Below are 230686 nucleotides of genomic sequence, written 5' to 3'. Positions count from 1 at the left end.
CGCGCGCGTCCCGTGCCCATCTCGCAGTGCAGATACGCCGTGTGCCCCAAGCGCTCCACCACGCCGACCGTGGCGTAGATCCCGTTTCCGGGTGCCGCGATCTTCGCGTGCTCCGGCCGGAATCCGACCAGCACCGATGGGGACGTCAGGGGCTGCGCCACCTCCACCGGCACCTCGAACACGTCCAGTTCGCCGATCAGGGCCCAGCCGTGCTTGTACGTGCCCGGCACCAGGTTCATCGCCGGGGAGCCGACGAAGCCGGCCACGAACTCGTTCACCGGGTGGTCGTACAGGCGGCGCGGGGTGTCGACCTGCTGGAGCATGCCGCGGTTCATGATGGCGATGCGGTCGCCCATCGCCATGGCCTCGACCTGGTCGTGGGTCACGTACAGGGTCGTGATGCCGCTGCGGCGCTGCATGTCCGCGATCTTCGCCCGCGCCGAGGCGCGCAGCTTCGCGTCCAGGGCGCCGAGCGGCTCGTCCATCAGGAACACGCGCGGTTCGCGCACCATCGCTCGGCCGATGGCCACGCGTTGCTGCTCGCCGCCGGACAGGGTTTTCGGGAGCCGGTCCAGGCGCTCGGTCAGGTTCAGTTCCGCGGCTATGCGGCGGACTCGGCGGGATACGGCCGAGGCCGGGGCGCCCGCCAGTTCCATGCGGAAGCCCAGGTTGCGGGCCACCGTCATGTGCGGGAAGAGCGCGTAGCTCTGGAAGACCATGGCCAGGTCGCGGTCGCCGGGGGGCATGCCCTCCAGGTCCCGGCCGTCGACCAGGACCTGGCCGCCCTGGACCTCCTCCAGGCCGGCGAGCATGCGCAGCGCCGTGGTCTTGCCGCAGCCCGAGGGGCCCAGCAGGACCAGGAACTCGCCGTCCCCCACGGACAGTGTCAGATTGTCAACGGCCTTGCGTTTCCCTTCCGGGTACGTGCAACTTGCGCGAATGAAATCGACTGTCGCCACACCGCCACCGCACTTCACAGCCCAGGTGACCGGCCTCGGTCCGCCCCGCCGCGCCGGTTTTGAACGCGGACGTTACGCCTGGCTGAACGGTGTCGCAATACCCTTCCTCTTTTGTCCTTCTCCGGGCGCCGGACATGACGCCAAGTGCGGCATATGACCGCAGGGTAAATGTGTAATTCTCATCTTGGGCTGTGGAACTTGCCGGGGAACTTGCCGGGGAACTTGCGGGGGAACACGCCTGCCGAAGGCGCGCCCCGGACGCCGGCGATGAAGGCGGCCCGAACCGCGCCCGGCGGCTACGGCTTGTTCGCCCCGACGGCCCACATGGCGAAGAATTGAGATCCGCCGCCATACGCGTGTCCCAAAGCCAGCCGCGAACCGTCCACGGCGGCCTCCACCTGATGCTCCCCGGCCTGGCCGCGCACCTGCTGGGCGGCCTCGGCGAAGCGGATCATGCCCGAGGCCCCGATCGGGTTCGACGACAGCACTCCCCCGGACGGGTTCCACGGGATGTCGCCCTCGAACGCGGTCGCGCCGGCCTCGGTGAGCTTCCAACCCGCGCCCTTCTCCGCGAACCCGAGGTTCTCCAGCCACATCGGCTCGTACCACGAGAACGGCACATACACCTCGGCCGCGGCGAACTGCCGCCGGGGCTCGGTGACGCCGGCCTGCCGGTACACGTCGGCCGCGCAGTCGCGCCCGGCCCGCGGGTCCACGCTGTCCCGGCCGGCCATGCCCATCGGCTCCGAGCGCATCGCCGCACCGTGCACCCAGGCCGGACGCCGCCCGGTCGCGGCGCTCGCGGCCTCGGCCGCCCGCTCCGAGGCCAAGACCATCGCCGCTGCACCGTCCGAAGAAGGACAAGTCTCCAGATAGCGAATCGGATCCCACAACATCATCGATTCCTCGACCATCGCGAGGTCGATGTTCGGGATCTTCAAATGCGCGTAGGGATTACGCAACGCATTGATCCGGTCCTTGACCGCAACCATCATCCCGATATTGGCCGGTGCACCGGAACGCCGTATATAAGCCCGAATATACGGCGCGAAATACCCGCCGGCGCCGACCACCAGGGAGGCGGAGAACGGCGAGTGCATGGACAGCGCCCACGTCGCGTTCGACTCCGACTGCTTCTCGAACGCCACCACCAGCACCCGCTCGTGCACCCCGGCCTGCACCTGCGAGGCCCCGACCAGCGTGGTCGAACCGCCGACCGAGCCGGCGGTGTGCACCCGCATCATCGGCTTGCCGGCGGCGCCGAGCGCGTCGGCCAGGTACAGCTCGGGCGTGGCGACGCCCTCGAACATGTCCGGGGCCTTGCCCAGCACCACCGAGTCGATGTCCGCGAACGTCAGCCCGGCGTCCTCCAGCGCGCGCAGGGCCGCCTCGCGGACCAGCCCGGCCAGGGACACGTCGGCGCGCTTGGTGCGGTACTCGGTCTGCCCGACGCCGATCACGGCGCAACGGTTACCCATGCTCACCGCTCCCCTTCGAGGACGCATACAAGGTTGTGCTGCAAGCACGGCCCGGCGGTGGCGTGCGCCACCACACGCTCCGCGCTCCCGTCGTGGATCCGCGCGGCCGCCTCGCCGATCCGGATCAGCCCGGTCGCCATGATCGGATCGGCCTTGCGCGGGCCGCCGGAGGCGTTCACCACGGTCTTCTCGCCGAGCCCCAACTCCTGGCGCAGCAACGCCTCCTCGTGCTCGAAGCGCGTGTGGAGTTCCGCGAACTCCACAGGCCCCGCGCCCACACCGGCCTTCTCCGCCGCCAGACGCGCCGACACACTGCGCGTCAGGTCCCGCGCCCCGATCCCGTGCGGTTCGATCCGGTGGTCCAGCCCCCGGATCCACGCCGGACGCGCGCACACCCGCCGCGCCGCGTCTCCGGCGGCCAGCAGCACCGCGGCGGCGCCGTCCGTGGCCGGCGGCGGCGTGGGATCCGGGTCGACGTCGAACCCGGCGTCCTTCAGCGCCCGCGCCTGGAGCCCGGCCATCGCGACGTGCCCCGGGACCAGCGGCGCCAGGTAGTAGGGGTCGTATCCCAATGAGCTGATGCCGACCTGGTCGCCGACCGTGCCCTTGCCGAATCCGTAGACCAGCGCGACATCGACGTCGCCGTGCTGGATCCGCACCCACGCCTCGTACAGTGCCCAGGCCGCGTCCTGCTCGACATGGCTCTCGGCGATCGGCGGCCACGCGCCGATGGTGTCCAGCGCCGCGACGAACGAGAACGGCGTGCCGACCAGGTAGTCGTTGGACCCCGAACAGGTGAAGCCGATCTCGGAGCGTTCCAGCCCGGTCGCCCCGAGCACCTCGTTCACCAGCGGCATGACCAGGTCCGCCTCGGTCCACCCGAGGTCGGAGAAGCTGTGTTCGCTCTGCGCGAAGCCGACGACCGCGACATCCCTCATCACACGTACTCCTCAAACCGCTCGAACGGGATGTCGGGCTCGCCGGTCGGCGCGAACCACTTCAGGTTCTTCACCGACCGCGTCCGCTCGGCGTCCGGCACCCACACCGCCCGCACCCGCATCCCGATCCGAACGTCCTGCCACGGCACGTCGGAGATGAGGACGAGCATCGCGATGTCGGCGCCGTCCAGCAGCACATAGCCGCTGATGAACGGCACCTCCGGGGCGCCGGCCGCCGGCACGTTGTTGACCGCGAACGTGGTCAGCACCCCGGTGTCCGGCAGGTCCACCCACTCGGTCGCCGGCAACCCGTCCGCAGGGCACGCGCCGCGCGGCGGGACGTAGACCTTGCCGCACGCCGCACACCGCGTCGCGCGGATCTGCCCCTCAGCCATGCCGTCGATGAAGTGGTTCCACACCGTCCCGGGCCGCAGCCGGTACTCCAGCCGGTGCGGCAGCGTGACCACCGTGACCGGTTCAAGTTCCGCCTCCCCGGCGAGCGCCTCCGCTTCCCCGGCAAGTGCCTGCCCCTGCGCCGGCGCCGGCACCTCGGCCGGACCTTCTCCGGGCACGAAGCAGGTGATGTCCTTGACCGAACCGGTCCGCTCCGCGCGCCAGGTCGCGTGCACCCGCATCCCGGTCGCCATCGCCTCCGCCGAACCGCTGTCCACGGCGTGCAGCATCGCGGTGTCCGCACCGTCGGGCTTCACCAGCGCCCAGGCGAAGGGCCGGTCCAGCGGATGGTCCGGGCGCGGTGCGTCGACCCAGGTCCAGCTGGTCACGGTCCCGGCCGGGCCGACCTCGACCCAGTCCTCGTCGGCGGCGCCGAGGGCGGCCGCGGTGACCGGGTCGTACTCGGTCGGCGGGAACAGGACCTTGCCGTCGGGGGTCTTCACACCGTAGATCCGCCCGGAGCGCAGGCCGGTCAGGAAGCGGCCGATCACCGGGCCGGTGGAGCGGGTGTAGCCGCCGGGGAACTCCAGGACGTGCACCGCGTGCCCGTCGGAGGAGGAGGCCGGTGTGGGCGCGGTCTGAGTCGGCTGAGTAGTCATCTGGCGATCCCGGGCCTCAGATCGCGCTCTGGTGGCCGGCCCAGTACGGGTCGCGCAGCCGTCGCTTGAACAGCTTGCCGTTGGGCTCGCGCGGCAGCTGGTCGGTGAAGTCCAGGGTCTTGGGCCACTTCAGCCGCGCCAGCCGGCCGTCCAGGGAGCCGATGATCTCCTGGGCCAGTTCCTCGGAGCGCTCGTAGCCCTCGTTGAGCTCGACCACGGCCTTGATCTGCTCGCCCCAGTCCTCGTCCGGGATGCCGAACACCGCGACGTCGCCGACGGCCGGATGGCGCAGCAGCTCGCCCTCGATCTCGGCCGGGTAGATGTTGACGCCGCCGGAGATGATCATGTCGATCTTCCGGTCGCACAGGTAGAGGAACCCGTCCTCGTCGAAGTACCCGATGTCGCCGACCGTGAAGAAGCCGTCGCGGCGGTTGGCCTCGGTCTTGGCCTTGTCGCCCTTGTACTCGAACTCGCCGATCATCATCTTCATGTAGACGGTGCCGGGGATGCCCGTGGCGACCTCGGCGCCCTCGTCGTCCAGCGCCTTGACCTCGCTGATCGGCCAGGCCTTGCCGACCGTGCCGGGATGGGCGATCCACTCCTCGGGGGTGGCGATGGTGCCGCCGCCCTCGGTCGCGGCGTAGTACTCGTAGATGACCGGGCCCCACCAGTCGAGCATCGCGCGCTTGACGTGCTGCGGGCACGGCGCTGCCGCGTGGATCGCGACCTTCATGGATGACACGTCATAGCGCTGCTTCACCTCCTCCGGCAGGTGCAGCATGCGGTGGAACTGGGTCGGGACCATGTGCGTGTGCGTGGCCTTGGTCCGCTGGATCATCTCCAGCGTGCCCTCGGGCGTCCACTTGTCCATCAGCGCCAGCGTGTGCCCCATCTGCAGCGCGTTGCCGCCGAACTGGGTGACCGCGGTGTGGTAGTTCGGCGAGGTGACCAGGTGCACACCGCCGCCGCCGGGGGTGATGCCGAAGAAGCCGGGCAGGACGGTCCCCAGCTCGGCCATGTCGTCCGGGTCCTGGCCGGACAGCGTGCGCCGCACGCCCTTGGGCTTGCCGGTGGTCCCGGAGGTGTAGTGCATGGCGGTGCCGTAGCTGCGGTTCTCGGGGTTGTCAGTGCTCTGGCCGGCGCGGAACTGCTCCAGCGGCGTGAAGCCGGGGATGTCGCCGCCGACGCTGATCAGCGCATCCTTCGGCAGCCCCTGCCCCTCCTTCTCCAGCTCGGCGACGGCGGCCAGGCCGATCTCGGCGAAGCGCACGTGGCAGAAGAAGGCCTTGGCCTCGGCGTCGTGGATGATGTAGGCGATCTCGGGACCGGCGAGGTGGAAATTGATCGGGGTGTAGTAGAACGCGGCCTGGAGCGCGGCGGCGTAGATCTCGACCATCTCCACCACGTTGGGCATCAGCAGCGTGAGCCCGTCGCCGTCGGCCAGGCCGAGGGCGCGCAGCGCGTGCACGGTCTGGTTGGCGCGCGCCAGGACGTCGCCGGCCTTGTGCTCGCCGCCGGCTTCCTCGATGACGGCGGTCCAGTCGGGGTTGGCTTGCGCGATTCTCCAGAAACCCAGCCCTGCCATGCGCGACTCCCGCCTTGGAGACATCTGATGGATCGTCAGTAGTGGAGTACAACACGGCCCCTGAGAGGCTGCAAGGGTTTCGCGGGGCAGAACTAGAACGAGTTCTCGTTCGCCCGGGAACGCTTGCCGACGGCTCGCCGGCGAGCGATGCGCGGCGCCGACGAGCCGTGGCGGGAACCGTCAGTGACCTGTCATACCCGCGTGGTAGCGCGAGACCATGGCGCGGGCGAAATTCACGAGCCACTGCTGATCGGCCGCCGAACTCAGGTCGAGCGGCTTGTCCTCGGTCCAGATCGCGTCCTGGGCATAGGCGGCGTTGGTCACATCGGCGCGCAGGATCGTGTCGCCGATCCGGACCACGACGCTGACCATCCCCAGGCCCGGGACGTCCGCTTCGAAGGCTTCGTCGCCGATGCCCGCCGGCAACGGGACGACCTTGTCACCGCTGTAGTCGACCGGCCCGTTCTTGCCCTTGCACCCGTTCTGCGCCGCCGACCGGACCTGCGCCATCGTCTGCGCACCGGTGCCGGCACGAAAAGGGAATTCGCCTTCATACACCGTGCCCGAGATGCCGTCGGGCAACTGGCCCCAATAGCGTGCCTCCGATCCGGCCTTGGCCACGGGGACAGTCCGAGTCGGAACACAGCCGTTGGCGATCTGGTACTGCAGGGGGCTTCCGCCTACGCCCCCTGAGGTGTCGAAAGCCCACCCTTTTCCCAAGTCGGCAGGCTGCAGGAGCCTCCCGTCGGAGTCCGGCGGCGGGATCGGGTGCCAGCCGGGCGCGACCGCCGGATCGGCCAGCGCCGCGGCGAGGGACTGCTCGCTCCAGGGTGTCGGGTGGACCACGGTCGTCGGGTCCGGCACCGAACCCTGCCGCCCCGAGGTCCAGAAGTCCGTCGCGATGACGGAGAAGACTTCGCCGTCGAAGAACTGGCGCACCGCGACCATCGCGGTCCCCTCACCGATCCGCACCGAGGCGGTGCCGATCGTCGAGCCGTCCGCGAGGTGCGTCTGGGCGCACGCCGACCACTTGACCGACACCGACGGCGTGATCCCGGCCCCGGCCAGCCCCTGATCGTGACCGACGGCGAGCGCGCACAGTCCGGTGAGCTGATCGGTGCCGAGCACACCGGTCGCCACGCTGGGGACGGATCCGCCGGGGGAGGCGAACTGGAAGCTCAGCTGGCCTGCCGGCCGTGGGGCGTCGGTGATCCAGACCGAGCTCATGCCGATCGCGGTGGCCTGCTTGACCTCGGCATCACCGACGGAGACGACGCGCACGTCGTCCGACTTCCCGACGATGTGCGACAACGACGGGTCCAGGCGCCCCATCACCACCGCCAAGTCGGCCACCGCCGGCTCCGGCGCATAGGCCTGCAAGGACTTGTCGACAGGACCGAGATAATCGGTGTGCTTGAAGACTTCCGCCAGCGGCCTGTTCCCCCACCCACCGCCCGGCCCGGGCTGCGACCCGAGATCGGCGGTCCCCGCGCCGAGACCGACCGCCACGGCCGCCGTCACCGCCACCACCCCCGCCAGCCCGCCGCCGGCTCCGGCCGTGCGCAGTCGCCGCCGCCGGTCCCCGGAGCGCGCGAGCACCATCGCATCGGCGGTCCACACCGGCTCCCCGGCCCCCCGGGTGCGGTCGAACAGGTCGCGAGCCCATTCCAGTTCCAGGTCCTCGGTCATGCTCATCCTTCCTTCCACGTGAGCAGATCGGGGTCGGTGGCGTACTCGGGCCTCGCGAGTTCCGCGCGCAACGCCGCCAGTCCCCGGGACGTCTGGCTCTTGACGGTGCCGAGCGAGCAGCCCAGCAGCCTGGCTGTCTCCTCGACGCTCTGGTCCTCCCAGAAGCGCAGCACCAGGACCGCGCGCTGCCCGGCGGGCAGCGCGCGCAGCGCCGCGACGAGCAGGTCGCGGTCGGCGGCGGCCTCGTCGACCGGGCCCTCGGCGGCCGGCGGATCGGGCAGCCAGTCCGAGGCCGAGTGCTCCCAGCGCCAGCGCGCACGGCGCTTCTCGTCGATGCAGGCGCGCAGCAGGGTCTTGCGAAGGTAGGCGTCCAGATCCTCACGGCGGCGGACGCGGCCCCAGGCGGCGTGCAGCTTGATGAGCGCGATCTGCGTCAGGTCCTCGGCCTGGTGCCAGTCCCCGCACATCAGGTACGCCGTGCGCCGCAGCGTGGGCGAACGGGCGGCGACCAGTTCGCTGAACTCGCCGTCGTCGGGTCTTCTCATGGGGCCACCCCTCGTGATCGCACTGCGTGCAGGAGCTACACGAGGGTGGGGGTGCTTCAGGTTGTCACGCCGCACGGGGCGACCGACACCGGGGCCTCTAGAGCGCGGAAAGAGACCCCGGTGTCCCGGTCACGTCTGCCCTCGGCGCAACCGGTTGGGGCGCCGGGACCCGTACAGGTCACCGGTGCCAGTTCGCAGAGTACGGTGTGACAGGCGGTGACCGCACGGTTATCGGCGGATGTGGATGATTTTCCGCTCGTGCCCCTTACGACCGTTCGCGGTCGCGAACGCCGGGGCGTCTCGGTCCTCGGTGAATCTCGGTCCTCGGTGAATCTCAGGCCTCGGTGAATCTCGGGCCTCAGTGAATCTCAGGCCTCGGTGATGGCGCCGAGGCGCTCGACGGCGGCCGCGTACTCCTCGACAAGCTGGTAGATGACCTCCCGAACGGGCCGCACCTGGGTCATCGACCCGACGATCTGGCCCACCGGCATGCCCATGAGCTCGGTGCGCCCGGCCCGCGCGATGCGCCGGTGCGCCTCGGAGACCAGCATGTACTGCAACGGCATCGGCAGCGCGCCGGGGGAATCAGTGCCCTCCCAGGCGTCGGTCCAGTCGGTGCGCAGCTGCCGCGCCGGTTTGCCGGTCAGGGCGCGGGAGCGGACGGTGTCGCGGGAGGACGCGGCCAGCAGCTTGGGGACCACGCGCGGGTCGGTGTCGGCCTCGGCGACCGTCAGCCAGATCGAGCCGGTCCACGCGCCCTGCGCGCCCAGCGCCATCGCCGCGGCCACCTGGCGGCCGTCGCCGATGCCGCCGGCGGCCAGGACCGGGGTGTCGCCGACCGCGTCGACGACCTCGGGGATCAGCACCATGGTGGAGATCTCGCCGGTGTGGCCGCCGGCCTCGGTGCCCTGCGCGACGATGATGTCGACGCCGGACTCCACCTGCTTGCGCGCGTGGTGCGCGCTGGAGGCCAGGCCGGCGGTGCGGACGTTGTTGCGGTGCGCCAGTTCCACGATGTCGGCCGGCAGCGGGCCCAGGGCGCTGGCCAGCAGCGCGATCGGGTGGTCCAGGGCGACCTCGACCTGGGGGCGCGCGGTGGCGTCGGTCCAGCCCAGGAGCTGGTGGCTGTGGTCGCCGTCGGCGGGCAGGTCGGGCACCTCGTACTTGTCGAGGATGCCCTCGACGAAGTCGCGGTGCTTGGCGGGGATGTAGGCCTTGAGCGTCTCCTCCATGCTCGTGCGCGCCGAGTCCTTGGCCGAGACCTCGTGCACTGATGTGGAGACCGAGGCCGGCATGACGACGTCGACACCGTACGGCTTGCCGTCGGTGTGCGCGTCCAGCCAGCGCAGCTCGGTCTCCAGCTCGTCGGGGGTGAAGTAGACGGCGCCCAGGACGCCCAGGCCCCCGGCCCGGGTGACCGCCGCGACGACGTCGCGGCAGTGACTGAACGCGAACAAGGGGAATTCCAGACCCAGGGATGCCGAGAGCGGGGTTCGCATGGTGGGGACGGTAGGGGCGGCGGCGTGAAACTGCAACAGGTTCTAGTATTTTGATGCATCCTGAGCATGCCCGCACTTGACCAACGCTTGACCGAGCCACCGGCTAGGCTCGCGGGGTGATTTCCTTCGTGCAGGTCGGAAAGACGTACCCGGACGGGACCGTGGCCGTCGCCGCGACGGACCTGACCGCTGACAGCGGCCGCGTCACGGTGCTGGTGGGTCCGTCGGGGTCGGGCAAGACGACCCTGCTGCGGATGGTCAACCGGATGATCGACCCCACCAGCGGCGAGATCCTCATCGACGGGGTGGACGTGCGGTCGAAGTCCGCGCCGGAGCTGCGGCGCGGGATCGGCTACGTGATCCAGAACGCGGGCCTGTTCCCGCACCGCACGGTCCTGGCCAACGTGATGACCGTGCCGCGGCTGCTGGGCTGGTCCAAGGAGAAGGCGCGCGACCGCGCCATGGAGCTGCTGACCACCGTCGGGCTCGAGGAGTCCCACGCCAAGCGCTACCCCTTCCAGCTCTCCGGCGGCCAGCAGCAGCGCGTCGGCGTCGCCCGGGCGCTGGCCGCCGATCCGCCGGTGCTGCTCATGGACGAGCCCTTCAGCGCCGTGGACCCCGTGGTGCGCAAGGACCTGCAGACCGAACTGCTGCGCCTGCAGTCCGAGCTGAGCAAGACGATCCTGTTCGTCACCCACGACATCGACGAGGCGATCCAGCTCGGCGACAAGGTCGCGGTGCTGAACACCGGCGGCGTGCTCGAGCAGTTCGACACCCCGGCCGAACTGCTGGCCCACCCGAAGAACGCGTTCGTCGAGAGCTTCCTGGGCCTGGACCGCGGCGTGCGCCGGCTGTCCTTCTTCTCCTCCACCGGCGTCCCGCTGCGCCCCGAGCCCGTGGTAGCGGTGGACGCGCCGCCGGCCGAGGTGCTGGCACGCCGCGGGGCACAGCCGTGGCTGCTGGTCGTGGACGACGCACAGCAGCCGCTGGGCTGGCTGCCGGCGGACCAGGTGCCGGCCGACGGCGACCTGAGCCGGGTGCCGGTCGGCGACCTGACCTCCTACGGGCACACCTTCCACGCCGAGACCGACTCGCTGCGCGCGGCGCTGGACTCGGCCATCCTGTCCCCCTCCAGCCGGGCGGTCGGCGTGGGCGCCGACGGCCGGGTGATCGGCGTGGCCTCCGTGGAGGAACTGATACCCGCGATCAGGGCGGCGCAGAGCGAGAGCGCGCCGGAGATACCCCACGGCGACAATCCGGAGACCGTCTGATGAGGACAGGCCACCTGGTGGGGTCCACGGGCCTGTTCCCCCACATCCCCAGTTATCTGGGCACATACGGTTCACTGATCCAGCAGCAGCTCACCATGGCGCTGCTGTCGGTGCTGTTCGGGTTCATCGCCGCGCTGCCGATCTCGCTGCTGTGCGTACGGTTCCCGAAGATCTACCCGGCGATGGTCGCGCTCGTGACCGTCATCTACTCGCTGCCCTCGATCGCGTTGTTCGTGCTGCTGGTGCCCTCGACCGGGCTGACGCAGACCACGGTCATCATCCCGCTGTCGTTCTACAGCCTGGCCGCCCTGGTCCCGAACATCGTCGAGGGCATACGCGGGATCCCCGAAGACGTCCGGCTCGCGGCCGTGGCCATGGGGTACACCGGCACGCGCCGGGTGTTCGGCGTGGACCTGCCGCTGGCGGTGCCGCCGATCATGGCCGGGCTGCGGGTGGCGACGGTCGGGAACATCAGCATGGTCAGCGTCGGCACGGTCATCGGCGTGGGGGCCTTCGGCGCCCTGTTCACGGCCGCGGCCCAGCTGAGCCGCTCGGACCTGGCGGTGACCGGCATCGTCGTGATCGTGGCGCTGGCCCTGGCCTGCGACCTGCTCCTGGTGATCATCCAGCGGCTGCTCACGCCGTGGAACAAGCGGAGGTCGGCGTGAACGTCCTGAGCCAGGCCTGGGGCTGGCTGACCACGAGCGCGAACTGGAGCGGGTCCGACGGCATCCCGACCCGTCTGCTGCAGCACTTCGAGTACTCGGCGGAGGCGGTGCTCATCGCGGCCCTCATCGCCTTCCCGCTGGGCCTGCTGACCGGGCATTCCAAGCGCGGCGGCCCGTTGGTGAGCTCCCTGGCCAACCTGGCGCGGGCGCTGCCGACGCTGGGCCTGGTGGTGCTGTTGGTGGTGGTCATGGGCGTGAAGTTCCGCGCCGTGATGATCCCCCTGGTGGCGCTGACGGTCCCGCCGATCCTGCTGAACACGTACGAGGGCATCCGGAACGTGGACCCGCAGCTCACCGACGCGGCCAAGGGCATGGGCCTGAGACCGTGGCAGGTGTTGTGGCGCGCCGAGGTCCCGGCGGCGCTGCCGCTGATCCTGACCGGCTTCCAGTTCGCGGCGGTGAACGCCATCGCGAACACGGCTATCGCGGCGTACTCCTCGTTCGGGGGGCTGGGCCGCTTCGTCATCGACGGCCTGGCGACCACCGACTACGGGATGGTGGCCGGGGGCGCGATCCTGATCGTGATCGCGGCGATCCTGAACCTGCTGTTCTTCGCGCTGCTGCGCAGACTGCTGGTCTCGCCGGGATTGAGGCAGAAGAAACAGACCGCTTAGCGCGATTGCAGGGGGCAGCAGGGGGGCCGGCTTTCACGGACCGTACGAAGGACGCCCCATGAGCAACACCCCCCTGAGCAAGACCCCCCGCATTCTGCTGTCTGTCACCACCGTGGCGGCCGCCGCCCTGGCCGCCACGGCCTGTACCAACGGCAATCCTCTGGTCCCAGGACCGAAGAAGGGCCAGGTGACGGTCGGCTCTGCCGACTTCCCGGAGAACGTCCTGCTGGCCGACATCTACTGTTCGGCGCTGAAGGCGAAGGGCGTGAAGGTCGGCACACGCTTCAACGTCGGCAGCCGCGAGGTGCTCTACCAGCAGGTCCGCCAGGGCTCGCTGACCGTGCTGCCGGAGTACAACGGAGCATTGCTGGCGTATCTGGACTCGAAGACCCGGGCCGCGACCACCCAGGACATCAACGCCGGCCTGGCCGCGAAGCTGCCCGCGCAACTGGAGATCCTGGACTCCTCCCCCGCCGAGGACAAGAACGCCCTGGTGGTCGCGGCGGCGACGGCCGCACAGGACCACCTGTCCTCGATCGCGGACCTGGCCCCGTACGCACCCTCGATGACCATCGGCGGCCCGCCGGAGTTCAAGGAGCGCTACCAGGGCCTGCCGGGCCTGAAGGACAAGTACGGCCTGACCTTCAAGGACTTCGCCTCCCTCGACACCTCCGGCCCGATCACGGTCAAGGCCCTGGCCGGCGACACGGTTCAGGTGGCGACCCTGTTCACCACCGACCCGAGCATCACCTCGCACAACTTCAAGGTCCTGGCCGACCCCCAGCAGGTCTTCACCGCGCAGAACGTGACGCCGCTGGCCTACCGCGCGAGCATGACGCCGGTCGCGACGGCGACGCTGAACGCGGTGTCGGCGAAGCTGGGCACCGAGGCGCTGGCGGCGATGATGGAGCAGGTCATGAATCAGAAGAAGGACATCGATGTGGTGGCGGACGCCTGGCTGAAGGGGGTCGGGCTGCTGTAGGCGGGCGGCGGCTCGGCCGCATCGGGCCTGATATCTCGGCCTGACCGGCGGCTGCTCGGGGAGTGCTCGGGGAGTGCTCGGCGGCTCATCCCACATCCCGGACTCCGCCCATCCATTCCCCGACACCCGCTGAGACATCCGCGTCCACATCCCGAACGCCTCCGCCGCTCCCCCACCCCCGCGTGCCACCATCACCGCATGTCCGCTCCGCTGCTCGCCTGGTCCGACCGCCCGGTCGACCTGCTGCGCGTGGCGTCCTGCATGTGTACCGAGGCCGTCCCCGACCTCGACCCACATCCCGGACCACGGAGTTGCCATGTCCTCGGCCTTGCAGACGCCTGAGCTCGACGTCGCCGACCCTTTCCTGCACGAGCTCGTCATCCCCGACCGCCCGCTGTGGACGCCCACGCAGCTTCGGGACCTGACCGCGACGCTGGCCGGCACTTACGCCGACCGGCTGCGCCCCCTGCTCCAGTACACCGAACCGCAGCGCTGGTGGCTGCGGCTCGCGCTGACCCGCGGGGTCGAGGTCTGGCTGCTGAGCTGGCTGCCGGGCCAGGGCACCAAGCCCCACGACCACGGCGGCGCCGCCGGCTCCTTCGCCGTCCTGACCGGCGAGGTGCAGGAGGAGCACCGCTATCCCGGCGGGCCCATCGGGGTGCGCAGGCTACAGGTCGGTGACGGTCTCGGATTCGGCGGCGATCGCGCGCATATCGTCCGGCAAACGGGTATCGGGCCCGCCGCGACCGTGCACGCGTATTCGCCCCCGCTGCTCCCCACCCGGGAGTACCAGAGCCTGGAGGACCTGGTTTGAGTTCCGTGGACACGTTCCTGGAGAAGGCCCGTTCAGGACTGCGGCGGGTGAGTCCCCAGGAGGCCGACGCGCTGCGCGGCCGGGGTGCCCTGCTGATCGACATCCGGCCGCACGCCAACCGGGAGGCCGAGGGCGAGATACCCGGGGCGCTGCCGGTCGAGCGCATCCACCTGGAGTGGCGGCTCTCGCCGGACAGCGAGTGGCGGCTGCCGGGAGTCACCGCCGAGTCGCAGGTCGTCGTGTTCTGCAACGAGGGCTACGCCTCCAGCCTGGCCGCCCGCGACCTGCAACTGCTCGGCCTGGCGAATGCCACCGACCTGGTCGGCGGGTTCCGGGCCTGGGCCGCCGCGGGGCTGCCGACCGAGGCGGGCGGGCGGCCGGCGCTGCCGTGATGGAGGCCACCGGCCGGCGCGCTTCAGGAGGCGCCGCCACAGCATCTTGATCCGGACCGGGCCGGTCGCAGCCACAAACGGTCTCGAATAGGTCTCGAAACGGCTTTGTGGGAAGCCTGCCGTTGTCGGCATGGGTTGCTAGGTTCGACATGTCTATTGGTTCGGAGGGGATTTAACATGCAAATGCGCACTACAGGTTCCAGGACACGACTCCTCGGCACGGCTCTGGCGGTGGCGTTAGCCGCCACCGGCGCGCTGAGCGCCTGCTCGTCGAGCTCCAAGGGCGGCTCCAAGGTCGTCGTGGCCTCGGCGGCGTTCCCGGAGAACGCGCTGCTCATGGAGATCTACGCGCAGGCACTGGAGGCCAAGGGCATCTCCGTGGAGCGCAAACCCAACGTCGGGCAGCGCGATGTGCTGTTCCAGCAGTTGAAGTCGGACTCGATAACCGTGGTCCCGGAGTACAACGGCGCGCTGCTGGCCTACCTGGACAAGACCGCGACCGAGACCTCGCAGAGCGCCGTGGACCAGGCGGTGACCGCGAAGCTGCCGAGCAACCTGGAGATCCTGCAGCCCGCCGCCGCCCAGGACAACGACTCGCTGGTGGTCACCCAGGCGCTGGCCACGAAGGACAGCCTGAAGAACGTCTCCGACCTCGCCCCCTACGCCAAGGACCTGGTCCTGGGCTCGGCGCCGGAGTTCAAGACGCGGCAGCAGGGCGTGGTGGGCCTGCAGAGCCTCTACGGGCTGACCTTCAAGGACTTCAAGCCGCTGGACAACTCCGGGCCGCAGACGGTCTCCGCGCTGCAGCACGGCGACGCGGACGTCGTCGACCTCTACAGCACCACCCCGGCCATCAAGACCAACGGCTTCGTCGTCCTCAACGACGACAAGGGCCTGTTCGGCGTGCAGAACGTGATCCCGCTGGTCGACAAGACCAAGCTGTCCCAGGCCGGCGTGGACGCGCTGAACGGCGTGTCGGCCAAGCTGGACACCACGACGCTGACCTCGCTGCTGGAGCAGGTCGTCACCGAGAAGAAGGACCCCGCGGACGTGGCCAAGACGTGGCTGGCGTCGGTGGGCCTGAACAAGTGACCCGTCGCTGAACGATGATTCCGGGCCGCGGGCGGGCATCTCGCCCGCGGCCCGGAATCACCTGCCCGCAGCCCTTACGGCAGCTTGTCCTTGTGGCCCGACTTCGAGATGAGCGCCATCAGCTCGCCGACCGCCGCGGTCGGCAAATTCTTGGCCAAATCCGCGATGCCGATCACCCCGACGAGCTTGCCGGCCGCGACCACCGGCAGCCGCCGGACCCGGTTGCGGCCCATCGTCTCCACCACGGTGGTCACCGGCGCGTCGGCGTCGACGCTGTGGATCCCGCCGCGCATCAGCTCCCCGGCCTGCCGGATCGTCGGGTCGTCGTTCGAGGCCATGGCCTCGACCACCAGGTCGCGGTCGGTGAGCATGCCCACCAGGCGGCCGGTGTCGTCGACCACCGGCACGCAGCCGACGTCCTCGTCGCGCAGCACCCGGGCCACGTGCACCAGGTTGTCCGATTCCAGCACCGACTTGGGTGCCTCGGTCATCACATCGCGGACCGTGACCATGCTTCCTCCTGCTGCGGCTGCCGCACCGAATAGCCGGGACTGTCCCGTTCAGCTTGGCCGGGGCCGGGCTGAACCGCTTTGTCGTGATCTGCCAGACGGGTTACCGTCGGCAGACCGCCCGCCACCCGCCGTAGCCGGCCGAAACGGGTTATCCTCCCTTGGCGAGCCATGAACCAGCCTTCACGGGGCGCGACAGGGGGGAGCCACACCATGACCGAGGCCGTCACGACGGCCCTGTCCGGATCCGCACCGCTGCCGGCCCCCAAGGTGACCCTCCCCCGGGAGCTCATACGGGTGCTGCGGGTGTGGCCGGACTGGCTGTTCGGGATGCTCGCCTCGATGGGCCTGGGACTGGCAACCGGCGCCTTCCTGTACTGGGCCCCCTTCAGCGGCCGGGTCCGGGACCCGCTGACCCTGATCGTCACCATCGTGCTCACCGCGGCCGCCGACGCCTCGCTGACCAACCAGCTGGCCGCCGAGCCGGAATGGGCCATCAAGGTCCTGTCCGCCGGCGGCGACCCCGCGCGGATGCTGCGGGTGCGCAACCAGGTCCTGTACATCTTCGAGGCTGGATTCGCCTTCGGCGTCGCCGGCCTGGTGATCCTGCTGACCAAGGACCACCACTGGGTCAAGCACAACTGGCCGATCATCGCCGAGCTGCCGCTGGCCCCGATCGCCGCCGGCAACCTGGCCTCGGTCCTGTTCCCCTGCCCGTTCATGCGGCTGCGCCACCGGCTCCAGGCCACCACCACGTGGCCGCGCTGGGGCGCGTACATAGGCATCCCGTTCGCGCTGACCTCGCTGGGCACCGCGACCGTGATGGGCTTCCCGGCCTGGATGGAGCAGCAGGTCAAGCACTCCGCGGCGCGGATGCACCACCGGCCGGGCTGGCTGACCGCGGACAACATCCACTACGCGACCTGGCTGATCGCGGTCCCGGTGCTCAACCTGCTGATCTGGGCGCTCGCCCTGAAGACCGCCGACAGCCTGGCCCACCTGCGCCGCCGCCACCTCGTCGTCCTGATGCAGAAGCACACCGAGCTGGCCCAGGACATGGACGACATCTCGCTGTGGCAGGCCGTCAAGGCCCTGCCCGCGAACCTGCGGACCATCCCCTCGGAGGTCTACGAGGTCGCGACCGTCGAGATCGAGGAGGTCCGCAAGGTCGGCGGGCACATCGACCGCGGCCTGGAGCACGCGCTGGCCCGACAGGCCGCGAAGATCCGCGCCAAGCGCGCCGCCGAGCAGAGCACCGGAACGGCATGACCGGCAATCCCAAGCGCTGGCTGCCCGCCGCGGTGGTCGTCCTGGCCATCGCCGCGATGGCCGTGGCCGGCCGGCGCAAAGACGGGCTGAACGCCGGCCTGGCCACCGGGGTGTGGGACGGCGGCCGGGTGATCGCGGCGCTGGCCGCGGTGATCGTGCTGGCGGTGATCGCCACGAACTTCGCCAAGCACCGCGACGACGGCTACGGCCTGCTGCACCGCGCCGGCACGGCGACCGCCGTGCTGCTCACCGTCGCCGCCGTGCTGACACCGATCGGGCTGCTGTTCTTCGGCCGCAAGCCCGAGCCGCCCCCGGTGCAGAAACCGGCCCCGCCCGGAACGGCCTCACCCCGCTTCCCGTCGATGCCGAGCCAGAACATGCACGTCCAGTCCGGCAAGGACGGCTTCGCCCGCGCGATCGGGCTGAGCCTGTTGTTCCTGGTCCTGGCCGCGGTGTTCGCGCTCCTGGTGTACCTCCTCATCCGGCTGCTGTCCCGCCGCTGGTTCACCCGGCAGGCGCTGGAGCTCCTCGACTTCGACCCGCTGGCCCCGGAGCTCGAGCAGCTCGCCGAGGCCGTCGCGGCCGGAGCTGAAGCGCTGGAGTACGAGGGCGACGCCCGCGAGGCCGTCATCGCCTGCTACTCGGCGATGGAGCTGGCGGTGAGCGCGGGCGGCGGCGGACGGCGGGCCACGGACACCCCCGAGGAGTTCCTGCGCCGGGTCACCGTGGCGAACCTCATCCCGGAGGAGCCGGCGCGCAAGCTCACCGAACTGTTCCGCGAGGCGCGCTTCTCCCGGCACCGCATCGCCGAGGAGAAGCGGGACGCGGCGCGCGAGGCGTTGCGCGTCATCTCCGTGCACATCGAAGGGCGTGCGGCGGCATTGGCCGCCGAGTCCGCGCAGCGGGCGGCCGGCGCCGCCGCCTCCCCGGCACCGGCCGGCGGGAGGCCTTGATGGGCGGCCTGAACAACATGGAGAACCATCAGGCGGCCATGGAGCGCTCCCAGGAACGCCACCGCCGCGCGCTGGCGAACCGGCGCCGGGACGAGCAGGACGGCGACCAGCCGGGCCCGTCCGCCGCCGAGCGCCGCAAGTGGCTCGCTATCGTCGGGGCGCTGGCGGCGATGACCGCCGTCGTGGGGCTGTCGTCCTGGCTGGTCCTGGGCACCCGGTGGCTGGGCCTGGCGCTGGGCGCCTGCGTGGCGGCCGTCGCGCTCGCGGCCTGGTACAGCGTGTCCGGCCGGACCCTCGGGATGGACGGCGACGTGCGCGAGCGCGTACTGGAACGCCACTACATCGGCGTGGCCTGGTACGCCTCCATGCTGCGCACCACGCGCGAGCGCGGCGGCTACGAACGCGGGCTGCGGCGGGAGCTGACCCGGCTGGCCGCGGCGCGGGTGGCCGAGCGGCACGGCGTGAACCTGTACCGGGATCCGCAGGCCGCGGCGCGGTTGATCGGGACCGACCTGTGGCCGCTGGTGGACCCGGCGGCGGCCCGGGCCGCCGGCACCGGCCCGGGTACCAGCGCAGGCACCAGCGCGGGCACCAGCACAGCCGCCGGCACCGACCGGCCCGGCACGCCGCCGCCCGAGATCCCGATCCGGGCGGTCGCCGAGCTGATCGAACGGCTGGAGCGGATGTGAGCGGATGTGAACAGACCAGAGGAGAACCGATGTCGGACCAGCTGACCCCCGAGCAGACCTGCCGCAAGGCGCTCGCCGTGCTGGACGAGGTGGAGAAGGCCGTCGTCGGCAAGCGCGCGGCCCTGGAACTGGTCCTGCTCGGCGTGCTGGCCGGCGGCCACGTGCTGATCGAGGACCTGCCCGGGCTCGGCAAGACCCTGATGGCCCGGTCCTTCGCCACCGCGCTGGGCCTGGACTTCACCCGCATCCAGTTCACCCCGGACCTGCTGCCCTCCGACGTCACCGGCGCGCCGTTCTACGACCAGCGCGGCGGCGACATGGTGTTCCGGCCGGGCCCGGTGTTCACCCAGCTGCTGCTGGCCGACGAGATCAACCGCACGCCGCCCAAGACCCAGGCCGCGCTGCTGGAGGCGATGGGCGAGGGCCAGGTGTCGGTGGACGGCAAGTCCCACCAGCTGGACCCGGCCTTCGTGGTCCTGGCCACCGACAACCCGATCGAGTACGAGGGCACCTACGCGCTGCCCGAGGCCCAGCTCGACCGCTTCCTGCTGCGGGTCCGGATGGGCTACCTGCCGCCGGCCGACGAGGCCGCGATGCTGCTGCGCCGGCTGGACCGCAAGGCCGAGCGCGTGGACCTGCAACGAATCGTCGACGCCCCCGAACTGCTGGCGATGCGCGCCGCCCTGGAGACGGTCGAGGTCGCCGCCGACGTCGTGGACTACGTGGTGGCCCTGGTGAACGCCACCCGCGCGGCCACGCAGGTCCAGGTCGGCGCCAGCCCGCGCGGCGGCCTGGCGCTGGTCCAGCTGGCCCGGGCCCGCGCGGTCCTGTCAGGACGCGACTACGTGATCCCCGAGGACGTGAAGGCCGTCGCCGTCCCGGCCCTGGCGCACCGGATCACCCTGCGCCCGGAACTGTGGGTGCGCCGGGTCTCGGCGGACGAGGTGGTGGCCTCGCTGCTGGCCGCGACGCCGACGCCGCGGACGCTCCCGCGCCAGCAGAACGCCACCGGAGCGGGCCCGGTTCAGGCTCCGGCGCAGCAGCCGGGGCAGAATCCGGCGCAAAAGCCGGCCGGCGCCACCCGATGAGCGGCGAGCCGACGCCGGGTTCGGCGACCCGCCCAAAAACCACCCCGGCCCCCGCCCCGACCGTCTGGCGTCCCTCCCAGCGCGCCGTCAGGCTCCTGACCGCCGCGATCTGCGCGCTGGTCCCGGCGGTCGCGTTCGGCGCGTGGTGGTGCGTGCCGGTGGCGGCGGTGCCGCTGCTGATGCTCACCGCGCACCCCGCCTCGCATCCCAAGCGGGTGCGCGCCGAGGTCGAGGTCCCCGAACGCCGCTTGTTCGAGGGCGACGTCCTGACCGCGACCATCCGGCTGGGCGCCGACGGCGCCGCGGGCTGGACCCGGCAGGAGTATCTGCCGCCGCGCTCCCGCGACGACCACGACTTCGGCGGCGCCCCGACGCCCTCGGGGGTGCGGCTGGAGTCGCTGGACCTGGCCCGCGGCGTGATCACCGTGAAGCTGCTGATCCCGCGCTGGGGCCGCTGGTCGCTCGGCGCGGTCGCGATCGACGTGTACGACACCGCCGGCCTGCGCCTCACCTCGCTGCACGCCGACCTCGGCGAGGTCGAGGCGTTCCCGGTGCCGGCCCCGGACGACACCACGCTGGCCCCGGTGCGCTTCCCGGACCGCTTCGGCGAGCACTCGGCGCGCACGCCGGGCGAGGGCGTGGAGTTCATCCAGGTGCGGCCGTACGTGTTCGGCGACCGCCAGCGCCGGATCAACTGGCCGGCCACCACCCGGCGCCGCGAGCTGCAGGTCAACACCTTCGAGGCCGAACGCGCCGCGGAGGCGGTGGTGGTCGTGGACGCGCTGTCCGACCTGCCGCAGCCGCCGGCCCTGGACAACCCGCGCCCGCGCTCCACCCTGGACACCGCGGTGCGCGGCGCCGCCGGCCTGGCCCAGGCCTACCTGACCGCGCACGACCGGATCGGCCTGGTCACCCTGTCCGGCCGGGTGCAGTGGCTGACGCCGGGCTCCGGCACCGCGCACCTGTACCGCATCGCGCAGACGGTCATGGACCTGCGCAAGGACTTCACCTACGAGACCGGCGGCCTGAGCCGCCTGCCCACCCGCGTGCTGCCGCGCGGCGCCCTGGTCTACATCTTCAGCCCCCTGCTGGACCCCGGCGTGGTCGAGGCGATCAGCGAGCTCGCCGATCGCGGCCACCCGCTGGTGGTCATCGACGTGCTGGCCCACGAGCCGGCCCCGACAAGCAGCGCCGGCGCCAGGCCGGACCACCTGGACGCGCTGGCGCTCCGGCTGTGGCGGCTGGACCGGCAGGCGGTGCGGTTCGTGCTGGGCGAGCTGGGGGTGCCGGTGGTGTCCTGGGACGGTCTGGAGCCGCTGGATCTGGCGCTGGCTCCGCTGCAACAGGCGCCGCTGGCCGGGAGGGTCCGATGAGCGGACAGAACGCGGGCCCGAGGTCTGCCACGGCTTCGGCTTCGGCTTCGGGCACCACCTCGGCCCTCCCCGCCGCGGAAAACGGCGGCGGCGGTCTCCTGGCCACCCGCGGATTCTGGGCCGGCTACGGCGTGGCGATGGCCGTGATGGGCGTCCGCCTGCCGATGTGGTCCTGGCCGCCGCAGACCGACCAGGTCGTCGTGCTGCTCTTCGCCACTGTGATCTTCGCCGCCCTCGCCCAGCCCTACACCGGCCGCCCGGTGCTGGCCTCGATGCGGATGCACCACATGGCGCTGGCCCATCGCAACACCCTGCTGGTCGGCGCCTTCGTGATCCTGGTCGCCGTCGGGAAGCCGCAGGCCTGGGCCGCCGGCGTCGACGCGCTGCTGCTGGCCGGCTACCTGGTCCTGACCGACGCGCTCACCGTCCCGCCGCGGGTGCTCAAACGGATCGCCTCCCCGGCGTTCCTGATCGCCCTGGTCGCGGTCATCGCCGGCGCGACGGCGCTGGTCGCGCTGCCGGCGGCGGACGACGCCTACCGCCCGATCCTGGTGGCCGTCGCGGGCGCCGCCGCACTGGGGGCCGCGATGGCGACCGCCTTCGGGAGCGCCGAGGAACGGCGAGTAGGCTCGCGGAGAACCGAACACCAAAACCAGGACAGGTCCTCCGAATGACTACGCTGACCTCCGGTGCCATCAAGCGCTACCGCGTGATGGCTCTGTTCACCGGCACCATGCTGCTGCTGCTCACCTTCGTGGTCATCCCGCTGCAGCTGTGGGCCCACAACAAGACGCTGGAGAAGCCGGTCGCGATGATCCACGGCTACGGCTACATGCTGTACCTGATCGTGGCGCTCGACCTGTGCCTGCGGGCCCGGTACAAGCCGATCCGCACCATCCTGATCCTGCTGGTCGGCGTGGTGCCGTTCCTGGCGTTCTACTACGAGCGCATCGTGGTGCGCGACACGCAGCGGCTGCTGGCCGAGGCGCAGGAGCGGGCGGCGAAGAAGAAGGCCAAGGCCGCCTCGAAGGCGACGCGGACCAAGACCGCCGTCACCGTCGGTGCGCAGGGCGGGAACGCTACGGAGTCGCCGGAGCCCGCTCAAGCGGACTGAGCGCTTCGGCCTCTTCCAGTTCCGCTTCTGACTCTTCTGACTCTGCTTCGTCTTCTTCGTCGTCCTCGAGTTCGTCGTCCTCGGGCTCGACCGGGTTGGCCAGCCGCCGGACGTAGGTGACGAACCACCACAGCCCCACGACGCCGAACATCCACCACTGCAATGTGTAGCCGACGTTGAGGATGTACCACGACGAGCTGTTCGGCGGGGCCGGCGCCGGGATCGCGGTCAGCGTCCCCGCCCCCGGGTCGGCGACCGGGGCCACGCTCGTCTGGTTGACGTAGGCCTGGTCCAGGTTGCTGTACGGCCAGGTGTTCACCAGCGTCGCGACGTCCACCGAGGCGATCAGGTGCGCCGGGTCCTTCGCCGCGGCGTCGGAGGCGTCCGGCGGGGCGCCGTCGGCCGGCTCCTCGGCGGACAGCCAGCCGGTGACGGTGACCCGGCCGGCCGGGACCGGCGGCGGCGTGACCTTCTGCGCGCTCCAGCCGCGGCTGACCACGACCACGGTGCCGTCGGCCAGCTTCAGCGGGGCGATGGTGATGTAGCCGATGCGGCCGTCCGGGAAGCGGCGGTCGGGCACCAGCAGCTGGTGGCCGCCGTCGAAGACCCCCGAGACGCTGACCGCGTGGCCGATGGCGTCGTCCGTGGCCGGGGACCCGTCCTTGAGCAGCTGCGCCAGCGGCGCGGGCGTCACGTACGCGGCCGCGGCCTGCGGGCTCAGCTTGTGCGTGCGGTGGGCGCGCGACCACTGCCACATCCCCAGGCCGACGAAGGCCACGGTGAGCACGATCAGGGCCGTGATCGCCGCGAGCCAGGCGGGGCGGAACAGGAAGCGGTACTTCATCGCCCCCAGCTTCCCACGCCTGTGAACGCGGTAAGAATCGGGTCGCTTTTCGGCGTGAAAACCGTGGCTCCTCCTTCGTTGTGCGTCACTAAGGGAATACTCTGAGTGCGGCGGGAGGCGCTGCCCGTAAAAATCTGCGCACTATGAAGGTCTGCGCACACAATGAACAGGCCCTTCGCACCCGCCAGGGCTCCCATCCCGGCTCCCATCCCCGCGTTGGAGGTGACGTGCAGCAACCGAGGCCGCAGGTCCCCGGCCCCGGGCGTCCCCGCGCCCCGAAGGACGACGACGCGCGGATCGTCGAACGGCTCCAGCGCTCCCTGCTCCCGTCGGTCCTGGAGGTCAAGGGCCTGGTCACCGCCGCGGAGTACGTCCCGGCGGCCCGCCACCACAACGTCGGCGGCGACTGGTACGACGTCTTCGAGCCGGTCCCGGGCACCGTCGCCTGGGTGATCGGCGACGTGGCCGGGCACGGCTTCGGCGAGGCGGTCGTGATGGCCCAGCTCCGCAACGCCCTGCGCGCCTACGCCCTGGACACCGACGACCCGGCGGAGATCCTGCGCCGCCTGGACCGCTTCGTCACGGCCTACCTCCCGCACGACACCACCGCGACCGCCTGCGTGCTGGTCCTGGACCGCGCCACCGGCCGCGTCCGCTACAGCGGCGCCGGCCACCCGCCCCCGCTGCTGGTGGGCGAGCGCGAGGGCACCGCCAGCACGCAGTGGCTGGACCAGGCCAAGGGCCTGCCGCTGGGCGTCCGCGAGACCGAGTACCGGCCGGTCGCGCAGTTCATGCTGGCCCCGGCGGACATGCTGGTGCTGTACACCGACGGCCTGGTCGAGAAGCCCGGCGACGACATCGAGGACGGCATGGAGCGGCTGCGGATGGCGGCCCAGCTGGTGTGCACCGAGACGCCGGAGACGGTCTGCCGGCAGCTCATGCGCCTGCCCGGCGAGGCATACGCCGGGGACGACAGGGCCCTGCTGGTCAGCCGCATAAGCTGAACGCATGTACGCGACCCGACCGGTAGACCTCGATTTCCTGGCGACGGCCCCGCTGCGCCTGTCCTTCGCCAACACCCTGCACGCCACGCCCGAGGCGGTCTTCGACGCCATAGCGCACGACGTCGCGGCGCTCCCCCGCTGGTACGGCGCGGTCGCGGCGGCGGAGTACGGCGGCGCGGCGCCCTTCGGCGTCGGCACGAAACGCCGGGTGAAGCTGGTCGGCGGCGTCGCGTTCCACGAGGAGGTCCTCGCCTGGGACACCCCGCACCGCTACGCGTACCGCATCGAGCGCACCACCGTCCCCGGCATCCGCGCCATGGCCGAGCAGTGGACCGTCCTGACGACCCCGGCCGGCACCCGGGTCGCGTGGACGATGGCGATCGACGCGACGCGGCCGGCGGCGATGGCCGTGCGCGCCTCGGCGCCGGGCATCGCGCTGGCCACCCGGCGGGCGATGGGGCAGCTGGACCGGTTGCTGGCGGCCGCTTAGCGACCCCGCTTCCGTCCCGACCGATCACGCCTGGCACCATGTCTGGTGCCATGCCGACCATCGCGCCAAAGCCAAAGCCAGCGCCAGGGCCCGAGAAGCCCCAGCCGCCGACGCTGCGCACAGCGCGCGCCGCGGTCTTCGCCGCGCTCTGTGTCCTGGTCGGCGCGGTCGGGCACGATGCTTTCTCGGTCGGCGCGATTCCCGTGTGGGCACTGTTCGTCGGCGGCGGCGCCGTCTTCCTGGTCGCGGCGCCGCTCACCCATCGCGAGCGCGGGCTGCCGACCATCCTGGTCCTGATGGCGGGCGTGCAGCTCGGGCTGCACCAGCTCTTCGCGGCCGCTCAGGACAGTGCCGACCACATGAGCATGCCGATGGCGATGCCGCCGCGCGGCGAATTCTGGTGCGGCCACACCGAGCCGGCCGGGGTCACCCAGGCGATGCACAACGTCGCCATGCCGCCCATGGCCGCCGCGCCGCACCACTCGATGACCGGCGGCATGCTGGCCGCGCACGTCGTCGCCGCGCTGGTCGCCGCCTGGTGGCTGCGCCGCGGCGAGGCGGCGGTGTGGTCGCTGGCCCGCACGCTCGGGCTGGCCCTCATCGAGCCGCTGGTGCTGCTGGTCTGCGCGCTCGTGGCGGCGGCATGGACGCCGCCGCGGCGTGCCGCAGCGCTCGTCACGCGCACCCCGGCGCGGGTCGGGCCCGGGCGGCTCCTGCGCTTCGACGTCGCGCGGCGCGGACCGCCGATGACGGCCGCCGCATTCGTCTGACACCGCTGCCGGGGGTCCTCGCGACTCCCCGACGCGTGCCGGTCCGGTGCGGCCCTCGACCGTCATCGATCCGCCACGCCCCATCCCGCGTGGCCCCATCCCATGGATAGGCATGTCCACGAAGCTCACCTCCGGCACGCGCCGGACCGCTGTCCTGCTCGCCACCGCCGCCGCGTCGCTGCTCGCCGCGGCCTCGGCCGCCGAGGCGCACGTCACGGTGAACCCCAACTCCGTGTCGCAGGGCGGGTACACCAAGGTCTCCTTCCGGGTGCCGAACGAGGAGGCGAACGCCTCGACGACCGCCCTGGAGGTCGACATCCCGGTGGACCACCCGATCGCCTCGGTGTCGGTGCGGCCGGTCCCCGGCTGGACCGCGACGACGACCACCAGCCAACTGGCCACGCCGATCAAGACCGGCGACGGCGAGGTCACCGCGGCGGTCAGCAAGATCGTCTGGACCGGCGGCAAGATCGACCCGGGGCAGTTCCAGGAGTTCGACGTCTCGCTCGGGCCGCTGCCGAAGGACACCGACCAGATCGTGTTCAAGGCGCTGCAGACCTACTCCGACGGCAACGTCGTCCGCTGGATCGACCTGCAGCAGCCCGGCCAGCCCGCGCCGGACCACCCGGCACCCGTGCTGCACCTGACGCCGGCCGCCGCCGCCAACGGCAGCACGACCGGCGCGACCGGCGCGACCGGCTCGGGCAGCACGACCACCCCGGCCGGCAGCACCGCCACCACCCCGACCGGCGCCCCGACCACCGCACCCTCGGTGAGCCTGGCGGCCGACGGCGACGCCAAGGCCGGGTCCGGCAGCTCCAGCAGCAGCGACACCAGCGCCCGCACCCTGGGCGTCGCCGGCCTCATCGTCGGCGCCTTGGGCTTCGGCACCGCGATCGTCGCACTGCGCCGCAAAGACACCTCGTCCTCCTGAGCCGGTCCTGAGCCGGCTCTGAAACACACCTGATCCCGACCCGGAAGAGAAGAAGAATCATGAACCCGCGGTCCACCCGGATCGCACGCCTCGTCCCGATGGCTGCGGCCATCGGGGCGCTGGCCGTGCTCAGCACCACCGCCTGCGCCAGCCCCTCCCAGGAGGTCGCGCAGGCCTCCGGGGTCTCCACGCAGCAGTCCGAGTACAAGGGCACCGAGCTGGCGATCCCCACCCCGATCCCGGCGGTCACCCTCACCGACTTCAACGGCAAGCCCTACGACCTGAAGGCCAACGCCGCCGGCAAGCTGACGCTGGTCTACTTCGGCTACACCCACTGCCCGGACGAGTGCCCGACCACCATGGCCGACCTGGCCTCGGCGCTGCGTCTGCTGCCGGCCGACAAGGCCGCCAAGGTGCAGGTCGTGTTCGTCACCACCGACCCGGACCGGGACACCGCGCCGGTGCTGAAGGCCTGGCTGGGCAAGTTCAACCCGGACTTCGTCGGCCTGACCGGCACGGTCGCGCAGGTCGACGACACCGCGAAGCTGGCCGCGACCCCGGTCGCGCCGCCGGTGAAGAACCCCGACGGCACGATCGAGGTGGACCACGGCACCCAGGTCAACGCCTTCGGCACCGACGGCCTGGCACATGTGGTGTGGCTGGCCGGCGTCGCCCCGAAGGACATCGCCCACGACATCAGCCTGCTGACGTGAACCTCCCGCTGAGGGCCGGCGCGCTGGCCGCCCCGGTGGTGGTCCTGGCCGCCGGCGCGAGCCTGCTGCTGTGGTCCGGCGGCGGCACCGGGCCGCACGGGGCGAAGCTGGCGGTGAGCGACGCCTACGTCCGCGAGCCGGCGAACCCCGCCGAGGCCGCGGCGTACTTCACCATCGCCAACTCCGGCGGCACCGACGACACGCTCACCGCGGTCGCGGCCTCGACCGGGCACGCCACGATGCACACCACCAACGGCGCCAAGATGGTCGCGCTGACCACGGCGCCGGTGCCCGCGCACGGGAGCCTGGACTTCTCCCCCGGAGGCAACCACGTGATGATCGAGGATCCGGGACCGCTGAAGCCCGGGACCTCCGTGCGGCTGACATTGTCGTTCGCCGCCTCCGCGCCGATCACGGTGACCGCGCCGGTGATCGGGATCGCCGATCAGGCACCGGGCCAATGAGGACGGGGCGATGAGGACCGCTCGGCCCGCGGCGGCGGCGAGGGCCGCCGCTCGGGCCGGCGGCACCGGCAGCGGCATACGCCGGTATGTCGTCGCGGTCCTGACCGCGGTCCTGTGTATATGGGGCCTGGCCAGCGCACCGATGGCGTCCGCACACGCCACCGTGGTGACCACCGACCCGGCCGACGGCGCGCTGCTGGCGACCGCCCCGGCCCGGGTCACCGTCACCTACGACGAGGCGGTGTCCCTCCAGCTCGGCGCACTGCGGGTGTTCGCCCCGGACGGCTCGCAGGTCGAGGTCGGCACGGCCGACCACCTGGACGGCAAGCCGGAGACGGCATCCGTGCCGTTGAAGCCCGGCTTGAAGAACGGCACCTATGTCGTCTCCTGGCGGGTCATCTCAGCGGACTCCCATCCGGTGCGCGGCGCCTGGACGTTCTCCATCGGCACCACCTCCGCGCCGAACGCCGGAGGCGCCGCGGCCGCGCCGAGCGGTTCGCGCACGGTCGGCGTGCTGTTCGGCATCGCGCGCTGGCTGGCCTACCTCGGCTTCGCGGCGCTGGCCGGCGGCGCGCTGCTGCTGGTCGCCTTCGCCCCGAAGCTGGCCGGCGACCGGCGGCTGCGGCTGCTGATCGGCGGCGGCTGGTTCGCACTGCTGCTCGGCACCGTCGCCGCCCTGCTGTTGCAGGGTCCTTACGGCGGCGGGTTCGGCATCGGGCGCGTCACCGACGTGGACGTGCTGCGCGCGACCCTGAACACCCGCCTGGGCAAGGCCCTGGCCTGGCGGCTGATGCTGCTCGGCGCGGCCGGGGTGCTGGTGTCGTGGATCGCGACCCGGCTCGCCGAGTCCTCGGTGCGCACCCGGCGGGCGGTCGGCGGCGTCGGCGCGGCGCTGGCCGTGGGACTGGCGCTGACCTGGTCGGTCGCCGACCACTCCGGCACCGGCTCGCAGGTCGCGCTGGCGCTGCCGGCCGACGTGCTGCACCTGCTGGCGATGGCGGCGTGGGTCGGCGGTCTGGCCGCGCTGGCCTCGTCCGTATTGGGACCCCAAGTCGTCGGCATCACCGACGACGAGCGCCTGATACTGGTCCGCCGCTTCTCGACCACGGCCTTCGCTGCGGTCTGCGTCCTGGCCGCCACCGGCGTCTACCAGGGCTGGCGCCAGGTCCGGCACTGGGACGCGCTGTTCGGCACCGACTACGGCCGGATGCTGGTCATCAAGTCCAGCCTCTTCGTGGTTCTGCTCGCGCTGGGCTTCCTCGCGCGCCGGATCCTTGCGTTCCAGAAGCCTGCGCTCCAGACCCTCGCGGCCACCTCCCCGGACCTGGCCCGGCTGCGGCGCTCGGTCGCGGCCGAGTTCGGCCTGGCGATCGTGGTGCTGGCGGTGACGGCGCTGCTCGTGGAGTCGCAGCCGGCCGCCGACACGGCGGCGAAGGCCGGCCCGGTGACGGTCGCCTCCCCGTTCGACACCGGATCCGCCGACGGCACCGGCACGGTGCGGGTCACGCTGGACCCGGCGCGGGTCGGCACGGCCCAGGTGGTCATCGACGTCCTGGACAAGACCGGCAAGCCGGAAGCGGTCCCCGAGGTCGACGCCTCGCTGGCGCTGCCGGCGCAGCAGCTGGGCCCGATCAAGATCAAGCTCCAGCCCGCCGGGCCGGGCCACTACACGGCGAGCGGCGTGGTCGTGCCGATGTCCGGCGCCTGGCAGGTGCTGGTCACGGTGCGGACCACCGACATCGACCAGGCCACGGTCATCCTGAACACCACAGTGAGCAAGTAAGCGAGAGTCCTGTGAAGCTCCCCACCCGCCGCGCCTTCCTGGCCACCGGCGCCACCGGCCTCGGCGGCGTCGCGATCGGTGCCACCGCCTCGGCCCTGCTGGTCGACGACGGCAGCAAAGCCACGCCGGCCGCCGACCGCGTCACCGGCCTCGGCACCGCGACCGTCGCGGCCCCCTTCCCGCACCAGGCGGGCATCTCCGTCCCCGCGATCCAGCAGGGCCACGGCACCGTCGCCGCCTTCGACCTGCTCCCCGGCACGTCTCCGGCCCAGCTCAAGGCCCTGATGCGGGCCTGGAGCGCGGCCATCGCCGCCCTGTCCGCCGGCCGCTCCCCCGCCGCCGACGCCGACACCACCGCCCTGGGCAGCGGCCCCTGCTCCCTCACCATCACGGTCGGCTTCGGCCCCTCGCTGTTCGGCAAGGCCGGCCTCGATGCCGCCCGACGGCCGCCGCAGCTGGCCCCCCTTCCCGCCTTCGGCACCGAGAAGCTCGACGCCGCCCGCAGCGACGGCGACCTCGGCGTGGTGCTGGCCGCCGACGACGCGCTCGTGGTCTTCCACGCGCTGCGCACCCTGACGCGCGCCGCCGCCGGAACCGCCAAGCCGCGCTGGGTCATGTCCGGGTTCAGCCGCGCGCCGGGCTCCTCGCCCGACCCGACCGCCACCGGCCGCAACCTCATGGGCCAGCTCGACGGGACCAACAACCCGGCGCCGGCGCAGCCGGACTTCGCGAGCAAGGTGTACGTCGCCCCCGACGACGCCACGGCCTGGATGCGCGGCGGCTCCTACCTCGTCTTCCGCCGCATCAGGATGCTGCTGACCTCCTGGGACGCCCAGACCGTCGCCCAGCAGGAGCGGGTCATCGGCCGCCGCAAGGACACCGGCGCGCCGCTGTCCGGCGGCACCGAGCACACACCGGTCAACCTCGCGGGCCAGAACCCCGACGGCTCCCTGGCCATCCGCGGCGACGCCCACATCCGCCTGGCCGCCGCGGCCGGCAACGGCGGCGCCGCGATGCTGCGTCGCGGCCTGAGCTACGACGACGGCCTCACCGCCGACGGCGAACCCGACGCCGGACTGCTGTTCCTGGCCTGGCAGGCCGATCCGGCCCGCGGCTTCATCCCGGTCCAGCAGCGGCTGACGCGCAATATGGACGCCTTGAACCGGTTCACCACGCACGAGACCAGCGCGCTGTTCGCGATGGTCCCGGCCCCGGCGCCGGGTGGCTACTTGGGGCAGGCGCTGCTGGAGGGGTGATGCCTTCGGCCCGTCACGGGCACTGATACTTCAGATCGCCGGCGCTCTGCGTCTCAGCTCCTGGCGCCAGCACCTGGGGATTGGTGATCCGGAACGTCGCGGTGACCGTCCCGCTCCCGGTCAGCTTCAGCTGCCAGGCCAGATGCACCTCCGGCGACTTGCCGCTCACCGTCTCGGCTCCCGTGACGGCCTGGGTCGTGTGGTTCTTCGCCGGGATGTCCCACTCGTAGTCCACGACCCCGGTCCCGCCGTTGGTCGTCAGCTCCGCGACCATGTCCACCGAGGTGTCGCAGATCCCGGAGGGCTTCACCGGAGCGTAGTTGTGCACGGAGATGCTCGAGATCTGCACCGGCCGCACGGCCTTCTTGTCCCGCAGCTGCACCGCCGCGAACGCCGCCGCCCCGAGCACCGCGCCGACCAGCACGAGGCCGACGAAGCCGCGGATGACCCGGCTGGGCAGCCCGTCCTTCAGGTCCTTCTTCGCGGGCTCCTTGATCCCGTGGCCGGTCGCGGCGAGCCCGCTCACCGGCGCCGAGCCGAGCAGCAGCGCGACCGTGCGGGCGGCCGGCCCGGCCTCCGGCACGACCGGCGTGATCAGCCAGATGCGCCCGGCGTCCTGCACCAGGTCCAGCACCGGCAGCGTGCCGGGCAGCAGCCCGCCGCGCGCCGCGACGGTCCGCTCGACCAGCCGTTCCACGCCCCCGGCCGCCTGCACCCGCGCCGGCTCGAACCGCAGCACGCCCAACGTGCCGCCGTCGGCTCCGGTGGCGGAGTACCAGACGCCGTCGGTGCTCCGCAGCACCTCCGGGCCGAGTTTCAGGCCCATCCCGGGCACACCGGCCTCGCTCAACGCACTCCCCCCAAGAAGTTCCAGTCGCACAGCGTCCCGCTGCGCACCTGATCCGCGCTTGCGGCAGTGTAGAGCGTCCGGGGACGATGGAGGGGCACCCCTTCCCGAAGAAAGAGCCCGAACGATGCCCGTGACCCGTCTCAACCACGCCGTGCTGTTCGTCCGGGAGGTGGACCGCAGTGTGGCCTTCTACCGCGACCTGCTCGGATTCGAAGTGCTGACGCAGGCCCCTAACGCCGCGTTCCTCCGCGCGCCCGGCTCCACCAACGACCACGACCTGGGCCTGTTCGCGGTCGGCGCGCAGGCCGGCTCCTCCGAGGCCGGCCGCTCCCGGGTGGGTCTGTACCACCTGGCGTGGGAAGTGGACACGCTCCAGGAACTGGCGCGCTTCGAGGACGTGCTGAAGCAGCACGGCGCCCTGGTCGGCGCCAGCGACCACGGCACCACCAAGGCCCTGTACGCGCACGACCCGGACGGCCTCGAGTTCGAGATGTCCTGGCTGGTGCCGGCCGACCTGGTCGCCGGCGCGCAGCTGCCGGAGGGCTCGTTCACGCTGCCGCTGGACCTGGCCAAGGAGATCGAGCGGTACGGCGCGACCCGGCGCGGCGGCGTCGGGATCTCGCACATCGTCGCGCCCTGACGCCTCTGCTGCCCTGAACTGCTCACTTCCCTGCCTCAGTGCAGCGTTTTGAGTGGCTCAGTGCAGCGCTTTGAGACCAATCACACACCCGACGATCCCGGCCAGCAGCAGCACCTTCGCCGCCGACACCGTCTCCCCGTCGAACACCATCCCGTACGCCACGGTCAGCACCGCCCCGATGCCCACCCAGACGGCATAGCCGGTGCCGACCGGGAGCGTGCGCAGCGCGTAGGCGAGCCCGGCCATGCTCAGCAGCAGCCCCACCCCGAACAGCGCCGTCGGCCCGAGCCGGTGCAGCCCCTCGGACTTGCCCAACGCGGTCGCCCAGACCGCTTCCATGCACCCCGAGACGGCCAGGACGATCCAGTCCACCGCACCCACCTCCTGATGATCGGCCCATCCAACCAATCCGGGGGACCACCGGGCCAATGCGAATCCCGTGAGCCCCGCCACCAGATAGTCTTGATGGGCCGCAGGTCCCACCTCTTCGACCACTTCTCATCACCTCTCATCACCTCTCTGGAGTCACCGGTATGTCGCTGCCCAGCCAGCAGGCCCTGTCCGGGATGGTCGTCGCCATCGACGGCCCCTCCGGGTCGGGCAAGTCGAGCGTGTCGCGCGGGGTCGCGGCGCGGCTGGGGCTGCGCTACCTGGACACCGGCGCGCAGTACCGGGCGATGACGTACTGGATGCTGCAGAACAAGATCGACATCGCCGACGCCGCCGCGGTCGCGGCCGACGCGGGGTCGCCGCGGATCGTCTCCGGGACCGACCCGGCCGCGCCGCGGATCAGCGTGGACGGCCACGACGTGGCCGCCGCGATCCGCGAGGCCGACGTCACCGGCACGGTGAGCGCGGTGGCCGCGGTGCCGGAGGTGCGGGCCCGGCTGATCGAGCTGCAACGGGAGATCATCGGGGCCGGCGGCATCGTGGTCGAGGGCCGGGACATCGCCTCGGTGGTGGCCCCGGACGCCGCGGCGAAGGTCTTCCTGACCGCCTCCGAGGACGCCCGCGCGGCCCGCCGCAGCGCGGAGAACACCGCGAACGGGACCAACGGCGGGGGCGCGGCCGACTCCGTGGCGGCCACCCGCGAGGCGCTGACCCGCCGCGACAGCGTCGACAGCCGGACCAACGCGCTGGCCGCGGCGCCGGGGGCGGTGGTGGTCGACGCCACCGAGCTGACACTGGAGCAGGTGATCGAGAAGGTCGCCGGCATCGTCATCCACACGGCCGAGGGCACCGCGCCGGACGCCTCCCAAGGGGTGGGACTCACCAGATGAAGGTTCTCCGAGATGCACACCGACCGTCGGTCCCGTGGCGGGGCCGGCCGGGCACCGCAAACGGGACGTCCGACCAGGGCCAGGCCCGGAACCGCTCCGGCGGGCACGACCGCACGACGCCCAGCGCCCGCGGCGCCAAGCGCGCGCACCGCATCGGTATACCGCTCATGCACTCGCTGTGGCACGTCACCCAGCACAACATCGCCAACGTCCCGGCCGAGGGCTCGCTGCTGATGGCCGGCAACCACACCGGCTTCCTGGACGGCCCGCTGATCGCCGGCGTGGCCCCCCGCCCGGTGCACTTCCTGGTCAAGAAGGAGATGTTCGTCGGCCCCCTGGGCCCGATACTGCTCGGGCTCGGCCAGATCCCGGTCGACCGGGACCACCCGGACCGCGCGGCGGTCCAGGCGGGCCTGGCCGCCCTGCGCTCCGGCGGCGTCCTGGGCGTCTTCCCCGAGGGCACCCGCACCACCAGCGAGTTCGAGTCGGTGCACAACGGCCTGGCCTACTTCGCGGTGGCCACCGGTGCCCCGGTCCTGCCGGTGGCCGTCCTCGGGACGGCCACGAACGGCCGCACAATCGGCTCCCTGCCGACCCCCCGCACCCACCTGGACCTGGTGTACGGAACACCGCTGACCCTGGAGGAGTTGTCCCAGGGGTCCGAGGGCCTGGGCCGGCGGCAGAAGATCGCCGCCATCAGCGAAGAACTCCGGATCCGCCTGGCGGCGCACCTGCAGTACGCCAAGCAGCTCACCGGGCGCGACAATTAGACACGGACACGGACGCCAAGACTGACGCGCTCCGGTCGGCGACTCCCCGCGAACGCAAGGGGGAACCGCCGGCCGAACGCTTTTACGAGACGCGCTTCTAGGTAAGCGCGCATTACGAACATGAGGAATGCCTGATGCAGCCCGACACCGAGGACTACACTCCCGGCGACCTGAGCACCGCCACCGCCGGCGCCTCAGACGTGGGTTACTTCGACGAGGACTTCGACTACGAGGCCTACGCCGAGGGACTCGAGGCCGAGGAATGGGACCGGGGCGAGGGCGACAACGTCCGCCTGCCGGTACTGGCCGTCGTCGGCCGCCCCAACGTGGGCAAGTCCACCCTGGTGAACCGCATCCTGGGCCGCCGCGAGGCCGTGGTCCAGGACGTCCCCGGCGTCACCCGCGACCGGGTCTCCTACGACGCCCACTGGAACGGCCGCCGCTTCACCCTGGTCGACACCGGCGGCTGGGAGCGCGACGTGGAGGGCATGGCCAAGGCCGTGGCCTTCCAGGCCGAGGCCGCCATCAACGCCGCGGACGCGGTGATGTTCGTGGTGGACGCCACCGTCGGCATCACGGACACCGACGAAGCCGTCGTCCGCGTCCTGCGCAAAGCCGGCAAGCCGGTGGTCCTGGCCGCGAACAAGGTGGACGACCAGCGCACCGAGGCCGCCGCGGCAGAGCTGTGGAACCTGGGCCTGGGCGAGCCCTTCGCCGTCTCGGCCCTGCACGGACGAGGCTCAGGCGACCTCCTGGACGCCGTCCTGGACGTCCTCCCGGCCACCCCGGCCGTCAGCTTCGGCATCCCCATGGGCGGCCCCCGCCGCGTAGCCCTGGTCGGCAAGCCCAACACCGGCAAAAGCTCCCTGCTGAACAAGCTGGCAGGCGAGGAGCGCGTCGTCGTCGACCCCACCGCCGGCACCACCCGCGACCCCGTCGACGAACTGATCGACCTCGGCGGCAAAACCTGGCGCTTCGTCGACACAGCCGGCATCCGCCGCCGCGTCCACCAAACCTACGGAGCCGACTTCTACGCCTCCCTGCGCACCCAGGCAGCCATCGAGAAGGCGGAGGTAGCCGTAGTCCTCGTCGACGCCTCCGACAGCCTCACCGAGCAGGACCTCCGCATCATCACCATGGTCGCCGAAGCCGGCCGAGCCCTCGTCATCGCCTACAACAAGTGGGACCTGATGGACGAGGAACGCCGCTACTACCTCGAACGAGAAATCGAACGCGACCTGGTCCAAGTCCGCTGGGCCCCCCGCGTGAACCTGGCAGCCAGAACAGGAAGGCACGTGGACAAGCTCGTCCCGGCCCTGGAAGCAGCACTGGAGGGCTGGGAAACCCGCGTCCCCACAGCAAAGCTGAACGCCTTCCTAGGCACCCTGGTAGCAGAGCACCCCCACCCCCTCCGAGGCGGCAAGCAGCCAAGAATCCTCTTCGGCACCCAAGCCTCAACCAGGCCCCCCAGGTTCGTCCTGTTCGCCAGCGGCTTCATCGAGGCAGGCTACCGCCGCTTCATCGAACGCCGCCTCCGCGAGGAATTCGGCTTCGTCGGATCACCGATCCAAATCTCGGTAAAGGTCCGCCAGAAGAACAAGGACCGCAAGAAGTAAGGGCTCCCCGCCCCCTCCCTGCCCCCCATCGCACAACCCACGGCGCGCCACCGCCAACCGATGTGATTCGGAGGCCCCAGGTGCGGTATGGTCTTCCTGCCCGCTGATGCGGGCGGCGGGCTGTAGCGCAGCTTGGTAGCGCACTTGACTGGGGGTCAAGGGGTCGCAGGTTCAAATCCTGTCAGCCCGACCGCGACGAAGGCCGGTTTCCTTGGGGATATCCCCAGGTCAACCGGCCTTTATGCTTTCCAGTCGCAGCTATGCTTCCAGCCCCTCCGAGGGCTTTTGGGGGCCACTTGGGGGCCACAGGGCCTTGACCAGGTCTTTTAGCGGTTTCGCGCGTCACAGCTCGGGTCGCAGCGGTTGAGTAGCCAGTCGTGGGCGCGAAGCCACCACAAACCAGCCCTGATAAGGCCTGCAGGCCTGTGGGGTCCAATAACCCTGCCGGGGTGCTGAGCTGGGGCTATGCTGCCGCATCGTATTCATTGATCAGGCCGCCGAGGATCTTTGTTCGGGCGATCCGTTGAGCCGGGAACGGGATGACGTTCGGGTCGTCCAGGGGTGCGCGCAGGCTCAGCGCGTGGCCTTGATGCGCCCGTCCGGCGTTGTAGTGCTCCGTGTACTGGTCGAGGACGACCCGCAGGTGGTGGTCGCTGACGATGAGCATGCGGCCGGTGCACTCGGCACGGACCGTTTTCACCCAGCGTTCGGCGAAAGCGTTCATCTTCGGGGTCTGCTGGAACAAGTCGGTGGCCAGAATCGTCGTGGCCTGAGCTTGCAGAAACGACCGCCAGGTCGGGCCGTCGTCCCGTTGCGGTGCCGGCGGGATCCGGTGGCTTCGCAGAATCTTGCGGATGGTGGCCGCGGCGACCCGGTCGCCCAGACGCCGCAGCTCCCCTTGAATACGGGTGTAGCCCCACGACGGATTGTCCCGTGCCAGCCGGAGGAACAGTTCGACGAGCTCTGCCGGGATCGGCGGGCGCCCCGGCGGCCGGGGCTGGCGCCACTTCACCGCCACCAGCCGCCGATGCCAGCGCAGTACGGTGCCCGGCGTGACCAGCCTGTGAGCACGAAGGTGCTTGGGCAGCAGCCGGATCAGCGCCGCGAACAACGCCCGGTCGGCCCAGTCCAGGCGCGGCTTCGGGTTGGCCCGGCGCAGGACCGCCACCTCATTGCGTAGTACCAGCAGCTCTACATCCTTGGCCGCGCTGCTGCGCCCCAACAGCACCAGCCAGGAGGCTATCCGGCAGAACAGAAGGTAGACCAAACGCGCAGACACGAGCATCATCATCCCGTACCCGGCGCCGCCATCCAGCAGCATTCACGCAGGTGAGACCCTATAGCAGGGTTTTTCAACCACGCAGGATCCAACGAGAACATCTACGGCTTGCTCCGCCAATACTTCCCCAAGCGGACCGACCCGTCTGTGCACCGACGTCTGCGGGTCAACCATGTTGCCGCCGAACTCAACGCCAGGCCCCGCAAGACGCTGGGCTGGCGTCCACCGCAGCACACCCTCAACCAGCTGCTCGATGCCAGCTGATCACGGGCCGGGGCCCCGCAGAAGCCCACCCCAATAGCCTAGCGCGGATGCGCCCGAGTGGCGTCGCGATAGCCTGTGGGAGCGGGCGTCCCTACCTGAGATTCAGGCGGAGGACCCATCTACGACGGCCTGACCGTCGGGCCAAGAGAGCGATTCGCATGCAAGCTCTACTACTGATCGACCTCCAGGAAAGCTTCTGCCGCGAGGAGGGATCGACCGCCCCCGAGCTCGCCCGCGAAGTTCAAGCGCGCGGCACTCTCGACAACGCCCGCCAATGCCTCGACGCCGCTCGCGGCCGCGACGACCTGGTCGTGTTCGTGCATCTGGCATTCGACGCCGAACACCGCAACCGCACCAACCGTACGTACCGGTTCGACGAGCACGAGCGCGCTCAGCGATACATGGCGGGCTCGGCAGAATCCACGATCGTCTCGGAGGTCGCGCCTGCGGCGGACGAACTGGTGCTGGACAAGGGATCGGTCGGCCCGTTCGCCTCGACGATCCTGGACGCGGTTCTGCACGCGGCAGACGTCGAACAGCTCGCCATCTGCGGCGTCGCCACACACCTTGCCGTCGAGTCGGCTGCACGGGATGCGAGCGACCTTGGCTACCAGGTCTCGGTGATCAGAGACGCCTGCGCCGCCCCGGCCGAGCTCCACGACCACTCCCTGAACAAGGTACTCCCCGCCTTCGCTGAGATCATCACGTCCAGCGACTTCACCGCAACCAGCTAGCGCAACGCGCCCGGCCCCGCACGAGAGGCCGTGTTCTGACAGGGATCGAGGCGAGCGTCCGGTGGCCCCGCAGCCCAATCGCTCGAGCGCTGGAGAGTCACGTCAGCACACGTACGAGAAGACGACTTCAGGTGGAAAAGGAGTAGATCATCATGACGGTCTCCAACATCAAGAAGGTCGCCGCCTCCGTCAACACCGGACGCTCGGCCACCGATCCGGACGGGCCGACCGGGAAACTGGCTACCTGGGTGGCTAACACGAGCCTCGACGACGTCCCCTACGAAGTACGCGACCGCGCGCGCCACCTGATCCTCGACGGCGTCGCCTGCGCCCTGGTCGGCGCCCAGCTACCGGTCTCGCGCAAGGGCGTGGACGGTATCACCGCGCTCGACGACGCCGGCAGCGCCGAACTGATCGGGTGGGGCGGGCTGACCACAAGCCCCCCGTCGGCCGCGCTGCTCAACTCCAGCTTCATCCAAGGCTTCGAACTCGACGACTACCACCCCACGGCACCGCTGCACAGCAACGCGATCGTGCTACCCGCCATGCTCGGCGCAGCCTCCCGGCTCGGAAAGGTAACCGGCGCCGACTTCCTGCTCGGCGCGATCCTCGGCTACGAGACGGGACCGCGAGTCGGTATGGCATTGGGCGGATTGGACATGCTTTCGCGAGGCTGGCATTCCGGCACCGTATTCGGCCCCCTGGCCAGCGCCGCGGCGGCGGGCAAGCTCTACGGGCTGGACGCGGCCGGCTTCGAGGACGCCTTCGGCATCGGCGCCACCCAGGCGTGCGGCCTGATGGCGGCGCAGTTCGAGTCGATGGTCAAGCGCATGCAGCACGGGTTCGCCTCCCGCAACGGGCTGACGGGGGCCGCGCTGGCCGCAGTAGGTTACGTGGGCATCAAGCGGGTCTTCGAGCGTAAGTACGGCGGGTATCTCGCCGCGTTCGGTGAAGGCCACAACCCGGACGCCACACAGATCTACGCAAGGCTCGGAGACTTCTGGGAGACCAACCGGATCGCCGTCAAGCCGTACTCCGCCATGGGTCTGCTGCACGCGGCCATCGACTCGGCAATCGCGCTGCGCGAGCAGGGAGTCAAGCCCGACGAGGTCAAGAGCATTGAGATCGACATGCCCGAGGCTGCCTACGGACACGGCGGCTGGAAAGCCGAGCGGCCGCTGGAGGCGATCGGCGCGCAAATGAACGTCGCCTACACGGTCGCCGTAGCGCTACTGGACGGCAACGTGCTGATCGACGAGTTCGCAGCGGACAAAATCAACAGCGACGAGGTGTGGAACCTGATCGACCGCACCACCACCCGCCACGAAGCGAAATACGACGCGCTGCCCGTCGAGGAGCGACTGACCACACGCGTGGTGGTCACACTCAAGGACGGCTCAGTGCATGAGAAGACCACCGTGCACCCGCGCGGAACCGGAGACCGACAGCTCAGCAACGACGACATCGTCGAGAAATACCGCAACCTCACCCACTCCATCATCTCCAGCGACCGCCGAGCCGCCATCGAATCGGCCGTGCTCGCCCTGGACAAGATGGACGACATCTCCGAACTGGTCGAACTACTCACCCCCACAACACGAGCCGCGATTGACTGACCAGCCCCGCCATCTGCGTGCGCCGCCGCGATCCCGGCCTCACCCGCAGCGCGCCGTATACACGACGTACGTCGTGTATACGGCAGGCGCGGGCAACCAGACAAACACTAAAATCAGGGCTCTTAGATTCGTGTTACGACGAGCCCTGGAATCCCCTGGAGGATCTGGCCGCACCGTCGAGGAGGCGATCTGATGGCCGAGTTCGACCGACTCGAGCCTGGGTTCCGGCGGGCGCTGTAGTCCCACCTTGTGGGCGACGAGCCGATGGTGCCAGGACAACAGGGTCGCCGGGCTGACCGGGGACACCTCGGCCCAGCGCCGGCGCGGGATCAGCAAGGAGAGTGCCGCCAACCAGAACCGGTCGGCCCGCTCGTAGCGAACCCGGACGATCTGGCGCCGCAGGACCGCGTTCTCGTGCCGCGCTACCCGGTAAGCAATCGACAAGAACATCGCGACGCCAGGATCTCAGCTCGACGATCAGAGGCTGCATGCGCCCAGGTCACAGGCTCATTCTATTTCCGAGGCCTACAGGTTGTCGGGGTAGCTACCGGGGCAGCTTCGATATTTTCAGACATCGTCTTCGTTCCTTCCGTGCTTCTCGGATACCACGAGAGCCCCTGCCGGGAAGCCGTGGCTTCGGGCATGGCAGGGGCCTTGGGCAGTGCGGCCACGGGGGACCACGCCCCGGCCGCGCACTACGGCTACTTCAGGAACCTGAGCAACTCGGCGTTGACCTCATCGGCGTGCGTCCAGCACAGACCGTGCCCGGCGCCCTCGATCGCCATGTACTCGCTGCCGGAGATCAGCTCGTGGGTCCGCGGGCCGCACGCCTCGATCGGCAGGATCCGGTCTTCGGTGCCGTGCAGCACCAGCACCGGGATGTCGATCTTCGCGCAGTCGCCGCGGAAGTCCTCGTGCCAGGTCGGGACGCACGCGATTGTCCCCTGCGGGGAGGCGCCGACCGCGGTGTTCCACGCGTCCTGCACGACCTCGGGGCTGATGCGCTTGCCGAGCGTCTGGTCGAGGTTGAAGAAGTTCTTGTTCCACTCGGTGAAGTACGCCGCACGGTCGGCGGTCAGCGCATCGGCGATCTCGTCGAAGACGCTTTGCGGCACGCCGTGCGGCGTTTCGGGCGTCTTGAGCAGGTACGGCGGCACGCCGGAGACGATCACGGCCTTGCGGATCCGCGCAGAGCCGAACTTCCCGAGGTAGCGGACGATCTCGCCACCGCCCATGGAGTGCCCCGCGAGATCGACCTCGTTCAGGTCCAGGGCATGGAGCACCTTGTCGAGGTCTGCGGCAAAGGTGTCGTAGTTGTACCCGGTGACAGGCTGGCTGGAGCGGCCGAACCCGCGCCGGTCGTAGGTGATGACACGGTGTCCGGCGCCCAGCAGGGCCCGCTCCTGGCGCTCCCAGGCCCGCCCGTTGAGGGGGAAGCCGTGGATGAGTACCACGGGACGGCCGGAACCGTGGTCCTCGTAGTACAGATCGATGGATGCGCTGTTCTCCTGGCCGACGGTCACGAACGGCATGGCGGAAACTCCTTCGCTCATCGTGGAAGGGGCGTGAGGGCCGCTCCGTGGGCTCGGCCGGATTGCAGGACAAAACCCTCACCGACACGAACGCCGTTAACGTTCGACGTCGCCTTGGGACCTATGCCCCCCACGCCGTCACCCTCCATCCTTCACACGAACTCGCGCAGGGTGCGCGAGGGGTTGCGTCATTCGAGTAGTGCGGTCGCCACGCCGGGCGGCACCGGCGGGTGGACGGCTGTCCCTGCTCCGGACACGCATAGCATGTTGAGGGTTCGTGGCTGCCCGGATCCCGAGGAGGGCCTTATGGCGAACGTTCCCGACGTCCAGCCCGGTGACGAACCGGGTCGCGGCGCGCTGGCGATCATGAAGATGTACCACGAGAACGGCGGCTTCGACTGTTTCCAGGCTGCGCCTGGCCCGACGACCGCAAGGGCCTGCACTTGGAAATCTGCGGCAACGGGATCAATTACGTCATCTGGGAGATGACGCGCAAGCGCACCGACCGGGACTTCTTCGCCGCGCGCACCGTCACCGAGCTGTCAGGAACGGAATGATGTTCGGCTCGTCGGCCGGAGCCCGAAAGTGCAGCGCCCGATGAGGTCTGGCAGCGTCGTAGTGCCGGGCGTAGCGGTCGAGGACGGTCCGCAGCTGACGGTACCCGAAGATCAGCAAGCGATCTGTGCATCCCGTTCGGGCGGTGAGCACGAACCTCTCCGCGTAGTGCAGGCGGCACCCGCAGGGGTGCCGCCTGCGTACCACCTGGTGCAAATCGCTGGTCCTGGTCGGCGGGGCGGCCGTCGCCGGGGTTCTCCTGCTGGCCGATCGTGACCGGGTGTGGTGGCGGTGGAAGGTGCCGTTGGCTGTCGGTCTCGGGGTGGTGGCGGGGATCCTCACGGGTGTGGTGGTCGACGACTGGTGGCATCCGCTTCCCGATCGTCTGCCGGCTCGCGTGTTGGTGTGGATCGGCCTGGCGGTGTCCGCGGTCGCGTTGATGGTGCTGCGTTTCGGAAGCCTGGGGTGGAATGGCCGGGTCGGCACGTGCTGCGGCGCTGTGGTCGTCGTCCTGGCGGCGTCGCAGGGGCGCCGCTGGCCCGGGTGGACCGGGGATCGCAGCCCGAACCCGGATCCTGCGACGCTGCCGGCGAACGGGAACGCGATCGGCCAGGCTTACCTGCCGCTCACCGCGCCCGCCCGGTTGGTGCGGCTGACTCGCAAGCTGGTTGCCTGACGCTGCTGCTACTGCGGTCGCGGCCGTACGGGTGTTCGCATCGTTCAGTGCCGCCGCCGCGGCATCCCGCTCATCGCGCTGACCGCTCTGTCCCAGCCCCACAGCCCGCGTCTGGCGGCGCGCCTGCGCGCCTTGGCGCTCTTGGCCGCGCCGTCCGGATAGAACCAGCGGAACCAGGGCGAGCCGGGCCGGGCCAACCGCAACGCGGCGACCAGCGCCAGGAACGGGATCATGACGCCGCCGACCCCGAGGAAGAACCGGCCCTTGAGCACGGCGACGACTGCCAAGCCCAGGTTCACCGCCAGGAACCCCGCGAAGAAGAGCCGGCTCTCCCCCTGTTGCCGCGCGAACGGATTGGACGCCACGAGCAGCACGAAGCCGATCCCGGCCGCGAAGACGACGGCGTCCACCGACTTGCGCCCCTCCTCGGCCCAGTAGACGTCGTCGAGGAGCAGCCAGAGGGCGTATTCGTCGAGCGTCAGCGCCGCCCCGACCGCGAAGGCGGCGGCCAGTACGGACCGCCAGGCCCCGTGCGGGACGAGGAAGAACTCGAGGGTGCCGGCGATCAACATCAGGAAGATGCCGGGCACGAGGTGGTGCACGTGCACGCCGCCGGCCGCGATGTTCCCGAACGGTCCACGTCCGGAACGGATCAACCGGGTCACCGCGCGGACGATGGCGAACGTGGCGACGAACGCGGCGAGCATCACCAGCAGGGCGGTGTGTCCGCTGTCGTACGTCTGGGACACGGTACTCGGGCTCTCTCCTGCTGACGGGGCAGACGGCGAACCAGGTGACGATTCGGCAGAAAGCAGAGTATAACGACCCATGAGGGCTCAGATTCCGTAGCGCCACGTGGTCACCATGCGGCGGGCACCCCCGTGGACGCCCGCGCCGCTGTCAGGCGAACCAGATCTGAACCATGTCCTTGCTCAACTTGTGTCAGTCTGCTGATGACCACACCATCGGATCCCACTATGGTCGGAGGCCGGCGCCGCACGAGGGTCGTACGGCGCGGCATTGACCACCGATTGGGCCGGTGCGAAATGAACATCGAGAATCGCCGTCTGCAACGTCGTTCGTCCGTGACGACGGCCCGCAGCCGACTCGCCGCACTTGCGAGAGTTGTCATGCTGCTCGTCGCCGTCTTCACTGGAGCGGCCACGGACGCGGCCAGTGCAGCGACCCCGGCGGCGCCGGTCGCCGCCACCACGAGTGCATCCGCCGCATCCGCCAACGCCTCCTCGGGGTGGATCTGTACCGGCGCTCCGATACCGCCGGGTTACGTGCTCGTCCTCCGCGCGCCGAACGGGTGCAACGGCGTGGGCGCCTGGTACATGCGACCCGTTCAGGACAGGATCTGGACCTGCGCCACCTCACCGATTCCCCCCGGCTATGTGATCACCCTCCACAACGCGGTCGGTTGTAGCGGTGTCGACGCGTGGTTCCTGGAACTGGCCCGTAGTGGCGAGTGGACTTGTGCGGGCTCACCGATCCCGCCTGGCTACGTGAACACCGGCCACTTGGATCCCGGCTGCGGCGGCATCGGCTCCTGGTACATGCAGACGGCCCGAGTCGGGGTGTTCATGTGCCCCTACCAGCCTGTGCCGGCCGGTTATCGCACCGGCGGCTTCAACGCCAGCATGTGCAGCGGCCTCGGCGGTTGGTACCTGCTCAAGGCCTGACCACTCGATCAGATCCGCCGGAAGGCACCGTGTGGTTCACGGTGCCTTCCGGCATCTCACGCGTGCGGGCTGCGGCAGCGCAGATAAGGGTCGACAGGGGCTTGCGACCGTCATACGTTTATCGATCCATCTCGCAGAACGCTGCTGGCCCTTCGGGGCGGCGGGACGCAAGTCATCGCTCCCTCATTCGAGGTCATATGCCCCTACCAGCCAGGTGGTTCATCACCAGGCGCCGGCCTCGCGATGCAGAGTCGAGGGCTGACTTAGCCGCCGAGCTATTGACGGGCCCGGAAACCCATGGCTACGATCCCGCCTACAACGACGGGCGTGGAACGATCCACGCTGTGGGGCCGTATCGCACAAGCGCTGTCCGTGATCCGTAGCCGACCTTGCCGTTGCTGCCGTCGTGTCCTTCGGCGGCGCATCACCACCGATTCGTCACGTCCGCCACCACGGGCGTGTCGTGCTTCCCCCATTCCTTCGGAAGGAGAAGTTCGTGACACTCAAACAGCCTGTCCGCTCCCGATGGCACAGAGGCCTGATCAGGCTCGCGGCGGCCGCGATGATCCCAGGCGGGTTCGTGTCAGTGGCTGCTGCCGCTCCGGCGCATGCTGCTGGTTCGGCTTACTACCTGGACTGCTCGCAAACCAGTAGCGGTGACGGCTCCCAGTCCAGCCCCTGGAACTCCCTGGCCGCAGTCAACGCTGTCACGTTCAACCCCGGCGACCAGATACTCATCGCCCGCGGAACCACGTGCAAGGGCACCCTCGCGCCACAAGGCTCCGGCGCCTCCGACGCGCCCATCGTCATCGACGCCTACGGCACCGGCACCAAACCCGTCATCGCCGGCGGCGGCGCGGCGGACGCTGTCACTCTCACCAACCAGCAGTACTGGGAGATCCGGAACCTGGAGATCACCAACCACGGTGCCACCGCCGCCAACCGCCGCGGCGTGCACATAGTGCTCAACGACTACGGCACCGGCAACCACTACCGCCTGACCGACCTCACCGTCCACGACGTCAACGGCGACGCGGCCAAGGACCTCCAAGGCAGCGCCGGTATCCAGTTCGACGTCCTGGGCAACTCGGTCAAGACCAAGTTCAACGACGTGGTCCTGGACGGCAACGACATCTACTCCGTCGACCGCTCCGGCATCAACATGTCCACCAGCTGGATGTGCCGCGCCTCCACCGGTTACGAAGGCTGCACCGCTGACAAAGCCAACAGCTACTACCCGTGGACCGGCTGGGTCGTGCAGAACAACACCGTCCACGACATCGGCGGCGACGGCATCGTCATGCAGTACACGCAGAACGGCCTGGCCCAGAACAACGTCGCCTACGACACCTCAGCACGGCCGTACGAGTCCAACGCCGCCATCTGGGTCTGGAACGCCGACAACGTCACGTTCCAGTACAACGAGGCCTACAACACCCACAAGCTCCCTGACAACGGCGACGGCCAAGCCTGGGACGCCGACTACGGCACCGACGGCACCCTCTATCAGTACAACTACAGCCACGACAACGCAGGCGGCATGGCCATGTTCTGCGGCTGCGGCCCCTTGAGCGGCGCGGTCACCACCAACGCCACCTTCCGCTACAACATCAGCCAAAACGACGGTGCGCAGGTCCTGCGCAACTACGGAGTGAACAACGGCTGGTTCTACAACAACACCGTCTACGAACCCGCGGGCTCCACCGCCGACATCCTCCAGCTGGGCGACTCGCAGATCACCATCGCCAACAACATCATCGTCAACAACGGCAGCGGCGGCTACGACTACAACGGCACCACCTTCACCAACAACATCATGGCCGGCAGCAACACCGCCAACATCCCACCCGGTCAGATCACCGCCGACCCCCAACTCGCCAACCCCGGCAGCGGCGGCACCGGCCTCGGCACAGTGTCCGGATACCAACTCACAGCTGGCTCGCCGGCCATCGGCGCCGGCATCGTCATCCCCAACAACGGAGGACACGACTACTGGGGCAACACCGTCCCCTCGGTGTGTCCCCCGGACATCGGCGCCGACCAGTACTCCACCCCCAACGACGCCTCGTGCTCTGGCACGAACGGTTCCCGCACGGGCTGAATCACGCAGCGCGCCTGCTGTGGCCCAGTCGGTCGGCGACGGACCTCACCGAATCCTCAGGTTTCCGCAGCACCGTCCAGTGATCGCCGCCTTGCCAGAGAATCCCGGTGGCCGGTTCTCGCCCTGGGTTGAAGTCAGAACGCCGAACAAACCGGCGGATCAGCGCTGATCGCCTGGCGGGCCGGCGAGGTCCATCGCCAACCCGAACAGAAGCGGCCCAGCCTCCTCACCTCCACCCTCAAGGGAACTGGGAGGACAGCCCTCGACGACGCCGGCCGGTTCGCGACCGATGGTGACTCAGACGGCCGCCGGCAGTACCGGCGGACCGCTCCGGACCTGTGGAACCCGGCGCCGGTGATGCTGGGCGGCCACGGCGGCTTCGGCCCGGTCGCCGCGGTGGCCCAGCGGGACCGGATCTTCCTGGCCCAACGCAACGACGCCGGGACGGTCAGCGTCGCGTGGGCGAACGTCGACCCGGACGCGGTGCCGGAAATCCCGAAGTGGGTCGCGTAGGGACCGCTGATGATGCATATGCCCGCGACGGCGATAGACGCCGAGGGCCGTGTAATCGTCGCATGCCTGGCGGCTACCGGACGGCTCTACGCCGCGCGGCAGAAGAGCGGGGCGGACAGCTTGGGAGAGTGGACGGCAGTGGGTTGACGCCTCATCAAAACCTCAGGTTCCCGCTGACAGGATCCTGCCCATCGGAAACGGTCACACCCCGACCACCCCCACGGATGGGACGGCCGTCCTCCGACACCGCAGGTTCGCGTCCACCAGTGGCTGCCGCGAGCCAGCACGCGGCCGTGCACTTCGGATGCCCATCCCCGGAAAACCGATCCGGTGCACGGCCGCACCTTCCAAGCACCACGAACCGCGGGAGCGCCGTGAAGCTGCGCGAACGTACCCAGCCCGCACGCCAGCGCGCGCCGGTCTGGACGGCTCGCCTGGATGGAGCCCCTTCTCGGCAGTCGTCCTACGCTGCACCTGCCGTACGCGCATCGACGCCGGAAGCTCCGCTCCCGCGCACGGCTATCCTGGCTGACGTGCGCATATTGGTGGTCGAGGACGACGAAGACCTGCGGTTCGCCGTCGTGGCCGCCCTGCGCGGCAACGGCCTGGCCGTGGACGAGGCGGCCGACCTCCCCGCGGCGGACGAGGCGCTGTTCGTCAACAGTTACGACTGCGTCGTGTTCGACCGGATGCTCCCGGCCGGCGACTCCGTGGACTACGTACGCCGGATGCGCGCGGACGGACAGACCGTGCCAGTGCTGTTCCTCACCGCGCGGGACACCGTCGCCGACCGGGTCGAGGGCCTGGCCACCGGCGGTGACGACTACCTGGTGAAGCCGTTCGCGGTTCCCGAGCTGGTCGCGCGGGTGCGCAACCTGTGCCGGCGGATCACCCCCGTCCGGCCCCCGGTGGTGCGCTGCGGCACCCTGGAGATCGACACCGCCACTCGGACGGTGCGCCGTGACGACGTCCTGCTCACCTTGACCGTCAAGGAGTTCGCCGTCCTGGAGATCCTGGCCAACCGGCCGGGCGAGGCCGTCCGCCGCGCCGAACTCATCGAGCGCTGCTGGGACGAGATGACCGAGCCCAACTCGAACGTCCTGGAAGTCCTGGTGTCGCAGCTGCGCCGCAAGCTGGGAGACCCGCCCCTGATCCACACAGTTCGCGGGATCGGATACCGGCTGGACTCCCAGCCGTGAGCTCTCCGGCCCCGGCCGCCCGGACACCCCGCCGGCACGGCCGGACCCCGCCGACGCCCGCCGGCCGGATTCACCGACTGCGGCGGCGGGTCGCCATCCTGTTCACCTTGACCAGCGCGCTGGCCGTCATCGGCATGGCGGTCGTCGCGGTACACGCCAACGACAGTTCCTGGCGCTCTCAGGTCGACTCCGAACTCAAACTCCAGACCAGCGGATTCGCCGCCACCGTGAGCTACGACGACGACGGCAAGCTGCAGTACCCAGACCCCGGCGACGGCGACTACGACTGTCCGCCCATCACCCTGTTCCGCAGCGTCGCAGGCCAGGTGTCACCGGTCGCCACCGCACGTCGACCCTGCCTTCAGGTTCCCGCCGCGGCCACGCAGGCGCTCGCGGCGCAAGCCGTCCAGGAGGGGGACCTGGAATCGGCCACCATCACCGACCACGGCCGCCATCTGCGCATGTCCGCACAGCCGGCTGGCGGGCCTGGATCCGACGACAGCGGCACCGTCGTGGTCGCCACCGTCGACATCACCGGGGATCTGAACTCCCACGAACAGTTCACGGTACTGCTCGCCGCGGCCAGCGGGATCCTGGTGGCAGCTGCCGCGCTGGCCGGCTACTGGCTCTCCGGACGCGCCGTCCGGCCCGCGCTGGCGGCACTGGACCAGCAGGAGGCCTTCTTCGCCGACGCCGCCCACGACCTGCGCACCCCGGTCACCTCACTGCGCGTGCTCGCCGAGACCGGGCTGCGGGGCGAGGTCGACAGCGCCGAGGTCATGCGCCGCACGCTGCGCCAGTCCACACGGATGAGTGAGCTGGTCGAAAGCCTGCTCACCCGCGCTCGCCTGCGCGCGGGCGCACTGCGGCTGAACTCCGAACCGCTGCGGCTCGACCAACTGGTCGAGGCCGTCGTCGCCGACACCCCGGCCGGCGGGCACACGGTGACCGTCCAGGCCGAACCGACGATCGTCGTCGCTGACGCCGCCCTGGTCCGCCGGGCCGTGGCCAACCTGCTGGGAAACGCGCTCGCCCACGGCCACGCACCCGACGAGCCGGCCGACATCCAGATCACGGTGGACGCCGACGGGACCGTCGCGGTGGACGACGCCGGGCCGGGTGTCCCGCCCGAGGCCGCGGAGTCTTTGTTCGAGCGGTTCCGCAGCGGTGCCGGCTCCAGCGGTCTCGGGCTGTCCATCGCCGCTTGGGTGGCGCACGCGCACGGCGGTTCGCTGAAGGTCGCCACCAGTAGCCGTGGCGGAGCCCGGTTCATCCTGCGTATCCCTGCACACAAATAGCCGTGACGGCCGTTGCCGGCCTCTCACCTCAGCGAAACCTCATGTCGCCTGAGTGAGACTCCCGTCCGTAGTGAAGTCAGACGGGAGACAGGAACCAATGGCAACGACTCGGGACCGCTATATCGACACGATTCGCGCGCTCGCCATCGTGCGCGTGATCGTCTACCACGCGCTGGGCGTCGCCTGGCTGACGATCCTCTTCCCGTCGATGGGCATCATGTTCGCCCTCGCCGGATCCCTGATGGCCGCGTCGATGACGAAGTCCGGCTCCGCGGTGCGGGTCGTCGGCCACCGGCTGCGCCGGTTGTTGCTGCCGCTGTGGACATTGGGCGCGGTGGGCTTCGCGGTCATGCTGCTCCACGGCTGGCCCTCGGATGACCCGACGCAGCCGACCGACCCGAAGATGCTGTTCTGGATCCTGCCGCTGAACACCCCGCCCACCAGCGAATGGGGCCAGTTCTTCAACGGGGTCCTGTGGTACATCTGCACCTATCTGTGGTTCGTATTGCTGACACCGGTACTGCTGCCGCTGTTCCGCCGGTTGCCGGTGCTCATGCTCGGTCTGCCGTTCGTCCTGCTGTATGTGCTGGAGCAGCATTCCTTCGGCCTGAGCGACATGGTCCTCGACCCGGCCCGGGACTTCTGCACCTACCTGGCCTGCTGGCTGCTGGGATTCGCCCATCACGACGGGATGCTTCAGCGGCTGAAGTGGAAGGTGGTAGTACCGATCGTCCTGGCCGCCGCCGTCATCGGCGGCTGGCTGACCTGGATCGGGCGGGAGGAGTCCCACTTCGACCTGACCACGGACGCGATGCCCAACGCATTCTGGTCCTTCGCCTTCGTCCTGCTCCTGCTGCGGTTCCGGCCGACCATGGCCTGGCTGGCCCGCATGCCGCGGCTGGAGCGGCTGATCGACCTGCTCAACGCCCGGGCGGTGACCATCTATCTCTGGCACAACCCCGGCATCTTCGCCGTCGGCCTGCTGCTCGGCAGCTTCGGGCTGCAGGCCGAGGAGCCCACTACCGTCGGAACAGCGGTTCTGCTGATACTCGGGACGTTCCTGTGGACCGCCGTGGCCACGCTCGTCTTCGGCTGGGTCGAGGACATCGCAGCCCGCCGACGGCCGAGCCTGCTGCCACCGAACCGCCGACGACGCGGACCCGGGGACTCGACGGCGGTGCGGTCTCCAGCCACGGCGACGTCCTGAGCCGCTCCCGGCACGCCGCCTCATCAAAACCTCAGCGTCCCTCATCCACGCTGGCGGCATGACCACCTCTACAGTCACGACAACGTCGTGGGCAAAGGACGACGAGCCCTCGGGCCCGACGTTGGCCGACCTCTACGCACTGCACCGCCTGTCCTTGACCCGCCTGGCGACCGCTCTCCTCGGCGACCAGGGCAACGCCGAGGACGCGGTGCAGGACGCGTTCGTGAGGCTGTGGCACAGCCACCGAGGCCGGACCGACATGTTGGACAACCCGCTGTCCTACCTGCGGACGGCGGTGGTCAACAACGCCCGGTCGATCATGCGGCGCCACAAGACCGCCCGCGAACACCCTCCCTTCTTCCTTCCACCTGCCGAATCAGCCGAGGAAGAGGCGTTGCCCCGCGTGCACCGGGAGGTGTTGGAAGCGGTGAAGCAGCTGCCGGAGCGTCAGCGCGAAGTGCTGGTGCTGCGCTACTGGGCTGACATGTCCGAGGCGGACATCGCCGCGACGACGGGGATCAGCCGCGGCACGGTGAAGTCGACGTCCAGCCGTGGGCTGCGCTCCGTCGCGCGGACACTACGAGAGCGAGGCCAGCTGTGAAGCGGATGTGGGCCAGGCAGGCGGCCCGCGCCATGTCCGGACCCGCCGACACCCGTTCACGCGGCGAGGACTTCGACCCGGTCGGGGACGGTGTCACGGAGATGAGCAAGAGCACACCGACGCCACGGTGGTCCAGTACAGCCCTGGGCCAGGCGCCATCTAGCCCTTCTCTTCGGCAGGACGAGGGTCACCCGCTCCCCGTTCAGCCAGATAGTCCCGAAGCACCATTCCAAAATCTGTCATTCGCCAGCCAGTAGGACCTCCGGAGGCAGTCCTTCGGGGAACGGCCGCCACCACCGGTCGACGAAAACGCCGAGCAGCGCGGTGAGCACCACGGCGACACCGAGCGCAGTCGGGGCCTTCCACCTCCAGCTCCGGCTCCGATCGGCCGACAGGACTCCGAACGCCACGACCGCAGAGGTCAAAACGGCAGGCGGATCGGTCGGAAAACAAGACGTCGGGACTGGTTCGGCGCGGACGGGCTGTAGGACTCGCCCGGCGTACCGCTGTTCGAGCGATGTGGCGCCGCGTTGGTTCGACGCTGCTCACCGACCTGCTTCGGGCCGATGAGCGCGACGTCTGCGGCCGAGCGACGAGGCCGAACGTCTGCCCAGCGCTGGTCCGATCAGGTGTGTCCGGCGCGATGTGGTTCCAAGCTGCGGTCGCGAGCAGCGCGGCAGCGCCGTCGCCGATCGCGGTCGCCGCCGGTGTCGGCTTTCACCGCGAATATCCTCGCTCTCGGCAGTACGAGCCCTGACGATCGCCAACAACATCGTCGTCAACAACGCTCATGGGCACTACAACTGGCAGAACAGATCACGTGCCCGGAAGTGTCGCGCCGACCGGGCGGCTACGCCGCCGGCCCCCAGATTGCGGTGCGGGCATGTTCGGTTGCGAGCAGCAGTCCGGCGCGCAGAATCGCCTCTTCCCCGGGCGCGAACGTGGCAGGAAGTACGTTCACCCGGTGCCAGGAGCGCCGGGAGAGCGCTGCTTCGACGCGTGCGGCCAGGTCTGCGCCGCCGGCGTCGGCGGTCGCGCCGGTCAGGACGACGTTGCCCGGGTCGATGACGGTCGCGATGGCGTGCAGTCCGAGTGCGAGGCGGTCGGCCAGCTCGTCGAGGAAGGCGTCGTGGCCTTGATCGACGGCGGTCAGGACGGCTGCCTCGGCGGTTGCGTCTTCGAGTCCGTGTGCGCGGGCGAGATCGTGAACCGCCACGGATCCGACGAGGTCTTGGAAGGTGCGCGGCGGTGCGGGTTTGCGGGTCAGGGACGGCAGCGGCATATATCCGATCTCGCCCTCGGCGCCCCAGGAGCCGTGAAATGGCATGCCGCTGTTGTCCATGAAAGACATGCCAAGGCCCCGGCCGACCCACAAGATCGCGAATCGCTGGAGATCCCGCTGGTCGCCGAGCCGGTCCTCGGCGATGGCGGCCAGGTTGATCTCCCGCTCGAGATGAACGTCGCAGCCGAGGCGTTCGCGCACCGGGCCGACGAAGTGTGCCTGCCATTTCCCAAGGTCAGGGGCGTGTCCGATGTCGCCCGTGGTGGGATCGACGGTGCCGCCGGTGCCGATGACGACCGCCGTGAGCGGCTGCCTCGGCGTTCCCGCCGCCTTGAAGGCCGCGTTGATGACCGCCTCGATTTGCGGGGCCGGGTCAGCCTTCAGCTGCGGTGCGGGAGCCGTCGCGGTGGGCGAGCTCCATCCGGAGACATCGCCGACTGCGGCCTGAATCCCCTCGTTATTGATGTGCACGCCCGCGACGTAGCCGCGGTCACCGGCGATCGAGTAGAGCTGCGCGCGAGGGCCCCGAGTGCGCTCCTCCGATTCCCCCGCGACCCTGATCAGATCAGCGTCCAGCAGGCGGCTGACGAGGTCGATCACCGACGGCTGAGAGAGACCGACGCGTTCGCGCAGTTGCGTCCGGGACAACCGCCCGGCTGCCGCGATCAGGTCGAGCGCCGCCCGGTCGTTCATCCGTCTGGCCGTACGGGAGTCGGCCGCCATCCATTCCTCCTGGTCGTCTTCGAACTGCTCCGGGCCGGGCCGACCCACGTCAGCCTGCCTTGCTCGAGCACCGGCTCGATCCCACGGCGGCCACGGTGAACAGATCGATCTCTCCAGGTTACGGCCCGCAGCCAGACATGGTAGCGCGACCCCGGGGAGGCGACGCTCTGCGCGACTGTCAGTTGTCGTATACCTGGCTGAGGGGTTAGGCGTCGAGCCCCCCGCTGCTCGGCGGCGGGGCCGGGCAGCGGGGAGTAGCGGGTGATCAGTTGGTGGTGGCTATCAGCTGCCATTGCTGGTTGGTCGCGCCGCTGCTGATGGTCTCCTGTTCCAGGTTCGCCAGGTCGGCGGTGGAGGATCCGACGACGCCGACGGCTTTGCCGGTGCGGACGTTGACCAGGTTGACGTAGCCGCCGCCGGCGTCGGCGAGCTGCCACTGCTGGTTGTTTCCACCGTTGGAAGTCCACTGGATGATGGGGGTGCCGTCGGCGCTGTTGCCGCCGGTCACGTCCATCACCAGGCCCGAGGAGACGTTGAGGAGGTTGTAGATCCCCGCGCCGGCCGGCTGGAGCCGCCAGGACTGATTGGACCCGCCGTTACGCGTGTACTGAATCAGCTGCGTACCCGCGGTGGTCGAGCGCGCGGGATCGTCGATGGCCTTGCCACTGTTGCGGTTGACCAGCACGTAGGGGTCGTTGAAGACCTGGAATTCGTACAGCGAGTAGCCCCACTGGGTGGCGCGCGCGGTGCCGTACATGCGGATGTACTGTCCGGTGCCGGTGAACCCGGTGAGGGTTTCCGTGCCGCCGGCTCCGGTGGTCGTGGAGTAGATCGTCGTCCAGTTAGTGCCGTCGGTGGACATCTGGATCTGATAGCCCTTGCCGTAAGAAGGCTCCCAGACCAGGACCACGCGGTTGACCGTCTGAACCGAGCCCAGGTCCACCTGGATCCACGAGTTGTCGATAGCCGGGCTGGACCAGCGCGTCCCGATGGCGCCGTCGGTCGCGTTCGCCGGGGCGTAGCAGGGGATTTCGACGCCGGACGCCGTGGTCGGCCGGCCCAGGGCCAGGTTGCCGGAGGCGGACGCGGGTGTGATCGTCCCGGGTCCGGTCGTGACGAAGACCAGGTCACCCTGTCCGCCGGGCAGTGCGACGGTGAACTGGTCCTGGTTTCCATTGACGGCGGTCGTGTTGATCGTGACGAGGGCGCCGCTGGACCGGTCCACCTTGTAGACCTGGTTCACGACACCGCTGGCGCGGTTGAGTGTCACGGTCACGTTCTGGGCGTACTGGGCGGACAAGCCGGTCGCGTTGTCCGCGGTGCTGTTCGTGTTCGGGCCGTACAGACCGTTCAGGATCATGAACGTCTTCGTGTTCGGGTCGCCGAGGACGGTCTGCGCGTTCCCCGGGATCGAGGTCCCGGCCGATGCGCTGAGCACGCCCGGGATGACGTCGAAGAACCCGATCATGACGTCGCCGGGGAGTCCGTTGTTGCCGCCGCCGGTGTTGGTCGCGGTGATCGAGGCGATGTAGGGCGAAACGCCGGTGGCCCAGTCTCCGACCAGCTGTGGGTGATCGTTGGCCGTCGGGGTTCCGTTGCTCAGGTGCTGGCCGCCGATGTACCAGGTGCTCTTCGTGTAGAGCCGCACCAGGTAGGGGCTCAGTGCGCGGGACTGGGCGGCGGCTTCCGCGACCACCACCGACAGGTGCGTCAGCGATCCGTCCGGGTTCCACCACCGGACGTCGTTGGCGGTGGTTGCGTTGTAGTCCTCCCAGCGGAAGAGGTCGTTCCACTTGCCGCCCATCGCCCAGAGCACGTAGTAGTGGAAGCAGAGCTCGGATTCGGACGGTGTGTAGTTGTACTGCATGTAGCCCTGCGGGTAGTGGCCGAACTCCAGCCGGCCCCTTCCCTGATCGTCGGATGCGGTGATGGCGTAGTTCCGGTACAGGGCGACCCGGTCGTAGACCTGCGAGATGTTCCCGCCGGGATACGGATTCGGCCCCACGAACGGGTAGTTGTCGTAGGTCAGCAGGTCGGGATACGCCGTCGTGATGTAGTTCGCCACCTGCGAGTCGGTCCACTCGTACGGCCACTGGTTGGAGTGGACCACGACGTTGGGGTAGTTGTTGCGGAAGGCGGCGAACCACTGCTGCTTCCAGGACAGGTCGGTGGAGCTGAACTGTTCCTCGTCACCGATGCACAGGGTGAAGAGGTTCGCGGCGTATGGCCGCAAGTCGATCCCCTGGGCGGGGAGGTAGAGCGGATCTGCGCCGGGTAGCACCGTGTGCTTGTCCGGGCCGGTCCAGCCGTTGCCTGTGGGCCATTGAGCCACGCCGAACGAGCTGTTGCCCAGCTGGCCCATGAAGTTCGGGCTGTAGAAGGGCGGGTCGTAGTACACCGGGACGTCGAGGTCCACGGTGTTCCATTCGGCGATCGTCGGCACCCGGCGGCCGCTGGCCTCGGTGGCGATCCACGCGCCGACCAACAGGCCCCTGTTCAGGAAGGCCGAGGTCGCGCGGGACATCGCCGGAACGGCGGCGGCAGCCGCGCCGGCCGTCGACTGAGCACCGGCTGGCGCGGCGGCCGATGCCGACGCAGCTGCCGATGCGGGAGCGGCGGTGGCTGCGTCCGCTGACCGCATGCCCACGGCGGTGGCCAGTACGCCGGCCCCGGCCGTGGTGAGAATGGTTCTCCTGTTCGGTCCGGTCATCACACGGTTTCCTTTCGTGGCGGGAAGGGACGTGCTGTGAGGTGCAGCAGATGGTTCGGACGGGCGCGGGACGGCGCGCTCATCACGACCCTGTTACCGAAGGTGCGTTTCGTGCCGGCGTCCCCGGCTGTGGAGCTGACCCAAGCTCCTCGCCTGACGTTCTGGGGACCACCGCCCAGACTCCGTGCAACTGGCCAGCAAACTAACAGGTACCGTACCGATTGACTAGAGGTCGAGGTGATCCGATGTTTCGACACCTCTCCAACGCCACCTTCGGGAAATAGATCCTGATGAAGACTGATCTAGTCAACTTCCTCCTCCCGGAGGGGGAAATAGATCGGAGCTTTCTTCGCTCAGGTTCTTGACAGCTTCGTTACCGAGGGGTTTCATCTGCGTTCAGACGGATCCGCTGCCGGAGCCCCAGCCCTGCAGATCGGTCCAGACAAGGCGCGCGCCGTTCTTTCATCACCGGTGGCCGCACACCTCGTAGTGGCCGGGTTCTGCCATGCCGGGCTGCATCGCGACTTCAGACACGCTCCGCTCGCAGCTCAAGCTGTTGATCCGCCGGGGTATCCGGCGCGGCGTTTTCCACGGGGCGTGAACCAGACGTGGTCCGTGCACCGATCCGGGTTCGGCCTTCTCGTACGACCCGCTCACCTGGTGGGTTTCCCGATGCAAAGGAGCCGGCTTTGCGAAGAGCACGAAGAGCACCATCGTCTCGTATCGGCACGTTGATCGTGGCGGCGTTGGTCGCCGCCGCCGGCATGGTGCCGTTGACGGTACCGGCGGCGCATGCGGCGGTCGGCACCACGGCCTGGCAGTCCGGCCGTTTTCAGACCGACCCGGCCGGGTTGGTGCGGCGCTCGGACATCGTGTTGGGCGCGGCGAACACCTCGCCGTCGCAGGCGATGCCGTTGGGCAACGGCACGCTGGGCGCGGCGGTCTGGGCGGCGGGCGGTTTCACGGCCCAGCTGAACCGCTCCGATACGCTGCCGGACCGTAAGTCGCCTGGCTGGCTGACCATCCCGGGCCTGTCCAAGCTGACCTCGGCGCCGGACTTCACCGGCTATGTCGACCTCTACGACGCGACCATCCACGAGTCCGGCGGCGGCATGACCGCGACCGTCTACACGCGTGCCGACAAGGACGAGTTGGTCGTGGATGTGACCGGTGCGGACCCGAACACGCCGCAGACCGCGTCGTTGAATCTGTGGTCGCCGCGTGCGCCGGAGGTTCTGGCCTCCGGCGCGATCGGCACACTGGCCGAGACCTGGGTGGACAACACGCAGCCGGGTGCCACCGGGCAGACGTTCGGGTCGCTCGCCGCGATCACGGCCGGTGGATCGCAGGTGAGTGTTGCGGCGGTCGATTCCGAGACGGTCAGGGCCACGGTCACCCCGAACGCCGACGGCACCTTCCGGGTGATCGCCGCCGCCCCGCACTGGACCGGCGGTGATGCCCAAGCCACCGCGGCCGCCCTGCTGGGCGGCGATGCCTCGGCCAGTGCGTCCTCGCTGTCGGCCAGTCACTTGGCGTGGTGGCACGCGTTCTGGGGGCGGGTCGGGCTGATCAAGTTCTCCTCAGCCGACGGCAGCGCCGACTACCTGGAGAATCTGCGCACCCTGGACCTGTACGACGCCGCAGCCGAAAGCCGCGATACTTTTCCGGGCTCACAAGCCGGTGTCGCGGATCTGTTCTCGACAGGTCAGGACTGGCATACCTGGGATGCCGCCGCGTACTGGCAGTGGAACCTGCGAATGCAGGTACAGGCGAACATCTCCTCAGGCGCCTTCGATCTGAACGCCCCGTACTTCCGTCTCTACCAGCAGAACCTTGCGAGCATCCAGGCCGCCACGCAGGCGAACATGGGCGGCCGGGCGGGACTGTGCGTCCCGGAGACCATGCGCTTCAACGGTACCGGCCTGGAGTACACCACCGCCGGCGTCACGCACCCGGACTGCAACGCCGCCTCAGCCTCCGACTGGAACGCCCGCACCATCTCCACGGGTGCGGAGGTCGGGCTTTGGGTTTGGCAGCAGTACCTCACCACTGGCGATAGGTCGTTCCTGGCCGCGAACTACCCGCTGATGTCCGGCGCCGCGCAGTTCCTGCTCGCCTATGCCACCACCGGATCCGACGGCTACCTGCATACCTATCCCTCCAACGCCCACGAGACCCAGTGGGACGTCCACGACCCGACCACCGACATCGCCGCCGAACAGGCGCTGTTCCCTGCGACCGTTGCGGCCGCACAGGTTCTCGGCACCGATACCGCGCTCGTCAGCACGCTGACGGCGGCCGAGGCGAAGATCGAGCCGTTCGCGCGTACCGACGCTGCGACGCAGAGCCAGCTACTCACACCGGCGTCCGACGCGGCCGGCCAAGACGTCATCGCCCCCTCCTACGACCCGTCGGCCACCAAGCACAACAGCGAGAACATCGGCCTGGAACCGGTCTGGCCCTACGGCCTGATCGGCGACAACTCCGCGCTCACCGACCTCGCCAAACGGACCTTCGCGAACCGGCCCAACAAGCAGGCCAACGACTGGAGCGACGACCCGCTGGATGCCGCACGCCTGGGCCTGAGTTCGGATATGGCCTCGACGCTGATCGGGCTGACCGAGTCCTTTCAGAAGCTGCCGTCCGGCCTGGCCACTTTCGTCAACAACGACACCTACGCCGAACAGCAAGGCGTCGTCGCGGCCGCGCTGAACGAGTCGCTGGTACAGGACTACGACGGCCTGCTGCGTATCGCCCCGGCGCTGCCGGCCGGCTGGGATGCCGACGGCACCGTGTTCATCCAGGGCGGCAGTACCGTCTCGGTCCAGGTGCACGGCGGCGTCATCGGCACGGTCGGCATCAACGCCGGCAGCACCGGCACGATCGCGATCCGTAATCCCTGGCCGGGCCAGAGTGTCCAGGTCGTCAACGGCGGTGACGAGTCCACCGTCATCGTCGCCCCGACCTCCGCGAGCCAGTTCTCGATCCCGGTGAGTCAGGGCTCGTCCTATCTGGTCGAGCCGGTTTCGGCCCTGACCAGCTCTCTGCCGTTCGCCCAGGTGACCGGCACCCAGGCCACCGCCGCCAAGCACCTGGGAAGTGTGCAGATCGGCCTGGATGCGGCACCGTCCTACACGAGCCTGGCCGCGTCCTTCAACAACGTCGGGATCACCGGGGACACCAACACCGCGCCCGGCAACTTCGACGGCGGCGGAGCGAGCATGTCCGCCACCGCCCTGGCGAACGCCGGCGCCGGAGCGGGCAGCACGATCAGCTCCTCCGGCCTGAGCTTCACCATGCCAAACGTCGCAGCCGGAACCCCGGACAACACGGTCGCGGCCGGCCAGAAGATCGCGGTGGGCGGCGGTGGAGCATTGGGGTTCCTGGTCTCCGCCAGCTACGGACCGAGCTCGGGAACCGGAACCGTCACCTACACCGACGGCACAACCAGCAGTTACACCCTCAACGCACCGGACTGGTCCGCCACCACCCCGCCGACTGGCGGAGCCGTCGCGGTCAGCTCCGCGTACCAAAACAGGCAGGGCAACACCACCTACAGCCACACGGCTGACCTCTTCTCCGAGACCGTACCGGTGACGGCCGGCAAGACCATCGCCAGCGTCACCTTGCCGCCCGGCGGACCGCTCACGGCCGGCACCCCGGCCCTGCACATCTTCGCCATCGCCACAGCGAACCCGCCCGTGATCAGCTTGCGCGCGCACGCGAACAAGATGATCGTGACGGCCGACAACGCAGGGGCATCGGCGCTGATCGCCAACCGCACCGCGGTCAACGCCTGGGAGGAGTTCGACCTCGTCAACAACACCGACGGCAGCGTGAGCTTGCGTGCTCACGCCAACAACATGTACGTGACAGCCGACAACGCAGGAGCCTCACCGCTGATCGCCAACCGCACCGCAATCAGCACCTGGGAGGAATTCGACCTCATCAACAACACCGACGGCAGCGTGAGCCTACGCGCGCACGCCAACAACATGATCGTGACGGCCGAGAACGCAGGATCCTCGCCACTGATCGCCAACCGGACTGCGATCAACGCCTGGGAGGAATTCGACCTCATCCACGACTGACGAGACACCGTAAGCGACATGCGGCACGGCTGTCGGGCAGCCGCGCCGCATGCACGGCGGCGCCATACCGGCCCGGCCTCAGGCCACAGGCAATTAACAGGTACGCTACCGGTTATCTATCGACCTGTACCGCTTGACACCCAGAGGTGAGTCTATGCCGCCCACAACCAGCGCGAGCCCCGCACTGGCCCGGGTCATCAACGACCGCTTGACGCTCGACGCGATCGCCGGCCACGGCCCGATCAGCCGCGCGGAGCTCAGGGCGGCCACCGGTCTGTCTCAGCCGTCAATGCTGGACGTCGTCAGCAGGCTCCTGGAGGCCGGACTCATCGAGGCGGCGGGAGAGTCCGGGATCAAACGGCGCGGTCCGAACGCCCAGCTGTACGACATCAGCCGACGGCAGGCGGCGGTCGCCGTCCGCGTCGACGGCGACCACTTGCACGCGGTGGTCACCGACCTGCGGGGCATCCGGCTGGGAGAGGCCCAAAGGCCGGTCGACGAGTCGGAACCCGCCGACCAGGTCGCGTCGGCGGTACACGCTGCGACGCGGGCTGCCGAGGCGGGCGGCGCGAACGGAGACGGCGAGCCCAGGGGGGTCGAACTCGGAGCGGCCGTCGTGGGGATCCACGGCCCGGTCGACCCGCACGACGGCGATCTGGGCTTCGCCTGGGACCTCCCGCACTGGCAGCACCGCGTGGTCGAGCGCCTGCGCCTGCTGCTGCCGTGCCGGGTCCGGCTCGAGCACGACATCATGCTGGCGGCCATCTCGGAACAGGCGCACGGTGCGGCCCGCGGCCGCGAGGACTTCGCTGTGCTGTGGATGGGCACCGGCCTGGGCTGCGCCATATTCCTGGACGGCCGACCGCTGCGGGGCGCCTCCGGGGGCGCGGGCGAGATCGGCTACATGCCCACACCCGGCGCGCGGGTCACACCGCTTCCGTCGGAACCCGGTCCCAGGGCGGGATTCCAGGGCGGGCTCCAGTCGCTCATCGGCGCCGCCGCACTTCAAGACCTGGCCGAGGCGCACGGCGCCGACCGGGATCTGACGTCGTTGTCGCACCCGGACACCGCACTACTCGGCGCCGCCGCTGAGCGCATCGCGGTCGGGTTGGCCTCCTTGTGCACCCTCACTGACCCCGGGCACATCGTCCTGGCCGGTCCCATCGGTCAAGTCGGCGGACCCGCACTCGCCGCCGCTGTCGAAGACGCCCTCCGGCCGCTGAGCCCCACCCCCACGACCGTGGCGCCGAGCGCGCTGCCCGACGACGGGATCATCGCGGGCGCCGTTTCCAGCGCCGTCGACGATGCCCGCGACGCACTGTGGGGATCGTTGTCACCGTGATCCGCGCAGGTCGGGGGCGATAGGCTGCCGCGATCGGCCCGGCGGCGGCGAACCCGGCGCGGTGCTCGATACCGGGCGCTTCCGTTACCGATTTGCATCCTTGACACAGGTAGAGGCGACGGTTACGGTCGTGCAAACAAGTAGGGAGTCTACCTATAAACAAATGGCAGGCGCTCCGCCCGCCACCGATCCCACCCACTCCAGGAAAGCGGAAGCCCCATGAAGCACACCAGCTCCACCCGCCGCGCGGCGGTCGCCGGGTCCGCGGCTCTCATCCTGTTCACCGCCGCGTGCGGCGCCTCCAGCAGCGGCAGCGGTGGCAAGTCCGGTCCGGGGGCCACCGGCGCCTGCGGCTCTCCGGCATCCAACTCCGACGACTCCCCGATCACCGGCGCGGTCACCGGCAAGATCACGTTCGTCACCAGCGGGCTCAAGTCCGACTTCGCCGACTTCTTCAACGCCGAGATCAAGAAGTTCACCGACGCGCACCCGGGCACCAGCGTGGACTGGCAGGACCTGCCGGCGGACTCCACCGACGCCCGCCTGGTCACCGACGCCTCCAGCTGCACCCTCGCCGACGTGATCAACATCGCGACCTCGGACATCAAGGCGCTCAGCGACGCCGGCACGCTCATGACGCTGGACAAGAAGGTGCCCGGCGTCGCGGACCAGTTCGTCCCGTCGGTGTGGACCACCACCGGGTTCGGCAAGGGTGGGACGCACACCGCGTTCCCCTGGTACTGGGGGCCGTCTGTCCTGACCTACAACAAGAAGATCTTCACCGCGGCGGGTCTGGACCCGGCGAAGCCGCCGGCGACGATGGCCGACTATTTCGCGGACGCCGCGCAGATCAAGGCCAAGACCGGCGACGCGTCGATCTGGGGCAACCCGACGTGGATCCTTCCCGACCAGTGGTACGGCATGGGCGTCCAGGCCATGAACGCGGACAACACCCAGTTCACGTTCGCCGACGACCCCAACGCCAAGGCCTGGATGCAGGGCTACGTCGATGCCTACAAGTCCGGCGCGATCCCGAAGGACTCCATCACTGGAGCACCGGACCCCAGCCAGGGGTTCAGTAACGGTGATCTCGCTTTCGGTTCGACCAACGCCAGCTTCCTGCGGAGCGTTCAGAAGAACGCGCCGCAGCTGTACCCCGACACCGCCGTCGCGCCCTTCCCGAAGAGCGACCCCAGCAAGACGCTGCTGAACGCACAGTTCGTCGCCGTCAACAAGAATACGAAGAACCCCGCGGCGGCGGTGGCCTTCGCCCAGTTCATCACCAGCCCGGACGAGCAGCTGGCCTGGTGCAAGGACCCGAAGGTGGTCATCTTCCCGACCACGACCAAGAGCCTGCAGGACCCGTACTTCTCCGCGCCTGCCGACGGCGACCCCTTCAGCACCGCGCGGGCGGTGGCTGCCAAGGAAGCACAGAGCGCGCAGGCCTGGGTGCCGGCCCTCTACCTGGGCAACACCGATATCGGCAAGGCGATCGTGCAGCAGCTGCAGCTGGCCATGCAAGGCCAGGTCTCCGTCGATGCCGCGCTGAAGGCCGCGCAGGACAAGGCCAACACGATCATGGCGTCTCTGAACCACTGAACCCTTCTGCGGCCTGTGGGGGGCTGCGGAAGCCGGGGCGGACCGCGCGGCGCGTGGTCCCGCCCCACTTGGGCCGCGCGGGCCTGAGACCCGCGCGGCCCGAGCCGGCCGCGAAGCCGGCACCGGCCCGAGGCCGACTCCACGCACTGACGGCAAACTCTCAGGAAAGGCGGCACCATGACCGCACGCAGCGGCGCCGAACTGCATCGACGCTGGTGGATCCCGTGGCTGTGGGTGACTCCCGCCCTGGCCGGTGTCACAGCGTTCGGACTGCTGCCGTTCGCCAACACCGTGTCGCTGTCGTTCACCGACGCCAAGCCGCTCGGCGGCCCGGTCCACGCGGTCGGCTTCGCCAACTACTCGACCTTGTGGCACGACCCGGACTTCTGGACGGCCTTGGGCAACAGCCTCCTCTACCTGGCGATCGCCGTACCGCTGCTGGTCTCGCTGCCGCTGCTGCTGGCCTGCCTCGTGCGTCCCAAGATCCCGATGATCGGGTTCTTCCGCTCGGCCTACTACGTGCCCGTGGTCGCTTCCACAGTCGTGGTCGGACTGGCCTGGCAAACGCTGCTCAAAGACGACGGCCTGGTCAACAGCACACTGAAGAAGGCGCACCTCATCCACCAGGCGGTGCCCTTCCTTTCGGACAGCACCATGGTCCTGCTGTCCGCGATCGCACTGACCGTCTGGAAGGGCCTCGGCTACTACATGGTGTTATACCTGGCCGCGCTCGGAAACGTGGATCGAAGTCTCTACGAGGCCGCCGAACTGGACGGCGCCAGCGCAACGGCCCGGTTCCGCCACGTGACGCTGCCGGGGGTCAGGACCATGACCTATCTGGTGGGCGTCCTGTCGGCCATCGGTGCGCTACGCGTTTTCGCCGAGGTGTACCTACTCGGCGGTGAGGACGGTGGCCCCGGCGGGCAATCGGCCACGCTCGTGTTCTACATCCGCTCGATCGGCCTGGACCCGCTGACCGGCAACGTCGGCCTGGCCAGCGCCGCCAGCGTCGTGCTGTTCCTGCTGACCTTCGGTCTGATCCTGGCCAGCCAGCGCTTCAACCGACGGAGTGAGGAAGCCCGATGACGACGACATCGCCACATCCACGGCGCACCTCCGCCGGACAGCGCCCGGCCCAGCCGGGCGAGCGCAGAAGCCCCCGACGCCGGAATCCCCGATTCATCCGGGCCGGGCACTACATCCTGCTGGTGGCTGTGCTGATTCTCCTGGTCGGTCCTCTGGTGGTTCCGCTACTGGCGAGCTTCAAGAGCTCCGGAGAGAACCTGTTCGGCACCGACGCCACCGTGCTGCCCAGGCACTGGAGCCTGCATGCCTACAGCCAGCTCAACCAGCAGATCCCGCTGGTGCACTACATGCTCAACAGCACAGCGGTCGCCACGATGTCCATCGTCTCCAACCTGGTGGCCGCATGCACCGCCGGGTACATGCTGTCCAGGCCCAACTGGCGCGGCCGCAACGCGGTCTTCTACGTACTGACCGCCGCGATGATGTTCCCCTTCGAATCGATCATGGTCTCGTTGTTCGTGGAGACCCGGAACCTCGGCCTCGTCGACACTCTGCGTGGCGCCTGGCTCCCCGGATCGGTCGGTGTCATCAACATCCTCATCATGCGCGCGGCGTTCATGGCGGTTCCGAAAGAGATCGAGGACGCGGCCCTGCTGGACGGCGCGCGAGAGTGGACCAGATTCTGGCGGATCTTCCTCCCCAGCAGCAGGGGAGCCCTCACCGTCGTCGTCCTCACCACCTTCATCGCAGCCTGGGACGACTTCCTGTGGCCGCTGCTGGTCCTGCGCTCCGACCACAACTTCACGCTGATGCTCGGCCTCGTGGGTCTGGAAGGGCAGTTCGGGTTCGACTACCGGGTCGTGCTCGCCGGGGCTCTCGCCGCTCTGCTGCCGGTCGCGATCATCTTCTTCGCCACCCAACGCTACTTCTTCCGCGGAGTGGAAGAGGGCGGGGTCAAGTTCTGACCCGCGCTCTGAACGACGGTGCTGGGGCGGCCGCACAGCGGCCCCGGCACCGTCGACGGAGTTCGGCTGGAGGCGCGCAGGTCCGCAACGAACGACTGGCAGGTCCGGCCCCACTGCTACTACCCGATAGCCCGCTGAAGCTCGTCAAGAACCTCGCGGTGAACACGGCCGTTGCTGTAAACAGCCGCCTTCGCTGAGATGCTGCGCCCACCGCCCAAATCGCTGACCATCCCTCCGGCCTCCTCGACGATCGGAACGGCGGCGGCGATGTCCCAGGGGCCGGCGCTCATGTGGAAGAAGACGTCCGCCACGCCGGCGGCCACCAGCATGGCCCCGTGGCAGACCCCGGCCCAATCCGACAACGGCCCACCGTCAGCGCCGAGTTCGACCAGGCGCCTGCCGGCAGCGGCGTATTGTGGCGGCACCCAGGCGCTGAGAGGCCAGATGGCGACCGTCGCCTTGTCGAGCTCGGCGATCGAGCTGACCACCAGCGGTTCGCGGCGTTGAGGGTCCCCATCGTCAGATGAACGACTGGTCCAGGCACCGGCGGAACGCGTTGCCCACCAGCGTTGCCGAAGTGCTGGCGCGCTGACCATGCCCGTGACGATCTCACCATGCACTTGAACCGCGAGCAGAGTGCTCCACTCGGGCCGACCGGCCGAGAAGTTGGCTGTTCCATCGATCGGATCGACGATCCACTGCCGCGACGCCGTCCCGTGGCTGCCCAACTCCTCGCCGATGACGAGGTCGTCGGGGCGGCTGGTCGCGAGCCGGTCGCGGATCGCCTGCTCAACCTCGCGATCTGCTGGGGTGACCGGACTGCCGTCGGCTTTGGTCTGCGTCGGCACCGCCCCCGCGGCGAAGTATCGCAGGGAGATACCGTCGGCGATGTCCGCCAGCTGCTGCGCAAGTTCAAGATCCTCGGTTGCCGTCATGGGCACCAGAGTGTAGGGCGGGGCTCCGTCGACGAGCCTGTGGTGTGCGGTCGGCGCGGCTGTGAGCCTGCACCGCCCCCCTCGGTGCGGTGCAGGCTCGGCTCCGAAGACGCCCTGCAATACGGCTCGCCGCGTCAGACGGCTGCGTCAGACGGCGTTGGCCCCGATGACGTCGCTGTACCAGCGACCGCTGCTCTTCACCACGCGCTGCTGGCTGGCGAAGTCGACGTGGATGATTCCGAAGCGCCGGGAGTACCCGAAGCTCCACTCGAAGTTGTCCATCAGCGACCACAGGAAGTATCCGCGCACATCAACGCCCGCCGACAGTGCTTCGTGCAGAGCCACCAAATGGCCGCGCATGTAGGAGATGCGTCGCGGATCGTGCGCGTTCCCATCCGCGTCGAGCTCGTCGTCGAACGCGGCACCGTTCTCGGTCACGGCCAGCGGTACCGGCCCGTAGTCGCGGTGCAGTCGCAGAAGGACGTCCCGAAGCCCGGTCGCGTCCACGACCCAGTCCATAGCCGTGCGCTCGCCGGCCTGGCGGACGAATCGGACCTGGTCCGAGCTGCCCACCCACGGCGAGTGGTCGGAGTTGCCATGGCCGTCGCCACCATCCCCTGCCTCGGCCCGGTCCTGCTCCGACAGCGGCGCCGCAACCAGCATGGGGCTGTAGAAGTTGACTCCGAGCAGGTCGATCGGCCTGGAGATGATCTCCAGATCACCGGGTTCGACGAAATCCCAGCTCGTGACCTCGGCGGTGTCCGCCTTCAAGTCGGCCGGGTAGGAGCCGTGGAACAGCGGATCGAGGAAGATCCGGTTCTGCAGCGCGTCAAGGCGGCGGTAGGCGTCCTGGTCTTCTGCGGAGTCCGACTCCGTGCGGAACTGGGCGACGTTGAGCGCGATCGACACCTGAGCCGACGACGGGAGAACGCTGCGTAGCTCGCCGACGGCCAACCCGTGGCCGAGCAACATGTGATGCGCGGCCCGCAGCGCGGTCTCGGGCTCGTGGCGTCCTGGCGCGTGGATGCCCGATGCGTAGCCCAGGAAGGCCGCGCACCAGGGCTCGTTGAGCGTCGTCCAAGTCTTCACCCGGTCACCTAGCCGGTCGGCGACGATCGCCGCGTATTCAGCGAACCGAAAGGCGGTGTCGCGGCTTCCCCACCCGCCTGCGTCCTCCAGTTCCTGCGGCAGGTCCCAGTGGTAGAGCGTCAGCACCGGTTCTATGCCGCCGGCCAGCAGCTCGTCCACCAGTCGCGCGTAGAAGTCCAGCCCTTCGATGTTGGCCGGTCCCCGGCCGCCGGGCTGAATGCGGGGCCAGGATGTCGAGAACCGGTACGCGCCCAGCCCCAGCTGCTTCATCAGGGCGACGTCGTCGCGGAACCGGTGATAGTGCCCCACCGCCATGTCCCCGGTGTCGCCGTTGGAGGTTTTGCCCGGCGTGTGGCTGAAGGTGTCCCAGATCGAAGGTGTCCGGCCGCCCTCAGCGGCCGCGCCTTCGATCTGATAGGCGGCGGTGCCCGCCCCCCAGACGAAGGCAGGGGGAAAGACCCAGGTGTTCCCGGAAACCTTGCCCTCAGTGGCGAGTGTCGCCTCGGTCATCTCAGAGCGTTCCTTTCACAGCTCGCCGCTGAATCGCCTACGCCCGCGGCATCGGGGCCCGGCGACCAACCAGCGGTGTCCACGAGTCCGGCCAGGCTGACCGGACTAAAGTTAATAGGTAACCTACTTAAAAAGTATGACGAGATCCAGCCCTGGCCTACGGGTCGAACCGCTTCTCAGTGGCAGGGCGCGCGGGCCCGGGGGCGGAAGATCGGGGTGCAGCAGCTCTGGCGCCTGCCGCTTGATTATAGGTAGACTCCCTACTTGTTTAGCTCGATCGCCATCGCGGTCTCAACCTCAGGGATGCAAAAGTTGATAACTCCCACTGACTACCTGGAGCACACCGGTCCGCCGCTGGGCACGCTGCCTCCGCGCACCGCGCCGGACGGCCTCCCGGCTCTCGATCTGGGTGGATGCTGGGGGTTCAGCTGGTCCGCGGACTCAACCGACCTCCCAGAAGGCTTCGAAGCAGGCCGGGGAGAAGCTGCGGCGACTATCGATGTCCCGTCGCATTGGCAGCTGCAGGGCTGGGGCCGCCCGCAGTACACGAACTCCCAGTACCCGTTCCCCCTCGACGTGCCGCACGTTCCCTTCGAGAACGAAGTCGGCTCCTACCGCCGGCTCTTCGAGGTGCCGCAGGCGTGGCGGTCCTCGGGCCGGGTGCTGCTGCGGTTCGAGGGGGTGGACTCCACCGCGGTGGTCTGGGTCAACGGTGTGCAGCTGGGGCTGCTGGTCGGCTCACGGCTCACGCACGAGTTCGATGTCACCGAGCATCTGAAAGCCGGAGAGAATCTGATCGCGGTGCGGGTACACCAGTGGTCGGCCTCCAGCTACATCGAAGACCAAGACCAGTGGTGGCTGTCGGGGATCTTCCGCGAGGTGTCGCTGCGGCATCTGCCCACGGGTGTGCCATCGGACGTGCGAGTCGACACCGACTGGGCGGACGGAGCGGGGTCGATCACCGTGACGGCGGATGTGCCCGGCCGGTTCGAGATCTCCGAGCTCGGCTTCACCGGCGAGCTCGGCGAGCCGGTGACCATCCAGGGGGTCCTGCCCTGGTCGGCCGAATCGCCCCAGCTGTACGACGTGACCGTCTACGGGCCCAGCGGCGCCGTGCACGTGCGCACCGGTTTCCGGTCTGTCTCGGTATCCGACGGCGTGTTCCGGGTCAACGGCGCCCGCACGGTGCTGCGGGGCGTCAACCGCCACGACTTCCATCCGCTGCGGGGGCGGGCTCTCACCCGGCAGGACATGCTCGATGACGTTCTGGCCATCAAGCGGGCCAACCTGAACGCGCTGCGCACCTCCCACTATCCGCCGCCCCCCTATCTGCTGCAGCTGTGCGACCAGTACGGGCTCTACGTCATCGACGAGTGCGATCTGGAGACCCACGGATTCATCGACGTCGACCCGGAGGGAAACCCGGTCGACGACCCGCGCTGGACACAGGCGTTGGTGTCTCGGATGGGCTCGATGGTCACCCGCGACCGCAACCACCCCTGCATCGTGATGTGGTCGCTGGGCAACGAGGCCGACACCGGCTTCAACTTGGCGGCGATGGCGGCGTGGACCAAGTCCGCCGATCCGTCCCGGCCGATCCAGTACGAATGCGATCGGGAGACCGCCTACACCGATGTGTGGTCCCAGATGTACACGCCTCATCAAGAACTCGCCGCGATCGCGCAGCGGGCGGAGCCGGCCTTGCCGGATCTTGCCCAGGACGCGCGGCGGCGGGCCAAACCGTACCTGTTGTGCGAATACGGCCACGCGATGGGGAACGGGCCGGGCGGGCTGTTGGAGTACCGCGATTTGATCGAATCGTCCCAGCGGTGTGCCGGCGCATTCGTCTGGGAGCTGATCGACCAGGGCCTCACCACCACCGACGCCGCCGGGAACACGATCGTCGGCTACGGCGGAGATCTCGGCGAGGTGCTGCACTCGGGCAACTTCTGCTGCGACGGCCTTCTGTTCGCCGACCGCTCCCCATCGCCGGGCATGGCGCAGGTGGCGGCGGTCAACGCCCCGATCCGGCTGGCGTTCGGCACGGACTCGATAGTGATCAGTAGCGCCTACGACCACACGGGCACCGCGAACCTGAGCTACCGATGGACGCTGACCGACAACGGTATCGAGGTCGACGCCGGGGAGTTGCCTGTCCCCGTACTCGGCCCCGGAGACCAGGCAGATGTCCGCTTCCCTGAAATCCCGCGTGGCGCCGACTCAGGAGAGCTCGTCTTCACGGTCAGCGTTCAGCTCGCGGCCGAGGCGGCGTGGGCACCGGCCGGGCACGAGATCGCGTTCGCACAGCACGTGGTGTCGGCAGGGCCGGCGCGTGTCCAGCTTCGCAGTCCCGCGGTGGCTGCCACCGTGTTCCAGCAGGACGGGCCCGACCGCGACAGCAGCCTTGAGCGGATCGTCAGCGTCGGTCCGGCCCGCATCGATCGCTACACCGGGATGCTCGTGGAGCTCGGCGGCGTCACGCTGGCCGGCCCCCGGCTCGAGCTGTGGCGCGCCCCCACCGACAACGACCGGGGCCCCGACGAGGCCACGGCCGTCGCGAGCGCCTGGTCACGGCTGGGTCTGCACCGCCTCACACACCGCCTGACGCACCTGGACGTGACCGGCCCGGCAGTGACGGCTGTCATCCGCACCGCCGCCGCGCACCGGCGAGACGCTGTTGTGACGACCTACCGCTGGAGCTCCGATGGTCAACAGGCGCTGTGCGAAATCACGGTCGAGCCCGTGGGCGACTGGACCGTCCCGGTGGGCCGGATCGGCTGGGTCCTGGAACAACCGCCCGAGCACGACACCGTCGCCTGGTACGGCGGCGGCCCCGGTGAGGCCTACAGCGACAGCCGTGCCGCCTCCCGCCTTGGCCGCTACGAATCCGCTGTCCCGAGCCTGCACACCCCCTACGCCCGCCCCCAGGAAAACGGCCAGCGCCTCGACGTCCGCTGGGCCCAGGTGGGACCGCTGCGCATCACCGGCGATCGTCCGTTCGGCCTCACCGTCAGCCCCTACAGCCGCCGACAACTCGCCGAAACCGCCCACAACGCGGCGCTACGCCCTGAGGACCGCCTGTTCTGCCACATCGACCTGGCCCAGCACGGTCTGGGGTCCGCCTCCTGCGGACCTGGCCCACTGCCGGAAGACGTTCTGCTGCTCACGCCTCAGACATTCACCCTCGCGATGGAAGTTGCTCCGTGAACATCGACGAATGGCAGGACCTGAAGTTCGGCGTCATCATCCACTGGGGGCCGTACAGCCAGTGGGGCGTGTTCGAGAGCTGGACGCTGTGCCAGGAACCCGATCCGTGGTGTGCCCGGCCGGCGCAGTGGGCCGACGACCCGGCCGGCTACCAGAAGGCATATGAGATGCTGCCGGAGACCTTCGACGCACCCGCCTTCGACCCGGGGTCCTGGGCAGCGTCCTGCGCTGCTGCGGGAATGAAGTACGCGGTGTTCACCACCAAACACCACGACGGGTTCGCCATGTATGACACGGCACTGTCGGAATACAAGGTGACCAACACCCCGCTGGGTCGCGATGTGACCAGAGAGGTCTTCGACGCGTTCCGCGCGCGGGGAGTGAGCGCGGGGGTCTACTTTTCCAAGCCCGACTGGCACAGCGACGACTACTGGATCCGCGACCGTCCCCACCCCGACCGCTTCGCCAACTACTCCCCCGCCGAGGAACCGGCCCGATGGCAGCGGTTCAAGGACTTCACCCACGGCCAGATCAGGGAACTGCTGTCCGGCTACGGCCCGGTCGACATCCTCTGGCTCGACGGCGGCTGGGTCCGCGAACCCCGTGAGGACCTGGACATGCCCGCCCTGGCCACCGAGGCGCGCAGCCTGCAACCGCAGATCCTGGTCGTCGACCGCGAGGTCCACGGCCCGCAGGAGGCGTACCGCACCCCCGAGCAGACGCTGCCCGACGAAGTCCAGCCGTTCCCCTGGGAGAGCTGCATAACGCTCGGCCCGATGTGGTACACCGCAGGCCCAGACGAAACATACAAGTCGGTGACCGAAATCGTGCACCTGCTGTGCCGAGTCACAGTACGCGGCGGGAACCTCCTGCTGGGACTGGGACCGGACCACACCGGCGCCATCCCGGATGCGGTCCACCAACGACTGGCCGGGATCGGCGCGTGGCTCGACGTCCACGGAGGCGCGATCTACGGCACCAGGCCGATCGCTCCATTCGAACGCGACGGCCTGCTGTTCACGGCTAAAGATCGCGATGTGTACGCCATCGGGCTGTTGGCGGCTGAACAAGATCTGCCCACCGAGATCAGCTTCCACTGGCCCGGCGAAAAGCCAGAACGCGTGGACCTTCTCGGAGTCGACGATGCCGTCGCCTGGCGCTGGCAGGCTTCCCTCGACACGCACGGCAGCCAGATGATCTCGGTAACGATGCCGAAAGCCTTGATCGAGCACGCGTATGTACTCGCCCTTCGTTACTGACATCCGTGCCCTCACACCGCTCGGATCGTCCAGTCGGCCGCAGGGCGGGCCACCGCTGCTGTTCGAGCACGCCGGGCACGAATGCGTGCCGATGGTCGTGTGCTCCACGTGCGCGGAACCGGTGACAGTCGAGACGCTGATACCGGTTCCGGGGCCCGGAGCGCGGGCCGTTCGGGGAACAACGGTCGTGGCGTCACGGCCTTTGCCCTTTTGAAGGACCGTCATCGTACTTGTGCGTGTACATGCGCACGTCCGCCGCGTTGATGACGTCCGTGGCCGAGTGGTGGTCGCGGATGTCGGCCCAGCCGACGCTGGCTCCGATCGGCGTGTCCGGCGCGATGTCGTTCCAGTCGGCTGCGGCGAGCAGCGCGGTGGCACGGGCGCCGATGATGTGGGCGTCACTCAGCGAGGTGTCGGGAAGGATGATGACGAACTCGTCTCCGCCGTAGCGCGCGATCAGGTCCCCGTCCCGCAAGGCTGACGCCAGGATGTCGCCGACCCGGCGCAGGACGTTGTCGCCGCCGATGTGACCGTGAACCGTGTTGACCTGCTTAAACCGGTCCAGGTCCAGCACCCCGACGGCGGCCGGGCGGCCGGAGTCGATCAACTCGGCCAGGCGCTGGTCGAGGTGGCGCCGGTTCGGCAACCCCGTGAGCGGATCGGTCAGCGCCTGCGCCGCGTAGCCTGCCAGAGTCGTCTCCAGCATCGCCGGGTCCGGGCCGTGCACGACGCGGTTGGCCAGGGAACGCTGGATGAGGAACATCCGCTGACTCATGAGGCGGAAGGACTGCCGCTCGGCGGCGAGTGCCCCGGCGTGGTCACCGATGGCCGAGTGGGCGATGGATCGCAGCCGGTAGTGCTCGGCGGCGTATGCTTCGCTGTCCACGTCGAGGGAGTCGAAGAAGGCCAGCGCCGCTGTCGGCCGTCCTGCGGCGATCGCCATGCACGCCAGTACCTTGCGTTTCCTGAGCTCGGGGAACATCGGCCCGACCGGCGGTGCCAGCCTTCGCGGATCCACCCCCGGTTCGCCACCGAGCACCAGCAGCCGGGCCAGCGCGTAGGAGGCGTTCATCTTGTCCCAGTACGACAAGGTAGTGAACTCCACGGACTCCTCGGCGCGCACGACCCGTGCGATCTCCTCCAGTTGGCGAACGCAGGCGTCCGTGTCGCCGATATCGTCCAACAGCAGCGCGGCGGTCAGCCTGGGGGTCAGATTGCTGGCCAGCACGGGCCACCGGCCGACCGCCTGTTCCTCGCAGCGGACCAGGGAGGACGTGGCCGCCTCGGGCAGTCCGATCCAGGCTTGGCAGTACGACAGTGCGCGCCAGGCGAATGCGGACAGATACGTCGGCGTCGCCGCTGAGTCCAGCGCCTGCTCCCCGTCCAGCAGGTGCTGGAGGGCCGCGTCCCAGTCTCCGTTGAACCGGGAGCCGGCAGCGGCCTCGGCGTGGAACAGCCCCAATGCCACAGGCTCGGCGACGAGTTCGACGGCTTGGAGGGCGTCCTGCTCCGCTTCGAGGTACTCCTGTCCGGCGTCGTCGAGGTCGAGCAGCGCCGACATGCGCATTACCGAAGCCACAGCGCGCTCATCGGCATCGCTGGACTCCTGGAGTATGCGCTCGGACTGCGTCAGCAAAGCTCGGATGCCACCGGTGTTCTTCAGCTCGACCAGCGTGTCGCTCGAACCGGGAAGCCGGTCTCGGTCGTCGTGTCCGTTCACAGCTCACACCTCCTCGCTGCAAACCCCGGGCTCGAAGGCTAACCGTCGATCGCCGGGTGCGCAGCTTGGAGGGGTGCGTGTGGGGGATGTCGAACAGGTCGTCAGTGACGCCTGATGTTCGCGCCGGTGTGGGCCAGCGGAGCCTTGCCCGCGACTGCGGCCGAAGTCGGGGACTCGGACGCGGACGCGGTGTGTGACGGACTGGGCTTCCCGAACTGGGCCGACTCCAGCCCGACCGAGTTCGGCTCCACCCTGGCGATCTAGACGCAAGGCCGGGACCTCCAGTCAGGGTACGGAGACACCACCCGCATCTTCCGACTGTTCACCAACCAGATCACGATCGACCCGACGAAGACCATCGCGACCGTCACCCTGCCGGCCAACTCGAAGATCCATACCTTCGCGTTGACCGCTGGACCTTGAACGGCGCGAACCTGTCCCAGGGCAAACCGGCGACCGTGTCCAGCATCGAGAACTCGTCCTACCCGGCGTCCAACGCCGTGGACGGCAACTCCTCCACCCGGTGGTCCAGCCAATTCAGCGATCCGCAGTGGCTCCAGGTCGACCTCGGCACCGGAGGAACGAAAACACTGACCGGCTTCACCGGCGCCGGCCGCTACGTCCGGATGTACGGCACCGGTTCCGTCAGCATTCCGCACGGAACCGGTGCTTGCCAGATCAGGGCATCGGACTGATACGCAGCACGCGCGCCGCGGCGTTGCCTGGTGCCGGGAGGGTGAACACGGTCCCCTTCCGACCGGGCGCGCTGGAAATCGGTGCACCCGAAGCAACGTCGGTTACCTTGGTGCCCTCGGGGAGATGCAGGCCGGTGATGATCGTTTCCCCGGCGGCCGGGCCCAGGATGTGTACGTACAGGGCTTCGCCCTTGGTCGTGAACCGAACCGGCAGCCCGTCCTGCGTGGTGGATTCGGGCATCGTCCAGGGTCGGGTGCCGTAGACGGCTTCGCCGTGGACGTCGAGCCACGCGCCGAGTTCACGAAGCGCGCGCTGTTGGAGCTGGGGAATGCGGCCGCGGTCGTCCGGGGCGACGCCGAGCAGGAGGTTGCCGTTCTTGCTGACGACGTCCAGCAGCAGATGGACGAGTTCGACGCCGGTGAGGGTGTGTTCGGGTCCCTCTTGGCGGTTCCATCCGAACGATATGCCGATGGGGCGGGCTACTTCCCAGGCTCGGGCGTCGACTTCGTGGCGGCGGGCGAAGTTGGGAGTGGCCACGTCGTACGGGCCGGACCAGAACCGGTCGTTGATGATTCCCTCGGGCACGGCCGCGTAGTAGTCGTGGACGAGCCCGGCCGGGTCGCCGGGGTATCCCATGTCATTCCACAGCAGGTCGGGCTGGTAGTTCTCGATCAGCTCGCGCCACTGGGCGTCGACGTAGGCCGCGTATTCACGGCCGGGCGGGCAGCTGGTGCGGGTGTCGACCATGCGGCGGACCGGGAGGTTGGCGAAGGACCAGTCCAGGCCCGAGGAGTAGTAGAGGCCCAAGTGCATCGAGCGTTCTCGGACGGCGTTCGCGAGTTCGCCGATGACGTCGCGCGGTGCGGTCCAGCCCTGGTCGGGATGTGGGACCTTCGAGGGCCAGAGCCTGTAGCCGTCGTGGTGCTTGGCCACGGGCACGGCGTACCGGACACCGGCGGCCGCGAACAGGTCGGCCCATTCTTTCGGGTCCCATTCGTCGAGTGCCGTAGCGAAGGGCCCGCGGAAGTTCTGGTACGGCATGCCGCCGTAGGTGGCACGGTGGTAGTGCCAGGTCGGGCTGTCCTCGATGGCCATCCCGTTCTCGTACCACTCGGAGAACGGGTGGATGACCAGCGGGTCGGGGTCGTCCGCACCGCGCGGCATGCTCTCACCGTCGACAAGCAGCTCGACCAGCGACTCGTCCAGCGGGGCCCAGCCGGGGACGGAGTACAGCCCCCAGTGGATGATCACGCCGAGTTTGGCGTCGCGGAACCAGTCGGGGGTTTCGCGGACTGCGGGCTCGGTGGCGGTCTTGGACCGTCGTCGAGGCTTCGCGGCTTTCGGCAGGTGCCGGGGAGACCGCTGTTCGGCGGTGGCGCGCGAGGCGTGGGTGAGGACCCACGCGCGTGCGCCGTCGGCGTCACGGCGTTCCAGGGCCGACACCATCATGTCGTGGTCGAGCAGCAGATGTTCGCGTCCCTGCTCCCACGCTGCCTGCCACATCTGCGCGCGGGCCGAGGCGCTGAACAGTGCGTCGGCCAAGGCGGACAACGTGCTGTTGCCGCTGAGCTGGGTCAGGCCCCGGTGGAACTCGCGATCGGCTTCGGCGGCGTCGCCGGGGGCGTCGGCGGCGGCGACCGCGTCCGCGAGCTTGGCCAGCCCGCTGACTTCCGCGGGGCCGGCGTTCGCGGCCGACTTCGCGACGGCGGCCGCCTCCAGGACCGCCTGCACTTCGAGGAGTTCGGCGCGCCGGTCCTCGTCGGCGATCGGTAGCACCAGGCGCAGCCCGGACAGCAGCTGTTCGGGCTCCAGCGCGGTGACGAACACTCCGGCACCCTGCCGGGGATCGACGAGTCCGAGCGCGACGAGCGCGCTGAGCGCCTCCCGGATCGAGCCGCGCGACACGCCGAGCTGCAGGGCGAGATCCCGTTCGACGGGGATCTGCTGGCCGGGCGCGTAGGCACCCCGGGCGATCAGGCTGAGAAGCTGCTCCAACGCCCAGGAAACAGCGGGCCTGGCTGCCGGGGACGGCTGGCCTGGCGAGGTCATCGGCTCTCCTGTCGTAAAGGTCACTGGAAACCCTAGGTCATCGGACCAATCCCGTCCAGCGAGCCACGCGGGTCGGCACCTAGCCGGATCCCGACGCGAAGTCATCAGTCCAATTTGGCCCGCAACTCTTTACACGCTGGACACATGAAGAGTAGAAAGGCGTCCACTCGAATGAGTCGTCGGACCAATCCTGGCGACTGATGGGCTACTCGACCTCCTCACCCCTCAAGGAACAAGGATCCCCATGAGCGTCCCCCGGAGAACTTTCGCCGCCCTCGCGGCCGTCTGTGTGCTGTCGTTCGCCACCGCCTGCGGCACCGGCGCCGGCAGTTCGAGCTCGGCTCCTGAAGCAGCCCCGACCGGTCCGATCACGCTGAACCTGTGGACCTGGACCGGCGCGCCCGGCAGTGACGCCATGAAGCGGGCGATCGACGCCTACACCAAGCTCCACCCGAACGTGACGATCAAGAACACGGAGATCGCCGCCTCCGACTTCAAGGCCAAGGTCCCGCTGGCACTGAACGGCGGCCAGGAGATCGACGTGCTGGCTGTGCAGCCGAACCTGTTCGCCGACCAGATCAAGAACCAGCTGCGGCCGCTGAGTTCCTGGGAGAACGACATGCCGGCCGGGACCATGGCCAAGTTCTCGCCTCTGACCATGGCCCAGGACAAGAAGCTGTACAGCGACGGCCAGCTGTACTCGGTGCCGTTCGCGCTGAGCGGCTCAGCCGTCGGGTACTACAACGCCGCGCTACTCAAGGAACTCGGGGTTCAGCCCCCGAAGACCTTCGCCGACATGGCTGCCCTGGCGAAGGTCCTCAAGGAGAAGAAGCCGGGCGTGGCGGTGGCGGTGATGCCCTCGGGCAGCACCGACTCCTGGTTCCAGGACGAGTTCGCGCTCACCCTGGCCGGCCAGAACGACCCGAACTTCTTCAACAACGTCCGCTACAACAACGGCAAGTGGAACACCCCGGCCTACGTTCAGGCCCTCACCAGCCTGCAGAAGATCTACGCCGACGGCGGGCTGGACAAGAACGTCGTCGACGTCGGCTACTCCGACGCCGAGACCATGTTCGACTCCGGCAAGGCCGCGATCCTGTTCAACGGCACCTGGGACTCGGACCTGCTGTCCCCCGCCTACCGCACGGCGAACAAGATCGGCCTGAGCGACGTCGGCGCGATGCCGGTACCCGCGGTCTCCGACCCCTCGACGCGCTCGCTGCGCTCCTTCCTCGACGTGACCATGGGCATCCCGAAGTCGGCCAAGTACCCCAAGGAAGCGGCCGACTTCATCGCCTTCGTCAGCGCCGGCGACGGAGTCAACCAGTGGGCTTCCAATCTTGGCGAGATCCCGGCCGTCCAGGGCTGGACGGCGCCGGACGGCACAGTGAGCTCCGATGCGGAGAAGTCCGGGCTCAAGACCATTCAAGACCTGATCGCCAACCCGCACAGCGACCGCAACAACCTCAGCGCGTTCTCGACACAGGTCGGCAAGCACGTGCTGGACGTGATCAACGGCGCCGACCCGGCGAAGGCTGCCCAGGCAATGCAGGACGACCTGGACAGCGGCAAGTACAACTGACGCGGATCAGAGCTCCCGAGCCTGGCGCGGCATGACCGCGCTCGGCACCGGAGCCCGATGAAAGGCGCTCTTGATGCGACGCAAGTTGAAGGGCGAAGGCCGGACCGCCCTGCTCTTCCTCACTCCGCTGTTCCTGCTCTACGCGGTCTACTACGCCTACAGCTTCTGGTTCCTGATCGGTACCAGCTTCACCAAGGTGTCGATCAGCTTCGACAACGCCGTCAACGTCGGCTGGAAGAACTATCGGCTGCTGCTGGAGGACCACACCTTCCTGACCGCCATCCGCAACAACCTGCTGTTCGCCGCCGGTAGCATCGTGGTCGCGCTGACCCTGGCGTTCGGCATCGCGGTCATGCTGGCCACCGGCATCGGCGGGCGCAGGCTGTACTACACGATCTTCCTGGTTCCGGCTCTGACTCCGGTGGCGCTCGTGGCGACCGTGTTCGGTCAGATGCTGGAGTATCAGAACGGCGCTTTGAACGAAGGGCTGCGCGCCATCGGTCTGGGCGGCCTGACGCAGCACTGGCTGACCCAGCCGGGCTGGGCGTTCACCGCGGTCATCGGTCTGTTCGCCTACCTCATCGGCCTGCCGATCATGTACTACACGGCCGACCTGGCGGCGATGGACACCGCCGTGCTGGAAGCGGCGCTGATGGACGGCGCAGGACCGCTGTTCATCATGCGCCGCGTCGTCCACCCGATGATGCGCAGCACCCACATCACCGTGACCCTCGCCCTGCTGCTCGGATCGTTCCGGGCGTTCGAGGTGGTGCTGTTGTCCACCGGCGGCGGCCCCGACGACACCACCGAGATCGTCGGCACCTACACCTACCGCTTCGTCACCTCTGGCGGTTCCACGATCGGCTACGCCTCGGCGGCATCAGTGCTCGTCCTCATCGTGGCGATGCTCGTGTCGGGCGTGCAGGCGCTGGTCACCAGGACCGCGAAGAAGGGAGTCACCCGATGAGCGCGAACGGCGGTTTCGGGCTGCTGATCCGACGCCGACGAGACCGGCGTATCGCCCAGGCGATGCTCACGGTGACCGCGCTGCTGTGGCTGTTCCCCGCCTGGTCAGCCGTTCACGAGGCGTTGAAGGTCGGCGGTCTGCACAACTTCACCTCGCTGTTCACCGATCCGCTCGGCGGTATCCCGATCTGGCGCACCTACCTCAACAGCCTCCTGAACGGGGTAGTGCACGCCGCGGTGGTGCTCGCCGTGTCGCTGCCGGCCGGATACGCCTTTGGCAAGCTCCGCTTCCCCGGCCGGGAGGCGCTCTACTACGGGACCATCCTGTTCCTGGCGATCCCCGGAACCGCGATCCTCGTGCCGCTGTACCACATCACCAACGACCTGCACCTGTTCAACAGCAACGTGGGCGTCGGTCTGCCCGAGGCTGCACTGACGGTCCCGTTCGGCGTCCTGCTGATGCGCAACTACGCCGACAACGTCCCCGACGCGCTCTTGGAGGCGGCGATCGTCGACCGCGCCGGCCACTTCCGCATCTTCACGCAGATCTTCGTTCCGATCGCCAAACCAGCTGCCGTGAACCTGACCGTGTTGTGCTTCATGTGGTCCCTCCAGGACTACCTGTGGCCGACGGTCTTCAACACCGACCCGAACATGACCACCGCCGCCCAAGCCGTCTCCACCTTCCACAACGCCCTGTCGGCCTCCCCGGTCGATTCGGCCCGCTACAGCGCCAGCCTGGTCCTGCTCGCCATCCCCGCCATCCTGCTCGTGGTCTTCGGCCTGCGCTTCATCACCAACGGGCTCACGAGCGGCGCGGTCAAGGACTGACCTGACGCCCCTCCCTCGGACGCCCGCACTCGACGCGGGCGCCTGCACCAAAACACCGCAGTTGGAGCCTTCACGAAACGAGGCAACTTCAATGAACCGAAGAAGACAGCTGACGACGGTCGCCTGCACCGCCGCGCTGATCGCCGGCACGCTCAGCGCGGCGACCTCCGCCTCCGCGGCAGGGCCCTCGATCAGCTCGGCGCAGGTCCAGGTTCAGTTCGACACCGCCAACGGACTCCCGGCCCAGTACACCTTCCCCGCATGGAACAACGCGTCGCTGGACGGCAACGACCTCAACAACGGCGGCGGCGCTCTCTCCGCGGACTCGCGCAATAGTTCCGACACTGACTTCTCGGGAACGAACTCACTGCGGTTCGACCACATATCCATCGTGTCGGCGACCGAGGCGCAGGTCTTCTACAACGCGTACTGGAGCGACGGGGTCACCAAGACGGCGTCGCTGGCGATCCAGTACGACGTGAGCGGGGTGAACGTCAACGTCACGCTGCAGAACGTCACCGAGACCGCCGGATACAACCTGATCTCGGTGAACCTGCCCAGCTTGTTGACGGTGCGCCAAGAGGAGGGCGGCTCGCCCTGGATCCTGGACGCCAACGGTGGAGGTCGGCTCACCCCTCTGGCGAACACCACCGTCGGAACCGAGCCGAAGGTCGATTTCAGCAGCCCCGCCACACCGTGGTACCCGGTCAACGCGGTCGGCACCACCGGAGCCACCGGCGCGCTGGAGCTCACCGGCTACCTCGACCAGCCCGACGACGCCGTGTACAACTCCGGATCGAACCTGCACTCCACCTCGGGTCTGGAGGCCGAATACCGGGTCCGCGGCACCACCGCGACTGAGAACATCCTGGTCGACCAAACCCAGATCGCGAAGCTGACCTTCGCCGGGGACTACGACGGCAACGGCACGGTCGACTGGCTGGACCTGGCCAAGACCATGGAGACTCAGGCCCCGCCCATCCCGTCGCACTACTTCGACAACAAGTTCGCCTACATGATCACCGGCCAGAACGGCAACGGCGGCCAGGTCTACACGACCTTCGCCCAGGCCCAGCAGACGGCCGCGCGGATCTCCAACCTGATCGACGGCAACCCCCAGGTCGAACAGATCTCCGGCGCCTTCCAAGGCGGTCACGACACCGTCGAACCGAACTACACCCAGGTCAACACCGCCCTGGGCGGCCTGTCCGGATTCAAGACGGCCCAGGCCAACGCCGCGAACCTCTCCAACACCAACCTCACCATCGACGACAACTACGACGACCAGTACAACGACTCGTACAGCTGCAACACGCAGGTCCCGAGCGCCTGCTACAACACCGCCAACATCGCCCACGACCAGAACAACAACCTGCAGACGACACAAGCCTGGAACGGCGCCGACACCGCCAACATCTCCGGAATGAAGAAGTACGTCGCCGGCGGCCAGGCCCTGACCCGCGCGGATAGCACCATCGCCACCTTCGGCCTGCACGACGGCACGCTCATCGATGCGATGTCGACCTGGGATCTGCGCAACGACTGGGACCCGGCTGCCCCCGCCAGCGGCGTCGACAACCTCGTCGCCGGCAAGGACAAGATCGTGGCGGAGTACGCCAAGCACGGCATCGCCGTCGACAGTGAGGTCGAGCGGTATCCGATGCTCGGCGCACTCGCCATGACCGTCAACGGGCCCGAAGGCGGCGGCTGGAACGGCGGCTTCAACACCGAGGTGCCCTTCATGGCCACGGCGCTGCGCCACACCATCATCTACGGCGGGCAGGACGGCAGCGTCAACAACGGCGAGATGGGCATGGGCGAGACCGACCCGAAGACGATGCTCGTCAACAACGTCCGATCCGCCAACTGGGTGGTCAACGGCTACACCGGCTTCCAGGCCACCGACCAGCAGATCTCAGACGACTACTACCTGGACTACCTGCCCTGGTTCCTGTTGTCGAAGCTGGACGTCCAGAGCTTCACCCGCAGCGCCGACGGCAACTCGATCAGCGAGACCCTGTCCGACACGTCCGGCAACACCGCGTCCATCGCGGTCAACTACGCCACCAACCACTTCTCCGCCGTCTACGACGGAGCACAGATCATGAACGACTACACCGTCACGGTGCCGATGGACAGCAGCCGGATCGCCTTCTTCAACGGCGGGCCGGCCGGGACGATGACGTACCCGCTGCCGGCCGGCGTGAATCCGGCCACGGTCAGGGCGTCCGCCCTCTACAGCGACCACCGCAGCGACGTTCCGGTCACCGCCTCCAACGGCACGATCAGCCTCACCGTGCCGAACAGCACCCCGGTCATCGTCTATCTCAACCAGCCGACGCCGACCACGGTCAACGACAACTCCACGGCCATCACCTACTCCGGCACCGGATGGGGCTACTACCCCAATCGCGGACTGGGTGACGTCGGCAACGACGTCCACGCCACCTCGACCAACGGAGACTCGGCGACGGCGACCTTCACCGGCACCGGTGTCGACCTGCTGACCGAGAAGAACAGCGACGAGGGCACCGCGGACGTCTACGTGGACGGCCAACTCGTCAAAAGCATCAACAACAACGCCGCCAGCCGATCGGTCCAGACGCCCGTGTACAGCGTCGCAGGCCTGCCCTACGGCACGCACACCGTGAAAGTCGTGAACACGAGCGGCTCCTACCTGCTGATCGACGCGTTCAAGACCTACGACAACATCCCGCCGACCACGACCGTCAACGACACCTACTCCGGCCTCACCTACACCGGAAGCGGCTGGTCCTACCACCCGAGCCGGACCCTGGGCGATCTGTCCGACGACGTCCACGCCACGCAGAACAACGGCGACTCCGTGTCGTACACCTTCTACGGCACCGGCATCGACGTCATCTCGGAGAAGAACTCCGACGAGGGCGCCGCCACCGTCTCGATCGACGGCGGGACCCCGGCCGCGATCAACGGCTACGCCGCCACGCGCGCGGTCCAGCAGGTCATCTCCTCCACACGCGGACTGAGCTCCGGACCGCACACCGTCACCATCACCAACCAAAGCAGCGCCTACCTGCTGCTCGACGGCATCACCACTTACAACTGACCACCAGCCAAACCGATCCATCCGTACCGGGCCCGCGGCTACGGCCGCGGGCCCGGCCTGTTCTCCCACGGCCGTCGACACCCGAACCGCCGTGTCCTGGAAGGAATCAGCACTTTGAGTGTTCTGAGGTATCACCGGCCGGCCCGGCAGTGGACCGAAGCCCTGCCGATCGGGAACGGATACCAAGGGGCGATGCTGTTCGGCGGCGTCGAGGCCGAGCGGCTGCAAATCAACGAGGGAACCGCGTGGTCGGGCAGCATCGCCAGTGAGAACTTGCCTCCCGTGGTCACCGCCGGACAGGCCCGGACAGCCATAGCGGCCGCACGGGCCGCGCTGCGCGACGGCGACCCGCTTGCCGCGGACGCGGCGGTCCAGCGGCTACAACACCGCCACTGCCAGGCCTACCTGCCGTTCGTGGACGTAACGGTCCAGCTCCTGCCGGCCGGTGCGACCGGCTGGCACGGTGAGCCCGACTCCTACGAACGTCTCCTCGACCTCGCCACCGCGACCCACCGCACACGATGGCGGCGTGACGGAATCGAAGTCAGGCAGTCCTCGTTCGCCAGCCACCCGGACCGAGTTCTGGTTCATCGGTTGTGGACCTCAAGCCCGGTCGACGTGGTGGTCACCCTGTCGTCACCGCTGAAAGTGCTGGGCACCCGGACACCGGCCGGAGACTTCGCCAACGACACTCCGACGGCGATGATCGCGACCCTGCTACAGCTGCCCAGCGATGTCGTCCCCGCCCACGAAGACGCCGACGAGCCGGTCTTCTGGGACGGTTCGCCGGGCGCCGCCCTGCGCGGCGCCTGCTCCGTGGCCGCCAGGCACGACGGGATCGCGACACCGGTGGTGGCGGACGGCCAGGACGCGATCAGCATGACCCTGAGAAACGTCACCACGGTGGACATCGTCATCGCCACAGCCACGACGTTCGACGGCATCGCCCGCGCTTCACGCGGCGACGAACACGACGCCCTGACGCGGACGACGAAGCAAGTGAGCAGCGCACTGAACCGCGGCGTCATGGCAGTCCGGAACCGGCAACTCGCCGACCACCGGGAGCTGTTCGGTCGCGTGTCGTGGGACCTGTCGGCCGGAGACCACGTCGGCGGCCCGACCGACGAACGCCTCATCGCCGCCAACACCCACACCGAAGGACCGCTGCGCGCCGACCCGCACCTCGCGGTCCTGCTGTTCGACTACGGCCGCTACCTGCTCATCTCCTCCTCCCGCCAAGGCGGGACCCCGGCCAACCTGCAGGGCATCTGGAACGAGTCGATGAGAGCCCCCTGGAGCTCCAACTACACCACCAACATCAACCTGCAGATGAACTACTGGCCGGCCGACGTCACCAACCTGCCGGAGACCGTGCCGCCGCTGTTCGATCTGATCGAGGCGCTCAGCCGCAACGGCCGCGAGACCGCCGAACGCCTGTACGGCGCATCCGGTTGGGTCGCCCATCACAACAGCGACATCTGGGCCTACACCCAGCCGGTCGGCTACGGCAGGCACGATCCCAAGTGGGCGTTCTGGCCGTTCGCCGGCCCATGGCTCGTCCAGCATCTTCACCAGCACCTGGACTTCGGTGCCCGATCCCAACCCGACCCGAAGGAGTTCGCGCGCCAGATCGTCTGGCCGATCACGGCTTCCGCGGCGGAGTTCCTGCTCGACTGGTTGATCGAAGAGCCCGACGGAACGCTCGGCACCGCACCGTCCACATCTCCCGAGAACACCTTTCTGCTACCGGACGGGCACACCGCGGCGATCACACGATCATCGGCTTCAGACCTGAGCCTCACAGCAGAACTCTTCCAGCGCCTGCTAGGGCTCGCCGACACACTCGGAAACCCTGACGAACACCTCGTGAATCGAGTTCGGTCAGCACAGGCCAAGGTGCCGGCGCTCCGGGTCGGCCGCAACGGTGATGTCGCCGAATGGCTCGACGACCTGACAGCAGCCGACCCGCACCATCGTCACCAATCGCACCTGTATCAGCTCTTCCCCGGAAACGACCTGACCGATGAGCTGTCCGAAGCCGCCAGCCGCACACTGGATCTGCGGGGAGACGATTCGACCGGGTGGTCGCTGGCTTGGCGGCTCGCGCTGCGGGCGCGGCTGCGACAGCCGGAGGCAGTCAGCCGGCTGCTGGCTATGCTGTTCCGCGATATGGAAACCGACCGGGGCCCCTGGTCCGGCGGCCTGTATCCGAACCTGTTCGCCGCGCACCCGCCCTTCCAGATCGACGCCAACCTCGGCTACGTCGCGGCCATCGCCGAATGCTTCGTCCAAAGCCACGACGGCCGGATCTCGGTGCTGCCCGCAGTGCCCGCCGAGTTCGGCGCCGGAACGATGCGGGGCCTTGTGGCACGGCCCGGTGTTCAGGTCGATGTGGAATGGAAGCAGGGTGAAGGAGGTCCCGCGCTGGTCTCAGCCCGGCTGCGGGCCCTGCATCAGGCGGCCTGCGGCGAGTACGTCATCGCCTACCGGAACAGGCTGCTGACGGTCAATGTCGACGAGGCAGGCACAGAAGTGGAAGGGGACCTGTTCGACCAATAGGCAGTCGTGAGCCTCGTCCCCGGCACGTCGGCTCCGACTCAGCTGTGAGCAGCGTGAGTCGGAGCCGACGTGTCTTCGACTGTCAGTAGCCTCCGGTCAAAGGCACCGGCACGTGCTGGGGCAGAAGTCCCGCGTCGCGCAGACCCCGCCACACGGCGAACGGCACCGGCCGGCGAGCCTCGGTGATCGCGTCACGCACTTCCTCGGCGCTGCGTGCACCGATCAGCACGGACGCCACCGCCGGATGCGCGAGGGGAAAACACAGTGCCGCCGCGCGCAACGGGACGCCATACCTTTGGCAGACCACCTGCATGCGCACCGCCTGATTGAGCACATCAGACGAGACGGCGTTGTAGTCGTAGGTCGCGTCCGGCCTGGGATCGGCGAGCAGTCCGGAGTTGAACACGCCGCCGATGACCACCGACACGCCACGGTCGGCGGCGGCCGGCAGGAGTTCGACCAGGCCGCTCTGGTCCAGCAGGGTGTAGCGACCGGCCAGCAGGACCACGTCCACGTCCGTGTCCCGCACGAACCGGGTGAGCATGTCGGCCTGGTTCATACCGGCGCCGATGGCGCCGACGACGCCCTGCGATCGCAGATCCTCCAGCGCCGGATACGCCTCGGAGAACGCCTGCTCGCCGTGGTCGTCCGGGTCGTGCAGATAGACGATGTCGACACGGTCCAGTCCCAGACGCTCCAGGCTCTGCTCCAGCGAGCGCCGGACGCCGTCGGCGCTGAAGTCCCAGCGGCGACGGTGTGTGGCGGGCACTGCGAAACCGTTGTCGAGGTCGTCGCCGGCGGGCTCGGGCAGCGGTTCCAAAATCCGTCCGACTTTGGTGGAGATCGTGTATTCGGCCCGCGGCCGGACGCGCAGTGCTTCGCCGAGTCGCTTTTCAGACAGGCCCAGGCCGTAGTGCGGCGCGGTGTCGAAGCTGCGAATGCCCATCTCCCAGGCCACGTCCACGGCACGCCGCGCGGCGGCGTCGATGACGGGCGAGCCCAGGTCGCCGATGGCGGCGGCCCCGAAAGCCAGTTCCGTGATGTGCACGGCGCTGTGGCCGAGGCGTCTCTTGGGTAGTGCGCCGGAGGCGAGATTGGTGTCCGTTTCCATAGCCGGCCCTCTACTCGCCCACGGGCCGTAGCCGGAGCCCGGCCATGCCCCCGTCGACCGCCAAGGCAGTCCCGGTCACCGAGGCCGCTGATGGGGATGCCAGATAAGCGATCGCCGCAGCGACCTCCTCAGCGCTCACCAGTCGGCCCATCGGCTGGCGCGCCTCAAGAGCGGCCCGCTCCGCCGCCGGGTCCGGCGCGTCTTCCAGCAGCCGTTCCACCCACGGCGTGTCGGCGGTCCCGGGGTTCACGCAGTTCACCCGGATCCCGTCCCGGACGTGGTCCGCGGCCATCGCCAGGGTCAGCGACAGCAAAGCGCCCTTGGTCGCCGAGTACAACGCGCGCTGCGGCAGTCCGGCCGTGGCGGCTATGGAGCAGGTGGTGACGATCGCGGCGTTCGACGAGGCCCGCAGATGGGGCAGCGCGGCGCGGCTGACGCGCACCGTGCCGACGACGTTGACGTCGAAGACCCGGTGCCACTGCTCGTCGGTGTTGTCCTCGACGGTGCCGGCCGCACCGATGCCGGCGTTGTTCACCAGCACGTCCAGGCCGCCGAGTTCGCCGCAGGCCGCGGTCACCGCAGCGCGCACCGAGGCGTCGTCGGTGACGTCCGCCTTGTGGCCGTGCAGGCCCGCGGCGATCGCGGCCGCGGGGTCCAGGTCGAGGACCGCGACCGCCGCGCCGCGGTCGGCCAGTAGGCGCGCGGTCGCGGCTCCGATGCCGAAGCCGCCGCCGGTGACGATGGCTTTGAGGCCTTCGAAGTCCCGCATCTCAGGCTTCTCCTCGGTCCGCGCGCCAGAAGACGCCGTCGGGATAGGAATAGGTGGCGATCGAGTCTGGGAGCATCTCGGCCGAGAAGCCAGGCGCGGTCGGGGTCACGTAGCAGCCGTTCCGGACGCGCGCCGGATCGGCGAAGTGCTCGTGCAGGTGGTCGACGTACTCGATGACGCGGTCGGTGGTGGTGCCGGACAGCGCCACGTAGTCGAACATCGACAGGTGTCGCACCAGCTCGCACAGTCCCACTCCCCCGGCGTGCGGGCACACCGGGACCCCGAACTTGGCGGCCAGCAACAGGATCGCCAGGTTCTCGTTGACCCCGCCGACCCGCGCCGCGTCCAGTTGGAGCACGTCGATGGCCTCGGCCTGCAGCAGCTGCTTGAAGACGATCCGGTTCTGCACGTGCTCCCCGGTGGCCACCTTGACCGGCGCCACCGCGGCCCGGATCGCCGCGTGCCCGAGCACGTCATCGGGTGAGGTCGGTTCCTCGATCCAGTAGGGATCGAACTCGGCCAGCGCCTTGACCCACTCGATCGCCTCGCCGACGTTCCACCGCTGGTTGGCGTCGATCGCCATCCGGATGGCCGGCCCCACCGCGGCCCGCGCGGCACGGCAGCGGCGCACGTCGTCGGCCAGGTCCGCGCCGACCTTGAGCTTGATCTGGGAGAAGCCGTCGGCGACCGCCTTCTTGGCCAACCGGGTCAGCTTCTCGTCGGAGTAGCCGAGCCAGCCCGGCGAGGTGGTGTAGGCCGGGTAGCCCCGCTCGATCAGCAGAGCTTCGCGGATCTCCATGTCCTGACGTCCCCGGCGCAGCAGTGCGACGGCTTCGCTGCGGGTCAGCGCGTCGGTCAGGTACCGGTAGTCGATCTGGTCGGCCACCCATTCGGGATCGGCGTCGGCGAGCAGCTTCCACAACGGCACCCCGGCGCGCTTGGCCGCCAGGTCCCACACCGCGTTGACTACGGCCCCGACCGCCATGTGCATGACGCCCTTCTCCGGGCCGAGCCAGCGCAACTGACTGTCGCCGACCAAGTCCCGGCTCACGGAGCCGGGGTCCGCGCACACCTCGGCGACGTCGCGGCCCACCACGTGGTCGCGCAGTATGCCGATCGCCGCGACCTGCACATCGTTGCCGCGGCCGATGGTGAAGGTGAAGCCGTGTCCGGAAAGCCGCGGATCATCGGTGCGCAGGATCACGTACGCCGCCGAGTAATCCGGGTCCGGGTTCATCGCATCGGACCCGTCGAGCTCCCGGGACGTCGGGAAGCGGATGTCGAAGGTGTCCAGCGAGGTGATGCGCATCGGTCAGGGGTGCCTTTCTCGCCGCGGCCAAGCCATGGGTGCGACCCGCAGCCGGACAGTTCCGACGCCGCACCGGCTGGAGTATGGCCACGACTCTAGAGATACATCCGATCTATCGTCAACGGCTCGGGCCATGCGGAAGTCTTGCCATCGACTCACGAGAAGGCGCTTCATGCGTTACACGATGGCATTTCGCGGAAGACGCGGAGCTCACGCCGCCAAGGTATCGCGTCGAAAATTGAGCGATACATCAGATGACTCGCGACGCTACAGTCGCTGCCCTACGCCTTCGCGCTGAGCGTCTCGCGCAGCCACCGTCGACGATCGCGCGGTGTGCGGGTGTGGTCGGCCCCGGCGGGCCGTGTGCAGCGCGACCGCGCCGCCCCGATAGCGGCCCGCCGGGGCCTTTGCGAAACCACTCGTGTAAGTCGGCCCTGGGATCAGTTCACGATGCCGAAGCCGTCGAGTGTCGTGTACGTTCCGGACAGTTTGGTGATCACGATGGTGTGCGTTCCCGCGCTCAATGCCGCGCTGCTGAACACCGCCGCGTTCGTGTGCCGCTGACCGTCGGCGGGCACGGTGTTGACCGTCTGCTGCACCCCGCCTCACTCACCGAGCAGATCGGCGGCCAGTTCGCGGCTGGCTTCGCCCTGACTCACCTGGACGAAGCCCCGCACCACGTGGATGCCACCGCCCGGTACCTGCCTGGCTACTTCGCCACACGCGCCATCAGACCGTAACCGCTGCGCGATGGGAGAAAGCGCGGGTTGATCCGGGCGCCGAGGGTGGCTCGCTCAGCCGCCCTCCGCGCCCGGTCCCCTCCTGGTCCGGTCAACTCGGCTTACGAACTCCAACTGCTGATTACACTCTCCCCAGCAGTTCCAAAGAGTTCCGGCGGCGTACCGTCGCCGCTGCGCCGTCGCAGGTGTCGAGCAGCACCGGAGTGCCGCTCGCGCTGTAACCGCCGCGCACGTCCAGGCACCTGTCGAGTGCCTGCACGGTTCCACTACTGAGCATGGTCGAGGTCGGCGTGTTCGAACGGCTGCTGGCGGCGCCGGTGATATGACGGCTCGGGCCTGTGCCGGAGCTGTACGAGACAGTGGTCCCGGCCGAGGTCGGCAGCGAGGCCGTGGTGACGGTGAGCACCTGGTGATCAGCGTCGTAGGACGTGCCGGCCGGGGCGCCCCCGTTGACGCTGACCTGGTCCGGTGCGGCGGCCACGTTGTGGAACTTCACGGTCCAGGTCCGGTTCGCCACCGCACCGTTGTACGTGCCGGCCATCGGGTCGATGGTCACGGTGTGCCCGGCGTCGTTGTAGCTGATCCGGGTGGTGGCCGACGGCGCCGGGTTGGCCGGGGTGGTCTGGCTGGTGCCGTCGTCCTCATAGACGCTGAACTGGCCGTCGCCGCCGGTCGCCACGTCCACGGTCACCTGGTCCAGCGGATTCTGGGCGTCGTTGTCGACGTAGTTGGTGCGGGTAGGCATGATGCCGCCGGCCTTGATGAACACCGGCATGGTGTCCAGGGTGGTGCTCACGGAGGCGGTGGCGGGACCGGTGTACGTCTTGCCGGTGAAGTAGTCCGTCCACGTGCCCGGCGGGAACCACACGTCGGTGCTCACCGTCCCGGTCCCCGGCGTGGTGACCGGGGCCACCAGCACGTTGTCGCCGTAGGTGTACTCGGTCGGGTTGCTGTACGACTCGTCGTACTTCGGCCAGTTCAGGTACAGCGCCCGCACCATCGGCAGCCCGTCGATCGTGGCCTCGTGCGCAAGCGTGTAGGTGTACGGCACCAGCTGCTCCCGCAACCGCAGGAACTTCGTCGCCGAGTCCGCCGCCGCGGGCGAGTTGTACTTCGGATCCGTGGTGTCACGGTATTCCCACGGAAGCCGGTGTCCGTGGTCGGAGTGCAGCCGGTCAATCGGTTGGAAGGCGCCCAGCTGCACCGAGCGTGCGTACAGATCGGGGTCGTCCCATCCGTTGGAGGCGTTCGCAGAGTCCTGGCCGTATCCGCCGATGTCGTGGCTGACATACGGCAGGCCGATCCCGGCGCTCTCGACCGCGGTGTACTTGGCTTCGAAGGCGAGCATCGCCCAGGTCGGGTCGATGTCCATGGTCTGGTTCATCGTGTACCGGTGCTCGGCCCAGGCCAGCGAAGCGCCGGGGGCGAAGTCCCCGTAGTTGGAACCGTTGCTGCCGATCCGGGCGAAGGTGTAGGCACGCTGGCCGAGCGCGTTGCCGTGCACCTGGTAGCGGGAGGAGTTGTAGGTGTCCGCGGAGACGTCGACATCGGGCGTGGCGGTCTCGCCGTCGGAACTGTCCAGCCACCACAGCGGCTTGCCGTAGTTCTGCTCGATGGTCGAGTGCAGGTCGAAGTAGGCCTTCTCCTGCTTGGGATCGCGCAGGTTGAACAGCCCGCAGGCCGTGTCCGTCCCGGACCCGTCGCAGTTGTGCGGTTGCAGAGAGCCGCCGGCGGTGTCCAGCGTGGCCTGCAGCTGCGGATCGGCCGGGTACGTGTCGTCGCCCGTGCCGATCGCGGAGTGGACGTTCAGCACCGGTTGCAGCCCCTGCGACTTCTCCCAGTCGAACAGTGCCTTGGGGTCGGGGAAGTAGCTGGGATTGAACTCCCACCCCGCCCAGGGGCTCGGAGACTTCCAGTCGGTGTCGGTGACCAACTGGTCGAGCGGGACCTTGTTCTTCCGGAAGGCCGGGAGCAGGTCGTTCTGATAGTCCGCCAGACTGTAGTTGTACCAGCGGCTGTACCAGACCCCGAACGCCGAGCGGGGCAACAGCGGCGCCGGCCCCGTCAGGTCGTGGAAGTCCTTCAGCGCCTGCTTGTAGTCGTTGCCGTAGCCGAACAGGTAGCCGTCCTGATACGGCTGTCCGCCGTGGTCCGGGCGCGAATCGACCGTACCGTCGGAGTTGATCAATCCGGTGTCGGTGTCATCCATCAGGTACCAGCCGTTGCGCGACAGGATCCCGTCGGCCACCGGTGCGGGACCGGCCAGCAGGTCCAGCGAGTTGCGGTAGCCGCCGAGGTTGGCGGACGCGGCGGGAGTCGGATAGGACGCGTCGAGTGGGGTGACGGCGATCGAGTCGATGTTGCTCTGACACGAGGGCGAACCACAGGACAGGGACAGCGACGAGGTCCCGGCCGGCAGGGACACCGTGGTGCTGGAGACCGCCCAGGTGTTCCAGTCCGCCGTGGGCGGCAGGCTCACCGGGGTCTGGGCTCCGTTGGCCGTCAGGGTGACGGCCCGGTCCGTGGTCTGCCCGTCCTTACCTGCGGCGTTGGCGTACCGGAACTGCACCGCGTACTGGCCTGCTGCCGGGACGTTCGACACCTGCCAGTTGATCGAGGCGCCGGTCGTCTGGAAACCGCCGACGTATCCGTTGCCGGTGAAGCCGCTGGAGTAGTAAGGAGCCAGATCGGACTTCGAGTCTGGGTTGCCGGCAATGGTGGCGCCGCCGTGCAGGGTCAGCCCTTCTGCCTCGCAACCGTTGCCGTAGTCGCAGGTGCTGGGAAAGCTGGGATGCACGGCCGGAGCGCCGTTGCCGAGGTCCAAACTCAGGTTGGCCGCGTTGAACGGGCCGGAGTTCTCTCGGTACCGGAGCGTCAGCGCCGAGGTCTTGATGATCCGGTAGCCGTCGTCGGAGACGGAGGTGGTGAACGCGGTGGCGGGCATGGACCGGTTGACCGCGTTGAAGGTCGGGCGGTCCTGGAACCCGCCGTCGCCCGCGTACTCCAGCCGGATCAGCGTGGGCGACTCAACGGTGAACCGGGCATTGCCGTCGACCACGGGCCCGCCGGGATCTGCCGCGTGCGCGGTGTCGGGCGAGCTGACGGGCAGGTACAGCCCGATCATGGTCAGGACGGCGGCGCCTGCCACCATCGGTTTGGTTGATCGATTCATGTCTTCCTTCCTGTACGAGCTTCCTGGTTTGTCGTTGTGGTGCTGACCGACCCGGCGGTCACGCGTTTTCCGTGACCGCTTCCTCGGGCTCGGAATTGCTCGGGCCGAGGAATCCCTCGCGGATGTCCTTGGGTCCGAAGGGCCAGGTCTTCTCTTTCCGGGCCCAGATCAGGAACGCCACGGCGCCGAGCGCCACCCAGGCCAGCGACCATTCGATGGGGTGCAGGCCGGGGCCGTTGTACTTGTCGGAGTACTTGTCGGCGTAGACGTAGATGACAGCCCAACCGGCCAGGGCGATGATCGCCGGGATCGGGTAGAGCCACATCTTGTACGGACGGTTCAGCGTCGGTTGGCGACGGCGCAGGACGACGAGTGCGGCGACCTGGGAGAACGACTGCACGATCACCATCACGGTGGTCAGGAAGGTGATCAGCACCGCAAGCGGCGGGGTCTTCCAGCTGGTGCCGGCGTGCCGGCTCAGATAGAAGGCGGCGGCCATGATGACGCCCATGGTCAGCAGGCTGACGGTGGGAAAGCGGTGCTTGGGGTGCAGCTTGCCGAACGCGGCGAAGAACACCTTGTCGTGGGCGGCGTCGTGGGGGACGCGGGAGCCGCCGAGCAGACCGGTCATCACCGAGGTGAAGGCGGTGACGAGGATCAGGACCGTGATGGCCTGCGCGGCGCCCTTGCCCCAGGCCGTCTCCAGCACCAACGAACCCAATGAGCTGGAGGCCGGGTCGTTGGAGTCGAGCATGCGGTGCCAGTCCACGACGCCGAGCGTGCCGACCTGCATGAGCAGGTAGATGCCCATGACGGCGAGGATGGAGTAGATCACCGAGCGGGGAATGACCCAGCCGGGGTTCTTGATCTCGGCGGCCATGTAGGAGGTGGTGTTGTAGCCGAGGTAGTCGTAGACGCCGACGGACAGTCCCAGGGCGAAGCTGATCCAGAATTTGCTCGCGCCGAGATCGACAGCGTGGGCGGGCCACGTGAAGGCCTGGTGCGCGTGGAAGTCGGTGAAGGAGGCGATGATCAGTGAGCCGACGCTGACCAGCATGACCCCCCACAGCACGAGCGTGAGCCGGCCGATGTCGTCGATCTTGCGCCACAGGACGGCGATGGTGAGGACGCACAGCGCCAGCCCGACCAGGTCGCCCTGGGCGTGGGTCATCGACGGCCACAGGTAGGTCAGGTAACTGATGAAGCCGACGATGCCGGTGGACATGATCAGCGGGATGAACAGGATCGCGGTCCAGACGAACAGGAACGGCATCAGCCGGCCGGTCCGGTACTGGAAGGCCTCCCGCAGGTAGACGTAGGAGCCGCCGGCCCGGGGCATGGACGCGCCGAGCTCGGCCCAGATCAGGCCGTCGGCCAGGGCCAGGATTCCGCCGCAGATCCAGCCGATGATCGCCTGGGGCCCGCCGAACGCGACGACCATCAGCGGGATCGTGATGAACGGGCCGACACCCACCATCTGGCTCATGTTGATGGCGGTCGCCTGGACCCGGCCGATCCTGCGGGCGAAGCCCTGGCTTGCCGGGGGCGGTTCGTCTTCGGTGACGGACATGTCAAGCTCCTAACGATGGGCGTCTGGGGTCGGGGCGATGATCAGTGGGATCGGTGTGCCGTCGGCCGCCGCCGCGTCGGGCGTGTCCGCGAGGCGCGGCGGCGACTCTTGGGGACGCGAGCGGTCTGCCCGCGGTTGTCAGCGGGCCTTGGAACCGTCGCCGCTCGCGGGCGTCACGGCGAAGTTGCCGAACTGGGAGGTCTGGTAGCCGACGACGCCGAGTCCGGCCAGACCGGTCGAGAAGGTGCCGTCTGTGGCCTGGCCGACGGCGGTGCCGTCGATGCTGGCGGTCAGCGTGGAGCCTTGGAGAGTGAAGGCGACGGTGTGCCAGGTGCCGGTGCCCAGGGCGTCAGCGGTCCCGGATGCGAGCGTGGTGAAGTTCCAGTCGCCGTCGCTCTTCAGGATCGACCACGCACCGGTGTCGGAGACGCGCAGGTGGTAGGCGTCCAATCCGGCGTTTTCGGTCTCCTGTTGGCCGACGCGGCCGAGGAGTTCGATGCTGCCGGGTTGTTCGAGCATGACGTCGGAGGTGACGGTGTAGTCGCTCCAGGAGCTGTCGCCGATGATCGTGTAGGGGGCGTCGTAGTTCTCGTCGGTCCAGCGGATCGGCTCGGTGGGTGCCATCTGTCGCAGGCAGGTTCCGGCACGCCCGCCGCCGCAGGAGACGGTGTTGAAAGAGCCGTTCATGTCGGAGAAGTACTTCGGGGAGGTGCTGGCGGCCGGGGTCTGGAAGTCATCGGAGTAAGGCAGACTCAGCGGTGCGGCCGGCGGTGAGGTGGCATCGCCCTTGCCCTGTCCGGTGGTGGTGGTCAGGGTGTAGACGTAGCCGGGCTGAAGGGTGAGCGAGTAGTTGCCGTCACTGTCCGGTGTGATGTCGGTGGTGTGGACGAAGTAGTCGTCGGAGTTCGAGGAGTTCACGTTCGTGGCCCACACGTGCACGGTCCCGGTGGACAGGCCGCCGGCGACGGCGAGACTCAGCGTCTGTGCGCTGTTGGCGTCGAGGGTTTCGATGACGGTGCTGTAGTCAGAGCCGTTCGGCGACTTCAAGCTCACGTAGCTGCCGGTCGGATTGGGCTGTGAGCCCAGATATCCGCTGGCTGAGTCAAGGTACTGCCAGCCGGGCTGTACGAACTGGGTGGTCTGTGCGGTGACCCAGGTGGTCTTGCCGATGGAGTAGTGGCCGGACCAGGGCTGGTTGGCGATCGACATGCCGGCGGTGCCGTAGTGCAGGTTCGGGTACAGCGCGGCGACGGCGGGCCAGTTCCAGAACGACGTCATGCGGCCGTCGATGTATCCGCGATTGATCGACCGGGCCACCGCCGCCGCCCCGTCGTCGGCGTCCAGCGATCCGCCCTCGCTGTCCCACAGGGTCTTGCCGGAGTCGATGGCCGCCTGCTGGCCCGCGTCGCTGGAGTCGTAACAGCTCGTGGCTTGCGAGAGGTAGCCACAGGGGTAGTGCGCACCGATGATGTCGACGGCGTCGTTGAACGCCGGGTCCTCGGCCATGCTCGTTGCTACATCCCAGTTGTCATCGTCGGATGCGATGACTTTCGTGGAGTAACCGTGGGAGACCAGGGCCGATTTCAGATTCTCGTACCAGCCCTTGTCGTACCCGCGTTCGTCCCAGCCGCCGAGGTAGTCGATGGTCAGGCCGTTCTGTTTGGCGCAGCCGAGCCAGTCCATCAGGTAGTTGATCTCGTCGGTGGACCAGAAGTAGCCGTGGCCGGGATTGGGGTTGTTCGGGTCGTCGACGCCGATCCAGCCGGGCGCGCCCTCGGACAGCGCGGCGAGTTTGAGGTCGGGGTTGCGGGTCTTGGCCTGCTGCGCCAGCCACCACTCGTTGCCCTGGTGGCAGTCGATGACACCGCGGGTGTGTTCATGGCTGGGCTGGGAGCCGTCGGTGGAGTCGGTGTCCCCACCGACCTCGAGCTTCAGACCCTGTAGCGCGGCGCCGTAGCCGGGCTTGAACAGGTAGTCGAGCAGTTGGCTGCGCTGTGGCTCCGGGTAGTCGATCAGCAGGCGGGAGTTGCCGCCGCCGGCGCTGATCGCCCCGACGCCGTCGAAGACCCGTCCGGAAGCGGTGCCGTCGATGGTGATCGACACCGCGTCGGCGTGTGCGGGCCGCGCGGCGGCCAAACTGATCACGCCGACGAACAGTAGAAGTAGGGCACTGATAAGTGCGATGGGACGTCGAGACCACGGCATGGTGGCTCCTTGGCGAGGTGGCGGTCCGGTTTGGAGGCAACGCGAAGGCGCGATCCAGGTGAGGTGATGCGCACCGAGTGCAGAGCGCGCACGCCGAAAAGAACTGGGCGTGGCAGGCTCTTGAGGTTCCCGCTGAGACGGCACAACGCCGACCGCGGTTTCAGCCGCTCGCAGAGCCGCATTCGAACTAGCGAATCCGTTCAGCTCATGCGCGCTTACTTTCGAAGTGAGCGTACTTCAAGCAAACTCGGTCGTCAATGAACTTGTTCAAGAGCTTTCCGAATGGATTTCACCCATGTGACAACAGCTATGTGGCAACTGGCCGCACGGAGATGGCGCCGTCGGTCCGGCCCGTGGGGCCGACGGCGCCTTCACCGAATGCCGTGCAGGTGCTACGGAAGTCGCCAGACCTGTGCGAGCGTGCCCTTGCAGGCGTACCACGCGCCCCACCGCAGTAGCCCACGGACGCGTGGCGGCAGTTCACATGACGCGACCTCCGAAGCGCGTCGATGGCAGGCCCCGGATATCCGTGCGCATCCGGTACGTCGTGCCCGATTCGGGATACCGGCGCAACGTCTCCTGGTCGAGGGCCACCGACGCGGTGGTGACGATCAGATCGGTCAGGTCGGGGCCTGCGAAGCAGCAGCTGGCCAGGCGGGGCACCGGTAGCTCGACGACGCCGACCACGGCTCCGTCCGCCGCGATGCGCAGCACGGCCCCGCCGTCCCACAGCGCGGTCCAGACATGCCCGTCCGCATCGACGGTGAGTCCGTCCGGGCCGCCGAAGCGGGGGTCGATGGTGATGAGGGTTCGGGGTTCGGTCAGGGTTCCGGTGTCGGGTTCGAAGTCGTAGGCGGTGATGGTGCCGGGTGCGGTGTCGGTGACATACATGACCGCGCCGTCGGGCGACCAGCCGAGGCCGTTGGGGATGGTAAGACCGTCCAGTACCGTGGCGACCTGACCGTCGGGGTTCACCGCGCACAGCGATGCCGCCCCGGGCGCGGCGTCGCGGTCCATCACGCCGACCCAGAAGCGGCCGGCCGGATCACACTTGCCGTCGTTCGCGCGGCGTGCGGGATCGCCTGGCAGGGTGGCGAACACGGTCCGGCGACCGTCCGGGGTCAGCCCGACCACCTTGTTGCCGATGGCTGCCAGCCAGAGGTTGTCATCCCACGGGACCGCGCAGCCGATCTCATCGCTCGTGGAAGCGCGGGTGGTGACCTGGTCGGTGACGGTGAGGAAGGCCCGGCCGTCGATGTCCACCAGCCCGAGCGTCCCGGTCTCGACGTCGTAGGCCGGGCCTTCGCCGAGTAGCAGCCGTTCATGACCCAGCGGTTCGGGGTCACTGTGTCGGATCTTCACAAGGCTCCTTCGCCTCGGTCAGCGGATGATGTCGTCGGCCGCCGAGGCGGCGAGTTCCTCGAAGGTGGGCAGTCCTTCCCAGTCGCCGTCGGCTGAGACCGAGAATGCTGCCGTTCGGCTCGCGACGCGCAGCCGTTGCGACTCGGGGGCACCGTCCAACAGGGCGCTGAGATAGCCCGCCACGAAGGAGTCCCCGGCACCGACCGGGTCCACCTCGACGACGAACTCCGCTGCGACACGGTGGACGCCTGACGGCCCGACGGACACCGCACCGTCCCGGCCCATGGTGACCACGACCGTGGCCGGCCCCTTCGTCCGTAAGGCCGCGGCCAGGTCCTCAGCCTCGCCGTCAGGATCCTCCAGCAGGATTCGGGCTTCGTGCAGGCTGGCGAACAGCAGATCAACCTGCGGCAGCAGACCGAGGACGCAGCGCTGGAACTCCTCCGCAGACCACAGCTTGGAGCGGAAGTTGGCATCGAAGGACACGTAGCGAGCCCGCCGAACCACCTCGCTCGTGGTGTCCGCAGCTCCCGGCGACAGGGCCGGGGTGATCGCGCTCATGTGGACGACCAGCGCTGATTCGATCACTCCGGCCGGCAGGTCGGCGGGCTCCAGCCGCGATCCGGCCGAGCCTGATCGGTAGTAGTGGACCCGTCGGGCGCTGCCGGTGCGGCGTTCCTTGAGAAGCAAGCCCGTAGGCGCGTCGGGATCCGTACGCGCACAGACCTCGACGCCCTCGCTCCGCAGCGTTCCTGCCACGAGCCGCCCGAGTTCGTCGTCGCCGAGCCGTCCGATCCACGCGGCGGTGTAGCCGAGGCGCCGCACACCGATCGCGACCGTGGACTCCGATCCGGCGATGCCCAGGCTCAGGTGACGAGTGTGGCGCAGCGGGCCGATCCGATCTGGTGCGAGCGCGGCCATCGTTTCGCCGAGAGTGACAAGGTCAGGCATTAGTGCAGCTCCCCACAACGGCCAGAAAGGACTCGGCTCGCCGTCGCAAGGCGACCATGTCGCCGCTCTGGAGTGCGTCGCCCATCAGGGGCGAGCCCACCGCGACGGCGAGCGCACCGGCATCGAGCCACGGCACGACATCGTTCAGTCCGACACCGCCGGTCGGTACCACGGGCAGGCCCGGGAGCGGCTGACGTATCGCGGCGAGGAACCCGGGTCCCAAACTGGAGGCCGGGAAGAGCTTCACCGCGCTGGCTCCAGCGTGCCAAGCGCGCAGGGCTTCAGTCGGAGTGAACACCCCGGGCAGCGCACCCAGGCTACGCAGTTTCGCCACGGCCACGATCGCCGGGTCGAAGTGCGGAGACACCACGAACTGCGCTCCGCTGTCGGCGGCCCGCCGGACATCGTCAGTGCTCGTCACGGTTCCGACACCGATGGCGACGTTGATGCCGCTGGCGCCGGCCTGGGCAAGCAAAGCTGAGACCGCCTGGAGACTTCCCGGCGTCGGCAGCGTCACCTCCACGGCGCGCACCCCGGCCTCGATCAACGTGTGGAGAGCGGGGATGAGGTGTTCGCCCGATGACGCACGCACGATCGCGAGCAGCCGATGGGCGGCGAGTTCCTGCGTCAGGTTCATACCGGTTCACTCTCCGGACCAGATGGTGCGTCCGCCGTCGATGACGAAGGCCTGGCCCGTGACGTAGCCGGCCTGGCGGGAAGCCAGGAAGGCAACGACCGGTGCCACGTCCTCGGGACGTCCGATGCGGGCCAGGGGTATTCGCCCTCTGATCGATTCGAGCTCGGCGTCCGAGACGTCGCTCCACGTCCCGGTGAAGATGCTCCCCAGGGCGACGCAGTTGACGCGCACCTCGGGAGCGAGGTCCACCGCGAGCTGCCTGGTCAGCGCCTCCAGACCGCCCTTGGCGGCGGCGTAAGCGCTGTGGTGTCCGAACCCGATGTGAGCATGGATCGAGGAGGTCAACACCACAGACCCTCGGCGGTTGCGCAAGAGATCGGCGAAGGCCTGGACCCCGGACCACGCGCCGGTGATGTGCAGGTCCAGCATGTGCTGCCAGGTGTTGGCTCCGGACTTGCCCAACGGCGTCGGGTCGCTGCTTCCGGAGTTGAAGTAGAGCAGGTCCAGCCCGCCGTGCGCGGCGGCCACCTCATGCTCCAGACGTCGCCAGTCAGTGTCTTCAGTAACGTCGAGGCGCCGATAGACGACATCGGCGCCGCCCTCACGCGCGGCCGCGGCGGCGGCCTCGCCGCCTTCGTCGTCGACGTCGGTCATGATCACCTGCCACCCGAGCGAGCCGAGCCGGCTGGCGACGGCGGCGCCGATGTCGCCGACCGCGCCGGTGATCAACGCCGTTGGACGCGGTTCGATGCGGCTCACCATTCGGCGAACGAACCGTCCGCGTGCTGCCACATCGGCGGCCGCCAGGCGTGACCGGTCGCGGCGGACGCCCGCACGGCCTCCTCGTCGATCTCGATCCCGAGACCCGGACCGGTCAGCCGCTCGATGTGGCCCGAGTGCAGGTCGAAGACCGACGGGTCCTGGAGGTAGCCGCGCAGATCGTTGTCGTCGGCGTAGCCGCTGCTGCTCTGCTCCTGGATCAGGAAGTTGGGACTGGCGAAGTCGACCTGAAGACAGGCGGCGAGCGCGATGGGCCCGAGCGGACAGTGCGGCGCCAGCACGACATCGAAGGTCTCAGCCGCGGCGGCGATCCTGCGGACCTCGGAGATGCCGCCGGCATGAGACAGGTCCGGCTGCGCCACCGCGACCCCGGTCGCGAACAGATCCGCGAACTCCCGGCGCGAGTAGAGCCGCTCCCCCGCCGCGATCGGTATCGGCGTCGAGGCGACAACCCGCCCGAGATTCGCGGTGTGCTCCGGCAGGACCGGCTCCTCGACGAACAACGGCCGCATCGGTTCCAGCAACGGCAGAAAGGCCACCGACGACGCGGTACTCATCCGGCCGTGGAAGTCGATCGCGATATCGATCTCGTCGCCGATGGCGTCCCGCACCGCTTGCATCCGGCGTGCCCAACGCTCATAGTCCGCCTTCGTCGGCAGCGCCACGGTCGGCCCGGCCAGATCCATCTTCATCGCCGAAAACCCCAGCGCCACCTTCTGAAGTGCATCGGCGGCCGTGGCTTCGGGCGTCTCACCTTGGATCCACGAGTACATCCGCACCCTGTCACGCACCGCGCCGCCCAGCAGCTCGTGGACGGGCGCCCCCAAGGCACGGCCGGTGATGTCCCACAGCGCCTGGTCGATGCCGGCCACCGCGCTCGACATGACCGGCCCGCCCCGGTAGAACCCGGATTTGGTCAAGACCTGCCAGTGCTGCTCGATCCGGCGCGGGTCCTTCCCGACGAGGTATTCGAAACAGGTGTCGACCATGGCGCGGACCGCCTCGGCCCGCCCTTCCACGATCGGCTCGCCCCATCCGCTGATCCCGGCATCGGTGTCGATGCGCAGGAACAGCCAGCGCGGGGAGACCAGGAACGTCTCCCAGCCTGTGATCTTCATTCATTGCTCCAAATGTTCGGGCTCACTTGCCGATGCCGACGGTCATGCCCTGGATGATGCGGGTCCCCAGCCAGGCGAACAGGGCGATCATCGGGGCGACGATGACGCAGATGGCGGCGAACATCGCGCCGTAGTCCAGCTGGTTCTGCTGCTGCGTCATGAGGAAGTCGTTGAGGGCCACAGGAAGGGTGATCTTGTCCTGGCTGTGGGTGATGACGATGGCGAACAGGGTCTCGTTCCACGCACCGATGAACTGGAGTAGGAACGCTGTGATCAGACCGCCGCGCGCGACCGGCACGATCACCTGCAGGAACGTGCGCAGCGGCTTGGCGCCGTCCATGACGGCGGCTTCCTCCAGAATCGCCGGGACGCCGGCGAAGAATCCGGTGAGCAGGAAGACGGTGAACGGCAGGGCCAGCCCGGTGTAGACGAGGATGAGCCCGGTGTAGCTGTCGACCAGGTTCAGCTTCGCCAGTCCCACGAAGATCGGGACGACGATGACCTGACCGGGCACGCCGAGCCCCATCGCGAACGCCATCGACAAAGCCGAGGAGGTGCGGGACTTGCGCCGGGCGAGCACATAGGCGCAGGGCGCCGCCAGCACGATCGCCAGCATCGAGGAGATCCCGGCGTCGATCACACTGTTCAGCGCCGCCCGCGCGAACCCACCCTCGCCGAGCGCCTTGCCGTAGTTGCCAGGCACGGGATGGGTGGGAGCGCCAAAGGGGTGCTGCAGGATGTCGTTGCTGCCGCGCAGCGAGGTCACGGCCACCCAGATGAGCAGGCCGAGGTCGGCCGCGACCAGGATCCAGACGACTGCTGTGACGATCCGCATCGCCGGGCCGGTGGCCTTGCGTCCGGTACGCATGATGCCTCCGTGGGGTCAGTATTCGATGGCGGCGCGGCGCATGACACGGCGCAGGACCAGCGTGATGAAGCCGATCAGGACCAGGGCGACCATGGCGGCGGCGGTGGCCATTCCCAGCTGCGGGGTGCTCCGTGGCGGGAATGCCGTCTCGTACACGTACATGGCGGTGTTCCAGGAGTTGACCGGCGGTGCGGCGCTGTTCTGGGTGCCTCCGAACGCCAGGATCAGTTCGAAGATCTGTAGCGACGACACGGTCCACAGGACCGCGCACACGCTGATGACTTCCCAAGCGAGCGGCAGCGTGACATGCCGGAAGCGTTGGAAGGCGTTGCAGCCGTCGAGTTCGGCGGCCTCGTACAGGTAGGTGGGGATCTGGTCGACGCCGGCCATGATGATCGCGGTGTAGTAACCGGTCGCGGTCCAGATGATGGTGCCCAGGATCATCGGGAACTGGTTGTCGGTGGACAGCCATTTGGGCGGAGTGGACACCCCGACGTCGTGCAGGACCTGGTTGACCGGCCCGTCCGGGGAGAACAGGAATCCGGCGAGGATGCCGAACACCATGGCGTTGACCAGGCACGGGAAGAAGATCACGGAGCGGGCGAACAGCCTGGCCCGCATCTCGCGCAGCGCCATCGTCAGCCCGAAGGCGATCACGAAGGTGCACGCGCCGCCCACGAACAGGATCTTCAGCGTGTTGGTGAGCGAGGACCGGAAGGCCGGGTCGTCGAACAGGACCTGGTAGTTCTTCCACCCACGCCACTTCTTGTCGCTCACCCCGTCCCACTTGTAGAACGAGGTCCAGGCCGCGTACCCGATCGGGACCAGGAAGATGACGGTGTAGAAGATCACCGCGGGGGCCGCGAACGGCCAGAACATGCGGCGGTGCTGGCGCTCCAGGGGCGAGCGCGAATTCGTCTTGGCCCGGGAGGCCTCACCCCGGGCGCGACGGGCCCGGGGGAACGCGGTGCTCAGTGCGGCCATCGCGTCAGCTCTGCGACTTCCAGTAGGAGACCTGGGTCGCCTTGACCTTGGCCACGAACTGCTCCGGGGCCAGCTTCCCGTGCCAGAAGTCCAGGAAGTTCTGCGCGAAGACCTTGGTGTACACGTCGTCGCCGGACTGTCCGTCGAAGGTGAGCCGGACCGCCGAGCTGTCGAGCGCCTTCTGCACGTCGGTCAGGTCCGCCGGGGCCGGGACGTCCGTGCGCGTGGTCAGCGTGTCCGCGGTCGAGGCCAGCGCCGCCATGTTCTTCTGCTGCACGAACCAGGCGATGAACTTCTCCGCGGCGTCGGCGTGCTTGGCCTTCTTCGGGATCGTGAAGCCGAAGGTCATCGAGTCCGGCGCGGTCACCCCGGGCGGCAGCATGGCGCCGTACTTCCAGGTGGAAGCGACCTCCTTGCCGGTCTCCGACGTGACCCAGGATCCGTTCATGAAGAACGCGTCCTTGCCGGACGCCCATGCGGTCTCCTGGGCCGGGGTCTTGGTCGCGTCGTACCCGGGAACGACGTAGTGGCCGGCGATCAGCTGGTCCGTCTCCTGCGCGGCCTTGAGCACCGCCGGGTTGTCCCAAGCGGCCCCGGTCTTGTCGTTCGTCAGATCGGCGAAGTTGACGCCGGCGGCGTTGAGCCGGTAGTCGAAGATCAGGCCGTTGGTCCAGTCGTCCTCACCCTCGGAGGCCAGGCACGGCTTGCTCTTCGCCTTCAGCGCGTCGCAGACCTTGATGAAGTCGGCCCACGTCGCCGGCGGCGTCGGCATCGCAGCCTTGATGTCCGGGTCCGCGGCGTTGTAGAAGAACTCCGCCGAGCTGACGATGTAGGGGATCACCCAGTTCTGAACCCCGTTCGAATCCTTCGGCAGCGCCTGGTTGTACTTGGCCGGTATGATCTCGCCGACGGTCTTGCCCTCGCCGGGCACCTGCATCGACAGCACCGGTGTCAGATCGAGCGCCTGCCCGGTGGAGGCGGCAGAGCCGTAGATGACGTCCGAGCCCTGGTCCCACAGGTCCGGAGCCTTGTTGGCCGTGATCGCCGGCACGATCCGCGTGTTCACGTCGCGGCCGAGGAACTGCACGTCCACCTTGACGCCGGTCTCGGCGGTGTACTGGTCGAAGAGCTTCTTGATCGCTTGACCCTGGGGTTCCTGGGCCGTCCACATCGACCAGTAGGTAAAGCCGTCCTTGGAACCGGAGCCGGAGCTGGAGGAACAGGCGGACAGCCCTGCGGCCGCGATCACCGCCGCTGTGCCTACGGCGGCGAGCCGCCGGGGGGTGGTTGTCATCGTTGAGCCCTTCTGTACGAAGCCTGATTCAGGGATGGGTGAACCGATCTCCCTGCCTGATGTCGGTGAAGGTGGAGCTCAGCTGGTGCCGCGGGTCACGCGGCGGTGCGTACCGGGGCGCTGCTTCCTCTGACGAGCAGGGTGGGGCGCAGCAGCGACAGCGCGTTGGTCGGCGGTTTGCCGGAGTCGACGGCGTTCAGCAGCAGTTCGACGGCCTGTTGGGCCATCTCCCGCTTGGGGATCGCGACTGTGGTCAGCGCCGGATCCAGGCTGCCGACCTGCGCGATGTCATCGAGTCCGACGACGCTGACGTCCTCGGGCACGCGGCGGCCGGACCGGGTCAGGGCCTGCATGGCGCCAATCGCGAGGGCGTCGGAGGTCGCGAAGATCGCGGTCAGACCCGGGTTCGCGGCCAGGGCCTGGTTCGCCGCCGAGAATCCGTCGACCGCGTTGTCGGCGGGTCGGGCGAACACCATGCCGTCGTCGATGGTCAGCCCGTCGGCGGCGAAGGCGCGGCGCAGCCCGGCCACGCGGGGTGCGTGGGAGGGAAGCTTGGCGATCGCGGCGATCTTCTCGTGCCCCAGATCGCGCAGATGCCGCCCGGCCAGGTACCCGGCGTTCTCGAAGTCGATGGACACCACCGGCAGGGTGTGCGGCGGATCGAGCTCCCAGGCGAACAGCGCGACCGGGAAGCTCGCCTGGGCCAGCATCTCCAGCTGCTGAGCGACCCCGAGGTCGCCGGCGACCAGGAGCGCGTCCACGGAGCGGGCCGTGAGGTTCTCCAAATGCTGCCGGGTGTAGTCGGGGTCGTCGCGAGTGGTGGCCAGCAGCAGGTTGTAGCCGTGGCCGACCAGGACATTCTCGACCTCCTCGACCACTTCGGCGTAGAAGGCGTCAGCCACCGAGGGCACGAACAACCCGACGGTCCGCGTCGCACCGGTGCGCAGCGACCGGGCGAGCAGGTTCGGCTTGTAGCCGAGTTCCTGTATCGCCGCGTTCACCTTCGCCGCCGTCTCCGGTCGGACCTTCTTGCCCGACACCACATTGGAAACGGTCTGCTTGGTGACCCCCGCCCGCGCCGCCACCTCCGCCATCGTCACCACAAGTGCTCCCCAACGTTTATCGATCCACGAAAGTGGCGCCAGCGTAGGCACTGTCGCCGACCCGACGCAAGGAGTAGCCCGTCTGTCGTGACCTAGCCGTTACCGCGACACGGGTGCGGGATGGCCGCCCTGGGGCGTCGAACCATTGACGCCTGCGGAAACCTAGCGTTACGGTGCCCCCTACATCAGCTACGTGGATCGATCCACACACCAGGCCAGGAGTGAAACGTGCTGCGTCAAAGCTCTGTCAACAGGCAAGCAGGCCGATGAAAAGGCTCGCCGTGCTGGCCACGGCGGCGGTGATCGCGGCGGGCGCGACCGCGGCCGCCATCTGGCCCGAACACCACGACGCACCGGCGAAGGCCGCCGGCACCGCCGACATCCTGGGCCGCACGGCGGGAACGGGAAGCCTGCGCCTGCTGGCGTTCCTGGCCACGCAACCGGACACCGCCGTGACGACCTCACGGAGCCAGGCGGTCGATCTGGTCAGCCTGCAGACGCAGTACGGCGCCAAGGGCCTGTCAACGCAGATCATCGACGAGAGCGGCGCCGGTCGCGACGCCCTCACCAACACCTACTACGACTGGCAACTGGGCGGCGTCCTGCTGGCCGCCGATCCGGCCCGAGCGCTCGCCCGGCAGTACAACGTGACGGTCACCCCGACGGTGGTCCTGCTGGACGCCGCTGGCGCCGTCATCAAGCGCTGGGACTCCCCCGTGCACACCGTGCAGGCCGCGCAGGTCATCGCCGGCAAACTCACCAGCTGACCAAAACCCTTCCCGTTTCAGCACGCCCGGCCCGGGCGTGGCACCGCTGTTCCCGCATGCCCTTTGACATGCCCTTTGAAAGGAGAAACACGTGTCACACCAGCACTCTGGCGGGTCCTCATGGCGCAGACGCCTCATCGGACTCACCGCCGCCCTCGCGATACCCACCGGAATCACCACTCTGGCCGTCACAGCTCAGGCGCACGCAGCAGCAGGCTCGGCCTACTACGTGGACTGTTCGCAGTCCGACAACGGCGACGGCTCCCAGTCGAGCCCTTGGAACTCGCTGGACTCCGTCAACGCCGCGACGTTCGGCCCCGGCGACCAGATCCTCTTCGCCCGCGGCACCACCTGTCACGGGGCGCTCACGCCTCAGGGATCGGGCGCATCAGGCGCACCCATCGTCATCGACACCTACGGCACCGGTCCCAAGCCGGTCATCGCCGGCGACGGTGCGACGGACGCGGTCCTGCTGAACAACCAGCAGTACTGGGAGATCCGGAACCTGGAGATCACCAACCACGGCGCCACGGCCGCGAACCGCCGCGGCGTGCACATCGTGCTGCAGGACTTCGGCACCGGCAACCACTACCGGCTCACCAACCTCACCGTCCACGACGTCAACGGTGCGGACACCAAGGACCTCGGGGGCAGCGGCGGCGTCCAGTTCGACGTCCAGGGCAACTCGGTCAAGACCAAGTTCAACGACGTGGTCCTGGACGGCAACGACATCTACACCGTCGACCGCTCCGGCATCAACATGTCCAGCGACTGGATGTGCCGAGCCTCCACCGGCTACGAAGGCTGCAACCCCGGCCGCACCAACACCTACTACCCGTGGACCGGCTTCGTCGTGCAGAACAACACGGTGCACGACATCGGCGGCGACGGCATCGTCATGCAGTACACGCAGAACGGCCTGGCGCAGAACAACGTCGCGTACGACACCTCCGCCCGGCCCAACGGCGACAACGCCGCCATCTGGGTGTGGAACGCCGACAACGTGATGTTCCAGTACAACGAGGCTTACGCGACCCAGAAGCTCCCCGACAACGGCGACGGCATGGCCTGGGACGCCGATTACGGCACCGACGGCACCGTCTACCAGTACAACTACAGCCACGACAACGTCGGCGGCATGGCTATGTTCTGCGGCTGCGGTGACCAAGCCGGAGCGGCCACCACCAATGCCACGTTCCGCTACAACGTCAGCCAGAACGACGGCAGCCAAGTCCTGCGCGACTACGGCGAGAACAACGGCATGTTCTACAACAACACCATCTACGAGCCCGCAGGCTCCACCGCCGAAATCCTCACCACGGGCGGTCCCACGCTGACGCTCGCCAACAACATCATCGTCAACAACGGCAGCGGCGGCTACGACTACAACGGCACCACCTTCACCAACAACATCCTGTCCGGGAGCAGCACGTCCAACATCCCACCCGGTCAGATCACCGCCGATCCCCAGCTTGCGTCGCCCGGCAGCGGCGGAACCGGCCTCGGCACGGTGTCCGGATACCAACTCACAGCCGGCTCACCGGCCATCGGCGCCGGCACCGTCATCCCCAACAACGGAGGACACGACTACTGGGGCAACACCGTCCCCGCGGTATGCGCACCCGACATCGGCGCCAACCAGTACTCCACCCCTGACGACAGCTCGTGCTCGGGGAGCAACGCACATCTGCGCACGGTCGCCTCTGGTCTGACCAACGGCACCAGCCGGAAGCGGCACCTGCCGTAATGACCCGCATAACCCTCGCACACGCCCGCGCTGACAGCGTACGGGGACTGTGATGGCGACCTTCGATCTGGTGGTGGTCGGGGATGCCAATCCCGACGTCCTCATCGCCGGCGCGCCTGCCGTCCCGGCATACGGCCAAGCCGAAACGCTGGTCGAGGCCGGCTCCCTCGCCCTGGGCGGATCGGCGGCGATCGTCGCGCACGGCGCGGCCCGGCTCGGGCTGTCCACGGCGTTGGTGTCGTTGGTCGGCCGGGACGCCGCCGGTGACTTCGTCCTCGACGCGCTGTCGTCGGCGGGAGTCGACATCAGCCTGGTCGCGCGGCACGAGCGGGAGCCCACGGCGCTGACCGTGTGCCTGGGCGGCGCGGACGGGGACCGCGCGATCCTGACCTCGCTCGGGTGCCTGGCCTCGTTCGAGCCTCCGAAGCAGCTTCCCTCGTCACGCCATGTCCATGCCGCGGCCTACTTCCTGCAACCGCGCCTGGCCGCCGGCCTGGCGGAACTGTTCGGCGACGCCCGCAGCCGCGGTAGGACCACGTCCCTGGACACCAACGACGACCCCGCCGGCAGCTGGAAGCTGGCCCCCGGCGTACTCGACGTCTGCGACTACCTGCTCCCCAACGAGGCCGAAGCGCTGGCACTGACCGGTACATCCGACGTGCGGGCGGCGATGGCCGCCTTCGCCGACGCCACAGTCACCCCGGTGGTCAAACGCGGCCGACACGGCGCGACGGCACTCAACTCCGGGAAGACCCACACCGTCCGCAGCACTCCGGTCGATCCGGTGGACACCGTCGGCGCCGGAGACAGCTTCGACGCCGGATTCCTGGCCGGACTTCTCAGCACCGGCGATCTGGACCTCGCACTCGCCCTCGGCTGCGCCTGCGGCGCACTTTCGACCCAGGCGGCGGGCGGCACCGCCGCACAGCCGTCGTGGAACCAGGCCGTCACCTACGCGTCGGCGACGACCTCCACCGCCCCGGTAGCAACCATCGCGCACAACGAGGAGGAATCGTGAAACGCACTGCCACCGCACCACCACACCGTCAGGGAACCGCCACAGCGCGGACCACCCGACCGCTCGCGCTCATCAGTACCCTGATCCTGGTCCTCGCCGGCCTGACCAGCTTGGTCGGCGCCCGGCCCGCGCACGCCGACGCGGTGTCGATCACCGTCGACGGCACCAGTTCCGGGCGGGTCTTCGACGGCGTCGGCGCGATCAGCGCCGGCGGCGGCAACTCCCGCCTGCTGATCGACTACCCCGAGCCGCAACGGACCCAACTGCTCGACTACCTGTTCAAGCCCGGCTACGGCGCCGCGCTACAGGGCCTGAAGATCGAGGTCGGCGGCGACACCAACTCCTCCGACGGCTCCCAGCCCAGCCATGAACACACGCGCGGTGTCGTCGACTGTCACCAGGGCAACGAGTGGTGGCTGGCCCAGCAGGCCAAGACCCGCAACCCCGACCTCAAACTCGCCGCGCTGTCCGAGGGCGCGCCCGGCTGGATCGGCGTCGACGACCCCAACAACCCCAATCCCGGCCACGGCTACTTCTGGTCCACCGACGAGATCAACTACCTGATGGACTGGCTCGGCTGCGCCAAACAGAACGGCCTGACCATCGACTACCTCGGCGGCTGGGACGAACGCGGCTACGACAAGGGCTGGTACGAGAACCTGAAGGCAGCCCTGGTCTCCCACGGCTACCCCACGAAAGTCATCGCAGACGATGACAACACATGGCGTGTCGGAGAAGGCCTGGCCGCGGACCCGGCGTTCAGCGCCGCCGTCGACATCGTCGCCGTGCACTACCCCTGCGGCTGGAACTCGGATTCCAAAACCTGCTACGACCCCAGTCAGCCAGGCCAGCAGTTGGCCATCGACTCCGGCAAAACCATGTGGGACAGCGAGGGCGGAACACAGCCCACCGACGAAGGGGCGACGGCCGTGGCCCGGTCGATCAACCGCGAATACATCGACGGGCGCATAACGTCCTACTGGAACTGGCCGGCCATCGCCGCGCTGTACCCGAACCTGCCGTGGAACACCGCCGGCATGTCGATCGCCAACCAGCCCTGGTCCGGCAACTACCACATCGGCAAGACCACCTGGGTCACCGCGCACACCACCCAGTTCGCACAACCCGGCTGGCAGTACCTCGATTCGGCCAGTGGCTACCTCGGCGGCGACCGCTCCAATGGCAGTTATGTGAGCAGGAAGTCGCCGAACAACTCCGACTACAGCACCGTGATCGAAACAATCGACGCCAGCGCGGCGCAGACGTTGTCGGTCAACGTCGCCGGCGGTCTGTCGACCGGCACCGTCCACGTGTGGGCCACCAACTTGAACTCCTCGAACTCCGCCGACTACTTCGTCAATCTCCCCGACATCACGCCCAGTGGCGGCAGCTACTCGCTGACCCTGCAGCCCGGCTATGTCTACACCCTGACCACCACTACAGGGCAGAGCAAGGGCGATGCCACATCGCCGCCGGCGGCGCCGCTGGCGCTGCCGTACAGCGACAACTTCCAGACTCCGGCAGCCAGTACCTCCCCGAAGTACTTCTCCGACATGAACGGCTCTTTCAACACCGTCTCCTGCGGCGGCGGCCGCACCGGAACCTGCCTGCGGCAGATGGCACCCACCGAGCCGATCCGCTGGACCGGCGAGAACTACGACGCCCCATACACGATCATCGGCGACAACTCCTGGAGCGACTACACCGTCACCTCCGACGTCATGCTCGAACAATCCGGCAGCGTCGAACTCCTCGGCCGCGTCGGCGAACAGAAAGTCGAAAACCACGCCCTGGACGCCTACCACCTGTACGTGTCCGACACCGGGGCCTGGTCCATCAAGAAGAGCTACGCCACCGCGGGAACCGCTCCGGGTCCGGATGACCTGTGGGCCTTCACTGAGCTGGCGTCCGGGACCGCGACGGCGCTGGGCACCGGCAGCTGGCACACCATCGCCTTCGGATTGCAGGGCTCCACGCTGACCGCCAGCATCGACGGCACCGTCGTGGGGCAAGCCACCGACTCCAGTTACAGCACCGGTCTGACCGGCCTCGGGGTCGCCGGATACCAGACCGACCAGTTCTCGAACTTCTCCGTGACCGCCGGCAGCTGAGGGCCCGCAACTCAGCCAGCCGATCAATTGGGTGCCGGACTCGCGTCCACGAGTCCGGCACCCAGCACCCCTTCTGTCCTGTGGCACTGAGCCTTCTGGAATCTCTCGCCCCGCGGACCATCGAAAACTCGTAATCCAGACGGTGGCCGCGGATCTCCTTCTTTTGGGGCGCCCCTGACCTATGGGTGGGTGGGTGTGGCTGGTTGCGGTTTGTTTGTGGGCTGATAGTCACAGGCGTTTCTTGACGGCTTCGCGCGGGGTCTGCGGGATCCGTTGGTGGCGCGGGTCGGGGGGGTGGTGCTGGTTTCGCGGGGCGGTGGTGGTGTGGGTAGGTGGGCGGCTCTACTGCGGCAGTCAAGGTCAAGAGCCACAGTCAAGAGCTGAAGAGCGCCTCCGGCGGCGCCTGCGCGGCGAGCGGCCTCGCTCCGGGGAGTGGGGGCCGCGCTGCTAGGCGGCGGACGCTGCTTGTGGTCGCCTTCGTCCCGGATTCCCCGCCGCTTCGTCGCCCGGAGGGAACCATCCCGGCCTGGGCGGTGTCAAGCCGGATCGCACGCTGCTGTGGTCGGGTATCGGCGGCTTGACACCGCCCAGTCCGGGATGGTTGTGCAAGCACCGCCGAAGCGACGGGGAATCCGGGACAACCCCGGTCTGTGGTGTGGACTCGGTCCACTTCGCGAGGCACAGCGGCGGCCGGGCGGTGTGTGCGTGTGGTGCGGGAACTCTTCCCACAGGCTGGGTTTGTCCCGGATTCCCCGTCGCGTCGGCGGGCGTAGCCAAGCAGGCCGGGCCGGTGGTGTCAAGTCGCTGATACCCGGCCACCAGCTGGGCGATCCGACTTGATACCACCGGACCGGCCTGCTTCCGTAAGGCGACGATGCGACGGGGAATCCGGGACAGAGGCGACCACAAGCAACGTCCGCCGGCAGCCAGCGCGGCCCCCACTCCCCGGAGCGAGGCCGCTCGCCGCGCAGGCGCCGCCGGAGGCGCTCTTCAAGCTCTTGACTGTGGCTCTTGACCTTGACTGCCGCAGTAGAGCCGCCCACCTACCCACACCACCACCGCCCCGCGAAACCAGCACCACCCCCCCGACCCGCGCCACCAACGGATCCCGCAAAACCATGCGCGAAGCCGTCAAGAAACGCCTGCAAGCCACCCACCCCAGCCGCACCCACACGAGGAACTCACCCGCACATAGCTCAGGGGCGCCTCTTTTGGAGGAGTCATGTTCCGGAATCCTGGAGAGACCGAACGGATGACCACAGAGGTCGACACGGCTCTGGTGGCCGCGGCCCGCGACGGCGACGGCGCCGCACTCGACGCTCTGGTCACCGGCTGTCTGCCCGTGGTCTCGATGGTCATAGGACGAGCTCTGGCATACCAATTCGACGCCGAGGACGCCGTGCAGGAGACGATGCTGCACCTCCTGCGGGGGCTGCCGAAGCTGCGCGAGCCCGCGGCGTTCCACAGCTGGCTGATGGCCATCGCCACGAACCAGATCCGCAAACACCACCGCCCCCCCGTCCCCCAACCACCGGAAGCATTCGAGGGCCTGGCCGATCCCGGCTCGGATGTCGCCGACCTGGTGATCTGGGAGCTCGGGCTGGCCCGACAGCGCCGCCAGATCGCCGAGGCGACCCGCTGGCTGGACGACGGCGACCAAGAACTGCTCTCCCTGTGGTGGCTCACGGAAGCCGGGCAGCTGAGCCGGACCAGGGTGGTCACCGCGTTAGGACTGACGACGCACGCCATGAGCATGCGCGTCTCCCGGATGAAAGCGAAGCTGGACAACGCACGACACGTTGTCAGAGCCCTGTCCGCCGCTCCTCCCTGCCACACACTCGCCGGGGTAACCGCGAACTGGCCGGGCCGACCGTCACCACTGTGGCGCAAGCGGATCTGGCGACACGTGCGCGACTGCGACCACTGCCTGCGCTGGGTAGAGGAGCTGGTCCCCACCGAACGGCTACTGGCCATCGCCTCGACGGCCCTGCCACCGAGCCGGCCTGAGCCTCCGCCCGGCTCATACCCGCGGACCCGGCGTACCCGAAGGGATGTGAGTACCGGGTGCGGGACATTGAGTATCAGCACTCAGGCGATGTGATCACTCCGGTTTCTACGATGGCTGATATCCGAACAAGCCGAGTAGGCGGGGCGTCATGGTCTCTGGTGCGTATGGAGTGAGTGCGGTGGGTTCGCAGCGGTTGCCGACGGCCTACCTGGTGGTGGTCGGCGTGCTCGCCGGGTTGGGGGCATTGCTGAACTGCCTGGCCTCGTTTCTGTTGATCTTCGCGACGGATGACTGCTCGAAGGACAACCCGGCGTTCCGCTGCACAGGGGCGGGGATGCTGACGATGTGGGGTGCACCGTGGGTGGGGCTGGTCGCGGCGGCGGGTGTGTCGGTCGCGTTGGGTATGTGGTGGCGCGGCGGTTGGATGTGGTGCGGCTTGCCGGCTGGTGTCGCGGTGTATGCGGGCGGGCTGCTCGTCACATGGCGGGTGATGACCTCATGAGCGCTTGAAGCGTTGGCGCCGACAGCAGGCCGCCGCATCGGTGTGGATCCCGAGTCAGGAGTCGCTGAACTCCTGGGTCATCCACACCGTTCCGTGGTCGTAGATGATCGAGATCCCGATCGAGACGTGGACCGGGCTGAGCAGGTTGTAGCGGTGGCCTTTGTCGGGGTTCTCCGCGAGCAGGCTCTGGGTCATCTTCTTGCCGAGCGCGACAAGGGTGTTCTCGCTGCTGTCACCGACTGGCCCGAGGGATGCTATGTTCTCGCCGCACCACATCCCGGGGCCGTCCGGGCCGGCGTCCCGGCTGCAGGGGTCGGGTTCGCCGGCGCAGTAGTGGCTGAAACCGCAGCCGTCGATCATGAGGCGGTTGTGCGTGTCGGCGACAGTGGTCATGTGTGCGTCCATGCGGTAGGGGTGCAGGCCTTGTGCTGCACGGGCTGCGTTGATCAAGGCCAGGACTTGATCGGCGGGCGTGTTCGCCTGTGATGTGCTGCTCGGTGCGGTGGTGGTGGGCGTCGTGGTGTGCGTCGATGGCGGTGGCGTCGTGGCGGATGACGACGACGAAGGTGTCGGCGTGTGGCTGCTCGGGTGCGTGGAGGGCTTCGTCTGTGTCGGGGTGGATGAAGGCTTATGCGTCGGCGTCCGGGTAGGGGACGTAGTGGCGGCCGGTGTCGGGGACAAGGTGGCAGTCTGTGTCGACGACGAAGTATCGGCCGTTGTCGCCCCGGACGTGGAGCTCCGCGTGCCGCCGGCGTCTCCTGCCATCGCGAGGCCGGAGTCGTTGCCGCCACCCGGGCGAGCCAGCGCCGCGACGCCCCACGCGCTGGCTATCGTGGTCACCACAGCGACTGCCACCAGGAGCGGTTTGCCCGCAAGCGTCAGTGAGTTCCCTGCGCGATGCCTGCGGACATGGGAAGCACGATGAGCGGCCGCGTGCGCGCGGGGGGATGTGCCGGGAACCGTCGAAGCAGCCGATGCGGTCGTGGTGCGTGCAGCGTGCCCGAACGGCACCGGAACCAGGGCCAGCCCGGCCAACAGCCGCTCCGGGGCGATCAGATCCGCCCCCAGACCACCGCAGCGCTCGCATTGACGCAGATGCCGGGCGATCCGCTTACGCCACAGCGGACTTGGCCGGCCCTCCCACGGGTCCAGGATCTGACTCAGGTCGGCGCACCGGGGGACGGCGCCCAGCGCACGCACCACCAAGCGCCCGGTTTCCAGCTGCGCCTTCATCCGGTTCACCCGAACCGTGACCACCGAGGCGTTAAGGCCGATCGCGTCTACCATCTCCGACCGGGTCAAGTGGCCGGCGACCACCAGCCACCACAGCGACAGCAGCTCCCGGTCGTCCTCGTCCAGCCAGCGTGTCGCCTCCACCGTCTCCCGCCGCTGCCCGGACAGGCCCAGCTGCGTCAGTGTGAGGTCGACGAAGTCCGCACCCGGATCGGCCACCACCGAGTACTCCTCCAGACCGATCGACGCCGTCGGACGAGACCGATAGTGCCGCCGGATCTGGTTCATGGTCACCGCGACCAGCCAGGACCGGAACGCGTTGCCGTCCCGGAGCCCGGACAGCCCGCGCACGACGCACAGCATCGCGTCCTGCACCACGTCGTCGACGTCCGCGCGCCCCGGCAGCGCCCGCCCGACGATGTTGTAGACCAGCGGCAAGGACCTGCCGACCAGCTCGTCCATCGCTTCCAGGGAACCGTCCCGAGCTGCCGCGACCAGCTCCGCGTCCACTGCCAGGTTGTCCATCCTCGCGCTCCATCCATCAGGTTCGGCGTCGTCGTTCATGAAGGGAGATCCCGCAGGAGCGACCACGTTGCAGAAATCTGCCGGCCGCCTGGAAGATCCGCATGAGCTGGATGACGCTGCTTCGCGGAGTTGAAGACAATGAACCTGATCGTCACACGCTGCGGGAGTTCGCCGCGTCCGCGGGGATGACCGGTGGTGGCAGTGGCGCCGGGCCAAGGGTCGTCGTGCCCGGGCGCGCCAGCCCGGTCAGCCCTCGTCGATAGGCCGCGAGGGCTTCGCGGGTACGGCCTTGCCGGTCGAGCAGGTCGCCGAGCAGGCGCGAGGTGTCGGCCAGGTCGCCGGTGAGGTCGGCTTCCTGCTGGATCTCGATCGCCGTGCGGTAGTGCCGTTCGGCGTCGTCCGGATCCTGGGCGCGGTCACGGATCATGCCGAGCAGGCGGTGCGCGGCGGCGGCGTGGATCGCCCCGTGGCCGGGCCCGAGGCCGGTCAGCAGCGCGTTGAGGAGTTCCTCGGCTTCGATGATATGTCCCAGTTTCCAGCGGACGTCGGCGAGTTCGACCTCGACCTGCACCGCGTAGAACGTCGCGCCGGTGACACGCAGCATTTCGGCGGCGGTGCGCAGTTCGGACTCGGCGTCAGCGAGCCGGTCGTGCTGGGCGTGCAAGTAGCCGCGCATCCAGTGGCACTGCGCTAGCTCCGCGCGGATCTCCCACTGTTGATACACCTCCTGCGCCTTGGCCAGCGAGGCCTCGGCGTCGGCGAACCGGCCGCCGACTGCCATGGTGCGCGCGACCGAGCGGTGCAAGGTGGCGACGGCCACCGGGTCGGACACCCTCGGCCCGTTTGTCGTAGATCTCGGCGCGCAACCCGTCCGGCACGCCGATCGCCAGTTCCTCGTAGCTGACGGCGAGCCGATCGGCGAAGTAGCGCAGCACGGCCTCGGAGGGGTTCGCTTTGCCGGCCTCCACCGTGGACACGTACGCCGCGGTGTATCCAGGCTCTGCCAGAGCACGCTGGGTCATGCCCCGCGCGCTCCGCAGACGCTGAAGGCGCGCGCCGACCTGATCCGGGCTCTCCGGACCGGTGCCGGCAACGGGCATCGCGTTCTCCTCATCGCCTTGTTTCAGATCGTTCACCGAACTCGTATCACAAATCCTCCCAAGACCTTGCGCCTCGGGATATCCGTGCTCTACGTTAACCCACACAGTAAGTGGAGTTAGCTCCTCATTTAAGTCGAGAGCGCGGTGCCGCGCCTTCCGGAATCCGGCACCGCGATCTGCCCTCGGCAGTTCCTCGCCCGCGCCACCCCCCTCGGCGCGCACGGCGCGCCCACTCCCCACCGGAGGCACCCCCATGCCATCGAGAATGTCCCGCACGATCCGCAGAAGCCGTATAGCCGCGGCCGTCCTGTCCGCGGCGGCGGCCGGCGCCGTCGTCCTGCCCGCGAGCAGCGCGCACGCCGACGTCTGCTGGTTCGGGTCCTGCTACAGCTACGTCACCGGGCGGCAGGACGCGGCGGCCACGGGCGCCAGCGTCGACATGTACCAGGCCGACCCCTACGGTGTGGCCTCCAATGGCCACTCGCTGCAGGAACTGGCCCTGCAGAACACTTACGACACCACGACCGCCGACACCATAGAGATCGGTTGGTCGGTGGACCCCGGAGTCAACGGCGACTACCAGACCCACCTGTTCGTCTACCACTGGGTCAACGGCCAGGGCACGTGTTACAACGCATGCGGCTTCGTCCAGACCTCCTCGACCGTGCAGGCCGGAATGACACTGACCCCCGGCGCCACCGGCAGGTTCAGCCTGGTGAACTACAACGGCGACTGGTGGGCGTACTACAACAATGTCCCGTTCGGATACTTCCCCGGATCGCTGTGGGGCGGTGCGTTCACCACCGCATACTCCATCTCCTCCTTCGGCGAGGTCGCCTCAAGCAACCAGATGGCCTGCACGCAGATGGGCGACGGCGCCTACGGCAGCAGTCCCGGCTCCTCCTCGATATCCGGATTCGAGCTCTACGGCTCGGACGCCGCACCCGATTTGACCGTCACAGCCACCGACCCCGGCTACTACGACTACGGCGCGGCCACCGCCACCTCCTTCAACCTCGGCGGTCCCGGTGCTTGCTAGGTTCTGAGGCGCCATCACCACCGCGATGCTGTTCGTCGGCCTGATCGCGGCACCATCCACCTCCGCCGCCACCTCCACCTCCGCGTCCGCCGTCGCCCCGGCGCCGCCGCCCAGCCGACTCCCGCTCGCAGCCTCGGCCCCAGCGGCCCGATCTGCCGGTACGGAGCCTGCTACGACTTCGTCAGCGGGCAGCGGCGGACCGGCATCACGTGTGCCAGTGTTCTGATGGCCTCCACGGTCGAGATCGGCTGGACCGTGGACGCCGAGCTCAACGGCGACACTCGGCGGCGGTGTACCGGGTGTCGGCGGAGCTGCATCGCACGGCCGGTGCGGGCGTGCGGCGCCAGTTGCCGGCGTTGGACGCGGCCCGCGCTGCCACCCTTTTGGTCAGCTACGCCGCCCGCAGCACCGAAAACTGCCTTCCACCGCCTCTGGCATCAAGGCTCGTAGCTGAGCTTGTGCGTGTACATGCGCACGTCCGCCGCGTTGATAACGTCCGTGGCCGAGCGGTGGTCGCGGATGTCGGCCCAGCCGACGCTGGCTCCGATCGGCGTGTCCGGCGCGATGTCGTTCCAGTCGGCTGCGGCGAGCAGCGCGGTGGCACGGGCGCCGATGATGTGGGCGTCGCTCAGCGAGGTGTCGGGAAGGATGATGACGAACTCGTCTCCGCCGTAGCGCGCGATGAGGTCCCCGACCCGCAGGGCTGAGGCCAGGATGTCGCCGACGCGGCGCAGGACGTTGTCGCCGCCGATGTGGCCGTGAACCGTGTTGACCTGCTTAAACCGGTCCAGGTCCAGTACCCCGACGGCAGCCGGGCGGCCGGAGTCGATCAACTCGGCCAGCCGCTCGTCGAGGTGGCGCCGGTTCGGCAGTCCCGTGAGCGGATCGGTCAGCGCCTGCGCCGCGTAGCCGGCCAGAGTCGTCTCCAGCATCGCCGGGTCCGGGCCGCGCACGACCCGGTTGGCCAGGGAACGCTGGATGAGGAACAGCCGCTGACTCATGAGGCGGAAGGACTGCCGCTCGGCGGCGAGCGCCCCGGCGTGGTCACCGATGGCCGAGTGGGCGATGGATCGCAGCCGGTAGTGCTCGGCGGCGTATGCTTCGCTGTCCACGTCGAGGGAGTCGAAGAAGGCCAGCGCCGCTGTCGGCCGCCCTGCGGCGATCGCCATGCACGCCAGTACCTTGCGCTTCCTGAGCTCGGGGAACATCGGGCTGACCGGCGGTGCCAACCTTCGCGGATCCACCCCCGGTTCGCCACCGAGCACCAGCAGCCGGGCCAGCGCGTAGGAGGCGTTCATCTTGTCCCAGAACGACAAGGTAGTGAACTCCACGGACTCCTCGGCGCGGACGACCCGTGCGATCTCCTCCAGCTGGCGAACGCAGGCGTCCGTGTCTCCGATATCGTCCAACAGCAGCGCGGCGGTCAGCCTGGGGGTCAGATTGCTGGCCAGCACGGGCCACCGGCCGACCGCCTGCTCCTCGCAGCGAGCCAGGGAGGACGTGGCCGCCTCGGGCAGCCCGATCCAGGCTTGGCAGTACGACAGTGCGCGCCAGGCGAATGCGGACAGATACGTCGGCGTCGCCGCTGAGTCCAGCGCCTGCTCCCCGTCCAGCAGGTGCTGCAAGGCCGCGTCCCAGTCCCCGTTGAACCGGGAACCGGCAGCAGCCTCTGTATGGAACAGCCCCAATGCCACAGGCTCGGCGACAAGTTCGACGGCTTGGAGGGCGTCCTGCTCCGCTTCGAGGTACTCCTGTCCGGCGTCGTCGAGGTCGAGCAGCGCCGACATGCGCATTACCGAAGCCACAGCGCGCTCATCGGCATCGCTGGACTCCTGGAGTATGCGCTCGGACTGCGTCAGCAAAGCTCGGATGCCACCGGTGTTCTTCAGCTCGACCAGCGTGTCGGTCGAACCGGGAAGCCGGTCTCGGTCGTCGCTTCCGTGCACAGCTCACACCTCCTCGCTGCAGACCCCGGGCTGGAAGGCTAGCCGTCGATCGCGGGGTCCGCAGCTTGAAGGGTGCGTGTGGGGGACGGGCTGCGCCGTCGAACAGGTCGTCAGTGACGCCGGTTCTTCAGTCGCCGTGCGCGCAGGAGGAATACCGCCCCAAGCCCGACGACGCCGGTGGCGGCCAGGGCGGGGAACAAGATGTTCGCGCCGGTGTGGGCCAAAGGCTTGCCCGCGGCGGCCGCCGAAACCGGGGGCTCCGATGCGGTGTGTGACGGGCTGGAGGTCACGCCAAGGTCGTCCGTGCCGTCACCGCTGCTGCTCGAGCGGGGGCTCGAATGCGGGGTAGCGGAAGGCTTGGACGTGGTGTGGGTGCTGTGGCTGGGCGAGGGAGTGTGAGTCGCGCTGTGGCTCGGGCTGGGGCTGGTGGGCGCGGTGCTCGTCGCGGTCGAGGGGTAGTTGAGCTCGAGGTGGACGTCGACGCCGTCGCCGGTCATGGCACTGTAGGTGATCGCGATGTGGTCGGCCAGGTCGGTGATCGGCGTTGTGCCGGTGAAGGATCCGACCATCTTGTTCTTGTCCTCGGTGGTGTTGCGAATCTCGGTGGCGCTGGTGTAGTGGCCGCCGTCGATGCGGAAGACGAAGACGCCGGGGTTCTCGACGTCGGTGTCCACGCTGTTCGCGATCGGGGCGCGGTATTCGATGACGAGCCGGTCGCCGGCGGTGCCCAGCGGCATGTCGATCGCGCGGGTGCCGGCGGCGGACGTGGCGGCGTGCAGCGGAGTGAGGTGGACCGTCGCAGTGGCCTTGGGCGTGGCGATCTCGGTGGGCGGCAGCCATTTCATGGCTATGAGTTCAGGGGCCGACAGTCCCTTGTGGTCGCCGCCGCCGCCCATCGGGGTGACGTGGCTGTTGCCGTCGTTCGCGCATCCGGTGAACTTCCCCAGCGGGCACAGTTGGCGCATCTCGTGGTCGTAGCCCAGATTGTGGCCGAACTCGTGGACGGCGGCGGTGGTCTCGCCACCGCTGACTGCTCCCTCCTGGAACCAGGTGACGGAGCCGCCGACCTGACCGAGTCCCCACCAGCTGCACGCGCCGGTGCCGGGAATGACGATCGACAGGTGGTCATAGCTCAGGCCGGCCGGCAGGTTCTGGCGCGCCAGGTCGGCGATCTTGCCGGTGTCGCAGCTGGAACTGGGCACGTCGATGGTGAAGGGCCCGAACACACCATCGCCCTGCGCCGGTACGACGCTCACCCGACCGCCGGAGTTGGCGGCGTAGTACGCGGCCACGGAGTCGGGAGCCTTGAACAACTGCTGCACCGCGTCGGCGTGCGAGGTCGCGGCGGTCGACAAGGTTTTGTCGCTGAAGTTCACCAGGACCACCACGTGGTGGTCGACAATGCTCACCGGCCCCGAGTCGGCCGAGGCGGGGACGGCGAGCGGGACCGCCGTCGATACCACCGCGGCGATGGCCGCACCCAGGGCGACGAGTCGGCGACGGCGCGGCCGGCGTGTCGTCGCTACTGCTTGAAGATCGTTGCTTGTCATGTGCTTTCCTAGCTTTTCAGGGCACCGCGCGGCGGGCCCGCTTCCTTGCCTCTGCGCTAGGAGATGCTCAGCCGCCCCAGGTATTACAGAAGACACGCGACCAATCCGACCGACTTTCGCGGAGTGATGACGTCCCTTCCATGCGGGATCAGGCGTCTGACTACTGGCCCACCCCGGACTCGGCGACGGCGGGTCAGGATCATCGCTGTCAGGCGGGTGCTAAGGCCAGGTGGCCTGCGACGCTGTTATGCGTCGCAGGCCACCCGGTGGTAAGCCAATCCGTGGAGCCTGTCGGCTTAGCTGATGACTTGGAACTCGTACAGCGAGTATCCCCACTGGGTTCCGCGGGCCGTGCCGTACATCCGGACGTAGCGGCCGGTGCCGGTGAAGCCGGTCAGCGTTTCGGTTCCTCCGGTGCCGCCGGTGCGGGTGTAGACGGTCGTCCAGTTGGTGGCGTCGTTGGAGGTCTGGATCTGGTAGTCCTTGCCGTAGGCGGCCTCCCAGGAGAGCACCACCTTGGTGAACGTCTGCGGCGTGCCGAGGTCGACCTGCAGCCACTGCGGGTCGCTGAACTGGCTGGACCACCGGGTCGAGGAGTTGCCGTCCACCGCGTTGGACGCCGGGTAGGACGAGCTCTCAGTGCTCGACGCGGTCGCCGGTTTGCCCTGGGACAGGTTCGTGCCGTTCAGGGTTCCGGCGGTCAGCGCGAAGGTATGGATCTTCGAGTTGGCCGGCAGGGTGACGGTCGCGATGGTCTTCGTCGGGTCGATGGTGATCTGGTTGGTGAACAGTCGGAAGGTGCGGGTGGTGTCTCCGTATCCGGACTGGAGATCCCGGCCCTGTGTGGAGATAGCGAGCGTGGAGCCGAACTCGGTCGGGCTGGAGTCGGCCCAGTTCGGGAAGCCGATGGTGCCGGTCGTGGTGGTGCCGTCGGTGTAGGTGACGGTGACGTTGTCGGTGACGTCGCCGGCCTCGGATCCGAGGAAGAACAGGGTGCTGCCGCCGTGTCCGCCGCCCTGGATCACGGCCGAGCTGCCTGCCACGTTGTCAGGGCTGCCCGCGGCCACGTTGGGCCACAGGAAGGCGCTTCCCGCCCTGGGAATCATGCTGCCGGGGGTGATGCCGGCGGCGCTGAGCTGTTCGGCGGAGAAGCTGTTGCCTTGGCCGTCGAAGTTCCCTGGCGTGACGTTGGACTGCGAGGTGATGCCGACGTTGTTGAACGCTGACGTCAGATCCAGCGTTCCGGCAGTCGGCGTACTACCGGCTCCGATGGTGAAGGTCTGCTGGGCGTTGGCGGTTCCGGGCGCTCCGGTTCCGGTGATGGTGAACGTGGATGGCGTGCCGGTGGTCGGGATGCCGGTGATGCCGCCGGTGTCGGCGTTGAGCGTCAGACCTGCTGGCAGGGCGCCGGCGGTGACGGCGTAGTGGATGATCGACGGGACGTTGGCGACGGCTCGTGCCTCGTAGAGGCTGCCGGCGGTCATGCCCGGCAGTGCGGTGTTCGGGAAGGCGGGAGTAGGCGCGGTGACCGTCTGGGGCGAGCCGATGTTGGCACCTGAAGCGTCGAGTTGCTGCAGGGACCAGCTCTGGCCGGCCGTGATGACGGACAGGTGCCAGTGCGTGGACTGGTCGCGGAACGCCGCCTGCTGCGCCGGGGTGAACGCGCCGAGGTTGCGCGCGGTGTCCCACTGCTTGATGGCGTTCAGCAGTGTGGCGGTGTTGGAGCCGTTGGCCAGGCTGGATATCGAGGTCCGGAAGCCGGATCCGGCGTTGAAGCTCGCGGCGCGGGCCAGGGTGTCCTCCAGGGACGACAGGCTGCCGTTGCCGTCCAGGCCGATCCAGCCCAGCATTCCGGGCAGGTAGTTGGCCTGGTAGTAGGCGTTGTGGATGTAGAGCTGGTTCATGCTGGTGGAGCCGACCTCGCCCCAGCTGGCACGAGAGATGCCGTCCCAGATGTTCGAGCCCTCACGGCTGGTCTCGGAGATGAAACCGTCCGGGCTGTTCTGCTGCCGGAACGTGCCGTTGACGAGGCTGGCGAGTCCGTATGCGCCCCAGCCGGACTGCGAGGCCGACTCCAGTCCGTCGAACGACATGCCGTCGACGCCGGTGGTGTTCCAGATGGTGGCGAACCTGGTGGCGACGGCGTTGATGATGTTCAGCCCGCCGATCCCGCCGCCGTAGGCGTTCTGCGGGATCCGGGTGACGGTGGCGCCGGCCGGGTGGGAGGTCGCCGGGGTGCTCCAGCTTCCCCGGCCCAGGCCGCTGACCTGGCATCCCCCGCTGATCGGAGTGACCGTTCCGTAGCTGACGACCTCGCTGTCGAGCTTCATCAGGTGTCCCTGGATGCTGGAGGCCAACGGTGCGCAGCTTGCCAGGTAGACGGTGGTGTCGCCGGCGGCGATGCTCTGGGTCGCGGTGGTCGCCGTTCCGACGGTCAGGTCGGGGCTCATCGAGGGCGCGGCGTAGGGGTCGCTGTAACTGACGAAGTCCGACAAGGTGTGGGTGCCCACCTGGATGCCGTCGGCCTTGGCTTGGTTCACCAGCGCTGTCGCGGCAGTGTCGGTGCCGCCGAAACTGCCGTCGAACTGATAGTGACCGTCGGTCTGCCAGGGGCCGTCGGTGCTGCCGAGGGCGTAGACCATGTTCATCCCGCCGGCCTTCGCCAGACTGGCGGCCTGATCCACATCGCCGGTGTTCAGGTCGTTGACCACCAGGATCGACTGGGACGTCGCCTGGGCTGCCTTCTGCCATTGTCCGTTGATCGTGGGGTAGGGCAGGCCCTGGTCTTTGGCGATGTTCGACAGTTCAGTCAGCGCCATGTCCGGTGTGGTGCCGTACAGAGCGATCTTCGAGCCGACGACGCTGCCCTGACCGTTCGGCAGCGGCCCGACCGGGATCGGGTAGGCGGCGTTACCGTCGGCGTCGGTCATGCGGTTGCGCTGCTTGGTGTAGTCGAAGGTGAAGGCACGCAGCAGCGTGCCCCACGACGTGCTCGCGCCGACGCTCCACTCCTCCAGTGGAGCCACCTGAACGTTGGAGGGGTTGGCAGCGACCTGGTTCTCCCAGCCGATGCCGGTGTTCACCTCCTCGCGGGGCCAGCCGCCCTCGGTGCGGTCGGTCAGCGGCTTCATCCCGATGGCGAAGTTGTTGTCGCGGACGATGCCGACGCTCTCGCCGAGGGTCTGGGTGATGTCCGTGGGCAGTGGCCCCCACAGCAGGGTCTGCAGGTCGCCGCCGTTGGGGGCGGTGGCCTTGGTGACGGTGAGCGTCGAGTAGGTGGTCATGTCCTGGACCGCGACATCGACCTCGAACCCGCCGGAGCCGGTGAACACCAGCGTGTTGCCGCTGAGCGTCAGCGTCGAGGGCATCACCTGCTGCCCGCCGACCATCAGACTGACCAGCGGAGCGGTGCCGTGCCCGGTCGCCAGATAGTTCACGCCGGTTCGCGCGTCGGCCAGACTGGTGACCTGTCCGGTGCCGTCCATCCCGATACGCAGATATCCGGCACCGACGACGACCCCGCCGGAGCCGTCCGATCCGACCGAGCCTGAGGCGCTCGCGACGTTCATTCCCGCCAGGCCGGCTGTTGCCAGGCTGATGGCCGCGACTGCGACCACCAACCGTCTTCTGATTCTTGGTACTGGACTCACGAGGCTACTTCCTTTCTTCTATGGGGCTGTGACCTTTCAGACGGTGTAGTTCAGTGGTGCGCCTGATGAGCTGGTCGTCACTGGGGCGACGTAGTCAGCTCGGGGTGCTCGGGTGGATTCGGTTGAGCATGATGATCGTGTCGAGGGGGTGCCGGTCAGGTTCGGGGACGTCGATGATCAGGTGGCCGTCGCCTCGGGTGACGGTGGCAGTGCCTCCGGTCAGGACCGCGGCCTTGCCGTCCCAGGCCGGATCGGCCGGGACGCGCAGCGGACTGTCGGGCCAGTTCAGGACGTGTACGTACAGGGCGCCGGCGTTCTGGGTCACTCCGCCCCAGTCGGCTCCGCGGACTTGGTAGCCGCGAGTGCCGCGCACGGTGAAGCCGTAGCGGCCCAGCCAGGAGCCGATCTCGGCCAACCGAGTACGCTGGCGCTCCTCGATCACGCCGTCGGCGTCCGGTCCCACGTTGAGCAGCAGGTTCCCGTCGCCGACCGCGGTGGTCACCAGCGCGTGCACGCATTCGCGCAGCGACATCATCGCCGCGCCGGGTCGGTGGCCCCACTGGTCGCCGACCAGGGTGACACAGCTTTCCCAGGGCCGGCCGTCCTGGAATCCGTAGTTGTACTCCGCATGTGTCCAGCATGTAAATAGGTAGCAACCCAATAGATCGGATGACTCAGCCCTACCGGCGGTCACTGATAGGCGAGCTGGTCGGTGCCGAAGGCCGTCAGCAGGGCGCCGTCGGTCCGACTCCGGAGGCCGACGGCGCCTTCACCGAACGCCGCGCAGGTGCTACGAAAGCCGCCAGACCTGCGCGAGCGTGCCGTTGCAGGCGTAGACCTGCAGTTGGGTTCCGTTGGTCGTCGTAGCGGATGGGTCATCGAGGCAGAGTCCGGATTGCGGGTTGGTGAGCGACCCGGCGTAGGTGCCGTTGCTCGACCACCGCCACTGTTGGGCGCCGGTGCCGTTGCAGGTGTACAGCTGGACTTTGGTGCCGTTGGTGCGGCCGCCGCCGTTGACGTCCAGGCACTTGCCCAGGGCTTGGATCGTGCCGTCCGACTCCAGCGACCACACCTGCGCCTGGGAGCCGTTGCAGTCGAAGAGGTCCGCCGGCTGGAAGTTCGCTGATTGGCCGTTCATCACGTCCAGGCACTTCCCGGTGACTCCGGAGGCCGCTGGCCCGGTCGGGCCCGCTCCGAAGCCGCCTGAGGGCAGGCTGAACCACTGCTGTCGACTGTCCGCGCACGCCGCGATGTCCAACACGGAGCCCGGGGCAGCAGCACCCGAGGACACGTCAAGACAGAGCCCTGAGACGGGGTTGAGCAGTGTGCCGTTGGTGTTTTTCCACTGCTGGTTGGCGCCGCCATTGCAGTCCCACAGTTCCACCGGGGTACCGGCTGTGGTCGCGGCGCCGGTGATGTCCAGGCACTTGCCCTGCGCCCGCAGCGTTCCGTCGGAGGCGGCGGTCCACTGCTGGCCGGCGCTGCCGGCACAGGTGTTGATCTCAGCGGCCGCGCCGTCTCCCGCCGAACCGCCGGCGGCGTCCAGGCAGGTGCCGTTCTCCTGGGAGACGACCGGGCCGGTCGGGCCGGTGGGACCGGTCGGCCAGGGGATCTGGGTGGAGTGGTAGTAGGTGATGCCTAACTCGTCCCAGCGCGGACCCTGCGCCGCGACCCGCGTAGCGAAATCGGTGAAGCCGCCGCTGGTGACCGTCTGCGGGGACCAGCCGAGTTCGGCATAGGCGGTGATGCGCGGGAAGGCCAGGTAGTCGACGTCTGCGAGAGTGTCCGCGGTCTCGGTCCACACCGGCGCCTCCAAGCCCAGGACCGCCGAGGCTGGAACGCCGGACAGGTAGCTCGCGGGGTCCCAGCCGTACGCCGACTGCATGTCGGTCTCCGCGGCCCAGTTGAGCCCGATGACGGTCGAGTCGTTGTACTTCTCGTCCATGTAGGCGCGCGAGGCGGGTGCCATGATCAGCTTCGTACCGTTGTTCGCAGCCGCCGCCAGCTGGGAGGCGCCGGTGGCGCCCCAGTACTCTGCGACGGTCGAAGGGGCGAGTGTGGAGTTGATGATCGAGTCCCAGCCGATCGCGGTTTTGCCGTACTTGTCGACGTCCTGCTGGGCCCAGGTCATGAAGTTCGCGTAGTCGCTCCCACTCACGCCGGACGCTTCGTCGCCGCCTACGGAGATGTACGGTCCGGGAGTGATCGCCGCGATCTGGCCGATGACGTCGTCGATGAAGGACTTGTCGATGGACGCGGTGGTGCACAGCGAGTTGCCCAGGACCCCGATGGTGGTGGACACCGGCGGGGCGGTGCCGTTGCAGTTGAGCTCGCCGTAGGAGGCCAGCGCGGCGGTGACGTGCCCCGGCATGTCGATCTCGGGAACGATGGTGACGTAGCGGGCTGCGGCGTAGGCGACGATCTGCTGGTACTGCTCCTGCGTGTAGTACCCGCCCGCGCCGCCGCCCACCGCGGTCGCGGAGCCGACGCCGGTCAGGTTCGGCCAGCCGTTGATCGCGATGCGCCAGCCCTGGTCGTCGCTCAGGTGCAGGTGCAGATAGTCGATCTTGTACAGAGCCAGCTGGTCGATGTACTTCTCGACCTGGTCGACGGTGAAGAAGTGCCGGGAGACGTCGAGCATCGCCCCGCGATAGGACATGCGCGGGTAGTCCAGGATGTGCCCACCGGGAACAGTCCACGGCCCGGGCTGCGCGCTGGACGCCTCGACCTGCGGCGGCAGCAATTGACGCAGGGTCTGCACCCCGGCGAACAACCCGGCCGGCTGCTGCGCACGGACGACGACACCAGAGCCGGTGACATCCAGCGTGTACCCCTGTGAGCCCACGGACGGATCAGCGCCGGAGAGCAGCAACGCGATCCCACTGCTTGGCGTGCTCGTCGTCGGCTGGACCGGCAACGAGAACCCGATGGCCGGATCGAGAACCCCGGCCAGAAACTGACCGACCTGTCCCGCGGCGGTCGAGTTCGCCGCGGTGTAGATCGTGGTCGTCGTAGAGATCTGATACGACGATGATGCATTCGGCTGAACCTGGACCGGCTGCGGAACCAGGGAACTCATGGACGGTGCCGAGGTACTGCTCACCTTGGTCGCCGTCGCCTGCGCTGCCGACGTGACAGTAGCGCCCAAGAGCGTGGCGGCGACGGCGACGAGGGTTGTCAGGCGTCTTGCCCGATGGCGGACGTGCATGGGGGGGTCCTTTCGGTGGGATTTCGAATGGCTAGGGCTGGGTCCACTTCTGGTTGGTGCCGCCGTTGCAGTCCCAGATCTCCAACTGGGTGCCGGCTCCACCGAAGGCCGTGTCATCCAGGCAGCGCCCCGATTGCGGGTTGAGCATCGTGCCGTCGGGCCGTGGCTGCCACTGCTGGGCTCCGGTGCCGTTGCAGGAGTACAGCTGAACCAGCGTGCCGTTGGCTGTTCCACCGGCGGTAACGTCCAGGCACTTGCCCAAAGCCGTCACGGTGCCGTCACCCGGCTCGGTCCACTGCTGGGCGCCGGTGCCGTTGCAGCCGTACAACTGAACCGGAGTGCGGTCAGCGGAACTGGCGCCGCGCACGTCCATGCACAATCCCTGATACCCGGTGATCGGCCCGGCGGCCGAGCGGTACAGACCGAACTCGGCGACGGCCGGGTTGGCGCGCGCCCCGGTGACGCGCAGCCGCACTTTGGTGGTGGTGACCGGGGTGGTCAGCCGGGTCAGCTTCTTCTGGCCGATGGTGGTGTCGGTGGCGATCTGCGTCCAGGCGCCGTTCTGCCAGGCGTCAACGGCGTAGGACTCGACGCGCTGGCCGACGTTCAGGTCTTCCTGGGCGGAGATGACGTTGAACGTGGTGGCTTGCGGCAGCGTGTAAACCAGGGCGCCGGTGGTGGCGGTGGGCTGCCAGGAGGTGTCCGGGTTCCCGTCGAGCGCCAGGTCCGGGGTGTGCCCGGCGGTGTTGGTGGTGCCGGCGTCGTTCGCCGCGGCGGCTCCGGCCGCGAGGTTGGTGCCGAACGTGGCGGAGATGGCGTTGTGGAAGTTCGTCAGCGCCGTCACCGCTGAGGAGTCGAAGACGCCTTGCTGGTTGGGTGGCACATCCAGCAGAAGGTTGCAGTTCTGGCCGACCGAACTGTAGTAGAGGTCGGTTAGGGCGCTCTGGGATTGCAGGGTGTCGCCGGGGTGCCAGTACCAGTTGTGGTTGGCCGACAAGGTGGTGTCGCATTCCGCGGGTGTCCAGCGCAGGCCGTTCCAGGCGCTGGTGCCGTCGGCGTTGCGTTGGGACAGGATGTCGTCGCCGCCGATGTCGGTGGCCCCGTTGCCGCCGGGGACCGGCAGGCGCGTGTCCGCGGCGGTGGCGGGATCGCCGTCGAAGGGCATCACGTCCCACTCGGACTGCCGCGCGGCGCCGGCTTCGTTGCCGACCCAGCGTGCGTCAGGGCCCTGGTCGTTGAAGATGACCGCGTTCGGCTGGAGTTTGCGGACCATCGAGATCCAGTTGGGGAAGTCGTAGTTCTGGGTGCGGTTGGTCGGGTTGGCACCGTCCCACCAGACCTCGTCGATTTCGCCGTACCTGGTGAGGGTCTCGTAGAGGGTGTTCTCGTAGTAGGTGTTGTAGTCGTCGGAGTTGAAGGAGAACGTCGTCCCGTTGGCGACCTCGGAGAGATCCGACGGGATGGTCACCGGCTTGGCCGCGCTGCCGTTGGCGAAGGTTCCGCCGGGCTGGGCCTCGTGCAGGTCGGCCGGGCCGAGGTAGATGCCGACCTTCAGGCCGTACTTGTGCATCGAATCGGTGAAGCTCTTCAAGATGTCGCCTTGACCGTTGTCCCAGGAGGAGGAGGCGACGCCGTAGGTGGAGTATTTGGAGGGGAACAGCAGGAAGCCGTCGGCATGCTTGGCGGTGAGGATGACTTCCTTGAACCCGGCGTTCTTCAGGGTGCTGACCCACTGGTCGGTGTTGAGGCCGGTGGGCTGGAACAGGTTCGGAGATGTGGTGCCGGTGCCCTGCTCGGTTCCGTCGTAGGTGTTGAGGCCGAAGTGGATGAACGCGGTCTGCTCCAGCCGCTGCCAGGCGAGCTGGTTCGGTGAGGGGGTGACGCCGGCCGCCTTCGCGATGATCTGCGCCGGGGTGTCGTTCGGGTTGATCGCGGTCACCTCCGCGGCCGATGCGGCGGTGGCGCTCAGGAGCGCGGCGGCGATGGCGACGAGGGCTGTCAGGCGTCTTGCCCGATGACGGACACGCATGGTCCTTCCTTTCGGTGCGATATCGATGCGTGCGGGTCTTGGGCGGTGCGCGCCGCGGGTCGAGCCGGCGGCGCGCACCGGTCTTCAGGTGCTGGTTACCGCTGGGGGCTAGGGCAGGGTCCACTTCTGGTTGGCGCCGCCGTTGCAGTCCCAGATCTCCAGCTGGGTGCCGTTGGTCGTGGCGAATCCGGGATCATCGAGACACCGCCCGGATTGCGCGCTCTTGAGGGAGCCGTCGGGTTGGGGTGTCCATTGCTGATTGGCGCCGCCGTTGCAGTCCCACAGCTCAACGAGCGTGCCGTTGGCTGTGCCTTGGCCGGTGACGTCCATGCACTTGCCGCCGAAGGTCAGCGTGCCGTTGCCCCAGGTCCACGACTGCGCCGCGGTTCCGTTGCAGTCCCACAACTGGACGTGCGTGCCGTTGGTCGTCGAGGCGGTGCTGTCGTCGACGCACTTGCCGGCCAGACCCGATGTGATGGGCCCGGTTTGTGGTGGCGTCACCGTGCCCGGCGTGAGCGCGAAGTTGTCGAACTGGGCCCTCTGGTAGCCGACGACGCCCAGGCCTGCCTGGCCGCTGGTGAACGCGGTGTCGGTGACGCTGCCGGCGACTGCGCCGTCGATCACCGCCGACAGGGTCGAGCCCTGCATCTTCAGTGCGATGGTGTGCCAGGTGCCGGTGCCGAGCGCCGCAACCGTCCCGGAGGCAAGGGTGGTGAAGTTCCAGCTGGTGTCGCTGCGCAGGATCGACCAGGCGCCGGTGGTGGAGACGCGCAGGTGGTAGGCGTTCAGGCCGTTGTCGTTGCGTCCCTGCTGGCCGACGCGGCCGAGCAGTTCCACTGTGCCGGCTTGCGGGAGCATGACGTCGGAGGTGACGGTGTAGTTGGACCAGGACGTGTCACCCATGTACGTGTACGGGTCGTAGTAGGCCTCGTTGGTCCAGCGGATCGGCGTGGTCGTGGCCATCTGCTGCAGGCAGGTGCCGGAGCGGCCAGCGCCGCAGGCCGTGGTGGCGAACGCGCCGTTCATGTCCGAGAAGTACTTCGGCGACGTGCTGGCGGCCGGGGTTTCGAAGTTGTCCGTGTACGGCAGCGCCAGTGCGGAGGCCGACGGGGACGTCGCAGTGCCCTTGCCCTGGCCGGTGGTCGTGGTGACGGTGTAGACGTAGCCCGGCTGGAGCGTCAGCGAGTACGAGCCGCCGGACGGGGTGATGTCCTGCGCGTGGACGAAGTAGTCGGCGGGGTTCGACGAGGCCACATTCGTCTGCCACACGTGGACGGTGCCAGTCGACAGACCACCGGAGACAGTGAACGACGCGGTCTGCGCGGCGGTGGCGTCCATCGTCTCGATGACGGTGCTGTAGTCGGCGTTGTTCGTCGACTTCAGCGTCACGTAGCTGCCGTTGGACCGGTTGCCGCCGAGGTAGCCGCTCGCCGAGTCGATGTAGTGCCAGCCGGGTGAGGTGAACTGGGTCGTCTGTGCGGTGACCCAGGTGGTCTTGCCGATGTTGTAGTTGCCGGACCAGGGCTGGTTCGCGATCGACATGCCGTCGGTACTGAACGACATGTTCGGGTAGAGCGCGGCGATCACTGGCCAGTTGATGTACGCGGTCATCTTGCCGTCGAGGTAGCCGCGGTTGATGCCGCGCGCGGTGGCGGCCGCGCCGGTATCAGCGTCCTGTGAGCCGTTCTCACTGGCCCACAGCGGTTTGCCCAGGCTCTGCGCGTTCGCGGTGCTGTTGCAGGTACTCTCCGAGCTCAGGTATCCGCACGGATAGTGGACGCCCACGATGTCGACGGCGCTCTTCAGCGCGGGATCGGTGGTCATCGCATCGGCGATGCTCCAGTCGTCGTCGGCGCCGACGACCTTGGTCGAGGCGTGCCCGTTGGCGACCAGCGCGGTCTTCAGGTTCTCGTACCAGGTGGCGTTGTAGCCGCGTTCGTTCCAGCCGCCGAGGTAGTCGATGCTCAGGTTGTGCTGCGCGGCGCAGCCGAACCAGGACATCAGATAGTTGATCATGTCGGTGGACCAGAAGTTCCCGCCGCCGATCCACCCCGGCGCACCCCAGGCCAGACCGTAGAGCTTGATGTTGGGGTTGCGTGCCTTGGCCTGCTCGGCGAGCCACCACTCGTAGCCCTGGTTGCAGTCGACGCCGCCCTGGGTGTGCTCGATGCTCGGCTCGGCGCCGTTGGTAGAGTTGGTGTCCCCACCGATCTCGATCTTCAAGATCTGCAGGTCGGCTCCGTAGCCGGGCTTGAACAGGTAGTCCAGCAGTTGGCTGCGCTCCGGCTCGGGGTAGTCGATCAGCAGGCGGGAGTTGCCCCCGCCGCCGGATATCGCGCCGACACCGTCGAACACCGAGCCGGGCTGAGAGCCGTCAATGGTGATCGCGGTGTTGGTCGCGGCGTGCGCTGGGGGCCCGAAGGCCCAGACGGTCAGGGTACTGATGATCAGCGCCAGTACCGTCGTGAGAGCGGTGCGGCGCCTGATGGCGTGGGACATGGCGGCTCCTGGGGTTGTGGAGCTTCAACGGATATCGGGGTTCGGCGCCTTGCCTCGGAGGTCTGCTTGCGGATGGATGTGGCGAGTCGTGCTGTCAGCGGTCAGGACAGAGTCCATTTCTGGTTGGGACCGCCATTGCAGTCCCAGATCTCCAGCTGGGTGCCGGAGCCGCCGAAGCCGGTGTCGTCCAGACACCGGCCGGATTGGGGATTGAGCAGGGAGCCGTCGGACCGCGACTGCCACTGCTGGGCTCCGGTGGCGTTGCACGAGTACAGCTGCACCAGGGTGCCGTTGCCGGTACCGCCGCCGGCGACGTCCAGGCACTTGCCGAGAGCCGTCAGGGTCCCGTCGCCGGGTACCGTCCACTGCTGGGCCGGGCTGTTGTTGCAGCCGTACACCTGAACCGGAGTACCGTCGGCGCTGCTGCCACCTCTCACATCCACACACAAACCCTGATAGCCGGTGATCGGTCCGGATCCGCGGGCGGCGGTGACAGTCAGGTCTTTGATCTGCGCGGTCGCTGAAGGATCTGCCTGGTAGCGCAGGTAGCGGAAGGAAGCGGCGGGGAAGGTGACGGTCGTGGCTGCGGCAGAGGTGGCGCTCTGGCTGCCGAGCGTGGTCCAGGTGCTGTCGTCGTTGGAGCCTTGGATGCTGTAGGCGGTGGTGGAGCCGTCGGCGACGACCTGGACTTGGCTGAACGAGGTTGTGGTGCCGAGATCGGCGGTCAGGTTCGCGCCGGCCGAGGTGGCGTGCCAGGCGGTGGCCGGGCTGCCGTCGACCGCCGCGGCGGCCGGGTAGCTGGGATCGGCGCTGGAGGCGGTGACGCTCTTGCACTGCGCCAGGTTCGTCGAGGCCGAAGGCGTCCGGGTGGGCACGGTCAGCGTCGAGCCGCTGGTCACGGTCTGTACCGGTGCACCGGCGATGGTCACCGGCAGGTTCGGGCCGGCGGTGACGGTGATGGTGGTGCCGCCGGGGCGGATCGACAGGTTGTAGGTGCTGCCGTGCCACTGCAGGCCGGTCAGGTCCAGCCCCGGCAGCTGCGGGGGCAGGTTCGGGTCGAGCTGCACAGAACTGGAGTCCCAGCGCAGACCGGTGAATCCGTACTCGAACTCCTGCAGGAACCCTCCCGTGCCGGTGGTGAACGTGAACGCGCCACCGCCGCGGGTCTCGCTGAACTGGTCGAACGGGGCGCGGATGAACGGGGTGGAGCTGCGCTGGAGGTAGGTGTAGGAGTCGCAGCGGGAACTCGCCAGCGCGGCACTGTCGATCGTGTTGATCGAGTCGGTCATCGACGGGGCGTTGATGTCGGTGATCGGGGCATAGTAGTCGAGGTCGTTCTGGGCGACGGTAGCCGTCATCGGCACGTTCCACGGGTACTGCATCATCGTGACGTCGGCCTGCTTGACGGTGGTCGTGGTGAAGCCGTCGTACTGCAGGTATCGCTGGTCGGCGGTGTCGAAGGGGATGTCCTGCCCGAGCCCGCCGGCGACAGTCGTCCAGTTCGCGTCGGCCGTGTTGCCGGTGATCTGCGCGGCCCGGGTCGCGATCTGAAGGGTTTCCTGTGCCGCCGCGTTGGTGTAAGCGTCGTCGTTGACGTTGTCGTGGTACTCGTCGGGCCCCATCGCGTTACGGATCTGGTAGGCACCAGGCTTGTTCGGGTCGGGTACGGCGCGTGAGGCGAAGTACCGTGCGGCGTCGCGGAGCACCGGCCACGCGGTGGCGCCGAGCCACGAGGTGTCGCCGGTGGCCTCGTAGTACTGCCACTGGGCCAGAGCTATGTCGGCGGTGATGTGGATCTCGTCGGTGCCTTCAGGGTTCCCCGGCGGGATCGACTCATTGCCGGTCAGCGCGCTCTCCCACGGGAACTTCGCGCCGTTGAGCGACAGAGCCGCGGCGGCAGCCTGGGCCGCGGGCAGCAGTCTCTGCCGGTACGCATCGGCGCCGATTGCGATGTCAGGGTGCTGCGCGAGCAGTGCCGGGTACATCCAGGTCTCCATGTCCCAGAACACGTGCCCGTTGTAGCCGTCCGACGACAGCCCGCCCGGCGTGCTGCTCCAGTCGACGCCGGCCCTGGTGCTCTCCAGCAGGTAGAACATGCTCGCCCGGATCTGCCCGGTGAGGGTGTCGTCGCCTGGGACGGAGACGTCTGCGGACCACAGCTTCGACCACGCCTGGTGGTTGCGGGCCGTGAGGCCGGCGGTGCCGAGGTTCGCCGCGTCCGTCGCCTGGCTGAGCGCATAGGCCTGCGGGGTGGACGCGGTCAGCGTACGGTCGGTGTCGTTGCTGGCGGCGATTCCGACGAACTTCGTCGCGGTGTACGTGGTCCCGGACTGCACGGTCAACGACGCGCTCTGCGCAGCCGGGGCACCGGCGGTCGGAGTGGTGGCCGTGGCCACGCTCGAACCGTTGACGCGCAGCACCGAGGCGATCGCGGCGCTCACGCCGGTGCCCTGCGCCACAGCGTTCTCAGTCAGCGTGCCGCTGGATCCGTTCACGGCAGGCGAGGTGGCGCTGTCGTGCACCTGACCCCGCCCGTCGAGCGCGTCAACGATCGTCGCCGAGCCGGACCAGTGCGGAGTGAAGGCCATGGTGACCATACCGACGTGGCCGTTGCTCTGGTCGGCGTTGACGGTATAGCCGAAATCGGTGGCGCGGCCCGAGGGCGCGGTCCAGGTGAAGGACGTGGTCAGGGTCCCCGTGCTCATGTCCAGCGTCTGTCGATAGTTGGACTTCGTGCCCTGCTGCGTCTGGGCGACCACGGTCGGCACGGCGCCGGATGCCGGATAGGCCGCGACGGTGTCGATGTTGACCTGTCCGCTGTCGTTCGGCCGGACCGTGACGGCTACCGTGGCAGTCCCGACGCTCAGGACCGCCGGCACATTGATGGTGCTCCACGAGTTCCAGCTCCCGGTAGGAGGCAGCGTGATCTGCTGCGGCGCACCGCCGTTGACGATCACCGACACCGTCTCGGAGCCGGAGTTGCCGTTGGCATACCGGATGCCCACGACCGATGCGCCGGCGCTGGAGCCGGCGATCGGAACCGTGACGGACGCGCCGTGCACCGGACCGCCGTTGAGACCCAGTCCCGCGACGAACGATCCACCTGTCGAGCCGCCGTGGTCACTGGCGAGCTCGGCCCCGCCGGACAACTGACCGTCGACAGCCTCACACTGCTCGTTGAACACGCACACCGGCAGATTGCCGAAGCTGTCGCCACCGCCGGTGAGTCCCAGCGTGGTCCAGGTCGGCAGGCTGGCGCGTGACTCAAACCCCTGATCTGGCGGGTTGGCGTAGAAGCCAGCCAGCTCAGACTGCGTGGCGATCGGCGTCGTGCTGAACCCCGTGCCTTCGGCAGGGACGCGCGCGGCCAGGTAGCCGTTGCCGATGAACGTCGGTGCGTAGTTCGACGAGGGGTCCGTGGTCGAGAGCGTCCACGGTCCGCTCGACACAGCCGCCGCGGGCGCAGCAACCGCGCCAGCCTGCACCAGCGGCATCGCCGAGGTCGCCGCCAGCACCAGCGCAGCTCCCGTTGAGATCCTGCCCAGGCCGGGTCGGCGCGCCAGTCCCCATCTTCGTTCTCTCAGCACTTAGATCAATCCTTTCTTATCAAGGCGCAGATCTTGCGAGAACCGGCGCCCGCCTCAGACGGGGCGAGCGCCGGTGAGCTGTTAGGGCAGGGTCCACTTCTGGTTGGCGCCGCCGTTGCAGTCCCAGACCTCCAGCTGGGTTCCGGAGCCGCCGAACGAGGTGTCGTCCAGGCACTTGCCGGAGTTGGGGTTGAGTAGTGCGCCGTTGGGCTGGGGCTGCCAGTTCTGGGCGCCGGTACCGTTGCAGCTGTAGAGCTGGACCAGGGTGCCGTCCGCGGTCCCCGCGGCGTTCACGTCCAGGCACTTGCCCAGCGTCTGCACAGTGCCGTCGGACTGGACGGTCCACTGCTGGGCGCCGGAGCCGTTGCAGTTGTAGACCTGCACCGGCGTGCGATCGGCGCTACTGGCGCCGCGCACGTCCAAACACAGACCCTGATAGCCGGTGACCGGGCCTGTGCGGGGGCTCGTAGTCGAGCCCGCAGGTGATGCCCACACCTGGCCGGCTGTGCCGGTGCAGCTCGCGACCTGGACCTTGGTGCTGGCGCCGCCGGAGTCGGGGTCGGTCGCGCACAGTCCGGCCGAGCTGACCAGCGTGCCGTTCGAGGCGGACTGCCAGTGCTGGGTGCTGCTGCCGCTGCAGGTGGTGATGTCGACGGCGCTTCCGGCGACATCAAGGCACTTACCTTCGGACTGGACAGTACCGTCGGGTTCCACGGTCCACTGCTGGGCGTTGGTGCCGTTGCAGGTGTAGACCTGTACCGCGGTCCCGTCGGTGTTGTTGGCGCCGGACAGGTCCAGGCACAGGCCCGTGTCGTTGACCAGTGAGGTCGTCGGGATGCCGGCGGTGGTGGGCGCGACGGTCCAGACGAACGTCGTCGAGGCCTGCGCGCCCGCGGCGTCCTGGGCGGTCACGGTGACGGTGTTCGTACCGGCGGTGGTCGGGGTGCCCGTCATCAGGCCGGTCTGCGAGATGGAAACGCCTGCGGGCAGGCCGGTGGCGGTGAACGTCGGGGTCTGGCCGGTGGTCGAGTCACCAGCCAGAACCTGTACGGAGGCCGCCTTTCCGGCTAGACCCTCCTGCGGGCCGGGGCTGGTGACGGTCACCGGCTGCCCGAGCTGGTTCGCAGAGACGTTCAGCGTGCCGGTCAAGGTCAGCGCCGATGAGGTGTCCGCGTCGCCGACGGCAATGCCGTAGCCGCCGGTTTCGGTAGTCCAGCCGTTGGTGCTGCTGTTCCAGTAGTGCAGGTTCTGCTCGGACAACGGGAAGGTGACGGTCTGGGACTGGCCGGGGGCCAGGTTCACCCGGGCGAAGCCTTGCAGCTGGCGCGGCGGCTGCCCGGCGGCGGCCGGGTCGGTCACATACAGCTGAGCGACGTCGGCTCCGGCCCGGGTGCCGGTGTTGGTCACGGTCGCGGTCACCGTCGTGACGCCACCCTGGATCAGAGGATTGATGTGCAGGTTGGAGTAGGCGAAGGTGGTGTAGGAAAGGCCGAATCCGAACGGGAACAGCGGGGTCAGGCCTTTGCTGTCGTACCAGCGGTAGCCGACGTCGACGCCCTCGGAGTACTGCACGGCCCCGTTGGTGCCGGGCCACTGCGCGGCGGTGGCGGCCGGGACCTGGGACAGGTCGGTGGGGAAGGTCACCGGCAGGTGGCCGGAGGGGTTGGTGGTGCCGAACAGGATGTTCGCGATCGCGGTGCCGTCCTCCTGGCCGGGATACCAGGCTTCCAGCACGCCCTTCACCGAGGACAGCCACGGCATGGTGACCGGGGCGCCGGTGTTCAGGACCACGACCGTGTTCGGGTTCGCGGCCGCGACTGCCGAGATCAGCGCGTCGTTGCCGCTGCCCAGGCCGAGGCTGGTCACGTCCCCGGTGTCCTCGCCCTCGACCTTTCCGACGAAGACCACCGCGACGCTCGCCTTCGCGGCGGCGGCCGCGGCCGAGGCCGTGGAGGAGCCGTCGTCGTAGGTGACGGCGGTCCCGGCCGGCGCGGCGGCGGTGATCCCGGCCAACGGCGTGACGGGGGTGTGGCTGGGGGTTGTGTAGGCGCTGCCGTTGCCGGCGGTCGCCGGGCTGGTCGAGGCGTCGGTGCCGATGACCGCGATCGAGGTGTTCACAGGTCCCAGCGGCAGCACGTTGCCGGCGTTCTTCAGCAGTACCGTGCCCTCCTCGGCCAGGTGCTCCGCGCTCCCCTGGTGTGCCGCGGTGCTCGCGGGCGCGGCCAGGGAACCGGTGGGCGCGTTGTCGAACAGGCCGAAGGCGAACATCTGGGTCAGGATCCGCGTCGCCGAGGCGTCGATCAGCGATGGGCTGACCTGGCCGGAGGTAACGGCCTGCTGCAGGGCGGTGCCGTAGAAGTGGGCCGTGTTGTTGAAAATGGTGCTGGTGCCCGGCATCTCCTGGTCCATGCCCGCGGTCACCGTCGGCACGGTGGAGTGTGTCCCACCCCAGTCGGAGGTGATGAAGCCGCTGAAGCCGAACTGGTCGCGCAACACCGAGGTCAGGATCTTCTGGTTCTCACAGGCGAAGGCGCCGTTGATCATGCTGTAGGAGCACATCACCGACGACGGAGCGCCCTGCTGGATCGCGGTCCGGAAGGCCGGAAGGTAGATCTCCTGCTCCGTCTGATCGCTGACGATCGCGTTGTCGGCGCTGGTGTCGCGGTTGGTCTCCTGGTTGTACACCGCGGCATGCTTGACCTGCGCCATCACCCCCGCCGACTGCACGCCGCGGATGTTCGCCGCGCCCATCTGGCCGCTGAGGTAGGGGTCCTCGCCGAAAGTCTCGAACGCGCGGCCCCAGCGGGGATCGCGCACGATGTTGATCGTCGGCCCCAGATCCACCGTCGTGCCCTTGGCTGCCTGCTCGGCACCCACGGCCTGACCGTAGGTCTGCTCGGCGGCGGTGTCGAAGGTGGCCGCCATGTTCATCGGCGCGGGCAACTGGGTGGTGTCGCTGATGTTCTGCCGGACCCCGGCCGGTCCGTCCTCCAGGTTCATCGCCGGGATGCACAGCCGGCCGATCGCAGGGGTGAAGCCGACGTAGCTGGAGCCGTCGGAGCCGGTCATCAACTGGACCTTCTCCCCCAGCGTCATGTGCGACAACAGGTCGCTGACCCGTTGCGGGATCGGCGCGTTGGAGCCGACCCACGGACAAGCGGTCGACACCGTCGCGACGGCGGTAGCCGGCGCATCCGCGGAGTAGGTCGCGAACAGCGACGCGGACAAGGCGGCCAACATCGCCACCGCTCGGGCGCGGCTGGACCGAGGCCCGGCCGATGATCTGAGCATGCTTACGTTCCTCCAAGGGATCGGGTTTCGCGGCTGAGAGCGCCCCAGACGTCGGGGCGTGGTGCATATTCCGGACAGGTCGGTGACCACGACCATGCGGCTAGATGCCGACTGCCGACTCACAACTCAGACCAATGCCGAGATCGGCCTGATCGGCCGGTCCGCACAGCCCCGGCTCAGCACCGGAGCCGGCCGACCGGGCACTGCGGCCGTTCAGGCAACACCAGCCTGGAAGGGCCACCGCGAACGACTTCAGCCGGTACCGCAGGTGGATCCGCATGCCCGGACACCCGGCCGGTGCCGGTGAACCCGGTCATGTTCTCGGTGCCACCGCTGCCGTTACTGCGATGTACCCGTGGGTCCAGTTCGTAGCGCGTCATCTGGATCCGATACGTGTTGCTCTACACGGTCTCGGAACCCAGCAGCGCCCTGTTCACTGCCTGCGTCGATCCCATCCACCTGCACCCACTGTGGATCCGAGTCGGCGCTCGACCAGCGGATAGCCGGCGTGCCGCGTGGGTTGCTTCAGAACAGCCCGGGGTGTGAACGCTGCTGCTGAAGCGGCCTTAGTCAGGAGCTTGTTGGTTCGCATGGGCCTGCCACTCGGGGAGGAGGGGTGGGGGCGAGAACAGGAGACCTGCGGTATGGACCACTGGCTAGTGTGGTCTAGACCGCCAAGGGGCGCACTGGGGAGTATTGGGCAAACTCCGGGCCAAGCGCAAGAGCCCTGACGGACTTTCTTTCAGTGCCCTTTTACTGCGCAGCGCGGAAATGCTTCCTCGGCGTTTCGGCGATCACGCCGAGCAGGACCACGCACATAGACCGGCCTGTCGCAGCGCGGATTAGGGTCGCACAGAGAGCCACAGTCACGATCCTCGGCACGGCGCCGGTATCGCACATGCTTCGCGGCAGAACGAGCCCTGTCAAGAATTTTCATCGGATCAATATTGGACAAATCTCCCACCATAGAGGGCTTCGATGGCTGTTCGATGCCATACATCGGATGCTGCGCTCACGGCGCGAGACGCGAGACAACACCGGCGACCGCCGCCGCCGCATTTCGTTGTCACCTTTAACGAACGCTTTGGTAAACCGGATAGAACACCGGTGGAGCGGTGCTGTCAACGCCTGCAAGAGAACCGATCGACGCCCTCCAAAGCGCGTCCACCTGCGTTCTTCTATATAGATCCCTGAGGATCCATCAGGTCACAGAAAATTAAGAAGAGTCCAGGATTCCAAAACTTCTGTCCTTCTCAACCACTGGGCCCCGATCGAGGCGATCGCAACCCGCATCACCTGTGACCGCCGCCGGCCCAAGACCAACCGCGTGCCCTGACCTCCGGCCGCGAATCCGTTGCCGAAAAACCGTTAGCCCCACGGCGGCGGCGCATCTCCTCCCGTTGGACGAGCCCTGTTACGAGCACCCTGGAGGCCCAGCGGATGACCAAAGAAGTCGACGCCGATCTGGTGGCCGCGGCACGTGATGGCGACCGCGCGGCCCTCGACGCCCTGACCGCCGACTGCCTGCCCTTGGTCACGACCGTCGTCAGTCAGTCCCTGTCGCACAGGTTCGACATCGAGGACACCGTCCAAGACACAATGCTGAACCTCGTGCGCGGGCTGCCGAAACTACGCGACCCCGCCGCGTTCCACGCCTGGCTGATGACCATCACCACGAACCAGGTCCGCAAACACCATCGTCGCCGCACACCCGCACCACAGCCGCCTGAAGCGTTCGACGGCTTCGCCGACCCCGGCTCGGACTTCACGAACCTGGTCATCGATGAAATCGGGCTGGCCCACCAGTGCCGGCAGACCGCCGAAGCGACTCTCTGGCTGGACGACGCCGACCGCGAACTGCTCTCCCTGTGGTGGCTCACGGAAACCGGACGGCTGAGCCGCGCCACGATGACCACGGCGCTGGGTCTGAGCACACACACGACGACCATGCGCGTCACCCGCATGAAGACACAGCTCGGCGCTGCACGGTGCATTATCAGGACTCTGGCAACCACTCCCCCGTGCCGCCTGCTGGTCAGAGTCACGGCGACCTGGCCCGGCCGGCCCTCGCAGCTGTGGCGCAAGCGCATCTCCCGCCACATACGCGAATGCGACTACTGTCTGAGATGCGTGGAGGACCTGGTCCCCATCGAACGACTACTGACTGACTCGTCACCGCCTCCGCAGGCTGCCGGATCCGAGCCTGCCTTGACGTCACATCGATGTACAACAATCGGATCAGCGGCCTTGCTCGCCAGCTGACCGTATTGTTGGTCCAAAGTCGCGCCGGCATCAGCCAGTCAGCTGAAGAGCGTGCCATCGACGAGGAACTGCAAGGAAGCCGTGTTGTAGTAGTTGACGGTGATACCCATGGTCGGGTCATACGGCTTGCCGCTGCCGGCCAGGTTCCAGGCGTTGTCGCCCAATCGCCTGAGACTGTCGCCCTGCGGGCTGAACGCGATGACGCCGTCATGCTGCGAGTAATTGTAGTCCCACCACTGACCGCTGGCCTGCGCACCACACGTTGAGGCCCGCACAACGGCCCCGTCGGGAAGCTGGCTGGGATAGGTCAGGCACAGCTTGCTGGCCTGATTGCGTAGTTGGAGACGTCCAACCGCATTGCGCACCAACTCCCATGTCTGGTTCGCCGAACCGGTGCAGACAGCTTCGTAGGGTTCTGCGCCCGCTTGGCCGGCTGTCTGCATGCACCGGCCTGTCGACTTGATGCGCAGCCGGGTGACGGCAGCCGGTTTGGGCAGTTGCGGCGTCGGCGTCGCAGTCGTTCCGACCGGCCGGGACGAGCTCGGTGTCGGGTTTGGAGGCCGAGTCGGAGACGAGACGACTGGCGAGGCGGCCGGTGTCGTCGCCGAGGCGGGGGCAGGCGTGCCGTGAGTCCCACCGTTCGAGCCGTCCCGCGTCGCGACAACCCAAGCCCCCGCAATCGTGGCTACGACGGCCACCACTGCCAACAGTTTGCCCGCGGCCGACCTCGGCACGTGCCTGGTGCTATGCCCTCCGGCATGCGAGGAACGACGGGAGGTCGCGAGTGCGGGGCCGGTCGTGGCGGACGGCGTCGACGCGGCCGCTGCGACGTGTTGGGCCAACAGGTGCGGGGCGTAGCCGAGTGGCAGCGGAACCAGGGCCAGCCCGGCCAGCAGCTTCTCCGGCGCGATCAGGTCCTCACCCAGAACGCCGCAGTAGTCGCATTGACGCAGATGCCGGGCTATCCGCTTACGCCACAACGGACTGGGCTGGCCCTCCCACAGCTGAACCACTTGGCTGAGTTCGGGACACCGAGGAGCGGCCTGCAGAGCGCGCACCACCAGCCGCGAGGTCTCCAGCTGAGCCTTCATCCTGCTCACCCGGACCGTCACCGTCTGGGCGCTCAGGCCGATGGCGTCGACCATCTCAGCCCTGGTCAGATGGCCGGCGACGACCAGCCACCACAGCGACAGCAGTTCCCGGTCGTCCTCGTCCAGCCAGCGCGTCGCCTCCACCGTCTCCCGCCGCTGCCCGGACAAACCCAGCTGAGTCAGGGTGAGATCGACGAAGTCCGCCCCCGGATCAGCCAGCAGCGAGAAGTCCTCCAGAGCGATCGACGACGTCGGACGCGATCGGTAGTGCTGACGGATCTGGTTCATGGTGACCGAGACCAGCCAGGACCGGAACGCGTTGCCGTCCCGGAGTCCCGGCAGGCCGCGCACGACGCGAAGCATCGTCTCCTGCACCACGTCGTCGATATCGGCCCGGCCCGGCATGGCCCGCCCGACGATGTTGTAGACCAGCGGCATGGCCCGGCCGACCAGGTCCTCCAAGGCATCCTGGTCACCGTCCCGAGCCGCGCCGACCAACCGCGCGTCCACGGCAAGGTTGTACATCTTCGCGCTCCGTCCACCGCTCCGGCGCCGTCGTTCATAAGAGCAGACGAGGCAGGAGCGGCCATGCTACAGATTTCGCGCGACGATTTCGGCGCTGGTCCGGGGCGCGGGCGCTCTCACCGCCGAACACGGTGTCGTCCAGGCACCGGCCAGACTGCGAGTTCAGCAGGGAACGTCGCCCGTACGCGCCACTGCTGAGCCCCGGTTTCGCTGCACGAGTACGATCCGCTCCGCCCGGTCGGTCGGTCGGTCCCAGCGGATCCGAGTGGGCGAGCCGATCATCACGATCATGCCCGGACCGATTCCCTCGCTATGAGATCGACCACTGCTGGAGTGCCGATCCGGTGTCAGTCTGCTGAGTCACCAGGGCACCGTCGGCGGTGGAGGCCGTCGTGAGCAGCAGACCGCTATGGACGTTCACGATCTTGTAGAGATTGTCGGCCTGTTTGGTGACCGTCCAGTGCTGGTTGGTGCCGCCGGTGCAGGTCCACTGGATGACGGGTGCCCGGGGTGGTGAAGCCGCCGTTGTCGTCCATGCACAGGTTCGACTGGCCGTTGACGATCTGATACGAGCCGTCGGGTTGCCGGGTGAAGACCCAGTTCTGGTTGGCGCCGTTGTTCGGCGACCAGATGATGAGCTGGGTGCCCGGCGAGGTGGAGTGGTTGGGGTCGTCCAGGGCCTTGCCGGAGGCGATGATCGTGTGGGTGCCGCTCAACACCGGGGTGGTCGGGTTGACCGTCCAGCTGAAGGTGGTCGAGCCGCTGGCCGTTCCGGAGTTCGCGGTCACGGTGACCGACGCGGTCGCCGCGGCGGTCGGCGTACCGCTGATCAGGCCCGCCCCGCTGATCGACAGTCCGGCCGGCAGGCCGGTGGCCGAGTATGTCAGGGCCTTGTTCTGGGTGTCGGTGGCCGCCATCTGGAGGGAGACGGCGGTCCCGACGGTGCCGATCTGCGCGCCCGGGTTGGTCACCGACACGGTCTCAGTGCCGCTGCCAGTGGCGGTCAGGGTCAGAGTCTGTTCGGCCGCGGTGCGGGCGCCACCGACGGTGTTGCCGGTGCTGTTGTCCCAGGTGCGGGTGGGCGTCGTCTCGGCGAGCCGGGTCGTATCCGATGACAGTGCGAGGTCCAGGTCGCTGTATCGGTTGATGATCCGGAAGGTGCCGGCCGGGGCGTTGTCCGCGACGATCCACCACTGCTGGCCGACGGTTGCGCCGCTGCCCGGGATGGTCGTGGCGGTGGGTTTGGCGCCCCAGGACCGCCCGGCCGTCGCCGTGGAGTCGACCCCGAGCGCTTGCCCGGTGCCGGCGTTGCGGATCTGGTACGAGCCGTCGCCGTCGGCCACGAAGGACCAGGCCTGAAGGGCCGAGCCGGTCGGCGCGGCATCGGAGGTGGTGGCCGTGCCGCCGGAGACCTGGGCCAGGACCCGGCCGTCGGCGGTGCCGATCGCGTAGGTCTTCGACAGGTCCACCGGGACCGCGGCCGGCGCCGAGGAGTCGATGGTCAGCGTCGCGTATTCGCCCCCTGAGCTACCGGAGCAGGCGATGCCGCAGTAGGCGCGCATGGTCTTGCCGACGTACTGGTTGCTGACGGTCTTGTTCCCGGTGTCGACCAGCCATCGGTACCAGGAGGCGGTGTGGTAGGCGCCGGTGTCGCCGAGCAGTGTCCATTTCTGGCTGGCCAGGTCGCTGGTCGCGTAGTACTGCTGGGGTGCGTTGCCGGAGCGGTCCACGCTCTCCGGCTCGCCGATGTACAGGCCGAGGTAGGCGTCGTAGGCGATGTCCATGACGAACAGCGGCGAGGTCGGCGGCAGCGTGTGGGCCGCGATCTGCTGGGTCACGGTGCCGGAGTTCTGCGGGTTGTAGTCGACGGCGACCGGGGTGAAGCCGGTCTGGTTGGTGGTGCCGTCCGGGTTGGTCGTTCCCAGCGGCACCAGGTTGCTCTCCAACCCGCCGACGCCGGGCTGGGTCCAGGCGCCGTTGTACCACTTGGACCAGGTGCCGGTCGCCATCTTGCCGGAGATCGGGGCACGGGCGACGTGCGCCAGGTCGGCGGTGCCGCCGCCGGCGCTGGCCTTGCCGACGATCCGGGTGCCGTAGAAGACGTAGAAGAACCCGGATGCGGTGTCGACGAACAGCCGCGGGTCGCCGTCGCCGTAGTCCCAGGTCTCATGCGGGAACGCGGTGGTGTCGCCACGGGCGGTGCTGTACGGCGAGGTGATCGCGTGCCCGACGATGCTCCAGGTCCGGCCCTGGTCGTGGGACACGGTGTAGTCGATGCCGTCGTAGTGCGAGAACGAGTACGCGCCGAACGGCTCGGGAGTGAACTCGTTGTGCACCAGGCCGTACCAGTCGCCGGTGTCCGGGTCGATCCAGGTGCCGACGATGTCGCAGTAGTTCTTCTGCGCATAGGTGCCGGTGTCGCTGGTGTACGTCGCCGTCACGCCGGTGGGGCTGTTGTTGCAGCGCCAGGTCGTGTCGTCGTTGCGGTCGTTGGAGTTCGACGGGTTGACGTAACTGTCGCGGGTGGCGTCGTCGGCGGCGTCGTCGAACGTGGTACCGGAGTACCACTTCCACTGCCGCGAATCCGTCGGCCCGTACAACGAGTGCGCACCGGTGACGTGGAAGCTGCCGTCCCGGTCGATGTACGCGCTGTCCGGGGTGTCGTTGGACAGGTTGTGCTGCACGATCGCACCGATAGAGATCGTGTAGCCGGCGGTCGCTGCCGTGGCGGCCGTTGCCGACGGCGAGGCGGCGCCGACAACGCTGACGGTGGCGATGGCCGTGGTCACAGCGACGAGGCTGGCGAGTGGCTTGAACATGGCGAAGGTACTTCGAGAAGGGAACACGCGCGCACTCCTTCTACCAGGCGTGGGGTGTGTTCGTTATCTCGCGGACCGGTGGCCGAAGTCGAGCGTTCTCAAACAGAGTCCAAGCAAGGCCGAAGAAAAACACAGGGCCAGCGGTCGGGCCGGTCCGACAACCATCAGACTGGTCGATACAAGGCGAGCGCAGCCAGATCGGAGTCCGGTTGTCGCCACGGGTGTCGTACCAGTCCCGAGAACTCGCGGTGGCGGTGAACCGGCGGCCCCGAACGGGTTTTCCGGCGGGCCGTCGTCCGGTCGGCACAACTGGTCAGGCGGTCACCACGTTGTAGACCTGGTGGACCTTCGGCTCCGGCACCGGCGCACCGACCTCCTGGTGCAGCGGGATGATCACCTGGCCGAACTGCTTGAACGCGGCCTCGCTCTCCCAGACGTCGACGATGAGCATGCCGTCCGGCGTGGTGGCGCATGTGTGCGACAGCAGACCTTCCACCGGCCAATCCGAGACGTCTTTCAGCATGCCCCGGCCGTCGGTCAGCTTGTTCGCGATCTGCTCGTACATGTCCTGAGTCATTCCGGGGAGTTCGAAGACGGTGACGATGGCCATGCGGGTCTCCAGACGCGTCGAAGCGGAAACTGTCAAGCCAAGTCGAGCACGCCGCCCGCCCCTCCGCGCGAGGAACTGCACCGCCCGTGTGACGCCCCGTTTCAGGGTCGGTGCTGAGGCGAACACGTCGACCGATTCATTTCGCTGATGATGTTGATGTCGACTGCGGTGTCGGCTTGGCACCTACCGAGTCCAGTCGCAACTCACCCGATCTAGCGAACGTACAGCCTCTTCATTGCGCTCGCATATTTGTTCGAATAGCCTCTCGCGGTGACCTCCGAACGCCAGCCAAGAGAGCACGTGAACGAGAATCCGGTACCGCAGTCGCACAGCCACGACTACCGATCGTATACGCCGATCCCCCAGGTCAAGGCCGGTATCCGAGTATTCGACCAAGACAGGCACCATCCGGCCAGTTGACCCCTGTAACGTTGCTGCCGAGAGTCGCAAGGGTGATCGGGCGCGCCGCGGCGATTTCCGGTCGCGCGCGCGTGAAGGTGTGTGGGAAACACGTATTTCGCTACTGAACTTTGCTTCGGCGAGAGGTGCGGAGCGCGTGTGGCGGCTACGGTGCCGATCATGTCTGGTGATTCTTACGACGGGGCTTCGGCGCGTGTGGGTGCGGCCGGTGGCGGGCGGTTGTCGGATCCGGCGTGGCTGGTGACCGCCGACCCGGAGCAGGTTCTGGCGGCGTTGGAGGGTGCGGCCGGGCAGGAGGAGGCGCTGGCTGCTGCTGTGTACCGGGCATCAGGGCACGCACACCGGGATGTCAGTGCACAGGTTCGGCAGCAGATACTGGCGGTGGACGCCGCTCGCTACGGAAACCGGGAGCTGTCGCGAAGCTTTGCCGAGGTGGCGGTCGCTCGGGACACGGATGATTCCTGGGCGGTGCAGTGGGCGACCGGTCGCGCTCTGGACTCCCGGCTGCGCTGTGCGGTGCCGGTTCCGGCCAAGGTGACCGTGGTGGCGGCGGTGGTCGTGGAGGGCCGCGGGTTCGCTGTCGCCGGCTGCGAGGACGGCGCGCTGCACTGGTGGGATCTGGCGACGGGCCGGAGACTCGGCCAGGCCGTGCCCGGGTTCTCCCGCGAGGTGAGTGCTCTGACGACGGCGGTGCTGGACGGTCGCCCCATTGCCGTGGCCAGCGGCTTCATGGGTGGTATCCGAGTATGGGACCTGGCCGAGGGGGAGCAGGTCGGCGCGTTCGACACAGGCGACGGAGACTGGGTGAAATCGCTGGTGACCGGGCTGGTCGGGGGACGCCCGGTGGTGGTCGCCGCGAGCAGCGAGGACGCGCTGCGGGTGTGGGATCTCGACGCCCTCATCCGGAACGGCGAGCCCTTGATCGTTCAGACCGGCTTTGTCTGTGCCCTGACGATGTCGGTGCTCGGGGGTCGTCCCGTCGTCGTCACCAGCCACTCCGAGGAGCTCATGCCGACGGATCTCATTACGGGAGAGCAATACCTCCGGTTCTGGGACCTGGCCACGGGGCGCGAAGTCGGTCCCCGGGCGTCCGATCCGGCGCCGGCGATCAGCGGTGAGAACGAAGGAGAGTCAGGGATCTGCGCCAGCCTCAGCTTCAACACCCAGGCGAAGTTCCTGGTCACGGATCCGGCGTGGGAGCGCCCGATGGCCGTCAGCGCCACCTCGTACGAGGTGCAGGTCTGGGACCTGGCCACCGGTGAGATGGTCGGTGAGCCCGTGCCGAACGGGTTCGTGGAAACGGCGGCCGCCGGAGTGCTCGACGGCCGTCCCGCCGCCCTCGTCGGCGGCCGCGAGGGGGTCGAGGTGTGGGATGTGTCCACCGGCGAGAACCTTCGCCCGCCGCTGATCGGGCACCTGCGCATCGTGCGGGGGACGGCGATGCCGGAGCTGTTCGGGCGCCACCTCGCCGTCACTGGTAGCGACGATAGATCGGTGCGGATCTGGGATCTCGACGGTGACGAGGAGGCGGGCCGCTGGCAGACCGATCATCTGAGGTCGATAGGCGGGTTCGTGACGGCCCTCGTGGATGGTCGTTCCGTCATCATCAGCGGCGACACAGACGAGAAGGTGCGGATCCGAAGCCTCGACGACGGGGCACAGATAGGTGTCGACCTGCCCGGCCACGGCGGGAGCGTGAGGCTGCTGACGGTGGGGATGGTGGAGGGACGGCTCACCCTCCTTACGCGCGACGCGGACAGGAATGTGCGGATCTGGGATCTGGCCGACCGCGAAGAGCTGCACGGGCGGACGACGCGGGAGTACAGCATCGACGGCATCAAGTTCTTCGGGGTCGTGGAGGACCGCTTCGTTGCCGTGACCCGGGAAGGCCGGGTGTGGGACCTGACCGCGAACAAGTGGCGCGGCGTGCAGCCGAAGCAGCGCCGCGCCCACGCTCTGGCCCTGGAGACGCTGGAAGGCCGCGACATCATTCTGGTCAGCGACGAGACGAACGCCGTCGTTCATTTGTGCGACCTGAACACCGGTGAAGAAGCAGGACCGCCTCTGACGGGCCACGCCGACACGGTGTGGGCAGCGGCGACCGGGATGCTGGACGGCCGCCCCATCGTCGCCACCGGAAGCGATGACAGAACCTTGCGGGTGTGGGACGCGAGCACGGGGCGGCAGATCGGCCAGTACGCATTTCCAGCCGGCGTCTGGAATGTCGCGGTGGCGCCGGACGGGCGGCTGGTGGCCGCTTTCGGTTCGAACATGGCGGTGCTGGCTCCGCGCTGATCACGCGGCTTTCACGGGCCGTGCCGTTGACTTCGAGTCTGACCAGATGTCTGGCCTGGCCCACGTCTGACTCACCTGACTCACCTGACTCACGTCTGACCACTGGAGGATCATGGGCGACCTGATGGCGGACTCGGCCGATAAGTATCAATCACCCGAGACGGCCGACATGGTCCGGCGCGCCGAGGACGCCTCGCTGTCCACGGCTGATCGGATAGAGGTGGCCGAGGCTCTGGCCCGGGTTCCGGGACACCGCGAGGACGGTGCCGCGCGCCTGGCTCACTTCGCCGATGACACCGCGGGTGAGTGGCCGAAACCGTGGCTGCTCCGGCTGCCGATGTGGCGTTGGACAAGCACAAGGGACCGCAAGGCGTATGCCCGGGTCCGTGCTGCCGCGGCTCTGGCCGGCGTGGACGGGCATCGGGAGGCCGGCGCTGCGCTTTTGACGCGTTTCGCCGAGGACGAATCCCTCGATGGCGACGACCGCGTGGCCGCCGCCGAGGCACTTGTCGGCATGGCGGACCACCGCGAAAGCGGTGCGGCGCTTCTGACGCGTTTCGCCGAGGACAAATCGCTCGATGGCGACGACCGCGTGGCCGCCGCCGAGGCACTTGTCGGCATGGCGGACCACCGCGAAAGCGGTGCGGCGCTTCTGATCCGGCTGGCCGACGACACTGCCGGCCGCCTGGTCGACCGAGTCTGGGCGGCCATCGCGGTGGCGGCTCTGGACGGGCACCAGGAGGCCGGCGCCACACGTCTGGTCCATTTCGCCGAGACTCCCACGACGAAGCCGGCAAAGCCATGGTGGACGCTGCGGCGCCGCAAGGCACAGAGTCTCTTCGGCTCCGAGGACGGCGGCCGGGTACACGCGGCCGGCGCCCTTGCCCGCATGGACGGCTACCGCGATGTCGGCGCCGCGTTCCTCGCCCGCCTTGCCACCGACCCGGACCTGGATAACCGCCGGTGGCACGTGAGCGCGGCCGAGCAACTGCTCGACCTCGACGACCACCGGGAAACCGGCGCCGCCCTGGTGGCCCGCCTCGTTCGCGACACCGACATATACAGCAGGAAGCGCCTGGACGCAGCCCGGAAACTGATCGGGCTAGAGGGCTGCCAGGCGCTCGGCGCGACTCTCCTGACCCGCCTCGCCTATGACACCACCCTGGAAACGTGGGATCGGACCAGCGCGGCCGGGGCCCTGGCGGCTGCGGAGGGCTACCGCGACGCCGGCGTCGCGCTCCTGACCGACCTCGCCCACGACACCGGTGACCACGGCAGCCTGCGTCGATTTGCGCTCCGGGACTTGACGCGGGTGGAGGGCTGCCGGGAGGCCGCCGCCGAAATCCTGACCGCATTCGCCGAAGACCCCACCATCAGCGAACACGACCGCCTATCCGCGGCCGAACAGCTGACCGGCGTGGACGGCTACCGGGAGGCCGGCGCCGCGCTCCTGATCCGTCTCGCCGAGGACAGCACCCTCACCATCGAGGGCCGCGTAGACGCGGCGAAGAAGCTGGGCCGCGTGGACGGGTACCGGCCAGAGGCCCTCCGCCTTCTTAACGGACGGTACTACGCCGCAGACCCGGATTACCGCGCTCGGATCCAGGTCCACATCAACAGCGTGAGGAAAGCGCTCGACGAGGAGAAGAACCGGGACGGTGAGGCTGGGGGGACATCCGACCGGTAGGGCTTTGCAGGCAGGTCAGCCTGAGGATGTGTACCCTGTGATGGTCAGGAACTCGGTCACCGGGCTTGACCGGGACTTTATGCGGCAGCCCCATGCTCGTGGATCAGTCCTCCCAGGACGCGTTTGCGCCAGTGGGTGCCGATTGCTTCATCCGTGCAGGTCAGGCGGCATGCTCCTACTCGTGCAGGATGCCGTCGAGTCGGTCGCGTCTTCGCACGTTCAGGTCGATGATGTCGGCGCTGCCGGTGATCGGTTCGGGCGCGGGGTGTAGTCGTGCGCTCTGGTCGAGTGATCGGTGCGGTCGGTGGAGGTTGTGGCGGGTCTCAATTCGGCCAGCAGCACCAGCCACGCCCGGTCCGGCCAGGTGAGCTTCCGCGCAAGCCGCGGATCCCGGCGCTGCGCGAACGCCAGCTGGTGCCGCAGCATCAGGATCTCGACGTCCTTGGCCGTCGAATCACGCACCGACAGACGTATCCAGGCGAGCAACCGACTCGCGACCAGGTACACCAGCTTCAACCCCACGAACCGGCATCATCCCAGCTCGCCCCGGCTATCGGCACCCTCAGCCAGCAGTCGTCAAGACTCCCGGCAGAGTCCTTCATTGTGGTTACGCATCATTCGCAAGCTGGGAATCCGAGCGCAGCTAAATGCAGCAGCGGACCCCGCGCGAGCATTCGGCCGCCAACTGAATCACTGGTAGGCCTGGTCGTAGTGCGGGTCCGTCGTCGAGTCGTACAGCCGCGCGCCCTCGGCGTTGTAGCCGCGAACGATCGGCGTCTCGTGCTGGGCCTTCGTCAGCGTCCCGGTGCTGAACCAGTGCCCCTCGATGAGGGTCGCGTCCTGTTCCGGACCGCCGTACTGGACTGTAACGCGGGTGATGCCGCTGTTGTTGATGTGGCCGAAGTCGATCCAAGTGAACGGATTCTTCGCGCTGGGTTCGGGCGCGACGTCCGTCACCGGATAGCAGAGGTCATATGCGCCCCGGCAGGAATCGACCACGACGGCCTCCGTCGCCGCGTAGGGGTCTGCGGATGGATCAGTGAACGCTTCATAGTCCTTGGTGTCGGCCCATGTGGCGGAACGGTCGCGACAGTAGGCTATCGACTTCCCGTCCTTTGCCAGGGTGAGGACACCGATGCCCGCCGGACCCTCGTTCGGGTTCGCGGCGATAGGCAGGGCGTACACGATGGAACCACCCTCCGACGCGAACTCCGGGGTGTTGCGCGACAGGGAGTTACAGGCTTTCCAAGCGTCGCGAGACTGCTGCGCGGTGACGCCGTTCAAGGCGCCGGAACCGGCGAGCACGGCGATCTCAGAGTTCCCGGCCGGTCTGCTCGCGACGCTGTTGGGGCTCGTGCTCGCCGAAGCCGGAGCCGGGGCCTGAGCCAGACCGCGCCCGGTAGCGGACGGCGCAACGGCACCACCCCCGCCGTTCGTCGAGACCGAATCCGGCCTGCTGCCGGTCGAAGCCACCGCCACCACCCCGACGACAACCGCCGCGACCCCGGCCATGCTGCCGGCCACGGCCATCCGGCGCCGCGACACGTAGCGCCGTCCCCTGCTCCTCAGCATGCCCGGACTGCCGACGCGCACCAGCGGCATGACGGCGATGGCTAGGTCTTCGAACCGCCGCTCCACTTTCGCCTCCAGCTCTCCCGACATGCCGCCCACCTCGTTCTTCTCGCTTTTCTCAGACATCCGTCATCACCTTCTCCACCTCTGTGTCAGCCAGCAGGACCGCAAGCTTCGCCCGGCCACGGGATAACCGAGCCTTCACAGTGCCGTCCGGGGTCTGCGTCTCGGCGGCTATCTCGCCGATCGTCAGCCCCGCTATGTAGTGCAGGACGATCGCGCGGCGCTGCACCTCCGGGAGCTGTTGCAACGCCGCGACCAGGGCCACGTGGTCCGGGTTCAGCTCCGGCATGTCCGGCGGCGAGCCAACGCGGCGATAGGCCGCCATACGGCGCACCGCGCTGCGCCAGGCGGAGACCTTCAATCGATACGCGACGGTGCGCACCCAGGCTGCGGGGTCGCTCATCACCGACACCGACGACCACCGGGCCCAGGCCCGCAGGTAGGCCTCGGCCACCGCGTCCTCGGCCTCGGCCATGTCACCGAGCATGGCGAAGACCGCCAAGGTGGTGCGGCGCACGGTCCCGACATAGAAGTCGTCGAAGTCCCTCTCTTCGCTCATGCGCTTGGAAACGCCGGAGGTGCGGGCGCGGTTGCACAAGTTCCTGCATTCCTTCATGAACTCGATCACGTTCCATGACTGCCGTTCATGTTCCGCAGCGCCGCCGACACCGTCATCGGCCTGCCAACATCGCCACCCCTGCGACGGCTCGGCAGTGGGAGACTCTGTCGGGAGTCTTGACGACTTTTGGCGGCTGATCATGCTGGTGCGTCAGCCTTCTGCTGAGCGATTCGATCGTGTCACCAGAGGAGTGGGGCTATGTCGGTTCGTCCCCGTCCTGGCGCCGAGGTCCCGGAGCTGGCCGCGCGGGTGGCTCGTGCCGCCACCCCGAAAGGCACCACCGGGATGTGGCTGCGTGACCGGCCCAAGGGCTTGTGGAGCGATGAGGACTTCGCCGGTTGGTATCCGCGTGACGGCCGTGTGGTGGTCAGAGACTCGGCCACCGGGGTTGACCTGGGCCGGGAACGGGATCACGTTTCCGTGGCCACCATGTCCAGCTCCACCGCGCCCATCTCGAACCGCACCTTGCTGGAAGCCCCGCCGGCCAGCGCCTCCTCAATCCCGGCCCGAATGGTCCCGCGTAGAATCAAACCGGAGATCTTGTGCCACAAGCTTGCATGATTTGTCGCGGCCGTCAGGTCCGTGGCGAACTCCGGCTGCTGCAAGTAGCCCTGCGGCGCGGCGTAGACCGCCGCAAGACCAGCGCGCGGCTGCCCGACGATCGTGTCCTGCAACAGTCATGTGCCCCGGCTGTCGTCAAAGGTGGCCTCTACGGTCGACCGGTAAAGCAGGTCGACAAGCGGCTTTCACGATGCCGCTCACGCTCACTCCGCGGAAACGCCGGTAACCCCAGGTGCCGTTCTCCCGCGCTAAGCGCAACACCAGCCGCCGGATCGAGGCCACCGTCCGCCTTCTCGGCACCCACAAGTACAAAGCCATAACTCACCGAGCCTCTGATGAGGCCTGATTCACACGGGGCAGTACAACTAGGGTTCCAGTTCCCACCGGTCCTGAGCGCGCGGCAATGCGGCACTACCAGCCGTTACTCGATACAAGCCTGGTTCGAGCTCCTGCGAAATCTCCCGAAGGTAATCCTCCCACTCGGACGGCCAGTTGGTCTCGCTGTTCCAGATGACGCCGCTCATCTCGATCTCGCTCAGGTCCGCAGAGCGGAGATCGGCGCCGGCGAAGTCGCTCAAGGCGGCCCGAGTCCGGTCGATCGCGTCCTTCGCTTTGCGGGACTGCCGACCGACGGCGGTCCAGCTCCGGCCGGTGAGCACGGCGAGGGTCGGTTCCAGAAGTACCGCGTCCAAGCTGCCGGAAGGGTCCAGGCCGTCTTCGCCGCCGACGCGCTCAAACTCCCGGCGCGCCTCGTCGATGACGTCGAGCGCGTCGTCGACCACCGCGATCCTGGCCAGGACGTCCTCCAGCGCGGCGGGACCGATGCCCAGCAGATCATCGCTGTGCAGCAGGCCATCGATGACATTGGCGATGCCGTCCATGGCCGTCCTGGCCCGGGCGACGGCGTCGAAGGTCTTGTTCAGCGCGGCGACGACCCGTCCGAAGTAGTAGTCGTCCGGCGGAGGACTCGACCCGCTCCGCCGTGCCGAACAGTAGTCCTGGACATCGCGGATGCCCATCTCCAGATCGTCGAAAGCTTGGCCGAGATCCGCGAGCATCGGCGAGATCCGTCCGTAGATCTCCAGCCGTACCGCGTCCTCAGCCTCATCGGCGGCATGGCTGATGGCCAGACTGAGTCCTTCGGCGGAACCCTGGAGGCGAACCAGCTCTGGCTTTCCCCGCCAGTTCCCGCCGATAGCTTTCAGGTATCCGGCGAACGTGCTGGACTCGCCTTCGACAGGCTGGAATGCGGGTGTCCGACGAGACAGAACAGCGACGACCTGGCCCGCGAAGGAGTCGGCACGCATCACCCATCTCCCTCGTTGTCACTCACGAGCATAGGAGTGCCGCGATAGTCGAGCTGATAGCTCGCCGTGTTCTGGATGGTCCGATCGATCGGCTGCGGTGCCGAAGGTGCAGTCGTGAGCGCGATCGACTTCGTCAGCTGCCCGACGATTGTCGGCGCCGCCGCACCCACACCGAGCGCGCCGAGCGGCCCCGATATCTGTCCCGTGGACGCCGCAGCCCAGGCCAGCCCGGCGCCGATGAGCAGCCGGATGATCTCCCCAACCAGGTAGCCCCGTAGCCCGACCTCGGCCGGGTCCAGCGCGCTGTTGTTTTTGGGCGGCTGCCACGGCCAACGGCCGTCACGGCGCAGGAGGGAGTAGAATTCCAACCCCTCGACCGCGAAGCCGCCGAATAGACCCCAGAGTCCGGCCGTGAGCCCCAGCATGAGAAGACCGTAGCCGCTCAGGGTGAATCTGTGAACTGATACGAGCGGTCGAGATTCCGGCCATGAGGTGGAAGCCGCGGGACTACGGGCAACCCCCACAGGCAGCGCATCTCGTCGCAGCACCGGCTTTGACTCATTAGCCTGATTCCGCAGCTGCTCCACACCGTGGCCCTAAATCACGCCGCCATCGACACCGGACCGGCCGCGGCCTGGTTCACCATCGAAGACCTTGAGGACCTGGCCCACCGATGTAGCGTCGACGGCTCAGTCAACAAGGCTTTCGCCCGCATCACCCGCACCGCACTCGCCTTCCGGACCCATGGCTACGAAGGCATACACTCATCGACTGGCCAAGCAAACAGCCGGCGGCAGCTCTGTCATCGACCAAGACCACCTAAAATAGGACAAAACAACGACGGACTTTCGGAGACGGACGGACAGGACCAAATGCCCTTTATGCCAAGGCCCGCCAAGCCCAAAGGGATCGCGCCGCTGCGGCTAGGCAAGCCAGCAGGTCAGAGACTGTACTCCCCGCGCTTGCGGGGGTGATCCCGCCTCGGTCGTGGTCTTGCCGTTGGAGACGACGTGCTTCCCCGCCCGTACGGGGCTGATCCCACATGATCTTCCATGGCCGCCAGGTTGCCGAAGCCAACCAAGATCGGCAACATCGAAGCATGTGGATGCCAACCAGCCCAACCTTTTCTGGGCACCCGCAGGTCTGTCGCTCGGGGCCACTTGGGGGCCACACCGGATGCACAATCATGAACGACCCGCCGGTGGACACTCGCTACACCCTGCCGTCCAAGGAGGCATAGCGTGCGTGACGTGCGGAAACAGCTGCCGCATGGACCTGGGGGTCAAGGGGTCGCCGGTTCAAATCCTGTCAGCCCGACGGTAACGCCGCAGGTCAGGGCCTCAATCCGAGGGATCGGATTGAGGCCCTTGATATGTTTTGGGGGCCAATTCAAGGCCCCCAATTGGCCCCCAGAGCGGCTAGTCTAATCACCCGCTGGTGGGCGGCGCCTCTTCGGCCCGGAGCGGCGAGCTCCGGCGCAGACGCAGGTGTCTCAATCACCGTCAACGCTGCCACCCGCCGTAGGACTCGATCGTCGGCGCTAGGCGATCCGCAGGTGCGGTTGACTGCCGTCGAGCTGCTGCACCACGTTGGTGTGAAGTGCCGTGTAGCTGGCGAGCTAGAGGAGTTGACGGGCGGGAGTTACGGCTATCCAAGAGGACCTGAAGGGCAGATCCGAGTAACTTCCTATCAGCGGCGAAGAGACGGGGGGAGGCATGCTACGGCTGGAATGGATCGTCAGCACCGGGTGGGCCGATTGCCTTGTCGCAGACCAGGACGCCGAGGTCTCCATCGAGACCTCCTACATCTCCGAGGCTCCGGAGGAGCTGTTGATCGCGGTCGCCCGTGTTCTGACCAGCGAGTCCGAGGCGCGGGTCGAGTTCGCGGGTGAGCCGGCAGGTTATCGCTGGATCCTTCACCGCGACGGGGAGGACGTACGGATCAGGATCCTTCAGGTGCCCGACCGAGGCAGCAACGACCTCGCCAGCACTGAGATCTGGAGAAGTCGGCAACCCGTAGACGTCCTGGTCAGGGCGGCGATCCGCTGCTTCGACAACGTCGCGGAGACTTATGGCGAGAGCGAATATCAGCGCAGGTGGCGTCACCCATTCCCACGTTTCCAACTCGAAGCGCTCAGGACCCTCTGGCGCGCCGACCGGGCTGCTCGGACCCGCTAGAGAGGTGGTAGCGGTGGGTCGAGGTCAAGGTGGGTCTTGGCGAGAAAACCGTGGAGGACCGGCCTGCGGTATTGCAGGTGCCGCAGGCGGCTCTTGACGGTCGTGCTGAGCTGGTCGACGGTCCGCCGTGTGAAGTTGACCAGGCTGCCCTTCATGTGTGACCAGACTGCTTCGACGGGATTCAGCTCCGGGGCGTAGGTGGGCAGGTAGAACACCGTCAGCCAGGACCGGCTCGTGATCAGCCGCCGCATCAGCGGCGACTTGTGCCGGTTGAGGTTGTCCCAGATCAGCACGATCGGACCGCCCAGCTGCTGGTGGACGGCGTCCAGCAGTCTGGCGTAGTCGCTTTCGGTGAACCCTTTGGGCTCGTTCTTGCGGCCGTGGTGCGTGATCGTCCGGAAGATCAGGCGCGGCGCGTCCGGTTCTTGAGGCCGGAAGGCCACCACCCCGGCGATCGATACCCGCCCCGAGCCAGCGGCCCGGACCCGGACGATCGGCGTCTTGCCACGTCGGCCCCAGGTCCGGCCGCGCGGCGGCCTGAGCGGCTCGGAGTACTACGGCGGCTCCGCCCCACCCGGCCCGTTCAGCGGTCGGTGCGCCTATCCCCGCCCGCCACAGGCTGTGGGCAGATCGGGGAGATGCGACCGGGGGGTTCCCGTGTTCACTGTGCTTCGCTCGACGAAGTAGGAGCCCGACTGTGTCCCTGCGGCATCGCCACGAGTACGCCGTAGACCTTCCTCGTGGCCTCCCGGTCGGCTTCGAAACACCCACCCAGGAGTTCCCCGCCCACACCATCGACGGGTGCGCACCGCTTCCGGCCCAGATCCACCAGGTTCGAGCCGGTGTCATCCTTAAGAGACGTAAAGACGCCGGTTCCTCGCGTACTCCTCTCCATCCCGCTCGCCGGACCCGCACCATCTGGCAGTGCTGACACGTCCCGGCTTTGTCAGGGCCGCTCCCGCCCTCCCCGGCACCACCCGGATCAGGCTGCCCTCAGCTCCACCGTCCTGCTACGACAGGAACAGCGGCGAAGGTCTCTCACCTCCACACGAAACACAGCGCCTCACGGCGCAATTCAAAGCAGATCCAGGCGTTCAGGTCGCAGGCCGTCCTTTTATGATCGGCCACTGATCCCGTCGCCAGGCCGCGATGGCCGCCTCGTCACGCTCGACCGCCTTGCGGTCTGGGACCTGTACGGTGAACCCGATCCGGTGCAGCAGATAACCGACACCACGCAGCGTGTACTCCACCCCGAAGTCCTGCGCGATCAACTCGGCAACGCGGGCCAGCGTCCAGCGCTGGTCCTCCTCCCAGCCGTGCGCGGCTGGCCCCTCCTCCAGCACCCCGCCCAGCTGCGCCAGCTGGGCGTCGGTCAACTTGCACGCCGCACCGGCCGCTCCGATCGAGGCCAGCGCGTCCGTACCGCCGACCTCCCAGGCTTGATGCCACCGGTTCGCCGACATCCGCGTCACCCGCAAGCCGCGGGCGACCTCCGCCACCGACGCCCTGGCGGCGAACATCTCGGCCGCCTCCAAGCGGACTGCCTCCCGCCGGGCCGGGGTCCGCCCCCACCAGTGGGCTCCAGATCGGGCGGCACTCGTGACCACCGCGGTAGGCGGTGAAGTCTCCGAAGGAGTGAAAGCCATGGCAGGCAAGGCCAGCATCGTCTTCGCGCACGGCCTGTGGGCAGACGGTTCATGCTTCAACAAGCTCATTCCCACCCTCCAGGCCGAGGGGCACGAGGTCTTCGCCTCGCAGCACGGCCTGAACTCGCTGGAGAGCGACGTCGCCTGCGTGAACTTCACGATCGACCACGTTCCCGGACCGGTCGTGCTAGTCGGCCACTCCTACGGGGGGACCCTGATCACCAAGGCCGGCACCAATGACCGGGTCGGCGCGCTGGTGTACATCGCCGCGCTCGCTCCGGACGAGGACGAGACCTCCCAGCAGCAACAGGACCAGTTCGCGCCGACACCGGTCTTCGGGCACATCGAGGTCGAGAACGGACGCATCTGGCTCAAGGCCTCGGGAGTCCCGGACTTCGCCGGCGACCTGCCGGAAGCCGAGCAGAAGCTCGTTCTGGCCACCGGCGCCGTGCCGGACGCGGGCCTGTTCAACCAGCAGGTTCCGGGCACCGCCTGGAAGACCAAGCCGAGTTGGTACATCGTCGCCAACAACGACCGCACCGTGAACCCCGGCCTGGAACGCGCCGCCGCCAAGCGCATGGGTGCCAAGACCTACGACATCGACAGCAGCCACGTTCCCATGCTCTCGCACCCCGACTTCGTCCTGGACGTGATCCGTGACGCCGCGAGGCACCTCGAAGGCTAGCGACCTCGAAGCCTAGCGACCAGCATACGCCGAGCGCGCGAGGCGGCCCGACTACCTGGACCGTCTCGCGCCGCTGTCCCCGCGACGCCGGTCTACGGCGCGTGCGACCTGATCATCGACGGACACCGTCGCCCCTCGCGTCATCCCAGCGATTTCACAAACGCGCGCATGGCCTCGGCGACGGCGGGCAGCGTCGAGCGCGGCATGTGGTCCAGGACTCGTGAGCGCACGCTGCGCAGGTGCACGGGGTAGGCGCGCCGGAGGGTCTCCAGGCCCTTGGCCGTGAGGATGACCTCGATGCCGCGGGCATCGTTCGCCGAGCGCCGCTTGACCACCAGGCCGTCGGCGGCGAGTTCGTCCACCAGGCGGGTCGTGCGGCTGCCGGACAGGTAGGCGCGGTTGGCGAGTTCGCTGATACGCAGCAGCTGATCCGGCGCTTCGGACAGGTGGGTCAGGGCGCTGTAGGCGCTGAGCGACATGTTCGCGCCGCGTTGCAGGTCCTCGTCGAGGAGCCGGGGGGCCTGGACGAAGAAGCGTGCGAGGTCCCGCCAGGCCGGCTCCTCGACACCATCCAGGGGCTGGAGCTTCTCGGTGGGGTCTTCGGTCGGTTCGCCCGCATCGGTCATGGCACCAGTGTACTTGCGTCGGCAAGGAGTTTGGCCGGCACGGCTCCCCCGCCCCCACAATTCAGCGCCCAGCAGGCACGTCCAGCTGCTTGCGGCCCCGCCCTGGACGCCATCGCGTCGTCACACACAGTTACTTGCTTGCGCAGTCAACTAGAGCTACATTGAGCCGCGTCAGCACCCTTCAGCACCCAGCGAAAGGCCGCCGCGCCATGTCGAACTCTGCGACACCCCTCCTACAGGCGCCGCCGTCCGGGCGGTACGTCCTCGACACCTCGGCCTCGACCGTCGCCGTCACCACCAGGCACCTGTTCGGCCTGGGCTGGGTCCGCGGCCGGTTCGCGGTGGACCAGGGCTCCGTCGTCGTCGCCGACCGGGTCGAGGACTCCACGCTGAACGTCGACGTCGCCGCCGCGAGCTTCTCGACGCGGAACCCTGTCAGGGACATCCAGGTCCGGTCACTGCTGTTCCTGAACTCCCGCCGCCACCCGGCGATCACCTTCTGGGCCGACGGCGTCCGGCGCCGGGACGACGCCTGGGCGCTCTCCGGCACCCTCACGGTCAAGGGCAGGTCAGGGCCGGTCGAGCTCACCGTGACCGGCGTCGAGGTCAGGGGCGCGACGGTCGTCTACACCGCCGAGGGCACCGTCGACCGCTACGCGCTTGGCGTCACCGCGATGCGCGGCATGGCCGCGCGGCACCTGTCCGTCACCGTCACCGCCCACACCCACCGCGTCTGAGCCGACGGCACGCCATCCTCATCAAAGGACGCTGATATGTCTCCGATATCCCGCCGCAGCCTGGTCGCCACCGCGGGCATCGCCGCCGCGGCTCCAGCGCTGACGTTGCTCCAGCCGTCCGCCGCCACGGCGGCGGACGCGCCGAACGCGCCAGCCGTCCCGACCGCATCGGCCACCCCGACGACCGCCCCGGTGCCTCCCGGGGCGAAAGGGCCGGCCATCCCCGCGTCCGGCTACCTGGTCCAGGAGATCGCCGACCGCACGTTCTGCGTCACCGACGGCCTCTACCAGTCGGTCTTCCTCGTCACCGCGGACGGTGTCGTCGTCGTGGACGCGCCGCCGACCATCGGCCACAACATCCTGCGCGCGATATCCGGCGTCACCAAGAAGCCGGTCACGCACGCGGTCTACAGCCACCACCACGCCGACCACATCGGTGCGATGGGCCTGTTCGACGGCGCGCGCCGCTACGCGCACCGCGATGTCGCCGCGCTGCTGCGCCAGACGCCGGACCGCAACCGGCCGGTCCCGCACACCACGTTCGCGGACCACCTGACGCTGCACGTCGGCGACGACACGCTCCGCCTGGACTACCACGGCCCCAACCACAGCCCCGGCAACATCTTCGTCCACCTGCCGGCGCAGCGGGTGCTGATGCTCGTGGACGTGATCTTTCCCGGGTGGGTCCCGTTCGCGTACCTCGCCGAGTCCCAGGACATCCCCGGCTACCTCGCCGCCCCCGACCAGGCGCTCGGCTACGGCTTCGACACCTTCGTCGGCGGGCACCTCACCCGCCTGGGCACCCGCGACGACATCACGGTGCATCAGCAGTACGTCTCCGAACTCCGCGCCGAGGCCGGCCGCGCCATCAGCACATTCGACCCCGGCCAGATCTACGGCGAAGTCGACGCGCACAACCCCTGGGCCGTCTTCAACGCCTACCTGAACGGCGTTGCCGACCAGGCGGCGCAGGCCGTCGTCCCCCGTTGGACGGACCGCCTCGGCGGCGCCGACGTCTATACCTCGTCCAACGCCTACGCGGTGGTCGAGTCCCTGCGCATCGACTACGGCCAGCTCGGTCCCTTCGGCATCCGTCCCTGAGGGAGGTCACCCATGCGCACCACGCGACTGTTCACCATCATCGGCTCGCTGTTCTACCTGCTGTGGGCCGCGCTGCACGTCCAGGCCGGCGACGCGGTCGCCAAGCTCGGCAGGGCGCAGCACCACTCCATGGTCCAGGCACGCCTGTATCAGGACGCATGGATGCTCTACTTCGCCGCCGGCTCGATCGCGCTGGTCTCGATAGCTGCGATCCTGCGCGAGTGGCAGCCCGCATACTGGATCAACCTCGCTGTCGCCTTCGTGACGGACGTCAGCTTCATCATCTTCGTCCTCGGACCGCACTACATGCCGCTGTGGCCGGGCCTCCAAGGCCCGCTCGCCTGGGCCGGCGGGCTGGTCTTCACCACCGCCGGGCTGATCGGGCCGCGCCGCCGCAGCCCGATCCCGGCCGAACGCTAGCCGGTCGGAGCCCGGTGGGGCTGTGCGGCGGCATTGTTCAGACCCTTGAGATCCGAGCGGCTGGGCGGTCGGGCATGCGGGCCCGGTTGTTCGCGCGCCGGTGCTGGATCCGGGTCACCAGTTCCCACGCCGACAGCTGGATCGGCTTACCGTCGGCGTCTGGAATGGTCATCGGTAGCCGGCCGTTCGTCCGTCGGCCGGCCAGGTAGTGGTCCAGCTGCGTGGCGGCGGCGTCCAGCAGCTCGTCCTCTCCCTTCGCGACAGGCCGCCCGAAGTTTTCGGTGGTGAGGCGGCGGGGCCGGCTCGGTTGATAGACCTCGTCGGGGAAGTACACGCCGGTGATCTCGTTGTCGACGGCGGTGATGGTGACCGGGCCGAGCTCGGTGGGAGTCACGATGTGTCGCGCGTCCATGAGAGTGTCTCCTTGCCGTTGTCCTGCTTGGTAGACGCTCGCGCGAGGCCAGACGTGAGATGCGCGGCGGAGGGCCGAGCCGGGTGGCTCGGCCCTCGCCGGCGGTGCGGGTTGTCAGGCAGTGGCGATGATGCCCAGCTGCTGGAGGACCTTGACGCCGTCGTCGAGGCCGAGCTCCTCGACGATGAGGCCGTTCTGGACCTTCAGGACGGTGGTGCCGGTGAACCGCATGGTCTTGCCGGAGGCGGCAGGCACCGAGCCGATGGGGAGGTCGTCGAAGACGATGGGGCCGGTGTGGGTCCCGCCGCCCTCCCACTGGCCGACGATGTAGTCGCCCTCGCCGATGAGGTCGGCGGTGCCCCAGAAGTTCAGGTCCGGGAAGGCGGTGCGGAACCTGGTCGCGAAGTCACGGACCTGGTCGTGCCCGCGCATCGGCTGGTGCAGGGAGTACTCGAAGCGGATGTCGGGGTGGGCGAGCTCGTCGATCACCTTCGGGTTCCACGGGTTGCCCCAGAACTCGGTGAACCAGCGTCCGACGATCTCCTTGTTCTCCTCAACTGACATGATGTTGTCCTGTTCTGAGCATGGCGGTCGCCGGTGGGCCTCCGCATCGGTTGTCACCCGGAAGACGGCGGCGAGCGCCGTCGTGTGAGATGGGGACTCAGGATTCCTTTCACCGCCCGCGGTCGGCGATGTTCACGGTCGCGAAGGCCGTGCCCCGGCTTCCAGCTCAAGAAGGGTGGTCTTGGCTTCCAGACCGCCGATGTATCCGCCCAGCGTTCCGTCGGTGCGCAGCACCCGGTGGCAGGGGACGACGATCGGCAGCGGGTTGGTCGCGCATGCGGTGCCGACCGCCCGCACGGCCTTGGGATTGCCGACGAGTTCGGCGACCTCCCGGTAGCTGCGGGTCTGGCCGTAGCCGATCTCCGGCAGGTGCCGCTGGACCAGCTGTCGGAAGCCCTTGGACAGCGACAGGTCCAGCGGTAGGTCGAAGACACGCCGGCGATGGCCGAAGTACTCGTCCACTTCCCGGGCGGCCTCGTCCAGCCGCCCGGGCGCGTGCAGGATCCGCGGGCTGACCTTGTCGGCCAGCGCCTGCAGGACCTTGTCGTGGTCCTCGGTGGCGTAGGCGACCCGGATCAGGCCCTTGTCGGTGGCCGCCAGCAGCAGTCGGCCGACCGGGGAATCTACGACGGTATACGCCACGTCCATCAACCGCTCGGCCTCTGCGGCGGCCGCCAGCCGCCGGTGCAACCGGGCCATGGCGGCGGGGTCGACGGGAGCCGACAGCATGGTCAGGACGTCGTCGCGGCGGATGTCGTTCACTTCGATGCTCCTGCCGTGATCGCGCCCGAAAACTGCTTGCGGAGATTCTTCAACCCGTCGGCCACGGCGCGGCGCGCCGCCTCCACAGTCCCGCCGAGGATCGCGGCGATCTGGTCGTACGGCATCCCGGCCAGGTAGCGGAAGGTGACCGCCTGCCGCTGCTTGTCGGGAAGGTGTCCCACCGCCTCCCACAGTTCCCCGTCGCCGTCGCCGGGGACGCCCAGCGAGCTGGGCGCCTCCGGCAGCTCCTCGACCGGCAGCGGCTGCCGGCCGGCGGTCCGCAGCACGTCGATCGCCTTGCGGCGGGCGATCGTCACCAGCCACGCCTCGACGTTCGCGGTGTCCGGCAGCTCCGGCCAGGCCCGCATCGCCGCCAGGAACGCCTCCGACCAGGCGTCGTCGGCGTCGTTCGTCCCCAGCAGTGCCCGACACACCCGCAGCACTGTGGGACCGTGCTGCTCGACCGCCTTCTCGAATGGTTCCTTCATCCTCATCCCGTCGCAGGCTCAGTACTGGGAAGACGGCCGCGTCGGTGAAAACGTGAGATCCAAGGCAGATCCGGGACAGTCAGCTGAAGAACGGGTCGTCCACGACGTGGACCCAGCCACCGTCCGGCTGGCGCCGGAGGATCTCGGTGGTGGTGGAGATGACCGGCTCCGGTCCGACCCCTGTGAGGGTGGCGTGGTTCGATACTAGCGCGACGTCGTCCACCACCCGGATGTCGCGCAACCGGAGTTCGAGCCGGGCCCCGGCAGCGATCATCTGGTGCATGGCTGCGCGGATGGCGTCCGTGCCGACCAGGTGGTTTCCGGGGGTGGGGACGAAATGGGCATGCGGCTCGTACAGCGAGACCAGGCCCTCGACGTCACCGGCCGCCAGGTATTCCATGAACAGGGTTCCCACCTGCTCCGGCGTCTCGGCGCGGCGCCGGGCGGCAGCGCTGACGGGCCTGTCTCCCCAGCCGGCCCCGGCGATCAGGTCGTACCAGTCGGGATGGGCCCCGTGCGGCAGATGATGGCGCAGCAGGGTGCCCGGGAAGGTCATCGGCGAGGCTTTGTGAGGCTTGGTCTCGGCCTGGACGACGATGGCGTCACTGAGCGCGTAGGCCAGGTCCAGGCGCGGGAACCGGGCGTGTGTGTCGTCGGCGAGACCGGCCGGCAGGTTCTCGCGCCCGACGCCGAGGATGTCCGTGCCGATGCCGAGTTGGGTCAGCGCCACCACGGTGCCCTTGCGGGGGGCGATGCCGTCCGAGGTGTGCAGGGCGATCGCGTCCCAGGCGACGGCGATGCGCGCTTCGTCCACGCCGCGCTCACGGAGGAACACCGCCGCGGTGTCGGCGCCGTCGACCTCGAAGCGCTGGTCCCCGTTGCCCTGCTCGCTCAGTCCGATGTCGTGCAGGACACAGCTGAGGAACAGCAGCTCGTCGTCGTAGTCCGTGTCCGGGCGCAGGCCTTGGTTCTGGGCGTGGGCGCCGGCGTAGATGTAGCTGCGAACGCTGTGGTTCAGGATGAAGACGGGGATGGACCGTGCCGCGTGGGCGTAGGTGTCCCGCGCCAGCGGTGTGTCGGGTGCGCCGAGCTGGTCGAAGGTCGGCGGGGGTGCGTCGGTGGTCACTATGCGATTCCTTCGGTCGGATACCCGGTCCGGGTCATGGCCGGCGCTCGTCGGGGAAGTCGTCGCCGTACATCGGCAGACCGCTCAGCGACTGGGCGCGGGTGGCTTCGTCCTCGATGACGTCCCAGTGTTCTGCCAGGACGCCGTCCCGGATCCGGAGGAAATTGCGATCGCCTTGTTCGTTTCCTCGGCGGCGGTCACGGCTACACCGTCCGCGTCCAGGCCGCTTCCTGGACCTGCTTGACGAGCTCCTCGGTCGCCGGGGGCCAGACGTTGCGGTAGGCACCGCGCTCGGCGCCGATGATCTCGACCATCTTGTCGATCATGTCCTGCGGGTCGTACTGGTCGGCGAGGATCTCGGCGAAGCGCGCCTTGACGTCCTTCGTCTGGTTGAAGTTCACCGAGTCGTCCAGCCACCGGAAGGCCGTGTCGGCGATGCGGTCGTTGAACCCGGTGCGGTAGGCCCCGGGATTGATGGTCTGCACCGTGATCCCGGTCGGGGCGAGTTCATCGCGCAGCGTCGCCGCGATCGCCTCCAGGGCGTGCTTCGTCGCGCAGTAGACGCCGAGGCCGAAAGCGGTCAGGAAGCCGCCCATCGAACTGACGATCACCAGGCGGCCGGCGGTACCGGCGTCGACCCAGGTGCGGATGCACCGCTGGGCGAGTTCGAGATTGGCGAAGACATTGGTCTCGAACGTGCGCCGGACCAGATCGACCGGGATCTCGGCCATCGGGCCGCAGTCGCCGATGGCGGCGTTGGAGACGAAGGTGTCGAAGTCCCAGCCGGCCACGGCCGCGATGTCGCGGGCGTCGAGGACGTCGAGTTTGTCGACCGTGATCCGGTCCCCCAGGCCGAGTTCCTCCACGTGCGCGCGCAGTTCGCTCACCTGCGACCACAGTTCGGTGGTGGCGATGACCTGGTGGCCGGCCTGTGCCAGGCCGATGGCGGTGCCGCGGCCCAGGCCGGTGCCGGCGCCGGTGATCAGGATCTTCTTCATCAGGCTTCCTTTCCGATCGCGACGCGGGCGACCTCGCCGTCCTGGGCGGGCATGCCACCCGAGACGCCGACGCCGCCGATCAGGGTGCTGTTGTCGTCGTGCAGGGGAAGGCCGCCCGCGTAGGGGATCAGGCCGCCGTTGGTGTGCTCGGTCGCCGGCGCGGGGCCGCCGGGCTTGCAGAACTCCCACAGGCCCTCGCTCGGGCCGTTGAACAGGATCGAGGTCTTGGCCTTGGCCAGCGCGATGTCGATCGATCCGAGGATCGCTCCGTCCATGCGGGCGAAAGCGATCAGGTGCCCGCCGCCGTCGACGACCGCGATGTTCATCGGGACACCGATCGCCGACGCGTGCGCGCGGGCCCTGTCGATCACGGCCTGGGCCGTATCCAGCGAGATGTTCACGACGCCTGCTCCTGTCGGTGGTGGAGGGAGTGGATGCCGGGGCTGCCAGCCATGAATCGACCGTAGGCGCGCCCGGGACCGAGGCGTCTGTGGCACGCATGCCATCAAGCGATAGGATCGTGCCATGGACGACCGGACATCAGGTGCGGTGCACCATGTGGTCGTGGTGGCGCTCGAAAACGTCCTCGCGCTGGACATCGGGATCCCGATGCAGGTCTTCGGGAGCTGGCCGGGCGGCCCGTACTCACTCACCGTGTGCACCGAACGGCCCGGTGTCCTGGCGATGCACGGCGGGCCGGCGCTGTCCGTGACCGACGGGCTCGACTGCCTGGCCTCCGCCGACACCGTCGTCGTCCCGGGCTACCTGGAACCGGGCGCGCCCTCCGCCGCGGTCACCGCGGCCCTCGCCGACGCTTCGGCCCGCGGCAGCCGGATGGTGTCCATCTGTACCGGTGCCTTCGCCCTGGCCGCCGCAGGCCTGCTCGACGGCCGCCGGGCGACCACCCACTGGCGGTACGCGGCGGCCCTGGCCCGGCAGTACCCCCGCGTGCTGGTCCGGCCCGAGGAGCTGTACATCGACGAGGACCGGGTGCTGACCTCCGGCGGCGTTCTCGCGGGCATGGATCTCTGCCTGCACCTCATCCGCCGCGACCACGGCGCCCGGCTGGCCAACCAGCGGGCCCGCCTGCTGGTCACAGCCCCGCACCGCACGGGCGGTCAAGCCCAGTTCATCGACCTGCCGGTGCTGCCCGCCCACTCCGAAGGACTGGCCCAGCTGTACGACTGGGCTCTGCGGAACCTCCACCAGCCGCTCACGGTCGATCAGATGGCACGCCAGGCCAACCTGTCGCGCCGCACCCTCATCCGCCGCTTCCACACCGACACCGGCATGCCGCCCATGCGGTGGCTGCTCGATGCCCGGCTCGCTCTGGCACGGGAGTTGCTGGAGACGGACGACCTGACTGTCGAGGCGGTGGCGCGCCGGTGCGGCCTGGGAACGCCGGCCAACTTCCGGACCCTGTTCAAGGCGCACGTCGGCGTGCCACCCAGCGTCTATCGCGGGACGTTCGCGTCGCTGTCTCGGGATGCCGGATCTGACGACGTCTGACGACGCGGCGGCTTCTGGGGCGATCAGGGCTTAGTGAGGGCCGGCGCGAAACCCGGTGCGGTTCACTTCGATCCCTCACTTGTATGGGTGAGGGATCGAAATCAGTACCCGGGCTAGCTTCGGGGTGCCCGTGGCCGATCGGCGCGGTGCGATACGACCCGCGGTAAGGAGCTAAGCCACATGACCAAGAGTGACGAATCGTTCATGAGCGTCGACGAGGCGCGCAGGATTTCCGCCCCGCTCTACGAAGCGCTGAACAGGCCGGCTGAGAAGAACGTATCGGCGCTCCTGGCTCAGGCGTGCAACGACGACTACCGCTCGTACCACACGAACGAGGAATTCCTGACTCGTGACCGGTTGGCCGACGTATTCAAGGGCATGGGCGAGGCCGTGCCCGATCTGGCCTGGGAGGTGGTCGACATCCATGTGGTCGACGACATGATGGTCGTGCGCGGCCGAGCCACGGGGACGCCGGTCAAGGAATTCTGGGGCGCAGCCCCGACCGGCAGATCCTTCACAACGATGGCTATCGATGTCTTCACAGTCCGCGACGGAAAGCTGGCCAAGGGCTATCACATCGAGAACTGGATGACGGCGCTCCAACAGCTCGCTGCCTGAGCGCCCGTTGGGGGGGAAAGACTACGAGGCGGCACCCCTTAAGCCGCAGACTCCTGATTCGCCTCCTGCAACCGGCGCTCGTACACCCCCACGACGACCGCGGCCGCGCAGCACAGACCTGCCAGCAGCACCGCGTAGCGCCCGGCGAACGTACAGATCACCAGCGCAACGGTCACCGCTGGTAGCACCGCCTGCGCCAAACCCTTCTTGAAGTGCCGCGCCTGCAACAGCCACACCATCAGATAGAACACCGCTGAGGGCACCGTGACCGTCGCGGCGGCGAGCGTCACCGAGACGTGTGCGGTGCCGGTCAGCCACGCCGCGCAGACCTGGATCCCGGCGCCGATGCCGGCGGCCGCGGCGAAGATGAAGTAGTGGCCGTAGCCCCACAGGAAGGCTGAGGAGTCGGCCAGGAGATCCGCGGCGTCATAGGCGAAGTAGATCCACCATGCCGCGAACACGATCAGCAGCCCGCCCAGCACCAGGGCGATCAGGGCTCCCAGATCCTCGTGGACCGTCGTCGCCTCCTGGATCGCGACGGTCGCGGAGGCCACCGTCTCGCCGAGCACGATGAGGGTGAAGCAGCCGTACCGGTCGACGATGTGGTGCGGGTGGAACGGGATGTCGCCGCTGCGCGAGGCCCAGAACGGGACGGCCAGCTCGGCCACCACCAGCACGCCGAAGGCGATCTGGAACGCGTGCCCGTGCAGCAGCTGCTCCAGCCCCCAGCACGCCTGCACGGTCACCAAGCCCGCGAGCCAGCGGCCGATCATCGGCCGCATCTCGGCGTTGTCGCGGTACACCCGGATCAGCTGCGTCGCGAAGGCCAGACGCACGATGACGTACCCGATGACGACCACCACGATGTCCTGCTTCTCGAACGCCCGCGGCACCCCGGCGGCGATCACCAGCGCACCGGTCATCTGGGCGAACGTCGCCAGCCGGAACGGGGGATCGTCCGGATCGAACCCGGAGGCGAACCAGGAGTAGTTCATCCAGGGCCACCAGATCGCGAAGAAGATCGTGGCGTAGGACGCCAGGCCGTGTCCGATCTGGTCGTGGATGATCGCCGTCGAGAGCTCCCGCCCGGCCTGGGCGATCGCCACGACGAAGCACAGGTCGAAGAAGAGCTCCAGGGGTGTGGCGACGCGATGCTCTTCGTCGGCGGGCCGCGCGCTCACCGCGCCCTTCGCCGTCATGAACCGGATCACAGTGACGCAGTGTGCCAGGTCCGGCGGTTGCCGAGGATGCCGGACGCCTCACATGTTCAGGTGATGGCGATGCCGCCGTGGACGGCACAGGCTGGGTAGGAGACTCTGAGATGTGAAAGGCGGAGGTGCCGCGTTGGATTCGGCGCATGTGATCGTCCTCCCCGGTGGCGGCTATGCCGCCCACACCCCGAGCGAGGCGGAGCCGATCGTCGAATGGCTGGTCGGTCTGGGGATCTCGGCGAGCGTGTTCCGATACCCCCTGAACGTGCGGCACCCGCTGCCGCTCGAAGCGCTGCAGGCGGAGATCCGCAGACAGCGGGAGCAAGGGGTCGGCCGCATCGGGCTGATGGGGTTCTCCGCGGGCGGGCATCTGGCGGGAATGGCGGCCCTGACGCAGGGCACCGATCCCCGCGACGCGGTCCACTTCGCGGTCCTCGGCTATTCGATCACGTCCATGGAGACCGAGACCTACCGGCCCTCGCGACTGATCCTCCTGGGCGAGAACGCCTCGCCGGCCCAGCGCCGTGCGACCTCGCTCGATGCTCTGGTGAGCGCGTCCGCTCCCCCGTTCTTCATCTGGCACACCGCCGAGGACATCTACGTCCCGCCGGAGCACACGTACCGCCTGGCGTCGGCATTGGCCGCGCACGAGGTCCCCCACACCGTCCACGTTTTCCCACACGGTCCGCATGGCCTGGGTCTGGCGGTCGGGGCGGGCGATGCGGCGAGCTGGAGGGAACACGCGGTGCGCTGGATGACCGAACAGCTGAAGGCCCACGCCGGCTGAGGACGCAGGGCGTTCCGATGAACATCGCCGTGACCACGAGCAGGAGATCCATGGCCACCGAGCAGGTACTGCGCATTCCTGTCGACCGCCATATCATCAACACAGAACGGTCGTTCGACGCGGTATTGAACGACGTGAACAGTGCCCTCCTGGACACGGACCAGGACTTGCTGATCTACGAACCGGTGATCGACCACGAAGCGGAGTCCGGGCGCTCGGTCCGGATCGTGCTCGGCTGTCCGGACCCGGTCGACCGGCTCGACCAGCTCGTCCGCACAGTGCCGGAGGCCGCCTTGTCGGTCCCGAGCGCCATCCTCATCCACCAGACTGTCGCCGGCGGTACCAGGCTGGCCTACGACGCCATCGCCAGTTCGATCAGCAGCTGCCGGTCCGGCTGGGCCCTGGGCGTTGCGCAACAGCGCGACGACGCGGTCCTCGGGCTATTGAGACGGGCCGCGGACCCGCAAGGATAGGCCCGCACCGGCTGGCGATCACGGGACATCACCTCCCCCGAACGGAGAAAGCGACGCCATGGAACGCATCCGACCGACCCGGACCTGGGTGCCGAGCCCGGCGGCCCGCCTGCGAGCCGACCAGATCGACAAGCTCGCAGTCATCGGCTCGGAGTCTGTGACGGAGTCCGGGCGGGTGCTCTTCGGTCCCGGGGACGACACCTACGATCTCTACGTCGTCCTCGAAGGGTCCGCGGACATCGTCGACAGACCCGGTGCTCCGGACGAGCTGCTGATCGCGTCCTTCGGCCCCGGGGAGTTCCTCGGAGAGATCGGCATGCTCACCGGCGAGCGCTCGCGCTTCACCGCGGTCATGAGGGAGCCCGGCCGTGTGCTGCGCGTGCCTGTCGACCAGGTGCAGCTGATGATGGCGCAGGATCTGGATCTCAGCGAATACATCCTGCGGACCTTTCTGGAGCGCCGCGCGAACCTACTGCGGCGCGGTGCCGGCCTGACGCTGATCGGATCGCGGTACGACGAGCGCTGCCGGGCGCTTCTCCGGTCGTTCGCGGTGAACAGGATCGCCGTCCGGTGGATGGATCTCGAGGACCAGCCGGAGGCCGAGGCCCTGCTCCAAGAGCTCCAGACCCCGGTGGCCGATCTGCCGATCGTCCTGGTGCCAGGACGGCCGCTCATGCGCAATCCGCAGCCCGCGGACCTCGCCGCCGAGTTCGGCGAGTTGGCGGCGGACCCGGGTGTCGATCAGGACGTGTGCGATCTCCTCGTGGTCGGCGGCGGGCCGGGCGGTATGGCAGCGGCGGTGTACGGCGCCTCCGAAGGCCTGGAGACCGCGCTGCTCGACACGGCCGCGTTCGGAGGCCAGGCCGGCACGTCCTCGCGGATCGAGAACTACCTGGGATTCCCCGCCGGCCTGTCCGGCGCGGAGTTGGCGACCAGGGGAACGCTGCAAGCGAGCAAGTTCGGAGTACGCCTGCACCGGAACTCGCGGGCGACAGGATTCCATGAGAAGGACGGCATCTACGCCGTCACCTGCGAAGACGGCCGGGTGTTCAAAGCCCGCGACGTGATCATCGCGACGGGAGCCCAGTACCGCCGTCTGCAGGTGCCGGGCCTGGAACAGTGGGAGGGCGACGGCGTCTACTACGAAGCCACGGTCGCGGAGGCGCGCTACAGCGCCGGCCGACCCGTGGCGGTCATCGGCGGCGCGAACTCGGCCGGCCAAGCCGCGATGTTCCTGTCGCGCACGTCGGACCCGGTGTACTTGCTGGTCCGGGGGCACGATCTGGAACACTCGATGTCGCGGTACCTGATCGACGCGGTCACCGCCAACCCCAGGATCAGGATCCTTCTGCGCACGGAGGCGATCGGCGTGACCGCTGACACCTCGATCACCGGGCTCCAGATCGTGAACCGGGACACCGGCGTCGCCTCGGGCTTGGAACTCAGCGCGGTCTTCGTCTTCATCGGAGCCACTCCCTGCACCGAGTGGCTCGACGACCAGCTGGCCAAGGACGACCGGGGCTTCCTGCTCACCGGACACGACCTGGACGCCTCGCAGCACCGGACCCGGCCCCCGCTGACGTTCGAGACGAGCGCGCCCGGGGTGTTCTGCATCGGAGACGCCCGCAGCGGAAGCGTGAAGCGCGTCGCCGCGGCGGTCGGCGAGGGATCGGCGGCGGTGCGGCTCGTCTTCGAACGGCGCGCCGCGGACGGAGTCCAGGTCGGGTGGCCGGCTCGCAGCCCCGGCTCACCTGTTTATGCGAGAGAGGAACCAGCACGAAAAGGCGCAGACTTTTGGCGGCGCCATGGCCGACCCACCGGGCATGGTCCGCGCGACGAAGGAGTCTGGAAATGCCGATGATCGATGTCTACGCGACGGCGGGGACGTTCTCGGACACCAAAACCCTGGCACAAGACCTCGCCAGCACGCTGATGCGGATCGAGCAAGTGCCCGATATCCCGATGTTCCGCAAGAACACCGCGGCCTTCGTCCACGAACTGGCCCCGACCGCCTTGTCGAACGTCGACGGGGACGGCACATACATCCGGGTCCAGGTGCTGACCAACGCCGGCGCGCTCGACCGCGACAAGCAGCTCGCGGTGGTCCGGCAGCTGACCGACCTGGTCGCCGCCGCGTCCGGCGACCCGTCGGCGGCCGAGCGGACCTGGGTGCTGCTGACGGAGGCCCCGGAGGGCGGCTGGGGACTGGCCGGACACGCCAACACCAACGCCGAACTGGTCGCGGCGGCGAGAGCAGAAATTGCCGAGATCGCCGAGATCGCCGCGGCGAAGAACGAGGCATAGCCGGAGGTGCCCGCGACCGTGGCCAGCGAATACGTGCTCCGCATCCCCTTGGACCGGCACGTCATCACCACGCAGCGGTCGTTGGCCGCGGTGCTGGAGGACATCCGTCGCGTGCTGCACGACTCCGCGCCGCGCTCGGCGCTCCAGGGCCACCTGGTGGCCGCCGGCCACCAGGTCAGGCTGATCATCGACCGCCCGGAGGCGACCGACGAGCTGGTCCGCTGCCTGCCCGACGCCGGCGCCTACTGTCCGGCCACAGTCCTCGTCCAAGCCGCGGGCGACGGCGCCTGCCTGGCCTACGATTCGGTCGCCAGCGCGATATCGCCGTACCAGGACGAGGAAGCGCTCGCTGTCGCAGAACTCTTCGACGCCGAGGTCCTGAGCCTGCTGCGACGGGTCGCGGAGCCCGCACCCGGTGAAAGCGGTCAGTAGTCCGACGGCCAGGCCCGGCCAGGCCCCCCGCACGCCGCCGGATAGCCTGTTCCGTAGATGCCTACAGCGATTCCTCATGCAGGGAGTTGGCCAGCTGCACCCGCGAGCGGACCCCGAGCTTGGCGAACACCGACCGCAGGTGCGTCCCGATCGTGTTGACTGAGACCCCGAGTTCCGAGGCCGCCGCCTTGTTGGTGCTTCCCGCGCCGATCAGCATCGCCACCCTGCGTTCGGCCTGGGTGAGCGAAGCCCACCCGGCGGCCGGAGGCAGGGCCGCGGCGGACCACTTGCCCAGGCGCGCGCCGGCCTGGCGCATCATGTCCTGGGTCAGAGCGCGGTAGAACCACGCACCCATGCCGTGGTACTCGTCCCAGGCCCGATCGAGCTGGGCCAGGCCGGTCTGGCGGTCGCCGACCTCGACCAGCGCCCGACCGTGGCTGAAGGCCCCGAAGCCGCGCAGCAGCGGACGCGGGCTGTGCGTCAGAACGTCGGCGCCACGCTCGATCATCCGCACGTCGCCCTCGGTGCGCCCGCGCGTCAACAACGCCACGCCCTCGAAGCTCGCCACCCCCGGATTGCGCTCCGCGGCCTGCTCGGTGACCTTGGTGGCGGCGGCCATGAACTCCTTGTCCTGCGCGAGGTCGCCGATCTCGAAGAACAGGCCCATCCAGCACGGCCACATCGGCCAGTACGAACACGCCGACCGCTCGGCGACGTCGGCGATCACCGGACGCAGCACTTCGCGGGCGGTCTCGTGGTCGCCGCGGCCGGCGGCGATCCAGCCGTTCATCACCGTCAGCCCGGGCTCGCGCAAGACCGCGTCGGCGCCCTCGATCTCGTCGGCCACGCGCAGGTACGTCGCGGCGCTGTCGACGTCGCCGCGCAGCAACGCCGAGGAGACCCGGACGATGACCGCGTCCAGGGCGTACACGGCGTCGCCGAGGCGCGGGCCGATCTCCAGCAGGGTCTGGCAGCCGGCCTCGGCGTCGTCGAGGCGGCCGAGGTTGAAGTCCTGCCACGCCTGGGCGGCCAGCACGGCCGGCAGGCGCTCGCCGCGGTTGCGCACCGCCTCGGCCGTGGCCTGGTTCAGCAGCGTCTGAGCATGCTCATAGCGGTCCAGGAACTGGAGCTCGATCACTTCCTCGGCCACCAGCGACCGGCCGTTGAGCCGGGCCAGTTCCCGGAAGTACCGCAGCGCCTGCTGGTGCCGGCCGTCGTTGCGTGCCGAGTGGCCCGCCGCCTCCAACGCCAAGGCCAGGGCCTGCTCGTCGCCGCTCATGCGGGCCTCGTCGAGGACCGTCAGGGCTCTGCCGACGGCGGTCTGGCCGTCCAGCAGCCGCGCTCCGGCCAGCGAGTGGACCGCCCGCAAGCGCACACCGACGCCCGGCTCAACGGTGTCGAGCCGGAGTGCCCGCTCGATCCGGGTCAGCAGTTCGCCGACGCGGCCGCCGAGCCACAGGGCCCGGGCCGCGTCGCTCTCGACGCGGCCGATGAGGGTGCTGTCGTCGACGTGGGCCAGGATCTGGTCGGCGGCGACGACGGCCTCGGCCGCCCACTGGACCCGGCACAGCACCGACAGGCAGCGCAGGCTCAGATCGAGCCATCCGGGCTGGTCCGGCCGCACGATGTCGAGCACGGCCATCACCAGATCGCCGGCGTCCTCACCGCTGACGGCCGCCAGCGACTCCGCCGCCGCGATCATGATCGTGGCGCTGTCCAGGTCGCCGGGCACCGCCGCGGCCCGGGCGTGGGAGGCGGCGATGAGCGGATCGCCGGCGGCGAGGTAATGGTCCGCCAGCCGCCGGTGCAGCTCGCGCAGCCGCTCCGCGCGGATCGTGCTGTACACCTGCTCGCGCACCAGGTCGTGGTGGAAGGCCACCGTCGAGTCGGCCCGCAGGACGACGAGTCCGGCGTCCACCGCCGGGCCCAGGTTGGCACCTGGGTTCCCGCCGACCGGCGCCGCGGCTTCGCTCAGCGCGAACGGCCGGCCGGCGGCGGCGACCACCTCGACCAGCTCGCGCGAAGACTGGGGCAGGGAGCCGAGCAGAGCCGAGACCGAAGCCGCGAAGGCCACGGGCACCGCGTCCGGCTCGCCGCGCCCCGCCGACCGGGCGATCTCCTCGATGATCTGGCCGGCATGGAACGGGTTGCCCTCGACCGCGGCCAGGAAGTCCCCGGTCCGCGCGTCGGGGGCGTGCCCGAGCCGGTCGGCGGCCAGCGCCAGGACGTCCGCGGTGGCCAGCGGTGCCAGGCGGATCCGTTCGACATGCACCGGCTCGCTGCCGAACCATTCGGCGGCATCCTGGTCGGAGCGGCCCGCGAACGCCCACACCACCGGCAGCCCGACCAGGCGCGGAACCAGGTTGCGCAGGATGAACGCGCTGACCCGGTCGGCCCACTGCACGTCGTCCAGGGCGATCAACACAGGCCGACGCCGGGCCGCGGCATCAAGGCAGGCCGCGACCGCCTCAGCAAGCACAAGCGGCTCGTCCACCAGACGCGTGATCCGCTCGTACTCCTGGCGCGTACAGACCTCATCGCGCCCCGAGCGCAGCAGGGCCAGCACCGGGGCGCCGGGCCAGACCTGCTCGATCGGGTCGCACTTGCCGCGCAGCACCGTCATCCCGGTCGAGACCGCTTCGTGGCACACGGCCGACAGCAGGGCCGTCTTGCCGATGCCCGCCGGGCCGGAGAGAAGTATCGCGGCGCTCGATCCGTGACGGCTCGTACTGCGCACCACGGACAGCGCGGTCGTCATTTCCGCACTGCGACCGCGCAGGGGCCTCGCCTGCAATGCCTGTCACCTCTTGATCGTCGCTCTAAACGATTGTCGTCGCCCTGCGAACTCTACGCATCCCGACAGATCGCGTGAGTCCCCTCAGCGGATGCGACGCGCCGGCTCTCAGGAGGCAGGAAACATGACTGATCAATGGGCTGACTCAGGCATCGAGGAACTTGTGCACATCCGCGGCGAACTCCTGCGCGTGTTGGAACAGGAAGCCGTGGGCGGAGTCCGGGTACAGCTTCACGAACGCGTCCGGGATCAGGCTCGCGGTCAGGTGCGAGTACCAGGGCAGGATCATCCGGTCGTCGTCGCCGTTCGCCACGAATGTCGGCTGCTCGACGGCGGCGAGTCGCTGAAGCAGCCCGAAGTTCGGCGTGCCCCACTTCAGCACCGCGTCGTACTGGGCGTTGCGGGTGCGCCAGCTCGTCGGCGCGTCACGGTCTTCGGTCCGCCCCTGGTAGATCCGGCCGAGCACTCCGTGGCCCGCGGCCTTGCTCGCGGCCGAGTCGGTGAAGAAGCCGTACACGTACTCCTCGGGAGAGGTCGTCGGCTTTCCGAGCGCCCCGATGATGTCCGGGGCCCAGCCGTGCATGCCGGGCGCGCCCTGGGGCGCGGTCGAGGCCAGGACCAGCTTGCGCACCAGCGCCGCCCGGGCCAGCGCGATCTCCTGGGCGACGAAGCTGCCGATGGAGAAGCCGAGCAGGTCGATCTCGTCCAGGCCGAGGGCCTCGACGAACCGGATCGCGTCCTCGGCCATCTGCTCGATGGTGCTGGGCGTCGACCCCGTCGTGGCGCCGACGCCGACGTTGTCGAAGGTGATCACGTCGCGCTGCTCGGCAAGCGCGTCGATGAGCTGCGGGTCCCAGTTGTCCAGGTTCCCCCGGAAGTGCACCAGCAGCACCAGCGGACGGCCGCCCTGCGGGCCGATCCGGCGGTAGGCGTAGGTGATGCCGTTCTCTGCGTCAATGGTCTGGTTCGGCGCGCCGAGGTATCCGTTCTTCGCTTCCATGTCCTGTCCTTGGCTTTCCGTCCTTGGCTTTCCGTCCTTGTGCGCTGTCCGTCTCAGACCTGCTCGTACGCGCCGTCGATCCAGTCCGCGACGGCGTCTCCGTACTGCACGGCGTCCTGCTCCCACGGGAAGTGCCCCGAGTCGAAGCTGATCAGGCGGCTGTGCGGGAGCCGGTCGTCGAGGTAGATCCCGTTGGACGGCGGCACCAGTTCGTCGCGCTCGGCATTCATCACCTGCACCGGCGTCTTGATGGACGCCAACAGGTCGCCCAGGACCAGCAGTTCCTCGGGGTAAGCGCGCACGTAGCGCGCGGACTCGGCGAACCGGCCGCCGTCGTATGCGGTCACGTAGTCCTCCCAGACCTCGGACTCCTGAGCCCGCGGCGCCCCCGGCTCCACCGCCGCGCCCACGCCGGCCCGGCTGTCGAAGTCGCGCAGGAACTCCAAGTCGGGAGCGGCGATCATGTCGGCGAGCGCGCCGGTCACCTCCAGCGGGTAGGACGCTCCCCCGCTGCCGACGATGAGGCTGGTCACCACCTCCGGGTGACGGGCCGCCAGGAACAGCGCCGCACCGGTGCCGACGTCCGGGCCGAGCAGGTGCGGGGCGCCCAGTTCCCACTCGCCGATGAGGGTTCTGAGGAACTCGGCCATCGCCGAGGGCCCGAACAGCTCGGGACGCCCCTCGGAGTGTCCGAAGCCCGGCAGATCGATGGCCACCAGCCGGGCACTCGGGGTCAGTCGGCCCCAGATCCGGCGGAAGGCGTAGAGACTCTCGGGCCACGGGCTCGTCATGAGCAGTGTCGGTCCCTCTTGTTCGCCGGAGTCGACATGGCGGATCGCCAGCCCGTCCACCACCCGGGTCTGAGTTCGCGGGAAGCCACCGCTGTCCAGCCCTTTGTTCGTCATGCCAACCTCCTGGCCACGTGGTCCACCGAGACACGCCAAGCAGACCACCGCATCGGTTCGCACCGACATAACGCGAATAGGTGAGGGCCGGGCTGGAGAAGCAAGGCGGGAAGGCGGGGTGTTTGAGGCACCAGTGGAACAGAATTGGTCTGGATGACGGCCACATTTGCGGCATCCCAGGCGCCGACAGTGCCGAAAACTTACCACCCCTTGACCAGTTGGCTGATCGCGGGTCATTATTTGGCCAACGCCAAGTGCTTCGGACAACCAGTACCGGACGAGGATCGGAACGGGCGATGAGCATGGGCGAGAGCCGCTGGCAGAAACGCGAGCGCATTCGCGGGCACCTGCTGGATCTGGTGGAGGAGTACGGTCCGGGCCGGGCGATCCCCGGCGAGCGGCAGTTGAGCCAGGAGCTGTCGGTGTCCCGCCCCACGCTGCGCTCGGTCGTCGACGACCTGATCCGCGACGGATTCCTCACCAGGGAGCACGGCCGCGGGGTCTTCGTCGCCAAGGCCAAGGTGGCCCAGCGTCTGGGCACCGCCGCGGCGCAGCCCGGCCAGCCGCTGGCGGTCGGCGGTGTGGACGGCGTCTGGACCAGCCGGATGGTGGACTTCCAGACCGTGGCGGCCGGAGCCAGGATCGGCCGGCGGCTGCAGGCGTCCCCGGCCGATCGGGTATTGCGGATCACCAGGCTGCGACTGGCCGACGGCGATCCGATGTCCGTGGACACCCTGCACGTGCCCGCCGCCCTGGTGCCGGGACTGGCCGCGCGGGATCTGGAGGACGGCTCGTTCTACCGGATCCTGGGCCGGCGCTACGGCGTCCGGCTCGCCACCGCCACGCAGATCATCGAACCCACCGTCGTCGACCCCACCGAGGCCGAACTGCTCGAAGTGCCGGTCCACACCCCGGCGCTGCTCTTCGATCGCGTGACCGCCGACGCCGACGGCCGGATCGTGGAGTTCACGCACTCGGTCTACCGCGGTGACCGCTACCGCATCCTCACCCAGCTCTCGCTCGCCGACGACGACAGCGGGCGGGTGGTGGGCGGATCCTGGTCCGCGGCCTCAGCCGTCCCCGGCGCCGACACGCTGGTCCTGGACTCCTACTGGTCTGGTTGAGCATGACGCCGCACTAAAGGCACCACCCGAACCATCGTCACGCCCCGCACGGACCACCCGGTCCGTGCGGTGATGCACCACGCCTTCCGGAAGGACACACGCTTCGCGCCCCGGGCTTCTCCACACCCCCACACGAAAGAGAACCATGACGAACCACCGCACCGCCCACCGCACCGCCCACCGAACAGTCCGCCGCACGCTCGCCGCCTCAGCGGTCGGCGTGCTGGCCACCGCGGTCCTGACCCTCCCGACCGGCACCGCCTCGGCCTACACCGGACTGCCGGTGGTCGGCTACCAGGAAGAGGGCGACGCCGGCTCGCTCATCGACGCCAGTGCCGACGCTCTGGGCTCGGTCGGCGTGGACGGCGTCAACATCAGCGCCGACGGCGCGAGCGTCGCAGTACCCGATGACAATGCCCTGAACCAACTGGCCGCCGCGCACGCCAAGGGCCTGCCCGCCGAGTTCCTCGTCGGGAACTTCAACCAGGCCATCGGCGACTTCGACGAGCCGGCCGCCTACAACCTGCTGAGCAGCCAGAGCAACATCGCCACCGTGGTCGCCGGCCTCAGCGACGCGGTCAGCTCCCAGGGGTGGGACGGCGTCACCATCGACATCGAGTCCCTGCGGTCCCGGGACGCCGACGGCCTGACAGCGTTCGTGACCGCGCTGAAGCAGGCCCTGCCGTCCGGCAAGACCGTCAGCCTCGACCTGATGAACGGTCAGAGCGCTCAGGAGTACTCAGAGCTGGGATACGACCTGCCCGCCCTCGGCCAGGTCGTCGACCACCTGGTGCTGATGGCCTACGACCAGCACACGCAGGACTCCGATCCCGGGCCGGTCGGCGCGCTGTCCTGGCAGCAGCAGGGCCTGGACGTGCTCGTGAGCGAGGTCCCGGCGAGCAAGGTGGACCTGGGCGTCGCGGGTTACGGCTACTCCTGGCCGGCCGGCGGCGGCGCGAGCCAGGTCAGCGATCAGGGGGCGCGCGACCTCGTCGCCGCCGACGGCGCCACGGCGCAGTTCGACGACGCCTCCGGGGAATGGACGGCGACGCTCTCGGACGGCACCGTCCTGTGGTGGTCGGACGCACAGTCCCTCGCCCTGCGCCGGACGATGGCCGCGAACGCCGGCATCCACGGCCTGGCCGTGTGGGACCTGGCCCTGTCGGACCCGATCCAGCAGTAACCGGGCGCCTGATGCTCCCGCCCCTGAGACCGGGAGCATCAGGGGCGGATCAGCGGCCTGGTTCAGCTGCCGCAGCGACGGACGTGGGGATGCCATGCGGGTGCTCGTAGTGGAAGACGATCCCGAGCTCGGGCCGCCGATCGTCGAGGGTTTGCGCGCGGCCGGCTTGGCGGTCGATCTCGCCGTGCGCCTCGCCGAGGCCGACCTCAAGGCGGCGGTCAACACCTACGACTGCGTGGTCGCCGACCGCGGGCTTCCCGACGGCGACGCCCTGGACTTGGTGCGGGGGTGGCGCCACTCGGGACGCACCGTCCCGGTGCTGATGCTCACCTCCTACGGCACGGTCGAAGACCGGGTGTCCGGTTTCGAGCACGGCGCCGACGACTACCTCGTCAAACCGTTCGCGATGGCTGAGCTGGCCGCGCGGGTGCGGGCGCTGTGCCGCCGCCACCGGCCGCCGTCACCGCCGGAAGTCACGGTCGGCAGTCTGACCATGGACCTGCCGCGCAGGCGGGTGCGCCGAACCGGCGTGCTGCTCACGCTCACCGCCAAGGAGTTCGCCGTGCTCGAGACCCTGATGCTCAGGGCCGGCCAGGTGGTCACCCGCAGCGAACTCATCGAGAGCTGCTGGGACGAGATGAGCGACCCGATGTCGAACGTGGTCGATGTGGTGATCGCCCAGCTGCGTCGAAAGCTCGGGAGCCCTGATCCCATCGAGACCCTGCGGGGTGCCGGCTACCGCGTCCGAGAACCGACATGACCGCCGACAGCCCGGCCGTCATCAAGCTGCGACGCCTGCGCCGGTCTTTGACCCTGCTCTACGCGGCCATCAGCGCCGTCTGCCTGATCACCTTGGCGTTCATCGCCGCCGCCATCGACGCCGGATCCCGCGCACACAGCCTTGACGCGCAGGTGGCCGGGCGTGCCGAGGCGCTGTCGCGTGCCGTCTGGATGGACCAGGGCGTGCTGCACCTGGATCCGTTGTCCGAGGACGAACTCGCCGGCGCGTCGCGGATCACAGCGGTGCTTCAACGCGCTGGCAGCGGTCCCGTTCAGGTCCGGTGGGCACGTCCTTCGAACGCCGCACTTCCGTCCGCGGCGGAGCTCGAACGGCTGTGGGCATCGACCGTGGAAGAGCAGGACACGTTCTTGACGACGATGCCGGGAGGTGACGGCAAGCGGGCCCGGTGGGCTGCCGCACCAGTGTGGAACGCCGACGACATCGGCGCCGTCGTGATCGCCGGCGACGACCTCACGCCTGAGCACAGGAGCCACGAGTCCCTGGTCCAGTGGCTCGCGGTCGGCTGCACGGGGCTGGTACTCGCCTCGGCCGCCGCAGGTCACGTGCTGTCCGGCCGAAGCATGCGACCGGCGTTGCGGGCACTGGACCGGCAAGAGCGGTTTCTGGCCGAAGCGGCTCATGAGCTGCGAGCACCGCTTGCCGCGGTCCGCTTGGTGATGGAAGCCGGTTTTGCCTCGCCGACCCGCGCGCCGGCGGCTATCACCGAGGCGGTCCAACTGGTCGACCACATGGGCCGCGTGGTGTCAGGGCTGCTCAACCGGGCCCGTATCCAGGCCGGGACCCGCCGGCCCGAACTCACGCCGCTCCGGCTGGACCAAATCGTCGAGCAGGTGGTGGAGGAGCTTCCCCAGAACGCTTCGCGGATCGTCGTCCACTCCGCGCCGACCATCGTGCGCGGCGACCCGGACCTGCTCGCGCAGGCGGTCCGCAACTTGGTGGAGAACGCCTTACGGCACGGCACGTCGGCGTGCGAGCCGTCGGCACTGCCGGTCGAAGTCCACGTCGCGGCGGGCACGGTTGCGGTCCGCGACCACGGCCCGGGAATCGCCGCGACGGACCGGGAGCGGATCTTCCAGGACCGGGTCACCGGCGGACTCGAAGGAGTCGGCGTCGGCCTGGCGATCGTACGCTGGGTCGCGGAGCTGCACGGCGGAACGGCCTGTGCGGACCAGGCTCCCGGAGGCGGGGCGCTTGTCCAGCTCATCCTTCCAGAACACCAGCTGCCGGCCGCCTCATCGTCCCCTCATGATCCGGTCGACAGACTGCCGCCGTGATGAGAAAACTCAGGCGCCCGCGCACCGTCCCCGCCGGAAAAGGCCCCGTCAGAGGGCAGTCGATGTCCGGCTACCGGAAGAGGTTCGCGATCGCGACAGCGGTGCTCCTGGCCGCCGCCGTGGTCCCGGGCATCGGCCGCGCGACCTTTGCCGACGCCGCACCGGCCGCACCGGCCGCAGTGAACGCCATCCTCGTTCCGGACCAGGGAGCACTCCTCGGCCACTACTACGGAGCGGGCACGATCGCCGACACCGACGCGCGCATCGGCCGCAAACCGGCAGTCCATCTCACCTACTACAACTGGAACGACGACTGGATCAACTCGCCGGCCACCGCCTCCGACTTCGCCGACGGACGGATCCCGCTGGTCAACTGGGAGCCGTTCGACGTCAACTTCGACGACATCGTCAGCGGCGGCCTGGACGCCGCCATCCAGGCCCGCGCCGCGGCCGCGGCCCAGGCCGGCAAGAAGTTCTTCCTCGACTTCGCCGCCGAGATGAACGAAGAGGAAGGCTGGGGCGGCCACGACCCGGCGAAGTACATCGCCGCCTGGCGCCACATCCATGACATCTTCACCGCCGCCGGCGCGACGAACGTCGTGTGGGCCTGGTGCCCCAACGTCACAGACTCCGCCGGCGCACCCCCGGCGATGGACTACTACCCCGGCGACGACTACGTCGACTGGACCGGCGTCGACGGATACAACTGGGGCACTTCCGACCCGAGCTTCACCTGGCAGAGCTTCCACGACGTCTTCGCCGACATCTACCCGCGGCTCGCCGCCAAGGGCAAGCCGATCATCATCGGCGAGATGGCCTCCGACGAGGCCGGCGGCAGCAAGGCCCAGTGGATCGACGGCGTCATCCCCACGCTCAAGGCCGACTTCCCGCTGATCAAGGCCGTGGTGTGGTTCGACATCGACAAGGAACGTCACTGGCAGATCAACTCCTCGCCGGAGTCGCTCGCGTCCTATCAGCGCATGGCACAGGACCCGTATTTCAATCCGTGACGTTCGGATTCACCGGCGCATGCGGCCCGACCGCGCGGACGAAGGTCTCGCGCGGTCGGGCCCAGGCCGCCTCTTGGCGCAGCATCGACAACATCATTCGGACACTGTCTTGACAGCACGCGATCGCCCACCTAGGTTGCGCGAATGAAACGATTCACTTCCGAGTTTCGGACAATTACAGGTCAGGGCGGAAAGCAAAAGATGGACTACGGCAGAGCACCGCCGACCACCCTGAATCAAGATGCTCATACACGGGGTTTCTCTGCACGCTCGGTTCCGCTCGGCACGACTGTGCCCGCCATGGCAGCAGCCACCTCCTCAACCGGCTCCGGTACGCCGGTGCGTACCCCTTGATGAGCAAGGAGTCCCATGAAACTCAACAGAACGCGGCGCATCGCCGGCCTGGCCACGATGTGCCTGGCCGCGGCCACCGGTCTGGTGACCGCGACCGCCCAGCCGTCGCAGGCGGCGACGGCGTGGCCCGCTCACGTATCCGCGCCCTACGTGGACACCGGCCTCGGCAACACCACCCTGACGTCGGTGGCGAGTGCCTACGGCGACAAGTTCTTCACCCTGGCGTTCGTCGACGGCGCGGGGTGTCAGTGGTCGATGAACAACACCTCGGGCTGGCAGAGCCAGATCGCGAGCCTGCGCGGCGCCGGCGGGGATGTGTCCATATCCTTCGGCGGGTGGACCTCCGACAACGGGGGGACCGATCTGGGCAACACCTGCTCCTCGGCCGCGGCCGCGGCGGCTCAGGTGGAGAACGTCGTCACCACCTTCGACGTCACCCACCTCGACTTCGACATCGAGGCCGGCGCGCTGAGCAACCACGCCGACGTCGACCGCACCAACCAGGCGCTGGCCCAGGTGCGTTCCTGGGCCGCCGCCAACGGCCGGGCCCTGTCCATCTCCTACACCATCCCGGCCTTGCCCTCCGGCCTGACCTCGGACGACCTCTACGTGCTGTCCAGCGGCCGGAGCAACGGCTTCACGGCCGACGTCGTCAACATCATGGCCATGGACTACGGCACCTCCGGAACGGCCATGGGCCCGGCCGCCGACCAGGCGCTCGACGCGGCCACCGCCCAGGTCGCCTCCGCATACGCCCTGAGCACCTCCCAGGCGTCGGCGAAGATGGGTGTGACGCCGATGATCGGCCAGAACGACAGCGCCGGCGAGGTCTTCACCGTCTCGGACGCCTCAACGGTGGTGTCCCATGCTTCCGCGCAGAACATCGCGCTGGTCGCGTTCTGGTCGGAAGGCCGCGACAACGGCGGGTGTCCCGGGTCGACCACAGCTTCGTCGACGTGCAGCGGGGTCAGTCAGAATGCCGGTGACTTCACTTCCGCGTTCGAACAGTTCACAGGCTCAGGAGGAAGCGGCAACGGCGGTGGCGGCGGAACGCTGCCGGGCACCTGGCCGCAATGCGCATCGGAGGGTGGCACCTGCGCGGTCGGCGGCACCTCGGCCATCGCGTTCGGCACCGGCGGCCGCTTCAACTACGTCACCGCAGGCGGCGCCACAGCGTGCAGCGACGCCGTGTTCGGCGACCCCGCGCCGAACGTCGCAAAGAACTGCTACAGCGAAGCCGCACCACCCGCGGCCGACGTCTGGGCGCAGTGCGCCGGGGAGAACGGCAGCTGCTCGTTCACCGGCGTGATGACGGTCGCCTTCGGCGCCAACGGCTCCTACGAATACGCCACGGTCGGTGCTCCGGTCAGCTGCTCCGATTCCGCCTTCGGCGATCCGGCTCCCGGCGTAGCCAAGTCCTGCTACCTGATGGCTCCGCCGCCCTCGTTCGTGAACTGGACCAACTGCGCGGCTGAGAACGGTACCTGCCAGGCGTCCGGCACCCATGAGATCGCCTACGGCGCGAACGGCCAGTACTTCTACGGGACGTTCACCGGCGGCACGTCGTGCACCAACGGTGTCTTCGGAGACCCCGATGCCGGCACGGCAAAAGCCTGCTACGTCCAGTAGGGCCAGGCCAACTCTCGGGACAAGATTTGAATCGTTTCAATCATTCAAGAAAGGCAACCATGTCTGATCTCTTCAAGAGCAGACCCAGGCGCCGAACCGTACTCAACTCCGGCCTCGCCGCCATGGCGGTGGCGGGATTCCACAGCCTTGGTGCGGGAACGGCTGTCGCGAGCGGCACCGCCGGACCGACTGGCGCCACGGAGGGGGCGGCAGGCGACTGGCAGAGCTATGTCGTCGGGCCGCGCAAGCGCGAAGTCGCACCAGCCCGCGTACTCAGCACAACCGGCGACGTGAAGAACCCGGACGCGTTGCTGAAGCCCGGCGGCGCGGTCACCGTGCTGACCCGGCCGCAGCCGCCGACGCCGCCGGCCTGGCCCGCGGGAAGTACCGCGACGGCATCGTCGTTCCACGATCCGAACAACGGGAACGACGGGACGTACACCACGTACGATCCGTCCAACGCGATCGACGGGAACCCGACCACCTTCTGGAACGACGCGAATCCCGCGACCTATCCAGCCGTCCTGACGATCACGGCCGGCAGCGCCGTCACCTTGCCCGGCGTCACCCTGCTGTCGAACTCCGACGGCGTGCCCGTCGACTTCACACTCGAGACCTGGGACGGTTCGGCCTGGCAGCCGGCCGCGACGGTCACCGGCAACAGCGCCGTCCAAGTGCCCGTCCCGTTCGCGGCGCCCGTGACCACCACCCAGGTGCGCCTGACGGTCACACAGGACCAGGACACGCCCCGCGGGCAGTTCACCCGGGTCAACGAGCTGTGGCCCGGCCTGGTCCCGGTGATAGTGCGGCCCAGCGTCACCGTCGACTTCGGCAAGGTCGTCGTCGGCTATCCGAGGGTGCGGTTCGCCCGGGCATCGGCCGACAAGCCCGGTGTCCGCCTGGCCTTCTCCGAGACGCTCCAGAACCTGACCGACCGTTCGGACTTCGCCCGCTCCGACTACACCGGAGGCACCCCCACCGACCAGTTCGCGGTGCCCGCGTCCGGCGCCGACTGGACCGACACCGACGGCTACCAGTCCGGGACCCAGGTCCACGCCGAAGGCCTGCACGGGTTCCGCTACGTGAAGATCACCCTGGACGCGCTGGGCTCGGACGCGCCCGCCGCGCTGCCCTACGGGCAGGTCGCCATCGACGCGGTCTCGCTCGACTTCACGGCCTACCTGGGTGCACCCGAGAGCTACGGCGGCTGGTTCCTGTGCTCCGACGACGATCTGAACCGCTACTGGTACGCGGCCGCCTACACCAATGAGCTGGTCACCGACACGTTCCGGTCCACAGACTGCGATCCGCGCGGCGCCGCGAGTCCCACGCTCGAAGGCAAGCTAGTCATCCAGGACGGCGCTAAGCGAGACCGCGACCCGTACGTCGGCGACATCGCGGTGTCCGGTCGCACGCTCTACCTCACCCACCCCGACGCCGCCGCGGCAGCCCGCAACGTGCTGGCCGATCTCGCGGATCATCAGCGCCCCGACGGCTGGATCCCACCCGCGTCGATCAACGGCTACACGCTGCCCTTGTTCGACTATCCACTCTGGTGGGTGACATGCAGCCGCGACTACGTGCTCTACACCGGCGATCTGGCCTACGCGGCCGCCTACTATCCGAACCTCGTCGCCGTCCTCGACTCCTGGTACACGAGCGTCACGGACAGCAGCGGTCTGCTGAACAAGGGGCTGAACAACACCGGCGGCTACGGCGACTACGCGTTCCTGCCACGCGGCGGCGAGATCACCTACTACAACGCGAACTACGTCCAGGCACTGAACGATGCCGCGAGCATCGCCCGCTGGCTGGGCCACAGTGCTGACGCCGACCGGTGGACACAGCGCGCGGCGAACGTGACGGTCGCGATCAACGCACACCTGTGGGACACCGCGGCGGGGGCCTATCTCGACTCCGCCGAAGGCCCCGTGCGCCATGGGCAGGACGGCAACGCGATCGCGATCACCGCGGGTGTCGCGGACCCGGGGCGCGCGGCCTCCGCCCTGGCGTACCTCGACGCCACGACCAAGCTGGCATACGGCAACGCGTTCATGGACAACGACACGCTCCCAGGCGTGGACGGTGCTTCGCAGCGGGTCTACGCGTTCACGTCGTATCCCGAGTTCGTCGCGCGGTTCAGGTCCGGTCTGGCGGATTCGGCGATCGATCAGATCAAGCGTACTTACGGCGCCATGTACACCAGCGATCCCGGGATCACGGCGTGGGAGGGGATCGGGCCCGGAGGCACCCCCTACGAGGGTGCCTTCACCAGCATGGCGCACGGCTGGTCCACCGGAGCGCTGCCGGCCCTGACCAATGAACTGCTCGGTGTGAGCCCCACCGCACCCGGGTTCTCGAAATGGGTGGTGCGTCCGCATCCGGGCAGCGTCCTGTGGGCACGCGGCGTTGTGCCTACCCCGCACGGCCCCCTGTCCGTACAGTGGCAGGCGGGGACGAAGCGGGGTGAACCGTCGTTCACTCTCCGCGTGACCGCTCCAGCAGGCACCAGCGGGCAGATAGCTGTGCCGGCGAGCGCGGGATACGTCCATCACGACGACATCGGTCCGGGAACGCACACGGTCACGGTCCCCTGACGCGGACGTGGTGACGAACTGAGCCGGCGCCCGCGAAACGCGGGCGCCGGCTACGGGTGTCTCTCAGATCGCCTGCGCTGTCGGCAGGATGGTGATCTCGGTCAGGTTGACGTGGCGCGGGACGGCGGCCAGCACGGCCCGGGTGACGTTGATCAGGCCGAAGACGTTGAGGTCGAACAGCGACCGGGCCTCGGCATCGGTGATCTCCTCCAGCGCCCCGAGCAGACCGCGTCCGGCGTTGTTGACCAGGACGTCGATTCCGCCGAACCGGTCCACGGCGGCCTGGACCGCCCGCGGAATGCCGTCCTGGTCGGTGACGTCCAGAGCGACCGTCGAGACCCGGTGGGAGTCCGACAGATCGGCCGGCACCCGATCCGGATCGCGCACGGCGACCATGACATTGTTTCCGGCCGCCAAAGCGGCGCGGGCGATTTCGGCACCGATTCCGCGAGCGGCACCGGTGACAAACCAGGTGGCCATGGGAGAACCTGCTTTCTTGGCTGCCCTCTTCGGGTATTTCCTTCTGACGTTCTCGAGTCTGGCCGTCGGCCACGGAGCTATGAAGGCCGCACTCTTCCTGGGAGTCCCATTCCCAGGAGAGGCGAGGCGGATCGGGCCGCACTCAGGGGCAGGCGAACACACCGCCAACGCGACTCGGCGCTGTGGCATGTATCAAAACTCTGGTAACTATTGGCCTGATGAAGACAGCTTCAGAGCGGCCCCGCTCCGAGGGAACCAAGCAGGGCCAAGCTGTCGGCGGAGGTGGAACCCGGCTCGGCCTGAAGGATGATCAGCTGTTGTCCGGGAGCGTTGCGAATGTCGAGGGCTTCGTGTCTCAGCTCCATGTCTCCCACGACGGAATGGCATATCTGCTTGATGTCGTACGGCGGCACCGCGACATATTCGCGAGCCCACAGAGAGCGGAATTCGTTGCTGCGCACCGACAACTCACCCGTGAGTTCCACAATGCGCAGATCATCGGGTGCGTTCGCCGCGGCCCGCTGGAGGTCGGCGACCGCGTGACGCTTCATCCGCTCCGGGTTCCGGTAGAAGGTCTTCGCGGCCGGGTCCAGGAAGAGCATGCGAAGCACGTTGTCGGGCTGCGCGAAGTCGCTGTAGAGGATGTCTGTCAGAGCGTTGGTGGCCAACAGATCTTGGGCGTGGCCGATGATGTAGGCGGGCGTCCGGGTCCAGCTTTCGATCAGCTGGCGCAAGTGCGGGCGGAGGCGCTCGACTCGGGCCGGCGGCCTGGTACGGCGAGCTGATGGCAGCGCGAGTTTGCGCAGCTTCCCCATGTCCGCTTGGTCCAGACGCAACGCGCGGCCTATCGCGTCCAGCACCCGGGATGAAGGGCTGAGCTCGCGACCCTGCTCAAGTCGGCTGTAGTAGCTGACGCTGATACCCGCGAGCATCGCGATCTCGTCGCGTCGCAAGCCGGGCACCCTGCGCTGCCCGCGGCCGGACAAACCCGGCAGGCCGCGCAGACCGGCATCAGCCGGAGCCAGGCGTTCTCTGCGGGCCCGGAGGAACTGACCCAGACCTTCCACCGGATCATGACGCGCATCATTGGACATACTGCTGAGGCTAGAGGCAAAACTCCGCCAAGAGACCGTCCTACGGTGGGTGCGTTACACCCACCGTGCGTAACCTGCTACCACATCACGAGATTATCGCCGCGCGGCCACTGCACAACGGCCGAAGATAGTATAGCCTTTATCAGTATGAGCTATGGGACGCCATTGGGCGATTTTCTCAGAGCCCGCCGAGAGGCTTTGAAACCGCATGACGTCGGTCTGCCCGAACACGGACGGCGACGGGTGCCGGGACTGCGCAGAGAAGAAGTCGCAATGCTCGCCGGTGTCAGCTCCGACTACTACATAAGACTCGAGCAGGGACGCGAGAACAGTCCGTCCCCGCAGGTGCTCGATGCGGTGGCCCTGGCACTCAAACTCGACGCGGAGTCCACGGACCACCTCAACCGCCTTTGTCTGCACGCTTCACAGCGCCCGCGTGACCGGGGCGAGACGGGCGCCAGCCAGCAGTTGTTGCAGCTGATGGACGGCTGGGAAGACACTCCGGCTTTCGTCGTCGGGCCGGCCCTCGACATCATGGCGGGCAACTCTCTGGCTACAGCCCTGCACAGCGGGTTCGAGGAGTTCGACAATCTTGCCCGCATGGTCTTCGTCGATCCGGCGGGACGCGAGTTCTATCAAGAATGGGAACGTGCCGCGCACTCCTGTGTCGCCGAAATAAGGTCGGCCTACGGATACGATCCGCAATCAACCCGCATCGCGGAAGTCGTGGCTGAACTGTCTGCCCAGAGCGAGGAATTCGCTCAGCTCTGGCAGATGCACGAGGTCAAGGGCAAGTCCCAAGAAGGCAAGCACCTGAAGCATCCCTCGGTCGGAGACCTGCATATCAAGTTCGCATCCTTCACCGTCAACGGCGCCCCTCATCAACAACTGGTCGTGTACCAGGCCGAACCGGCCAGCCCAACCGCCGCCGCCTTCGAGACGCTGCGGATCATGGCCGCGGGATCGAAGCAGGCCGCGGCGAGGAAGCCCGCGGCCGATCAGTCGGCGGACACCCTGTCAGAGGTCTGATCGCCAGCGGCCTGAGCCGTCGCGGCGGGGTGGCGCTGAAGCAGAACGGCCTTCCTCAGGCTCTGCTCCTCAGCAGCACCGAGGCCAGGACCACGACGAGCAGTTCGAGATCAGCCATGCGTCATCCTGAGCTCAGCCTCAGCTCGGAAACCAGGACACGGTCTTCCTGGGTGTGCCACACCTGGGGAAGACGCGGCCTGGTCACCCGGCGGCGTCGGGATGATGGTGGCTTCATGAATGGCGACACCAGAGAACCCGGACCGGCCCGGCACCCCTTCGTTGGAATGTGGGTGACCGAAGACGGCTACATCCGGCAGGAACTGCGCGCGGACGGACGCTACGACGAGGCTCGCGGCGATCGCCCGAGTGCCTACACCGGCTCGTACACGGTCCGGGGCGACCACATCGACTACCAGGACGACACGGGCTTCACCGCTACTGGCGATGTCCGCGACGGCGTCCTCTACCACGAGCACCTGGTGCTCTACCGGGAGCACGACAAGGGCTCCGGCGGAGGCGGCGCCAGCGTTGGCGCCGGAGCTGCCTAGGCCGCGGCACTGCCTCTCCGGGCGGCGGGACATAGTGGCCGCATCACTCCGCTTCGATCAGCGGGAACACGACGATCGCCTTGCCGAGCAGGTGCCGCCGGGGGAAATCGATGACCGCCTGCCGCACGTCGGCGAACGGGTACTCGGCCGCGATCGGCACTTGCAGCCGGCCTTCGGCGGCCTGCGTCGCGAATCCTTCGAGCCGGCCTTCGGGCCGGGTGACGCCGGTATAGACGCCGGTGACTCCCCCGTCGAACAGATCCGGGCCGCCTTTGGGCGACACCACCAGACCGCCGGACCGCACCGCCGCGGCCGAGCCCGCCAGCGCCGGTCCGGCCAGCGCCAGATCGATCACCGCGTCGACGCCGCCGGGCACCAGCCGCCGAGTCTGGGCCGCCACGGCGGCGTCCCGATAGTCGATGAACTCGTGCGCACCGAGGCCCCGCAGGTATTCCTCGTCTTCTGCCCGGCCGGTCGCCAGGACCCGCACGCCGGCTTGGACTGCCATCTGCACCAGGAACGATCCGATGCCGCCGGACGCGCCGACGATCAAGAGGGTTCCGCCCGGCTTGACCTCGGCGGCGTCCAGCAGCGCGGCGCCGGTGAGCGTGGCGGTCGGCAGCGCCGCGGCCCGGACCGGGTCAAGCGCGGCGGGACGGTGTCCGGTCCCCGGCCCGTCGCCGACGATCGCGAACTCGGCGAGCGTTCCCGACGGGATGCCGTTCCAGGCCAGGACCGGGTCGCCGACCGCGAACCGGGTGACGCCCTCGCCCGCCGCGACCACGATGCCGGCGGTGTCGACCCCGGGGATGAATGGGTGCCCGACCGGGAGCACATCCCGCATCGCGCCGGTAATCAAGGCCGTGTCCGCCGGGTTCAGCGCGGCGGCCTCGGTGCGGACCAGCAGCTGTCCGGGCCCCGGGACCGGGACGGGCATCTCTTCGACCACCAGGTCCTCCAGGGGACCATAGTCGCGCGCGACAAGCGCCTTCATGAGGTGACCTCCTGCGTCGGCCGCGGTCGCACCGGTCGGATGCCACCGGCCCTCAAGCCTTCCGCCGGATGCGGAGATCCGCATCGGTGAAGATCGCCTAGCTTCGCCGATGCCGCGGACTAGGCAATCGGCCAAGTGGTCAGTATTTGGTATGTTCTCGGTGCGGGACGCGGCTCGCGCACCGGGCACCACCTCGCCCGCCCGCGCTATTGTTGAGAATTCATCAACCATCTCGCCGTCGCAGCACTCAGGCGGCGCGCACGATGGGGAAGCTGCGCACATGAAAGATCGTCCCGCACCGGCCCAAGGCTCGGATCTCGTCGGACGGCGGGCGGAATCCGCTGCCCTCAACCGGCTTGTGACCGAGCTGCGAGCGGGCCGGGGCGGGGCGCTCGTCGTGCGCGGCGAGGCGGGCATCGGCAAGACCGCCCTGCTGGAGTCCGTTCTCACCGTTGACGACGTGCGGATCCTGCGGGTCAGCGGCGTGGAGTTCGAAACCGAGCTCGCCTTCGCCGCCCTGCACCAGCTGTGCTCCCCTGTCCTGGACGGGTTCGGGAAGCTTGCCGCGCCTCAGCGCGATGCCCTGAGCACCGCGTTCGGGATGGGAGGCGAGGGTGTTCCGGACCGCTTCCGGGCAGGCCTAGCCGTGCTCGGGCTGCTGGCGGAGGCGTCGACGAAGCAGCCCTTGCTGTGCGTCGTCGACGACGCACAGTGGCTGGACCAGGCATCGGCGCGGACGCTCGCGTTCGTCGCACGGCGAGTCCAGAACGAGCGGGTGGCGCTTCTTTTCGCCATCCGCGAACCCGAAGTCCAGTGGGAGCTGGCGGGACTGCCCGAACTCCGGCTCGACGGGCTGCCGGAGCCGGACGCCCTCAGCCTCCTGAGATCGCGGATCCGGGCGCCGCTTGACGACCGGGTACGGGACCGCATCCTCGGCGAGTCCCGCGGCAACCCCTTGGCCCTGCTGGAGCTCCCGCGCAGCGCGGACCTGGCCGGCGGGTTCGCCGCGCCCGACGCGGTCCCGGTCTCGGGCAAGGTGGAGGCCAGCTTCCGGTCCCGCCTTCGGGGACTGCCGCCGGACACCCGGCTCCTGCTGCTCGCGGCCGCCGCGGAGACGACCGGAGACAGTGTCCTGTTATGGCGCGCGGCCGAGCGGCTGGGCATCGGCTCGACCGCGGCGACCCCCGCGGAGGAGACCGGCCTGATCGCCTTCGGGCTCTGGGTGCGTTTCCGGCACCCGCTGGTCCGGTCTGTGATCTACCGCGATGCCCCACTGTCCGACCGCCGGGCCGTGCACGGCGCGCTGGCCCAGGCCATGGACGACGGCGAGGAGCCGGACCGCCGGGCCTGGCACCGCGCCCAGGCCGCCTGCGGCCCGGACGCCGGAGTGGCCGACGCGCTCGAACTCTCGGCCGGCCGGGCCCGGGCGCGGGGCGGCATCGCCGCCGCGGCGGCGTTCCTGGAAGCGGCGACCCAGCTGACTCCCGACCCGGCGCGGCGGGCCGAGCGAGCGCTCGCGGCGGCGTGCGCGAAGCGGGACGCCGGCGCCGGTGACCGGGCGCTGGAGCTCCTGGCCGTCGCCGACGCGGGGCCCTGCGACGCCTCGCGCCACGCACGCGGCGCCACGCTGCGTGCGAGGATCGCCTTCGACCAGGCCCGCAGCGACGAAGCGGTCGCACGGCTCGAATACGCCGCGAACCTGACCATGGGCCTGGACGAGGCCGCCGCCCGGGACATCTTCCTGGAGGCTTTGGCCGGCGCCGTCTTCGTCGGCCGGTTCACCGAAGGCCCCCGCCTGCTCCAGACGGCCGACCGGGCTCGCACGGTGCTCCCCGCGCCGTCGCCGGCCAGACCGGTCGACCTCCTGCTAGACGGCCTGACGACGCAGGTCAGATCGGGATTCCTGGAAGCCGCACCGCTCCTGCGCCAGGTGGTCGACCTCTATGTGAAGGAAGAGGACGACGACGCGTTCTCGCCGGGGGAGGTCTGGCTGGCCTGCAGCGCCGCGATGGACTTGTTCGAGGACACGGCCTGGCGCACCCTGGCCGACCGCCAGGTCCGGTCCTCCCGCTCGACCGGTACGGTGGCGGCGCTTCCGGTGTCCCTGAGCTACCTCGCGCTCACCGACATCCACGCCGGCCGGTTCGACGACGCCACCGCGAACGTCGCCGAGGCCTGCGCCATCGCCGCTGAGATCGGCGCGCCTGGAATGGAGTACGTCGAGATCACCCTCGCCGCGTGGCGCGGGGACAGCCGGACGGCCGTACTCGCCGAGAAGGCCCGCCGCGGCGCCGTCGAACGCGGCGAGGGACGGCTCGTCACCGCTATCGAGTTCGCCCAGGCGGTGTTCTTCAACAGCCGCGGCCGGTACCAGGAAGCGCTGGAGGCCTGCCGACCATCGGCCGAGCTCGACGAGATGGGCTTCCACTCCTGCACACCGCACGAATTCGTGGAAGCCGCCGTCCGGTCGGGCCGCCGGGAACTCGCGGTACCCATGGTGAAGACGCTCACGGAGCGAACGGGAGCGAACCGCACCGAGTGGGCCGCAGGAGTGGAACTGCGCTGCCGGGCCCTCATCGCCGAAGGCCCGGCCGCCGACGGCCTCTACCGCGCCGCGATCGACAACTTCGAGCACAGCGAAGGCCGCTTGCACACCGCACGAACCCGGCTCCTGTACGGCGAGTGGCTACGGCGGGCCGGCCACCGCCAGGCCGCCCGGACCAACCTGCGGGAAGCCCACGAGATGCTGACCGCGATCGGAGCGGACGGGTTCGCGACGCGCGCGGCACGTGAGCTGAGCGCGCTGGGAGAGCGCGTCGAGACTCGGCCATCCGGGCCCGGCGGGCACGGCGCCGGCCGGCTCACGGCCCAGGAGTTCCAGATCGCCAAGCTGGTCGCCACCGGCGCCACGTCGAAGGAGGTGGGAGCGCAGCTGTTCCTGAGCCCGCGGACGATCGACGCGCATCTGCGCAGCATCTTCAAGAAGCTCGAGATCACCTCGCGGCGACAGCTCCGGGACCTGCCGCTCACGCGGTGAGGCGTGGATCCCCACCAGACGGAGCGGAGATCCACGCCGACGAATGTGCGCCGGCCTGGTGGGCTGAGGCCGGCGCTGGGCGAATGCGGGCGCCGGGGCGGCCGCGAGCGTCGCGGATCGGGTCAGGAACGAGCGTCGGTTCGTGGCGGAGTCGAGCACGGACATGGTCCTGGTTGCCTTTCCGGGCATGGTGCGGCGGAGTATGGGCACTTTGTGCCGTGCTCTGGTCAGCGGGTGTCAGGCGAGCCCGAGCTGCTTGGCGATGACCGAGCCCTCGGCGTAGCAGTCGAACCGCTTGATCTTGCCGTCGACGAGCTCGAAGACGTCGCAGCACGGGGCGTCCATCCGCTTGCCGGTCGGCGGGACGGTGCCGGTCGGCAGCTCCAGCGGGCCGGTGTGGGTGCCCTGCAACCGCAGCTGCACGATCACCATGTTGTCGACGACGTAGAACTTCTCCAGCTCGCGGTGCATGTCGGGGAACGCCTTGGCGTAGACCTCGACGGTCAGGCCCAGCTCCTGCGGGCCCTGGTAGGTGTAGGGGATGGACTCGTCGGTGAAGGTGCCGTCCTCGGTGAAGGCGGCGACCCAGCCGGCGACGTCCTGGTCCTCGGCGACCTGGTAGGCGGCGCGGATGATCTTCTCGTTCTCATGCATGACAGTTGTCTCCTTCTCTGTGTGGGTGGGTACGGGTTTCGGGTCTGGCGTCGTCAGCGAAGTCACTGGATCCAGGGGGCCTTGTAGGTCCCGGTGTCGTTCAGGAAGGCGGTGAAGTCCTCGCCGGCCCACTCTTCGGCGATCTTGCCGCCGGCCAGGCGGTACACGTCGATCGCGTCCCAGCGCACCGGCTTGCCGCTGGCGGGGATGTTCAGGATCGGGCCGGTCTGGGTGCCGGTGACGACCAGGCGGACCACCACCTCGTCGCCCTGGGCGACGATGTCCTGCTGGGCGGCGCGCAGGTCCGGGATCGAGGTCACCACGGCGGTCATCAGCCCGGCGACGTTGCCGGCGCCGGACACGGTGCCGACGCTGCCGCCGTGCCAGGCCATGGTCGGGGTGAAGTAGGCGGCGGCGTGATCGCCGCGGTGGTTGTCGAGGACGTCGCGCATGAAGGCTTCGACGACGGCCTCGTTGGCCCTGACCTTGGCGTTGTCGAGGCCGTGGGGCCGGTCGGTTGTCGTCGCGCTCGCGGTGCCGCTCGCGACGGTCAAGCCCCCCACAGCCACGGCGGCGACGGCCGCGGCGATCCCGATGCGCTTCGAGGTGGTGTTCACGGTGTTCTCCCCTTCGATGAAGTTACTTGAACCTTCAAGTCATTGCGCAAACGAAAGTCGGGCCGGCCAGGGCCGCGTGCATCTCCCAGACGAGAATTTCGGCGGGTTCCAGGGCGGCGATTCGTTGGCCGCCGGTCGCTGTGAGGCGTACGGCGTCTCCGGTCGCGAGCGCGCCGGCACCTTCAAGCTCGACCGCGCCGCGGGCGAGGAACACGTGCAGGTACCGGGCCTCGGGCAGCTGAATCGGCTGTCCGGGTATCAGTCGGGCCGCGTACAGTGCCGCGTCGCGGTTCCGGATGCGGATGGCGGTGTCATCGGCGTGCTTCGGCATGCCCGAGGCGACAGTCACCAGCGCCCCGGACAGCAGTTCATGGTCGATCTCCAGCTGCTCGTAGCCGGGCGTGACGCCGCTCTCATCGGGGACGATCCACATCTGGACCAGATGCACGGGATCGGTGTGCGGCTCGCCGCCGAGGCGCCGGGAATCGTTCTTCTCCGAGTGCATGATTCCGGTGCCGGCGCTCATCCGCTGAGCGAGCCCGGGATAGATGATCCCCGAGTTGCCGACCGAGTCCTGATGGACCAGGGCGCCTTCGAGGACCCAGGTGACGATCTCCATATCCCGGTGCGGGTGCGTCTCGAAGCCGGTGCCCGGCTTGATGACGTCCTCGTTATGGACCATCAGCAGTCCGTGGTGAGTGTTGTCGGGGTCGTGGGGCCGGCCGCCGATCCAGAACGAGTGCCGGCCGTGCAGCCACGAAAGCTCGGTCTCGGACCGGTCGCCGGAGCGGCGGATGTCGACCGTCGGCGTGCCGGACGCCGCCATGGTCAGCCCCTGACCGTCTTCAGCGCTCGCGCCCAGCTTTCGACCTGGTCGAACTGGGTCGTCATCGCGGGCTCGTGGCGCGGGTTCGGGATGAAGGCGCCGTCCTCGTCGAAGTCGGTGAACACCGAGAAGGCCAGCTGCTGGTGCACGTGCGCGATCTTCACGGCGGACAGGATCCCCCGCAGCTGTTCGACGGCGCGGGTACCGCCGACCGTGCCGTAGCCGACGAAGCCGGCGGCCTTGTCGTTCCACTCGGCGTAGACATAGTCGACGGCGTTCTTCAGGACGCTGGGGACGGAGTGGTTGTACTCGGGTGTGACGAAGATGAATCCGTCGTAGGCCCCGATGGTCTCGGCCCAGGCCTTGGTGTGCTCGCCGGCGTACTGTCCGAAGGACGGCGGCAGCGGTTCGTCCATGTGCGGCAGCGGGTAGTCGAGCAGGTCGACCAGCTCGTAGTCGGCGCCGGCCCGCCCCTTCGCGCGCTCCATGACCCATCGCGCCACGCCCTCGCCTCGCCGGCCCGGCCGGGTGCTGCCCAGGATGACGGCGATCCGCAGGTCGCTCATGACGCCACTCCCCTTCGTGATGACTTGAACATTCACGTGATAGTCGGGATGTGACCCGCTCACGCTTGTCCCTCTGCGACCAAATCTAGGCCCGATCGCATGAACATTCAAGTGATACGGGAGAAGTCGACGCTGACCGGCGAAGATGCGGGGCAGCCTCGCGCGGCTCAGCGCGCCGGCGAGTCGATCCGCTGAAGGATCCGCTCGGCGTCCTGCCCGAGGCGCCGCAGCCGCTCGGGCGAGAGATTGTCGACCACGAGGCGGCGGACGAACGCCACGTGCGCCGGCGCGGCCTCCTCCATCTTGCGCCTCCCGGCCGGCAGCAGGATCGCGTTCGTGAACCGGCCGTCCCGCGGATCCGGCTCCCGACGCACATAGCCGCGCGCCTCCAGGCGCTTGACCAGGTGCGACAGCCGCGACAGCGACACACTGGCCTGATCGGCCAGCTCGCTCATCCGCATCGTCCAGTCCCGCGCCTCGCCGAGCATCGCCATCGTCATGTACTCGACCATGCTGATATCGGCATCGCGCTGAAGCTCGGAGTCGATGGCCCACGGCAGCCGGGTGATCAGGCGCACCACGGACAGCCACGAGGACAGCTCGTCCGAGGTGAGCCACAAGTCGGAAGACTCGGCTGCGGGTGCGTCGGCATCGTCCTGTCGCGGCATCACAGTCATGCCGATGAGTTTAGCCTTCAAGTCAGCCGGTCGCCGACTACACAGGTCAGGTTTGCGCGCCGCTCCACTTCTCCAGCAACTCGTCCACGTCCGCGACCTCCGCTGAGGCCTGTACATGCAGGAAGTGGGCTCGGGCCGCCTCCAGTGTCTTCGTGCCAGACGTGTCGTCGAGGCGCTCGCCGTGCTGCCCGGGCGTCGGCATCCCAGTTGCTCCCCTCCATGGCAAGATCAGTGGCTCGACGGTACTCGAAAGACGTCGATCGGTCTCGGGGACCGGATCTGATCGGCTGTGATCGGAGTGGCTGTGGGCGATGAACGGTCAGCGACCACGTTCGGCGAAGAGCTGCGGCGGCTACGACTGCGAGCGCGACTGACCCTGGAATCGCTGGCGGATGCCTCGGGCGTCAGCGCTCGGACGATCGGCGGCCTGGAGCGCGGGCACAGCCTGGGTCCGCAACACCGGACGGTGATGTCCCTGGCCGACGGTCTCGGGCTGGACGAGACAGCGCGGGAGGCACTGGAGCGCCTGGCCGAGCAGGGGCGGCAGCGGCCCGTCACCGCACCCACCGGTTGGTGCGTGCCGCCACGGCCGATTCCGGACTTCACCGGGCGCGAGACGGAACTGGCACGGCTCGCGGACCTGGCGGACGGCTCGGATGCGACGGCCTCGGTCGTGGTGCTGTCCGGGCCCGGCGGTATCGGCAAGACCACGCTCGCCGTCGAAGCCGGCCGACGGCTCGCGCGGGCACGGGGCCTCAGTCTGTACTACGTGGATCTGCGGGGAATGGACTCGCAAGCCCTCGATCCCAGCACCGCGCTGTTCCGGCTCCTGAAGGCGCTCGGGGTCGGGAACCGCGATCTGCCCGACGATCTGGAGGGCCGGTCCGGACAGTTCCGGACGCTGCTGGAGGAACGGCCGGCCGTCGTCGTCCTGGACAACGTCCGGGACGAGGAGCAGGCTCGGCCCTTGCTGCCCGGCGCCGGGGCCGGGATGGTCCTGGTGACCAGCCGCCGCCTGCTGACCGGCCTGGAGGGCGTGGCCCGCCTGCCGGTTCCGGTCCTGGACTCCGCGGCGGCTGTGGCCTTGCTGGCCTCGATCATCGGTGACGCCGACGGGCCCCGCGCCGAGGGCCTGGCCGAACTCGCGGCGCAGTGCGGCGGGCTGCCGCTGGCCCTGCGCATCATCGGCAACCGCCTGGCCACCCGACCGGCTTGGACCGCGCGGCAGCTGGCCGACCGGCTGGCCGACTCCGAGCGGCGCCTGGAACGGATCAACGCCGGCGACCTGCAGATCACCGCGGCGTTCGGCATGTCCTATGACCAGCTGAGCCCGGACGCCCGCCGGCTGTGCCGCCGCCTGGCCCTGATACCGGGGCCCGACTTCACCGCCCCGTTGGCCTCGGTGGTGATCGGATCCTCGGTCCCGGACACCGAGGATCTACTGGACGAGCTCCTGGAGCTGGTGCTGCTCACGCAGGGCGACGATTCGCGCTATGCCTTCCACGACCTGATCCGGTTGTTCGCCGCCGACCGCCTGGTCGCCGAGGAGGCTCCCGCCGAACGCGCCGCGCTGGTCAGGCTCATGACTGACTGGTTGCTGGACGTCGCCGTCGCGGCCGGCCGGTGGTACGAGCCGGGCTACGGCGCCGCCCCCGTGAACTGGAGCCTGCCGGTCGACCTGTCGACGTCCGAGCTGGCGGCGGCCTGGTTGCACGACGAGGCCGAGAACTGGTTCGGCGCGGTGCGCGTCGCCGCCGATCACGGCTGGAACCAGCGGGTCGTCGACACCGCCGAGGCTCAGCACTGGTTCTCAGACCACTGGCCCCAGTGGCCGCACTGGCACGAGCTGTTCGCCCTGGCCGCCGAGGCGGCCGAGCAGATGGGCGACGCCGTGGCCCAAGCCACGCAGCTGAACTATCTGTCCTGGGCACAAGGGGTCCGCTGGGAGCAGCAGTTGTCCGCGCAGACGGCACTGCGCGCCGCCCGAATCGCCGAACAGGCAGGGGACGTCCGCCAGCAAGCCTGGGGTCTCCAGTACGCGGCAAGCGCTCTCGTCGCTCAGGACCCGGCTGCGTCTCTGTCTTACGTGCGACAGGCTGAGCGGTTGTTCGTCCGTCTCGGCGACTGGGAAGGACACCTGCAAAGCCTGCACATGATGGCCGTGAACCTGATCTCCATGAAACGCCCGCGAGAGGCGATCACCGTGCTCCACCGGTCGGAGCAGGTGGCCCGGATCCCCCAGCCGGACCCGGCTCGGCAGCGGATCGCCGACGTCTGCCTGGTGGTCGGCACCAAATATCTGGCCATGGCCCACGAGGAACTCGGCGAGGACGGCCTGGCAGAGGAGTCCTATCGGCGGGTGCTCGCGCATGCCGACCTGGCGGATCTGGCAGGTCAGCAAGCTGATCTGGAGCAACGATTCGCGCGACTGCTGTATCGGCTCGGACGGCCGGACGAGGCCGTCCCGATGCTCCAGACAGCCCGGAGCCGCTTTTCGGGCTTGGACGCCGCCGACCGGATCGCCGCGATCGACGAGGTGCTGGAGCAGTGGCGGGCCGACATGTAGGCGGGGAGCGGGTTCTCCGCTCCCCACCCGCTTTTCACGAGCGATCAGCTGACCGCCTCGGCGGCGTCCGTGATGAGGTCGGCGACGGCCCGGGGGTGGCTGATCATCGCGACGTGGGACGAGGTCGGCACCTCGACGACCTTGCGCGCGTTCGCCCGCTGGTACATCCAGCGCTCGCACGCCGGCGGGATCGCCTTGTCCTGACCGGCGACCAGGCCCCACACCGGGATGGTCTTCCAGGCCGCGGCCGTGGTCGGGAACGTGAAGGAATCGGCGTCGAACGGCCGCTGCGTGGCCTGCAGGACCTTGAAGTCGGTGGTGGAGATGTCGGCGGCGAAGGCGGCCTGGCCGTCCTTGGACAGGTACAGGTCGGTGCCGGTCGTGCCGTCGGCCTTCGTGTACGGGACCGGCACGCTCACCGGCAGCACCTCGCTGCCGGGGAACTTGTTGATCAGGTCGCCCTGGGTCTCGCCGACGTCGGGCACGAACGCCGAGATGTACACCAGGGCCTTGACGTTGGCCTTGCCGGCGGCGGCGTTCGTGATGACCGTCCCGCCCATCGAGTGCGCGACCAGGACCACCGGTCCGCTGATGGAGTCCAGCAGGCTCGCGATGTACGGGGCGTCCGTCGGGATGCCCCGCAGCGGGTTCGACCCGCAGATCGCGGTGTAGCCCTTGTACTGCAACTCCTTGATGGTGGCGTTCCAGCACGACGAATCGGCGTAGCCGCCGTGCACCAGGACGATCGTGGGCTTCACTTTCGGGTTCCTTCCATCGGTCTGCGCCGAGGCCGCGGCGGCGGTTCCTTCGTGCGCGGCGATCAGCGCCGCCGATCCGGCCAGCGCCGCTCCGCCGGCCAGAACCCGGCGGCGGGAAACATCAGAACTCATGGAACTCCTCGCGTGTGGGTTCGCCGTCCGCCTCAGGCGTCGGCGGCCTGCTTGATGATGTCGGCGACGTCACCGGGCCGGGACAGGTACACCGAGTGGCTGCCCGGCACCTCCACCACCTGCGCGCCGATCCGCTCGGCCATCATGCGCTGGGCCGGCGGCGGGATCATCCGGTCGTCGGCGGCGACCAGGTACCAGGCCGGCTTGTGCCGCCACGCCGGCTCCGACACCGCGCCGCCCAGGGCCTCCAGGCCCCACGGCACCTGCGAGTCGGCCATGAACTCGGCCTGAGCGCGCGGCAGGTCCCCGGCGAACGAGTCCGGGAACTTCTCCCGGTCCAGGAACAGGAACCCGTCCTGCGGCGGCAGGATCGGCGGCACCGGCGCTCCGGGCGGCGGGTCGGCGATCAGGGTATTGACGGACTCGCCCTTGTCCGGCGCGAACGCCGTGATGTACACCAGGGCCTTGACCGACTCATGGGTCCCGGCCTCGGTGATGACGGCGCCGCCATAGGAGTGGCCGACCAGCGTCACCGGCCCGGGCATCCCGGCGATGACCTGATGGGTGGTGGCGACGTCGCCCTCGAGGGAGAAGGTGGCGTTCTGCACGATGGCCACGTTGTAACCGTCGGCCTTCAGAGCGTCGTAGACGCCTTGCCATCCGGAACCGTCCACGAAACCGCCGTGGACGAGAACCACGTTCCCGCGCACGCTGTCACTCATCGAACCTCCAGTGGTTTTCCGGGCTTGATGTGGGCCCTTGCCTCGAAGGTAGAAGCGCGGCAGACACGTCCGCTCCAGTCATGTGACCTAGTTCGCGCCAGGCGGCGGCTACTTTTGCCCGCTCCTTTTCCTGGTGATCGCGCACCGCCGCGGCTTGACTGAGCCCATGGCGAGCGAGGCACAACCTTCCCTGATCGGCCGCGAAGAGGATTTGGCGCGGCTGGACGCTTTCCTGGCCGACGTGCCGCGCTTCGGCGGGGCGCTGGTCGTTCTGGGCGAGGCGGGAGTCGGCAAGACGGCATTGCTCGCGGCGGCGGCCGAACGAGCCGAACGGGCCGGGCTCGCCATCCTGTCGATAGGCGGCGTGCAGTATCGCGCGCAGATCGCATACGGCGCCCTGCGGTTGTTGCTGGAATCCTCACCGGAAAGCCGGGAGGCAGCGGCCGACATCCCGGTGCTCGCCACGATCCTGGGAAGCGCGCGAGCCGAGCCGGCGGGCGACGACGCGGTCTGCGCAGCCGTCGTGACGCTGGTCGCGAAGCTCTCTGTCGACAAGCCCATGCTGCTGACGCTCGATGACACGCAGTGGCTGGACCGGGCCAGCGCCGGGGTCCTGGCACGGGTCGCCCAGGAGTTGCCCGGTACCGGCGCGGGGATGCTGTGCGCCGCGAGGATGGGAGAGGACAGCTTCTTCGACTACGGCGGGATTCCCTTCCACCACGTGGGGCCGCTCAGCTCCGCCGCCGCCGAGGCGTTGCTGACCCGCAGCTTCCCGATGCTGGCCTCGCGCGTGCGTCACAGCCTGATGGCCGCCGCGGAGGGCAATCCGTTGGCCCTTCTTGAACTGCCGGCTGCTCTCACCGACTCCCAGCGCAGCCAGACCTGGTCCCTGCCCGACCGGCTGCCGCTGACACAGCGGTTGCAGTCGATGTTCGCCTCCCGCATCGAGCACCTGCCGGCCGCCGCCCGGCACCTGTTGCTCGTGGCAGCGCTGGAAGGCACCGGCAGCCTGCGGGTGATCCGCCAGGCGGTTGCTGGGAAGTGCCACCTGAAGCACTTGGCGCCGGCCGAGCGGGCCCGGCTCGTGGACGTCGATGACGGGACCGGCCGGCTGACGTTCCGCCACCCTCTGATGCGCTCGGCGGTGGTGGCCCTGTCGACCAGTGATCAGCGGCGCGGGGTGCACCGGGCGCTGGCGGAGGTCTGGCGGGACGTACCGGAGCAGCGGGCCTGGCATCTCGCGCAGGCCACGGTCGATCCCGACGAGTCCCTCGCGGCTCTGCTGGAGGAGGTCGCCGATCTGAGCTCCCGGCGCGGCGACGGCCCGAACGCGGTCGCGGCGCTGCTGCGCTCGGCGGACCTGAGCCCGGCGGGGACCGAACGAGCCCGCCGGCTGGCCAAGGCGGCGTACTTCGGCGCGAACCTCACCGGCTTCGTGCGCGACGTCCCCCGTCTGCTGGACTCCGCGAAGCAGGCCTCGCCGGACGACGACTCGCTGGCCGCAGCGGTGGCCACCGCGGTGTACCTGATCAACAGCCACGGCGACACCGACACCGCGTGCCGTCTGCTGACCGGTGCGTTCGCCCACCTGCCCGAGCCCTACGACACCGACGACACCACCACGCGCGAGGCCCTCTCCGCGCTGCTGATGGTCAGCGTCCACGCGGGCCGCGCGCAAGAGTGGGCGCACTACGACGCCATAGCCGCGAAGTGCACGGCGGTCCCGGACGGACTGCACCTGCTGCGCACCACGTTCGCCGATCCGGCGCGCGCCCGGCCCGCGGACTGGGCCCGGCTCGACGCCGCTCTCGCGGCCCTGCCCGGCGAGCCGGACCCCGCGCGGATCGTGCGGATCGCCACCGCGGGGGCCTACGCAGACCGCTTGGGAGCGATCGACGAGCAGCTGCGGAGCACGGCGCGCGGCGGCAGCACCGGAGCGAACAGTTTCCCGGCGATCCAGGCGTCCTTCCTGTGGGGCAGCCACGCCTGGAGCAGCGGGCAGTGGACCGAGCTGCGCGAGGTGGTCGGCACCAGCCTGAGGATGTGCGACGAACTGGGATACCGGCTGCGCTCCTGGACCGGCAAGTGGGTTCTGGCGTGCCTGGCGGCGGTCCGCGGCGACTTCGCGACGGCCCGGGCACTGGCCGACGAGATGGACATGTGGGCGGGCCAGCGCCGCTCCCAGGCCGTGCGCCGCTACGCCGCGCATGCCAGGACCCTGATGGCGCTCTCGCAGAGCGACTTCGAGCGGGCCCACCACCACGCGGCGGTGATCACGCCGACCGGCGAGTTCGCGCCGTTCGCCGGGCACGCGCTGTGGTCGATCCTGGACCAGGTCGAGGCGGCCGTGCGCTCGGGGCACCGAGAGCAGGCCCGGGAGCACGTCGCGGCGGCCCGGCGGGCCGGCCTGGATGCCGTCTCCCAGCGTCTGCGCTTCATCCTGCTGGCTTCGGCGGCACTGGCGGCCGAGGACGACCAGGAGGCCGAGCGCGGGTTCGAGGACGCGCTGGCCATCGAGGGCACCGAGCGCTGGCCCTTCGACACGGCGCGAATACAGCTGTACTTCGGCGAGCGTTTGCGGCGGGGCAAGGCTCCGGCGCGAGCTCGGCTGTACCTCGACAACGCCGTCGAGACCTTCACCCGGCTCGAGGCGGCGCCCTGGGCCGAGCGCGCCAACCAGGAGCTGCGCGCCTGCGGCGCTGTGGTGCACACAACGCCGCGGACCGAGGGCGTCAGGCTCACGCCGCAGCAGTGGGAGATCGCCCGGCTGGCGGCGGCCGGTCTGACCAACAAGCAGATCGCCGAGAAGCTGTTCCTGTCTCCACGGACGGTGTCCAGCCACCTCTACCAGCTCTTCCCGAAGCTCGGTGTCAGCTCGCGGGCCGCCCTGCGCGACGCGCTGGCTCCGTTCGCGCGCGACTGAGCCGGGTGGTCCGGGGACGGGGTCCGGGGTCCGGGGTCGGGGTCCGCCGGCGGAAGTAGGTCAGATGACGGGAGCGGGCCCGGCGTACCCGCTCCTAGTGTCGAGGGTATGAATCATGGTGCTGATATTCTGGTCCGGGCCGGCAAGGTGCACACTCTCGTCCCCGGCCTACCCGTCCAGCGCGCGATCGCGGTGCGCGGCGACCGCGTCGTGGCCACCTCCGCCGATCCGAACGGCCTGGACGGCTGGGTGGCCGACCGGACCACGGTCCACGACCTGCCCGGGTCCACGGTGCTGCCGGCGTTCGACGACACCCACACCCACCTGGTCTTCGCCGGCCGCAGCGCACACGACGTCCCCGTCCACCTGGCCCGCACGATCGAGGCGTTCGTGGAGCTGATCCGGCAACGGGCGGCCACCACCCCCGAGGGCGAGTGGATCCGCACCACGACGAACTGGCAGGAGCTCAACCTGGCCGAGCGGCGCATGCCCACCGCGGCCGAGCTCGACCGGGCCACCGACCGCCACCCGGTGCTGGTGAAGCGGGGCGGGCACAACGATGTCGTCAACTCCTACGCGCTGCGGCTGGCCGGGATCACCGAGCAGACGCCGGTGCCGCCCGGCGGCGTGATCGGGCGCGACGCCGAGGGCCGGCTCGACGGGCGGCTGATCGACACGGCGCAGCGGCTGGTCGAGCAGCTCGTGCCCGCGGACGATCCTTCGCAGATCGTGGACGGCCTCCGGCTGGCCAGCGCGCAGTACGCCGCGACCGGCATCGGCACCGTCCGCGACTGCGCGGTCTGGCCCGAGGACTACCGCAACCTGCTCGCCGCCCGGCACCAGCGCGCGCTCAACACCCGGGTCCGGGCCCTGATCGCGACGTTCGGGCTCTCCACCACCGCCCAGGTGGAGGACCTGCTCGACGAGATGGAGCAGTGGCGATATGCCTCCGATCCCTGGCTGAGTGTCTGGGGCGTGAAGTTCGGGCTGGACGGCGGCCTGGAGGCCGGCGCCACGGAGGAGCCGTACGCCTGCGACCACGGCTTCTCAGGCACGCTCACCTGGGAGCCGGGCGCTTTCACCGAAGCGGTCGAGGCGGTGGTGCGGCGCGGCTGGCGGGTCGGAACGCACGCCTACGGGGACCGCGCCGTGCGCGTCCTGCTCGACACCTATGAACGTGTCCTGCGCAACAACCCGGGCCTGCCGCCGGGCACCCTGGTGATGGAGCACGGCGGCCTGGCCGGCCCCGAACAACGGGCCCGCGCCGTGGCCCTCGGCATCCCGGTCACCATCCAGCTGCCGCTGCTGCACGACACTGCTGAGGTCGAGACCGGATTCTGGGGCCCGGAACGCGTCGCCCGCCTGTTCCCCGCCCGCCAGTGGCTGGACACCGGCGCCCTGATCGCCGGTGGCTCGGACTTCCCGGTCGGGCAGTTCGGCGCCATGCGCTCGGTGTGGGGCATGATCACCCGGCAGTCCGTGATCGGCGTACAAGGGCCCGAACACGCCATCACGTACGACGAGGCAGTCGCGCTCCACACCACCGCCGCGGCCCGCCTGGTCGGGGAACACCGCCTGCGCGGGATGCTCTCACCCGGGCGCCTCGCCGACTTCACCGTCTGGGACCGGGACCCCGGTCAGTGCCCGGTCGAGGAGCTGCGCGACCTGAATCCCACGCACACGTTCATCGGAGGGCTCGGCGTCGTCGTTCCCTAGCAGCACGCGGCGAACGGCTGTCAGGCCTTGTACACCCGCATCGACGACGGCCCCCGGGTCGCCCGGCCCGCCCATCGGCACCGTGGAGGTGGGATGACCGTAGACGGCAACGGCAACGGCAACGGCAATGGCACCGGGGATGAATGTGGCCAGCTCGCTGTCGTCAACGGCCTCACCGGGGAGAAGTTCGCCGGCGAGGAAGGATGCGAAGGAGGGTGTGCGGGCGATGGCGCGGCTCGGCTTGACGCCTTCCAGCATGCGGCGAACATCGCGATCTGCGGCCAGGAGCGCACGCCGTGTTGTCGAAGAGTTCCTGCTGCTGCACCGCCGTCATCAGTCGGAAAAGGTCTCTCGGCTGGGTGAAGTAGTCGTCGTCCTGGCGCAAGTCGAAATGGTCAGCGCTCTGTCCGACCGGCAGCCCCGGGTCGGCGTATGAAGGCTGCTCGGCCCAGCGGCCGAAGTTGTTGGGCTCGATGCCGGGGACTCCGCCCTGGTTGCCGCTCCTTACGTGGCCGGGCCTGCATCTCCCGTTGTGCCTCGTGCGCGGGGTTCATGTCGTTGTTGTAGCGGCGCTCAGCGTTCGGCGAGCTGTATCGGGTGCGATTGGCCCCGCCCTCTGGTCTAGCTCAGGACCAGGCCGCCGTCGGCCATGAGCGTCTGCCCGGTCAGCGCGGCGGCGTCATCGCGGACCAGCATCGCGACGACGGCGGCCGCGTCGTCCGAGGTGAGGGGCCTGGCCAGCGCCTGGTGCGCGGCCACGTCCTGGAACTCCTCGGCCGGCACGACGCTGGTGGCCGGCGTGCGGGTCAGTCCCGGGGCCACGGCCATCGCCGCCACCCCGTCGCCGCCGAGTCCCACTGCCAGGGCGCGTGCCATGCCGATCAGCGCACCCTTGGAGGCCACATAGGCGATCTGATGGCCGCCGGCCGGACGCCAGAACGTGTTGGAGACGACGAAGACCAAGCGGCCGAATCGACGCTGGCGCATCCCGGGCGTGAAGGCCTGGGTGAGCAGCAGGGCCGACTCGACGTTCACGGCTTGGACTTGACGCCAGAGCTCCAGGTCGAACTCCTCGATCGCCTCGAAGGCCACCATCGCCGCGGCGTGGACGAGGACGTCGACCCGGCCGTGCCGGCTGAGCACCTCCTGCGCCGCCTGGCGGACCTGGGCCTGGTCTGCGAGGTCGACAGCGACGTCACCATCGCGGTCGAGGGCCACCACGGTGTGATCTTCTGCCAGGCGCGCGGCGATCGCACCGCCGATGGCACCGGATCCGCCGGTCACCACAGCGACCCGTCGGCCTCCGTCCTTGTTGTCGGCGTTATCGGTGTTGTCGGTGTTGTCGGTGTTGTCGGCCATTGGCCGGCCCTCCTCAGCTGGTCACGCATGCACGGCTGCTGATGGACACGGAACTGCTGGGCGCGGGGCGGTCTGTGGCACCTGGGCACGGACCTTGCCACGCGCTAGCCGAAGGACACACCCTCCAGCGCCTGACCGAAGGCGAGCGGGTTCCAGTATTCGCGGTAGCCCGTGATCTGTCCGTCCCGAACAGTGACGAACGTCGCGTAGGCCATGTTGTACGTGTTGCCGGTGGGGATCACGTGGCCCTTGACGCTCCACTCCGCGATGACGGTGTCGGGCTTGTCGGTCGATATTCGAGGAGCCGCGGATCGACGTCCCATGCGCGGGGCCGAAACGGCGTCCTGATGGCAGATTCGCACCGACCCAGGTGAGCCGCCCTCACCCGAAGCCGGTGATTCGCCAACCGCCGGGCGCCGTGCCGCCTTGGGCTGCCGCGTGCCTGACGGAATGCCACAGCGGGGAAAATGGTTGAGCATTCAACTAGGGCGTGCCCACGCGCGGAACCACCCGCACGACCCGCACAACGCTGCACAAGATGGAGGAGTTGGCAATGTCTGCTCTCGTCTTCGGTTTGGACACCTTTGGAGACGTGCCGAGGGACGATTCCGGCGCCATGGTGTCGGACGCACGGGCCATTCGGCAGGTCGTCGAGGAGGCGGTACTCGCTGAGGAAGTCGGCGTGGACGTCGTCGCGCTCGGCGAGCACCACCGTCCCGAGTTCGCCGTCTCGAGCCCGGAGACGGTGCTGGCCGGCATCGCGGGCCGCACGTCGCGAATCCGGCTCTCCTCCGGCGTGACGGTCCTGAGCTCCGATGACCCCGTCCGGGTGTTCCAGCGGTTCTCGACCCTCGACGCCCTGTCCGACGGCCGCGCCGAGGTCATCCTCGGGCGCGGGTCGTTCACCGAGTCGTTCCCGCTGTTCGGCTACGACCTGCGCGACTACGACGTCCTGTTCGAGGAGAAGCTCGAGCTGTTCGCCAAGCTGCTCGAGGAGAAACCGGTCTCCTGGAGCGGAACGAAGCGGGCCGCGCTGGACAACGCCGACGTCTTCCCCAAAACGGAGTCCGGCCACCTGACGACCTGGGTCGGGGTCGGCGGCACCCCCCAGTCGGTCGTCCGCACCGCGCAGTACGGTTTCCCGCTCATGATCGCCATCATCGGCGGATCTCCGACCCGGTTCGCGCCCTACCTGGATCTCTACCAGAGGGCCGCCGACCAGTTCGGCACCACGGCGCATCCGGTGGGCATGCACTCGCCCGGCTTCATCGCCGACACCGACGACCAGGCCCGCGAGGCGCACTGGCCGCACTACAAGGTGATCCGCGACCGGATCGGCGCGTCGCGCGGGTGGCCGCCGATCCGCAAGGAGGAGTACGAGGCCGAGATCGAGCACGGGTCGTTGTACATCGGCTCCCCCGAGACAGTCGCCCGCAAGATGGCCGCAGCCATCAAGGCCCTCGGCGTCGGCCGGTTCGACCTCATCTACACCGGCGGCGCCCAGTCGATCAGCGACCGGCTGCGCTCCGTGGAGCTCTTCGGCGCGAAGGTCGTGCCGATGGTGCGCGACATCCTCGCAGACTGACATCCGAGCGGAGGGGAACAGCAATGCCATCGCAGACGAGCACAGGCGGCGCCTCCACGGTGCGGACAGTAGGCATCCTGGGCGCGGGAAAGGTCGGAACCGTCCTGGCCCGGCTGGCTGTAGCCGCCGGATACCGGGTCCTCATCGCCGGATCCGGGGATCCGGCCCGGATCGCCCTCACGGTCGAAGTGCTCACGCCCGGCGCCGTGGCGACCACCACCGCCGAGGTGGCGGCGGAAGCGGACATCATCGTCCTGGCCCTGCCGCTGGGGAAGGTCCACACCGTCCCGGCCGAAGCCCTGTGGGGCAGACTCGTCATCGACGCCATGAACCACTGGTGGGAGGTCGACGGCCCGCGCCCGGACCTGACCGACGATCGCACCTCCTCCAGCGAGGTCGTGCAGGAGTATCTGGCCGGCTCGCGCATCGTCAAGGCCTTCAATCACATGGGGTACCACGACCTGGAGGCCGGCGCTCTCCAGACGGGTGCTCCCGGCCGGAAGGCGATCGCGGTCGCCGGCGACGATCCGGCGGATCTGGCGACCGTGGCCGGTCTCGTCGAAGCGCTCGGCTTCGACGCGGTCGTCGCGGGCCCGCTGGCCGAGGGCAAGCGGTTGGAGCCGGGCACCGAGCCGTTCGGTGCGAACGTCGGCGCCGAGGAACTGAGGGCGATGCTTCTGCGCTATCCGGAGACCGAGCGCGGCCAAACCGTGCGTCGTGCCCGGGAATCGGCCGGCGTGGCCCTGTGACGCCGGTCCGGTCCGGTCCGGGCCGCGTCGCGGTCCGGACCGGCGGTGCTGGTGTCAGGGGTGGACCTGGGAGCCGACGCCGAGGTCGAGCCGGATGGATTCCAGCAGGACGAAGGCGTGGCTTCGGGTGTAGACGTCGGCGGCGGCCAGGACACCGGTGTACTTCTTGATGACCGGGTCGGCGGCGTACTGGGTCTGTGCGTCCTGTTTACGCCGCACCTGACCCCCTGACCCAGCACTACCTCGGCAGTGCGGTCACGTGGAGGTGAAGCGATGTCGACGCCGGACAGGTCCCACGCCATGGACCACATCGTGGTGGCTTTTCGAAAACCGCTCCCTGGACAATGCGCTCGGGCACCTGTATGGGCCGGCGGACGGCAAGAACTTCGACGGTGTCATCGGCAAAGACCTCAGCAACCCGATCCCCTCCTGGGCGGAACACGGCGCCAAGCGCGAGTCCGTCCCCTACAAGGTCGCCGAGGACCCGTGTTCGTCGGCGACATCGACCCGGGCGCCCGCCTCCTGGAGGACAGCTCGGGCCTCACCCGAGCCGTCGCCGCCGAGCTCGGCCCGTTCTTCTACCGGTACGCCAGCGTCGGCGACTTGTAGGACCGGGCGAACACCGATCCCCATCGAACACCGATCCCGGCCGCTCACGACCGCCGATCACGCTCGGTCATCCCGCCCCAGACGCCGTAGTGCTGCTGCGTGGTAAGGGCGAACGCGGCACACGGTTCCCGCACCGGACACCCCAGGCAGACCTGGCGAGCCCGCTCCTCTCTACGGCGGCGGGCATCGCCCCGCTCGTTGACAGGTGAGAAGAAGGCGGCTTCGTCCATGCCGCGGCAGGCAGCCCGGTATTGCCAGTCCCAGTGCTCGGCCCGGGGTGGCGGAAGATGATCGCGCATGCCGCCCTTGTCCTTTCGTCGACGAGCTACCAGTGCCGTTCAGTGCTTTGCGCTCTCGTCCATCGCCCTACAGGTCACCCACGGTGGCGCATACCCAGGTTCCGTCAGCCGGAGCGACCGCGCATCGGTGATCATCGCCTAGTTCCACCCCGCCGCGGATTAGGCGAAGCGGATCTTCAACGCGTGTGGAACTCGATCACCGCGTGCTGTCACAGACAAGGCTGTGCGGCTATACGCACGCCAACTTTCAGTTACGGACTGTCCGGCACATTCCTGCCGGCTGAAAGGGATGAATCATGGCTGGTGTGATGTATCAGGATGCTTCATGTGTATATCCGGGTGCGGAGTCACCCGCTGTGGATAAGCTGAATCTGGACATCCCGGACGGGGAGTTCCTCGTGCTGGTCGGCCCTTCGGGGTCCGGGAAGTCGACCGCGCTGCGCATGCTGGCCGGCCTGGAGGAAGTGTCCTCCGGCGGCATCTTCATCGGCGACCGGGACGTCACGCACCTGCCGCCGAAGGACCGCGACATCGCGATGGTGTTCCAGAACTACGCCCTGTACCCGCACATGACCGTCGCGGAGAACATGGGCTTCGCCCTGAAGATAGGCAAAGTCGACAAGGCCACGATCGCCAAGCGCGTCGAGGAAGCCGCGCGCGCCCTGGAGCTGACCGATTACCTCGGCCGCAAGCCCAAAGCGCTGTCCGGCGGCCAGCGCCAGCGCGTGGCGATGGGCCGCGCGATCGTGCGCGAGCCGAAGGTCTTCCTCATGGACGAGCCGCTGTCCAACCTGGACGCCAAGCTCCGCGTGCAGACCCGCACCCAGATCGCTTCCCTGCAGCGCCGCCTCGGGGTGACGACGGTCTACGTCACCCACGACCAGGTCGAGGCCATGACCATGGGCGACCGGGTCGCCGTCATCAAGGACGGCCTGCTCCAGCAGTGCGACACCCCGCGCGGCATGTATGAGAAGCCCGCGAACGTGTTCGTGGCCGGCTTCATCGGCTCCCCGGCGATGAACCTCGTCGAGGTCCCGATCGTCGACGGCGGCGTGAAGCTGGACGGCCTGGTGCTCCCGGTCGCCCGCGAGGCCCTGGACCAGGCGATCTCCGGCGGCGCGCAGACCCTGACGCTGGGAGTGCGCCCGGAATCCTTCGACCTGGTCGGCAACCCCGAAGGCGCGATCTCGATGGAGGTGAACCTGGTGGAGGAACTCGGCGCGGACGCCTTCGCGTACACCTCCGCCAAGGTCGGCGACCGCGACGCGGACCTGATCGTGCGGGTCGACGCCCGCGCCGTCCCGATGAAGGGCGACACGCTCTACGCCAAGCCACACGCCCACGAGACCCACCTGTTCTCCGCCACCAGCGGCGAGCGCCTGGAAGGCTGAGATTCAGTTCGAAATCGCCCGATTGGCGACGACCGAAGGCAATCACCATTGAAGGGTGATGACCACGACAGGAGCCTGTGCTGCACCCAGGCCCGTCACCCGGGGGCCACTTGGGGGCCACACGGGAATCGCGATCATGAACGACCCCGCTGAACGTCGCTCGCCACACCGGGCCGACCGAGGAGGCATAGCGTGCGTGACGAGCGGAAGCGACTACCGCATGGACCTGGGGGTCAAGGGGTCGCAGGTTCAAATCCTGTCAGCCCGACGGTAACGTCGCAGATCAGGGCCTCAATCCGAGGGATCGGATTGAGGCCCTTGATATGTTCTGGGGGCCACTTGGGGGCCACTTGGGGGCCACCATGGTGCCACCGCCACGGTGCACGGAAGCTACCCCCGCTCCCCGCGCCAACGCCGTGACCTGCGCTTTCTATACAGCGGCGCTGGCCTCATTGACCTGTGGTCAAGTGCGGCAATGGCCGTGCCAGGGCGCGTCGCTCCCTTTACATGTTCCCGGTACCACGCGTCCTCAAGAGCAGGCGAAGGCCGCTTAGGAGCGGGTCGCATCCCAACCCGCACGCCAGCAGCCTGTAGTACATCTTCAGTGCGCACGGCGTCGGCAACACCTTGAACATGCACTGGCTGATTCACTTCGCAGCCGAAAAGGGCAAGCAGACGGAACTGGTAGGCGTCCTGTTCCGCAACTGCTTCGTCGACGAGCGGTCGCTGTTCGACGACGACCACCTGATCGAGCTCGCCGTCGAGGTAGATGTCGGTGCCGCTGGCGATGGCGGCGTGCCTGCTGGCCGCGAACTCCATCGCCGAGCTGGCCCGGTATCTGCCCGCGGCGGCCCCGGTCGGCGCCTACGCCGGGCGGGGGTTGCACCCCGCCGCGGGCTTCGTCGTCGGCTGGATGTACGTGTTCGTCCAAGCGCTGGCGCCCACGCTGCTGCTGCTCCAGCTGGGCTTCACCGTGGCGCCGACCCTGCACGACGAGTGGCACTCCCACCCGGCCGACCTGTGGAACGACGACGTACCCAGTTCTCCAACGTTCGCCGCTCGACATCGGTCAACACCAGCGGCTCAAGCCTCGGATCACCCATATCCGCAGCACAGCGCGGAATCAGGGCCACGTCACGACCCCAGCCAAACCGCCACCACCAAGCCACGACGCCTGATACACACCACAACACAAGTGGTGACGGCCAAACCCCAACTCAAGTCACTAGCTAGGTCTGAGCGTTGGTGACCATGCTGGAGGTGTTCCAGAACTTGCGGTAGTCCCGCAGCTCGTCATTGGTCAGTTCCGGGTCGCCGCATCACCGTGCCCACTTGACGAGGACACACGGGCACCCCCGAGTCGGCACGTCCCGCGCAAGCGGTCCGGCATGGGGAGATCGCGAACCCAAGATAGGGACCGGCTCCCGATGCCCCGCCCGCAACCCTCGGGCAGGCTTGAAAGTGGAACGTTCCTCGAGCCGGGTGTTCAGGTGGGCTGCCCGCGGCGGCGCCGTGATTCCTCTTCTTGATGGAGGCGAAGAAGGACATGAGTCTCAACATTCTGCTCGTCGACGAGTGGCCGGTGTTCCGGGCGGGTCTGGCGGCGTTGTTCGAGGGGAGCGCCGAGTTTCGCGTTGTCGGGGAAGCTGATCGGGCGCGGGATGCGATCGTGGTGGCCGATCAGCTGGCGCCGGACCTGGTCATCCTGGGGCTGCACGGTGATGTGCGCGCGGCCGTCGACGTCATCCGGGCCCTGCGCCGGCGCCGGCCGCCGGTGCCGGTGCTGGCGCTGGCCGCGGCAGAGGACACGGACACTGTGGCGGCGGTGGTGCGGGCCGGGGTTCGCGGGTGTCTGACGATCGGCTCCTCCGGTGGCGATCTGGCGTGCGCCGTGCGCATGGTCGCGGCCGGCAGCCTGGTTTTCGCCGGGCCCGTGGCCGAGCAACTGAGCCCGCTGTTCGACGGCTTCGGGCAGGGCGAGGACTCCATCGCCTTGCGCCGGTTGTCCCGACGTGAGCAGGAGACGTTGCGCCTTGTCGCGCAGGGATACGACAACCGCCGGATCGCGAAGGAGCTGTTCCTCGCCGAGAAGACGGTCCGCAATCACGTCTCCACCATCATGGCCAAGCTCGGGGTCCCCTCGCGTGCGGCGGCGGTGGCGGCGGCCTGGGGCTCCAGCGCCGTGGATTGAGGCGACGCGATCTCGGCGGCGATATCGCGATCCCGCCCGGCGCGGTCCCGGGACACCACCGGGAATCAGGACCCTGTTTCCCGGGACGGCGGGCGTGACACCTTCGAGTCGTCAGGCACCATCCCGATCCGCCAAGGAGGCGATCCCCATGCAGGACATCCTGGAGCTGCAGTCGGTCCAGACCGAGACCGAGACCGACACCGACATCTCCGTGCTGATCGACACGGACGGCAGCTCCTACAGCTGGAACTGCTGACCAGTCGGGCTCCGCAGCAATGGCCGCCTGGCTCGTGCCCGCCGGGGCGCGGGCCAGGCACCATCCCGATCCGCCAAGGAGGCGATCCCCATGCAGGACGTCTTGGAGCTGCAGTCGGTCGAGACCGAGACCGAGCCTGAGCTCGACATGGACCCCAACGGGGTCCTGATCGTCACAACCGTCAGCAACCTCAGCTTTGACTGCAGCGTTGATGGCTGCAGCGTTGACTGCTGATCCCGTTCGATTCCGCACAACAGCCGCCTGGCTCGCGCCCGCCGGGGCACGGGCCAGGCGTTTGGCGATTCCCACTGGTTCTTCCCGGCGAACCTCCCGATACCTTCCGGCGCCTTCGGCGCACCTTTCCTTGACGAGGGACACCCCATGGCCGACACCAACGCCATCCGCAGCTACCTTCTGGCCGACGACCGCTTCTTTGAGACCCTCGGCCGCTTCGACTTCGCCGACGACCTCACCCGCCGAGTCCGCGAGCGGCTCGGCGCCACGGTCGAGACCGCCGTCGAGGGCATCTGGACGCGCGCCCGCCCGTACGGCGCGCCCGTGCTGCCGGAGCACGGCTGGAAGATCCACATGTCCGCGACGCCGGCCAACGCCCTGCAGGCCGCGGACCTGGTCTGCGGCGAGTACGAGGCCGCGCCGTTCGTCTTCAAGATCCTGCGCGACACCCGCCTGGTGGCGGCGAGCGGTGCGCGCTGGTGGCCCCGCGGCTCGGCCGGGAAGGTCGTCACGGTCTACTCCCGCTCGCCCGATGACTGCCGCGCGCTGCTCGACCGCTTCGCCGCGGCGTTCGCCGGCTTCTCAGGCCCCTACATCCTCTCCGACCGCCGTTTCGCCGACTCCGCACCGGTCTTCTACCGCTACGGCGAGTTCCTCAAGTCGCCCAGGGTTCGTCCCGACGGCCGCGTGGAAACCATGCTGACCGGCCCGTCCGGCGAGCGCTGGCCGGATCTGCGCTCGCCCGCCTACCGCAAGCCCCCGTGGGTCCCGGACCTCATCGCCACGGAGCAGCCGGCCGGCGTCGCGGGTGACAGCCCTCTGAGTCGCTACAAGGTCCTCAAGGCTCTGCACCACTCCACGTCCGGTGGCGTCTACCTGGCTGACGATCTGCTGGCGGGCGGCCGGGTGGTCCTCAAGGAGGCCCGGCCCGCCACCGCCTTCAGCCCCGGCGGTTCCGACGCGCAGGAACGGCTGCGCCGTGAGTACGAGGTCCTGCAGATGATGGCGTCCACGGGCCTGGGCCCACGCCCGGTCGAGTTGTTCCAGGCCTGGGAACATCTCTACCTCGCCGAGGAATGGATTTACGGCATGTCGCTGCGCACCTTCGTCGCCAGGAACAACCCCGTGGCGCAGGGGGACATGGGTCCCGAAGCCCTTGCGGAATACCGCACTTCGGCGCGGCGTGTGCTCGAGAACGTGCGCGCCGCCGTCGACACCTGCCGATCGGCGGGCCTGGTGTACGGCGATCTGTCCCCGACCAACATCCTGATCGATCCCGATTCCCTGCACGTCCGCCTCATCGATTTCGAGGCGAGCCGTCCCCTGACGGCCGACCACAAGGACTACCCGCGCACGCGCGGTTTTTGCCCGCCCGACAGCGACTTCGCCACGGCGCCCGGCGAGGCGTTCGACGACGCGGGCCTGGCCGGGGTTGAGATCGCCCTGGTGGTCCCGGCCAACGAGCTGGTCGGGCTGAACCCCGCGGCGCTGGTCCGCATCACCCGGCACGCGGCGGCGCTGATCGGGTGGCCCCTGGACCGCGAAGTCTTCGGCAAGCTCGGCGTGGACGCCGGTCCCGACACCGACCTGGACGTCGAGCCGGTCGGCTACGACGCGGCGGCCGTCGACGCCATCGTCGCCGACGGCGTCGAGTTCATCCTCGGCACCATGACCCCCGACCGCGCAGACCGGCTGTTCCCCGCCGACGCGGCGGTCTTCGCCACCAATGCCTTCGGCCTGGCACACGGCGCCGCAGGGGTGCTGCGCGCCCTGTACCGGCTGACCGGACAGGTCCCCGAAGCCGCTTGGTCGTGGCTGGACCGGAACCTGCCGGACGCCGACCGGCTCCCGCCGGGACTCCACTACGGCTGGGCCGGGGTGGGCTCCGCGATGATCGGCATCGGGGAGGAGGACCGCGGTATCGGGCTGCTCGACCGGGTCGTGGCCGGGCTCGACGCCGTCCCGGCTTACGACATCGCCACGGGCCTGGCCGGGATCGGCACGGCCCTGCTCGAATCCTGGCTCACCACCGGGACCGCCCGGCACCTGGAGGCGGCCGACCGGACCGGCCGCCTGCTGCTGGCCGCCGCCCGCGACGACGGTACCGGCCTGTATTGGCCGGACCCGGACAACGCGCCCGCCAGCGCCGGCTACGCCTCGGGCTCCTCGGGGGTCGCGGGCTTCCTGCTGTATCTGCACCTTGCGACCGGCCGCGAGGAGTTCCTGCGGATCGGCTGCCGAGCCCTGCAGTTCGACCTCGCCACCGCCCGGCCGCGCCGCGTCGGCATCGGATTCCCGGGCCGGATCGACTCACAGCTCATCGAACCGTACTGGGCGCGCGGTTCGGCGGGAGTCGGCTCGGCGGTGATCCGGTACGCCGCGACCACTGGCGAGGCGGACCTGTTCGACGTCCTGGACCGGCTGATGACGCCGACCCTGTCTCCGCTGTCGATCAATCCGGGCCTGTTCTACGGCATGGCGGGCTTGGCCAATTTCGCGCTCGACCACGACCACCTGCTCGGCGGCGACCGGTATCGGACCCAGGCCGAGACGCTGGCCGGCTCGATCCTCAACTTGGGGTGCCGGCAACCCGAAGGCCTGGCGTTCCCCGGCCACTCACTCCTGCGCTACACCGTCGACCTGGCCTCGGGCAGCGCCGGGATCCTCCAGCTGCTGCACCGGCTCGCCCATCCCGGGCCGGACTTCCACAGCGTCCTGGACGGGCTGCTCGTCCCGCGTGTCCGCGACGCCGGAAGGGACTGAAGACATGGCCGACCGCTCGGCTCTGATCATCGTCACCGGCACCAGCGCGACCCTGCAGGCGCCCGAATATCTGGCCGCACTGCGTTCCGTGCTCGGCGGCGGATTCACCTGCCTGATGACCGCGAATGCGGTCCGCTTTCTGCCTGCCGAAAGCCTCGGCTGGGTCGGCGGGCGCGTCCTCACCAGCGATGCGCCAGGGGTGAACCCGGTGGAGCTGGCGCTCACCGCGGCCGGCATTGTCGTGCTGCCCGCCTCGGCCCAGATCCTGGCCGCCGCCGCGCTCGGACTGGCCGACAGCCCCGCCGCGACCGCGCTGCTCGCCGCGCCGGCCGGGTGCCTGTTCTTCCCGCACATGAACAAGGCCATGTGGGAGAAGGACATCGTCGGCCGACATGTCAGAAGCCTGCGGGAGCAGGGGCATATCGTCGTCGACCCCGAGGAGCGCGAGGTGTTCGAGTTCTGGCGCGGCGCCCTCGGTCCGGGGCGCAGCATGCCACGTCCGCAGGAAGTCGCCCGGATCGTCTCCGGCTGGCTGACAGCGACTCAAGGCTCGACGACGCCGGAGAATGCGGCTTGGGAGGCGGTGCGATCCCATGTCTCGTAGGGCGAAGGCATCGCAGGCCGACGGCAGGCCGCGGATGCGCCTTCTCCTGCGGCACGCAAGCCGCGACTTCCGCCTCATGTGGGGCGGCCAGGCGCTGTCGCTGTTCGGTTCGCAGCTGACCGGACTGGCTCTGCCGCTGGCTGTCCTGCGTTTCCACGGCTCCGCGGTCGACGCGGGCCTGGTGATCGCAATCCGGTACCTGGTGACCACGGCGGCCCGGCTGCCCGCCGGAGCCGTCGCCGACCACCTGGACCGCCGACGGCTGATGGTCGCCGCCGACACGGTCCGCGCCCTGGCGATGCTGGGGATCAGCGGCCTGCTGCTCGGCGGTTCCCTGCCCATGCCTGTCCTGATTCCGCTGGCCGCCGCGGAGGGAGCAGGCACGGCGTTCTTCAGCCCGGCTCAGGCCGCGGCGCTGCGGCATCTGGTCGGCCCCGGGGACCTGACTGTGGCGCTCGGTCTGAACCAGGCCCGCGGATACACGGTCACCTTGGTGGGGCCGCTGTTCGGCGGGCTGCTTTTCGCGTTCGCGCCGTGGTTGCCCTTCGTCCTGGACGCGGCCACGTACGTCGTCTCATGCCTGTGCGTGGCGGCCATCCGAGGCGCGCTGGGCGGCGGCACGGCATCGCAAGATCCGGCGATGCGTGAAGCCATATCAGGGCTGCGCTATGTCCTGCGCAACCGTTTCCTGCTCACCCTCACCGCCTGGGCCGCGCTCCTCAACTTCGCGACCGCCGGGATCGGCTTCGGGCTGGTGCTTGTGGTCGGGCCCGGCCACGGCGTCGGGGTCGGCGCCGCGTACTCCGCCGTGGCCTGTGCCGGGATCGTCGGCGCGATGCTGGCGCCCGGCATGCTGCGCCTGCCCGCCAAGGCGATCATCATCGGAGCCAGTGTCCTGACACCGCTGCTGTGCGCCGCTGTCGCCGCCGACCCGGTGCCCGCCGTGGCCATCGCGGGATTGTCCGGCATCACCCTGCTCGCGCCGATGATCGCCGTCCCCTTCGACAGCCGTGTCTACGCGGTGGTGCCTGATGAGTGGACCGGCCGGGTCCAAGGGGCCCTGTTCCTGGTCGGTGGCTCCATCTATCCCTTCGGCGGCGTGGCCATGGGCGCACTGGCACAGCACGGCTCACCGCGGCTGGGCTACGCGGTTCTCACCGCGGTTCTCGCCGCCGTCCTGGCCCTGACCGTCACTCCAGCCTTCCTGCAGCAGCTGACCGAGTTCGATGCCGCGTACCGCCCCGCAGAACCGGAGCCTCCCCATGACGACCACGAACCCCGCAGCGTCCAGCCGGAATCTGCGGGCCCTCTCGGCGCTCACTGACCGCCTCGACGATTTCCGCACCGACCTGCCCGTCGAACCACGACTGGCGCGCCGGGACCCCGCGCGTCTGGGCCGGCTGTTCGGCCTACGCGCCGCCGAGGAGCTGATCGCCGACCACGGACTTCGCCACCCGCTGTTCACGATGTCGAAGGACGGCTCGCGCCTGCCCGGCAGCGCCTACACCTACGCGCAGCGCACCCCGGGCTCCGTCACGCGCGACATGCCCGACCCCTCGGCGGTCCAGGCGCGCTTCGCCGACCGGGCGACGCTCATCCTCGAGCACTTGCACCGCACCTGGCGGCCGGTCGCAGACTTCTGCCGCCGGCTCGGCTACGAGATCGGCCGTCCGGTCGGCGCGAACGCGTATCTGACCCCTGAGAACGCGCAGGGCTTCGGGATCCACTACGACACCCACGGCGCCTTCGTCATTCAGCTCGCCGGCCGCAAGACGTGGGAGCTCAACCGTCCGATCGCGCCCTTTCCGCTGGACGACCAGCGCTGGCGGGAGTCGATGCTGACGGCCGAGGACAGGAAGACCCTCAGGGACTCCGGGCCGTTCGCCCGCTACGAGCTGACCGTCGGCGACGTGTTGTGGCTGCCGCGCGGCTGGCTGCACGAGGTCTTCACCACCGACGCCGCGCCGTCGCTGCACCTGACGCTCTCGGTCCCGGAAGTGAGCCCGCACTGGCTGGCGGCGCGCGCCTTCGAAGGCCTGGCGCAGGAGGAGGACTTCCGCCGCGAACTCCCCTTGGCCGCGCTCGCCTCGGAGGAAGGAGCGCGCGAGGAATCGGCGCGGATGCTGAAGGAGCTCAGCGCGTGGGCGTCCCGCCAAGACGCCGCGGCGATCGCCGAACGGGCAGTCGCCGCGCTGCGCACGTTCTGGAATCCGCCACGCCCGAGCCCGGTGACCGCGGCGATCCTGTCCGACGCGGACCTGGACAGCGCAGCCGGCATCGTCACGATCCGCGAGGCGGTGCTCGCTGTGGACTACCGCGCGGATGGCGCACTGGTGCTGCACATCGGTGACCGCGAGGTCGCCGTCGAACCCTCAGCGGCCGAGTTCGTCGCCGCGCGGCTGGAGGCTGACGATCCCGCCACGATGCCGATCGGGACCTATCTGGACGGACTCGGCACGCGGGGGCACCAGGTGCTGCGGCAGTTGCTCGGTGCGGGGGTGGTCGAGGTGGTTTGGGATGACGACGCCGGCAGGGCAATGGCGTACTGATTGAAGAACCCCGATAAAGGTGCCTCGCAGCCTGCCCGATACCCTTGCGCACATGAGCGCGCCCACAGACCCGCCCTTGCCGAAAACCTCATTCGTGCAGGTCAGGCCGCTGGGCCCGTGGATCCGCCGGCAACCCCATTCCGGATTCTGGCGTGCCATACGCAGAACCAGGGATTTGATATTCCGGTGCGTCGCGGACGGCCGTTCTTCGACTGGGACTTCTTCGCCCAGCGGAGCCGCAGCAGATCACGGTGCCGGCGCAGGATTGTGTCCGGAGCGACGAACAGACACAGACCAGCGCGACGCGCCCTGGGCACCAGACCGACCAGCAGCGCGATGATCGCGCGATCCGCCCAATCAGGTCGCGGTCGCTTTTCTGCCGCGGCAAGTTGGCGCTGCGAGACTGGGAGTTGGTGGCGTAGCAGCAGTATCTCGTTGGTCTTGTCATCGTCGCCGCGCCGCCGTAGTCGAAGCGCGGGAACGATGCGGACGGCCAGGACGTGGGCGAAGTGAGGACACACAAGAACTCACGATCCCACCAGCAGCACTCGCCGCTGCCTGACGCCCTACTCGGCCAGGGCGGACGAGGTTCTCGGCAAGGACAGGCACTTCGTCGAGGGGAATAGCGGAACCCTCCGGACACGGTGAACCACGACAACCGTCTCACCGCAACGCCGGCACCGGGTCCAGTTCAAGCCGACACCGCCACTTCGCCCCAACACGACAGACCCCCGCCAACCCCGAATGGTCCCCCGGTCGAGCCTTCCTCACGGGTCCAGGTCAGACCTTCCGAGCCACCCCCGGGGCCAATAGGGATACCTCTCTATGCGTACCCTGATTCAAGTGGCCATCGGGAGGGGGCGGCAGGTGTTTCGGGGGGTTGCGGCGGGACGGTTGGTGGAGCGGGAGTCCCAGCTCGCCGAGATGGTCCGGTGCGTGAACGAGGGCGGCCGGCTGGTGTTGCTGTCCGGCGAGGCCGGGGTGGGCAAGTCGGCACTGCTGGAAGCGACACGCCGGGACCTGGGAGCCGTGCGGTGGTCATGGAGCGCCTGTGACGGGTTGTTCATCCCGCAACCGCTGACTCCTCTGTTCGACCTGGCCGAGCAGCTCGGCGGCGATCTACTGGAGCGCTGCGAGGCCGGGGCCGAGCGGGAGGAGCTCTTCCGCGCGCTGTTGCACGAGCTGGGTTCGACGGGCGTGCCAGACGTGGTGGTGGTCGAGGACGTGCACTGGGCCGACGAGGCCACCCTGGACCTCCTGCGATTCCTGGGACGTCGGCTGCGGGGCGCGCCGGTGACCGTGATCGCCAGTATCCGAGACGACGAGACCGCCGGCGACGCGCTGCGGGTCGCCCTGGGCGACCTGGCGGCCCAGCCCACGACCTGCCGCATCCGCCTGGAGCCGCTGTCGGCGGACGCCGTCCGGACCCTCACCGAAGGCAGCGGCTTCGCAGCCGATGACGTGTTCCGGCTGACCGCCGGCAATCCCTTCTACGTGACGGAACTCCTGCAGGCGGAAGGACCAGGCGTGCCGGCGTCGGCGCGCGACGTGGCCCTCGCCCGGGCCGTCCGGCTGGATCCGTCAGCTCGCGAAGCCCTCGAGACCGCCGCGCTGATCGGCGCGGGGGTCGAGCTGTCGCTGCTGACGGCGCTGAGCAGCGCAGCAGGGCTCGACGGCCTCCTGACGTCCGCGCTGCTGGTCGCGGACGGGATCCGGCTGCGCTTTCGGCACGAAATCGTCCGGCTCGCGGTCGCCGAGGCCGTCCCGCCACATCGCAGCTTCCTGATCCACCGGCGGGTCCTGGAGGCGCTGCACGCGCAGGGCTGCGATGACAACGCTCGCCTGGCGCACCACGCCGAGGGCGCGGGAGACGCGGACGCGGTCCTGCGGCATGCCCCGGCCGCCGCGCGCCGAGCCAGCCAGCTCGGCGCGCACCACGAGGCGGCCGCCCAGTTCGCCCGGACGCTGCGGTTCGCTGGTGCCGCCGCCCGGGACCGGCGCGCTGAGCTTTCCGAGGATTTCGCCGACGAGCTGGCCCTGCTCGATCGTTTCGCAGAGGCCGAGGACGCCGCACGGCAGGCGCTCGCGCTGCGGCGCGAGATCGGCGATCGGCTGGGTGAAGGTGCGGCCCTGGCCCGGTTGGCGCGGATCGCTGCGAGTCTGTGCCGGGGACGGGACGCCGCCGAACAGACGCGCGCCGCTCTCGCGGTGCTCGAACCGCTCGGGCCGACCGTGGAGCTCGCGCGGGCCTACGCGACGCTGGCGCATCAGTGTCTGCTCGGCACGGATTACGAATCGGCGATCCGCTGGGCCCGGCGGGCTCGGCAGCTGGCCGAGCGGTTCGACGCCACGGACGTGCTGAGCGGGGCGCTGAACACGGAAGCGGCCGGGGCCGCCGGTCTGGGGCGGGAGTGGACGGGGTTGATGCAGCGTGCGCTGGAGGTCGCGCTGGCCGGTCGGCATCAGGATCAAGCGGGTCGCGCCTATGCCAACCTGGCCGGGATCAGCGAAGGACGGCTCCGGTTCGCCGACGCCGAGCGCTGCCTGCACGAGGGGATCGCGTACTGCGACGAGCACGACATCACCGCCTATGCGACTTTTCTGCGCGGCGACCTAGCGCACGTGCTCGAGCGGACCGGGCGGTGGGACGAGGCGGTGGCGACGGCGCACCGGATCCTGAGCGAGGCCGGAACGTCGCCGGTCGGCCGGCAGTGCGCGCTGGTCAGGCTGGGCGTCATCCGGGCGCGGCGCGGCGAATCAGGGTTCTGGCCTGTCCTGGACGAGGCGGCGGCGACCGCCGACCACCAGGGCGAGCCGCCGTACCAGGTCGCGGCCCGCCTGGCGCGGGCCGAGGCGAACTGGCTGGCCGGGCACCCCTCGAAGGCGAGGCGCGAGGCGGAGTCCGCGGCCAGACCCGGGGCGGGCTGCACGGCTGCGGAGCGTGGCGCGGTCGCCGTCTGGCTGCGTCGCACCGGTTCACGACAGACTGTCCGCGGTGAACTGGCCGAGCCGTACCAGCGGATGATCGACGGCGACGCGACCGGGGCTGCGACGCTCTGGACCGAGCTGGGCTGTCCCTACGAGGCCGGTCTGGCTCTCCTCGACTCTGGCGAGGAGGAGCTGCTCCATCAGGCGTACCGGATCTTCACCGAGCTCGGTGCCGACGCCACCGCGCAGCTGACGCGGCGCGCGCTTCGGCGTCTGGGGGCCCGGTTCGTCCCGACCGGGCCGCGGCCCACCACGCGTGCGCATCCGCTGGGCCTGACGCGCCGGCAGCACGACGTGCTGGGGCTGCTCGCCGACGGTTGCACCAACGCCCAGATCGCGGAACGGCTGTTCATCTCCGCGAAGACCGTGGACCACCACGTCTCGGCCATCCTCGCCAAGTTGCAGGCTCCCGATCGGGCCACCGCCGGGCGGATCGCGCGGTTGGGGGTTCCAGGGTTCGGCGTGAGCAGCCGTCCGGTCCGGTGAACACGAGCGGTTCACCGAACCGGACGTCGACACCGTGTTTCGGGTCAGGTCTCGGGTCGGAGCGGATCCCCCGGTCCCTCGGCCGGAGGACCCGTCCCCGGTGGGTCTAGAGCCATCATCGCAGTTCACGTGCACCTTGGCCACTCCAGGATGCAGAACAAGCTGAAGATCACAACGACCACTTCACGGAACTCGGGCCGATCCAGGATTGCGGCAGCCTACCGGAGTATCAGTGGCGGGTCGGGCCTTGGTCGTGATGGACGAGGACGACGACCGCTGCTGCCAGGTATGCAGGCTGCGGCAAGGCAGATCCGCCGTGAGGCCGATGGCGAAACGCCTAACTTCGAGTTCTGCCTCGCTGCAGTACGGAGTTCGACTGCGAGGACGCGGCAGCAGTCGGTTTGGCACGGAAACGGGAGGCGTGACCGCTCAGACCGGAAGCCAGAAGCCGCAACGTGAAGCGCCTCCAGACCTGAGCCGGCCGCTGGCGACCACCCCTCACGGAAGCCGCGGCATTATCTCCTCCCACGCACTGACGTCGTCGCCGAGGCCCGCCTCCGCGAGGTGGGACTTCGCCCCCAACAAGGACTGGTCGGCGTCGGCCAGGAGCTCACGGCGACGCTGCGTGGCGGGACGGAACGAACCCGGGTCGTAGTCCCACGTCACAGTCCTGACCGTGCCGTCAGGGCCTGACTCGCTCTGCTCTGCCAGGCGCGGTCCGTCCCAGCAGAAGGTGACCCGGCTGAGCTCCGCGCCGTCTGCGGCGAGCTGGACCATTGAGCCATGGACTCCTACCGCGTGTACTACGAAGAGCGGACGGAGGATGGCTATATCCACACAGCGCATATGGAGCTCACCGCCGTGAACGGCAAGAAAGCTCTTCACGAGATCGTCAGCGAGTTGAGGAAGGCGGGCATTCACGTCACGCGCATCGCCACGATCGAGCTCCAGAGACGCCGACCCGGCAGCGGACCAGGGCCGCTAAGCACCGGTTGAAGTGGTGCCGCCGCTACTGTCCGCCGAAGTCACCAGCCGGTGGAAGGTCCGGGCCGACCAGAGATTCTGGTACCAGGACCTCAGTGTCGGTGCTTGTGTTTGGCCTCGTTCTGCGCGGCGATCTCGGCCTGCGCCTTGGCGATCCGCTCCTGCTCGTACCGTTTCAGCGTCGCTTCGGCTTCGGCGATCTTCTGGGCGTGCACGGCTTCGAGAGCGGGCATGTCGATGACCGCCTTGGAATGGTCGGCGGGGTCGTACCGGACCGGCACCTTGTCACCGACACGAAGGACGCCGACTCTCGCCCGCTTGGTCCACCGGTGGACGATCTCGGTCTCGGTGCCGTCCTCGTACCTGACGTGAACGTGTATCGAGTAGTCGAGCTCGCCGCCGAACTGGTCGTGGGCGATCTCCTTGTGGCTCGTGACCACCCCTTGGGCCGTGGCGCCGTGCTTGAGAAGGCGATGCTGATCGAACATCCCGGTTTGCCCCGACTCTCTGTCACCGCCGCCGCATCACCATCCGGATGGATGTTCGCTCAGTATCCGACACGCGGACTCATCGCGCGAGAGTCCTCGGGTTATCCCTGTCAACGCCTTGAGCTGTTTGGAGCCGGACCGTTTTGTTGCCCGCAGGTCGACACTGCGAAATCGTCGGCGCGCTGCTCGGTGGCTGGCTTGCTGCCACCGTGTTCCACGTCAACGGCACCCAGGGCTCCTTCAACCTCTCGACGTGGCTCGGCGCGATCGGTGGTGCCGTCGTCCTGCTGGTGCCCTCGCGCCTTGTCACCGACCGGTACGCCGTGCGCCACTGACCGGTTTGCCCGGCGTGGGCATCGAACGACGCGCGAACCGATGCCGGACGGACCATGGTTGCTCGTAGCGCGGTGCGGGATCGGCACAGCGCCGATGACCGCCGGCGTCTTCAGCTCAACGGCACCACGGCGACCGGGCACGCGGAGTAATGCAGCACCGTGTGCGTGACCGGGCCGATCTGCATCCCGTGGCCTTCGCCGTGCCGCCGGGCACCGGTGACGAGCACGTCGGCCCGGTGCGAGGCCTCGATCAGGAGCCGGCCGGCCGAGCCGGTGGCGACCTGGTGGAACGGCTGGACCTCGGGGTGCCGGCGCTGGGCGGAGTGGATGAGCGCGGACAGCCGGTCCTCGCGTTCGCGCTCGATGGCCGCGATGTCGTCGGCGATGCCCGGGTCCTGCTGGCCGTAGGCCAGGATCCAGGGCTCGTCCCAGACGTGGATCACAGTGAGCCGGGCCTGGCGGCGGGAAGCCTCCAGGAACGCGAACTCCAGGACGGCTTCGCAGGGTTCGTCGATGTCCACCGCCGCCACGACCCGGGAGTGGTCGGCGTCGGTCTCGCCGCGGACCACCAGCACCGGGCAGCAGGCGTCGGCCACGGTACGCATCGCGGTCGAGCCCACTTGCAGATCGCTGAAACCGCCCTTGCCACGACTGCCGACGACCAGCAGTTCGGCACCGTGGGCGGCCTGCGCCAGGAGCTTGCCGGCCGAACCCACCAGGGCGTAGGGCCTCACCCGGAGCCCCGGACGACGCTTGGCGACGCTGTCGGCCCCGTGCTGCGCGACTGCCTCGGCGGTCTTGCGCGCGGCGTCCTGCGAGTCCGCCGGCGGCACGGACGAACCGGGAACCACCGGCCGCTGGAACGCGGTGACGACGTTCAGGTCCGCGCCGCGCATCGCCGCCTCACGGGCCGCCTCGGCCAGCGCGACGTCGCTGTGCGGGGTCTGGTCGTAGCCGACGACGACGGTGCTGTTCATCATTCCTCCACCAGGGCTGAAGCCTGCGCGGCACTCGCGCTGCTCCCACCGTCGCGGCTGCGGCGACGGCGTCCCAGGGTCCGAAGTCCCGGTCAGGTCAGGCCGATCGACCGATTCGCGATCCCACTGAGCGGTACGAGTCTTGGAAGCGAAGAACCCTCGCAAAATGATCCGGCCATGAGCACAACCATCGATCGCGGAGCACCGCCCCTGCGCGACCACCCGGAACACAACCACGACGCCTACCGAGACGTCCTGCTCGCGGTGCAACGCGCCCTGGCTCCGTACTCGTCCCTCGCGCCCTTTACCAACATCGTCTTCCTTCGGCGCGGCGCGCCCTAGAAGCACGATCCCCGATCCCCCCGATCGCCGAAGACAGGACCTTCGGCCCGCCCTGCCCGGTCACGGAAGCCCTAACCTCTTCAGAAGGACACCGAAGCGGGCCTGCGGGAGGCGGATTCATGAACGGCGGCAAGATCGGGGTGTTCCTGCTGGACGACCACCAGGTCGTGCGGCGGGGGCTGAAGGACATGCTGGAGGACGAGCCAGACTTCGAAGTCGTCGGCGAGGGCGCCACCGCCGCCGAGGCTCTGGCCCGGGTCCCAGCACTGCGGCCCCGGGTCGCGGTCCTGGACGTACGGCTCCCCGACGGCGACGGCGTCACCGTCTGCCGCGAACTGCGCTCGAAGCTGCCGGAGCTGTCGTGCCTGATGCTGACGTCCTTCGCCGATGAGGAGGCGCTGTTCGACGCCATCATGGCCGGCGCCTCCGGCTACCTGCTCAAGCAGACGCTCGGGCCGGACCTGGTGTCGGCGGTGCGGACGGTGGCCGGCGGCGAGTCGCTGCTGGACCCCAGGCTCGCGGCCAAGGTGATGGCCAAACTGCGGGCCGCCGACGAGAAGAAGGACCCGCTGGCCCAGTTGACCGCGCAGGAGCACAAGGTGCTGGACCTGATCGGCGAGGGCCTGACCAACCGGCAGATCGCCGAGCGGATGTTCCTGGCCGAGAAGACCGTGAAGAACTACGTGTCCGCGCTGTTGGCCAAACTCGGTCTGACCCGGCGGGTCCAGGCCGCGGTGATGGTGTCCGAGATCAAGTCCGGACAGACTCGCCGCCCTTGAGAACGTGGTGCGAGCACCACGCTCGGCATCAGTCGTCCAGCGGCACGCGCCACACCAGAACGGTGCCGCCGTTCTCACCGGGTCCGACCTTGAACTCCCCGCCCAAGGCCGCGGCCCGCTCCGCGAGGTTGGCCAGGCCGCTGCGCCGTCCGCCGTCCGGCATCCCGACGCCGTCGTCGGCGACACGCAGCACCAGATAGCCGTCGGTGGTCGCCACGTCCACATCGGCCCGCGCCGCCTTCGCGTGCCGCGCCACGTTGGACAACGCTTCGCGGGTGACCGCCAGGGCGTGGTCGACGGCGTCGTCCGAGACCTCGAAGTCGACCGGCCCGGTGAACCGCACCGCCGGGCTGAAGCCCAGCGCTTCCACCGAGTCCTGACACACCTGCAACACCTGGGCCCGCAGCCCGGGGGCCTCGTCGCTGGTCGCGTGCTCGGAAAGCGCGAAGATGGTCGAGCGGATCACCTTGATGGTGTCGTC

Annotated in this window: 188 protein-coding genes, 1 tRNA gene and 9 pseudogenes (1 of these 198 cut by a window edge); 103 read left to right on the top strand and 95 right to left on the bottom strand. The window is 68.8% G+C overall.

Features of this window, described 5'->3' with window-relative positions; genetic code table 11:
* The 8 genes from ABIA35_RS17850 to ABIA35_RS17815 form a co-directional block, all read right to left on the bottom strand.
* On the bottom strand, positions 1-959 hold the 5' portion of the coding sequence (locus tag ABIA35_RS17850) for an ABC transporter ATP-binding protein (RefSeq protein ID WP_370344999.1). The gene continues 127 nt to the left of window position 1, outside the view; only the first 959 of its 1086 coding nucleotides appear in the window; it begins with the start codon at positions 957-959; its stop codon lies off the left edge, out of view.
* A gap of 296 nt (positions 960-1255) precedes the next feature.
* On the bottom strand, positions 1256-2437 hold the full coding sequence (locus tag ABIA35_RS17845; RefSeq protein ID WP_370358608.1) for a thiolase domain-containing protein: 1182 nt from the start codon (positions 2435-2437) through the stop codon (positions 1256-1258).
* 2 nt (positions 2438-2439) lie between these two features.
* Complete coding sequence (locus tag ABIA35_RS17840) at positions 2440-3375, bottom strand: lipid-transfer protein (protein ID WP_370345001.1); 936 nt, start codon at positions 3373-3375, stop codon at positions 2440-2442.
* Positions 3375-4427, bottom strand: coding sequence for a Zn-ribbon domain-containing OB-fold protein (locus ABIA35_RS17835; protein ID WP_370345002.1), 1053 nt, complete (start codon positions 4425-4427; stop codon positions 3375-3377). Before ABIA35_RS17835 ends, ABIA35_RS17840 begins: the two co-directional genes overlap by 1 nt.
* Before the next feature lie 16 nt (positions 4428-4443).
* Positions 4444-6012, bottom strand: a complete 1569-nt coding sequence (locus ABIA35_RS17830; RefSeq protein ID WP_370358607.1) for an acyl-CoA synthetase — start codon at positions 6010-6012, stop codon at positions 4444-4446.
* 180 nt (positions 6013-6192) lie between these two features.
* On the bottom strand, positions 6193-7701 hold the full coding sequence (locus ABIA35_RS17825) for a hypothetical protein (RefSeq protein WP_370358606.1): 1509 nt from the start codon (positions 7699-7701) through the stop codon (positions 6193-6195).
* A 2-nt stretch (positions 7702-7703) separates the two neighbouring features.
* A complete protein-coding gene (locus tag ABIA35_RS17820; protein ID WP_370345005.1) occupies positions 7704-8246 on the bottom strand; it encodes a SigE family RNA polymerase sigma factor in 543 nt (180 codons plus the stop codon).
* Positions 8247-8614: 368 nt separating this feature from the next.
* Positions 8615-9745 carry an NAD(P)H-dependent flavin oxidoreductase gene (locus tag ABIA35_RS17815; RefSeq protein WP_370345006.1) on the bottom strand — a complete coding sequence of 377 codons (1131 nt, stop codon included), beginning with the start codon at positions 9743-9745 and terminating at the stop codon, positions 8615-8617.
* A 116-nt stretch (positions 9746-9861) separates the two neighbouring features.
* Between ABIA35_RS17815 and ABIA35_RS17810 the strand changes: the two genes are divergently transcribed.
* The 7 genes from ABIA35_RS17810 (at position 9862) to ABIA35_RS17780 (ending at position 15638) form a co-directional block, all read left to right on the top strand.
* Positions 9862-11016 carry an ABC transporter ATP-binding protein gene (locus tag ABIA35_RS17810; protein WP_370345007.1) on the top strand — a complete coding sequence of 385 codons (1155 nt, stop codon included), beginning with the start codon at positions 9862-9864 and terminating at the stop codon, positions 11014-11016.
* Positions 11016-11684 carry an ABC transporter permease gene (locus tag ABIA35_RS17805; RefSeq protein ID WP_370345008.1) on the top strand — a complete coding sequence of 223 codons (669 nt, stop codon included), beginning with the start codon at positions 11016-11018 and terminating at the stop codon, positions 11682-11684. The genes ABIA35_RS17810 and ABIA35_RS17805 overlap by 1 nt, the downstream gene beginning before the upstream one ends.
* Positions 11660-12358, top strand: a complete 699-nt coding sequence (locus tag ABIA35_RS17800) for an ABC transporter permease (RefSeq protein WP_370345009.1) — start codon at positions 11660-11662, stop codon at positions 12356-12358. Before ABIA35_RS17805 ends, ABIA35_RS17800 begins: the two co-directional genes overlap by 25 nt.
* 58 nt (positions 12359-12416) lie before the next feature.
* Positions 12417-13340: an ABC transporter substrate-binding protein gene (locus ABIA35_RS17795; RefSeq protein WP_370358605.1), complete on the top strand. Its 924-nt coding sequence runs from the start codon at positions 12417-12419 to the stop codon at positions 13338-13340.
* A gap of 316 nt (positions 13341-13656) precedes the next feature.
* Positions 13657-14154 carry a cysteine dioxygenase family protein gene (locus ABIA35_RS17790; RefSeq protein ID WP_370345011.1) on the top strand — a complete coding sequence of 166 codons (498 nt, stop codon included), beginning with the start codon at positions 13657-13659 and terminating at the stop codon, positions 14152-14154.
* Positions 14151-14546, top strand: coding sequence for a rhodanese-like domain-containing protein (locus ABIA35_RS17785; RefSeq protein ID WP_370345012.1), 396 nt, complete (start codon positions 14151-14153; stop codon positions 14544-14546). Before ABIA35_RS17790 ends, ABIA35_RS17785 begins: the two co-directional genes overlap by 4 nt.
* Positions 14547-14729: 183 nt before the next feature.
* A complete protein-coding gene (locus ABIA35_RS17780; RefSeq protein WP_370358604.1) occupies positions 14730-15638 on the top strand; it encodes an ABC transporter substrate-binding protein in 909 nt (302 codons plus the stop codon).
* Between the two features lie 74 nt (positions 15639-15712).
* Here ABIA35_RS17780 and ABIA35_RS17775 read toward each other — a convergent pair whose 3' ends face one another.
* Positions 15713-16150 carry a CBS domain-containing protein gene (locus tag ABIA35_RS17775; protein WP_370345014.1) on the bottom strand — a complete coding sequence of 146 codons (438 nt, stop codon included), beginning with the start codon at positions 16148-16150 and terminating at the stop codon, positions 15713-15715.
* 210 nt (positions 16151-16360) lie between these two features.
* Here ABIA35_RS17775 and ABIA35_RS17770 point away from each other — a divergent pair, with 210 nt between their 5' ends.
* Genes ABIA35_RS17770 through ABIA35_RS17740 form a run of 7 tightly spaced genes read left to right on the top strand, consistent with a single transcriptional unit; the run spans position 16361 to position 22633 of the window.
* On the top strand, positions 16361-17416 hold the full coding sequence (locus ABIA35_RS17770; protein WP_370358603.1) for a hypothetical protein: 1056 nt from the start codon (positions 16361-16363) through the stop codon (positions 17414-17416).
* Complete coding sequence (locus tag ABIA35_RS17765) at positions 17413-18369, top strand: DUF4129 domain-containing protein (protein ID WP_370345016.1); 957 nt, start codon at positions 17413-17415, stop codon at positions 18367-18369. Before ABIA35_RS17770 ends, ABIA35_RS17765 begins: the two co-directional genes overlap by 4 nt.
* Positions 18369-19058: a hypothetical protein gene (locus tag ABIA35_RS17760; protein WP_370358602.1), complete on the top strand. Its 690-nt coding sequence runs from the start codon at positions 18369-18371 to the stop codon at positions 19056-19058. The genes ABIA35_RS17765 and ABIA35_RS17760 overlap by 1 nt, the downstream gene beginning before the upstream one ends.
* A 29-nt stretch (positions 19059-19087) precedes the next feature.
* Positions 19088-20146 (top strand): AAA family ATPase, encoded by a 1059-nt coding sequence (locus ABIA35_RS17755; RefSeq protein WP_370358601.1) that lies wholly within the window; start codon positions 19088-19090, stop codon positions 20144-20146.
* Positions 20143-21519 carry a DUF58 domain-containing protein gene (locus ABIA35_RS17750; RefSeq protein ID WP_370358600.1) on the top strand — a complete coding sequence of 459 codons (1377 nt, stop codon included), beginning with the start codon at positions 20143-20145 and terminating at the stop codon, positions 21517-21519. Before ABIA35_RS17755 ends, ABIA35_RS17750 begins: the two co-directional genes overlap by 4 nt.
* A complete protein-coding gene (locus ABIA35_RS17745) occupies positions 21516-22193 on the top strand; it encodes a hypothetical protein (RefSeq protein ID WP_370358599.1) in 678 nt (225 codons plus the stop codon). The genes ABIA35_RS17750 and ABIA35_RS17745 overlap by 4 nt, the downstream gene beginning before the upstream one ends.
* Positions 22190-22633 carry a DUF3817 domain-containing protein gene (locus ABIA35_RS17740; protein ID WP_370358598.1) on the top strand — a complete coding sequence of 148 codons (444 nt, stop codon included), beginning with the start codon at positions 22190-22192 and terminating at the stop codon, positions 22631-22633. Before ABIA35_RS17745 ends, ABIA35_RS17740 begins: the two co-directional genes overlap by 4 nt.
* Here the strand turns inward: ABIA35_RS17740 and ABIA35_RS17735 are convergent.
* A complete protein-coding gene (locus ABIA35_RS17735) occupies positions 22599-23477 on the bottom strand; it encodes an SURF1 family protein (RefSeq protein ID WP_370358597.1) in 879 nt (292 codons plus the stop codon). The two genes, ABIA35_RS17740 and ABIA35_RS17735, sit on opposite strands and share 35 nt — an antisense overlap.
* Positions 23478-23704: 227 nt before the next feature.
* On the opposite strand from ABIA35_RS17735, the gene ABIA35_RS17730 reads away from it, so the two are divergent.
* The 8 genes from ABIA35_RS17730 (at position 23705) to ABIA35_RS17695 (ending at position 30891) form a co-directional block, all read left to right on the top strand.
* Complete coding sequence (locus ABIA35_RS17730; RefSeq protein ID WP_370345023.1) at positions 23705-24481, top strand: PP2C family protein-serine/threonine phosphatase; 777 nt, start codon at positions 23705-23707, stop codon at positions 24479-24481.
* Between the two features lie 4 nt (positions 24482-24485).
* On the top strand, positions 24486-24971 hold the full coding sequence (locus tag ABIA35_RS17725; protein WP_370358596.1) for an SRPBCC family protein: 486 nt from the start codon (positions 24486-24488) through the stop codon (positions 24969-24971).
* Between the two features lie 50 nt (positions 24972-25021).
* Positions 25022-25741, top strand: coding sequence for a hypothetical protein (locus ABIA35_RS17720; protein WP_370358595.1), 720 nt, complete (start codon positions 25022-25024; stop codon positions 25739-25741).
* A gap of 112 nt (positions 25742-25853) precedes the next feature.
* On the top strand, positions 25854-26675 hold the full coding sequence (locus ABIA35_RS17715; RefSeq protein WP_370358594.1) for a YcnI family protein: 822 nt from the start codon (positions 25854-25856) through the stop codon (positions 26673-26675).
* A 59-nt stretch (positions 26676-26734) separates the two neighbouring features.
* Positions 26735-27388: an SCO family protein gene (locus ABIA35_RS17710; protein ID WP_370358593.1), complete on the top strand. Its 654-nt coding sequence runs from the start codon at positions 26735-26737 to the stop codon at positions 27386-27388.
* Entirely contained in the window at positions 27385-27852 is a 468-nt protein-coding gene (locus ABIA35_RS17705; RefSeq protein ID WP_370358592.1) for a copper chaperone PCu(A)C, read from the top strand. Before ABIA35_RS17710 ends, ABIA35_RS17705 begins: the two co-directional genes overlap by 4 nt.
* A 10-nt stretch (positions 27853-27862) precedes the next feature.
* Positions 27863-29635 carry a FixH family protein gene (locus ABIA35_RS17700; RefSeq protein ID WP_370358591.1) on the top strand — a complete coding sequence of 591 codons (1773 nt, stop codon included), beginning with the start codon at positions 27863-27865 and terminating at the stop codon, positions 29633-29635.
* Positions 29636-29646: 11 nt separating this feature from the next.
* Positions 29647-30891 carry a Dyp-type peroxidase gene (locus ABIA35_RS17695; protein WP_370345030.1) on the top strand — a complete coding sequence of 415 codons (1245 nt, stop codon included), beginning with the start codon at positions 29647-29649 and terminating at the stop codon, positions 30889-30891.
* A 13-nt stretch (positions 30892-30904) separates the two neighbouring features.
* Here the strand turns inward: ABIA35_RS17695 and ABIA35_RS17690 are convergent, their stop codons facing one another.
* Entirely contained in the window at positions 30905-31741 is an 837-nt protein-coding gene (locus ABIA35_RS17690; RefSeq protein WP_370345031.1) for a hypothetical protein, read from the bottom strand.
* Between the two features lie 124 nt (positions 31742-31865).
* Between ABIA35_RS17690 and ABIA35_RS17685 the strand changes: the two genes are divergently transcribed.
* Positions 31866-32381 (top strand): VOC family protein, encoded by a 516-nt coding sequence (locus ABIA35_RS17685; RefSeq protein ID WP_370345032.1) that lies wholly within the window; start codon positions 31866-31868, stop codon positions 32379-32381.
* 57 nt (positions 32382-32438) lie between these two features.
* On the opposite strand, the gene ABIA35_RS17680 is transcribed toward ABIA35_RS17685, so the two are convergent.
* A complete protein-coding gene (locus tag ABIA35_RS17680) occupies positions 32439-32753 on the bottom strand; it encodes a multidrug efflux SMR transporter (RefSeq protein ID WP_370345033.1) in 315 nt (104 codons plus the stop codon).
* Positions 32754-32914: 161 nt separating this feature from the next.
* On the opposite strand from ABIA35_RS17680, the gene cmk reads away from it, so the two are divergent.
* From cmk to ABIA35_RS17660, 4 genes are all read left to right on the top strand, one after another.
* Positions 32915-33661, top strand: coding sequence for a (d)CMP kinase (gene cmk / locus ABIA35_RS17675; RefSeq protein ID WP_370345034.1), 747 nt, complete (start codon positions 32915-32917; stop codon positions 33659-33661).
* Positions 33658-34431, top strand: coding sequence for a lysophospholipid acyltransferase family protein (locus ABIA35_RS17670; RefSeq protein ID WP_370345035.1), 774 nt, complete (start codon positions 33658-33660; stop codon positions 34429-34431). Before cmk ends, ABIA35_RS17670 begins: the two co-directional genes overlap by 4 nt.
* A gap of 134 nt (positions 34432-34565) precedes the next feature.
* Positions 34566-36047, top strand: coding sequence for a ribosome biogenesis GTPase Der (gene der / locus ABIA35_RS17665; protein ID WP_370358590.1), 1482 nt, complete (start codon positions 34566-34568; stop codon positions 36045-36047).
* A 116-nt stretch (positions 36048-36163) separates the two neighbouring features.
* Positions 36164-36237: transfer RNA gene (locus ABIA35_RS17660), tRNA-Pro, on the top strand.
* A gap of 273 nt (positions 36238-36510) precedes the next feature.
* Here ABIA35_RS17660 and ABIA35_RS17655 read toward each other — a convergent pair.
* Positions 36511-37326 carry a helix-turn-helix domain-containing protein gene (locus tag ABIA35_RS17655; RefSeq protein ID WP_370358589.1) on the bottom strand — a complete coding sequence of 272 codons (816 nt, stop codon included), beginning with the start codon at positions 37324-37326 and terminating at the stop codon, positions 36511-36513.
* 84 nt (positions 37327-37410) lie between these two features.
* Here ABIA35_RS17655 and ABIA35_RS17650 point away from each other — a divergent pair.
* The 3 genes and pseudogenes from ABIA35_RS17650 to ABIA35_RS17640 all read left to right on the top strand — a co-directional run.
* Positions 37411-37590, top strand: a pseudogene (locus ABIA35_RS17650) (IS30 family transposase); the annotation flags it as partial.
* Positions 37591-37637: 47 nt separating this feature from the next.
* Positions 37638-38324: a cysteine hydrolase family protein gene (locus ABIA35_RS17645; protein ID WP_370358588.1), complete on the top strand. Its 687-nt coding sequence runs from the start codon at positions 37638-37640 to the stop codon at positions 38322-38324.
* Positions 38325-38476: 152 nt separating this feature from the next.
* Complete coding sequence (locus ABIA35_RS17640) at positions 38477-39940, top strand: MmgE/PrpD family protein (RefSeq protein WP_370358587.1); 1464 nt, start codon at positions 38477-38479, stop codon at positions 39938-39940.
* Between the two features lie 188 nt (positions 39941-40128).
* On the opposite strand, the pseudogene ABIA35_RS17635 reads toward ABIA35_RS17640, so the two are convergent.
* Together ABIA35_RS17635 and ABIA35_RS17630 are read right to left on the bottom strand one after the other, a co-directional pair.
* Positions 40129-40390: pseudogene (locus ABIA35_RS17635) on the bottom strand (integrase); the annotation flags it as partial.
* 251 nt (positions 40391-40641) lie between these two features.
* On the bottom strand, positions 40642-41472 hold the full coding sequence (locus ABIA35_RS17630; RefSeq protein ID WP_370358586.1) for an alpha/beta fold hydrolase: 831 nt from the start codon (positions 41470-41472) through the stop codon (positions 40642-40644).
* A 306-nt stretch (positions 41473-41778) separates the two neighbouring features.
* Between ABIA35_RS17630 and ABIA35_RS17625 the strand changes: the two are divergent.
* Positions 41779-42020 (top strand): annotated as a pseudogene (locus tag ABIA35_RS17625) (hypothetical protein); the annotation flags it as partial.
* Here ABIA35_RS17625 and ABIA35_RS17620 read toward each other — a convergent pair.
* Complete coding sequence (locus ABIA35_RS17620; protein ID WP_370358648.1) at positions 42004-42234, bottom strand: integrase core domain-containing protein; 231 nt, start codon at positions 42232-42234, stop codon at positions 42004-42006. The pseudogene ABIA35_RS17625 and the gene ABIA35_RS17620 sit on opposite strands and share 17 nt — an antisense overlap.
* 139 nt (positions 42235-42373) lie before the next feature.
* On the opposite strand from ABIA35_RS17620, the gene ABIA35_RS17615 reads away from it, so the two are divergent.
* Complete coding sequence (locus tag ABIA35_RS17615) at positions 42374-42703, top strand: hypothetical protein (protein ID WP_370358585.1); 330 nt, start codon at positions 42374-42376, stop codon at positions 42701-42703.
* Positions 42704-42747: 44 nt separating this feature from the next.
* On the opposite strand, the gene ABIA35_RS17610 is transcribed toward ABIA35_RS17615, so the two are convergent.
* Complete coding sequence (locus ABIA35_RS17610) at positions 42748-43452, bottom strand: hypothetical protein (protein ID WP_370358584.1); 705 nt, start codon at positions 43450-43452, stop codon at positions 42748-42750.
* Positions 43453-43833: 381 nt separating this feature from the next.
* Between ABIA35_RS17610 and ABIA35_RS17605 the strand changes: the two genes are divergently transcribed.
* The 7 genes from ABIA35_RS17605 (at position 43834) to ABIA35_RS17575 (ending at position 51307) form a co-directional block, all read left to right on the top strand.
* Positions 43834-44388 carry a hypothetical protein gene (locus tag ABIA35_RS17605; RefSeq protein WP_370358583.1) on the top strand — a complete coding sequence of 185 codons (555 nt, stop codon included), beginning with the start codon at positions 43834-43836 and terminating at the stop codon, positions 44386-44388.
* 580 nt (positions 44389-44968) lie between these two features.
* On the top strand, positions 44969-46489 hold the full coding sequence (locus ABIA35_RS17600; protein WP_370358582.1) for a hypothetical protein: 1521 nt from the start codon (positions 44969-44971) through the stop codon (positions 46487-46489).
* Positions 46490-46843: 354 nt separating this feature from the next.
* The gene (locus tag ABIA35_RS17595) at positions 46844-47002 is read left to right on the top strand and encodes a hypothetical protein (RefSeq protein ID WP_370358581.1); all 159 of its coding nucleotides are present in this window, start codon (positions 46844-46846) and stop codon (positions 47000-47002) included.
* Positions 47003-47541: 539 nt separating this feature from the next.
* Complete coding sequence (locus tag ABIA35_RS17590; RefSeq protein WP_370358646.1) at positions 47542-48201, top strand: response regulator transcription factor; 660 nt, start codon at positions 47542-47544, stop codon at positions 48199-48201.
* A complete protein-coding gene (locus tag ABIA35_RS17585) occupies positions 48198-49499 on the top strand; it encodes a sensor histidine kinase (protein WP_370358579.1) in 1302 nt (433 codons plus the stop codon). The genes ABIA35_RS17590 and ABIA35_RS17585 overlap by 4 nt, the downstream gene beginning before the upstream one ends.
* Positions 49500-49596: 97 nt before the next feature.
* Complete coding sequence (locus tag ABIA35_RS17580; RefSeq protein ID WP_370358578.1) at positions 49597-50706, top strand: acyltransferase; 1110 nt, start codon at positions 49597-49599, stop codon at positions 50704-50706.
* Positions 50707-50764: 58 nt separating this feature from the next.
* Positions 50765-51307 (top strand): SigE family RNA polymerase sigma factor, encoded by a 543-nt coding sequence (locus ABIA35_RS17575; protein WP_370358577.1) that lies wholly within the window; start codon positions 50765-50767, stop codon positions 51305-51307.
* A gap of 850 nt (positions 51308-52157) precedes the next feature.
* On the opposite strand, the gene ABIA35_RS17570 is transcribed toward ABIA35_RS17575, so the two are convergent.
* Positions 52158-53312, bottom strand: coding sequence for an ROK family transcriptional regulator (locus ABIA35_RS17570; protein WP_370358576.1), 1155 nt, complete (start codon positions 53310-53312; stop codon positions 52158-52160).
* Between the two features lie 265 nt (positions 53313-53577).
* Positions 53578-56022 carry an RICIN domain-containing protein gene (locus ABIA35_RS17565; RefSeq protein WP_370358575.1) on the bottom strand — a complete coding sequence of 815 codons (2445 nt, stop codon included), beginning with the start codon at positions 56020-56022 and terminating at the stop codon, positions 53578-53580.
* A gap of 737 nt (positions 56023-56759) precedes the next feature.
* Here ABIA35_RS17565 and ABIA35_RS17560 point away from each other — a divergent pair.
* The 5 genes from ABIA35_RS17560 (at position 56760) to ABIA35_RS17540 (ending at position 65045) form a co-directional block, all read left to right on the top strand.
* Complete coding sequence (locus tag ABIA35_RS17560; RefSeq protein WP_370358574.1) at positions 56760-60113, top strand: hypothetical protein; 3354 nt, start codon at positions 56760-56762, stop codon at positions 60111-60113.
* Between the two features lie 154 nt (positions 60114-60267).
* Positions 60268-61455, top strand: a complete 1188-nt coding sequence (locus tag ABIA35_RS17555; RefSeq protein ID WP_370358573.1) for an ROK family transcriptional regulator — start codon at positions 60268-60270, stop codon at positions 61453-61455.
* A 219-nt stretch (positions 61456-61674) separates the two neighbouring features.
* The gene (locus ABIA35_RS17550; protein WP_370358572.1) at positions 61675-63054 is read left to right on the top strand and encodes an extracellular solute-binding protein; all 1380 of its coding nucleotides are present in this window, start codon (positions 61675-61677) and stop codon (positions 63052-63054) included.
* A 177-nt stretch (positions 63055-63231) separates the two neighbouring features.
* On the top strand, positions 63232-64140 hold the full coding sequence (locus tag ABIA35_RS17545; RefSeq protein WP_370358571.1) for a carbohydrate ABC transporter permease: 909 nt from the start codon (positions 63232-63234) through the stop codon (positions 64138-64140).
* Positions 64137-65045, top strand: a complete 909-nt coding sequence (locus tag ABIA35_RS17540) for a carbohydrate ABC transporter permease (protein WP_370358570.1) — start codon at positions 64137-64139, stop codon at positions 65043-65045. Before ABIA35_RS17545 ends, ABIA35_RS17540 begins: the two co-directional genes overlap by 4 nt.
* A 119-nt stretch (positions 65046-65164) precedes the next feature.
* Here ABIA35_RS17540 and ABIA35_RS17535 read toward each other — a convergent pair whose 3' ends face one another.
* Both ABIA35_RS17535 and ABIA35_RS17530 read right to left on the bottom strand, forming a co-directional pair.
* Positions 65165-65980 carry an inositol monophosphatase gene (locus tag ABIA35_RS17535; RefSeq protein WP_370345057.1) on the bottom strand — a complete coding sequence of 272 codons (816 nt, stop codon included), beginning with the start codon at positions 65978-65980 and terminating at the stop codon, positions 65165-65167.
* Between the two features lie 147 nt (positions 65981-66127).
* The gene (locus ABIA35_RS17530) at positions 66128-67579 is read right to left on the bottom strand and encodes a glycoside hydrolase family 1 protein (protein ID WP_370358569.1); all 1452 of its coding nucleotides are present in this window, start codon (positions 67577-67579) and stop codon (positions 66128-66130) included.
* Positions 67580-67891: 312 nt separating this feature from the next.
* Here ABIA35_RS17530 and ABIA35_RS17525 point away from each other — a divergent pair, with 312 nt between their 5' ends.
* Together ABIA35_RS17525 and ABIA35_RS17520 are read left to right on the top strand one after the other, a co-directional pair.
* Positions 67892-70786 (top strand): glycoside hydrolase family 2 TIM barrel-domain containing protein, encoded by a 2895-nt coding sequence (locus tag ABIA35_RS17525; RefSeq protein ID WP_370358568.1) that lies wholly within the window; start codon positions 67892-67894, stop codon positions 70784-70786.
* On the top strand, positions 70783-72045 hold the full coding sequence (locus ABIA35_RS17520) for an alpha-L-fucosidase (RefSeq protein ID WP_370358567.1): 1263 nt from the start codon (positions 70783-70785) through the stop codon (positions 72043-72045). Before ABIA35_RS17525 ends, ABIA35_RS17520 begins: the two co-directional genes overlap by 4 nt.
* A gap of 193 nt (positions 72046-72238) precedes the next feature.
* Here ABIA35_RS17520 and ABIA35_RS17515 read toward each other — a convergent pair whose 3' ends face one another.
* Complete coding sequence (locus ABIA35_RS17515; RefSeq protein WP_370358566.1) at positions 72239-73765, bottom strand: GGDEF domain-containing protein; 1527 nt, start codon at positions 73763-73765, stop codon at positions 72239-72241.
* 419 nt (positions 73766-74184) lie between these two features.
* On the opposite strand from ABIA35_RS17515, the gene ABIA35_RS17510 reads away from it, so the two are divergent.
* A complete protein-coding gene (locus ABIA35_RS17510; protein ID WP_370358565.1) occupies positions 74185-74460 on the top strand; it encodes a discoidin domain-containing protein in 276 nt (91 codons plus the stop codon).
* Here the strand turns inward: ABIA35_RS17510 and ABIA35_RS17505 are convergent.
* A complete protein-coding gene (locus ABIA35_RS17505) occupies positions 74444-76510 on the bottom strand; it encodes an alpha-L-fucosidase (protein WP_370358564.1) in 2067 nt (688 codons plus the stop codon). The two genes, ABIA35_RS17510 and ABIA35_RS17505, sit on opposite strands and share 17 nt — an antisense overlap.
* 244 nt (positions 76511-76754) lie before the next feature.
* Here ABIA35_RS17505 and ABIA35_RS17500 point away from each other — a divergent pair, with 244 nt between their 5' ends.
* The 5 genes from ABIA35_RS17500 (at position 76755) to ABIA35_RS17480 (ending at position 85536) form a co-directional block, all read left to right on the top strand.
* A complete protein-coding gene (locus ABIA35_RS17500; RefSeq protein ID WP_370358563.1) occupies positions 76755-78092 on the top strand; it encodes an ABC transporter substrate-binding protein in 1338 nt (445 codons plus the stop codon).
* 73 nt (positions 78093-78165) lie between these two features.
* The gene (locus tag ABIA35_RS17495) at positions 78166-79059 is read left to right on the top strand and encodes a carbohydrate ABC transporter permease (RefSeq protein ID WP_370358562.1); all 894 of its coding nucleotides are present in this window, start codon (positions 78166-78168) and stop codon (positions 79057-79059) included.
* Positions 79056-79889, top strand: coding sequence for a carbohydrate ABC transporter permease (locus ABIA35_RS17490; RefSeq protein ID WP_370358561.1), 834 nt, complete (start codon positions 79056-79058; stop codon positions 79887-79889). Before ABIA35_RS17495 ends, ABIA35_RS17490 begins: the two co-directional genes overlap by 4 nt.
* Positions 79890-79980: 91 nt before the next feature.
* Positions 79981-82977, top strand: coding sequence for a hypothetical protein (locus ABIA35_RS17485; RefSeq protein ID WP_370358560.1), 2997 nt, complete (start codon positions 79981-79983; stop codon positions 82975-82977).
* A gap of 114 nt (positions 82978-83091) precedes the next feature.
* Complete coding sequence (locus tag ABIA35_RS17480; protein WP_370358559.1) at positions 83092-85536, top strand: glycoside hydrolase N-terminal domain-containing protein; 2445 nt, start codon at positions 83092-83094, stop codon at positions 85534-85536.
* A gap of 82 nt (positions 85537-85618) precedes the next feature.
* On the opposite strand, the gene ABIA35_RS17475 is transcribed toward ABIA35_RS17480, so the two are convergent.
* The 16 genes from ABIA35_RS17475 to ABIA35_RS17400 all read right to left on the bottom strand — a co-directional run bounded on the left by ABIA35_RS17475 (position 85619) and on the right by ABIA35_RS17400 (position 105500).
* The gene (locus ABIA35_RS17475) at positions 85619-86647 is read right to left on the bottom strand and encodes an aldo/keto reductase (protein WP_370358558.1); all 1029 of its coding nucleotides are present in this window, start codon (positions 86645-86647) and stop codon (positions 85619-85621) included.
* Positions 86648-86657: 10 nt separating this feature from the next.
* Entirely contained in the window at positions 86658-87416 is a 759-nt protein-coding gene (locus ABIA35_RS17470; protein WP_370358557.1) for an SDR family NAD(P)-dependent oxidoreductase, read from the bottom strand.
* Between the two features lies 1 nt (position 87417).
* The gene (locus ABIA35_RS17465) at positions 87418-88725 is read right to left on the bottom strand and encodes an L-fuconate dehydratase (protein ID WP_370358556.1); all 1308 of its coding nucleotides are present in this window, start codon (positions 88723-88725) and stop codon (positions 87418-87420) included.
* A gap of 440 nt (positions 88726-89165) precedes the next feature.
* Entirely contained in the window at positions 89166-89324 is a 159-nt protein-coding gene (locus ABIA35_RS17460; protein WP_370358555.1) for a hypothetical protein, read from the bottom strand.
* A gap of 262 nt (positions 89325-89586) precedes the next feature.
* Positions 89587-92637: a TIM-barrel domain-containing protein gene (locus ABIA35_RS17455; protein WP_370358554.1), complete on the bottom strand. Its 3051-nt coding sequence runs from the start codon at positions 92635-92637 to the stop codon at positions 89587-89589.
* Positions 92638-92695: 58 nt separating this feature from the next.
* A complete protein-coding gene (locus ABIA35_RS17450) occupies positions 92696-94207 on the bottom strand; it encodes an APC family permease (protein WP_370358553.1) in 1512 nt (503 codons plus the stop codon).
* Positions 94208-94345: 138 nt separating this feature from the next.
* Positions 94346-96412 (bottom strand): LamG-like jellyroll fold domain-containing protein, encoded by a 2067-nt coding sequence (locus ABIA35_RS17445; protein ID WP_370358552.1) that lies wholly within the window; start codon positions 96410-96412, stop codon positions 94346-94348.
* A gap of 480 nt (positions 96413-96892) precedes the next feature.
* Positions 96893-97774 carry an SMP-30/gluconolactonase/LRE family protein gene (locus tag ABIA35_RS17440; protein WP_370345066.1) on the bottom strand — a complete coding sequence of 294 codons (882 nt, stop codon included), beginning with the start codon at positions 97772-97774 and terminating at the stop codon, positions 96893-96895.
* Between the two features lie 18 nt (positions 97775-97792).
* Entirely contained in the window at positions 97793-98725 is a 933-nt protein-coding gene (locus tag ABIA35_RS17435) for a sugar kinase (RefSeq protein ID WP_370345067.1), read from the bottom strand.
* On the bottom strand, positions 98718-99362 hold the full coding sequence (locus tag ABIA35_RS17430) for a bifunctional 4-hydroxy-2-oxoglutarate aldolase/2-dehydro-3-deoxy-phosphogluconate aldolase (RefSeq protein WP_370345068.1): 645 nt from the start codon (positions 99360-99362) through the stop codon (positions 98718-98720). The genes ABIA35_RS17435 and ABIA35_RS17430 overlap by 8 nt, the downstream gene beginning before the upstream one ends.
* Positions 99363-99368: 6 nt before the next feature.
* Entirely contained in the window at positions 99369-100124 is a 756-nt protein-coding gene (locus tag ABIA35_RS17425) for an SDR family NAD(P)-dependent oxidoreductase (protein WP_370345069.1), read from the bottom strand.
* Complete coding sequence (dgoD, locus tag ABIA35_RS17420) at positions 100118-101260, bottom strand: galactonate dehydratase (protein WP_370345070.1); 1143 nt, start codon at positions 101258-101260, stop codon at positions 100118-100120. Before dgoD ends, ABIA35_RS17425 begins: the two co-directional genes overlap by 7 nt.
* Positions 101261-101282: 22 nt before the next feature.
* Positions 101283-102128: a carbohydrate ABC transporter permease gene (locus ABIA35_RS17415; protein ID WP_370345071.1), complete on the bottom strand. Its 846-nt coding sequence runs from the start codon at positions 102126-102128 to the stop codon at positions 101283-101285.
* Between the two features lie 15 nt (positions 102129-102143).
* Complete coding sequence (locus ABIA35_RS17410) at positions 102144-103112, bottom strand: carbohydrate ABC transporter permease (protein ID WP_370345072.1); 969 nt, start codon at positions 103110-103112, stop codon at positions 102144-102146.
* Between the two features lie 4 nt (positions 103113-103116).
* Positions 103117-104406: an ABC transporter substrate-binding protein gene (locus ABIA35_RS17405; RefSeq protein WP_370345073.1), complete on the bottom strand. Its 1290-nt coding sequence runs from the start codon at positions 104404-104406 to the stop codon at positions 103117-103119.
* Positions 104407-104501: 95 nt separating this feature from the next.
* Positions 104502-105500 carry a LacI family DNA-binding transcriptional regulator gene (locus tag ABIA35_RS17400; RefSeq protein WP_370345081.1) on the bottom strand — a complete coding sequence of 333 codons (999 nt, stop codon included), beginning with the start codon at positions 105498-105500 and terminating at the stop codon, positions 104502-104504.
* 275 nt (positions 105501-105775) lie between these two features.
* Between ABIA35_RS17400 and ABIA35_RS17395 the strand changes: the two genes are divergently transcribed.
* The 6 genes from ABIA35_RS17395 to ABIA35_RS17370 all read left to right on the top strand — a co-directional run bounded on the left by ABIA35_RS17395 (position 105776) and on the right by ABIA35_RS17370 (position 113662).
* Positions 105776-106276 (top strand): peroxiredoxin family protein, encoded by a 501-nt coding sequence (locus tag ABIA35_RS17395; protein WP_370358550.1) that lies wholly within the window; start codon positions 105776-105778, stop codon positions 106274-106276.
* Positions 106277-106367: 91 nt separating this feature from the next.
* Positions 106368-108023, top strand: coding sequence for a hypothetical protein (locus tag ABIA35_RS17390; RefSeq protein ID WP_370358549.1), 1656 nt, complete (start codon positions 106368-106370; stop codon positions 108021-108023).
* A gap of 52 nt (positions 108024-108075) precedes the next feature.
* Positions 108076-109041 (top strand): carbohydrate kinase family protein, encoded by a 966-nt coding sequence (locus ABIA35_RS17385; protein WP_370358548.1) that lies wholly within the window; start codon positions 108076-108078, stop codon positions 109039-109041.
* A complete protein-coding gene (locus ABIA35_RS17380; RefSeq protein WP_370358547.1) occupies positions 109038-111152 on the top strand; it encodes a galactosylceramidase in 2115 nt (704 codons plus the stop codon). Before ABIA35_RS17385 ends, ABIA35_RS17380 begins: the two co-directional genes overlap by 4 nt.
* Positions 111153-112404: 1252 nt before the next feature.
* On the top strand, positions 112405-113253 hold the full coding sequence (locus tag ABIA35_RS17375) for an RNA polymerase sigma factor (protein WP_370358546.1): 849 nt from the start codon (positions 112405-112407) through the stop codon (positions 113251-113253).
* Between the two features lie 85 nt (positions 113254-113338).
* Entirely contained in the window at positions 113339-113662 is a 324-nt protein-coding gene (locus ABIA35_RS17370) for a hypothetical protein (RefSeq protein ID WP_370358545.1), read from the top strand.
* Between the two features lie 54 nt (positions 113663-113716).
* On the opposite strand, the gene ABIA35_RS17365 is transcribed toward ABIA35_RS17370, so the two are convergent.
* Both ABIA35_RS17365 and ABIA35_RS17360 read right to left on the bottom strand, forming a co-directional pair.
* On the bottom strand, positions 113717-115420 hold the full coding sequence (locus ABIA35_RS17365) for a sigma-70 family RNA polymerase sigma factor (protein ID WP_370358544.1): 1704 nt from the start codon (positions 115418-115420) through the stop codon (positions 113717-113719).
* Positions 115421-115571: 151 nt separating this feature from the next.
* Positions 115572-116520 (bottom strand): annotated as a pseudogene (locus ABIA35_RS17360) (tetratricopeptide repeat protein).
* Positions 116521-116785: 265 nt separating this feature from the next.
* Between ABIA35_RS17360 and ABIA35_RS17355 the strand changes: the two are divergent.
* Complete coding sequence (locus ABIA35_RS17355; RefSeq protein WP_370358542.1) at positions 116786-117559, top strand: neprosin family prolyl endopeptidase; 774 nt, start codon at positions 116786-116788, stop codon at positions 117557-117559.
* Between the two features lie 437 nt (positions 117560-117996).
* Here the strand turns inward: ABIA35_RS17355 and ABIA35_RS17350 are convergent, their stop codons facing one another.
* The 9 genes from ABIA35_RS17350 to ABIA35_RS17310 form a co-directional block, all read right to left on the bottom strand.
* On the bottom strand, positions 117997-119505 hold the full coding sequence (locus ABIA35_RS17350) for a GGDEF domain-containing protein (protein WP_370358541.1): 1509 nt from the start codon (positions 119503-119505) through the stop codon (positions 117997-117999).
* A gap of 110 nt (positions 119506-119615) precedes the next feature.
* Positions 119616-121055 carry a hypothetical protein gene (locus ABIA35_RS17345; RefSeq protein WP_370358540.1) on the bottom strand — a complete coding sequence of 480 codons (1440 nt, stop codon included), beginning with the start codon at positions 121053-121055 and terminating at the stop codon, positions 119616-119618.
* 296 nt (positions 121056-121351) lie between these two features.
* Complete coding sequence (locus ABIA35_RS17340) at positions 121352-124672, bottom strand: discoidin domain-containing protein (protein WP_370358539.1); 3321 nt, start codon at positions 124670-124672, stop codon at positions 121352-121354.
* Between the two features lie 127 nt (positions 124673-124799).
* Positions 124800-125399: an alpha-L-fucosidase gene (locus ABIA35_RS17335; RefSeq protein WP_370358538.1), complete on the bottom strand. Its 600-nt coding sequence runs from the start codon at positions 125397-125399 to the stop codon at positions 124800-124802.
* Between the two features lie 96 nt (positions 125400-125495).
* Positions 125496-127784 carry a family 20 glycosylhydrolase gene (locus tag ABIA35_RS17330; protein ID WP_370358537.1) on the bottom strand — a complete coding sequence of 763 codons (2289 nt, stop codon included), beginning with the start codon at positions 127782-127784 and terminating at the stop codon, positions 125496-125498.
* Positions 127785-127944: 160 nt separating this feature from the next.
* Positions 127945-129942 carry an alpha-L-fucosidase gene (locus ABIA35_RS17325; RefSeq protein ID WP_370358536.1) on the bottom strand — a complete coding sequence of 666 codons (1998 nt, stop codon included), beginning with the start codon at positions 129940-129942 and terminating at the stop codon, positions 127945-127947.
* 108 nt (positions 129943-130050) lie between these two features.
* Positions 130051-132441, bottom strand: a complete 2391-nt coding sequence (locus tag ABIA35_RS17320; RefSeq protein ID WP_370358535.1) for a ricin-type beta-trefoil lectin domain protein — start codon at positions 132439-132441, stop codon at positions 130051-130053.
* A gap of 101 nt (positions 132442-132542) precedes the next feature.
* Positions 132543-135956: a ricin-type beta-trefoil lectin domain protein gene (locus ABIA35_RS17315; RefSeq protein WP_370358534.1), complete on the bottom strand. Its 3414-nt coding sequence runs from the start codon at positions 135954-135956 to the stop codon at positions 132543-132545.
* 153 nt (positions 135957-136109) lie between these two features.
* Complete coding sequence (locus ABIA35_RS17310) at positions 136110-139319, bottom strand: glycoside hydrolase family 3 C-terminal domain-containing protein (protein WP_370358533.1); 3210 nt, start codon at positions 139317-139319, stop codon at positions 136110-136112.
* Between the two features lie 1440 nt (positions 139320-140759).
* Here ABIA35_RS17310 and ABIA35_RS17305 point away from each other — a divergent pair.
* Entirely contained in the window at positions 140760-141581 is an 822-nt protein-coding gene (locus ABIA35_RS17305) for an RNA polymerase sigma factor (protein WP_370358532.1), read from the top strand.
* Positions 141582-141619: 38 nt separating this feature from the next.
* Here the strand turns inward: ABIA35_RS17305 and ABIA35_RS17300 are convergent, their stop codons facing one another.
* The 4 genes and pseudogenes from ABIA35_RS17300 to ABIA35_RS17285 all read right to left on the bottom strand — a co-directional run bounded on the left by ABIA35_RS17300 (position 141620) and on the right by ABIA35_RS17285 (position 146626).
* The gene (locus tag ABIA35_RS17300; protein WP_370358531.1) at positions 141620-143197 is read right to left on the bottom strand and encodes a sigma-70 family RNA polymerase sigma factor; all 1578 of its coding nucleotides are present in this window, start codon (positions 143195-143197) and stop codon (positions 141620-141622) included.
* 310 nt (positions 143198-143507) lie between these two features.
* Positions 143508-143765, bottom strand: a complete 258-nt coding sequence (locus ABIA35_RS17295; RefSeq protein ID WP_370358645.1) for an RICIN domain-containing protein — start codon at positions 143763-143765, stop codon at positions 143508-143510.
* Positions 143710-146016 (bottom strand): annotated as a pseudogene (locus ABIA35_RS17290) (RICIN domain-containing protein); the annotation flags it as partial. The pseudogene ABIA35_RS17290 and the gene ABIA35_RS17295, both read right to left, overlap by 56 nt.
* A 313-nt stretch (positions 146017-146329) precedes the next feature.
* Entirely contained in the window at positions 146330-146626 is a 297-nt protein-coding gene (locus ABIA35_RS17285) for a hypothetical protein (protein ID WP_370346876.1), read from the bottom strand.
* A gap of 963 nt (positions 146627-147589) precedes the next feature.
* Between ABIA35_RS17285 and ABIA35_RS17280 the strand changes: the two genes are divergently transcribed.
* Both ABIA35_RS17280 and ABIA35_RS17275 read left to right on the top strand, forming a co-directional pair.
* Complete coding sequence (locus tag ABIA35_RS17280) at positions 147590-149341, top strand: WD40 repeat domain-containing protein (RefSeq protein ID WP_370358530.1); 1752 nt, start codon at positions 147590-147592, stop codon at positions 149339-149341.
* 112 nt (positions 149342-149453) lie between these two features.
* Positions 149454-151028 (top strand): hypothetical protein, encoded by a 1575-nt coding sequence (locus ABIA35_RS17275; protein ID WP_370358529.1) that lies wholly within the window; start codon positions 149454-149456, stop codon positions 151026-151028.
* 219 nt (positions 151029-151247) lie between these two features.
* On the opposite strand, the gene ABIA35_RS17270 is transcribed toward ABIA35_RS17275, so the two are convergent.
* The 6 genes from ABIA35_RS17270 to ABIA35_RS17245 all read right to left on the bottom strand — a co-directional run bounded on the left by ABIA35_RS17270 (position 151248) and on the right by ABIA35_RS17245 (position 155575).
* Entirely contained in the window at positions 151248-151550 is a 303-nt protein-coding gene (locus tag ABIA35_RS17270; RefSeq protein WP_370346881.1) for a hypothetical protein, read from the bottom strand.
* 168 nt (positions 151551-151718) lie between these two features.
* Positions 151719-152690, bottom strand: coding sequence for a hypothetical protein (locus ABIA35_RS17265; protein ID WP_370358528.1), 972 nt, complete (start codon positions 152688-152690; stop codon positions 151719-151721).
* A gap of 28 nt (positions 152691-152718) precedes the next feature.
* Positions 152719-153222 (bottom strand): sigma-70 family RNA polymerase sigma factor, encoded by a 504-nt coding sequence (locus tag ABIA35_RS17260; RefSeq protein ID WP_370358644.1) that lies wholly within the window; start codon positions 153220-153222, stop codon positions 152719-152721.
* Positions 153223-153692: 470 nt separating this feature from the next.
* Positions 153693-153956, bottom strand: a complete 264-nt coding sequence (locus ABIA35_RS17255) for a hypothetical protein (RefSeq protein WP_370358527.1) — start codon at positions 153954-153956, stop codon at positions 153693-153695.
* A 252-nt stretch (positions 153957-154208) separates the two neighbouring features.
* Positions 154209-155150: a hypothetical protein gene (locus ABIA35_RS17250; protein ID WP_370346889.1), complete on the bottom strand. Its 942-nt coding sequence runs from the start codon at positions 155148-155150 to the stop codon at positions 154209-154211.
* Complete coding sequence (locus ABIA35_RS17245) at positions 155150-155575, bottom strand: hypothetical protein (RefSeq protein WP_370358526.1); 426 nt, start codon at positions 155573-155575, stop codon at positions 155150-155152. The genes ABIA35_RS17250 and ABIA35_RS17245 overlap by 1 nt, the downstream gene beginning before the upstream one ends.
* Positions 155576-156865: 1290 nt before the next feature.
* On the opposite strand from ABIA35_RS17245, the gene ABIA35_RS17240 reads away from it, so the two are divergent.
* Positions 156866-157327: a hypothetical protein gene (locus ABIA35_RS17240; protein ID WP_370358524.1), complete on the top strand. Its 462-nt coding sequence runs from the start codon at positions 156866-156868 to the stop codon at positions 157325-157327.
* On the opposite strand, the pseudogene ABIA35_RS17235 reads toward ABIA35_RS17240, so the two are convergent.
* Both ABIA35_RS17235 and ABIA35_RS17230 read right to left on the bottom strand, forming a co-directional pair.
* Positions 157324-157848: pseudogene (locus ABIA35_RS17235) on the bottom strand (transposase); the annotation flags it as partial. The gene ABIA35_RS17240 and the pseudogene ABIA35_RS17235 sit on opposite strands and share 4 nt — an antisense overlap.
* Positions 157849-158421: 573 nt before the next feature.
* The gene (locus ABIA35_RS17230; protein ID WP_370358522.1) at positions 158422-158973 is read right to left on the bottom strand and encodes a transposase; all 552 of its coding nucleotides are present in this window, start codon (positions 158971-158973) and stop codon (positions 158422-158424) included.
* Between ABIA35_RS17230 and ABIA35_RS17225 the strand changes: the two genes are divergently transcribed.
* Entirely contained in the window at positions 158972-159658 is a 687-nt protein-coding gene (locus tag ABIA35_RS17225; protein ID WP_370358521.1) for an alpha/beta fold hydrolase, read from the top strand. The two genes, ABIA35_RS17230 and ABIA35_RS17225, sit on opposite strands and share 2 nt — an antisense overlap.
* Before the next feature lie 140 nt (positions 159659-159798).
* Here the strand turns inward: ABIA35_RS17225 and ABIA35_RS17220 are convergent, their stop codons facing one another.
* Positions 159799-160284: a MarR family winged helix-turn-helix transcriptional regulator gene (locus tag ABIA35_RS17220; RefSeq protein WP_370345443.1), complete on the bottom strand. Its 486-nt coding sequence runs from the start codon at positions 160282-160284 to the stop codon at positions 159799-159801.
* A 209-nt stretch (positions 160285-160493) separates the two neighbouring features.
* On the opposite strand from ABIA35_RS17220, the gene ABIA35_RS17215 reads away from it, so the two are divergent.
* From ABIA35_RS17215 to ABIA35_RS17205, 3 genes are read left to right on the top strand one after another with little or no spacing between them, the layout of a single operon-like run.
* Positions 160494-161021 (top strand): YceI family protein, encoded by a 528-nt coding sequence (locus ABIA35_RS17215; protein WP_370358520.1) that lies wholly within the window; start codon positions 160494-160496, stop codon positions 161019-161021.
* A 36-nt stretch (positions 161022-161057) separates the two neighbouring features.
* Positions 161058-162122 carry an MBL fold metallo-hydrolase gene (locus tag ABIA35_RS17210; RefSeq protein WP_370358519.1) on the top strand — a complete coding sequence of 355 codons (1065 nt, stop codon included), beginning with the start codon at positions 161058-161060 and terminating at the stop codon, positions 162120-162122.
* 12 nt (positions 162123-162134) lie between these two features.
* Complete coding sequence (locus tag ABIA35_RS17205) at positions 162135-162542, top strand: hypothetical protein (RefSeq protein WP_370358518.1); 408 nt, start codon at positions 162135-162137, stop codon at positions 162540-162542.
* A gap of 37 nt (positions 162543-162579) precedes the next feature.
* Here the strand turns inward: ABIA35_RS17205 and ABIA35_RS17200 are convergent, their stop codons facing one another.
* The 7 genes from ABIA35_RS17200 to ABIA35_RS17170 form a co-directional block, all read right to left on the bottom strand.
* Positions 162580-162954, bottom strand: a complete 375-nt coding sequence (locus ABIA35_RS17200) for a hypothetical protein (protein WP_370358517.1) — start codon at positions 162952-162954, stop codon at positions 162580-162582.
* A gap of 114 nt (positions 162955-163068) precedes the next feature.
* Complete coding sequence (locus tag ABIA35_RS17195; protein WP_370358516.1) at positions 163069-163518, bottom strand: ester cyclase; 450 nt, start codon at positions 163516-163518, stop codon at positions 163069-163071.
* A 132-nt stretch (positions 163519-163650) separates the two neighbouring features.
* The gene (locus ABIA35_RS17190) at positions 163651-164247 is read right to left on the bottom strand and encodes a methylated-DNA--[protein]-cysteine S-methyltransferase (RefSeq protein WP_370345451.1); all 597 of its coding nucleotides are present in this window, start codon (positions 164245-164247) and stop codon (positions 163651-163653) included.
* Between the two features lie 29 nt (positions 164248-164276).
* Positions 164277-164768 carry an RNA polymerase sigma factor gene (locus ABIA35_RS17185; RefSeq protein ID WP_370345431.1) on the bottom strand — a complete coding sequence of 164 codons (492 nt, stop codon included), beginning with the start codon at positions 164766-164768 and terminating at the stop codon, positions 164277-164279.
* A 79-nt stretch (positions 164769-164847) separates the two neighbouring features.
* Complete coding sequence (locus tag ABIA35_RS17180; protein WP_370358515.1) at positions 164848-165894, bottom strand: SgcJ/EcaC family oxidoreductase; 1047 nt, start codon at positions 165892-165894, stop codon at positions 164848-164850.
* Positions 165895-166097: 203 nt separating this feature from the next.
* Positions 166098-166892 carry an SDR family oxidoreductase gene (locus ABIA35_RS17175; RefSeq protein ID WP_370358514.1) on the bottom strand — a complete coding sequence of 265 codons (795 nt, stop codon included), beginning with the start codon at positions 166890-166892 and terminating at the stop codon, positions 166098-166100.
* Positions 166892-167293 (bottom strand): heme-binding protein, encoded by a 402-nt coding sequence (locus ABIA35_RS17170; protein ID WP_370345425.1) that lies wholly within the window; start codon positions 167291-167293, stop codon positions 166892-166894. Before ABIA35_RS17170 ends, ABIA35_RS17175 begins: the two co-directional genes overlap by 1 nt.
* Before the next feature lie 124 nt (positions 167294-167417).
* Between ABIA35_RS17170 and ABIA35_RS17165 the strand changes: the two genes are divergently transcribed.
* Both ABIA35_RS17165 and ABIA35_RS17160 read left to right on the top strand, forming a co-directional pair.
* Positions 167418-168401 carry a GlxA family transcriptional regulator gene (locus tag ABIA35_RS17165; protein ID WP_370358513.1) on the top strand — a complete coding sequence of 328 codons (984 nt, stop codon included), beginning with the start codon at positions 167418-167420 and terminating at the stop codon, positions 168399-168401.
* Positions 168402-168581: 180 nt separating this feature from the next.
* Positions 168582-169019: an ester cyclase gene (locus ABIA35_RS17160; RefSeq protein ID WP_370345421.1), complete on the top strand. Its 438-nt coding sequence runs from the start codon at positions 168582-168584 to the stop codon at positions 169017-169019.
* A gap of 38 nt (positions 169020-169057) precedes the next feature.
* Here the strand turns inward: ABIA35_RS17160 and ABIA35_RS17155 are convergent, their stop codons facing one another.
* Positions 169058-170218, bottom strand: a complete 1161-nt coding sequence (locus ABIA35_RS17155; protein ID WP_370358512.1) for a low temperature requirement protein A — start codon at positions 170216-170218, stop codon at positions 169058-169060.
* A 145-nt stretch (positions 170219-170363) separates the two neighbouring features.
* On the opposite strand from ABIA35_RS17155, the gene ABIA35_RS17150 reads away from it, so the two are divergent.
* Genes ABIA35_RS17150 through ABIA35_RS17130 form a run of 5 tightly spaced genes read left to right on the top strand, consistent with a single transcriptional unit; the run spans position 170364 to position 174226 of the window.
* A complete protein-coding gene (locus tag ABIA35_RS17150) occupies positions 170364-171017 on the top strand; it encodes an alpha/beta hydrolase (RefSeq protein ID WP_370358511.1) in 654 nt (217 codons plus the stop codon).
* 50 nt (positions 171018-171067) lie between these two features.
* Positions 171068-171490 carry a hypothetical protein gene (locus ABIA35_RS17145; protein ID WP_370358510.1) on the top strand — a complete coding sequence of 141 codons (423 nt, stop codon included), beginning with the start codon at positions 171068-171070 and terminating at the stop codon, positions 171488-171490.
* Between the two features lie 58 nt (positions 171491-171548).
* Positions 171549-173351, top strand: a complete 1803-nt coding sequence (locus ABIA35_RS17140; protein ID WP_370358509.1) for an FAD-dependent oxidoreductase — start codon at positions 171549-171551, stop codon at positions 173349-173351.
* Positions 173342-173794 carry a 4-oxalocrotonate tautomerase family protein gene (locus tag ABIA35_RS17135; RefSeq protein WP_370358508.1) on the top strand — a complete coding sequence of 151 codons (453 nt, stop codon included), beginning with the start codon at positions 173342-173344 and terminating at the stop codon, positions 173792-173794. Before ABIA35_RS17140 ends, ABIA35_RS17135 begins: the two co-directional genes overlap by 10 nt.
* An 18-nt stretch (positions 173795-173812) precedes the next feature.
* A complete protein-coding gene (locus ABIA35_RS17130; protein WP_370358507.1) occupies positions 173813-174226 on the top strand; it encodes a hypothetical protein in 414 nt (137 codons plus the stop codon).
* Positions 174227-174287: 61 nt separating this feature from the next.
* On the opposite strand, the gene ABIA35_RS17125 is transcribed toward ABIA35_RS17130, so the two are convergent.
* The 3 genes from ABIA35_RS17125 to ABIA35_RS17115 all read right to left on the bottom strand — a co-directional run bounded on the left by ABIA35_RS17125 (position 174288) and on the right by ABIA35_RS17115 (position 178925).
* The gene (locus tag ABIA35_RS17125) at positions 174288-177020 is read right to left on the bottom strand and encodes an AAA family ATPase (RefSeq protein WP_370358506.1); all 2733 of its coding nucleotides are present in this window, start codon (positions 177018-177020) and stop codon (positions 174288-174290) included.
* Positions 177021-177165: 145 nt separating this feature from the next.
* Positions 177166-178020 carry an alpha/beta fold hydrolase gene (locus tag ABIA35_RS17120; protein ID WP_370358505.1) on the bottom strand — a complete coding sequence of 285 codons (855 nt, stop codon included), beginning with the start codon at positions 178018-178020 and terminating at the stop codon, positions 177166-177168.
* A gap of 53 nt (positions 178021-178073) precedes the next feature.
* Entirely contained in the window at positions 178074-178925 is an 852-nt protein-coding gene (locus tag ABIA35_RS17115; RefSeq protein WP_370358504.1) for an alpha/beta fold hydrolase, read from the bottom strand.
* Between the two features lie 296 nt (positions 178926-179221).
* On the opposite strand from ABIA35_RS17115, the gene ABIA35_RS17110 reads away from it, so the two are divergent.
* The 7 genes from ABIA35_RS17110 to ABIA35_RS17080 all read left to right on the top strand — a co-directional run bounded on the left by ABIA35_RS17110 (position 179222) and on the right by ABIA35_RS17080 (position 188898).
* The gene (locus ABIA35_RS17110; RefSeq protein ID WP_370358503.1) at positions 179222-180049 is read left to right on the top strand and encodes a GntR family transcriptional regulator; all 828 of its coding nucleotides are present in this window, start codon (positions 179222-179224) and stop codon (positions 180047-180049) included.
* Between the two features lie 145 nt (positions 180050-180194).
* On the top strand, positions 180195-181232 hold the full coding sequence (locus ABIA35_RS17105) for a glycosyl hydrolase family 18 protein (RefSeq protein WP_370358502.1): 1038 nt from the start codon (positions 180195-180197) through the stop codon (positions 181230-181232).
* Between the two features lie 94 nt (positions 181233-181326).
* Positions 181327-181992 carry a winged helix-turn-helix domain-containing protein gene (locus tag ABIA35_RS17100; RefSeq protein ID WP_370358501.1) on the top strand — a complete coding sequence of 222 codons (666 nt, stop codon included), beginning with the start codon at positions 181327-181329 and terminating at the stop codon, positions 181990-181992.
* On the top strand, positions 181989-183308 hold the full coding sequence (locus ABIA35_RS17095) for a sensor histidine kinase (RefSeq protein WP_370358500.1): 1320 nt from the start codon (positions 181989-181991) through the stop codon (positions 183306-183308). The genes ABIA35_RS17100 and ABIA35_RS17095 overlap by 4 nt, the downstream gene beginning before the upstream one ends.
* Positions 183309-183370: 62 nt before the next feature.
* Positions 183371-184318: a glycoside hydrolase family 26 protein gene (locus tag ABIA35_RS17090; protein WP_370358499.1), complete on the top strand. Its 948-nt coding sequence runs from the start codon at positions 183371-183373 to the stop codon at positions 184316-184318.
* Between the two features lie 369 nt (positions 184319-184687).
* On the top strand, positions 184688-186301 hold the full coding sequence (locus ABIA35_RS17085; protein ID WP_370358498.1) for a glycosyl hydrolase family 18 protein: 1614 nt from the start codon (positions 184688-184690) through the stop codon (positions 186299-186301).
* A 122-nt stretch (positions 186302-186423) separates the two neighbouring features.
* Positions 186424-188898, top strand: a complete 2475-nt coding sequence (locus ABIA35_RS17080; RefSeq protein ID WP_370358643.1) for an alpha-L-rhamnosidase C-terminal domain-containing protein — start codon at positions 186424-186426, stop codon at positions 188896-188898.
* A gap of 114 nt (positions 188899-189012) precedes the next feature.
* Here the strand turns inward: ABIA35_RS17080 and ABIA35_RS17075 are convergent.
* Together ABIA35_RS17075 and ABIA35_RS17070 are read right to left on the bottom strand one after the other, a co-directional pair.
* A pseudogene (locus tag ABIA35_RS17075) lies at positions 189013-189378 on the bottom strand (SDR family NAD(P)-dependent oxidoreductase); the annotation flags it as partial.
* A gap of 230 nt (positions 189379-189608) precedes the next feature.
* Complete coding sequence (locus ABIA35_RS17070; protein WP_370358497.1) at positions 189609-190472, bottom strand: helix-turn-helix domain-containing protein; 864 nt, start codon at positions 190470-190472, stop codon at positions 189609-189611.
* Between the two features lie 147 nt (positions 190473-190619).
* On the opposite strand from ABIA35_RS17070, the gene ABIA35_RS17065 reads away from it, so the two are divergent.
* Both ABIA35_RS17065 and ABIA35_RS17060 read left to right on the top strand, forming a co-directional pair.
* The gene (locus tag ABIA35_RS17065) at positions 190620-191501 is read left to right on the top strand and encodes a helix-turn-helix transcriptional regulator (protein WP_370358496.1); all 882 of its coding nucleotides are present in this window, start codon (positions 190620-190622) and stop codon (positions 191499-191501) included.
* 233 nt (positions 191502-191734) lie between these two features.
* Positions 191735-192049, top strand: a complete 315-nt coding sequence (locus ABIA35_RS17060) for an Atu4866 domain-containing protein (protein WP_370358495.1) — start codon at positions 191735-191737, stop codon at positions 192047-192049.
* 43 nt (positions 192050-192092) lie between these two features.
* Here the strand turns inward: ABIA35_RS17060 and ABIA35_RS17055 are convergent, their stop codons facing one another.
* Positions 192093-193043: an NADP-dependent oxidoreductase gene (locus ABIA35_RS17055; RefSeq protein ID WP_370358494.1), complete on the bottom strand. Its 951-nt coding sequence runs from the start codon at positions 193041-193043 to the stop codon at positions 192093-192095.
* 280 nt (positions 193044-193323) lie between these two features.
* Here ABIA35_RS17055 and ABIA35_RS17050 point away from each other — a divergent pair, with 280 nt between their 5' ends.
* Positions 193324-196080, top strand: a complete 2757-nt coding sequence (locus ABIA35_RS17050; protein WP_370358493.1) for an AAA family ATPase — start codon at positions 193324-193326, stop codon at positions 196078-196080.
* A gap of 237 nt (positions 196081-196317) precedes the next feature.
* Here ABIA35_RS17050 and ABIA35_RS17045 read toward each other — a convergent pair whose 3' ends face one another.
* The 6 genes from ABIA35_RS17045 to ABIA35_RS17020 all read right to left on the bottom strand — a co-directional run bounded on the left by ABIA35_RS17045 (position 196318) and on the right by ABIA35_RS17020 (position 199622).
* Positions 196318-196734, bottom strand: a complete 417-nt coding sequence (locus ABIA35_RS17045; protein WP_370345379.1) for a nuclear transport factor 2 family protein — start codon at positions 196732-196734, stop codon at positions 196318-196320.
* A 62-nt stretch (positions 196735-196796) separates the two neighbouring features.
* Positions 196797-197351 carry an ester cyclase gene (locus tag ABIA35_RS17040; protein WP_370345377.1) on the bottom strand — a complete coding sequence of 185 codons (555 nt, stop codon included), beginning with the start codon at positions 197349-197351 and terminating at the stop codon, positions 196797-196799.
* Positions 197352-197385: 34 nt separating this feature from the next.
* Positions 197386-198177: a pirin family protein gene (locus tag ABIA35_RS17035; RefSeq protein ID WP_370358492.1), complete on the bottom strand. Its 792-nt coding sequence runs from the start codon at positions 198175-198177 to the stop codon at positions 197386-197388.
* Between the two features lie 2 nt (positions 198178-198179).
* On the bottom strand, positions 198180-198743 hold the full coding sequence (locus ABIA35_RS17030; protein WP_370345373.1) for an NADPH-dependent FMN reductase: 564 nt from the start codon (positions 198741-198743) through the stop codon (positions 198180-198182).
* Positions 198744-198910: 167 nt separating this feature from the next.
* Positions 198911-199420 carry a MarR family winged helix-turn-helix transcriptional regulator gene (locus ABIA35_RS17025; RefSeq protein WP_370358491.1) on the bottom strand — a complete coding sequence of 170 codons (510 nt, stop codon included), beginning with the start codon at positions 199418-199420 and terminating at the stop codon, positions 198911-198913.
* Positions 199421-199466: 46 nt separating this feature from the next.
* Positions 199467-199622: a hypothetical protein gene (locus ABIA35_RS17020; protein WP_370358489.1), complete on the bottom strand. Its 156-nt coding sequence runs from the start codon at positions 199620-199622 to the stop codon at positions 199467-199469.
* Positions 199623-199724: 102 nt separating this feature from the next.
* On the opposite strand from ABIA35_RS17020, the gene ABIA35_RS17015 reads away from it, so the two are divergent.
* Complete coding sequence (locus tag ABIA35_RS17015; protein WP_370358488.1) at positions 199725-201986, top strand: NB-ARC domain-containing protein; 2262 nt, start codon at positions 199725-199727, stop codon at positions 201984-201986.
* A gap of 44 nt (positions 201987-202030) precedes the next feature.
* Here ABIA35_RS17015 and ABIA35_RS17010 read toward each other — a convergent pair whose 3' ends face one another.
* Together ABIA35_RS17010 and ABIA35_RS17005 are read right to left on the bottom strand one after the other, a co-directional pair.
* On the bottom strand, positions 202031-202876 hold the full coding sequence (locus ABIA35_RS17010) for an alpha/beta fold hydrolase (protein WP_370358487.1): 846 nt from the start codon (positions 202874-202876) through the stop codon (positions 202031-202033).
* A gap of 32 nt (positions 202877-202908) precedes the next feature.
* Positions 202909-203598, bottom strand: coding sequence for an alpha/beta fold hydrolase (locus ABIA35_RS17005; RefSeq protein ID WP_370345363.1), 690 nt, complete (start codon positions 203596-203598; stop codon positions 202909-202911).
* 166 nt (positions 203599-203764) lie between these two features.
* Between ABIA35_RS17005 and ABIA35_RS17000 the strand changes: the two genes are divergently transcribed.
* Entirely contained in the window at positions 203765-206521 is a 2757-nt protein-coding gene (locus ABIA35_RS17000) for an AAA family ATPase (protein WP_370358486.1), read from the top strand.
* 108 nt (positions 206522-206629) lie between these two features.
* Positions 206630-208237, top strand: a complete 1608-nt coding sequence (locus ABIA35_RS16995; protein WP_370345359.1) for an amidohydrolase — start codon at positions 206630-206632, stop codon at positions 208235-208237.
* 93 nt (positions 208238-208330) lie between these two features.
* On the opposite strand, the pseudogene ABIA35_RS16990 reads toward ABIA35_RS16995, so the two are convergent.
* The 4 genes and pseudogenes from ABIA35_RS16990 to ABIA35_RS16975 form a co-directional block, all read right to left on the bottom strand.
* A pseudogene (locus ABIA35_RS16990) lies at positions 208331-208495 on the bottom strand (hypothetical protein); the annotation flags it as partial.
* A gap of 28 nt (positions 208496-208523) precedes the next feature.
* A pseudogene (locus ABIA35_RS16985) lies at positions 208524-208757 on the bottom strand (catalase-related domain-containing protein); the annotation flags it as partial.
* Between the two features lie 101 nt (positions 208758-208858).
* On the bottom strand, positions 208859-209596 hold the full coding sequence (locus ABIA35_RS16980; RefSeq protein ID WP_370358485.1) for an SDR family NAD(P)-dependent oxidoreductase: 738 nt from the start codon (positions 209594-209596) through the stop codon (positions 208859-208861).
* A gap of 104 nt (positions 209597-209700) precedes the next feature.
* Positions 209701-209919 (bottom strand): nuclear transport factor 2 family protein, encoded by a 219-nt coding sequence (locus tag ABIA35_RS16975; RefSeq protein WP_370358484.1) that lies wholly within the window; start codon positions 209917-209919, stop codon positions 209701-209703.
* 230 nt (positions 209920-210149) lie between these two features.
* Between ABIA35_RS16975 and ABIA35_RS16970 the strand changes: the two genes are divergently transcribed.
* Together ABIA35_RS16970 and ABIA35_RS16965 are read left to right on the top strand one after the other, a co-directional pair.
* Positions 210150-211181, top strand: a complete 1032-nt coding sequence (locus ABIA35_RS16970) for an LLM class flavin-dependent oxidoreductase (RefSeq protein ID WP_370345353.1) — start codon at positions 210150-210152, stop codon at positions 211179-211181.
* A 23-nt stretch (positions 211182-211204) separates the two neighbouring features.
* Complete coding sequence (locus ABIA35_RS16965; protein ID WP_370345351.1) at positions 211205-211930, top strand: NADPH-dependent F420 reductase; 726 nt, start codon at positions 211205-211207, stop codon at positions 211928-211930.
* A 54-nt stretch (positions 211931-211984) separates the two neighbouring features.
* On the opposite strand, the gene ABIA35_RS16960 is transcribed toward ABIA35_RS16965, so the two are convergent.
* A complete protein-coding gene (locus tag ABIA35_RS16960) occupies positions 211985-212149 on the bottom strand; it encodes a hypothetical protein (protein WP_370358483.1) in 165 nt (54 codons plus the stop codon).
* Positions 212150-212416: 267 nt separating this feature from the next.
* Between ABIA35_RS16960 and ABIA35_RS16955 the strand changes: the two genes are divergently transcribed.
* A complete protein-coding gene (locus ABIA35_RS16955) occupies positions 212417-212539 on the top strand; it encodes a hypothetical protein (RefSeq protein ID WP_370358482.1) in 123 nt (40 codons plus the stop codon).
* A gap of 44 nt (positions 212540-212583) precedes the next feature.
* On the opposite strand, the gene ABIA35_RS16950 is transcribed toward ABIA35_RS16955, so the two are convergent.
* Positions 212584-212838, bottom strand: a complete 255-nt coding sequence (locus ABIA35_RS16950) for a WhiB family transcriptional regulator (protein ID WP_370345345.1) — start codon at positions 212836-212838, stop codon at positions 212584-212586.
* A 296-nt stretch (positions 212839-213134) separates the two neighbouring features.
* Between ABIA35_RS16950 and ABIA35_RS16945 the strand changes: the two genes are divergently transcribed.
* The 9 genes from ABIA35_RS16945 (at position 213135) to ABIA35_RS16905 (ending at position 226300) form a co-directional block, all read left to right on the top strand.
* Positions 213135-214229, top strand: a complete 1095-nt coding sequence (locus ABIA35_RS16945; protein ID WP_370358481.1) for an ABC transporter ATP-binding protein — start codon at positions 213135-213137, stop codon at positions 214227-214229.
* A gap of 769 nt (positions 214230-214998) precedes the next feature.
* On the top strand, positions 214999-215478 hold the full coding sequence (locus ABIA35_RS16940; RefSeq protein ID WP_370358480.1) for a hypothetical protein: 480 nt from the start codon (positions 214999-215001) through the stop codon (positions 215476-215478).
* Between the two features lie 297 nt (positions 215479-215775).
* Positions 215776-216420 (top strand): LuxR C-terminal-related transcriptional regulator, encoded by a 645-nt coding sequence (locus ABIA35_RS16935; protein ID WP_370358479.1) that lies wholly within the window; start codon positions 215776-215778, stop codon positions 216418-216420.
* A 346-nt stretch (positions 216421-216766) separates the two neighbouring features.
* Positions 216767-216910 (top strand): hypothetical protein, encoded by a 144-nt coding sequence (locus tag ABIA35_RS16930; RefSeq protein WP_370358478.1) that lies wholly within the window; start codon positions 216767-216769, stop codon positions 216908-216910.
* A 147-nt stretch (positions 216911-217057) separates the two neighbouring features.
* Positions 217058-219673, top strand: a complete 2616-nt coding sequence (gene lanKC, locus ABIA35_RS16925) for a class III lanthionine synthetase LanKC (protein ID WP_370358477.1) — start codon at positions 217058-217060, stop codon at positions 219671-219673.
* 4 nt (positions 219674-219677) lie between these two features.
* Complete coding sequence (locus ABIA35_RS16920) at positions 219678-220277, top strand: flavoprotein (RefSeq protein ID WP_370345335.1); 600 nt, start codon at positions 219678-219680, stop codon at positions 220275-220277.
* Positions 220267-221601 carry an MFS transporter gene (locus tag ABIA35_RS16915; RefSeq protein WP_370358476.1) on the top strand — a complete coding sequence of 445 codons (1335 nt, stop codon included), beginning with the start codon at positions 220267-220269 and terminating at the stop codon, positions 221599-221601. The genes ABIA35_RS16920 and ABIA35_RS16915 overlap by 11 nt, the downstream gene beginning before the upstream one ends.
* On the top strand, positions 221540-222826 hold the full coding sequence (locus tag ABIA35_RS16910; RefSeq protein ID WP_370358475.1) for a JmjC domain-containing protein: 1287 nt from the start codon (positions 221540-221542) through the stop codon (positions 222824-222826). The genes ABIA35_RS16915 and ABIA35_RS16910 overlap by 62 nt, the downstream gene beginning before the upstream one ends.
* An 897-nt stretch (positions 222827-223723) precedes the next feature.
* Positions 223724-226300, top strand: a complete 2577-nt coding sequence (locus ABIA35_RS16905) for an AAA family ATPase (RefSeq protein ID WP_370358474.1) — start codon at positions 223724-223726, stop codon at positions 226298-226300.
* A gap of 498 nt (positions 226301-226798) precedes the next feature.
* Here the strand turns inward: ABIA35_RS16905 and ABIA35_RS16900 are convergent, their stop codons facing one another.
* Positions 226799-227077: a hypothetical protein gene (locus tag ABIA35_RS16900; RefSeq protein WP_370345331.1), complete on the bottom strand. Its 279-nt coding sequence runs from the start codon at positions 227075-227077 to the stop codon at positions 226799-226801.
* A gap of 6 nt (positions 227078-227083) precedes the next feature.
* On the opposite strand from ABIA35_RS16900, the gene ABIA35_RS16895 reads away from it, so the two are divergent.
* On the top strand, positions 227084-227296 hold the full coding sequence (locus ABIA35_RS16895) for a hypothetical protein (RefSeq protein ID WP_370358473.1): 213 nt from the start codon (positions 227084-227086) through the stop codon (positions 227294-227296).
* Between the two features lie 80 nt (positions 227297-227376).
* Here ABIA35_RS16895 and ABIA35_RS16890 read toward each other — a convergent pair whose 3' ends face one another.
* Positions 227377-227772 (bottom strand): DUF3592 domain-containing protein, encoded by a 396-nt coding sequence (locus tag ABIA35_RS16890; RefSeq protein ID WP_370345329.1) that lies wholly within the window; start codon positions 227770-227772, stop codon positions 227377-227379.
* A gap of 146 nt (positions 227773-227918) precedes the next feature.
* Between ABIA35_RS16890 and ABIA35_RS16885 the strand changes: the two genes are divergently transcribed.
* Positions 227919-228107, top strand: a complete 189-nt coding sequence (locus ABIA35_RS16885; protein ID WP_370358472.1) for a GlsB/YeaQ/YmgE family stress response membrane protein — start codon at positions 227919-227921, stop codon at positions 228105-228107.
* 110 nt (positions 228108-228217) lie between these two features.
* On the opposite strand, the gene ABIA35_RS16880 is transcribed toward ABIA35_RS16885, so the two are convergent.
* On the bottom strand, positions 228218-229084 hold the full coding sequence (locus ABIA35_RS16880; RefSeq protein WP_370345327.1) for a universal stress protein: 867 nt from the start codon (positions 229082-229084) through the stop codon (positions 228218-228220).
* 177 nt (positions 229085-229261) lie between these two features.
* Between ABIA35_RS16880 and ABIA35_RS16875 the strand changes: the two genes are divergently transcribed.
* Together ABIA35_RS16875 and ABIA35_RS16870 are read left to right on the top strand one after the other, a co-directional pair.
* Entirely contained in the window at positions 229262-229426 is a 165-nt protein-coding gene (locus ABIA35_RS16875) for a hypothetical protein (RefSeq protein ID WP_370345326.1), read from the top strand.
* Positions 229427-229545: 119 nt separating this feature from the next.
* On the top strand, positions 229546-230205 hold the full coding sequence (locus ABIA35_RS16870) for a response regulator (protein ID WP_370345325.1): 660 nt from the start codon (positions 229546-229548) through the stop codon (positions 230203-230205).
* Positions 230206-230233: 28 nt separating this feature from the next.
* Here ABIA35_RS16870 and ABIA35_RS16865 read toward each other — a convergent pair.
* On the bottom strand, positions 230234-230686 hold a 453-nt coding region (locus ABIA35_RS16865; RefSeq protein ID WP_370358471.1), incomplete at its 5' end, for a sensor histidine kinase.

Origin of the sequence: Catenulispora sp. MAP12-49 (assembly GCF_041262705.1) — a bacterium.
GTDB lineage: Bacteria > Actinomycetota > Actinomycetes > Streptomycetales > Catenulisporaceae > Catenulispora.
The sequence above is the reverse complement of the archived record's forward strand: the minus strand, read 5'-3'. Positions and strand labels throughout refer to the sequence as shown.

Coding starts and splice junctions, on each gene's coding strand:
- ABIA35_RS17845 (WP_370358608.1), bottom strand. CDS start 2,437: ATGGGTAACCGTTGCGCCGTGATCGGCGTCGGGCAGACCGAGTACCGC.
- ABIA35_RS17840 (WP_370345001.1), bottom strand. CDS start 3,375: ATGAGGGATGTCGCGGTCGTCGGCTTCGCGCAGAGCGAACACAGCTTC.
- ABIA35_RS17835 (WP_370345002.1), bottom strand. CDS start 4,427: ATGACTACTCAGCCGACTCAGACCGCGCCCACACCGGCCTCCTCCTCC.
- ABIA35_RS17830 (WP_370358607.1), bottom strand. CDS start 6,012: ATGGCAGGGCTGGGTTTCTGGAGAATCGCGCAAGCCAACCCCGACTGG.
- ABIA35_RS17825 (WP_370358606.1), bottom strand. CDS start 7,701: ATGACCGAGGACCTGGAACTGGAATGGGCTCGCGACCTGTTCGACCGC.
- ABIA35_RS17820 (WP_370345005.1), bottom strand. CDS start 8,246: ATGAGAAGACCCGACGACGGCGAGTTCAGCGAACTGGTCGCCGCCCGT.
- ABIA35_RS17815 (WP_370345006.1), bottom strand. CDS start 9,745: ATGCGAACCCCGCTCTCGGCATCCCTGGGTCTGGAATTCCCCTTGTTC.
- ABIA35_RS17805 (WP_370345008.1), top strand. CDS start 11,016: ATGAGGACAGGCCACCTGGTGGGGTCCACGGGCCTGTTCCCCCACATC.
- ABIA35_RS17795 (WP_370358605.1), top strand. CDS start 12,417: ATGAGCAACACCCCCCTGAGCAAGACCCCCCGCATTCTGCTGTCTGTC.
- ABIA35_RS17790 (WP_370345011.1), top strand. CDS start 13,657: ATGTCCTCGGCCTTGCAGACGCCTGAGCTCGACGTCGCCGACCCTTTC.
- ABIA35_RS17780 (WP_370358604.1), top strand. CDS start 14,730: ATGCGCACTACAGGTTCCAGGACACGACTCCTCGGCACGGCTCTGGCG.
- ABIA35_RS17775 (WP_370345014.1), bottom strand. CDS start 16,150: ATGGTCACGGTCCGCGATGTGATGACCGAGGCACCCAAGTCGGTGCTG.
- ABIA35_RS17770 (WP_370358603.1), top strand. CDS start 16,361: ATGACCGAGGCCGTCACGACGGCCCTGTCCGGATCCGCACCGCTGCCG.
- ABIA35_RS17765 (WP_370345016.1), top strand. CDS start 17,413: ATGACCGGCAATCCCAAGCGCTGGCTGCCCGCCGCGGTGGTCGTCCTG.
- ABIA35_RS17760 (WP_370358602.1), top strand. CDS start 18,369: ATGGGCGGCCTGAACAACATGGAGAACCATCAGGCGGCCATGGAGCGC.
- ABIA35_RS17755 (WP_370358601.1), top strand. CDS start 19,088: ATGTCGGACCAGCTGACCCCCGAGCAGACCTGCCGCAAGGCGCTCGCC.
- ABIA35_RS17750 (WP_370358600.1), top strand. CDS start 20,143: ATGAGCGGCGAGCCGACGCCGGGTTCGGCGACCCGCCCAAAAACCACC.
- ABIA35_RS17745 (WP_370358599.1), top strand. CDS start 21,516: ATGAGCGGACAGAACGCGGGCCCGAGGTCTGCCACGGCTTCGGCTTCG.
- ABIA35_RS17740 (WP_370358598.1), top strand. CDS start 22,190: ATGACTACGCTGACCTCCGGTGCCATCAAGCGCTACCGCGTGATGGCT.
- ABIA35_RS17735 (WP_370358597.1), bottom strand. CDS start 23,477: ATGAAGTACCGCTTCCTGTTCCGCCCCGCCTGGCTCGCGGCGATCACG.
- ABIA35_RS17725 (WP_370358596.1), top strand. CDS start 24,486: ATGTACGCGACCCGACCGGTAGACCTCGATTTCCTGGCGACGGCCCCG.
- ABIA35_RS17720 (WP_370358595.1), top strand. CDS start 25,022: ATGCCGACCATCGCGCCAAAGCCAAAGCCAGCGCCAGGGCCCGAGAAG.
- ABIA35_RS17715 (WP_370358594.1), top strand. CDS start 25,854: ATGTCCACGAAGCTCACCTCCGGCACGCGCCGGACCGCTGTCCTGCTC.
- ABIA35_RS17710 (WP_370358593.1), top strand. CDS start 26,735: ATGAACCCGCGGTCCACCCGGATCGCACGCCTCGTCCCGATGGCTGCG.
- ABIA35_RS17700 (WP_370358591.1), top strand. CDS start 27,863: ATGAGGACCGCTCGGCCCGCGGCGGCGGCGAGGGCCGCCGCTCGGGCC.
- ABIA35_RS17685 (WP_370345032.1), top strand. CDS start 31,866: ATGCCCGTGACCCGTCTCAACCACGCCGTGCTGTTCGTCCGGGAGGTG.
- cmk (WP_370345034.1), top strand. CDS start 32,915: ATGTCGCTGCCCAGCCAGCAGGCCCTGTCCGGGATGGTCGTCGCCATC.
- ABIA35_RS17670 (WP_370345035.1), top strand. CDS start 33,658: ATGAAGGTTCTCCGAGATGCACACCGACCGTCGGTCCCGTGGCGGGGC.
- der (WP_370358590.1), top strand. CDS start 34,566: ATGCAGCCCGACACCGAGGACTACACTCCCGGCGACCTGAGCACCGCC.
- ABIA35_RS17645 (WP_370358588.1), top strand. CDS start 37,638: ATGCGCCCGAGTGGCGTCGCGATAGCCTGTGGGAGCGGGCGTCCCTAC.
- ABIA35_RS17640 (WP_370358587.1), top strand. CDS start 38,477: ATGACGGTCTCCAACATCAAGAAGGTCGCCGCCTCCGTCAACACCGGA.
- ABIA35_RS17630 (WP_370358586.1), bottom strand. CDS start 41,472: ATGCCGTTCGTGACCGTCGGCCAGGAGAACAGCGCATCCATCGATCTG.
- ABIA35_RS17605 (WP_370358583.1), top strand. CDS start 43,834: ATGCTGCTCGTCGCCGTCTTCACTGGAGCGGCCACGGACGCGGCCAGT.
- ABIA35_RS17580 (WP_370358578.1), top strand. CDS start 49,597: ATGGCAACGACTCGGGACCGCTATATCGACACGATTCGCGCGCTCGCC.
- ABIA35_RS17575 (WP_370358577.1), top strand. CDS start 50,765: ATGACCACCTCTACAGTCACGACAACGTCGTGGGCAAAGGACGACGAG.
- ABIA35_RS17570 (WP_370358576.1), bottom strand. CDS start 53,312: ATGGCGGCCGACTCCCGTACGGCCAGACGGATGAACGACCGGGCGGCG.
- ABIA35_RS17565 (WP_370358575.1), bottom strand. CDS start 56,022: ATGACCGGACCGAACAGGAGAACCATTCTCACCACGGCCGGGGCCGGC.
- ABIA35_RS17555 (WP_370358573.1), top strand. CDS start 60,268: ATGCCGCCCACAACCAGCGCGAGCCCCGCACTGGCCCGGGTCATCAAC.
- ABIA35_RS17550 (WP_370358572.1), top strand. CDS start 61,675: ATGAAGCACACCAGCTCCACCCGCCGCGCGGCGGTCGCCGGGTCCGCG.
- ABIA35_RS17545 (WP_370358571.1), top strand. CDS start 63,232: ATGACCGCACGCAGCGGCGCCGAACTGCATCGACGCTGGTGGATCCCG.
- ABIA35_RS17540 (WP_370358570.1), top strand. CDS start 64,137: ATGACGACGACATCGCCACATCCACGGCGCACCTCCGCCGGACAGCGC.
- ABIA35_RS17535 (WP_370345057.1), bottom strand. CDS start 65,980: ATGACGGCAACCGAGGATCTTGAACTTGCGCAGCAGCTGGCGGACATC.
- ABIA35_RS17530 (WP_370358569.1), bottom strand. CDS start 67,579: ATGACCGAGGCGACACTCGCCACTGAGGGCAAGGTTTCCGGGAACACC.
- ABIA35_RS17505 (WP_370358564.1), bottom strand. CDS start 76,510: ATGACCTCGCCAGGCCAGCCGTCCCCGGCAGCCAGGCCCGCTGTTTCC.
- ABIA35_RS17500 (WP_370358563.1), top strand. CDS start 76,755: ATGAGCGTCCCCCGGAGAACTTTCGCCGCCCTCGCGGCCGTCTGTGTG.
- ABIA35_RS17495 (WP_370358562.1), top strand. CDS start 78,166: ATGCGACGCAAGTTGAAGGGCGAAGGCCGGACCGCCCTGCTCTTCCTC.
- ABIA35_RS17490 (WP_370358561.1), top strand. CDS start 79,056: ATGAGCGCGAACGGCGGTTTCGGGCTGCTGATCCGACGCCGACGAGAC.
- ABIA35_RS17485 (WP_370358560.1), top strand. CDS start 79,981: ATGAACCGAAGAAGACAGCTGACGACGGTCGCCTGCACCGCCGCGCTG.
- ABIA35_RS17475 (WP_370358558.1), bottom strand. CDS start 86,647: ATGGAAACGGACACCAATCTCGCCTCCGGCGCACTACCCAAGAGACGC.
- ABIA35_RS17470 (WP_370358557.1), bottom strand. CDS start 87,416: ATGCGGGACTTCGAAGGCCTCAAAGCCATCGTCACCGGCGGCGGCTTC.
- ABIA35_RS17465 (WP_370358556.1), bottom strand. CDS start 88,725: ATGCGCATCACCTCGCTGGACACCTTCGACATCCGCTTCCCGACGTCC.
- ABIA35_RS17455 (WP_370358554.1), bottom strand. CDS start 92,637: ATGAATCGATCAACCAAACCGATGGTGGCAGGCGCCGCCGTCCTGACC.
- ABIA35_RS17450 (WP_370358553.1), bottom strand. CDS start 94,207: ATGTCCGTCACCGAAGACGAACCGCCCCCGGCAAGCCAGGGCTTCGCC.
- ABIA35_RS17445 (WP_370358552.1), bottom strand. CDS start 96,412: ATGCCGTGGTCTCGACGTCCCATCGCACTTATCAGTGCCCTACTTCTA.
- ABIA35_RS17435 (WP_370345067.1), bottom strand. CDS start 98,725: ATGCCTGACCTTGTCACTCTCGGCGAAACGATGGCCGCGCTCGCACCA.
- ABIA35_RS17430 (WP_370345068.1), bottom strand. CDS start 99,362: ATGAACCTGACGCAGGAACTCGCCGCCCATCGGCTGCTCGCGATCGTG.
- ABIA35_RS17425 (WP_370345069.1), bottom strand. CDS start 100,124: ATGGTGAGCCGCATCGAACCGCGTCCAACGGCGTTGATCACCGGCGCG.
- dgoD (WP_370345070.1), bottom strand. CDS start 101,260: ATGAAGATCACAGGCTGGGAGACGTTCCTGGTCTCCCCGCGCTGGCTG.
- ABIA35_RS17415 (WP_370345071.1), bottom strand. CDS start 102,128: ATGCGTACCGGACGCAAGGCCACCGGCCCGGCGATGCGGATCGTCACA.
- ABIA35_RS17410 (WP_370345072.1), bottom strand. CDS start 103,112: ATGGCCGCACTGAGCACCGCGTTCCCCCGGGCCCGTCGCGCCCGGGGT.
- ABIA35_RS17405 (WP_370345073.1), bottom strand. CDS start 104,406: ATGACAACCACCCCCCGGCGGCTCGCCGCCGTAGGCACAGCGGCGGTG.
- ABIA35_RS17400 (WP_370345081.1), bottom strand. CDS start 105,500: ATGGCGGAGGTGGCGGCGCGGGCGGGGGTCACCAAGCAGACCGTTTCC.
- ABIA35_RS17395 (WP_370358550.1), top strand. CDS start 105,776: ATGAAAAGGCTCGCCGTGCTGGCCACGGCGGCGGTGATCGCGGCGGGC.
- ABIA35_RS17385 (WP_370358548.1), top strand. CDS start 108,076: ATGGCGACCTTCGATCTGGTGGTGGTCGGGGATGCCAATCCCGACGTC.
- ABIA35_RS17375 (WP_370358546.1), top strand. CDS start 112,405: ATGACCACAGAGGTCGACACGGCTCTGGTGGCCGCGGCCCGCGACGGC.
- ABIA35_RS17365 (WP_370358544.1), bottom strand. CDS start 115,420: ATGGACAACCTGGCAGTGGACGCGGAGCTGGTCGCGGCAGCTCGGGAC.
- ABIA35_RS17355 (WP_370358542.1), top strand. CDS start 116,786: ATGTCCCGCACGATCCGCAGAAGCCGTATAGCCGCGGCCGTCCTGTCC.
- ABIA35_RS17345 (WP_370358540.1), bottom strand. CDS start 121,055: ATGACAAGCAACGATCTTCAAGCAGTAGCGACGACACGCCGGCCGCGC.
- ABIA35_RS17330 (WP_370358537.1), bottom strand. CDS start 127,784: ATGAGTTCCCTGGTTCCGCAGCCGGTCCAGGTTCAGCCGAATGCATCA.
- ABIA35_RS17325 (WP_370358536.1), bottom strand. CDS start 129,942: ATGCGTGTCCGTCATCGGGCAAGACGCCTGACAGCCCTCGTCGCCATC.
- ABIA35_RS17320 (WP_370358535.1), bottom strand. CDS start 132,441: ATGTCCCACGCCATCAGGCGCCGCACCGCTCTCACGACGGTACTGGCG.
- ABIA35_RS17310 (WP_370358533.1), bottom strand. CDS start 139,319: ATGCTCAGATCATCGGCCGGGCCTCGGTCCAGCCGCGCCCGAGCGGTG.
- ABIA35_RS17305 (WP_370358532.1), top strand. CDS start 140,760: ATGACCAAAGAAGTCGACGCCGATCTGGTGGCCGCGGCACGTGATGGC.
- ABIA35_RS17300 (WP_370358531.1), bottom strand. CDS start 143,197: ATGTACAACCTTGCCGTGGACGCGCGGTTGGTCGGCGCGGCTCGGGAC.
- ABIA35_RS17285 (WP_370346876.1), bottom strand. CDS start 146,626: ATGGCCATCGTCACCGTCTTCGAACTCCCCGGAATGACTCAGGACATG.
- ABIA35_RS17275 (WP_370358529.1), top strand. CDS start 149,454: ATGGGCGACCTGATGGCGGACTCGGCCGATAAGTATCAATCACCCGAG.
- ABIA35_RS17265 (WP_370358528.1), bottom strand. CDS start 152,690: ATGTCGGGAGAGCTGGAGGCGAAAGTGGAGCGGCGGTTCGAAGACCTA.
- ABIA35_RS17260 (WP_370358644.1), bottom strand. CDS start 153,222: ATGAGCGAAGAGAGGGACTTCGACGACTTCTATGTCGGGACCGTGCGC.
- ABIA35_RS17250 (WP_370346889.1), bottom strand. CDS start 155,150: ATGCGTGCCGACTCCTTCGCGGGCCAGGTCGTCGCTGTTCTGTCTCGT.
- ABIA35_RS17245 (WP_370358526.1), bottom strand. CDS start 155,575: ATGCTGGGGCTCACGGCCGGACTCTGGGGTCTATTCGGCGGCTTCGCG.
- ABIA35_RS17240 (WP_370358524.1), top strand. CDS start 156,866: ATGCTACGGCTGGAATGGATCGTCAGCACCGGGTGGGCCGATTGCCTT.
- ABIA35_RS17225 (WP_370358521.1), top strand. CDS start 158,972: ATGGCAGGCAAGGCCAGCATCGTCTTCGCGCACGGCCTGTGGGCAGAC.
- ABIA35_RS17230 (WP_370358522.1), bottom strand. CDS start 158,973: ATGGCTTTCACTCCTTCGGAGACTTCACCGCCTACCGCGGTGGTCACG.
- ABIA35_RS17220 (WP_370345443.1), bottom strand. CDS start 160,284: ATGACCGATGCGGGCGAACCGACCGAAGACCCCACCGAGAAGCTCCAG.
- ABIA35_RS17215 (WP_370358520.1), top strand. CDS start 160,494: ATGTCGAACTCTGCGACACCCCTCCTACAGGCGCCGCCGTCCGGGCGG.
- ABIA35_RS17210 (WP_370358519.1), top strand. CDS start 161,058: ATGTCTCCGATATCCCGCCGCAGCCTGGTCGCCACCGCGGGCATCGCC.
- ABIA35_RS17205 (WP_370358518.1), top strand. CDS start 162,135: ATGCGCACCACGCGACTGTTCACCATCATCGGCTCGCTGTTCTACCTG.
- ABIA35_RS17200 (WP_370358517.1), bottom strand. CDS start 162,954: ATGGACGCGCGACACATCGTGACTCCCACCGAGCTCGGCCCGGTCACC.
- ABIA35_RS17195 (WP_370358516.1), bottom strand. CDS start 163,518: ATGTCAGTTGAGGAGAACAAGGAGATCGTCGGACGCTGGTTCACCGAG.
- ABIA35_RS17190 (WP_370345451.1), bottom strand. CDS start 164,247: ATGCTGTCGGCTCCCGTCGACCCCGCCGCCATGGCCCGGTTGCACCGG.
- ABIA35_RS17185 (WP_370345431.1), bottom strand. CDS start 164,768: ATGAAGGAACCATTCGAGAAGGCGGTCGAGCAGCACGGTCCCACAGTG.
- ABIA35_RS17175 (WP_370358514.1), bottom strand. CDS start 166,892: ATGAAGAAGATCCTGATCACCGGCGCCGGCACCGGCCTGGGCCGCGGC.
- ABIA35_RS17165 (WP_370358513.1), top strand. CDS start 167,418: ATGGACGACCGGACATCAGGTGCGGTGCACCATGTGGTCGTGGTGGCG.
- ABIA35_RS17160 (WP_370345421.1), top strand. CDS start 168,582: ATGACCAAGAGTGACGAATCGTTCATGAGCGTCGACGAGGCGCGCAGG.
- ABIA35_RS17155 (WP_370358512.1), bottom strand. CDS start 170,218: ATGACGGCGAAGGGCGCGGTGAGCGCGCGGCCCGCCGACGAAGAGCAT.
- ABIA35_RS17145 (WP_370358510.1), top strand. CDS start 171,068: ATGGCCACCGAGCAGGTACTGCGCATTCCTGTCGACCGCCATATCATC.
- ABIA35_RS17140 (WP_370358509.1), top strand. CDS start 171,549: ATGGAACGCATCCGACCGACCCGGACCTGGGTGCCGAGCCCGGCGGCC.
- ABIA35_RS17135 (WP_370358508.1), top strand. CDS start 173,342: ATGCCGATGATCGATGTCTACGCGACGGCGGGGACGTTCTCGGACACC.
- ABIA35_RS17120 (WP_370358505.1), bottom strand. CDS start 178,020: ATGGAAGCGAAGAACGGATACCTCGGCGCGCCGAACCAGACCATTGAC.
- ABIA35_RS17115 (WP_370358504.1), bottom strand. CDS start 178,925: ATGACGAACAAAGGGCTGGACAGCGGTGGCTTCCCGCGAACTCAGACC.
- ABIA35_RS17110 (WP_370358503.1), top strand. CDS start 179,222: ATGAGCATGGGCGAGAGCCGCTGGCAGAAACGCGAGCGCATTCGCGGG.
- ABIA35_RS17105 (WP_370358502.1), top strand. CDS start 180,195: ATGACGAACCACCGCACCGCCCACCGCACCGCCCACCGAACAGTCCGC.
- ABIA35_RS17100 (WP_370358501.1), top strand. CDS start 181,327: ATGCGGGTGCTCGTAGTGGAAGACGATCCCGAGCTCGGGCCGCCGATC.
- ABIA35_RS17095 (WP_370358500.1), top strand. CDS start 181,989: ATGACCGCCGACAGCCCGGCCGTCATCAAGCTGCGACGCCTGCGCCGG.
- ABIA35_RS17090 (WP_370358499.1), top strand. CDS start 183,371: ATGTCCGGCTACCGGAAGAGGTTCGCGATCGCGACAGCGGTGCTCCTG.
- ABIA35_RS17085 (WP_370358498.1), top strand. CDS start 184,688: ATGAAACTCAACAGAACGCGGCGCATCGCCGGCCTGGCCACGATGTGC.
- ABIA35_RS17080 (WP_370358643.1), top strand. CDS start 186,424: ATGGCGGTGGCGGGATTCCACAGCCTTGGTGCGGGAACGGCTGTCGCG.
- ABIA35_RS17070 (WP_370358497.1), bottom strand. CDS start 190,472: ATGTCCAATGATGCGCGTCATGATCCGGTGGAAGGTCTGGGTCAGTTC.
- ABIA35_RS17065 (WP_370358496.1), top strand. CDS start 190,620: ATGAGCTATGGGACGCCATTGGGCGATTTTCTCAGAGCCCGCCGAGAG.
- ABIA35_RS17060 (WP_370358495.1), top strand. CDS start 191,735: ATGAATGGCGACACCAGAGAACCCGGACCGGCCCGGCACCCCTTCGTT.
- ABIA35_RS17055 (WP_370358494.1), bottom strand. CDS start 193,043: ATGAAGGCGCTTGTCGCGCGCGACTATGGTCCCCTGGAGGACCTGGTG.
- ABIA35_RS17050 (WP_370358493.1), top strand. CDS start 193,324: ATGAAAGATCGTCCCGCACCGGCCCAAGGCTCGGATCTCGTCGGACGG.
- ABIA35_RS17045 (WP_370345379.1), bottom strand. CDS start 196,734: ATGCATGAGAACGAGAAGATCATCCGCGCCGCCTACCAGGTCGCCGAG.
- ABIA35_RS17035 (WP_370358492.1), bottom strand. CDS start 198,177: ATGGCGGCGTCCGGCACGCCGACGGTCGACATCCGCCGCTCCGGCGAC.
- ABIA35_RS17030 (WP_370345373.1), bottom strand. CDS start 198,743: ATGAGCGACCTGCGGATCGCCGTCATCCTGGGCAGCACCCGGCCGGGC.
- ABIA35_RS17025 (WP_370358491.1), bottom strand. CDS start 199,420: ATGACTGTGATGCCGCGACAGGACGATGCCGACGCACCCGCAGCCGAG.
- ABIA35_RS17020 (WP_370358489.1), bottom strand. CDS start 199,622: ATGCCGACGCCCGGGCAGCACGGCGAGCGCCTCGACGACACGTCTGGC.
- ABIA35_RS17010 (WP_370358487.1), bottom strand. CDS start 202,876: ATGAGTTCTGATGTTTCCCGCCGCCGGGTTCTGGCCGGCGGAGCGGCG.
- ABIA35_RS17005 (WP_370345363.1), bottom strand. CDS start 203,598: ATGAGTGACAGCGTGCGCGGGAACGTGGTTCTCGTCCACGGCGGTTTC.
- ABIA35_RS17000 (WP_370358486.1), top strand. CDS start 203,765: ATGGCGAGCGAGGCACAACCTTCCCTGATCGGCCGCGAAGAGGATTTG.
- ABIA35_RS16995 (WP_370345359.1), top strand. CDS start 206,630: ATGAATCATGGTGCTGATATTCTGGTCCGGGCCGGCAAGGTGCACACT.
- ABIA35_RS16980 (WP_370358485.1), bottom strand. CDS start 209,596: ATGGCCGACAACACCGACAACACCGACAACACCGATAACGCCGACAAC.
- ABIA35_RS16975 (WP_370358484.1), bottom strand. CDS start 209,919: ATGGGACGTCGATCCGCGGCTCCTCGAATATCGACCGACAAGCCCGAC.
- ABIA35_RS16970 (WP_370345353.1), top strand. CDS start 210,150: ATGTCTGCTCTCGTCTTCGGTTTGGACACCTTTGGAGACGTGCCGAGG.
- ABIA35_RS16965 (WP_370345351.1), top strand. CDS start 211,205: ATGCCATCGCAGACGAGCACAGGCGGCGCCTCCACGGTGCGGACAGTA.
- ABIA35_RS16950 (WP_370345345.1), bottom strand. CDS start 212,838: ATGCGCGATCATCTTCCGCCACCCCGGGCCGAGCACTGGGACTGGCAA.
- ABIA35_RS16945 (WP_370358481.1), top strand. CDS start 213,135: ATGGCTGGTGTGATGTATCAGGATGCTTCATGTGTATATCCGGGTGCG.
- ABIA35_RS16940 (WP_370358480.1), top strand. CDS start 214,999: ATGTCGGTGCCGCTGGCGATGGCGGCGTGCCTGCTGGCCGCGAACTCC.
- ABIA35_RS16935 (WP_370358479.1), top strand. CDS start 215,776: ATGAGTCTCAACATTCTGCTCGTCGACGAGTGGCCGGTGTTCCGGGCG.
- ABIA35_RS16930 (WP_370358478.1), top strand. CDS start 216,767: ATGCAGGACGTCTTGGAGCTGCAGTCGGTCGAGACCGAGACCGAGCCT.
- lanKC (WP_370358477.1), top strand. CDS start 217,058: ATGGCCGACACCAACGCCATCCGCAGCTACCTTCTGGCCGACGACCGC.
- ABIA35_RS16920 (WP_370345335.1), top strand. CDS start 219,678: ATGGCCGACCGCTCGGCTCTGATCATCGTCACCGGCACCAGCGCGACC.
- ABIA35_RS16915 (WP_370358476.1), top strand. CDS start 220,267: ATGTCTCGTAGGGCGAAGGCATCGCAGGCCGACGGCAGGCCGCGGATG.
- ABIA35_RS16910 (WP_370358475.1), top strand. CDS start 221,540: ATGACGACCACGAACCCCGCAGCGTCCAGCCGGAATCTGCGGGCCCTC.
- ABIA35_RS16900 (WP_370345331.1), bottom strand. CDS start 227,077: ATGGTCCAGCTCGCCGCAGACGGCGCGGAGCTCAGCCGGGTCACCTTC.
- ABIA35_RS16895 (WP_370358473.1), top strand. CDS start 227,084: ATGGACTCCTACCGCGTGTACTACGAAGAGCGGACGGAGGATGGCTAT.
- ABIA35_RS16890 (WP_370345329.1), bottom strand. CDS start 227,772: ATGTTCGATCAGCATCGCCTTCTCAAGCACGGCGCCACGGCCCAAGGG.
- ABIA35_RS16880 (WP_370345327.1), bottom strand. CDS start 229,084: ATGAACAGCACCGTCGTCGTCGGCTACGACCAGACCCCGCACAGCGAC.
- ABIA35_RS16875 (WP_370345326.1), top strand. CDS start 229,262: ATGAGCACAACCATCGATCGCGGAGCACCGCCCCTGCGCGACCACCCG.
- ABIA35_RS16870 (WP_370345325.1), top strand. CDS start 229,546: ATGAACGGCGGCAAGATCGGGGTGTTCCTGCTGGACGACCACCAGGTC.